This is a genomic window from Methylophilus sp. DW102, assembly GCF_037076555.1.
Taxonomy (GTDB): domain Bacteria; phylum Pseudomonadota; class Gammaproteobacteria; order Burkholderiales; family Methylophilaceae; genus Methylophilus; species Methylophilus glucosoxydans.
Genome location: NZ_AP029023.1, coordinates 1 through 230686, shown reverse-complemented (window position 1 = coordinate 230686; position 230686 = coordinate 1). Strand labels below are relative to the sequence as shown.

197 protein-coding genes, 5 tRNA genes, 6 rRNA genes and 2 riboswitches are annotated in these 230686 nt (G+C 52.1%); of the genes, 79 read left to right on the top strand and 129 right to left on the bottom strand.

The features are described 5' to 3' along the window. Positions 1 to 11 precede the first annotated feature (11 nt). Genes AACH41_RS01040 through AACH41_RS01030 form a run of 3 tightly spaced genes read right to left on the bottom strand, consistent with a single transcriptional unit; the run spans position 12 to position 2854 of the window. Complete coding sequence (locus AACH41_RS01040) at positions 12 to 710, bottom strand: iron-containing redox enzyme family protein (RefSeq protein ID WP_338656168.1); 699 nt, start codon at positions 708 to 710, stop codon at positions 12 to 14. Beyond that, a complete protein-coding gene (locus tag AACH41_RS01035; protein WP_338656167.1) occupies positions 707 to 2203 on the bottom strand; it encodes an AMP-binding protein in 1497 nt (498 codons plus the stop codon). Before AACH41_RS01035 ends, AACH41_RS01040 begins: the two co-directional genes overlap by 4 nt. A gap of 9 nt (positions 2204 to 2212) precedes the next feature. Further along, the gene (locus tag AACH41_RS01030) at positions 2213 to 2854 is read right to left on the bottom strand and encodes a thermostable hemolysin (RefSeq protein ID WP_338656165.1); all 642 of its coding nucleotides are present in this window, start codon (positions 2852 to 2854) and stop codon (positions 2213 to 2215) included. 366 nt (positions 2855 to 3220) lie between these two features. Here AACH41_RS01030 and AACH41_RS01025 point away from each other — a divergent pair, with 366 nt between their 5' ends. Beyond that, complete coding sequence (locus AACH41_RS01025) at positions 3221 to 3934, top strand: phosphatase PAP2 family protein (protein WP_338656163.1); 714 nt, start codon at positions 3221 to 3223, stop codon at positions 3932 to 3934. Next, a complete protein-coding gene (locus AACH41_RS01020) occupies positions 3931 to 5622 on the top strand; it encodes a phosphoethanolamine--lipid A transferase (RefSeq protein ID WP_338656161.1) in 1692 nt (563 codons plus the stop codon). The genes AACH41_RS01025 and AACH41_RS01020 overlap by 4 nt, the downstream gene beginning before the upstream one ends. On the opposite strand, the gene AACH41_RS01015 is transcribed toward AACH41_RS01020, so the two are convergent. Beyond that, complete coding sequence (locus tag AACH41_RS01015) at positions 5619 to 6062, bottom strand: hypothetical protein (RefSeq protein WP_338656160.1); 444 nt, start codon at positions 6060 to 6062, stop codon at positions 5619 to 5621. The two genes, AACH41_RS01020 and AACH41_RS01015, sit on opposite strands and share 4 nt — an antisense overlap. Positions 6063 to 6127: 65 nt before the next feature. Beyond that, positions 6128 to 7168: a hypothetical protein gene (locus AACH41_RS01010; RefSeq protein ID WP_194749744.1), complete on the bottom strand. Its 1041-nt coding sequence runs from the start codon at positions 7166 to 7168 to the stop codon at positions 6128 to 6130. 38 nt (positions 7169 to 7206) lie between these two features. Between AACH41_RS01010 and AACH41_RS01005 the strand changes: the two genes are divergently transcribed. Both AACH41_RS01005 and AACH41_RS01000 read left to right on the top strand, forming a co-directional pair. Beyond that, complete coding sequence (locus AACH41_RS01005) at positions 7207 to 8889, top strand: HAMP domain-containing sensor histidine kinase (RefSeq protein ID WP_338656158.1); 1683 nt, start codon at positions 7207 to 7209, stop codon at positions 8887 to 8889. 2 nt (positions 8890 to 8891) lie between these two features. Further along, positions 8892 to 10265 carry a sigma-54 dependent transcriptional regulator gene (locus AACH41_RS01000; RefSeq protein WP_338656156.1) on the top strand — a complete coding sequence of 458 codons (1374 nt, stop codon included), beginning with the start codon at positions 8892 to 8894 and terminating at the stop codon, positions 10263 to 10265. A 10-nt stretch (positions 10266 to 10275) separates the two neighbouring features. Here AACH41_RS01000 and AACH41_RS00995 read toward each other — a convergent pair whose 3' ends face one another. Both AACH41_RS00995 and AACH41_RS00990 read right to left on the bottom strand, forming a co-directional pair. Beyond that, the gene (locus tag AACH41_RS00995) at positions 10276 to 11076 is read right to left on the bottom strand and encodes a class III extradiol ring-cleavage dioxygenase (protein ID WP_338656155.1); all 801 of its coding nucleotides are present in this window, start codon (positions 11074 to 11076) and stop codon (positions 10276 to 10278) included. 18 nt (positions 11077 to 11094) lie between these two features. Continuing rightward, positions 11095 to 11484 carry a DoxX family protein gene (locus tag AACH41_RS00990; protein ID WP_338656153.1) on the bottom strand — a complete coding sequence of 130 codons (390 nt, stop codon included), beginning with the start codon at positions 11482 to 11484 and terminating at the stop codon, positions 11095 to 11097. A gap of 163 nt (positions 11485 to 11647) precedes the next feature. Between AACH41_RS00990 and AACH41_RS00985 the strand changes: the two genes are divergently transcribed. Next, positions 11648 to 12553: a LysR family transcriptional regulator gene (locus AACH41_RS00985; RefSeq protein WP_338656151.1), complete on the top strand. Its 906-nt coding sequence runs from the start codon at positions 11648 to 11650 to the stop codon at positions 12551 to 12553. On the opposite strand, the gene AACH41_RS00980 is transcribed toward AACH41_RS00985, so the two are convergent. Continuing rightward, on the bottom strand, positions 12537 to 12941 hold the full coding sequence (locus tag AACH41_RS00980) for a DoxX family protein (protein WP_338656148.1): 405 nt from the start codon (positions 12939 to 12941) through the stop codon (positions 12537 to 12539). The genes AACH41_RS00985 and AACH41_RS00980 overlap by 17 nt on opposite strands. Positions 12942 to 13169: 228 nt before the next feature. Between AACH41_RS00980 and AACH41_RS00975 the strand changes: the two genes are divergently transcribed. From AACH41_RS00975 to AACH41_RS00920, 12 genes are all read left to right on the top strand, one after another. Further along, positions 13170 to 13808 carry a TetR/AcrR family transcriptional regulator gene (locus AACH41_RS00975; RefSeq protein ID WP_194749750.1) on the top strand — a complete coding sequence of 213 codons (639 nt, stop codon included), beginning with the start codon at positions 13170 to 13172 and terminating at the stop codon, positions 13806 to 13808. Further along, positions 13801 to 14886: an efflux RND transporter periplasmic adaptor subunit gene (locus AACH41_RS00970; RefSeq protein ID WP_338656145.1), complete on the top strand. Its 1086-nt coding sequence runs from the start codon at positions 13801 to 13803 to the stop codon at positions 14884 to 14886. The genes AACH41_RS00975 and AACH41_RS00970 overlap by 8 nt, the downstream gene beginning before the upstream one ends. Beyond that, complete coding sequence (locus tag AACH41_RS00965; RefSeq protein WP_338656144.1) at positions 14886 to 18086, top strand: efflux RND transporter permease subunit; 3201 nt, start codon at positions 14886 to 14888, stop codon at positions 18084 to 18086. The genes AACH41_RS00970 and AACH41_RS00965 overlap by 1 nt, the downstream gene beginning before the upstream one ends. Positions 18087 to 18234: 148 nt before the next feature. Beyond that, complete coding sequence (locus AACH41_RS00960; RefSeq protein ID WP_194749753.1) at positions 18235 to 18891, top strand: protein-L-isoaspartate O-methyltransferase; 657 nt, start codon at positions 18235 to 18237, stop codon at positions 18889 to 18891. Between the two features lie 24 nt (positions 18892 to 18915). After that, positions 18916 to 20262: a TolC family outer membrane protein gene (locus AACH41_RS00955; RefSeq protein WP_338656142.1), complete on the top strand. Its 1347-nt coding sequence runs from the start codon at positions 18916 to 18918 to the stop codon at positions 20260 to 20262. 4 nt (positions 20263 to 20266) lie between these two features. Further along, positions 20267 to 20821 carry an isochorismatase family protein gene (locus AACH41_RS00950; protein ID WP_338656141.1) on the top strand — a complete coding sequence of 185 codons (555 nt, stop codon included), beginning with the start codon at positions 20267 to 20269 and terminating at the stop codon, positions 20819 to 20821. Positions 20822 to 21041: 220 nt separating this feature from the next. Beyond that, positions 21042 to 21344 carry a transcriptional regulator gene (locus AACH41_RS00945; RefSeq protein ID WP_313986161.1) on the top strand — a complete coding sequence of 101 codons (303 nt, stop codon included), beginning with the start codon at positions 21042 to 21044 and terminating at the stop codon, positions 21342 to 21344. Continuing rightward, a complete protein-coding gene (locus tag AACH41_RS00940) occupies positions 21341 to 22678 on the top strand; it encodes a HipA domain-containing protein (protein ID WP_338656139.1) in 1338 nt (445 codons plus the stop codon). Before AACH41_RS00945 ends, AACH41_RS00940 begins: the two co-directional genes overlap by 4 nt. A gap of 113 nt (positions 22679 to 22791) precedes the next feature. After that, positions 22792 to 23130, top strand: a complete 339-nt coding sequence (locus AACH41_RS00935) for a tRNA-binding protein (protein WP_338656137.1) — start codon at positions 22792 to 22794, stop codon at positions 23128 to 23130. Positions 23131 to 23253: 123 nt separating this feature from the next. Next, the gene (locus AACH41_RS00930; protein WP_338656135.1) at positions 23254 to 24006 is read left to right on the top strand and encodes a TIGR04255 family protein; all 753 of its coding nucleotides are present in this window, start codon (positions 23254 to 23256) and stop codon (positions 24004 to 24006) included. Beyond that, positions 23999 to 24358, top strand: a complete 360-nt coding sequence (locus AACH41_RS00925; RefSeq protein WP_338656133.1) for a hypothetical protein — start codon at positions 23999 to 24001, stop codon at positions 24356 to 24358. Before AACH41_RS00930 ends, AACH41_RS00925 begins: the two co-directional genes overlap by 8 nt. Before the next feature lie 8 nt (positions 24359 to 24366). Then, on the top strand, positions 24367 to 25002 hold the full coding sequence (locus AACH41_RS00920; RefSeq protein ID WP_338656131.1) for a hypothetical protein: 636 nt from the start codon (positions 24367 to 24369) through the stop codon (positions 25000 to 25002). Here AACH41_RS00920 and nikR read toward each other — a convergent pair. From nikR to chrA, 6 genes are all read right to left on the bottom strand, one after another. Continuing rightward, positions 24992 to 25408, bottom strand: coding sequence for a nickel-responsive transcriptional regulator NikR (nikR, locus tag AACH41_RS00915; RefSeq protein WP_338656129.1), 417 nt, complete (start codon positions 25406 to 25408; stop codon positions 24992 to 24994). The genes AACH41_RS00920 and nikR overlap by 11 nt on opposite strands. Positions 25409 to 25423: 15 nt before the next feature. After that, on the bottom strand, positions 25424 to 27484 hold the full coding sequence (locus AACH41_RS00910) for a TonB-dependent receptor (RefSeq protein WP_338656126.1): 2061 nt from the start codon (positions 27482 to 27484) through the stop codon (positions 25424 to 25426). A gap of 121 nt (positions 27485 to 27605) precedes the next feature. Further along, on the bottom strand, positions 27606 to 29726 hold the full coding sequence (pnp, locus tag AACH41_RS00905; protein WP_194749761.1) for a polyribonucleotide nucleotidyltransferase: 2121 nt from the start codon (positions 29724 to 29726) through the stop codon (positions 27606 to 27608). A 333-nt stretch (positions 29727 to 30059) separates the two neighbouring features. Then, entirely contained in the window at positions 30060 to 30329 is a 270-nt protein-coding gene (rpsO, locus tag AACH41_RS00900; protein ID WP_194749762.1) for a 30S ribosomal protein S15, read from the bottom strand. A gap of 183 nt (positions 30330 to 30512) precedes the next feature. After that, positions 30513 to 31406: a PfkB family carbohydrate kinase gene (locus tag AACH41_RS00895; protein ID WP_338656123.1), complete on the bottom strand. Its 894-nt coding sequence runs from the start codon at positions 31404 to 31406 to the stop codon at positions 30513 to 30515. A gap of 4 nt (positions 31407 to 31410) precedes the next feature. Beyond that, a complete protein-coding gene (gene chrA / locus AACH41_RS00890) occupies positions 31411 to 32739 on the bottom strand; it encodes a chromate efflux transporter (RefSeq protein WP_338656121.1) in 1329 nt (442 codons plus the stop codon). Positions 32740 to 32877: 138 nt separating this feature from the next. Here chrA and AACH41_RS00885 point away from each other — a divergent pair. From AACH41_RS00885 to AACH41_RS00875, 3 genes are all read left to right on the top strand, one after another. Further along, positions 32878 to 32953: transfer RNA gene (locus AACH41_RS00885), tRNA-Phe, on the top strand. Between the two features lie 42 nt (positions 32954 to 32995). Then, positions 32996 to 33313: a rhodanese-like domain-containing protein gene (locus tag AACH41_RS00880; RefSeq protein WP_275356412.1), complete on the top strand. Its 318-nt coding sequence runs from the start codon at positions 32996 to 32998 to the stop codon at positions 33311 to 33313. Positions 33314 to 33334: 21 nt separating this feature from the next. Then, entirely contained in the window at positions 33335 to 33568 is a 234-nt protein-coding gene (locus AACH41_RS00875) for a sulfurtransferase TusA family protein (RefSeq protein ID WP_338656118.1), read from the top strand. Positions 33569 to 33929: 361 nt separating this feature from the next. On the opposite strand, the gene AACH41_RS00870 is transcribed toward AACH41_RS00875, so the two are convergent. Together AACH41_RS00870 and ilvA are read right to left on the bottom strand one after the other, a co-directional pair. Then, on the bottom strand, positions 33930 to 35075 hold the full coding sequence (locus AACH41_RS00870; protein ID WP_338656117.1) for a glutaminyl-peptide cyclotransferase: 1146 nt from the start codon (positions 35073 to 35075) through the stop codon (positions 33930 to 33932). A gap of 151 nt (positions 35076 to 35226) precedes the next feature. Continuing rightward, the gene (gene ilvA / locus AACH41_RS00865; protein WP_338656116.1) at positions 35227 to 36738 is read right to left on the bottom strand and encodes a threonine ammonia-lyase, biosynthetic; all 1512 of its coding nucleotides are present in this window, start codon (positions 36736 to 36738) and stop codon (positions 35227 to 35229) included. Between the two features lie 95 nt (positions 36739 to 36833). On the opposite strand from ilvA, the gene rpiA reads away from it, so the two are divergent. Both rpiA and phoU read left to right on the top strand, forming a co-directional pair. Continuing rightward, positions 36834 to 37496 (top strand): ribose-5-phosphate isomerase RpiA, encoded by a 663-nt coding sequence (gene rpiA / locus AACH41_RS00860; RefSeq protein ID WP_194749787.1) that lies wholly within the window; start codon positions 36834 to 36836, stop codon positions 37494 to 37496. Positions 37497 to 37584: 88 nt separating this feature from the next. Further along, positions 37585 to 38289 carry a phosphate signaling complex protein PhoU gene (phoU, locus tag AACH41_RS00855; RefSeq protein ID WP_194749768.1) on the top strand — a complete coding sequence of 235 codons (705 nt, stop codon included), beginning with the start codon at positions 37585 to 37587 and terminating at the stop codon, positions 38287 to 38289. Between the two features lie 89 nt (positions 38290 to 38378). On the opposite strand, the gene AACH41_RS00850 is transcribed toward phoU, so the two are convergent. Continuing rightward, complete coding sequence (locus AACH41_RS00850; protein WP_194749769.1) at positions 38379 to 38651, bottom strand: oxidative damage protection protein; 273 nt, start codon at positions 38649 to 38651, stop codon at positions 38379 to 38381. A 79-nt stretch (positions 38652 to 38730) separates the two neighbouring features. On the opposite strand from AACH41_RS00850, the gene AACH41_RS00845 reads away from it, so the two are divergent. Further along, entirely contained in the window at positions 38731 to 39126 is a 396-nt protein-coding gene (locus tag AACH41_RS00845) for a diacylglycerol kinase (protein ID WP_275356407.1), read from the top strand. A 97-nt stretch (positions 39127 to 39223) separates the two neighbouring features. Here AACH41_RS00845 and AACH41_RS00840 read toward each other — a convergent pair whose 3' ends face one another. The 18 genes from AACH41_RS00840 to AACH41_RS00755 form a co-directional block, all read right to left on the bottom strand. After that, positions 39224 to 41254 (bottom strand): TonB-dependent receptor, encoded by a 2031-nt coding sequence (locus AACH41_RS00840; RefSeq protein WP_338657563.1) that lies wholly within the window; start codon positions 41252 to 41254, stop codon positions 39224 to 39226. Between the two features lie 100 nt (positions 41255 to 41354). After that, the gene (locus tag AACH41_RS00835; RefSeq protein WP_194749771.1) at positions 41355 to 41663 is read right to left on the bottom strand and encodes a hypothetical protein; all 309 of its coding nucleotides are present in this window, start codon (positions 41661 to 41663) and stop codon (positions 41355 to 41357) included. A gap of 97 nt (positions 41664 to 41760) precedes the next feature. Beyond that, the gene (gene truB, locus AACH41_RS00830; protein ID WP_194749772.1) at positions 41761 to 42660 is read right to left on the bottom strand and encodes a tRNA pseudouridine(55) synthase TruB; all 900 of its coding nucleotides are present in this window, start codon (positions 42658 to 42660) and stop codon (positions 41761 to 41763) included. A 20-nt stretch (positions 42661 to 42680) separates the two neighbouring features. Further along, positions 42681 to 43037 (bottom strand): 30S ribosome-binding factor RbfA, encoded by a 357-nt coding sequence (gene rbfA / locus AACH41_RS00825; RefSeq protein ID WP_194749773.1) that lies wholly within the window; start codon positions 43035 to 43037, stop codon positions 42681 to 42683. Further along, positions 43037 to 45745 carry a translation initiation factor IF-2 gene (gene infB / locus AACH41_RS00820; protein WP_338656110.1) on the bottom strand — a complete coding sequence of 903 codons (2709 nt, stop codon included), beginning with the start codon at positions 45743 to 45745 and terminating at the stop codon, positions 43037 to 43039. Before infB ends, rbfA begins: the two co-directional genes overlap by 1 nt. An 84-nt stretch (positions 45746 to 45829) precedes the next feature. Beyond that, complete coding sequence (gene nusA, locus AACH41_RS00815) at positions 45830 to 47296, bottom strand: transcription termination factor NusA (protein WP_194749775.1); 1467 nt, start codon at positions 47294 to 47296, stop codon at positions 45830 to 45832. Between the two features lie 39 nt (positions 47297 to 47335). Then, positions 47336 to 47824, bottom strand: a complete 489-nt coding sequence (rimP, locus tag AACH41_RS00810; protein ID WP_194749776.1) for a ribosome maturation factor RimP — start codon at positions 47822 to 47824, stop codon at positions 47336 to 47338. 435 nt (positions 47825 to 48259) lie between these two features. Further along, a 5S ribosomal RNA gene (gene rrf / locus AACH41_RS00805) occupies positions 48260 to 48373 on the bottom strand. Between the two features lie 200 nt (positions 48374 to 48573). Further along, positions 48574 to 51456: ribosomal RNA gene (locus tag AACH41_RS00800) — 23S ribosomal RNA — on the bottom strand. Between the two features lie 383 nt (positions 51457 to 51839). Beyond that, a tRNA-Ala gene (locus AACH41_RS00795) sits at positions 51840 to 51915 on the bottom strand. Between the two features lie 9 nt (positions 51916 to 51924). Further along, a tRNA-Ile gene (locus AACH41_RS00790) sits at positions 51925 to 52001 on the bottom strand. Positions 52002 to 52088: 87 nt separating this feature from the next. Beyond that, positions 52089 to 53627: ribosomal RNA gene (locus tag AACH41_RS00785) — 16S ribosomal RNA — on the bottom strand. A gap of 517 nt (positions 53628 to 54144) precedes the next feature. Then, positions 54145 to 54258, bottom strand: a 5S ribosomal RNA gene (gene rrf, locus AACH41_RS00780). Positions 54259 to 54458: 200 nt separating this feature from the next. Further along, positions 54459 to 57341, bottom strand: a 23S ribosomal RNA gene (locus tag AACH41_RS00775). A 383-nt stretch (positions 57342 to 57724) separates the two neighbouring features. Beyond that, a tRNA-Ala gene (locus AACH41_RS00770) sits at positions 57725 to 57800 on the bottom strand. 9 nt (positions 57801 to 57809) lie between these two features. After that, a tRNA-Ile gene (locus AACH41_RS00765) sits at positions 57810 to 57886 on the bottom strand. Positions 57887 to 57973: 87 nt separating this feature from the next. Then, a 16S ribosomal RNA gene (locus tag AACH41_RS00760) occupies positions 57974 to 59512 on the bottom strand. The 16S, 23S and 5S rRNA genes sit together here with 4 tRNA genes alongside, the layout of an rRNA operon. Before the next feature lie 469 nt (positions 59513 to 59981). Next, a complete protein-coding gene (locus tag AACH41_RS00755; RefSeq protein WP_194749532.1) occupies positions 59982 to 60305 on the bottom strand; it encodes a cupin domain-containing protein in 324 nt (107 codons plus the stop codon). Positions 60306 to 60416: 111 nt separating this feature from the next. Between AACH41_RS00755 and AACH41_RS00750 the strand changes: the two genes are divergently transcribed. From AACH41_RS00750 to AACH41_RS00740, 3 genes are all read left to right on the top strand, one after another. After that, positions 60417 to 61373, top strand: coding sequence for an L-threonylcarbamoyladenylate synthase (locus AACH41_RS00750; RefSeq protein ID WP_338656105.1), 957 nt, complete (start codon positions 60417 to 60419; stop codon positions 61371 to 61373). Between the two features lie 74 nt (positions 61374 to 61447). Next, a complete protein-coding gene (locus AACH41_RS00745) occupies positions 61448 to 61810 on the top strand; it encodes a hypothetical protein (protein WP_338656104.1) in 363 nt (120 codons plus the stop codon). Positions 61811 to 62163: 353 nt separating this feature from the next. Further along, positions 62164 to 63267 carry a porin gene (locus AACH41_RS00740; RefSeq protein ID WP_338656103.1) on the top strand — a complete coding sequence of 368 codons (1104 nt, stop codon included), beginning with the start codon at positions 62164 to 62166 and terminating at the stop codon, positions 63265 to 63267. Positions 63268 to 63327: 60 nt separating this feature from the next. Here AACH41_RS00740 and AACH41_RS00735 read toward each other — a convergent pair whose 3' ends face one another. The 8 genes from AACH41_RS00735 to msuE all read right to left on the bottom strand — a co-directional run bounded on the left by AACH41_RS00735 (position 63328) and on the right by msuE (position 71343). Beyond that, on the bottom strand, positions 63328 to 64116 hold the full coding sequence (locus AACH41_RS00735) for an ABC transporter ATP-binding protein (RefSeq protein WP_338656102.1): 789 nt from the start codon (positions 64114 to 64116) through the stop codon (positions 63328 to 63330). 114 nt (positions 64117 to 64230) lie between these two features. Further along, positions 64231 to 65577 carry an ABC transporter substrate-binding protein gene (locus AACH41_RS00730; RefSeq protein ID WP_338656100.1) on the bottom strand — a complete coding sequence of 449 codons (1347 nt, stop codon included), beginning with the start codon at positions 65575 to 65577 and terminating at the stop codon, positions 64231 to 64233. Between the two features lie 117 nt (positions 65578 to 65694). Further along, a complete protein-coding gene (locus tag AACH41_RS00725; RefSeq protein ID WP_338656098.1) occupies positions 65695 to 66762 on the bottom strand; it encodes a branched-chain amino acid ABC transporter permease in 1068 nt (355 codons plus the stop codon). A gap of 25 nt (positions 66763 to 66787) precedes the next feature. Next, positions 66788 to 67669, bottom strand: coding sequence for a branched-chain amino acid ABC transporter permease (locus AACH41_RS00720; protein WP_338656096.1), 882 nt, complete (start codon positions 67667 to 67669; stop codon positions 66788 to 66790). 22 nt (positions 67670 to 67691) lie between these two features. Beyond that, positions 67692 to 68480 carry an ABC transporter ATP-binding protein gene (locus AACH41_RS00715; protein ID WP_338656094.1) on the bottom strand — a complete coding sequence of 263 codons (789 nt, stop codon included), beginning with the start codon at positions 68478 to 68480 and terminating at the stop codon, positions 67692 to 67694. Then, positions 68477 to 69631, bottom strand: coding sequence for an AMP-binding protein (locus AACH41_RS00710; RefSeq protein WP_338656092.1), 1155 nt, complete (start codon positions 69629 to 69631; stop codon positions 68477 to 68479). The genes AACH41_RS00715 and AACH41_RS00710 overlap by 4 nt, the downstream gene beginning before the upstream one ends. A 23-nt stretch (positions 69632 to 69654) precedes the next feature. Then, positions 69655 to 70743, bottom strand: a complete 1089-nt coding sequence (sfnG, locus tag AACH41_RS00705; RefSeq protein ID WP_338656091.1) for a dimethylsulfone monooxygenase SfnG — start codon at positions 70741 to 70743, stop codon at positions 69655 to 69657. A gap of 27 nt (positions 70744 to 70770) precedes the next feature. After that, positions 70771 to 71343, bottom strand: a complete 573-nt coding sequence (gene msuE, locus AACH41_RS00700) for an FMN reductase (RefSeq protein WP_124553792.1) — start codon at positions 71341 to 71343, stop codon at positions 70771 to 70773. Positions 71344 to 71772: 429 nt separating this feature from the next. Between msuE and AACH41_RS00695 the strand changes: the two genes are divergently transcribed. After that, positions 71773 to 73005, top strand: a complete 1233-nt coding sequence (locus tag AACH41_RS00695; RefSeq protein WP_338656086.1) for an SfnB family sulfur acquisition oxidoreductase — start codon at positions 71773 to 71775, stop codon at positions 73003 to 73005. 104 nt (positions 73006 to 73109) lie between these two features. On the opposite strand, the gene AACH41_RS00690 is transcribed toward AACH41_RS00695, so the two are convergent. The 5 genes from AACH41_RS00690 to ssuD form a co-directional block, all read right to left on the bottom strand. Then, a complete protein-coding gene (locus tag AACH41_RS00690; protein ID WP_338656085.1) occupies positions 73110 to 77144 on the bottom strand; it encodes a helix-turn-helix transcriptional regulator in 4035 nt (1344 codons plus the stop codon). Positions 77145 to 77399: 255 nt separating this feature from the next. Next, a complete protein-coding gene (gene ribB / locus AACH41_RS00685; RefSeq protein ID WP_338656083.1) occupies positions 77400 to 78104 on the bottom strand; it encodes a 3,4-dihydroxy-2-butanone-4-phosphate synthase in 705 nt (234 codons plus the stop codon). Between the two features lie 15 nt (positions 78105 to 78119). Further along, on the bottom strand, positions 78120 to 78980 hold the full coding sequence (locus AACH41_RS00680) for an amidohydrolase family protein (RefSeq protein ID WP_338656081.1): 861 nt from the start codon (positions 78978 to 78980) through the stop codon (positions 78120 to 78122). A gap of 56 nt (positions 78981 to 79036) precedes the next feature. Continuing rightward, positions 79037 to 80257, bottom strand: a complete 1221-nt coding sequence (locus tag AACH41_RS00675; RefSeq protein ID WP_338656079.1) for an acyl-CoA dehydrogenase family protein — start codon at positions 80255 to 80257, stop codon at positions 79037 to 79039. 8 nt (positions 80258 to 80265) lie between these two features. After that, a complete protein-coding gene (gene ssuD / locus AACH41_RS00670) occupies positions 80266 to 81399 on the bottom strand; it encodes an FMNH2-dependent alkanesulfonate monooxygenase (protein WP_338656077.1) in 1134 nt (377 codons plus the stop codon). Positions 81400 to 81964: 565 nt separating this feature from the next. Here ssuD and AACH41_RS00665 point away from each other — a divergent pair. Beyond that, positions 81965 to 83005, top strand: a complete 1041-nt coding sequence (locus tag AACH41_RS00665) for a sigma-54 dependent transcriptional regulator (RefSeq protein WP_338657562.1) — start codon at positions 81965 to 81967, stop codon at positions 83003 to 83005. Next, the gene (ribA, locus tag AACH41_RS00660) at positions 82992 to 83639 is read left to right on the top strand and encodes a GTP cyclohydrolase II (RefSeq protein WP_338656076.1); all 648 of its coding nucleotides are present in this window, start codon (positions 82992 to 82994) and stop codon (positions 83637 to 83639) included. The genes AACH41_RS00665 and ribA overlap by 14 nt, the downstream gene beginning before the upstream one ends. A 1-nt stretch (position 83640) precedes the next feature. On the opposite strand, the gene AACH41_RS00655 is transcribed toward ribA, so the two are convergent. From AACH41_RS00655 to AACH41_RS00625, 7 genes are all read right to left on the bottom strand, one after another. Beyond that, positions 83641 to 84255 carry a hypothetical protein gene (locus AACH41_RS00655; RefSeq protein WP_338656074.1) on the bottom strand — a complete coding sequence of 205 codons (615 nt, stop codon included), beginning with the start codon at positions 84253 to 84255 and terminating at the stop codon, positions 83641 to 83643. A gap of 114 nt (positions 84256 to 84369) precedes the next feature. After that, positions 84370 to 85779 carry an EAL domain-containing protein gene (locus tag AACH41_RS00650; RefSeq protein ID WP_338656073.1) on the bottom strand — a complete coding sequence of 470 codons (1410 nt, stop codon included), beginning with the start codon at positions 85777 to 85779 and terminating at the stop codon, positions 84370 to 84372. Between the two features lie 223 nt (positions 85780 to 86002). After that, positions 86003 to 86087: riboswitch (cyclic di-GMP riboswitch) on the bottom strand. Between the two features lie 178 nt (positions 86088 to 86265). Then, on the bottom strand, positions 86266 to 87546 hold the full coding sequence (locus tag AACH41_RS00645) for a cytochrome c (RefSeq protein WP_338656072.1): 1281 nt from the start codon (positions 87544 to 87546) through the stop codon (positions 86266 to 86268). Between the two features lie 9 nt (positions 87547 to 87555). Continuing rightward, the gene (locus AACH41_RS00640) at positions 87556 to 89772 is read right to left on the bottom strand and encodes a xanthine dehydrogenase family protein molybdopterin-binding subunit (RefSeq protein WP_338656069.1); all 2217 of its coding nucleotides are present in this window, start codon (positions 89770 to 89772) and stop codon (positions 87556 to 87558) included. Positions 89773 to 89774: 2 nt separating this feature from the next. Further along, a complete protein-coding gene (locus AACH41_RS00635; RefSeq protein WP_338656067.1) occupies positions 89775 to 90233 on the bottom strand; it encodes a (2Fe-2S)-binding protein in 459 nt (152 codons plus the stop codon). Positions 90234 to 90599: 366 nt separating this feature from the next. Continuing rightward, positions 90600 to 91130, bottom strand: a complete 531-nt coding sequence (gene ssb / locus AACH41_RS00630; protein ID WP_338656065.1) for a single-stranded DNA-binding protein — start codon at positions 91128 to 91130, stop codon at positions 90600 to 90602. A gap of 4 nt (positions 91131 to 91134) precedes the next feature. Beyond that, positions 91135 to 92532: an MFS transporter gene (locus AACH41_RS00625; RefSeq protein ID WP_338656063.1), complete on the bottom strand. Its 1398-nt coding sequence runs from the start codon at positions 92530 to 92532 to the stop codon at positions 91135 to 91137. Between the two features lie 78 nt (positions 92533 to 92610). Here AACH41_RS00625 and uvrA point away from each other — a divergent pair, with 78 nt between their 5' ends. After that, complete coding sequence (uvrA, locus tag AACH41_RS00620) at positions 92611 to 95439, top strand: excinuclease ABC subunit UvrA (RefSeq protein ID WP_338656062.1); 2829 nt, start codon at positions 92611 to 92613, stop codon at positions 95437 to 95439. A 217-nt stretch (positions 95440 to 95656) separates the two neighbouring features. Further along, positions 95657 to 96733, top strand: a complete 1077-nt coding sequence (locus tag AACH41_RS00615) for an AraC family transcriptional regulator (RefSeq protein ID WP_338656061.1) — start codon at positions 95657 to 95659, stop codon at positions 96731 to 96733. Between the two features lie 172 nt (positions 96734 to 96905). Here AACH41_RS00615 and andAb read toward each other — a convergent pair whose 3' ends face one another. The 6 genes from andAb to AACH41_RS00585 are packed head-to-tail and all read right to left on the bottom strand — an operon-like array spanning position 96906 to position 103010. Next, positions 96906 to 97973: an anthranilate 1,2-dioxygenase ferredoxin subunit AndAb gene (andAb, locus tag AACH41_RS00610; RefSeq protein WP_338656059.1), complete on the bottom strand. Its 1068-nt coding sequence runs from the start codon at positions 97971 to 97973 to the stop codon at positions 96906 to 96908. Next, a complete protein-coding gene (gene andAd, locus AACH41_RS00605; RefSeq protein WP_338656058.1) occupies positions 97970 to 98443 on the bottom strand; it encodes an anthranilate 1,2-dioxygenase small subunit AndAd in 474 nt (157 codons plus the stop codon). Before andAd ends, andAb begins: the two co-directional genes overlap by 4 nt. Before the next feature lie 10 nt (positions 98444 to 98453). Then, entirely contained in the window at positions 98454 to 99737 is a 1284-nt protein-coding gene (gene andAc / locus AACH41_RS00600; RefSeq protein ID WP_338656056.1) for an anthranilate 1,2-dioxygenase large subunit AndAc, read from the bottom strand. Positions 99738 to 99752: 15 nt separating this feature from the next. Continuing rightward, complete coding sequence (locus AACH41_RS00595; RefSeq protein WP_338656054.1) at positions 99753 to 100721, bottom strand: transporter; 969 nt, start codon at positions 100719 to 100721, stop codon at positions 99753 to 99755. A 55-nt stretch (positions 100722 to 100776) separates the two neighbouring features. Next, positions 100777 to 101562, bottom strand: a complete 786-nt coding sequence (locus tag AACH41_RS00590; RefSeq protein WP_338656052.1) for an SDR family oxidoreductase — start codon at positions 101560 to 101562, stop codon at positions 100777 to 100779. An 8-nt stretch (positions 101563 to 101570) separates the two neighbouring features. Further along, the gene (locus AACH41_RS00585) at positions 101571 to 103010 is read right to left on the bottom strand and encodes a dienelactone hydrolase family protein (RefSeq protein ID WP_338656050.1); all 1440 of its coding nucleotides are present in this window, start codon (positions 103008 to 103010) and stop codon (positions 101571 to 101573) included. Positions 103011 to 103071: 61 nt separating this feature from the next. Between AACH41_RS00585 and AACH41_RS00580 the strand changes: the two genes are divergently transcribed. Together AACH41_RS00580 and AACH41_RS00575 are read left to right on the top strand one after the other, a co-directional pair. Then, the gene (locus AACH41_RS00580) at positions 103072 to 104586 is read left to right on the top strand and encodes an NAD(P)/FAD-dependent oxidoreductase (protein WP_338656048.1); all 1515 of its coding nucleotides are present in this window, start codon (positions 103072 to 103074) and stop codon (positions 104584 to 104586) included. Between the two features lie 51 nt (positions 104587 to 104637). After that, positions 104638 to 104916: an Lrp/AsnC ligand binding domain-containing protein gene (locus AACH41_RS00575; protein WP_338656047.1), complete on the top strand. Its 279-nt coding sequence runs from the start codon at positions 104638 to 104640 to the stop codon at positions 104914 to 104916. Between the two features lie 244 nt (positions 104917 to 105160). Here the strand turns inward: AACH41_RS00575 and mtgA are convergent, their stop codons facing one another. The 3 genes from mtgA to AACH41_RS00560 are packed head-to-tail and all read right to left on the bottom strand — an operon-like array spanning position 105161 to position 107141. Beyond that, a complete protein-coding gene (mtgA, locus tag AACH41_RS00570; protein WP_338656045.1) occupies positions 105161 to 105847 on the bottom strand; it encodes a monofunctional biosynthetic peptidoglycan transglycosylase in 687 nt (228 codons plus the stop codon). 14 nt (positions 105848 to 105861) lie between these two features. Then, entirely contained in the window at positions 105862 to 106680 is an 819-nt protein-coding gene (gene aroE, locus AACH41_RS00565; RefSeq protein ID WP_338656042.1) for a shikimate dehydrogenase, read from the bottom strand. A gap of 11 nt (positions 106681 to 106691) precedes the next feature. Continuing rightward, positions 106692 to 107141 carry a rhodanese-like domain-containing protein gene (locus tag AACH41_RS00560; protein ID WP_338656040.1) on the bottom strand — a complete coding sequence of 150 codons (450 nt, stop codon included), beginning with the start codon at positions 107139 to 107141 and terminating at the stop codon, positions 106692 to 106694. Positions 107142 to 107507: 366 nt separating this feature from the next. Between AACH41_RS00560 and glnA the strand changes: the two genes are divergently transcribed. The 4 genes from glnA to ntrC all read left to right on the top strand — a co-directional run bounded on the left by glnA (position 107508) and on the right by ntrC (position 112156). Continuing rightward, complete coding sequence (gene glnA, locus AACH41_RS00555) at positions 107508 to 108917, top strand: type I glutamate--ammonia ligase (RefSeq protein ID WP_194749573.1); 1410 nt, start codon at positions 107508 to 107510, stop codon at positions 108915 to 108917. Between the two features lie 126 nt (positions 108918 to 109043). Beyond that, the gene (locus AACH41_RS00550; protein WP_338656038.1) at positions 109044 to 109535 is read left to right on the top strand and encodes a DUF4124 domain-containing protein; all 492 of its coding nucleotides are present in this window, start codon (positions 109044 to 109046) and stop codon (positions 109533 to 109535) included. A 109-nt stretch (positions 109536 to 109644) separates the two neighbouring features. After that, a complete protein-coding gene (gene glnL / locus AACH41_RS00545; protein WP_194749575.1) occupies positions 109645 to 110748 on the top strand; it encodes a nitrogen regulation protein NR(II) in 1104 nt (367 codons plus the stop codon). A gap of 16 nt (positions 110749 to 110764) precedes the next feature. Continuing rightward, entirely contained in the window at positions 110765 to 112156 is a 1392-nt protein-coding gene (gene ntrC, locus AACH41_RS00540; RefSeq protein ID WP_194749576.1) for a nitrogen regulation protein NR(I), read from the top strand. A 5-nt stretch (positions 112157 to 112161) separates the two neighbouring features. Here ntrC and AACH41_RS00535 read toward each other — a convergent pair whose 3' ends face one another. Then, positions 112162 to 112836 (bottom strand): DUF6445 family protein, encoded by a 675-nt coding sequence (locus AACH41_RS00535; RefSeq protein ID WP_338656035.1) that lies wholly within the window; start codon positions 112834 to 112836, stop codon positions 112162 to 112164. A gap of 107 nt (positions 112837 to 112943) precedes the next feature. Then, positions 112944 to 114200, bottom strand: coding sequence for a porin (locus AACH41_RS00530; protein ID WP_338657561.1), 1257 nt, complete (start codon positions 114198 to 114200; stop codon positions 112944 to 112946). 376 nt (positions 114201 to 114576) lie between these two features. Here AACH41_RS00530 and AACH41_RS00525 point away from each other — a divergent pair, with 376 nt between their 5' ends. Continuing rightward, a complete protein-coding gene (locus AACH41_RS00525; protein ID WP_194749578.1) occupies positions 114577 to 115059 on the top strand; it encodes a hypothetical protein in 483 nt (160 codons plus the stop codon). A gap of 17 nt (positions 115060 to 115076) precedes the next feature. Here the strand turns inward: AACH41_RS00525 and mutY are convergent, their stop codons facing one another. The 4 genes from mutY to katG form a co-directional block, all read right to left on the bottom strand. Next, complete coding sequence (gene mutY / locus AACH41_RS00520) at positions 115077 to 116120, bottom strand: A/G-specific adenine glycosylase (RefSeq protein ID WP_338656032.1); 1044 nt, start codon at positions 116118 to 116120, stop codon at positions 115077 to 115079. Positions 116121 to 116143: 23 nt separating this feature from the next. Further along, positions 116144 to 118834: an AsmA family protein gene (locus AACH41_RS00515; RefSeq protein ID WP_338656030.1), complete on the bottom strand. Its 2691-nt coding sequence runs from the start codon at positions 118832 to 118834 to the stop codon at positions 116144 to 116146. A 19-nt stretch (positions 118835 to 118853) separates the two neighbouring features. Then, positions 118854 to 119657 (bottom strand): undecaprenyl-diphosphate phosphatase, encoded by an 804-nt coding sequence (locus tag AACH41_RS00510; RefSeq protein WP_194749581.1) that lies wholly within the window; start codon positions 119655 to 119657, stop codon positions 118854 to 118856. 208 nt (positions 119658 to 119865) lie between these two features. Beyond that, complete coding sequence (gene katG / locus AACH41_RS00505; protein WP_313984416.1) at positions 119866 to 122046, bottom strand: catalase/peroxidase HPI; 2181 nt, start codon at positions 122044 to 122046, stop codon at positions 119866 to 119868. A gap of 321 nt (positions 122047 to 122367) precedes the next feature. On the opposite strand from katG, the gene AACH41_RS00500 reads away from it, so the two are divergent. Continuing rightward, positions 122368 to 123273, top strand: coding sequence for a hydrogen peroxide-inducible genes activator (locus AACH41_RS00500; RefSeq protein ID WP_275357322.1), 906 nt, complete (start codon positions 122368 to 122370; stop codon positions 123271 to 123273). Positions 123274 to 123285: 12 nt separating this feature from the next. On the opposite strand, the gene AACH41_RS00495 is transcribed toward AACH41_RS00500, so the two are convergent. From AACH41_RS00495 to cutA, 8 genes are all read right to left on the bottom strand, one after another. Then, positions 123286 to 124131, bottom strand: coding sequence for a DUF3426 domain-containing protein (locus tag AACH41_RS00495; RefSeq protein ID WP_338656025.1), 846 nt, complete (start codon positions 124129 to 124131; stop codon positions 123286 to 123288). Next, positions 124122 to 125024, bottom strand: a complete 903-nt coding sequence (gene prmA, locus AACH41_RS00490) for a 50S ribosomal protein L11 methyltransferase (RefSeq protein WP_194749585.1) — start codon at positions 125022 to 125024, stop codon at positions 124122 to 124124. The genes AACH41_RS00495 and prmA overlap by 10 nt, the downstream gene beginning before the upstream one ends. 2 nt (positions 125025 to 125026) lie before the next feature. Continuing rightward, on the bottom strand, positions 125027 to 126376 hold the full coding sequence (accC, locus tag AACH41_RS00485) for an acetyl-CoA carboxylase biotin carboxylase subunit (protein WP_338656024.1): 1350 nt from the start codon (positions 126374 to 126376) through the stop codon (positions 125027 to 125029). 112 nt (positions 126377 to 126488) lie between these two features. Next, complete coding sequence (accB, locus tag AACH41_RS00480; protein ID WP_194749587.1) at positions 126489 to 126941, bottom strand: acetyl-CoA carboxylase biotin carboxyl carrier protein; 453 nt, start codon at positions 126939 to 126941, stop codon at positions 126489 to 126491. A gap of 32 nt (positions 126942 to 126973) precedes the next feature. Next, the gene (aroQ, locus tag AACH41_RS00475) at positions 126974 to 127411 is read right to left on the bottom strand and encodes a type II 3-dehydroquinate dehydratase (RefSeq protein WP_275357328.1); all 438 of its coding nucleotides are present in this window, start codon (positions 127409 to 127411) and stop codon (positions 126974 to 126976) included. A 190-nt stretch (positions 127412 to 127601) separates the two neighbouring features. After that, positions 127602 to 128138 (bottom strand): TlpA disulfide reductase family protein, encoded by a 537-nt coding sequence (locus AACH41_RS00470; protein WP_338656020.1) that lies wholly within the window; start codon positions 128136 to 128138, stop codon positions 127602 to 127604. Next, complete coding sequence (gene dsbD, locus AACH41_RS00465) at positions 128131 to 129903, bottom strand: protein-disulfide reductase DsbD (protein ID WP_338657560.1); 1773 nt, start codon at positions 129901 to 129903, stop codon at positions 128131 to 128133. Before dsbD ends, AACH41_RS00470 begins: the two co-directional genes overlap by 8 nt. A 43-nt stretch (positions 129904 to 129946) precedes the next feature. Continuing rightward, positions 129947 to 130282 carry a divalent-cation tolerance protein CutA gene (gene cutA, locus AACH41_RS00460; RefSeq protein WP_194749591.1) on the bottom strand — a complete coding sequence of 112 codons (336 nt, stop codon included), beginning with the start codon at positions 130280 to 130282 and terminating at the stop codon, positions 129947 to 129949. Positions 130283 to 130312: 30 nt separating this feature from the next. Here cutA and AACH41_RS00455 point away from each other — a divergent pair, with 30 nt between their 5' ends. Together AACH41_RS00455 and AACH41_RS00450 are read left to right on the top strand one after the other, a co-directional pair. Beyond that, on the top strand, positions 130313 to 130768 hold the full coding sequence (locus tag AACH41_RS00455) for an FxsA family protein (RefSeq protein WP_338656018.1): 456 nt from the start codon (positions 130313 to 130315) through the stop codon (positions 130766 to 130768). Positions 130769 to 130788: 20 nt separating this feature from the next. Further along, positions 130789 to 131799 (top strand): CDP-6-deoxy-delta-3,4-glucoseen reductase, encoded by a 1011-nt coding sequence (locus tag AACH41_RS00450; protein WP_338656016.1) that lies wholly within the window; start codon positions 130789 to 130791, stop codon positions 131797 to 131799. Between the two features lie 125 nt (positions 131800 to 131924). Here the strand turns inward: AACH41_RS00450 and AACH41_RS00445 are convergent, their stop codons facing one another. Genes AACH41_RS00445 through AACH41_RS00430 form a run of 4 tightly spaced genes read right to left on the bottom strand, consistent with a single transcriptional unit; the run spans position 131925 to position 138315 of the window. Next, positions 131925 to 134996, bottom strand: a complete 3072-nt coding sequence (locus tag AACH41_RS00445; protein WP_275357339.1) for an efflux RND transporter permease subunit — start codon at positions 134994 to 134996, stop codon at positions 131925 to 131927. Further along, on the bottom strand, positions 134993 to 136186 hold the full coding sequence (locus tag AACH41_RS00440) for an efflux RND transporter periplasmic adaptor subunit (RefSeq protein ID WP_338656013.1): 1194 nt from the start codon (positions 136184 to 136186) through the stop codon (positions 134993 to 134995). The genes AACH41_RS00445 and AACH41_RS00440 overlap by 4 nt, the downstream gene beginning before the upstream one ends. Positions 136187 to 136192: 6 nt before the next feature. Further along, positions 136193 to 137659, bottom strand: coding sequence for an efflux transporter outer membrane subunit (locus AACH41_RS00435; protein ID WP_194749020.1), 1467 nt, complete (start codon positions 137657 to 137659; stop codon positions 136193 to 136195). Then, a complete protein-coding gene (locus tag AACH41_RS00430; RefSeq protein ID WP_194749021.1) occupies positions 137656 to 138315 on the bottom strand; it encodes a TetR/AcrR family transcriptional regulator in 660 nt (219 codons plus the stop codon). The genes AACH41_RS00435 and AACH41_RS00430 overlap by 4 nt, the downstream gene beginning before the upstream one ends. Before the next feature lie 165 nt (positions 138316 to 138480). Between AACH41_RS00430 and AACH41_RS00425 the strand changes: the two genes are divergently transcribed. Continuing rightward, positions 138481 to 139014, top strand: a complete 534-nt coding sequence (locus AACH41_RS00425) for a YaeQ family protein (RefSeq protein ID WP_313984451.1) — start codon at positions 138481 to 138483, stop codon at positions 139012 to 139014. Positions 139015 to 139133: 119 nt separating this feature from the next. On the opposite strand, the gene AACH41_RS00420 is transcribed toward AACH41_RS00425, so the two are convergent. From AACH41_RS00420 to thiC, 5 genes are all read right to left on the bottom strand, one after another. Next, positions 139134 to 139421, bottom strand: a complete 288-nt coding sequence (locus tag AACH41_RS00420; RefSeq protein WP_194749024.1) for a hypothetical protein — start codon at positions 139419 to 139421, stop codon at positions 139134 to 139136. Positions 139422 to 139518: 97 nt separating this feature from the next. Continuing rightward, positions 139519 to 139785 (bottom strand): hypothetical protein, encoded by a 267-nt coding sequence (locus tag AACH41_RS00415; protein ID WP_338656008.1) that lies wholly within the window; start codon positions 139783 to 139785, stop codon positions 139519 to 139521. A gap of 232 nt (positions 139786 to 140017) precedes the next feature. Continuing rightward, positions 140018 to 140533 (bottom strand): hypothetical protein, encoded by a 516-nt coding sequence (locus tag AACH41_RS00410; protein ID WP_338656006.1) that lies wholly within the window; start codon positions 140531 to 140533, stop codon positions 140018 to 140020. 110 nt (positions 140534 to 140643) lie between these two features. Continuing rightward, on the bottom strand, positions 140644 to 142299 hold the full coding sequence (locus tag AACH41_RS00405) for a hypothetical protein (protein WP_338656004.1): 1656 nt from the start codon (positions 142297 to 142299) through the stop codon (positions 140644 to 140646). Positions 142300 to 142458: 159 nt separating this feature from the next. After that, positions 142459 to 144339: a phosphomethylpyrimidine synthase ThiC gene (gene thiC, locus AACH41_RS00400; protein ID WP_228518868.1), complete on the bottom strand. Its 1881-nt coding sequence runs from the start codon at positions 144337 to 144339 to the stop codon at positions 142459 to 142461. Between the two features lie 27 nt (positions 144340 to 144366). Further along, a riboswitch (TPP riboswitch) is annotated at positions 144367 to 144479 on the bottom strand. 148 nt (positions 144480 to 144627) lie between these two features. Between thiC and AACH41_RS00395 the strand changes: the two genes are divergently transcribed. Continuing rightward, on the top strand, positions 144628 to 145035 hold the full coding sequence (locus tag AACH41_RS00395) for a hypothetical protein (protein WP_338656002.1): 408 nt from the start codon (positions 144628 to 144630) through the stop codon (positions 145033 to 145035). Between the two features lie 341 nt (positions 145036 to 145376). Here AACH41_RS00395 and gatB read toward each other — a convergent pair whose 3' ends face one another. The 3 genes from gatB to gatC are packed head-to-tail and all read right to left on the bottom strand — an operon-like array spanning position 145377 to position 148649. After that, positions 145377 to 146822, bottom strand: a complete 1446-nt coding sequence (gene gatB / locus AACH41_RS00390) for an Asp-tRNA(Asn)/Glu-tRNA(Gln) amidotransferase subunit GatB (RefSeq protein ID WP_338656001.1) — start codon at positions 146820 to 146822, stop codon at positions 145377 to 145379. A 1-nt stretch (position 146823) separates the two neighbouring features. Continuing rightward, complete coding sequence (gatA, locus tag AACH41_RS00385; protein ID WP_338656000.1) at positions 146824 to 148314, bottom strand: Asp-tRNA(Asn)/Glu-tRNA(Gln) amidotransferase subunit GatA; 1491 nt, start codon at positions 148312 to 148314, stop codon at positions 146824 to 146826. A gap of 47 nt (positions 148315 to 148361) precedes the next feature. Beyond that, entirely contained in the window at positions 148362 to 148649 is a 288-nt protein-coding gene (gatC, locus tag AACH41_RS00380; RefSeq protein ID WP_194749033.1) for an Asp-tRNA(Asn)/Glu-tRNA(Gln) amidotransferase subunit GatC, read from the bottom strand. 128 nt (positions 148650 to 148777) lie between these two features. On the opposite strand from gatC, the gene AACH41_RS00375 reads away from it, so the two are divergent. From AACH41_RS00375 to AACH41_RS00315, 13 genes are all read left to right on the top strand, one after another. Then, a complete protein-coding gene (locus AACH41_RS00375) occupies positions 148778 to 149821 on the top strand; it encodes a rod shape-determining protein (RefSeq protein ID WP_194749035.1) in 1044 nt (347 codons plus the stop codon). A gap of 29 nt (positions 149822 to 149850) precedes the next feature. Next, positions 149851 to 150960 carry a rod shape-determining protein MreC gene (gene mreC, locus AACH41_RS00370; protein WP_338655995.1) on the top strand — a complete coding sequence of 370 codons (1110 nt, stop codon included), beginning with the start codon at positions 149851 to 149853 and terminating at the stop codon, positions 150958 to 150960. After that, positions 150957 to 151433 (top strand): rod shape-determining protein MreD, encoded by a 477-nt coding sequence (gene mreD / locus AACH41_RS00365; RefSeq protein WP_194749038.1) that lies wholly within the window; start codon positions 150957 to 150959, stop codon positions 151431 to 151433. The genes mreC and mreD overlap by 4 nt, the downstream gene beginning before the upstream one ends. 4 nt (positions 151434 to 151437) lie before the next feature. After that, positions 151438 to 153372 (top strand): penicillin-binding protein 2, encoded by a 1935-nt coding sequence (gene mrdA / locus AACH41_RS00360; protein WP_338655993.1) that lies wholly within the window; start codon positions 151438 to 151440, stop codon positions 153370 to 153372. Further along, entirely contained in the window at positions 153365 to 154462 is a 1098-nt protein-coding gene (rodA, locus tag AACH41_RS00355) for a rod shape-determining protein RodA (protein WP_194749041.1), read from the top strand. Before mrdA ends, rodA begins: the two co-directional genes overlap by 8 nt. A gap of 28 nt (positions 154463 to 154490) precedes the next feature. After that, complete coding sequence (locus AACH41_RS00350; RefSeq protein WP_338655990.1) at positions 154491 to 155495, top strand: septal ring lytic transglycosylase RlpA family protein; 1005 nt, start codon at positions 154491 to 154493, stop codon at positions 155493 to 155495. A gap of 85 nt (positions 155496 to 155580) precedes the next feature. Further along, complete coding sequence (locus AACH41_RS00345; RefSeq protein ID WP_313985768.1) at positions 155581 to 156678, top strand: D-alanyl-D-alanine carboxypeptidase family protein; 1098 nt, start codon at positions 155581 to 155583, stop codon at positions 156676 to 156678. A gap of 41 nt (positions 156679 to 156719) precedes the next feature. Further along, a complete protein-coding gene (locus AACH41_RS00340) occupies positions 156720 to 157007 on the top strand; it encodes a DUF493 family protein (protein ID WP_194749045.1) in 288 nt (95 codons plus the stop codon). Positions 157008 to 157020: 13 nt separating this feature from the next. Beyond that, positions 157021 to 157635, top strand: a complete 615-nt coding sequence (gene lipB, locus AACH41_RS00335; RefSeq protein ID WP_313984480.1) for a lipoyl(octanoyl) transferase LipB — start codon at positions 157021 to 157023, stop codon at positions 157633 to 157635. Beyond that, positions 157625 to 158605 (top strand): lipoyl synthase, encoded by a 981-nt coding sequence (gene lipA, locus AACH41_RS00330; RefSeq protein WP_338655987.1) that lies wholly within the window; start codon positions 157625 to 157627, stop codon positions 158603 to 158605. Before lipB ends, lipA begins: the two co-directional genes overlap by 11 nt. Before the next feature lie 58 nt (positions 158606 to 158663). Continuing rightward, a complete protein-coding gene (gene gshA, locus AACH41_RS00325; protein ID WP_338655985.1) occupies positions 158664 to 159989 on the top strand; it encodes a glutamate--cysteine ligase in 1326 nt (441 codons plus the stop codon). Positions 159990 to 160001: 12 nt separating this feature from the next. Continuing rightward, the gene (gene gshB, locus AACH41_RS00320; RefSeq protein ID WP_338655983.1) at positions 160002 to 160937 is read left to right on the top strand and encodes a glutathione synthase; all 936 of its coding nucleotides are present in this window, start codon (positions 160002 to 160004) and stop codon (positions 160935 to 160937) included. Between the two features lie 119 nt (positions 160938 to 161056). After that, positions 161057 to 162328: a D-amino acid dehydrogenase gene (locus AACH41_RS00315; RefSeq protein ID WP_338655981.1), complete on the top strand. Its 1272-nt coding sequence runs from the start codon at positions 161057 to 161059 to the stop codon at positions 162326 to 162328. Positions 162329 to 162393: 65 nt separating this feature from the next. On the opposite strand, the gene AACH41_RS00310 is transcribed toward AACH41_RS00315, so the two are convergent. Next, positions 162394 to 163314 (bottom strand): bestrophin family ion channel, encoded by a 921-nt coding sequence (locus AACH41_RS00310; RefSeq protein ID WP_194749054.1) that lies wholly within the window; start codon positions 163312 to 163314, stop codon positions 162394 to 162396. A gap of 194 nt (positions 163315 to 163508) precedes the next feature. Here AACH41_RS00310 and msrB point away from each other — a divergent pair, with 194 nt between their 5' ends. Then, positions 163509 to 163955, top strand: coding sequence for a peptide-methionine (R)-S-oxide reductase MsrB (gene msrB, locus AACH41_RS00305; RefSeq protein ID WP_194749056.1), 447 nt, complete (start codon positions 163509 to 163511; stop codon positions 163953 to 163955). 87 nt (positions 163956 to 164042) lie between these two features. Here the strand turns inward: msrB and AACH41_RS00300 are convergent, their stop codons facing one another. From AACH41_RS00300 to AACH41_RS00280, 5 genes are all read right to left on the bottom strand, one after another. After that, positions 164043 to 165035 (bottom strand): catalase family peroxidase, encoded by a 993-nt coding sequence (locus AACH41_RS00300; RefSeq protein ID WP_338655979.1) that lies wholly within the window; start codon positions 165033 to 165035, stop codon positions 164043 to 164045. Positions 165036 to 165120: 85 nt separating this feature from the next. Next, the gene (locus AACH41_RS00295) at positions 165121 to 165573 is read right to left on the bottom strand and encodes a MarR family transcriptional regulator (RefSeq protein ID WP_194749059.1); all 453 of its coding nucleotides are present in this window, start codon (positions 165571 to 165573) and stop codon (positions 165121 to 165123) included. A gap of 263 nt (positions 165574 to 165836) precedes the next feature. Further along, a complete protein-coding gene (locus tag AACH41_RS00290) occupies positions 165837 to 168296 on the bottom strand; it encodes an EAL domain-containing protein (protein WP_338655978.1) in 2460 nt (819 codons plus the stop codon). Between the two features lie 12 nt (positions 168297 to 168308). Beyond that, positions 168309 to 168896 (bottom strand): methylamine utilization protein, encoded by a 588-nt coding sequence (locus AACH41_RS00285; protein ID WP_338655977.1) that lies wholly within the window; start codon positions 168894 to 168896, stop codon positions 168309 to 168311. A 19-nt stretch (positions 168897 to 168915) separates the two neighbouring features. Further along, complete coding sequence (locus AACH41_RS00280; RefSeq protein ID WP_338655975.1) at positions 168916 to 169338, bottom strand: group 1 truncated hemoglobin; 423 nt, start codon at positions 169336 to 169338, stop codon at positions 168916 to 168918. 159 nt (positions 169339 to 169497) lie between these two features. On the opposite strand from AACH41_RS00280, the gene AACH41_RS00275 reads away from it, so the two are divergent. Then, entirely contained in the window at positions 169498 to 170367 is an 870-nt protein-coding gene (locus AACH41_RS00275; protein ID WP_338655973.1) for a DUF3034 family protein, read from the top strand. Between the two features lie 16 nt (positions 170368 to 170383). Here AACH41_RS00275 and AACH41_RS00270 read toward each other — a convergent pair whose 3' ends face one another. From AACH41_RS00270 to AACH41_RS00230, 9 genes are all read right to left on the bottom strand, one after another. Beyond that, positions 170384 to 171073 (bottom strand): hypothetical protein, encoded by a 690-nt coding sequence (locus AACH41_RS00270; protein WP_338655971.1) that lies wholly within the window; start codon positions 171071 to 171073, stop codon positions 170384 to 170386. Positions 171074 to 171265: 192 nt separating this feature from the next. After that, on the bottom strand, positions 171266 to 171337 hold the full coding sequence (pqqA, locus tag AACH41_RS00265) for a pyrroloquinoline quinone precursor peptide PqqA (protein ID WP_081624291.1): 72 nt from the start codon (positions 171335 to 171337) through the stop codon (positions 171266 to 171268). Positions 171338 to 171477: 140 nt separating this feature from the next. After that, a complete protein-coding gene (locus AACH41_RS00260; protein ID WP_338655969.1) occupies positions 171478 to 173712 on the bottom strand; it encodes a lipopolysaccharide kinase InaA family protein in 2235 nt (744 codons plus the stop codon). A 9-nt stretch (positions 173713 to 173721) separates the two neighbouring features. After that, the gene (locus tag AACH41_RS00255; protein WP_338655968.1) at positions 173722 to 175710 is read right to left on the bottom strand and encodes an LTA synthase family protein; all 1989 of its coding nucleotides are present in this window, start codon (positions 175708 to 175710) and stop codon (positions 173722 to 173724) included. Positions 175711 to 175801: 91 nt separating this feature from the next. Continuing rightward, on the bottom strand, positions 175802 to 176170 hold the full coding sequence (locus AACH41_RS00250) for a hypothetical protein (protein ID WP_194749066.1): 369 nt from the start codon (positions 176168 to 176170) through the stop codon (positions 175802 to 175804). A 189-nt stretch (positions 176171 to 176359) separates the two neighbouring features. Further along, positions 176360 to 177967, bottom strand: coding sequence for a hypothetical protein (locus AACH41_RS00245; protein WP_338655967.1), 1608 nt, complete (start codon positions 177965 to 177967; stop codon positions 176360 to 176362). 1 nt (position 177968) lies between these two features. Beyond that, a complete protein-coding gene (locus AACH41_RS00240) occupies positions 177969 to 179291 on the bottom strand; it encodes an MFS transporter (protein ID WP_338655966.1) in 1323 nt (440 codons plus the stop codon). Then, positions 179288 to 181423 (bottom strand): bifunctional acyl-ACP--phospholipid O-acyltransferase/long-chain-fatty-acid--ACP ligase, encoded by a 2136-nt coding sequence (aas, locus tag AACH41_RS00235; protein ID WP_338655964.1) that lies wholly within the window; start codon positions 181421 to 181423, stop codon positions 179288 to 179290. The genes AACH41_RS00240 and aas overlap by 4 nt, the downstream gene beginning before the upstream one ends. A gap of 17 nt (positions 181424 to 181440) precedes the next feature. Beyond that, a complete protein-coding gene (locus tag AACH41_RS00230) occupies positions 181441 to 181746 on the bottom strand; it encodes a winged helix-turn-helix domain-containing protein (RefSeq protein WP_194749070.1) in 306 nt (101 codons plus the stop codon). Positions 181747 to 181907: 161 nt separating this feature from the next. Between AACH41_RS00230 and AACH41_RS00225 the strand changes: the two genes are divergently transcribed. Then, the gene (locus tag AACH41_RS00225; protein WP_338655961.1) at positions 181908 to 182573 is read left to right on the top strand and encodes a hypothetical protein; all 666 of its coding nucleotides are present in this window, start codon (positions 181908 to 181910) and stop codon (positions 182571 to 182573) included. Positions 182574 to 182576: 3 nt separating this feature from the next. Here the strand turns inward: AACH41_RS00225 and AACH41_RS00220 are convergent, their stop codons facing one another. Both AACH41_RS00220 and hemC read right to left on the bottom strand, forming a co-directional pair. Continuing rightward, the gene (locus AACH41_RS00220) at positions 182577 to 183332 is read right to left on the bottom strand and encodes a uroporphyrinogen-III synthase (RefSeq protein ID WP_338655959.1); all 756 of its coding nucleotides are present in this window, start codon (positions 183330 to 183332) and stop codon (positions 182577 to 182579) included. Next, on the bottom strand, positions 183329 to 184264 hold the full coding sequence (gene hemC / locus AACH41_RS00215; RefSeq protein ID WP_338657614.1) for a hydroxymethylbilane synthase: 936 nt from the start codon (positions 184262 to 184264) through the stop codon (positions 183329 to 183331). The genes AACH41_RS00220 and hemC overlap by 4 nt, the downstream gene beginning before the upstream one ends. Positions 184265 to 184465: 201 nt before the next feature. Between hemC and AACH41_RS00210 the strand changes: the two genes are divergently transcribed. Continuing rightward, positions 184466 to 185137, top strand: a complete 672-nt coding sequence (locus tag AACH41_RS00210; RefSeq protein WP_194749073.1) for a hypothetical protein — start codon at positions 184466 to 184468, stop codon at positions 185135 to 185137. A 17-nt stretch (positions 185138 to 185154) separates the two neighbouring features. Here AACH41_RS00210 and AACH41_RS00205 read toward each other — a convergent pair whose 3' ends face one another. Both AACH41_RS00205 and AACH41_RS00200 read right to left on the bottom strand, forming a co-directional pair. Further along, positions 185155 to 185901 carry a LytTR family DNA-binding domain-containing protein gene (locus tag AACH41_RS00205; RefSeq protein WP_338655956.1) on the bottom strand — a complete coding sequence of 249 codons (747 nt, stop codon included), beginning with the start codon at positions 185899 to 185901 and terminating at the stop codon, positions 185155 to 185157. Continuing rightward, positions 185894 to 186913 (bottom strand): histidine kinase, encoded by a 1020-nt coding sequence (locus AACH41_RS00200; RefSeq protein ID WP_338655954.1) that lies wholly within the window; start codon positions 186911 to 186913, stop codon positions 185894 to 185896. The genes AACH41_RS00205 and AACH41_RS00200 overlap by 8 nt, the downstream gene beginning before the upstream one ends. 90 nt (positions 186914 to 187003) lie before the next feature. Between AACH41_RS00200 and argH the strand changes: the two genes are divergently transcribed. Together argH and AACH41_RS00190 are read left to right on the top strand one after the other, a co-directional pair. After that, positions 187004 to 188422 (top strand): argininosuccinate lyase, encoded by a 1419-nt coding sequence (argH, locus tag AACH41_RS00195; RefSeq protein WP_338655952.1) that lies wholly within the window; start codon positions 187004 to 187006, stop codon positions 188420 to 188422. 62 nt (positions 188423 to 188484) lie between these two features. Further along, the gene (locus AACH41_RS00190) at positions 188485 to 189156 is read left to right on the top strand and encodes a hypothetical protein (RefSeq protein ID WP_338657613.1); all 672 of its coding nucleotides are present in this window, start codon (positions 188485 to 188487) and stop codon (positions 189154 to 189156) included. A 652-nt stretch (positions 189157 to 189808) separates the two neighbouring features. Here AACH41_RS00190 and hemW read toward each other — a convergent pair. Genes hemW through AACH41_RS00175 form a run of 3 tightly spaced genes read right to left on the bottom strand, consistent with a single transcriptional unit; the run spans position 189809 to position 194276 of the window. Beyond that, positions 189809 to 191017 carry a radical SAM family heme chaperone HemW gene (hemW, locus tag AACH41_RS00185; protein ID WP_338655950.1) on the bottom strand — a complete coding sequence of 403 codons (1209 nt, stop codon included), beginning with the start codon at positions 191015 to 191017 and terminating at the stop codon, positions 189809 to 189811. Between the two features lie 38 nt (positions 191018 to 191055). Further along, positions 191056 to 193569 carry an FtsX-like permease family protein gene (locus tag AACH41_RS00180; protein ID WP_338655948.1) on the bottom strand — a complete coding sequence of 838 codons (2514 nt, stop codon included), beginning with the start codon at positions 193567 to 193569 and terminating at the stop codon, positions 191056 to 191058. Next, positions 193569 to 194276, bottom strand: a complete 708-nt coding sequence (locus tag AACH41_RS00175; RefSeq protein ID WP_338655946.1) for an ATP-binding cassette domain-containing protein — start codon at positions 194274 to 194276, stop codon at positions 193569 to 193571. The genes AACH41_RS00180 and AACH41_RS00175 overlap by 1 nt, the downstream gene beginning before the upstream one ends. Positions 194277 to 194278: 2 nt before the next feature. Here AACH41_RS00175 and AACH41_RS00170 point away from each other — a divergent pair, with 2 nt between their 5' ends. Further along, positions 194279 to 194929, top strand: coding sequence for an arylesterase (locus AACH41_RS00170; protein ID WP_338655944.1), 651 nt, complete (start codon positions 194279 to 194281; stop codon positions 194927 to 194929). A 1563-nt stretch (positions 194930 to 196492) separates the two neighbouring features. On the opposite strand, the gene AACH41_RS00165 is transcribed toward AACH41_RS00170, so the two are convergent. The 8 genes from AACH41_RS00165 to AACH41_RS00130 form a co-directional block, all read right to left on the bottom strand. After that, positions 196493 to 196801 carry an XRE family transcriptional regulator gene (locus tag AACH41_RS00165; protein WP_124552471.1) on the bottom strand — a complete coding sequence of 103 codons (309 nt, stop codon included), beginning with the start codon at positions 196799 to 196801 and terminating at the stop codon, positions 196493 to 196495. Then, positions 196785 to 197159, bottom strand: a complete 375-nt coding sequence (locus AACH41_RS00160; RefSeq protein WP_124552470.1) for a type II toxin-antitoxin system RelE/ParE family toxin — start codon at positions 197157 to 197159, stop codon at positions 196785 to 196787. The genes AACH41_RS00165 and AACH41_RS00160 overlap by 17 nt, the downstream gene beginning before the upstream one ends. 154 nt (positions 197160 to 197313) lie before the next feature. Beyond that, positions 197314 to 199140 (bottom strand): DNA helicase RecQ, encoded by a 1827-nt coding sequence (recQ, locus tag AACH41_RS00155; protein ID WP_338655941.1) that lies wholly within the window; start codon positions 199138 to 199140, stop codon positions 197314 to 197316. Positions 199141 to 199149: 9 nt separating this feature from the next. Further along, positions 199150 to 199365 carry a hypothetical protein gene (locus AACH41_RS00150; RefSeq protein WP_275357407.1) on the bottom strand — a complete coding sequence of 72 codons (216 nt, stop codon included), beginning with the start codon at positions 199363 to 199365 and terminating at the stop codon, positions 199150 to 199152. 8 nt (positions 199366 to 199373) lie between these two features. Further along, positions 199374 to 199997 carry an RdgB/HAM1 family non-canonical purine NTP pyrophosphatase gene (rdgB, locus tag AACH41_RS00145; RefSeq protein WP_338655937.1) on the bottom strand — a complete coding sequence of 208 codons (624 nt, stop codon included), beginning with the start codon at positions 199995 to 199997 and terminating at the stop codon, positions 199374 to 199376. A 1-nt stretch (position 199998) separates the two neighbouring features. Further along, on the bottom strand, positions 199999 to 200718 hold the full coding sequence (rph, locus tag AACH41_RS00140) for a ribonuclease PH (protein ID WP_275357409.1): 720 nt from the start codon (positions 200716 to 200718) through the stop codon (positions 199999 to 200001). 12 nt (positions 200719 to 200730) lie between these two features. Further along, positions 200731 to 201648, bottom strand: coding sequence for a protein phosphatase 2C domain-containing protein (locus tag AACH41_RS00135; RefSeq protein WP_194749629.1), 918 nt, complete (start codon positions 201646 to 201648; stop codon positions 200731 to 200733). Positions 201649 to 201658: 10 nt separating this feature from the next. Then, positions 201659 to 202594, bottom strand: a complete 936-nt coding sequence (locus AACH41_RS00130; RefSeq protein WP_275357412.1) for a serine/threonine-protein kinase — start codon at positions 202592 to 202594, stop codon at positions 201659 to 201661. Between the two features lie 145 nt (positions 202595 to 202739). Here AACH41_RS00130 and AACH41_RS00125 point away from each other — a divergent pair, with 145 nt between their 5' ends. The 9 genes from AACH41_RS00125 to recG all read left to right on the top strand — a co-directional run bounded on the left by AACH41_RS00125 (position 202740) and on the right by recG (position 213125). Next, positions 202740 to 203633 carry a YicC/YloC family endoribonuclease gene (locus AACH41_RS00125; protein WP_228518950.1) on the top strand — a complete coding sequence of 298 codons (894 nt, stop codon included), beginning with the start codon at positions 202740 to 202742 and terminating at the stop codon, positions 203631 to 203633. 182 nt (positions 203634 to 203815) lie between these two features. After that, positions 203816 to 205309 (top strand): circularly permuted type 2 ATP-grasp protein, encoded by a 1494-nt coding sequence (locus tag AACH41_RS00120; RefSeq protein ID WP_194749631.1) that lies wholly within the window; start codon positions 203816 to 203818, stop codon positions 205307 to 205309. Continuing rightward, entirely contained in the window at positions 205303 to 206247 is a 945-nt protein-coding gene (locus AACH41_RS00115; protein WP_275357416.1) for an alpha-E domain-containing protein, read from the top strand. Before AACH41_RS00120 ends, AACH41_RS00115 begins: the two co-directional genes overlap by 7 nt. An 81-nt stretch (positions 206248 to 206328) precedes the next feature. Then, positions 206329 to 207165, top strand: coding sequence for a transglutaminase family protein (locus AACH41_RS00110; RefSeq protein ID WP_338655932.1), 837 nt, complete (start codon positions 206329 to 206331; stop codon positions 207163 to 207165). A 52-nt stretch (positions 207166 to 207217) separates the two neighbouring features. Beyond that, complete coding sequence (locus AACH41_RS00105; protein WP_194749634.1) at positions 207218 to 207952, top strand: proteasome-type protease; 735 nt, start codon at positions 207218 to 207220, stop codon at positions 207950 to 207952. Beyond that, a complete protein-coding gene (gene gmk, locus AACH41_RS00100) occupies positions 207952 to 208563 on the top strand; it encodes a guanylate kinase (protein WP_194749699.1) in 612 nt (203 codons plus the stop codon). The genes AACH41_RS00105 and gmk overlap by 1 nt, the downstream gene beginning before the upstream one ends. A 44-nt stretch (positions 208564 to 208607) precedes the next feature. Further along, positions 208608 to 208823: a DNA-directed RNA polymerase subunit omega gene (gene rpoZ / locus AACH41_RS00095; protein WP_194749635.1), complete on the top strand. Its 216-nt coding sequence runs from the start codon at positions 208608 to 208610 to the stop codon at positions 208821 to 208823. A gap of 6 nt (positions 208824 to 208829) precedes the next feature. Continuing rightward, positions 208830 to 211046 carry a bifunctional (p)ppGpp synthetase/guanosine-3',5'-bis(diphosphate) 3'-pyrophosphohydrolase gene (locus AACH41_RS00090; RefSeq protein WP_338655931.1) on the top strand — a complete coding sequence of 739 codons (2217 nt, stop codon included), beginning with the start codon at positions 208830 to 208832 and terminating at the stop codon, positions 211044 to 211046. Positions 211047 to 211061: 15 nt separating this feature from the next. Next, a complete protein-coding gene (gene recG / locus AACH41_RS00085) occupies positions 211062 to 213125 on the top strand; it encodes an ATP-dependent DNA helicase RecG (RefSeq protein ID WP_338655929.1) in 2064 nt (687 codons plus the stop codon). Here recG and AACH41_RS00080 read toward each other — a convergent pair. Together AACH41_RS00080 and AACH41_RS00075 are read right to left on the bottom strand one after the other, a co-directional pair. Then, positions 213122 to 215098, bottom strand: a complete 1977-nt coding sequence (locus AACH41_RS00080; RefSeq protein ID WP_338655928.1) for an EAL domain-containing protein — start codon at positions 215096 to 215098, stop codon at positions 213122 to 213124. The genes recG and AACH41_RS00080 overlap by 4 nt on opposite strands. A gap of 271 nt (positions 215099 to 215369) precedes the next feature. Then, complete coding sequence (locus AACH41_RS00075; protein ID WP_338655927.1) at positions 215370 to 216260, bottom strand: LysR family transcriptional regulator; 891 nt, start codon at positions 216258 to 216260, stop codon at positions 215370 to 215372. Between the two features lie 114 nt (positions 216261 to 216374). Here AACH41_RS00075 and AACH41_RS00070 point away from each other — a divergent pair, with 114 nt between their 5' ends. From AACH41_RS00070 to AACH41_RS00055, 4 genes are all read left to right on the top strand, one after another. Continuing rightward, positions 216375 to 217235, top strand: a complete 861-nt coding sequence (locus AACH41_RS00070) for a pirin family protein (RefSeq protein WP_313984601.1) — start codon at positions 216375 to 216377, stop codon at positions 217233 to 217235. A 100-nt stretch (positions 217236 to 217335) separates the two neighbouring features. Continuing rightward, a complete protein-coding gene (gene ycaC / locus AACH41_RS00065; RefSeq protein WP_338655925.1) occupies positions 217336 to 217968 on the top strand; it encodes an isochorismate family cysteine hydrolase YcaC in 633 nt (210 codons plus the stop codon). Positions 217969 to 218233: 265 nt separating this feature from the next. Then, positions 218234 to 218386: a hypothetical protein gene (locus tag AACH41_RS00060; RefSeq protein WP_313984608.1), complete on the top strand. Its 153-nt coding sequence runs from the start codon at positions 218234 to 218236 to the stop codon at positions 218384 to 218386. An 84-nt stretch (positions 218387 to 218470) separates the two neighbouring features. Continuing rightward, positions 218471 to 219580: a catalase family protein gene (locus AACH41_RS00055; protein WP_338655924.1), complete on the top strand. Its 1110-nt coding sequence runs from the start codon at positions 218471 to 218473 to the stop codon at positions 219578 to 219580. A 7-nt stretch (positions 219581 to 219587) separates the two neighbouring features. Here the strand turns inward: AACH41_RS00055 and AACH41_RS00050 are convergent, their stop codons facing one another. From AACH41_RS00050 to AACH41_RS00040, 3 genes are read right to left on the bottom strand one after another with little or no spacing between them, the layout of a single operon-like run. After that, complete coding sequence (locus tag AACH41_RS00050) at positions 219588 to 219899, bottom strand: thioredoxin family protein (protein ID WP_338655922.1); 312 nt, start codon at positions 219897 to 219899, stop codon at positions 219588 to 219590. 37 nt (positions 219900 to 219936) lie between these two features. Next, a complete protein-coding gene (locus AACH41_RS00045; protein WP_338655920.1) occupies positions 219937 to 220383 on the bottom strand; it encodes a YiiD C-terminal domain-containing protein in 447 nt (148 codons plus the stop codon). Positions 220384 to 220412: 29 nt separating this feature from the next. After that, positions 220413 to 221327 carry a LysR family transcriptional regulator gene (locus AACH41_RS00040; protein ID WP_338655918.1) on the bottom strand — a complete coding sequence of 305 codons (915 nt, stop codon included), beginning with the start codon at positions 221325 to 221327 and terminating at the stop codon, positions 220413 to 220415. A 133-nt stretch (positions 221328 to 221460) separates the two neighbouring features. Here AACH41_RS00040 and AACH41_RS00035 point away from each other — a divergent pair, with 133 nt between their 5' ends. Together AACH41_RS00035 and AACH41_RS00030 are read left to right on the top strand one after the other, a co-directional pair. Further along, positions 221461 to 222210 carry a glucose 1-dehydrogenase gene (locus AACH41_RS00035; RefSeq protein WP_338655916.1) on the top strand — a complete coding sequence of 250 codons (750 nt, stop codon included), beginning with the start codon at positions 221461 to 221463 and terminating at the stop codon, positions 222208 to 222210. A 63-nt stretch (positions 222211 to 222273) separates the two neighbouring features. Continuing rightward, entirely contained in the window at positions 222274 to 223005 is a 732-nt protein-coding gene (locus tag AACH41_RS00030) for an alpha/beta hydrolase fold domain-containing protein (RefSeq protein WP_338655914.1), read from the top strand. Between the two features lie 25 nt (positions 223006 to 223030). Here AACH41_RS00030 and AACH41_RS00025 read toward each other — a convergent pair whose 3' ends face one another. Then, positions 223031 to 223402: a hypothetical protein gene (locus AACH41_RS00025; RefSeq protein ID WP_338655913.1), complete on the bottom strand. Its 372-nt coding sequence runs from the start codon at positions 223400 to 223402 to the stop codon at positions 223031 to 223033. Positions 223403 to 223564: 162 nt separating this feature from the next. On the opposite strand from AACH41_RS00025, the gene AACH41_RS00020 reads away from it, so the two are divergent. Further along, entirely contained in the window at positions 223565 to 225337 is a 1773-nt protein-coding gene (locus tag AACH41_RS00020; RefSeq protein ID WP_338655911.1) for a monovalent cation:proton antiporter-2 (CPA2) family protein, read from the top strand. A gap of 94 nt (positions 225338 to 225431) precedes the next feature. On the opposite strand, the gene gyrB is transcribed toward AACH41_RS00020, so the two are convergent. From gyrB to dnaA, 3 genes are all read right to left on the bottom strand, one after another. Further along, complete coding sequence (gene gyrB / locus AACH41_RS00015) at positions 225432 to 227837, bottom strand: DNA topoisomerase (ATP-hydrolyzing) subunit B (protein WP_194749655.1); 2406 nt, start codon at positions 227835 to 227837, stop codon at positions 225432 to 225434. A gap of 81 nt (positions 227838 to 227918) precedes the next feature. After that, on the bottom strand, positions 227919 to 229022 hold the full coding sequence (gene dnaN, locus AACH41_RS00010; protein WP_194749656.1) for a DNA polymerase III subunit beta: 1104 nt from the start codon (positions 229020 to 229022) through the stop codon (positions 227919 to 227921). Positions 229023 to 229270: 248 nt separating this feature from the next. Continuing rightward, a complete protein-coding gene (gene dnaA / locus AACH41_RS00005) occupies positions 229271 to 230686 on the bottom strand; it encodes a chromosomal replication initiator protein DnaA (RefSeq protein ID WP_338655909.1) in 1416 nt (471 codons plus the stop codon).

Genomic DNA, 230686 nt, shown 5'->3' with positions numbered 1-230686 from the left:
ACTGATGGCTCCTAAGCTGCTTGTTGCAGCGTGTGATTGATCGCCGCTTGTGCCGCGACATGTTTAAAGATCTCGCCATACAAGCGGTAAAACCGTTTGGCCGCATGAATGATCGCTTGCTGGTCTTCTGCTTTGGTCACTTGATTCATGAGACTTTCGTAGAAAGTGACATGGCTAATATCCAGCGACCCATGCGAAAACAGATAGCTAAAGGCTTTTTTGGGCAACTGCAGGGCCTGCATGATTTTTTCGCCGGCCTGGGTGGCCACCGCTGTGCTCGTGCCTTCAAGCACTAACACCATGCCAAAAAAGCCCAGTGGATTCACGCGGTGTATCATGTCGTAGGCATAAGCCACCATCACCTCGGTTGCATGGCAAGCGGCATCTTGCTCGGTTGCACTGTGACGCACAGACTCCTTGTCGCCACCGCAGGCTTCAATATCATTCAGCACCCATTCCTGATGCCCCATTTCTTCTTCGATATATTCACCAATCGCGGTCCGCAACCATTCATACTCACCGCTCAACCGGCCGCCGCAGGCCATCAGTAACGGCGTGGTGTGCTTAACATGATGATAGGCTTGCGTCAGAAAAGCACGATAGGTTTCCAGGGTGATGTTGCCCTGTGCGCCTTGTTGAATCAAGGGCAAAGTCATTAAGGCGTTGCGCTCCTGCTCAGTGGCGCTCAATAATTGCTGATAAAAACTCATGCGGAAATTCCTTCATAAAGGGCGTTGATTTCTGCGGCATACGCGGCAGCAATCACATCGCGTTTTAAACGGCCATTGGCCGTCAGTTGTCCGTTTTGTGGGGTAAAGGGCTGCTTGGCATATATCACATCGCCCACTTGCGCATAATCAGGCAAGCCCTGATTCGCCCGTGCAATGCCTTGCGCCACTTGCGCCTGACTTGCCTGTGGTGCAAGCACCACCACCGCCACGTTATACGGCCTCGCTTCTCCAAACACACAAGCCTGTAACAATCCGGCCTGCTGAATCAATGTCGTTTCGACCCACTCTGGCGACACGTTGCGCCCGAATGAAGTAATAAACAGATTTTTTTTGCGGCCAGACAGGATCCAGTGACCTTCGGCATCCTGGTAGGCCAAATCGCCGGTCGGCAAGTAACCGTCCACATCAAGCGCTGGTTCAGTGATCGTCCCATCTGCCGCCATATACCCAGCGTAAATGGCTCCTTTGACCCACAACTCGCCGTGGCTATCCACGCGCAATTGCACGTGCGGCAAGGGCTGACCAATACTGCCGGGCTGATTGGCCAGTGGGGTATTCAGTGTGACCACCGAGGCACATTCGGACAAGCCATAGCCTTCGTATACCGGCAACCCCAGTGCATGTGCCTGTAACAGCAGCGCTGGCGCTACCTTGGCGCCCCCCACTGCGACAAAGCGCAACTGAGCCAGGGCCGACTGACCGGCTTGCAGGCAAGCCACCAGCGCACGCAACAACTCTGGAATCAAAATGGCCGTGGTGGCCTGGCTGGCTTGCAGGCCAAGGTAGAGCTTGAAGATATCAAACTGGCTACCGCTAAAGCCAACGGCCTCGCAGCTGTAGACCACGACGGCGGTGCCAGAGATCAGGCTGGCATAAACGCCGGCGACATTTTCCAACAAGGTGGCCAGTGGCAACACGCAAAAATGGCAGTCATCGTGGCCTGGTTTGACCTGTGTGCGAATCGAACTGGCAACTTGCCACATGTGGTCTTCGCTCAGGCAAACGCCTTTGGGCGCGCCGGTCGTGCCAGAGGTATAAGTAATTTTGGCCACAGGCGCCGCCCTGTCATGCGCCTGCACGCGAAGCAGCGTGACCATCTTGTCGGCCACCTGCCATTCAGCAACTAGCGCAGCCTCGGGGAACAGGCCTAGCCAGACTGCGGGCGTATCAGTCAACACCAGGCTGACGCCCGCATCCAGAATGGCATGCTGCTTTTGCGTCGCAGAGAAAAAGGCGGGCACCGGTACATTGGTCCAGCCCGCCGCCAGTATCGCCAGATCCAGCACGATCCAGGCCGGGCTATTATCAAGCGCCAAGGCGACACTGGCTTGCGGTGTCAACGTCATCAACGCCGAAGACACGCGCGTGATTTCTTTGGCAAGGGCAGCATAGCTCAGTTGCGTCTGTGCGCCCTGTAAGGCAATCTGCCCGGGAACTTGAGCCGCCTGCGCTTGAATTTCGTTCAGTATCATGATCGTGGCTTATAAAGGATCAGCCACACCGCGAATCGCCACAATTTGTGGGATATGTTTGTAGTAGCTGCCCCATTTTGCACGTTCTTGCGCATCCAGACGATCAGGATTCGCCGCCGCTAATGGATATAAGTCTCGCCCGCCCTTGATCAGGCCATTTTGCAAACTGTGATGTGCGGTCGCAACGCCCCATGGTAAATTCATACTCAGGCTATGTTGAATCACATGCGCAATCAGCACGCCGGCATTACGCGGATTGGCCACCGCCAGGTTACCAAAATAGGTGATTTCCTCACGTGCAATGTCGCGGCCAAGCTGGCGCGACATCAACTGCTCAATCGGCTCATCAATATACTGCTCGAGAAACAGACGGCCATAGGCGGCATTATGCAAACCAAAGGCGGCCATCAGCACACCACTGGCATCCCGCAAGGCCACCAGTTGCGGCATAAACTGGCTGACTTCTGCACCATAAATCTGTTTAAACACCGCAGCAATAAAGGCCTCCACCTCCTGACGGCAGGGGGCACCCTGCTCGACCAGGTGTCCGGTAATTTCATTGACCTGATAACGCTTGGCCTGGGCAAAGTCTCTCAGCTCATAGGCAGAGGCCGCGTGATAAAATGCTGTGTTTGGTTCTGAATGTAACATGTCAACCGTCTCGCAAAGAATGCTCTTGGGCTTTCATTTGCAATCCTTATGCCAGATCAATTTATACTTATAAATCATCATCTTAATCAAAAGCCACCCCGCAAAACCCTGCATATTTTGCAGACTATTAAAGGCTGTGTATTCAGCTTCTGCACATTTTGCAGAGGCTGATCGTCTATGAGCTGGCGCAGCCCTGTCAAGGATACAGTGTTTTCCCAATGCAAATCAGTCGTTTATCTTAGTATTAACGACGCGTACGGGAATGTGGCACACGGTTTGCATTTCATGTCCACGTTTTTGAAAACAAGAGACGCACCTCCTGTTAATCGTGCGAATATGGATAAAAACAGGCATACACACTGAGCGATGAATACTCAAACAATAACGCAACCCTGGTTACCTGAACCGACCTTGGCCATGCTGTGGAAAGCGTGGCTGCTCTCCGCCATGGTGATTGTCTGGCTGGCCAATGGCACGGGCATAGATCTCTATCTGGCCGACCAGCACTTTGACTTTGCTCAACAGGCCTTTAGCCAAAAGCATGCTTTTTTTTACGAAACCATCATGCATGAATATGCCAAGCATCTGCTGACCTTGCTCTGGCTCACCCTGTTGTTGATCAGCAGTGTGCCTGAACGCTGGGTCGGCAAGCGGCTGACAGCCTCCATGCGCTATAAATTACGCTGGATTCTTTTTTTGGCCTTGCTCAATGCGCTGCTGGTCTCTGGCCTCAAACATCAAATGCCGCATGCTTGCCCCTGGGATGTTGTGCGTTATGGCGGCGAGCTACAGTGGGCGCCTACATTCAGCAGCCATGCCGGGATTGAAGAGGGACACTGCTTTCCAGCCGGACATACCACCAGTGGCGTCTGGCTGTCGGCGCTCTGTTTGTTGTGGCTGCCGCACGCCCCGCGTAAAGCTCTGCTGGTGGCGCTATCTGGCCTGGCCGTCGGCTTAATGCTGGGTTGGACGCAACAAGTCAGAGGTGCCCACTTTTTATCGCATACCCTGACATCGCTTTGGCTGATGTGCAGTTGGCTATTGCTGGTCCTTACTTATACCAAGAGTCGTATTGAATGAAACTATTTGCAAACCTCAAGCGTGCTTTGTACGTACTGTTTACCCCCCAAATCTGCCTGATTTGGGCCGTCAGCCTGTGGTTGATGCTTACCAGCAACCATGCGCTGTTTAGCCACATCCTGAATCTCTACCCCTGGAATGCAGAAAATGCAGGCTTTATTATCAGCTTGAGCCTGTTTTTCACGTTTAGCATTACCTGGTGGCTGATGCTGTTGAGCCATGGCAAATCTGCTCGCTGGGTGTTGGCGGTGATTGTATTGTCTGCCGCCTGGGCCGCGTTTTATATGGATGAATTCGGCGTGATTATTGACCATGTCATGCTGGACAACGCCGTCAAAACAGATGCACGTGAAGTCATGGGACTGTTATCGTGGGGCTTTTTCATCAAAATGCTGTTGCTGGGTGTGATACCGGCACTGGTATTGATCAAAGCCGTGCCTGCCCGTTTTTTTGTGCGGGATGCGCTTAGCATTCGCCTCAAACAGATCGGCCTGTTGATGTTGGGCATGGTCCTGGTAGTGATCCCCTGTAGTGCAGATTACGCGACCTTTATCCGCGAACACAAACTGGTACGCATGTATGCCAACCCCACCTTCTTTCATTACTCGCTGGTGAAGTGGGCCTCGAAAAAAGTGTTTACCAGCAGTATTACCGGCTTGCAGAAAACCGCGGTAGATGCGGTCAATGTAGGGGAGCCGCGTCACCATGAACTGATTATTATGGTGGTCGGTGAAACCGCCAGGTTCGATCGCTTTTCATTGAACGGCTACCATAGGCTGACCAATCCCAGACTGAGCAAGGAAACCGTACTGAGCTTTAAGCAGGTGACCTCTTGCGGGACGTCCACCGCGGTTTCCGTACCGTGTATGTTTTCTTTGCTGACGCGCAAGCAATATGACGAGGAGAAAGCCTTGCATATGGAAAATGCACTGGACGTCCTGCAAGCGCATGGCGTAAGCGTACTTTGGCGTGACAATAACTCGGATTCAAAAGGGGTGGCGTTGCGCGTACCGTATGAGGATTTCAAATCACCGATACACAATCCGGTCTGCAATGACAACGAGTGCCGTGACATCGGCATGCTGAGCGGCCTGGACAAATTTGTCGCAAAAAACAAAGACAAGGATATTCTGATCGTGCTGCATCAGATGGGCAATCACGGGCCGGAGTATTACCGCCGCTATCCCGATGAATTCAAACGGTTTACGCCCGTGTGTAAAACCGGTCGCCTGTCGGAATGTACACAAGAAGAAATTGACAACTCTTACGACAATGCCATTTTATACACCGATTATTTCTTATCTGAAGTAATTCAGTTTCTGAAAAAATACGACGCCCAACGTGAAACAGCAATGCTCTATGTCTCTGACCATGGTGAGTCATTAGGCGAACACGGGATTTACCTGCATGCGGCGCCCTACATGATTGCGCCGCAGCAGCAAACACATGTGCCGGCCATTTTGTGGCTGGGGCAGCACTTTGACTATCAGCTGTCGCAAGTGACCCCTTATGAAAACTACCCGCTCAGCCACGACGATGTGTTCTGCACACTGCTCACCGCCTACGAGCTGAAATCAGAAGTCTGTCATGCCGAATTTAGCTGGTTGGCACAAAACCGTGAATTGATCGAGGAGCAAAGAAAGCACCTGATCCCACAACCGGGGCAAGCTGCCATCCCGGCAAACTAATTCGTATCACACCTCATCGTGGGCGCATCCGCGCTCACTTTGCCGGAGGACAGCCACAACACGGGTTTGACACGCTCATCCACATGGCAGGCATCAATGTAGCCGACGGCGCCATCGGTTTCAGCCACGTAACGAATCATCGCTTCTTCGGATTGCACCGTGTATGGCGGCTGCACCCCGTGGAAGTAGAGCCCGTTCCAGTAGTTGATTTGTGAGCGCGGCGTACTATGCAATACCCATTGTGAAAACTTGAGCCGCAGTGGGTGCTCACTGTGCAGATTGACAGGATGCAGCGCCTGCCCATGCTCGGCATACAGTTTCTTGCGCCAGAAAATCAGGCCCAGCTCATCGGCATGGATGCTGGGGGCCAGCCCCGCTTGTGCAGGCACAATCACGGCAATGGGACGGTTGTCGTCTGCCGCCTGAACGCTTGCCGCCATGAGCATTAGCATGCTCAGCAGACTGACGAGTCTACGCAGGCGATGATGTCTTTGCTGTAACAACATTAAAACATCACCGCAAAAGAGGTTACAAAACCGCGCGGCACATCGCTGTACTCCCCGCTGCCCCCAATAAACTCAAACTTGAGCAACTGGTTGGGTTTGACGCGCTTGGTCATGCCTAATACCCAGCGGTCTGCATTTTTGCTTTCCACTTCATGCAGCGTTTCCAGGCGGGTGATCCAGTACCACTCCTGACCTAGCGCATAGGCACTCTGCACGTAGCCGCCGCTGCCACCGTCATCGCCCGCCGTGGTTCTGCGCTCATACACTTCACCGCTAAACTCCCAGCGGTTGAGTTCAAGCAAAAAATCCAGGCCAAAGACATGATACGTGGGTGAGCCAGCATAGTTTTTCTGATAGCTCATCACATTGAGGCCCAAAGTATTTAAACCAGCATTGGCGCCGGTCAGGCCTAAAATATTGTTGAAGGCGACGCGGGCTCCCATGACATCGCGAAAGATGATTTCGTCGCCATCCTGATGCTGATCCTTGAGGGCTTCTGCATATACCTGATACTCAAGATCCACTTGCTTGACCGGCAAACTGCCAAACAACATGGCACCGTTGATGCCATAAGGGAACATGCGGCGTGTGACCAAGGGCCGGCTGGCGGTCCATACCAGCGGCGGCGCATGCAGTTGGTTCCAGCGTCCGGCAGGGGTTAGAAAACGTCCCAGCCTGACATTGGCTTTGTCATTCAGGTTGTAATCAAAATAAAAACGCTCGAGGTCCACGTAGCTTTTTTTGGTATTGACGCCCTGATGATGGTCGTAAGAAAGCGGGTCTTCCAGCTCCAGCTCGCTAAAAAACTTGACGCGGCCCCCCTGGTCCCAAGTGGTGATCATGCTGATTTGATTCAGCGTAAACTGGGTGGATTGCGTGCGAGGGACGCGAATGTCAGCACTGGTGTAGCCACCCACATGAAACGCATTCCAGAATGCATCCAGGTCTTCGGCGGCCACCGGCTTGCATAGCATACTCAGGCTGATTACACTGAGCATGACTCGAATACTGAGCACAACCCGACTGAAGCTGTTTAACATATCTGACCCATGATGATCGTCCCGGCTAAAACCATTTGATGCGTATTTTCTCACATCTGCCGCGCTTGCAAACGCCACTCACCATCCGCAAAATGCTTTTAATTGTATTTTTGCTGGCGGGCCTGTTGCCGGCACTCATGGTTAGCCTGATCAGTTTTTACCAGGCAAGGCAGGCGCTACGCGTAGAAATCAAGCACGACCTGCAAACCACAGGTAAAGCGGTTGCCGAGCACGTCGACCGGGTGTTGAACGAGCGTGTACAGAACGTCCGCAGCTGGAGCCAGCTTGGCATCATGCAAGACTTGCTGATAGAAGACATTGATAAACGCTTGTCGATGTTTTTGGCCGAGACGCGTAAAAGCTACGCCGAGCAATACCTCAGTCTGGATGTCATTAACCTCAAAGGGCATATCGCGGCCTCCAGCGAACCCGCGCATATCGGCCAGCCCCTGGCAATTCCGCCTGAGTGGATGCGGTTCCAGGATGATGACCAGGTGATCACGCTTTACCGGCTGGATCATCAGCAGCTCATGGTTTCGGCCCCCATCCTGTCGCAGAATACCCTGCAACCGCTTGGCACCCTGGTCGTCACCTTTAACTGGCGCGTGATTGAAAATCTGCTCGACCATGCAGCCCAACACAGCACCGAGCTGGCCTTGTTTGATCAAAAATTAAACCTGTTGGCTCAATCCAGCCACTGGTCCGATCAACAGCATAGCCTGCATGCACAGGCACCGCTGATCAGCCGTCTGCCGTTACAGGGCTGGCAGGTACATCTGAATAAAGATCACGATGAAGCCGTCGCGCCTGTGCATAGGCTGGGCATGATTTTTATTGTGGTGCTGGGCGTGACGCTGGTCTGCTCCATCCTGCTGGTACGCCCGATCGCGCAAAACATCAGCCGACCGCTGGAAGCCTTGACCCGTTATGTACAACGCTTTCGCCAACTCGACGCCATTGCACCGGTATCCAGCGGGCCGGTCGAGGTGCAGTCCTTGCACCAGGCGTTTACCGACATGGTGGCAGAGCTCGCCGCCTCGGAACAGCAACTGACACGCGCGGCCAAGCTGGCGGTGGTCGGTGAAATGGCAGCGGCCATGAGCCATGAAGTCCGCACCCCCTTGGGTATCATGCGTTCGTCCGCCGATGTCTTGTTACGCGAACCGAATCTTTCAGAAGATGGCCGAGAAGTGCTGGGCTTCATTATTTCTGAAACCGAGCGCCTGAACAAACTGGTCAGCACGCTCATAGACTCGGCCCGTCCGCGCGCACCCAGTAAAATCCCGCTCGACCTGCAAGCACATTTGCAGCATGTGATCGCCCTGCTGCAGGCGCAGGCACAATCCAAACAATTGACCCTGTCGCTCTCTGCCTCAGCGGCCGTGGTGGTGGAGGCGGACCAGGACCAGATGACGCAGGTCCTGCTCAACCTGCTCATGAACGCCATCCAGATTCTGCCCAAGGGGGGCCACATCGCCCTCAGCTTATGGTCAGATGCGACACATGCCCATATTTCGGTCGCAGATGACGGTCCCGGGGTGCCCCCTGCACAACAAACCCATCTGTTTGAAGCCTTTTTTACGCAACGCGCGGGCGGCGTCGGGCTGGGCCTGGCGGTGGTCAAACAAATCATGGAGACCCACGGTGGTACAATCCAATACTCAACCAGCCCCTGGCAAGGGGCGCAGTTTAACCTGACCTTGCCACTCGCAAACCCTTAATTATGTCCAGTCCACAACACACCATTTTAGCCGTTGACGATGAACCCCACATGCGCAGGCTGCTCGAAATCAGCTTGCGGCAAGCCGGCTACAAAGCGCTTTCGGCAGGCAACGGCCGCGAAGCGCTCGAGCTTGTCCAGCAACAGCAGATTGACTTGGTCGTGAGCGACCTGCATATGCCGGGCATGAGCGGTTTGCAGTTGCTTGAGGCCTTGCGCAAGCAATTTGAGCGCCTGCCATTCATCATGGTCACCGCCCAGGGCGAAATCAAAACCGCCGTCGAAGCCATGAAGCTGGGCGCCAGTGATTATATTTTGCGTCCCTTTGAGCTCGAAACATTGGAAATCGCGATTCAGAAGGCACTGGCAATCAACCGGATTCAACTGGAAAACTCGTTTTTCAAGGAGAGCAGACAACCCACGGTCACCGGCCTCATCGGCGATAGCGCGCCCATGCAGTCGCTGAAACAAATGATCCAGCAAGTGGCGCCGGAAAGAGCCACTGTGTTTATTGTGGGTGAAACCGGTACCGGCAAAGAGCTGGTCGCTAAAGCCCTGCATGATGCTTCGCCCAGAAAAACCGAATTGTTTGTTGCGGTGAACTGCGCAGCGATCCCGGCAGACATTCTTGAGTCAGAATTATTTGGTCATGAAAAAGGCGCATTTACCGGGGCGGTGAAAGAGCGTGTCGGCAAGTTTGAGCTGGCCAATGGCGGCACGCTGTTTCTGGATGAAATCACCGAAATGCCGATTCAACTGCAGTCGAAACTGTTGCGCGTATTGCAGGAGAATGTGGTGGAAAAACTGGGCGGCAACCGCCAAATCGCGCTTGATGTGCGCGTGGTGGCGGCGACCAACCGCGACCCCATGCAAGCCGTCAAAGAAGGCAAACTGCGCGAGGATTTGTATTACCGGCTCAACGTGATTCAACTGCAAGTGCCGCCATTGCGCGAGCGGGGAGAAGATGTCGGCTTGCTGGCAGCGTATTTTTTGGCTAAACGCCACGGCCAGCTCAGCGAAAGCGCACGCCTGTGTTTGCATCAATATCGCTGGCCGGGCAATGTCCGTGAGCTGGAAAATATTCTGGAGCGCGCCGCGATTCTGGCAGGCAGCCAAACCATCCAGCCCCAGCACTTACCGGCGGACATTGCGCAATCGCCCGGCCTTGGCCCGGCTTCGTCTACCGCCAATCTAGACACGTCCGCGACATCGGTAGAAAATGACCTCTCGATTCCGCGTGCCACGGAAGCCATTGAACGCCGCTTAATTCTCAAGGCACTTGAAGCCTGCCAGGGCAACAAAACCAAAGCCGCCAAGCAGTTAGAGATTAGCGAGCGCTCACTGTGGAACAAACTGAACCAGTACGGCCTGCGTTAATCGGCCATCCTCAACCCTGAGCGGTCCACATATAGGCATCCATGGCCAGAATGCCATAGGTGGTTTCGGGCGTGTAGCGTTGCCTGGCTCCAAACACCGTTCCAGGTGCCGTGCCTGACACACTGCCTGCGGCGACGAACAGCGGCATCAAATGATCTTCGGTAGGATGCGCTTGTCGTGCCCAGACACATTCATTGCGGTAATTGCACAGCGAGTCCCATTGCTGTTGCGCAATGCGTGCCGCCATCCAGTCGGCAAATGCATGCACATAAGCCAGCGGCGGTGCATTGCGATCTGCGCTAAAAAAATCCGACAAATTATGCGTGATGGCGCCGGAGGCGAGGATCAGGATATTTTGCGCATGCAGCGCTTGCAGGGCCTGACCCAGCGCAAACTGGGCAGCAGGCGAGCTGCGGCTCTGGATTGAAAGCTGCGTCACCGGAATATCGGCTTGCGGATACATGAGCATCAAAGGCACCCAGGCGCCGTGATCCAGCCCCCGGTCAGGATGCGCTTGTACAGGTAGATCATGCGCCTGCAGCAAAGCGAGCACTTGCTCCGCCAACCAAGGCGCGCCAGGTGCCGGATAGGTTTGTGTATACATGGCCGGGGGAAAGCCCGCAAAGTCATAAATGGTCTTTGGCTGGTTGGCCAGGCTCAGCGTTGGCACACGCGTATCCCAATGCGCAGACACCACCAGAATCGCCTCAGGCCGGGGCAAACTGGCAGCGAGCGCGGCCAGCATTTGCCCGGTCAGCCCCGGCGCTAGCGCCAGCGATGGCGCGCCATGCGAAACAAACAAAGTGCTCATATCAACCTTGACAGCAACCTAGCGGCGACGATGATCAACACTCAACGCCCCTGGCCCGAACGCAATAACCATCAACAAGCCACCGACAATGGTCAGGTTTTTCAAAAACATGATCTGCTGGATTTGGTCTGCCATATTGTTGTGAAACATGAACGCGGTTGCCACGGTAAATACGGCAATCCCCGCTGCGGCCAGACGGGTTTGATAGCCAACCAGCAAGGCGATGCCCAGTACCAGTTCGACAAACAAGGCAATCGCATAAGCCACTTCAGGCATAGGCGCGCCGACACTTTGAATATAGCCGATGGTTCCGGCGGGATTAGCAGCTTTGCTCAAGCCACTGATGATAAAAATATGTGACAACAAAATACGGCCGGTCACACTGGCGGCGGATTGCAAAGCATTCATGGGTAGGCTCCTAAAAGCGTGTGCAGGGGGAATCTGCCAGCACGCATCTGATTAAAAAAGTCGGGTTCATCCGGCTCACTGACAAAACGCATTGTATGCCTGCGCCATAAAAATGATAATTACCCTATAATGCGTAAAACTGTCTCATTAAAGTTGACAATAGATGACCTCTTTTGAAGATTTGCATTTCTTTGTCGAAGTGGTGAAGCATGGCAATTTCACCACCGCGGCGCACTCGCTGGGGATTTCCAAACAGCTGGTGAGCCGGCGCATTATTGCGCTGGAAGCGAGATTGGGCATGCGACTGCTGCAACGCACCACCCGCAAACTGTCTGCCACCGAAACCGGCAAAGTGTTTTTTCAGCGTGCGCAAACAATTCTGCAAGCACTGCATGAAGCGGAGCTGGAGGTCAGTAACCGCTCAGGCGATCTGCGCGGCCTGCTAAAAATTTCCGTGCCCCTGTCTTACGCCAGCTTGCGCCTGGCGCCGGCTTTAACCGCATTTATGCAGCAACACCCGCAACTGGAAATCTGGCTGGATGCCGATAATAGGCATGTGGATATGGTCAGCGAAGGCTATGATATGGTGATACGCGTGACTGACCAGCCAGAGGAAGGCATGGTGGCACGCAAGCTGGAAGACGCCGCGATGTGCTATTGCTGCAGCCCGGCGTATATTGCGCAGCATGGCATCCCATCGACCCCGCAGGCGCTGGCCAAGCACATTTGCCTCACCCATCGCGCCAGCGAGTGGCAGTTTGCCGAGCATGACCAGATCCACCGCATTCCCATCCAGCCCAGGCTCAAGTCCAACCACGGCGAAGTCTTGCGTGATGCTGCCCTGGCCGGACTCGGGATCACCGGGCTGCCCGCGTTTTATGTGGCAGCCGACCTGCAAGCAGGCCGCCTGGTAGAAGTGCTGGCCGACTACCGGCGGCCGCAGGGGGGTATTTACGCCATGTACCCTTATCACAAACAGGTCTCAGCCAACACGCTGGCCTTGATTGAGCATTTGCGTCAATGGCTGCAAGCACCGCCTGCGGGGACAGCGATCACTGCGGCAACATAATGCGCTTACCGCCATCCACACTGTAGCCGCCTGGACCAAAGGCAATCACAATCAGCAAACCACCGACGATGGTCATGTTTTTAAGAAACATAATGACTTGCAGCGGGTCGGCCATATTGCTGTGAAACACCAGCGCAGTGACAAAGGTAAACAGCGCAATGCCAGCCGCAGCCAGCTGTGCACGAAACCCCAGCAGCAAGGCAAAACCCAAGCCAAGCTCAACCACCAGCGCTACTGCATAAGCCAGCTGCGGCATCGGCAAATGCGCACTTTCGATATAGGCCAGCGTGCCCGCAGGATCCAGCACCTTGCCCACCCCACTCACAATAAACACCAACGATAACAACACACGCCCCAACAAACTGATCCACCGTTGCCGTACATTCATCTTGATCGCTCCTTGTCATTATTTGGATTGCGCAAGCGTCGCCCGCCCCCATGATTCCACCGGCCAGTGCATTGCGGCAATCTTAACCCGCTAATCAGCTCAAAACCGAATACCGGTGTATCACATTTGTTACTCTGCACCATTCAGCCCAGAATTACCAGCACCCATTGACATTAAATAATTACAGTGTTAACTTAACATTGTTACATTTAATTTCAGTGGTCAGCCATGCCCCCCAAGGTGAAGACAGAAGTCGAGAAGCAAGCGATCAGGATGCTGATCATGGATGCTGCGCGCGAACTGTTTATTCACCAGGGGATAGAAGCGGTCACCATGCGCGCGGTCGCCCAACGGGTGGGCTATACCGCCACCAGCCTCTATCTGTATTTCAGTGACAAAGAAGCCCTGATCCGGGCGGTGGTCGATGCCGACTTCCTCAAACTGGCGCAGGCACTCAAAAGCACCTTTGAAATCAGCGACCCCTTGCAGCGATTTCTGCAATTTGGCCAACACTACATCGAGTTTGCACTGAAGTATCCCAATCATTACCGCATGATGTTCATGACGCCTCATCCGCCTTTGGCCCCAGAACTGTCCAGCATCGAGCGTCACAACCCGGAGCAGGATGCTTACGCGCAGCTGATTGAAGTGGTGACCAGCGCCTGGCAGGCGGGCATCTTCCGACCGACACTGACTGACCCGGTGCTGATTGCGCAGACGGTATGGTCCGCCATGCATGGTCTCTGCGCCTTACAAATCAATATGTGCCATGACACCTGGGTCAACTGGCGGCCTCTAGAATCGCGCATGCAGGCCATGGTACAGATGTGGACGAATGGTTTTTTGAAAGCCCCTACCCATGAATAACGCTCGCCTTTATTTATACAGCCTGGCCCTCATGACCGTATTGAGCGGCTGCCAACCTGAGACAGAGGCGCCAGCTGCGCCGCGCCCGGTGTGGGTGATGACCATCGCAGACAGCGCAGTCGCAACCACCGCCCGTTACACCGGCGAAGTGAAGTCGCGCTATGAGTCGAATATTGGCTTCAGAATTAGCGGCAAAATCATTACGCGTGCTGTCAATGTCGGTGAGCTGGTTAAAAAAGGGCAACTCATTGCGCAACTGGATCCGAGCGATACCCGTTTGAATGCCCAATCGGCCAGCGCCGAAGTGCAAACCGCACAGGCCAACCTGGCGCTGGCGCAAACTGAGCTGGCCAGACGCCAGCAACTTTACCGCCAGCAATTTATTTCAAAATCGGCCCTGGACAGCTACGAGACACAAGTGAAAACCAGTGCAGCGCGGCTAGAGCAGGCCAAATCGCAAGCCGCAGTCAGCCAGCATCAAACAGGCTACACCCAACTACTGGCAGACCGTAGCGGTGCCATCGGCATGATACAGGCCGAGCCGGGACAGGTGGTGGCCGCCGGACAAACCATTGCCCGGATTTACGACTTGCAAACGCTGGAAATCCAGATTGCCGTCCCCGAAACCGTGATTGATACCCTGCACCCCGGTGATCAGGCCAGCGTAATGCTGCAAGGCCTGCCCCACGCCTATCAGGGCCGTATTCGCGAAATTGCGCCGGCAGCCAATAGCCAGACCCACGCCTTCGATCTGCGCATCCAGTTGCTGGATGCTGATGCCAAAGTCAAACTGGGCATGACCGCAGACGTGCGCTTTTTATCAGGTGCAGCCAGGCAAACTATCTTGGTCCCGAGCACGGCGGTCACCCAATTTGCCGACCACCCCAGCGTCTGGGTGATCGACGCGCAACAGCAGGCGCATCGACGAGCGGTGACCACCGGCAACGTCACTGAAGCGGGCGTAGAAATCACCTCAGGCTTGCAAGCCAACGAGACCATTGCCACCATCGGCGTGCACACCCTGACAGAGGGCATGCGCGTGCAAGCCGTCACTCCTGGCCCGGAGGTATTGCGCTAATGAGCGAACACACCACACCAGCGCATACAGCCACCAGCCCCTCGCTGTCGCAGCGCTTCAACCTCTCGACCTGGGCCCTCAAAAACCAGGCCCTGGTGCTGTATTTCATTTTGCTGACCTTGCTCGCCGGCAGCTTTGCCTATACCCACCTCGGGCAATCAGAAGACCCGCCCTTTACCTTTAAAGTCATGCTGGTGCGCGCCAGCTGGCCGGGCGCCTCTGCGCAAGAGGTTGAGCAGCAGATCACGGATAAAATTGAAGAAAAACTGCAAGAAATCCCGTCCATCGATTACACCAGCAGCTATTCGCGCCCGGGTGAGTCGGTGGTGTTTATTGTCATTCGCGATAATACCTTCTCCGAAAAAATCCCCGAGCTCTGGTATCAGGTACGCAAAAAAATTGGCGACATCCGCCACACCTTTCCACGCGACCTGCAAAGCCTGACCTTTAACGATGAGTTCAGCGACGTCTATGGCAGCATGTATGCCATCACCGCCGACGGCCTCAACCCGCAACAACTGAAAAGACAAGCCGAATGGGTAAGAGCGCGTCTGCTCAAACTGCCCGATGTGGAAAAAGTTGATTTGTTTGGTGAGCAACCACAAAAAATCATCATCGAAATTTCCAATCAAAAACTCACTTCCCTGGGCATCACGCCGGCACAACTGGTGCAAATCCTGCAGCAGCAAAACAGTGTCGTTGGCGCCGGGACCTTTGATGCAGGCCCGGAAAGAATCCGTCTGGATGTCAGTGGTCGCTTGCAAACACTGGAGAATTTACGCCAGTTTCCGATTCGGGCAGGGAATCAGAACCTTAGGCTGGGCGAGATTGCCACCATTAAACGCGGCTACGCCAATCCGCCGGCAGAGCGCATTCACTTCAATGGCACGCCCACCTTGCTGATCGGGGTCAGCATGCAGGCCGGCGGTGACGTCATTGCCTTGGGCAAGGCCATGCAAAGCACCATACGCAGCGTGCAAACACAATTACCGGTCGGGGTGCAATTACATCTGGTCACCTCGCAGCCCGAGATCGTACAACACTCGGTGCATGATTTTGTCCGCTCCCTCATTGAAGCCTTGCTGATTGTGCTGGCGGTGAGCCTGCTCTCTCTGGGCTGGCGGACCGGCATTGTGGTCGCCGTCGCCATCCCGATTGTGCTGGCCGGGACATTTCTGCTCATGGACTGGTTTCAGATTGGCCTGCACAAAATTTCGCTGGGCGCACTGATTTTAGCGCTAGGCTTGCTGGTCGATGATGCGATTATTGCGGTCGAAATGATGGCGGCCAAAATGGAACAAGGCTGGGAGCGTATGCAAGCCGCTTCCTTTGCCTTCACCTCCACCGCCATGCCCATGCTGACCGGCACGCTGGTTACAGTGGCAGGCTTTCTGCCGATTGCCACCGCGGTCTCCTCAACCGGCGAATATACCCGCTCCATCTTCCAGGTCTCGGCCATTGCACTGAGTCTGTCCTGGATTGCCGCGGTGATTGTGGTGCCCTTTTTAGGCTATCACTTGCTGCCAGATGCCGCTGCACATGCCCAACCTTCACTCTGGCGCCGGCTCAAGCAAACATTAGGCTTTAAAAGCGATGATCAAGAAGCGAGCGCTCACAACGAAGAGACACTGTATGCCACGCCGTTTTACCAGCGCCTGCAAGGTACGGTCAGCTGGTGTGTCCAGCACAAGGGCCTGGTGATTCTGGCAACCATCGCCTTGTTTGTGGTTGCCATGCTGAGTTTTGGCAAAGTGCAGCAACAGTTTTTCCCCGACTCGACCCGTCTCGAAATCGTGGTCGATTTGCGTCTGGCCGAGAATGCCAGCGACCAGTCCACCGAAGCGGCCGTGACCAAACTCGAGCGCTGGCTCAACGATTGGCAAGCAAAACATGGCAAGGTGGAGAATGTCGTGTCCTACCTGGGCTCAGGTGCACCCCGCTACTACTTGCCGCTAGACGTGCAATTGCCACACCGCGCCTTTGCCCAACTGGTGATTTTGACTAAAGACCTGCCACAGCGTGAAGCCTTGCGCACAGATCTGCTGAACTTGTTTCAACACGATTTTCCACAACTCCGCGCTTCGGTATTGCGGCTGGAAAATGGGCCACCAGTCGGCTTTCCGGTGCAGTTCCGCGTCGACGGCAAAAACCTGAAAGCGATCCGTGAGGTGGCGCACCAGATTGCAGACGCGATGCGCGCCAACCCGCACCTGATCAATGTGCAACTTGGCTGGGAAGAACCGAGCAAAGTGATCCACATTGAGGTGGACCAGCACAAGGCACGCCTGCTCGGCATCAATACACCAGACATCGCGCAGTTGCTCAACACGCAGTATTACGAACAGGTGGTCAGCGAGTTCAGGGAGGCGAATGAGCGCATAGACCTGGTCATGCGTAGTCCGGTCGATGAGCATGCGCAACTGTCGCAAATCGGCCAATTAACGGTATTGAGCCAGAATGGCGAACGCGTGCCGCTGGCGCAAGTGGCCACCATTGAATATGGCTTTGAAGAAGGCGTGATCTGGCGTCGCAACCGCGTGCCTTCACTCACGGTGCGTGCGCATTTACGCGGCAAAATGCAGGCACCGGTGGTCTCCGGCCAGGTGCAACAAGCCATTGCCCCGATTTTGCAGCACTTGCCGGCAGGTGTCACGGTAGAAACCGGTGGCGCGATTGAAGAGTCCGCCAAAGGCGCCAGCTCGGTGGTTAAAGGCGTCCCGCTGTTTTTAGCCGCTGTATTCACGTTGCTGATGCTGCAACTGCGCAGCTTGGCTAATGTCTTTCTGGTGGTATTGACCGCGCCCTTGGGCATGATAGGCATTAGCTTTGCCCTGCTGATTTTTAATATGCCGTTTGGCTTTGTCGCCATGCTGGGCAGCATTGCGCTCTCCGGCATGATCATGCGTAACTCGGTCATTCTGGTCGACCAGATCAATCAGGACATTGCCGAGGGCGCCTCGCTGGAGCAAGCGGTGGTGCAATCGACCGTGCGCCGCTTCCGGCCGATTGTACTCACGGCCGCTGCGGCCATTCTGGCCATGATTCCGCTGACGCGCAGCGTGTTCTTCGGGCCGATGGCAGTCGCGATTATGGGCGGGCTGGCCGCCGCCACCTTGCTGACCATTTTGTTTGTGCCAGCACTGTATGCGTTCTGGGCCCGTTTGACCGACAGAACCATGCAATCATGGCGCAATCAATGATAGGGCGCGATTAAAAAATTTCGACGCCGCATAGATTGAATAGGTAAGGCGCAATTTTTTATGCGCAACGCAGTATCGCAACGAAAGTTGAATGAATAGAAGTGCCCTATAATGTTTTTTCTCTTTAACCGGATAGTGGGATTCAAAAATGACAGACCAGGCAACCGCACGTTTTAACATGATTGAGCAACAAATCCGCACCTGGGAGGTGCTGGACCCGCAAGTATTGGCCACGCTGAGCAACACGCCGCGTGAAGCATTTGTGCCAGACGCCTACCGTGGCCTGGCGTTTGCCGATATTGAAATCCCGCTGGACATGGGTCAGCACATGCTGAGCCCAAAAATCGAAGGGCGTTTTTTGCAAGCGCTGCAACTGCAAGCCAAAGACAAAGTGCTACTGGTCGGCGCTGGCAGCGGCCATCTGGCCGCACTGATGGCGCAACACTGCGCACAAGTCACTGCGCTGGAGATTTTCCCGGAGCTGTGCGCGCTGACCGCGAAAAATCTGGCCAAACAAGGCATCCAGAATGTACAGCTGATTGAGGCCGATGGTCACAATGGCTATGAAGCTAAAGCCCCTTATGACGCCATCGTATTTACCGCCTCCAGCCCGGTTGAACCCGAAGGCGTGCGCTACCAGTTGAGCATTGGTGGCCGTATGCTCATCGTGCTGGGCAAAGCCCCGGTCATGCAGGCGACGCTGGTACAACGTCTGGCCGAGCACAGCTTCAAACAAGACGTCCTGTTTGAAACCAGCCTGACTGAAATGCAAAACGCACCCCAGGCCCTGGCCTTTACTTTTTAACATCTCATGTCTGTTTAATGCCTTATGTCTAGCCCTGCCTATTTGAGAGTAGTGATGCTGATTGCCAGCCTGTGGTGGTCGGCACACGCCAGTGCTGCCGCGCAAAGCCTGGTAGACGTGTATCAGGAAGCCCTCGCCAGTGATCCGGTGCTGGCCTCGGCGGGTAGTGCCAATCAGGCTGCGCAAGAAGTGATAGAACAGGCCAAAGCTGGCTACCGTCCTTCAGTGAATTTCACGGCGGGCGCGAATGCCAACCGCACCGATTTAAAAATCGTCGGTAGCCAGGCGCCCTTCCCCGGCGGGCGCAACAACTACGAAGCTTATCAGGCACAGCTACAAGCCAGACAACCGCTTTTCCGCAAAGAGGCCCTGGAGCGCATAGACCAAAGCAAGGTGCAGGTGAGCATCGCTGACAAGCAATATCACCTGGCGCAACAAAACCTGATGTTACGCACCACGCAGGCCTATTTTGAGGTGCTGCTGGCGCAAGACCGCAACATGCTGATCACCGCGCAAAAAGAAGCCATTCAGCGCCAGTTGCAACAGGCCAAGGCCAATTTTGAGGTGGGCACCACCACCATTACCGACGTCAATGAAGCGCAAGCGCGCTATGACCTGATCGTGGCGCAAGAGCTGGCCGCACTCAATGACATTGATATTGCCAAACGCAGCCTACAGGCGATCACCGGCAAATTGCCAGAACGCCTGGCCAGTGTGCGCGAAGATATCCAGATCAGCCCCAGCCTCAAGCCCATGCAAGAATGGCAAGAGGTCGCCCATGCCAGCAACCTGAACATCCAGATTCAGCAAGAAACGGTACAGGTGAATGAAAAAGATATCGAAATCGCGCGCGCCGGGCATTACCCCACCGTAGATGCCGTCGCCAACTATCAGGACAGCTACGCCAATGGCGGCCAGTACGGGTTTGGTGCCGACCTGAAAAGTGCCAGTATAGGCGTGGAAGTCTCTGTGCCGCTCTATCAAGGGGGGGCCGTGAATTCACGCGTGCGCCAGGCCGCCTACAATCGGCAAAAAGCCCTAGATGACTTGCAAAACGTCATGCGCCAGACCACTCTGGAAACCCAACGCGCCTACCTCAACCTGAACACCAGCATCGCCCAGGTGAGAGCGCTTGAGCAAGCGCTCAAGAGCAGCCAAAGCCAGCTCGACTCCACCAAGCTCGGTTACGAAGTCGGCATACGCACCAGCGTAGATGTACTCAACGCCCAGCAGCAATATTACAGCGCCAACCGTGATTTATTGCAGGCCCGCTATAACTACCTGGTGAATATCATTCGCCTCAAAACCGCCAGCGGCATCGTCTCCGAAGCCGACCTGCAAGACATAGACCAACAACTAGCCAAGAGATAAGCCCATGAAGCCAGTCATTGCCACCACAGATGCCGTTTGGATGCTGATTGATATACAAACCCGGCTCTGTGACGCGATGCAACCTGAGCCCATGGCCGCCGTCATCAAAAACATTCAGCGCCTGATTCAAGGCGCCCAGCTCCTGAATATCCCGCTCTGGGTGACTGAACAATACCCGGAAAAACTCGGCGCAACCCTGCCCGCGCTGCAAACCCTCTTGCCCGATTACACCCCGCGCACCGCAAAACTCGCCTTCTCCGCCTGGCACGAGTCCAGCTTTCAGGAATCCTCCGTCAGCGTCGCCCCTCAAGTCGTGCTGTTCGGCTTAGAGGCCCATATTTGCGTGCAACAAACCGCCCTAGATGCACTCGCCGCAGGCAAGCAAGTGTTTGTGGTAGAAGACGCCGTCATCTCACGCGCAGAAAGTAACCGCCACAACGCCATAGAGAGAATGCGCAATGCCGGTTGCATCATCACCAATACAGAATCCATGCTGTTTGAGCCCATGCAAGGCGCCACGCATGCGCAATTCAAGGCGGTGTCGGCACTGATTCGCTAGCTAGCTGGGTGCACCAACGCCTTTAGCGTATTTGGATGTGGGAAATAAATACTTCGTTACCATTTTTCAGGCTTAGTCAGAGATGAAAATATATTCGTTGAGATATATTTTCATCTCCTCCTCTCTAAAATCATAAAATATATGCGTTCCGATATATTCCTTTATTTTGAAAAAGATCTGGAATAGAATATATGCGATCATATACTTTTGGGGAATTCGCATGAAGGTTCCGATTAACTCGCCAGCAGATTTGGGCGAAGTCATTCGCGCTACACGCAAATCAAATAATCTTCGTATGGATGATTTGGCTGGTATTGCTGGCGTGGGGCATGTTTTCGTGGGCGATGTCGAATACGGAAAAGAAACCGCCCAAATCGGCAGAGTCATGCGGCTTTTAGGAGAGCTGGGAATAAAACTGTCTGCCGAGGTTCCAGCTTCTGCAGAAGCCTATCTGGGCAAGATTCGTGACCAGAACGGCTTGGTACGTCCCAGCCAACGCAAGTCCCAAAAAGGTACTCAATGAAGCGAATATTGCTCGCTTACATCAACGATGCCCATGTCGGCACATTGGTCGCTGAAGACAATATCTGGAGGTTTGAATACACAGATACCTGGGCCACGGATAACAAGGGATACGATCTTTCTCCAAATCTACCCAGAGTAGATGCTGAAGGCAAACCCAGCATTCACATTGACGGTAGCACGACAAGACCTGTGCAATGGTATTTTGATAATTTGCTTCCTGAGGAAACGTTACGAACGATCCTAGCTAAGGAAGCCAAAGTAGCCATAGAAGATGCGTTTGGATTATTAGAAGCTTATGGTCGAGAATCTGCGGGATCGTTAACGCTCCTTCCTGAGGGAGTACTTCCAGAACAGGGAGGAAAGAGAAAGCTCTCCCTAAAAGAGCTATCTGATCGCATTAAAGCGATGCCCAGAATTCCCTTGAACGCAGATTCACCGAAGAAAATGTCCCTAGCCGGTGCTCAACATAAGCTAGCAGTCATCTATCAAGATGGGGAAATTTATGAGCCAGATGGCCAGGCAGCCTCAACACACATCTTAAAACCTGAGCATCCAGAAAAAACCCGCTACCCGTCGACCGTTATCAATGAGTACTTCACCATGCGCGTTGCAAACCTGGCAGGATTGGATGTGCCTAAAGTATATCGACTGTTTTGCCCAGAGCCGGTGTATCTCATTGAGCGTTTTGACAGGGCTATACATCAAGATGGCAGAGTCGACAGGCTCCATGTGATTGATGGATGCCAACTCCTCAACATAGACCGAGTATTTAAATATGATGCAGCCAGTACTGAATCACTTGCAAAGTTAGCTCAGCGCCTTTCAGTACCGGCTGTCGGAAGGCTATGGTTTTTCGATTGGATCGTCTTTAACATTCTGATGGGTAACGGAGATAACCACCTCAAAAACATCTCTTTCATGGTTTCCCACGATGGCATTCAAATTTCACCATGTTATGACCTTTTGAGTACAGCCGCTTACGACACGCAAGCCATAGATAAAGAACATGCTAGCTGGCCTAAAACAGATTTCCCCATCAGACTGGACCAAACACAAAAGTTTTTTTCAGAGATTACACGTGAAGATATTATCGAAACCGGTAAAAAACTGGGATTAAGTGGAGACACTGCCACCCGCAGATTAAATAATCTGCTCAAGAAAGTGCCGCTGGCATTCAGTCATCTGAAAAGTGAAATTACCAACGAAAACGCTAAACTACCTGAGGACGCACGCTGGAAAGTAGAGGGTGATGGCCGCATGATAGGGATTATGGAAAAATACATCATGCATCCGATGGTGAACCAACTCAGCGGGATGGATGGCAGAAACTAACCGAAAAATGCCGTCGAAAGAATATGCCATCCAAGGCAGTGATGGCATTGCTTCGCTCGCTCCTGATTAAAGTCTTCTGCGATAATGCCCAGTCACTTTAGAAGGCTGGGCATATGAATCAAATCGAATGGACTGACTTTACCAAGGTTGAGTTACGCGTTGGCCGGGTGATTTCAGCAGAGGTATTTGCAGAAGCGCGCAAGCCAGCCTACAAATTGCAAATCGACTTTGGCCCAGAGATTGGCCTGCGTAAATCCAGCGCCCAGATTACAGCGCACTACACGCCAGAAAACATGATCGGAAAACTGGTGGTCGCCGTGGTTAACTTTCCGCCCAAACAAATCGGGCCATTGATGTCAGAATGCCTGGTGACGGGTTTTCATGATGCTGAAGGAAGAGTGACTTTATGTGTGCCTGAACATGAGGTGCCGCTGGGAGCCAAACTGCTGTAACTGTTTACAGCTTAATAAATAATACCACGCTGGCCCCAGTACTCAGTTCTTGATTACAATGCTGAAACATTTCTGATATTATCAGTTGAAACAAATTACTCCGCTAAACTGGATATAACCATAATGGCTGATCGCCTTCCAATTAAGCTTGGCAAAGAACCCTTAGTTGACGCTATTTTTGAGTTTCGTTTCTCAAGCGCCATACCAGCTGCAGCAGTTTTACCCGGTATCCTTTATGGGCGTCTTTCTGGATTTAGTCAATTTCAAGAATTGCCTCAGGCACAGATACCCAAACCTGTTAGAGAGTCCGATCCGTTCTTAGCAAACGCCCCCATATTAACTACGGAATGGCGCAACTTTCACATAAACATTGGCGACAGCGTCCTTTCAATTAGCAATAAATATCCTTATCAAGGCTGGTCAAGCTTCAAGCCTGCAATCATGGAAATTGCTAATACCTTAGCCGATTACGATTTCATTCAAACACTAAATCGTTTCTCGATAAAATATATCGATATTTTTGATAAGAGTTTAATCCCCCAGAATACAACTGCATTGAACATGAATTTGGCCATTGCGAATCATTCAATTGTTAATGAAACAATGCAGTTTCGTGTGGAGATTCCAAGAGATGGATTCATTCATGCTGTACAAGTAATCAGCAGTGCGAATGCTACCCTCCCTAATGGTAAAACATTCAATGGGTTGCTGATTGACGTAGATACTATTGCAAACCTTCCTCCTGGAACCCATTTTAGAAAAGCCATGGAAAATTTTGAAACAAGTGTGGAGTCTATACACACTTCGAATAAATCAGTTTTCTTCGATTGCTTAACTGAACAAACCTTAGAGTTATTAGAGCCAAAATATGCATAGAGTTGAAATAACAACTGATTTGCCAAGATCCTATAGCCCAGTGGTTGTTATAGGTGCAGCTTTATTTCTAGGTGCTCCCGTACTTACTGACACACCTGCAACTGATGCGACCCATGTTAAACCTGTAATTAGAAATCTCAGCTCGGGGCAGAGGGTCTATGTGGATGAGCAAAACTCGACATACTATAACTTTAGCAAAAGCCCAACTGGTCAGGTAAAAATTACTAATGAGCCTACGTTCGAACATACAGTCCAGCAGTTTTATACTACGTTGCTTTCAGGGCAGGAGCCTCTAGGTAAGGAGTTTGAGCAAGTATTATTCGATAATCTTATTGATCTGTATGAAAGTTAGATCAACAAATGGATACGAGTAAAGATAGTTTAGAAAAGCATCTACCGTATTATTTAACTCAAGATGCAAAAGACAATCTAACTGCAGCTCTAAAAGCATTTCCTAATGTAAATTACTACCTTGATGCTTACAACGACACAGTACTTCAAGGAGATTGCTGGAACTGTCTAGAAGTTATCGACTTTAAATCACTAACTAAGCGCTCAGTGAAGGGTATTGTTTTATCAAATACTTGTGACGTTTCTCCTGAGAACTCACGTGATTTACCCGTCAGATTAACTTTCGTACCAATTATCAAGCTCTCAAGCTATAGTCAATTGCTGCAAAAACAGGGTGTAGCAGGAGAAAAGTTGGCCTCTAAGATTCAAGCAATCACTGGTCAAAAAATAACTTCGATGATTTACTTCCCTAAAGGCGGGGGTTTAGATGAGGACTATGTTGCCCTACTAGATGATATGCACTCAATCCCTTCAGATGTATTTTTCAAGCAGCAAGAGCGGAAGAAAATATTCACATTAAGCCAAATTGGTTATTATTTATTCATCTTCAAATTATCAATTCATTTTTGCAGATTTCACGACAAGGTGATTAGAGACGAAGGCGATCTCAAATCTACCCAGCAACAAGCTGCTTCTACAAGCTAAGCCACCTCGGAATAATATGCACCTTCGCATGCGTCACCCCCTTCTGTGACGAGATCGCATTCACACACGCTTCTACCTCGGCAATTTTGCCTCTGAGAATCACTGTTTCCATACAGTTGTCATGATCCAAATGCACATGCTGAGCCGTAACAATCACGTCATGGTGGTCGTGCTGTAACTGGTTCACACGGCTGGCAAGCTGGCGTTCGTGATGGTCATACACATAACTGAGCGAGGCAACGCACTCGGCCTGCGCGTGATCCGCATCTTCAATCACAGCTTCATCGAGTGCTTTACGGACGAGGTCACGGAAAGCTTCTGAGCGGTTGACGTAGGCTTTGACGGCGATAAGGTGCTCAAAGGCATCTGCGAGTGCGTCGTCTACTGAAATGGTGATGCGGCGCATGAGGTACGTCCTTGATTAAAACTGGTACGTGAGTGTGAGCCGTGCGGCGCGAGGCTCTACCGGGTGAAAGTGAATATCGCTGACCGGTGCAGCCTCGCCTTTGAGTTGTGATTCGTAGTAGTAGTCGATGTCACTGGCTTTGCGGTTAAACAGGTTAAATATGTCTAACGTCATGGTGGTTTTCGGGTTAAAGCGGTAGCCGACGCGGGCATAGGTGAGCAAGGTGGCGTTTGACTGGACGGTATTATCCGCCACCAGTGGCCGTGGGCCAAAGTAGCGAAGTTGCACGGCGCCAAACCAGTGACCCCATTGGGTTACGGTGGCGCCTAGCGAGGCCACTTTATTGATGGATCCGGGAATAAAGTGGCCTGGGTCATTGGGGTCTTGTTGGGTAAAGCGTGCTTTGGAGAGCGCAATATCCATATCCAGCAGTAGCCAGTCATTCACCACATAATGGTTGTTCCACTCCACGCCATAGCGACGGCTGGCCAGGCTGGGTTCGGTTTCACCAGCGTCGCCGACAAAAACCAGCTCAGAATTAATATCGAGTTGCCACACCGCCAGCGAGCTTTGCAAGCCGGGCATCCATTCGCTGCGGATGCCTACCTCACTACCGCGGGTGCCGACCAGGGGCGTGACAGGAGAGGCCGGGTTGCCGTCGGGCAAGCGGGTTTGCGTGGTGCCGCGGGCATCATTACTGTGAAAGCCCTTGCCGAGATTATAGAAAAACTCGGTATGGGCCCACGGCCCGAAAATCACAGATAATTTTGGCGAGACGATGCCATCACTGACACGGCCTGAATTACCCTGAAGTGAGCTGTTAACGTCGAACTGGTAGCGGTCATAACGCAGGCCAGCGACCGTGCGCAGTTTGTCGTGCCACCAGACGGTGTTTTCGGCATATAGGCCCGCGCTGCTTTCTTCTACTTTGTCTGAGCGGATCAGCGACAAGCGCTGTTTTTGTTCCGTGTTGTATAGCGCAACCGGTGACAGTTTGTCGTAACGCGTCTGCAGCCCCAGCTTGTTTTCGACAGGCAGGCCAGCAAGCTCACCGAACCAGGTCTTGCTGAGATGCGCGCCCAGCATGGTGCGTTTTTCACTTTGGTTAAACTGGTCGCCATTGACCGGATCATTGAGAAAGTAGGTGAAATTGCTATATAAATCGAGCGCGGAGCGCACGGCATAGGCATTGATTTGCCAGCCGCCTTGCGCGTCACGGTGCTGCTTGCTAAACGACAGGCTGTAACGCGATGAATCGCCACCATCGGTCGGGTCTATGGCATCAAAACGGCTGATCTGCCCGGCGTGGACGGCGCGCAGCGGAATCTGGTCGGTGCTGTTCCAGCGGTTGTGATAGGCCATGGCGGTCAGGCTCATGTTGTCGTGCGCATCCCCTGTACTAAACCGCAGGACGCCATTGTATTTTTTGACGCCTTCGGCCACTTGCCAGGGGCCGTCATAGCGATTGAGTTCCAGCGCATAGAGGAGCAGGCCATTGTGCATGGCCTGCGAATCTGCCACCAGCATACGTTGATAGTCGTAACTGCCCAGCGTGAGACTGGCGATGCCTTGCGGCAGTCGATTGACCAGGTGCAAATGCGCAGCACCGGCAGAGGAAAAGTCCCCCTCCTCTGCTGAGTAAGTGCCCTTTTTATAGTGGATATGGCTGACCAGCTCGGGGATCAGGAAATTCAAATCCGTGTAGCCTTGCCCGTGTGCATGGGTGCGCATATTGACTGGCATCTCGTCCACATAGGTGGCAAAGTCGGTGCCGTGATCGAGGTTAAAGCCACGCAAAAAGTACTGGTTGGCCTTGCCACTGCCGCTATGCTGGGTGACGATCATGCCGGGGACAAACTCGAGCACCTCCCCCACCCGTGAAATGGGGCGGTTTTGAATCAGGCTGGCATTCACGCGCCCTTCACTGGCGGCATCGGACGAACCGACCGCGTTGTCATAATGCGCACGCACGGGCACGTCATCGAGCGTGAGCGCCTCACTGGCGACACTCAACCGGGATAACAGTGCCGCAACCACGCCGACACTTATCCGTATGATCTTTTTGTTATTTTTCATACGGCGGCATTATGCGCGAAAACAGAGTGACACCCTATAAGTAAATTAACTCAAGAAGCGGTGCGCTGACGCCAATAAAAAAGCCCGCTGGCGCGGGCTTTTTTAGATCAGAGCGGGCAACTTATTCAGCTGCTGGCGCTTCTTCTCTTGCTGGTGGATCGATCAGGGCTTTCATGCTCAAACGCACTTTACCTTTGTCGTCCAGCTCAACCACTTTCACTTTCACAATGTCACCCTCTTTGAGGTAGTCGCTGACCGCTTTCACGCGCTCGTGGGCAATTTGTGAAATGTGTACCAGACCATCTTTACCTGGCATCAAAGTCACCACTGCACCGAAGTCCAGAATCTTGACCACTGGGCCTTCGTAGATCTGGCCGACTTCCACTTCAGCGGTGATCTGTGCGATACGGCGTTGTGCTTCAGCGCCTTCGTCCGCATTGGTACAAGCGATCTTCACGGTACCGTCATCTTCGATGTCGATGCTGGTGTTGGTTTCTTTGGTCAGTGCCTGAATCACGGCGCCACCTTTACCGATCACGTCACGGATTTTGTCCGGATTGATCTTCATGGTGATGATACGTGGGGCAAACTGTGACATTTCGGTGTTTACGCCAGACACGGCTTGCTTCATCAGGCCCAGAATATGCGCGCGGCCTTCTTTAGCTTGTGCCAGGGCCACTTGCATGATCTGTGCCGTAATACCAGTGATCTTGATGTCCATTTGCAGGGCGGTCACGCCTTTGTCGGTCCCGGCCACTTTAAAGTCCATGTCACCCAGGTGATCTTCGTCACCCAGAATGTCGGTCAGCACCGCAACGCGGTTGCCTTCCTTGATCAGGCCCATGGCCACACCTGCCACGTGGGCAGTCAATGGCACGCCGGCGTCCAGCATGGAGAGGCAGCCACCACAGACAGACGCCATGGAACTGGAACCGTTAGACTCAGTGATCTCGGACACCACACGCAGGGTGTAGTCGAAGTCTTCTTTCTTAGGCAATACGGCTTTCAATGCGCGCTTAGCCAGGTTACCGTGGCCGATTTCGCGCCGTTTTGGTGAACCGACACGGCCCGTTTCGCCAGTGGCGAACGGAGGCATGTTGTAGTGCAGCATGAAGTTTTCGTAGTATTCGCCAGCCAGTGCGTCAATGATTTGCTCATCTTTGCCTGTACCTAAGGTGGTCACGACCAATGCCTGTGTTTCACCACGGGTAAACAGCGCAGAACCGTGGGTACGTGGCAGTACGCCGGAACGGATGGTGATTGGACGCACGGTACGTGTGTCACGGCCATCAATCCGTGGTTCGCCGTTCAAAATCTGGCTACGTACGGTTTTCGCTTCGAGCTTAAAGAACTCGTCTTTAATCTTGTTGGCTTCCAAGGTAGAGGTTTCTTCAGTGATCAAGGTGCTCATGACGCGGGACTTGATTTCGTCCAGCTTGGCAGAGCGCTCGCCTTTGGATTTGATTTTGAAGGCGGCGTTGATGTCTTCAGCCGCAATCGCTTCAATTTTTGCAATCAGCGCAGTGTCTGGCTCTGGCGGTGTCCAGTCCCAGGCATCTTTACCGGCTTCAGCAGCCAGTTCGTTGATCATTTTGATCACAGGTTGCATTTGCTCGTGACCGAACACAACCGCACCCAGCATCACGTCTTCTGGCAATTCTTTGGCTTCGGATTCCACCATCATCACAGCGGTTTCAGTCGCAGCCACGACCAAGTCCAGCGCGGACTCTTTCAGTTGTGTCGCAGTTGGGTTCAAGACGTATTCGCCATTGATATAACCCACTTTTACCGCACCCATTGGGCCGTAGAACGGGATACCTGCCAGCGCAACCGCAGCAGACGCACCGATCATGGCCGGGATGTCAGCATCAATTTCCGGATCCAGGGACAACACGGTCGCCACAATCTGCACTTCGTTATAAAACGCATCCGGGAACAGTGGACGCATAGGACGGTCGATCAAACGTGCCGTCAGGGTTTCTTTTTCGCTAGGACGGCCTTCACGCTTGAAGTAGCCGCCTGGAATGCGGCCAGCCGCATAGGTTTTTTCCTGATAATCCACAGTCAATGGAAAGAAATCCTGACCTTCTTTGACTTCGGTTTTTGCAGTTGCAGCCACCAGTACTACTGTATCGCCATAGCTCACCATGACGGCGCCATCTGCCTGGCGTGCGACTTCCCCGGTTTCAATAGTCAGGGTATGCGCACCAAGCTGGAGGCTTTTTCTCGTAATTTCAAACATTGTTTTTCCTTTATCTACCATGGCTATTCACTACCTAATAGCCAATCTCAACAATGAAAACCAGGCTGACAGTGCCGACACTCCACGCTTATGCATAGCATTGTGCGCGACAACTGACGCCCGGTTTCCCGATTTGCGGTGACTTCCATCAGCACGCTTTTTGTACAAACCCTGCACAAAACGCACTCACAGAAGCCACCCGAGTTGGTGATATGAAAATCCCGAATATCAGCAATCTCAGGATTTTTAAAGCAAAAAAGCCGAGGCAGTCACCATGCCATCGGCTTTTATTTCGTTAAAAGTGAACTGGATTAAACGTCACTTTTAGCCAAATTATTTACGCAGGTTCAAGCGCTCGATCAGCGTTTGATAGCGGCTAACGTCTTTACCTTTGAGGTAGTCGAGCAAACGACGACGCTGGCTGACCAACGCCAACAGACCACGACGGGAGTGGTTGTCTTTTTTGTTGGATTTGAAGTGCTCGGTCAGGTAGCTGATACGGTATGTCAACAAAGCCACTTGTACTTCTGGGCTCGCTGTATCGTTAGCACTGCGTTGAAAATCTTTAATGATTTTTGCGGATTGTTCTGCGGTAATCGCCATCTTTATTGTCCTTGAGTTAGCGTCAATATCGTCGCAGCCAGACAACCCATTTGCCTACCGCACCGACATTCAATTTACACGAAACGCGCATTATAGCGGCAAGCGCCAGCCTTGCATAGGTTTTTATCACATTAAGTTTCTGTTTTTATGAATTAATTTAAATATCGCAGCTCTTTGAAGGCTCTATAAAAAGTCATCATAAAAATCGGCAGCCGCTGGTACCGCCCCGCGAATGCCGCAAATGGAGGCGGCGAAACTGGCCGCGCGGGTCAGGATGGTGGGGCGTGACCAGCCCGCCAGCAAGCCGCGAATCACCACCGAGGTATAAGCATCGCCAGCACCTACACTATCGACAAATGCCGTGCTCAAGCGCACCGGCGGCACGCGAAAGCCCTGACCAAACCGGTCCAGCCAGAAACTGCCCTCTTCACCACAGGTGACAAACATTTCAGTCAAGCCACACACCATCAACAAGCGCCGGGCCAGCTCATTCACATCTGCCGCACCCGGCAGTCCAAGCAATTTACAGACTTCTGGCAACTCTTCATGATTGATTTTGAGAATATCGGCGGCCTGCAAGGCCATGCGTACGCTCTCCGCGTCATACCATGGCGCACGCAGGTTGATGTCGCACAGCACCGTGGCGGGCTGGCACAGCGCCAACCACTGCGCGGCAAGCGCCTGCATGGGTGCATGGCGCAAAGCCAGTGACCCGAAATACACCAGCCTCGGGGGATGTTTCAATGTGAGCGCCTCGACCGGTGGCCATTGCAGGTCATCATAGGCCTGCTGATCCAGAATCTCGAAGCGATGACCATCGGGGCCCAGATGCACCTTGACTTGCCCGGTCGGCAAACGCTCAGAGTGCTGCACCCCTTCGGTAGGCACGCCACTCGCTTGCATTTCGGCCACAATACGTTCGCCCAGGGCATCCTGGCCGATGGCAGTGAGAAAGTGCACGGGCAAGCCAAACGCGTGACAATGGCGGGCAACATTATAAGGTGCGCCGCCGATGACCGTTTGCTCGGGAAACACATCCCCCAGCACCTCACCCAAAATCATGATCGAATCTGACATCTGTTTATCCTGCCTTTAATAACCAACCAATTGCCATACACGCTGGCAACAACCAAAGAATTGAAATCCGCTTGCCGACCAGCAACCACAGCGATAGCACCACCATGCAGGCAGCGGCGACATCTGGCGCATCGGGCCAGACCACGTGCCGACTCAACGTGAGGGCCAGCGCCACCATGCCCGCGATCACCGCCGCACTGATGGCCTGCAGCGGCGCAGTCCAACGCCATTGCTGGCGGGTACGCTCTATCCAGGGCGCGCCCAAAAACACCATGACAAAACTGGGTACAAACGTAAACCAGGTCACAATCGTCGCCCCGATCAACCCCGCCTGCCAATCAGGCAAGGCCAGCCCGGCCTGCCAGGCCGCAACAAAGCCAATATAGGTGACCACCATAATCAGCGGGCCCGGCGTACTTTCGCCCAAGGCCAGGCCATCCAGCATCTGCTCTGTCGTCAACCAGTGGTAATGCTGCACACTGGCATCAAACACATAGGGCAAAACGGCATAGGCGCCGCCAAAAGTAAGAAACGCAGCCTGGCTAAAAAAAGCTGCCAGGCGGGTAAATAGATGTGACGGCCCATAATAAAGCACTAAGGCCGCAGCGACACCTAAACCACATAGCGCGCCCCAGATCAGCACTGTCGCTGTCCACCGACGCAAATCAGCCAGCCCGGCCAGCGCCGTGTTGTCATCAATCACACTTGGCGCCGTCTGCATGGCCCTTGCCGCTGCATGGCCAACTGACGTTTCGACCCACTGCGGCCAATATTGTTGCACAGCAACGCCCAACACCGCGGCCAGCAGAATAATCACCGGGAAAGGCAGATGGACCGTTTGCATGACCAAGGCCAGCAAAAACACGCCCCACAACCAGCGGGCGATCAGCACTTTTTTAGCCAGGCGCCAGGCGGCACAGCAGACCAGCGCGACTACCAGCGGCTTAACCCCATACAACAAAGCCGCGACGGCGGGCTGACTGCCCCACTGCATATACCCCCACGCCAGCGAGACCAGCAAGCCAAACGCAGGCAACACAAACAAACTGCCAGCCACAATGCCACCCCAGGCACCATGCAATAGCCAGCCCATATAGACCGCCATTTGCTGCGCCTCGGGGCCGGGCAACAGCATGCAATAGTTCAAGGCATGCAAAAATCTGGCCTCTGAAATCCAGCGCTTTTCTACCACCAGCGCCTGGTGCATCAAGGCAATTTGTGCCGCAGGCCCACCAACACTAATACAGCCCAGGCGCAACCAGTAGGCCCAAAATGCCTGTGCAGAAGGCTTCGCTGGCGCCTGCATTTCAGGCGGTGTCTCGACAATAGACATCAACCATTCCTTTTAAAACAGCGGCCTCAAATACCGCCTCGCAAGCATATCAGGATTTTTTTTAACTTTTGTGTGCATTCTTGGCGTTCTTTGCTATAATGCGCGTCTTGCGATTCGGGACACACCCAAATTGCTGTTGGCCAGATAGCTCAGTCGGTAGAGCAGAGGATTGAAAATCCTCGTGTCGGCAGTTCGATTCTGCCTCTGGCCACCACTCCTCTTGCCTTTCGGCACATTTCTTTTTCTGGGTTTGTTGATGTCATTAAAACACTTAACACCGGATGAATTACAGCCATTACTCAATGATCCCTCATTGTTGCTGATTGATATCCGCAATGATCACGAGCTTGTTTCCGGTATCTTGCCTGGTGCCATGCATTTGCCATTAGGACATCTGGCGACGATGTTTGATCAACTGCCGCAAGACAAAAAAATCGTGTTTTACTGCCGTAGCGGTGTACGCTCCATTTCTGCAGGTGAGTTTGCCTTGGCGCAAGGCTGCCACGATGTCTCGCATTTGGCGGGCGGCATTCTGGCTTGGGCTCAACACGGCTTGCCCATCGAGCCCGCTTAATTCAGAGACTCAGGATTGTTTATGCAATACGACAAAGAAGTAGATGCCCGCCACCTGAATTGCCCCCTGCCCATTTTGCGCTGCAAAAAGGCCCTGAACGAGTTGCAAGCAAATCAGGTACTCAAAATCACGGCCACGGACCCTGGCTCTAAAAAAGATTTTGATGCCTTTTGCCGCCAAACCGGCCACACCCTGATCGAGATGCAAGAGACAGAAGGTGTTTTTACCTTCTGGCTACGCAAGCGCAGCCAGTAAACCCCTCTCCCGCGGACTGACACTCAGCCACTAACCGCACCCACCATCCATTCATCCGCTGCAGCGCAAAAAAAGGGCTTCCGAAGAAGCCCTGTGAGGAACGACGTTAACCCGTGGGTTAACGTGGTCTGCATGCCGAAACAACGATTGCCCCACTGGCGACTCAGGGACTCAACCTGACTTGCAGTTTGCCGGCATGGCTTCCGACAATCTGCACACTCCAGACGCAATCATTGTTATCTAAAGATGATTTCGGCAGCTTCACGCAAAACTTTAGGGCGCGCTCAAAAAAATTTAAATAAAAAAGCCCGCCGATGAGGGCGGGCTTGTTCAACCAATTGAAACGCGATTGGAAATAACGTTATTTGGCGTTTTCCAGACTACCCATGGCTTTAGGGAAGGTCACCACGCCCCATGGCATGTTTTTCACTTCAATCTGGTTCGTGACTTCAAGCTTATCTGCATCAATGACGAATACCGCATCAGACTTGCCGCAAGCCAACAGCACCTGCTTGTTGTCCGGGGTAAAACTAAAATGCCAGCACCGGTTACCGGTCGGCACTTCCTTGATTTTTTCAAAGGTCTTGGCATCAAACACCTGCAACAGTTTTGCCTTGTTGGTCGCCACAAAAATCCGCTCACCCTTGCTGTCGTAGGCTATGCCGTATGGGGTTTCAGCCGTGTCTACCGTGCGTACCACATTAAAGTCTTTGTCCATAACCATAAACTTGTTACCAAACTCCAGCGTGGCCAGATAGGTATTGCCATCCGGAGAGACTTTGATGCCGCGCGGACGATCTCCATATTGATGGGTGGAAATGGTTTTAACCAGCTCGCCAGTTTCGATGTTGTGTACAGTGACGGTATTGTCAGCTTCGTTCGTAATCACCAGCTGTTTGCCATCGGCCGAAAACTCCAGGCCTTCGGTTTCTGGCCCGCCGGTAATTTCGCGGACTTTTTCACCTTTGGTCAGATCAACAATCGCAATCTTGGCTGGGACTTTTTCTTCATCGTCGTCATCGTCTTCTTCTGGCTTGCTGCCCGGCTTGGGTGGCGGACCAGCTTTAGAGCTAGGCTCGGACGAAACAAAAGCATAATTACCACTCACCCGCACAAACTCAGGGTTTTTGCCGACCTCAATCTGCTTGACGACTTCGCCTGTGGCGGTATCAATCACGGACACACTGCCATTTTCACGTGTCGCCACCACCAGTTGCTTGCCATCGTCTGTCAGAGCCAGGCCACGCGGGCCCTTGGCTTTCACATCCAGCATGCTGGTCACTTGCATGGTCGCCAAGTCAATCACGTCGACGCCGGCATCCTGGGTGGACACATAAGCCAACGCCTTACCAGAAGAACTTTCGCTAACAGCGCTCGTGGCCGCTGGCGTTTCCGGGGTAGGTGCGGACTCTTCTTGCTTGTTACAAGCGGTAACGCCAGCGAGCAAGGCCAGCAACCACACGCTGGTGCGCGCACGACGCGCCAATGATGAATTCAACATTTGCATTTATCTCCTGATTATTATTTAAGTCTCATCGCTCTAAAGTGCAGGCATTCCCTGCAAGAATCGTTCTCAGCCAGCCAATCAGCGCCGTGGCTCGCATTCAGCTGACATCACCCACGGCGCTGGCTGCAAACAACCACCATCATGGCTGCTATCAGCCCAAAAATAAACGATACGCCGGATTATGGCTCTCATCCCAGTACGGGTAACCCAATTGCTGTAAAAACTGGGCAAAGGCGACCTGATCCTCGGGCGGTACCTGCATGCCCACCAATACCCGGCCAAAATCTGCCCCATGATTACGGTAGTGAAACAAACTGATGTTCCAGTTGTGACCCATGGATTCGAGAAAGTTCATTAAGGCGCCGGGTTTTTCAGGAAACTCAAAACGGTAAACTACCTCGTTTTGGACTTGTGGCGCATGCCCGCCCACCAGATGGCGCAAATGTAACTTGGCCATCTCGTTGTCGCTCAAATTAATGGTGGGCAAGCCAGCCGCCGCCAATTTGCTCGCGATAACATCGGCCTCGGTTGGGTGATGCACCGCCAACCCGACAAAAATATGCGCTTGCTCGGTGTCAGCAAAACGGTAATTGAATTCGGTAATATTGCGCTGCCCTAACAGGCGGCAAAAACGCTTAAACGCGCCGGGGGTCTCAGGAATGGTGACGGCAAAGACCGCCTCCCGGCGTTCCCCCAACTCCGCGCGCTCGGCAATAAAGCGCAAGCGGTCAAAGTTCATGTTGGCACCTGAAGCAACTGCGACCAGGGTTTTACCTTGACACTGTTCACGCTGACTGTAGGCCTTCAAGCCAGCCACGGCCAGCGCCCCGGCCGGCTCAAGAATGCTGCGCGTATCCTCAAACACGTCTTTGATAGCGGCGCAAATCGCATCGTTATCAACCACGATCATTTCATCGACATATTGCTGCACGAGCGCAAAGGTATGCTCGCCCACTTGCTTGACCGCAGCCCCATCTGCAAACAGGCCCACTTGTTCCAACATGACACGTTGGCCGAGCTTCAGTGATTCGGTCATGGCTTCGGCATCCTGCGCTTCGACGCCGATGACTTTGATTTCGGGGCGGACCGCTTTCAGATAGGCCGCCATCCCAGCCAGCAGACCACCACCGCCGACACAACAAAACACGGCTTCAATCGGCGCCGCATGATCCTGCACCAACTCCAGCGCAATGGTGCCCTGTCCGGCAATGACATCCGGATCATCGTAAGGATGCACAAAGTTCAAGCCTTCCCGTTGCTCGAGATCGAGCGCGTGCAAGTAGGCATCGGAATAACTGTCGCCAAACAACACCACTTCGGCACCGCGTGCGCGCACCGCATTGACCTTGATCGCTGGCGTGGTGGTCGGCATCACAATGACGGCACGGCAGCCCATTTTCTGCGCACTCAAGGCCACGCCCTGCGCATGGTTTCCGGCACTGGCGCAAATCACGCCACGTTGCAAAGCCTCAGCCGAGAGGTTGGCCATTTTGTTATAGGCACCGCGCAGCTTGAATGAAAATACCGGCTGCATATCTTCGCGCTTGAGCAATACCCGGTTATTCAGTCGCGAGGACAAGTTGGGCAATTCATCGAGCGGCGTATGTCTGGCAACGGCATAGACGTGGGAGTGTTCGATTTTTTCGCGGTAATTGATGGTCATGAAATGCGTGGAGATTTTAAAACCGCAAGGTTGCAGTGTATGATAGAGAATTGTTTGTATTATAAAGAATTAATCAAGGATTGAAGCACATGGCGATGGATAAAGCACAACAAGACGCATTGAAACTCGAAGTGGCAAAAGCAGCAGTCAATTATGTCAAGGATGGCATTATTGGTGTGGGCACCGGCTCAACCGCCAACTTTTTTATCGACGAACTGGCCAAAGTCAAACATAAAATCACCGGCGCAGTCGCCAGCTCCGAAGCCACAGCGCAACGCCTGCGTAACCACGGTATCGAGGTCTTTGACTTGAACAGCGTCGACAGCATGGATATTTATGTGGATGGCGCCGATGAAATCACCGAGCACATGCATATGCTCAAAGGCGGCGGCGGTGCATTGACCCGTGAAAAGATCGTGGCAGCTGTGGCCAAATCTTTCATCTGTATCTGCGACGAAAGCAAATTTGTACCCGTATTGGGCAAGTTTCCCCTGCCAGTAGAAGTATTACCAATGGCTCGCAGCCATGTGGCACGTGAACTGGTAAAACTGGGTGGTCAACCCCAATTGCGTGACTTCACGACTGACAACGGCAACTTGATCCTTGATGTGCATGGCTTGAGCATTACAGACCCGATTGCAATGGAAGCCAAGATCAACCAGATCGTAGGGGTGGTGACTAACGGCTTGTTCGCAGCACGCCCGGCCAATGTGTTGCTGCTGGCCACGCCAAACGGCGTTAAAACTCTGACCAAGTAATTGCAACTTCTGCACACTGAAAATTATCATACAGTTGTCATATTGGGCTGGTAATCTGCACCGGCACAATAATTAGGAAAAATTTGTCATGCAATTTGAACACACCTCTAAGCAATATGATGTTGAACTGGAGTCCGTCCGGGCTAAGGTTCTGGAAATGGGCGGGGTCGTTGAGCAGCAAATCGTCAATGCACTGGAGTCGCTGACCAACGCGGATGTCAATCTAGCCAAAGACGTCATGGAGCGCGATGCGCGTGTCAACGCTTTAGAGGTGCAGGTGGATGAAGACTGCAGCCATATTATTGCGCGCAGACAACCTGCAGCACGTGATTTGCGCATGATCATGATGATGGTGAAAACCATCACGGATCTGGAGCGGATTGGTGATGAAGCCACTAAAATTGCACGGACTGCCCAGCGTATCTACGAGCAAGACCGGATGTACAAACCACGGTTCAACGAGATCAAAACCATGGTTGGCATTGTGCGTGAAATGCTGCGTACAGCGCTGGATTCATTTGCACGCCTGGATGTCAGCCAGACCGTGGAAGTCGCCAGACAGGATGAGCAGGTGGATGAACAATTCCGCGCCGCCATGCGTCAGTTGATCACATTCATGCTCGAAGATCCACGTACGATCTCGATGTCACTTGAAGTACTGTTTGTGGCAAAAGCCATTGAGCGCATTGGTGACCATGCGAAGAACATCTCGGAGTACGTGGTCTATATGGTCAAAGGCAAAGATATCCGTCATACCAGCCTAGAAGATATTCAGCGCGAGACGCAGTCGTAATAGACCGCAAATAAAAAGCACTCCGAGGAGTGCTTTTTATTTTTGTTGGCCGGGATACGGTTATAGCCTCATCGCATTAACCATTTTCACTAGGCAGAAGGAGGCACATAGCCAGTGGCAACATCTGCGCCTTCGCCAAAAAAGTACTTTTCGGTTTGCTCGGATAGATATTTACGTGCACTCGGGTCCGCAAGGCTCAAGCGGTTTTCATTGACCAGCATGGTCTGCTGTTTTAACCAGCCTGCCCAAGCTTCTTTAGACACATGCATATAAATCTTTTTACCCAGTTCTCCCGGATAAGGCGGAAAATCCATGCCTTCGAGCTCTTTGCCCAGTTTCACACATTGCACCAATCTTGCCATGTTCGATCCTCACTACACTGCTAAAAGCGCTATCATAGCGCATGTTAAAATCTGATGTTCGCAATTTTAGAGATAAGCCATGCAAAACAACACCCCTTCAGGTCACCAGGAAAGTCCATTCAAAGGCAAAACCGGCCTCCGGCGCTTGATTAATGCCTTTGGCTACTCCATGGATGGCTTCAAAGCCGCTTACAAGCATGAAGATGCTTTCCGTCAGGAGGTCTGGCTCTCGCTGGTGCTGATTCCACTGGCATTTTACCTGGAGTCTGAAGCCCTGCACCGCATCCTGATGGTGGGCAGTGTGTTACTGGTCATGATTGTGGAGCTGCTGAATTCGGCGGTTGAAGCGGTAGTAGACCGCGTGTCGATTGAACGGCATGCGCTGGCCAAGCGAGCCAAAGATATTGGCAGTGCTGCCGTGTTGTTGGCATTGATCAACTTGACGGTAGTCTGGGGCTTGATTTTATTCAATTAAATGACAACAGGCTGACCAAGTCAGCCTGTTGCTTTGATCTGTCGCGCCTCTGCGCGCCTCGTAATGCGGCGTCCAGAGGCGCAGTTAGTCCCACCGCTTAAAAGTCAGCGCGGGCGCCCACCAATACCGCCCTCGCGCCTGACGGGGCAATATCCTTCAGAAAAGAAGCGTGCTCACGGATCTCTTCATTGAGCAGGTTATTCGCCTTGGCAAACAACTCCACATTGAATTTCACCGGCAACTTGTATGCGACCAATGCGCTAACATTAGTATACGCATTGGTTTTGAGCTCGTTCTCGGCCACGTTATTCTGCTTAAAGGCATGCAGCACATCGAGGCGAGCATTCCAGTGACCCAGGCGATAATCCAGCCCACCGCCCAAACGCAAGGGCGAGATCCTTGGCAAGTATTGATTATTACGCGTGTCTTTGGCATGCACGTAGTCACCGCGCATTTTTAATGTCCACTCGTCGTTCAAGGCAAACTTGCCTTCTAACTCCAAGCCCTTGAACAAGGCCGGAACCGCTCTAAACTGTGCTTCAGGCAACAGCTCGCCATCCACCGGCACCTCAATGCCTGTATTAAACAAGCCGATAAAGTTTTTAAATTTGGTGGCATACGCGCCTAGCGTCACACTGTGACCACCGGACTTCCATTTCAGCTGCGCATCAATACCGTTGGAGCGCTCTTTGCTGAGGTTAGTATTACCGACCTCCACCTGCCCAGTCGCAATATGTGGTCCATTCGCATACAGTTCAAAATAGCTAGGTGCACGCTCGTTATGCGACAAGTTGGTCGTCACACTCCAGGATTCATCAATGGTGTAAAGCCCCCCCAGCGCAAAGCTATTGGGGTTAAAGTGTTTGCTAAACGCCTGGGTGAATTTATCATCGACATGGGAGTCTATCGAGGTATCGCCAAACCGCCCGCCAAAGGTGACTTTGTGTTTATCGATTGCATACTCTTCGTAGACATAAGCCCCTTGGTCCACGGTGGTGACACTAGGCACAAATGCCTCTTCGCCTAAGGCCTGAAAACGGGTATTCTGGAACTGATACCCAACCACCCCATTCAAGCCCGCCAGTGGGACATGCGTGGCTTCCAGGCTACCCTGCAAACCACGGTTTTTAAAAGTGGTTCCAACCACCCCACTCTCAACTTCTACGTGCTGGTAATCGGTGTAAGCCATTCTCACCTTGATTTTTTGTACAGGTCCCTTGAGCTCTCTCACTTCACCTGCCAACTCCGTACGTTTGTTTTCCATATTGATTCTGACATTCTCTTCCGCCACGGTACCGTAGTGGTTGTTGGAGTCCGCATAGGAAATCCCCAGATAGCCTGTATCAAAGGTCCAGGAAGCACCCAATGCGCCGCCATTGGCCAGGGCAGAACTATTATTGAGCTTGTCCTTGCCGCGACTATCGCGCGCAGTACCATCGGCCAAACTCTTGCGCTTGGAAAGCGCATAGCCAGGAATCTCAAGATTGCTGGTTTCACGGCTGTAGATATCGGCATGCAATGCAAACAGGCCATTGCCCACATCGACCACCGCAGCGCCATTGCGCGTATTGTCTGGCCCGCCAAACCTGGTTTCAGCGCGGCCGGTATAGCCATTAAGGGATTCTTTAGGGATACGGTGGTCAATGGCGTTGACGACACCGCCCATGGCACTGCCGCCATACAGCAACGCTGCCGGGCCTCGCACCACATCAATTTGCTCAATAATCAATGGATCCACGCCCACTGCATGGTCAAAACTCAGTGACGAGGCATCCAGAATGCCGACACCGTTTTGCATGATACGCACACGCTCGCCGTCCAGGCCACGGATAATCGGACGCGAAGCATTTGGACCAAACTGCGTGGCCGTCACGCCCGGAATGCCATTCAGGGTTTCGCCCAGAGTCCCCTGACGACGCAAACTGAGCTCACGTCCGCCCAATACCGAGACCGGCACCACCATATCATCCGATGCCACGCCCAGGGGATTCCCCGTGACAGGCACATTATCAATATCAAGGGTTTTCGCGTCTTCTGCCGAGACCAGCATGGGCGAGCTCAACGCCGCCATCAATGCCAGCCATAATGATTTTTGCTGCCCACGTGCAGACATCCTCTTTTGTAACATTTTCATTGTTTTTTCCAGACAAGGTCAGGCAGTGCTGTGCGCACTGCATAAATAGCTCACTCCAGCCGCAAGCGCGACCTGGAGAATGTATCGTCAAGGGTTAAACAATGGCAGGAGGGGCGCGTGCGGCATAGGCCGCGAGCGTTGGGCGCTGTATGGCAATCGCCAGGGCGCTGATGACAGCAAGATAGCTAAGCTCTGGCAAGCTCCATTGCTGGGCCTGCGTCATCACCCCGACGAGATGCGCGTAGGCGACACAGAGCCTGCATTGGTCTTTGCTTTGATGTTTGTCAGATTGCGAGTGTTGCGTCAGCTCTTTGAGATGGGTAATTTCATGTGTGACAAGGCCTGTCTGCGTGATCGCAAACAACACTGCCAATAGAAAATACACATAAAAGCGCTTTAACATGTTGAATATACTAACATAAATTCCTACACACAGAATGCAACTCTATTGCATTTTTATGCAAAAGCCATGCGTTTTAGCGAGACGAGCAAGTGAAAAACTAGAGATTAACGACGCGTTTGGGGGCAATACGGCCATCGCGCTGCTGCTGGCCGACCCCAAGAAATAAACCGGAAGCACTGTAAATACGCAAATCGCCCGCTGGGATAACGCCAGCCAGCCAGACTGGATTGCCTTGTTTGAAATAATAGGCGGCATCCTCATGCAGCTCGACTTTAGGCAGGATTTGAATGGCACTATCGACAGGCAGCAGCAACGCATCGCGCTGCTCAATAGACATCTGCTCCAGAGCTTCTATCGTCACGGTCTCGGCGATTTGATAAGTGGCGGTTGCCGTACGGCGTAAAGCTGTGAGGTGCGCACCCACATTGAGTGCTTTACCAATATCCTCGCCTAAGGTACGGATATAAGTGCCTTTGCTACAACAGACTTCGATTTCTGCACTATTCTCAGCACAGGCCAAGACACGCAATGCATGAATGGTTACCTGACGCGGTGCACGTTCTAGCTCGACACCATTACGCGCGTATTCATACAAAGGCTTACCGTTTACCTTGAGCGCAGAATACATGGGAGGCACTTGTGTAATTGGCCCCATAAACTGCGGCAACACGCGCTCAATCTCTGCACGCGACACCTGGCAAGCCACCTCACTGACGACGTCTCCTTCTTTGTCTCCGGTAGTGGTGGTCACACCAAACTTGACGGTCGCCACATAGGTTTTGTTTTCATCCGTCAGGTGTTGTGCAAATTTGGTGGCTTCGCCCAAACAGATCGGCAACACGCCAGTTGCAAGAGGATCCAAGGTCCCGGTATGTCCGGCTTTTTGGGCCTGATATAACCATTTGACCTTTTGCAGGGCCTGATTGGATGAAAAGCCATAGGGCTTGTCCAGCAACAACACGCCACTGACGGCACGTTTAATGCGTTTGGTTTGCATAGCGCGAAAGGAGGTGAAAATTATTCTTGCGGAGGGGTATCAGACAAAGCGTCGCTGATCAGCTTGTCCATGTGCATCCCACGATCTATGGATTCATCATAGACAAAATGCAACTGCGGGACAGTACGGATCATCATGCGCTTGCCCAGCTGCGTACGCAAAAAGCCGGCGGCTTTCTCCAGGCCGGCTTGCAGGCCTTTGCTATTCTTCTGCGCGGTGTAAAAGACCTTGGCATGTGCCATATCACCCGCCACCTCAACCCCGGTCAAGGTGACCATCTGCACACGCGGGTCCTTGATCTCAAACATGAGCAAATCCGCCAGTTCACGGCGCATTTGCTCAGAGATGCGGTCATTTCTTGAAAATGCTTTAGCCATTAGAGTGTTCTGGCCACTTCAACGACTTCATAAACTTCAAGAATATCGCCGACTTCAATCTCATTGTAGTTCTTGAGAGACAAGCCGCACTCAAAGTTATTTTTAACTTCTTTAACGTCATCTTTGAAGCGCTTGAGGGAGTCGAGCTCACCCGTATGGATAATGACATTGTTACGCAGCAAACGGACTTTGGAGTTACGTTTAACCACGCCATCCTGTACATAACAACCGGCCACTGCACCCACTTTGGAGATCCGGTATACCTCGCGGATTTCTACCGTACCAATCATTTGCTCTTTCTGCTCTGGTGCAAGCATGCCACCCAACGCCGCTTTGATCTCGTCCACAGCTTCGTAAATGATGTTGTAGTAACGCAGGTCGACATCCAGATTCTCAACCAGCTTACGTGCGCCGGCATCTGCCCGGACGTTAAAGCCGATCAGTACCGCACTTGAAGCGGCGGCCAGGTTCACATCAGACTCACTGATAGCACCCACGCCGGTGTGAATAATATTCACACGTACTTCGCTGGTAGACAGTTTTTGCAGGCTGGTGGTCAAGGCTTCGTAAGAGCCCTGTACATCTGATTTGATAATCAGGTTCAGGGTTTGTACTTCGCCTTCAGCCATCTGCTCAAACATGTTTTCAAGTTTGGCCGCCTGCTGCTTGGCCAGTTTCACATCGCGGAACTTGCCCTGACGGAACAAGGCAATTTCACGCGCCTTGCGCTCGTCGTTCAAGACGATGGTTTCTTCACCAGCACTTGGCACATCAGACAAGCCCAGAACTTCTACCGGAATAGACGGGCCGGCTTCTTTAATGTCGTTGCCATTCTCGTCAAGCATGGCACGCACACGGCCATAAGCCGTACCTGCCAGCAGCATATCGCCGCGGCGCAGAATACCTGACTGCACCAGAACGGTAGACACCGGACCACGTCCTTTGTCCAGACGACCTTCAATGACCAGGCCTTTGGCTGGCGTATTGAGCGGGGCTTTCAACTCAAGCACTTCCGCTTGCAGCAACACGGCTTCCAACAACTCATCAATGCCTTTACCGGTTTTGGCAGACACTTCACGGAACATGGTATCGCCACCGTACTCTTCTGGCACCACCTCATGTGAGATCAGCTCGCTTTTCACGCGCTCTGGCTGGGCTTCCGGTTTATCAATCTTGTTAATCGCCACCACGATAGGCACATTACCTGCCTTGGCATGGTGTATCGCTTCAATCGTTTGTGGCATCACGCCATCATCAGCCGATACCACCAGAATCACGATATCGGTCGCCTTCGCACCACGGGCACGCATAGCGGTAAAAGCCTCGTGGCCAGGGGTATCCAGGAAGGTCACCATGCCGCGTGGCGTTTCCACGTGGTAAGCACCGATATGCTGGGTAATGCCGCCTGCTTCACCTGAAGCCACGCGACTGCGGCGGATATAGTCCAGCAAGGAGGTTTTACCATGGTCAACGTGACCCATGACCGTGACCACCGGTGGACGTGATTCCAGAATCGCTTCAACGCCTTCGGTTTCCTCCAGGAAGCTTTCAGGATCATTCGCAGCCGCGGCTTGCGCTTTGTGACCCATTTCTTCGACCAGAATAATCGCAGTGTCTTGATCCAGCACCTGGTTGATGGTCACCATCATGCCCATTTTCATTAAGGCCTTGATCACTTCCGCCGCTTTGACAGACATTTTGTGCGCCAAATCCGCAACCGAAATGGTCTCCGGCACCATCACCTCTTTGATGATAGGTTCGGTTGGTGCATTAAAGGCGTGCTGATCATCTTTATTGGATTTGTGATGCTTGCCCTTAGGGGTGCGCCAGCCTTGAGCGCCGCCAGCAGGTGCATCACCACGGGTTTTAATGCCGCGTTTTTTGTTCTCGTTTTCATTCCAGTCGCGGTTGTCGGTCTTGGCTTTTTTATCTTTATTTTCTGGCTTGTCTGTTGCTTTGGCAGCGGGCTTGTGTAGCGTCCCTTCAGACAACTTGGTGGCTGCGGGTTTATTCTTCGCAGCCTCGGCCTCTGCCTGGCGCTTGGCTTCCTCTTCTGCGCGACGTTGTGTCAACGCTTGCTTGCGCTTGATATCTTCTGCCTGCAAGGCAGCCAGCTTGGCCGCACGCGAAGCTTCTTGTTCACGTAAGGCAATCTCCTGCGCCGACAGAACCACGCCTTTTTTCACAGGGGCTGGGGCTTCTACGACTGGTGTAAGTGCTGGTGCCTCAACTACTGGCTCAGGTTCTGGCTCTGGCTCAGGTTCAGCCACGACCTCAACGATCTCTTCGATCACAGGTTCTTCCACCACGACCTGCTCAACCTCTACGGGCAAGCTCTCCAGAACTTCTGCTGGTACTGGCTCGGCTTCATCATAAGCAGCGGCATCCACAGGCGGCTCATAGCCCAGCTCAGGGCGCTCCAGCACGCGTTTTTTACGCACTTCCACCTGAATCGTACGGGCTTTACCTGAGCTATCCAGCTTTTTGATTTCGGTGTTCTGCTTACGGGTCAGTGTGATCTTGTTTTTAGGCGCGTTACCTGCCCCATGCTCTTTACGCAAGTAATCCAGCAAGGCAGCCTTGTCACCCTCTTCCAGGAAATCATCCACAGACGTTTTATGAACGCCTGCGCTTTTCAGTTGCTCGATAAGAAGAGTCGTTGGAAGACCCAGCTCGGCGGCAAATTGTGCGACGGTTGAAAGTGCCATGTACTGCTCCAGTTCAATTACTTTATTTTTTAATTAAGAGGTATGCATGATGTTTTAAACGCATAGGTTATTTAAAACGCCTGGTTACTTAAACCAGGGTGCTCGCGCCGTCATAATCAATGACTTCGCACGCTCTTCATCTATTCCGGTCAACTCAACCAGCTCATCGACTGCCAGTTCGGCCAGATCTTCGCTGGTATGAATCTCGCTGGCTGCCAGTTTATGGGCAGTGTCTGCATCCATACCGTCCAGCGTCATCAGGTCGTTGGTGTCTTCTTCAACTTTTTCTTCTTTGGCAATCGCCTCGGTTAACAAGGCAGCACGTGCGCGTGAACGTAACTCATTGATCGTGTCTTCATCAAAGGCCTCGATTTCAGCCATCTCTGCCAAAGGCACGTAGGCAATCTCTTCCAGTGTGCTAAAGCCTTCCTGCACCAGGATATCCGCCACTTCTTCGTCCACATCCAGCTTCTCGATAAACAATTGGCTGATTTTGGCATACTCGTCCTGACTCTTCTGCGCAGCCGCTTCTTCGGTCAGGATATTCAGGTTCCAGCCAGTCAGTTCCGACGCCAGACGCACGTTTTGACCGTTGCGCCCAATCGCTACCGCCAATTGCTCTTCGTTCACCACCACATCCATGCTGTGTGCATCTTCATCGACCACAATCGACGTCACTTCAGCTGGCGCCAAGGCATTAATGACAAACTGTGCCGGATCCATGCTCCACAATACGATATCCACGCGCTCGCCACCGAGCTCAGAAGTCACCGCTTGTACACGGGAGCCACGCATGCCCACGCAAGTCCCCACAGGATCCAGGCGCTGGTCATTGGTTTTAACCGCAATTTTGGAACGCAAGCCAGGATCACGCGCCGCAGAACGAATCTCCAGCAGGCCTTCTTCGATTTCAGGCACTTCCAGCTCAAACAAACGCTTGAGGAACTCGGGAGCGACACGCGACAGGATCAGTTGCGGCCCACGGCCACCACGGTCCACGCGTGACAGATAAGCACGCACACGGTCACCCACGCGCAGGTTTTCTTTTTGAATCATGGCTTCACGTGGTAGCAGGCACTCAATACGGCCCACTTCAATAATCGCATTGCCTTTTTCCATCCGCTTGATCACGCCAGTGACCAGGCTTTCGCCACGCGCCAAAAAGTCCTGGATCATTTGCTCACGTTCAGCTTCGCGCACCTTCTGCAAAATCACCTGTTTGGCTGCCTGTGCGCCAATGCGGCCAAACGAGATCGATTCTAATGGCTCTTCGTAATAGTCGCCAATTTGTCTGCCAGCAGCACGTTCGTCTTCTTCATCAAACTGGTAAGCCGAGCTTTCCAGCAGGTCATATTCTACATATTGCCAGCGTCTAAAGGTTTTGTAATCTCCGGTTTCACGGTCAATTTCGACACGAATATCAGCGCCTTCTTCATGGTTCTTTTTCGTCGCCGAAGCCAATGCCAGTTCCAGGGCAGTAAAGATTACCTCTTTATCCACGTTTTTTTCATGGGCCAGGGCATCAACCAACAACAATAATTCACGACTCATCGTAATCTCCAACTCACCGTACGGATTAGCTAAAACAAATTAATCAAAAACCGGGCTCAATCGAGCCTTATCTATATTATCCAGCGACAATCTATAAACCCAGCCATCGCACTCAATCAACACTTTCCCCTCGTCAACGCCTTGCAACTGTCCCAAAAAAGTCTTTCTGGGCAATGTGGTTGGAGTTGCTTTAGGGCCATCATCCGGAATTCCCACTCGCAATTTGATTTGTGCACGCTCACCAGTAAAACGCATAAAATCACGTTCCTTGCGCAACACACGATCCAGACCGGCAGAAGAGACTTCCAGGCGGTCATAATCAATATCCAGTTCTACCGTCAGCACGTTGCCAAGCTGGTTGCTCACCAGAACACAATCATCAATCGTAACGCTGTCCTTATTGTCTTTGGGTGTCAGCTTGTCGATGAACACGCGCAATAACTTGCCACGATTGGCTGCCTCAAAATCAACCAGCTCGTATCCTAACTGCGTGACTGTCTTTTCAACTACCGAATGCAAATTTTGCATACGCACCCTTAATTCAAAACGTTACGTCCAAAAACAAAAAATGGGCGTAACGCCCATCTATAGTTTTGATTATACCAAAATTCCTTTTAAATTCAAAGTAACAGATGGCGCAATGGCAGGGTCGGGCGGGTTTTGTTTGACGTCTACGGCCTGTAGTAGCCCGAACGGGTCAATGACATACGCCTGTGTATTTTTTAAGATGTTTGTAAAAGAGGGAGAAGCAACAGATCAACAACCGCTTGAGCGGTGTCAATTATATTTTACGCTGCAGTGCAGCGCTTAAGTTTTCATGGCAGTCTATTTTGAGTTGATCTTAATAGACACTTCAACCCGGTGCTTGCACCGGGTTTTTTTCTGCCTGAATTTCATTTGCCTGCCGGATACAGGCAATAAAAAAGCCCCCGACATTGCTGCCGAGGGCTTTTTAGAATAGGAGCTTGGGGATGACCTACTTTCGCATACGAAGAGTACACTATCATTGGCGCAAGTTCGTTTCACGGCCCTGTTCGAGATGGGAAGGGGTGGTTCCAAACTGCTATTGTCCCCAAACATAACTGGTAATGTTATGCATGGTGCTAAACATATGTTTAGCCTGCTTTAACAAATTGGAAGAAGTAAAGGATTTTTCTTTTTCAAGCATCAATGGGCAGGGTATGAAACAACTTGTGTTTCTTATTTCTAGATGATTGCCAAATCATATTGCTTTGAACTACACCTGGCTTAGATTTTAGTCTAAGTTTTAAGGTTATAGGATCAAGCCTCACGAGCAATTAGTATCAGTTAGCTTAATGCATTACTGCACTTCCACACCTGACCTATCAACGTCCTGGTCTTGAACGACTCTTTAGCTGGCTTAAAGCCAGAGGCAAGTCTCATCTCGAGGCGAGTTTCACGCTTAGATGCTTTCAGCGTTTATCTCTTCCGCACTTAGCTACCCAGCTATACCATTGGCATGATAACTGGTCCACCAGAGGTGCGTCCACTCCGGTCCTCTCGTACTAGGAGCAGGTCCCCTCAAACTTGCAGCGCCCACGGCAGATAGGGACCAAACTGTCTCACGACGTTTTAAACCCAGCTCACGTACCACTTTAAATGGCGAACAGCCATACCCTTGGGACCGGCTACAGCCCCAGGATGTGATGAGCCGACATCGAGGTGCCAAACTCCCCCGTCGATATGAACTCTTGGGAGGAATCAGCCTGTTATCCCCAGAGTACCTTTTATCCGTTGAGCGATGGCCCTTCCATACAGAACCACCGGATCACTATGACCTGCTTTCGCACCTGCTCGACCTGTCCGTCTCGCAGTCAAGCAACCTTTTGCCATTGCACTATCAGTACGATTTCCGACCGTACCTAGGTTACCTTCGCACTCCTCCGTTACTCTTTGGGAGGAGACCGCCCCAGTCAAACTGCCTACCATACACGGTCCCCAGTCCGGATTACGGACCTAGGTTAGAACCTCAACAACATCAGGGTGGTATTTCAAGGATGACTCCACGATATCTGGCGACACCGCTTCATAGTCTCCCACCTATCCTACACAAATCTTGTCAAAGTCCAATGTAAAGCTGCAGTAAAGGTTCATGGGGTCTTTCCGTCTAGCCGCGGGGAGATTGCATCTTCACAAACATTTCAACTTCGCTGAGTCCCGAGAGGAGACAGTGTGGCCATCGTTACGCCATTCGTGCGGGTCGGAACTTACCCGACAAGGAATTTCGCTACCTTAGGACCGTTATAGTTACGGCCGCCGTTTACTGGGACTTCAATCAAGAGCTTGCACCCCATCATTTAATCTTCCAGCACCGGGCAGGCGTCACACCCTATACGTCCACTTTCGTGTTTGCAGAGTGCTGTGTTTTTATTAAACAGTCGCAGCCACCTTTTCACTGCAACCCCATCACGCTTCTAGAGCAAGTCTATACACGTTACCGGGGCGCACCTTCTCCCGAAGTTACGGTGCTAATTTGCCGAGTTCCTTCTCCCGGGTTCTCTCAAGCGCCTTAGAATTCTCATCCTGCCCACCTGTGTCGGTTTGCGGTACGGTCTTATACAACTGAAGCTTAGTGGCTTTTCTTGGAAGCATGGTATCAATCACTTCGTCTGCAAGCAGACTCGTTATCACGTCTCAGTCTTAGCTCTCCGGATTTGCCTAAAGAACCAACCTACACGCTTGAACCGGGACATCCAACACCCGGCTGACCTAACCTTCTCCGTCCCCACATCGCATTGTATATAGGTACAGGAATATTAACCTGTTTCCCATCAGCTACGCATCTCTGCCTCACCTTAGGGGCCGACTCACCCTGCGCCGATGAACGTTGCGCAGGAAACCTTGGGCTTTCGGCGAGGGAGCTTTTCACTCCCTTTATCGCTACTCATGTCAGCATTCGCACTTCTGATACCTCCAGCATACCTCACAGTACACCTTCGCAGGCCTACAGAACGCTCTCCTACCATGCCAGTAAACTGGCATCCGAAGCTTCGGTTACGTGCTTAGCCCCGTTACATCTTCCGCGCAGGACGACTCGACCAGTGAGCTATTACGCTTTCTTTAAATGATGGCTGCTTCTAAGCCAACATCCTGGCTGTCTATGCCTTCCCACTTCGTTTTCCACTTAGCACGTCATTTGGGACCTTAGCTGTCGGTCTGGGTTGTTTCCCTCTTGTCCACGGACGTTAGCACCCATGGACTGTCTCCCGTAATTGAACTTCTCAGTATTCGGAGTTTGCAATGGTTTGGTAAGTTCTTATGAACCCCCTAGCCATAACAGTGCTCTACCCCCGAGAGTTATATACGAGGCACTACCTAAATAGTTTTCGGAGAGAACCAGCTATCTCCAAGTTTGTTTAGCCTTTCACCCCTATCCACAGCTCATCCCCAAATTTTTCAACATTTGTGGGTTCGGACCTCCAGTACCTGTTACGGCACCTTCATCCTGGCCATGGATAGATCACTTGGTTTCGGGTCTACACCCAGCGACTAAGACGCCCTATTCGGACTCGATTTCTCTACGCCTCCCCTATCGGTTAAGCTTGCCACTGAATGTAAGTCGCTGACCCATTATACAAAAGGTACGCAGTCACCCCTTACGAGGCTCCCACTGTTTGTATGCATACGGTTTCAGGATCTATTTCACTCCCCTCCCGGGGTTCTTTTCGCCTTTCCCTCACGGTACTGGTTCACTATCGGTCGATATCGAGTATTTAGCCTTGGAGGATGGTCCCCCCATGTTCAGACAGGGTTTCTCGTGCCCCGCCCTACTTGTCGTTACCCTAGTTCCACAAACGGGATTTCGTATACGGGACTATCACCCACTACGGTCGGACTTTCCATTCCGTTCTACTATCGCGTCTGCTAAAAGTAACAGGCTGTTCCATGTTCGCTCGCCACTACTTACGGAATCTCGGTTGATTTCTTTTCCTCTGGGTACTTAGATGTTTCAGTTCTCCAGGTTCGCTTTACTCTTCCTATATATTCAGAAGAGAATGACCTTACGGCCGGGTTTCCCCATTCGGACATCTCCGGATCAAAGCTTATTTGCCAGCTCCCCGAAGCTTTTCGCAGGCTATCACGTCCTTCATCGCCTGATATCGCCAAGGCATCCACCATATGCACTTATTCACTTGACCCTATAACGTTAAAACCTAAACCCTTTTTAAATCTAGATTTCGTCGTGCATGAGACACGCGTTACAGGTAATTCTAAAGCACTATCAAACCTCGTTAGATTTGCTTAGATTATTGATTACTCAACAATCTAAACGTCTCAACTTGCGTTTAATATATTTATGATTTTGCAATCAATCGATATTATTTCCGGTTAAAAAATAATATCGCCCATTGAATATAAGTTGTCATCACACAACCTATATTCCTTTACTTCTTCCATTTTGTTAAAGAGCAGTCTTAGTTTTTTAAACTAACGTTTAAAAACCAGAAGCAAACATTTAATCAAACATCAATTAATAACGCTTGCTTCTAATCTCTAAACCGCAACAAAGACACCAAGTCGTTGGTGGAGGATGACGGGATCGAACCGACGACCCCCTGCTTGCAAAGCAGGTGCTCTCCCAGCTGAGCTAATCCCCCAATATTCGGTGGTGGGTCTGGTTGGGCTCGAACCAACGACCCCCGCCTTATCAAGACGGTGCTCTAACCAGCTGAGCTACAGACCCTAAGGCGGTTTGCCTAAATCTTTGTTGCTGCTTATTTTTAAGATGACCGATAAGAGTGAATGCTTGTAGACAGGTGATCTTCTCTAGAAAGGAGGTGATCCAGCCGCACCTTCCGATACGGCTACCTTGTTACGACTTCACCCCAGTCATGAATACTACCGTGGTAATCGTCCCCCTTGCGGTTAGACTAACTACTTCTGGTAAAACCCACTCCCATGGTGTGACGGGCGGTGTGTACAAGGCCCGGGAACGTATTCACCGCGACATGCTGATCCGCGATTACTAGCGATTCCGACTTCATGCTCTCGAGTTGCAGAGAACAATCCGGACTACGATCGGCTTTCTGAGATTAGCTCCCCCTCGCGGGTTGGCAACTCTCTGTACCGACCATTGTATTACGTGTGAAGCCCTGGCCATAAGGGCCATGAGGACTTGACGTCATCCCCACCTTCCTCCGGTTTGTCACCGGCAGTCCCATTAAAGTGCCCAACTCAATGATGGCAATTAATGGCAAGGGTTGCGCTCGTTGCGGGACTTAACCCAACATCTCACGACACGAGCTGACGACAGCCATGCAGCACCTGTGTCCACTTTCCCTTACGGGCACCTAATGCATCTCTGCTTCGTTAGTGGCATGTCAAGGCCAGGTAAGGTTTTTCGCGTTGCATCGAATTAATCCACATAATCCACCGCTTGTGCGGGCCCCCGTCAATTCCTTTGAGTTTTAATCTTGCGACCGTACTCCCCAGGCGGTCTACTTCACGCGTTAGCTGCGTTACTCATGGATTTTACTCCACCAACAACTAGTAGACATCGTTTAGGGCGTGGACTACCAGGGTATCTAATCCTGTTTGCTCCCCACGCTTTCGTGCATGAGCGTCAATATTATCCCAGGGGGCTGCCTTCGCCATTGGTATTCCTCCACATCTCTACGCATTTCACTGCTACACGTGGAATTCTACCCCCCTCTGACATATTCTAGTCTTGTAGTTTCAAACGCAGTTCCCAAGTTGAGCTCGGGGATTTCACATCTGACTTACAAAACCGCCTGCGCACGCTTTACGCCCAGTAATTCCGATTAACGCTCGCACCCTACGTATTACCGCGGCTGCTGGCACGTAGTTAGCCGGTGCTTCTTATCAAGGTACCGTCAGCCTCACACAGTGTTATTGTGTAAGTTTTCTTCCCTTGCGAAAGAGCTTTACAACCCGAAGGCCTTCTTCACTCACGCGGAATGGCTGGATCAGGCTTGCGCCCATTGTCCAAAATTCCCCACTGCTGCCTCCCGTAGGAGTCTGGACCGTGTCTCAGTTCCAGTGTGGCTGGTCGTCCTCTCAGACCAGCTACTGATCGTCGCCTTGGTAGGCCATTACCCCACCAACTAGCTAATCAGATATCGGCCGCTCTTATAACGTAAGGTCCGAAGATCCCCTACTTTCCCCCTCAGGGCGTATGCGGTATTAGCTAATCTTTCGACTAGTTATCCCCCATTACAAGGTACGTTCCGATATATTACTCACCCGTTCGCCACTAATCCCCCTAGCAAGCTAAGGTTCATCGTTCGACTTGCATGTGTAAAGCATTCCGCCAGCGTTCAATCTGAGCCAGGATCAAACTCTTCAGTTTAATTCCTAACTATTACTTTTTACCTCAATTAAGAGGCGGTATTCGATTTCGCTATATCTCAAATTCATTTCAAGGTATGTGTGTAAACTACACTGTACATACTTGTCATAAATCTAAGCGTAAGCATTTGTATTTTCTGAGTTTTACGCATCAAATGCGTTCACACCCAACTACAAACACCCACACTTATCAGTCATCCTAATTTTTAAAGAACAGTGCCTCGAAGGCTTTTCGCTCTTCCGTTTTAACTTCCAACGTTTCAAGCGAAGCGCGCATTATACAGAGGTTTTTTACTTCGTCAACAACATTTATTCCGCTGCCAACTTAACGCTCAAACATACTGCGCTTTTTTATTTCTTCTCACCCAACTAAACAACCGTTTCGTTGAAGAGAGCCGCGCATTTTACAGCGCTGAAGATTTTCGTCAAGAGAAATATTTAGTTATCTTCACCAACAAAAATCGGTAGCTTACATAAAAATAGAGCCTCGCATCGACGAGGCTCTATTTAGAATAGGAGCTTGGGGATGACCTACTTTCGCATACGAAGAGTACACTATCATTGGCGCAAGTTCGTTTCACGGCCCTGTTCGAGATGGGAAGGGGTGGTTCCAAACTGCTATTGTCCCCAAACATAACTGGTAATGTTATGCATGGTGCTAAACATATGTTTAGCCTGCTTTAACAAATTGGAAGAAGTAAAGGATTTTTCTTTTTCAAGCATCAATGGGCAGGGTATGAAACAACTTGTGTTTCTTATTTCTAGATGATTGCCAAATCATATTGCTTTGAACTACACCTGGCTTAGATTTTAGTCTAAGTTTTAAGGTTATAGGATCAAGCCTCACGAGCAATTAGTATCAGTTAGCTTAATGCATTACTGCACTTCCACACCTGACCTATCAACGTCCTGGTCTTGAACGACTCTTTAGCTGGCTTAAAGCCAGAGGCAAGTCTCATCTCGAGGCGAGTTTCACGCTTAGATGCTTTCAGCGTTTATCTCTTCCGCACTTAGCTACCCAGCTATACCATTGGCATGATAACTGGTCCACCAGAGGTGCGTCCACTCCGGTCCTCTCGTACTAGGAGCAGGTCCCCTCAAACTTGCAGCGCCCACGGCAGATAGGGACCAAACTGTCTCACGACGTTTTAAACCCAGCTCACGTACCACTTTAAATGGCGAACAGCCATACCCTTGGGACCGGCTACAGCCCCAGGATGTGATGAGCCGACATCGAGGTGCCAAACTCCCCCGTCGATATGAACTCTTGGGAGGAATCAGCCTGTTATCCCCAGAGTACCTTTTATCCGTTGAGCGATGGCCCTTCCATACAGAACCACCGGATCACTATGACCTGCTTTCGCACCTGCTCGACCTGTCCGTCTCGCAGTCAAGCAACCTTTTGCCATTGCACTATCAGTACGATTTCCGACCGTACCTAGGTTACCTTCGCACTCCTCCGTTACTCTTTGGGAGGAGACCGCCCCAGTCAAACTGCCTACCATACACGGTCCCCAGTCCGGATTACGGACCTAGGTTAGAACCTCAACAACATCAGGGTGGTATTTCAAGGATGACTCCACGATATCTGGCGACACCGCTTCATAGTCTCCCACCTATCCTACACAAATCTTGTCAAAGTCCAATGTAAAGCTGCAGTAAAGGTTCATGGGGTCTTTCCGTCTAGCCGCGGGGAGATTGCATCTTCACAAACATTTCAACTTCGCTGAGTCCCGAGAGGAGACAGTGTGGCCATCGTTACGCCATTCGTGCGGGTCGGAACTTACCCGACAAGGAATTTCGCTACCTTAGGACCGTTATAGTTACGGCCGCCGTTTACTGGGACTTCAATCAAGAGCTTGCACCCCATCATTTAATCTTCCAGCACCGGGCAGGCGTCACACCCTATACGTCCACTTTCGTGTTTGCAGAGTGCTGTGTTTTTATTAAACAGTCGCAGCCACCTTTTCACTGCAACCCCATCACGCTTCTAGAGCAAGTCTATACACGTTACCGGGGCGCACCTTCTCCCGAAGTTACGGTGCTAATTTGCCGAGTTCCTTCTCCCGGGTTCTCTCAAGCGCCTTAGAATTCTCATCCTGCCCACCTGTGTCGGTTTGCGGTACGGTCTTATACAACTGAAGCTTAGTGGCTTTTCTTGGAAGCATGGTATCAATCACTTCGTCTGCAAGCAGACTCGTTATCACGTCTCAGTCTTAGCTCTCCGGATTTGCCTAAAGAACCAACCTACACGCTTGAACCGGGACATCCAACACCCGGCTGACCTAACCTTCTCCGTCCCCACATCGCATTGTATATAGGTACAGGAATATTAACCTGTTTCCCATCAGCTACGCATCTCTGCCTCACCTTAGGGGCCGACTCACCCTGCGCCGATGAACGTTGCGCAGGAAACCTTGGGCTTTCGGCGAGGGAGCTTTTCACTCCCTTTATCGCTACTCATGTCAGCATTCGCACTTCTGATACCTCCAGCATACCTCACAGTACACCTTCGCAGGCCTACAGAACGCTCTCCTACCATGCCAGTAAACTGGCATCCGAAGCTTCGGTTACGTGCTTAGCCCCGTTACATCTTCCGCGCAGGACGACTCGACCAGTGAGCTATTACGCTTTCTTTAAATGATGGCTGCTTCTAAGCCAACATCCTGGCTGTCTATGCCTTCCCACTTCGTTTTCCACTTAGCACGTCATTTGGGACCTTAGCTGTCGGTCTGGGTTGTTTCCCTCTTGTCCACGGACGTTAGCACCCATGGACTGTCTCCCGTAATTGAACTTCTCAGTATTCGGAGTTTGCAATGGTTTGGTAAGTTCTTATGAACCCCCTAGCCATAACAGTGCTCTACCCCCGAGAGTTATATACGAGGCACTACCTAAATAGTTTTCGGAGAGAACCAGCTATCTCCAAGTTTGTTTAGCCTTTCACCCCTATCCACAGCTCATCCCCAAATTTTTCAACATTTGTGGGTTCGGACCTCCAGTACCTGTTACGGCACCTTCATCCTGGCCATGGATAGATCACTTGGTTTCGGGTCTACACCCAGCGACTAAGACGCCCTATTCGGACTCGATTTCTCTACGCCTCCCCTATCGGTTAAGCTTGCCACTGAATGTAAGTCGCTGACCCATTATACAAAAGGTACGCAGTCACCCCTTACGAGGCTCCCACTGTTTGTATGCATACGGTTTCAGGATCTATTTCACTCCCCTCCCGGGGTTCTTTTCGCCTTTCCCTCACGGTACTGGTTCACTATCGGTCGATATCGAGTATTTAGCCTTGGAGGATGGTCCCCCCATGTTCAGACAGGGTTTCTCGTGCCCCGCCCTACTTGTCGTTACCCTAGTTCCACAAACGGGATTTCGTATACGGGACTATCACCCACTACGGTCGGACTTTCCATTCCGTTCTACTATCGCGTCTGCTAAAAGTAACAGGCTGTTCCATGTTCGCTCGCCACTACTTACGGAATCTCGGTTGATTTCTTTTCCTCTGGGTACTTAGATGTTTCAGTTCTCCAGGTTCGCTTTACTCTTCCTATATATTCAGAAGAGAATGACCTTACGGCCGGGTTTCCCCATTCGGACATCTCCGGATCAAAGCTTATTTGCCAGCTCCCCGAAGCTTTTCGCAGGCTATCACGTCCTTCATCGCCTGATATCGCCAAGGCATCCACCATATGCACTTATTCACTTGACCCTATAACGTTAAAACCTAAACCCTTTTTAAATCTAGATTTCGTCGTGCATGAGACACGCGTTACAGGTAATTCTAAAGCACTATCAAACCTCGTTAGATTTGCTTAGATTATTGATTACTCAACAATCTAAACGTCTCAACTTGCGTTTAATATATTTATGATTTTGCAATCAATCGATATTATTTCCGGTTAAAAAATAATATCGCCCATTGAATATAAGTTGTCATCACACAACCTATATTCCTTTACTTCTTCCATTTTGTTAAAGAGCAGTCTTAGTTTTTTAAACTAACGTTTAAAAACCAGAAGCAAACATTTAATCAAACATCAATTAATAACGCTTGCTTCTAATCTCTAAACCGCAACAAAGACACCAAGTCGTTGGTGGAGGATGACGGGATCGAACCGACGACCCCCTGCTTGCAAAGCAGGTGCTCTCCCAGCTGAGCTAATCCCCCAATATTCGGTGGTGGGTCTGGTTGGGCTCGAACCAACGACCCCCGCCTTATCAAGACGGTGCTCTAACCAGCTGAGCTACAGACCCTAAGGCGGTTTGCCTAAATCTTTGTTGCTGCTTATTTTTAAGATGACCGATAAGAGTGAATGCTTGTAGACAGGTGATCTTCTCTAGAAAGGAGGTGATCCAGCCGCACCTTCCGATACGGCTACCTTGTTACGACTTCACCCCAGTCATGAATACTACCGTGGTAATCGTCCCCCTTGCGGTTAGACTAACTACTTCTGGTAAAACCCACTCCCATGGTGTGACGGGCGGTGTGTACAAGGCCCGGGAACGTATTCACCGCGACATGCTGATCCGCGATTACTAGCGATTCCGACTTCATGCTCTCGAGTTGCAGAGAACAATCCGGACTACGATCGGCTTTCTGAGATTAGCTCCCCCTCGCGGGTTGGCAACTCTCTGTACCGACCATTGTATTACGTGTGAAGCCCTGGCCATAAGGGCCATGAGGACTTGACGTCATCCCCACCTTCCTCCGGTTTGTCACCGGCAGTCCCATTAAAGTGCCCAACTCAATGATGGCAATTAATGGCAAGGGTTGCGCTCGTTGCGGGACTTAACCCAACATCTCACGACACGAGCTGACGACAGCCATGCAGCACCTGTGTCCACTTTCCCTTACGGGCACCTAATGCATCTCTGCTTCGTTAGTGGCATGTCAAGGCCAGGTAAGGTTTTTCGCGTTGCATCGAATTAATCCACATAATCCACCGCTTGTGCGGGCCCCCGTCAATTCCTTTGAGTTTTAATCTTGCGACCGTACTCCCCAGGCGGTCTACTTCACGCGTTAGCTGCGTTACTCATGGATTTTACTCCACCAACAACTAGTAGACATCGTTTAGGGCGTGGACTACCAGGGTATCTAATCCTGTTTGCTCCCCACGCTTTCGTGCATGAGCGTCAATATTATCCCAGGGGGCTGCCTTCGCCATTGGTATTCCTCCACATCTCTACGCATTTCACTGCTACACGTGGAATTCTACCCCCCTCTGACATATTCTAGTCTTGTAGTTTCAAACGCAGTTCCCAAGTTGAGCTCGGGGATTTCACATCTGACTTACAAAACCGCCTGCGCACGCTTTACGCCCAGTAATTCCGATTAACGCTCGCACCCTACGTATTACCGCGGCTGCTGGCACGTAGTTAGCCGGTGCTTCTTATCAAGGTACCGTCAGCCTCACACAGTGTTATTGTGTAAGTTTTCTTCCCTTGCGAAAGAGCTTTACAACCCGAAGGCCTTCTTCACTCACGCGGAATGGCTGGATCAGGCTTGCGCCCATTGTCCAAAATTCCCCACTGCTGCCTCCCGTAGGAGTCTGGACCGTGTCTCAGTTCCAGTGTGGCTGGTCGTCCTCTCAGACCAGCTACTGATCGTCGCCTTGGTAGGCCATTACCCCACCAACTAGCTAATCAGATATCGGCCGCTCTTATAACGTAAGGTCCGAAGATCCCCTACTTTCCCCCTCAGGGCGTATGCGGTATTAGCTAATCTTTCGACTAGTTATCCCCCATTACAAGGTACGTTCCGATATATTACTCACCCGTTCGCCACTAATCCCCCTAGCAAGCTAAGGTTCATCGTTCGACTTGCATGTGTAAAGCATTCCGCCAGCGTTCAATCTGAGCCAGGATCAAACTCTTCAGTTTAATTCCTAACTATTACTTTTTACCTCAATTAAGAGGCGGTATTCGATTTCGCTATATCTCAAATTCATTTCAAGGTATGTGTGTAAACTACACTGTACATACTTGTCATAAATCTAAGCGTAAGCATTTGTATTTTCTGAGTTTTACGCATCAAATGCGTTCACACCCAACTACAAACACCCACACTTATCAGTCATCCTAATTTTTAAAGAACAGTGCCTCGAAGGCTTTTCGCTCTTCCGTTTTAACTTCCAACGTTTCAAGCGAAGCGCGCATTATACAGAGGTTTTTTACTTCGTCAACAACTTTTATTCCGCTGCCAACTTAACGCTCAAACATACTGCGCTTTTTTATTTCTTCTCACCCAACTAAACAACCGTTTCGTTGAAGAGAGCCGCGCATTTTACAGCGATAAGCGTTGCGGTCAACCCTTATTTGCCATTCTTACAATTTTGTTACAAATTGATGATTATTTCTTGAAAGCGGCCTTAATGCGCAACCAGGTTTGCGTCAAGACATTGCCATCCAGCTGATAATGCTTGTGCAAAGGTTGTTTGACTTCCCAACTCACCTTGAGGCCAGCAGGAAAGACCACAAAGTCTCCTTTACCAAAGCTGACCGGTGCGCCACCCACAGGCGTCACTACACATTGACCTTCTAGTATGTATGCCTGCTCTTGTTCGTGAAAAATCCAATCAAAGGTTGATACTTCTTTTTTCCAGGTAGGCCACTTGGACACACCCAAGTCCTTTAGTTGTGTTTCGGCAGGATTGTGCTGAACTTGAATTTGCATGTGTCGCTCCTTGAATCAAAGCGGGCATTTTATAGCAAGCCCGCTTTAGCCGTCAGGGTTTTACAGAGTAAAATACATTTTTTGATGATTTATATATATATAGAGTGCGCAATGCGGATCAACCAGGCAGAGGCGATAGAACGATTGCAACGGGGCGAAGTGGTCGCCATCCCGACCGAGACCGTCTATGGCCTGGCGGCAGATGCACGCAATGACTTAGCTGTTGCGAACATCTACGCCACCAAACAGCGACCTGCCAATAACCCATTGATCGTCCATATTGGACGCGCAGAGCAAGTGGCCGACTGGGCCAGCAGCTTTCCACCACTGGCACAAAGGCTGGCCGCGGCCTTCTGGCCGGGTCCGCTGACATTGGTATTGCCTGCGCGCGCGGAGGTCTCAGCGGCGGTGAGGGCTGGCGAGCCGACGGTGGCTTTACGGGTGCCGGCACACCCCGTGGCGCTGGCGCTGCTCAACGAAAGTGGCCTGGGCCTGGCAGCCCCTTCAGCGAATAAGTATACGCAACTGAGCCCCACCACGGCAGAGCATGTCGAAGCAGGACTGGGGACAGACATTCCGGTGCTGGATGGTGGCGCTTGCCAGGTAGGCATAGAGTCGACCATTGTCAGCGTGCATGAAGATGGCTGGCGATTGCTCAGACCCGGCATGATAGATGAGGCGGCGATTGCAGCCGTCGCAGGCACGCCGGCGTCTGTAGATGCATCGGCGCAGATTCCCAAGGCCCCCGGGCAGCATTTGCTGCATTATTCGCCACGAACACCCTGCCTGCTGTTTTCTTCCAGGCAAGCGATGACAGACTATGCACAGCAGCACCCTCATGCTGTCGCCTTGTTGTTTGGCGCCGGGGCGGCGGTCACGGCCAAAGATACACATTTGCCGGCCAGCCCTGCACAAGCTGCCGAACAGCTCTATGCAGCGCTGCACATATTGGATGCCGCACATGCTGACGTGATCTTAATAGAATCGCCGCCTAACACCGCGGCCTGGGACGCCGTGCGAGACCGGCTGCAACGGGCAGCCTACCAACCCAAGCGCCAAAACGATTGAGTCTGCCAAGCATGGCTGGCACAATAGCGTGCATCGTCGATTCCCTTATCTTAAATAAAGCCCAGATTTAAATCATGAAAAACATCTACTCCTTCATCCTATTGGTTGGCGCCAGCAGTCTATTGTTTGGCTGCAAAAGCGTTGAACTGCCGAGCGTGTTCGACAAAGGGACCAAGGAAGTTCCACGCTATGGCAAAGAAGCTTTGCATTACCAATGCGAAAATTATCAGTCGTTTGGCCTCAAACTCTCTGCCACTGGCGAAGAAGCATGGGTCATGCTGCCTGACCATGAGGTGGGGCTGTTACGTGATGCCGACGATAAGCAACACTACCATTATGGCACCATGGATTTGCGCCTGAATGGCGACCAGACCACGCTGGATGACAGTGACCACTTGCACCTAAAAGGTTGCAAGACCGCCGATACGTCCAAATAAACACTGATTCTCATCTATCCATGGCCACTGTTTACGGTGGTCATGTCCCCTGTTTGCCGAGTCCATTGGGTATCGCACCCGCTTCTGCGCATGCCGCGCGTTTTTTGTCATCGCACGTCATTCCGCCTAATCACATGCTGCGTTCGCCCTTTGCTGATTAAAAGACAGGCGAACAGCAGCTTGCGCCATCGCCAGCAAGCACACCCAGCCAATCAAAACATAAACCATTGATTTTCATAAAATAATTTTCTGGCACAGATTCTGCAAAAGCTCACTCTGGAAAGCAACCATTTCATCGTCATCCGGTTGCCTGATCTCCATTTATTGATAACTGATTATCACAGAGTGAACACATGAATATACAAACCATTAATCCTAAACTACGACAAATTTCTCTCTACACCAGCTTGGCCCTGCTGAGTACACAAGCTTTTGCCGAGGCCACGCTGCAACGCAACGAAAACCAATTTATCAATATCGGCATTGCCTCTCGCGTCAGCTTTAGCTCGGTGAAAGATGCCGCGCCGAATGGCAAAGACCGCTCGAATGACTTTGAGGTTGAAGAGGCACGTTTATATACCAACGGTAAGGTGCATGAGAACGTCTCCTTTGAGTTCAACTTCGCACGCAATTCAGCAGACAACAGAGTTGAGTTGCTGGATGGTCATCTGGGCTTGGAGTTTAACAACTACGCGCATGTTTGGGTGGGTCGCTTCTTACCGGCAGCGAGCCGCGCCTCCGCTGCTGCACCGATGTATTCCACCACGTTTGACTTCCCGATTGCCGAGTTAGGCTCTTACCAGTTTGCTGGTCGGGATAATGGTGCAGTCTTCTTCGGTACAGACAAGAGCGAGGCCTTCAAATACTACGTTTCGGCCACTAACGGTCGCCAGGGCGGCTCCAATCAGGCTGATAACTTGTCTTATGCCACCCGTCTGCAATATAACTTCTGGGATACCGAGCCAGGCTTTTATAACCTGGCCAGCTATGATGGCAAGAAATCGATTTTGTCTGTGGGCGGCTCTTACCGTTATCAAAAAGATGGCGCAGGGACGATCCTGAATAAAGGCGATTCCAAATACTGGAACCTGGATGCACGCCTGGAAAAACCATTGAGTGATGGCGCCGTGCTGGGGGCAGAAGCCTCCTATTACAACTATGACAATGACAATACCGGCGATACCGTCTTGCCAGAAGCCAAAGGCTTTTTTGTCAATGGCAGCTATACCTTTGCCGAAAAAGTGGGCATAGGCAAATTCCAGCCCAAAGTGATTTACCAAGAATTTAACAATGACACCACCGGCTTGGACCGCAAGCGCGTAGACATTGGTGTAGGGTATTTAATTGACGGTGACAGCAACAAGCGGATTGATGTGTTTTACTTCAGGGAAAACCGCAATACGCTACCGGATATTGACGGCATTAAAGCCATTTTCCATGTGGCACACTTTTTCTAAAAGTATCCTGCAATAAAAAACGGCCATGATGGCCGTTTTTTTATTAGCCGCCATTTTAACTTAACGGCTACCCAGATAAGAATCACTCAATGCCTGGCTATTGGCAATGGTCTGTGCATCGCCCTCTTGCGTGATATGGCCACTTTCAAGTACATAAGCATGGTTGGCGTAACGCAAAGCCACCGTGGCGTTCTGCTCCGCCAGCAAAAAGCTCAAGCCTTGCGTTTGCTGTAACTGGTGCACGATTTCAAAAATCTCTTCCACAATTTGCGGCGCCAGCCCCATGGAAGGCTCGTCGAGCAGAATCAGTTTGGGATTCGCCATCAACGCACGGCCGATCGCCACCATTTGCTGCTCGCCCCCGGAGGTATACCCGGCATAGTTTTTACGCAATAACTTCAGGCGTGGGAAAAAGGCATAGACTTTTTCCAGGTCTTGCGCCAGCCCTTTGCTCGACGGTCTGCGAATAAAGGCCCCGGTCAGCAGGTTTTCCTCAACCGTTAAATGGCCAAAGCAATGCCGACCTTCAAGCACCTGAACCAGACCCTGTGCCACCAGTTGGCCCGGTGTGGCCTTGGTCATGTCTTTACCGGCATATACAATCCGGCCTTGTACAATCTCACCGCGTTGTGCCGGGGCCAGGCCAGAAATCGCTTTCAGGATGGTACTTTTGCCAGCGCCATTCGCACCGAGCAAAGCCACAATAGACTGTGGTTTAACCTCTAAAGAAATATGTTTGATAGCAAAAATGACCTTTTCATAGATCACCTCAACATTGTCCAGCTGCAACAAGGGCTCAACCGCAGTGAGCGCTTGCACTGGGATCGTATTTAACTGTGCTTGTGTCATGTTTGACTCCTCAATTGACTGTCGTCGGCAAGGTGCAGGGCCTTGCCCACGGCAGCAAACTGTAAAGGCACACTGCCATGCGGTGTGCCCTGTGTATCGTTGTGCAACGAGTTTTTAGTTGGCAGCGACAACTTCTTTACTGCAATCCCGTGGCGTGATGCCTTTTTCCTTGGCATACTCATGGGAAGATTTTTCAATAATCGGACGCAACAACTGGCGGTCTGCCTGCACCCAGTCAGAAATCACTTTCCATTTGCTGCCATCCCACTGCTGGAAGCGGACTGCACCGCCGCCCTCATGGTCAGCGCAACTCAGTTTGAGCGGCTGTACCAGACCCAGAGCGCCCAACTCGTTAAGGCGCGCATCATCCAGTTTGAGGTTCTCAAAGCCCCAGCGTACCTCTTCACCGGTCAATGGGCGTTTGCCAAATTTGGCTTGCGCCACACGCACGGCTTCCACGTTGAGGATGCCATTGACCACGCCCAGGTTGTAATACACATTGCCAAAGCGTTTAGCGTCTTGCAGGTTGCCTTTACCGGGTTTGATCACGTATTGGTTGATGCCTTGCAATACCGGGAAACTGGTGCCGGAAGGATGTGTCGTGATTGAGATAAACCCCTTGGCGGCGTTGCCAGCAGGTGCCGCGTCATCTTCAGAGTTGCTCCAGATATTGCCGATGATATGGTCGGCCGGAAAACCGGTTTTTTGCGCAGTTTTCAACGCCACCGGGTTCATCACGCCCCAGCCACGTAAAATCACCCAGTCCGGCTTGATGCGACGTATCGTCAGCCATTGCGACTGTTGCTCGTTGCCTGGATGCGGCACTTCGAGCAAGGTCAGCTCAAAGCCGTATTTCTTAGCCAGCAGTTCCAGAATCGGACTGGTTTCCTTGCCGTAAGGGGAGCCATGATACAAGGTGACAATTTTTTTGCCTTTGAGCTTGTCCAGACCGCCAGATTGCTGGGCGATATAGTTCACAATCGCAGACACTTCGCTGTACGGGTTTAATTGCAGCGGGAAGGCATAAGGGAACACGCTGCCATCGGTCGAATCGGTGCGGCCGTGGTTAATCGTGATCAGCGGCAATTTGTCTGTGGTCGAGCGCTCCAAAGTCGCGTAGGCAATGCCAACTGACAGCGGATTGGTCGCTGCAGCGGGCGCGCCGTTCAGGCCTTTTTTCAGTCGCTCGTAGCACTCAACGCCTTTTTCCACCACGTATTCGGTTTCGCACTCGCTCCAGGTCAGCTTGACGCCATTCACGCCACCCTCTTTGGCATTGATGTATTGCAAATAGTCGATAAATCCACCAAAAAAGCCGGAACCACCTGCCGCATAAGGGCCAATCCGGTAACTTTGTAACGGAAAATATTGCTCATTGGCGGCTTGTACTTGTGTAGACAAACTGGCAACCCCCAAGCCCAATGCCAGCCACAGCCAGCGATGTTTACTTAAAAAGTTCACTTAAATACTCCTTATAAAAATATAGAAATCTCTCTTAATCGTTCTTGGTTATATAAAAGACCGTGTGAGGCTGTTTAACACATGGAAGTCTCCTTCAATCAATTCGTCAGGAACGGCCTAGAAACGTAGCGGCCAGACCCGCAACCGTTGTTTGGCGGTTTGCCAGACCTTGGCCAAACCGTTGGGCTCTTTGATCAGGAAAAAGATGATCAAGGCGCCAAAAATCATTTTCTGAAAATTCTCCAGCTGGCCAGGATCAATCGCTCCGGCCAACAGGCTGCTGGTCAGGTTGGAAAGCAGAATGGGGAACAGCACAATAAAAGCCGCGCCCAGAAAGTTGCCGAGGATACTACCCATGCCGCCAATAATAATGATGAACAGAATCTGGAAGGAGCGTGACAAATCAAAGCCATGTGGTTCGACGGTGCCCAGGTAAGTGAACGCCCACAGCGCACCCGCAACCCCCAGGTAAAACGAGCTGATGGCAAAGGCCAGCAATTTGGTTTTTGGCACCGAGATCCCGATCACGGCGGCAGCGGTGTCCATGTCGCGTACCGCCATCCACTTGCGTCCGAGCTCACCACTGACAATGGTTTTTGCCAGCCACCCCAGCGCCACGACGACGGTTAAGGTCAGCAGGTAGCGGCCCGCCGGTGTACTCAAATCAGTCCCTAATATCTGCAAAGGTGGCGCCGTAATAACACCAGAAGAGGAGTTGTTGGAAAACCAGGAGAATGTGGTGAACACCCATTGCACAAAAAACTGTGCAGCCAGTGTTGCCACAATCAGGTAAAAGCCCTTGATGCGCAAACTCGGCAGCCCAAACACCAGGCCGACGCCACCTGCCGTCAACCCGCCCAATATCAGGCTGGCAATCAATGGCAAGCCCTCTATCCGCAGGTGAAAGTTGTAGGTGGCAAACGCACCTACCGCCATAAAGGCCGCAGACCCCAAGGAGAGCTGACCCGCATAGCCAGTGAGCAAATTCAAGCCCAAGCCGGCCAGCGACAGCACCAGCACCGGGATGAGGATGGCGCTAAACCAGTAGTCGTTGCCAATGGCAGGGACGACCAGGTAGGCGAATGCCAGTAAGGCCGCAAATGCCCAGCGCTCCTGTTTGAGCCTGAAAAAGCGCTTGTCCAGCCGATACTCTGTGATGAATTGTCCTGCTTCTTTATATAACATGCTAACCCTGCCTGCTCTCTATTTTTTAAACACGTTCAATCGCTTTATCACCAAACAAGCCATAGGGGCGGACCAGCAGAAACAACATCGCCAACACATAGGGAAACCAGTTTTCAATGCCGCCGCCAATCAGCGGGCCGATGAAGACCTCAGCCAGTTTTTCGCTGGCGCCAACGATCAATCCGCCAACAATCGCACCTTCAATCGAGGTAAAGCCGCCAATAATCAGCACCGGCAAGGCTTTGAGTACAATCAGTGACAGCGAAAACTGCACACCGACGCGTGCACCCCACAACATGCCGGCGACCAGACCGACAAAACCAGCCACCGCCCAGACGATCAGCCACAAGCGTTGCAGATGGATGCCCACCGCCAAGGCCGCCAGTTGGTCATCTGCCACAGCGCGCAAGGCAATGCCAATACGGGTTTTATTGAAGAGGACACCGAGCAGCGCGACTAGGCCGCCCGCAATGGCCGCAGCAAACAAATCAAATTGCGACAGCAAAATACCGAACACCTCATAAGGCTCGTCGTTGATACCAATCTCCAGCGCGTGCACTTGTGCACCCCACACCGCTTGCGCCAGGCCTTCGACGATATAACTCAGGCCCAAGGTTGCCATGAACAAGGTAATCGGCGAACGGTTCACCAGCGGCCGCAACACCAGCCATTCAATCAGCCAGGCCAACACCGCCATGGTCAGCAAGGTCAACACAAAGGCGCCCCAGAACGGCACGCCTCGCTCGACTAGGCTGACAAAGGTCAATGCCGCAAACAGCACCATGGAGCCCTGGGCAAAATTAAACACGCCTGATGCCTTGTAAATCAGCACAAAGCCGATCGCGACCAGCGAATACATCACGCCCGCAAGCAAGCCACCAGTCAGAACTTCGAAAAAGAAACTCATCTCAATTGATCCTTGTATTGCCTCAGTGTTTGGTGCCCAGGTAGGCGGCAATCACCTCGGGGTTGGCGCGCACTTCATCCGGCGTGCCATCACCGATCTTCTTGCCATAATCCAGCACCACCACATGGTCTGACAGCGTCATCACCACGCCGATATCATGCTCAATCAGCACAATCGTGGTGCCAAACTCGCGGTTGGTTTCACGGATAAACCGGCTCATCTCCGCCTTTTCATCAGCGTTCATCCCAGCCATCGGTTCATCCAGCAACAGCAGTTGAGGCTCGGCAGCCAGTGCACGGGCAAGCTCGACGCGCTTTTGCAAGCCATAGGGCAAACTGCCCACAATGCTGTTACGCCAGGGTTGCAGTTTGAGAAAAGCAATCACGCGCTCTGCTTTCTGCCGTTGCGCCAAGGCATCCGCAGGCGCGCGGCCCACATTAAATACCTGCTCCAGCCAACTGCTTTTGACCTTGAGGTTGGTGCCGGTCAGTACGTTGTCGAGCACCGACATGCCTTTAAACAGGGCTATATTCTGAAACGTGCGCGCCACGCCGCGTCTGGCAGCCCATTGCGGATGCATGGCGCGACGCACCGCATCCTGGTAGCGGATACTGCCTTCATCAGGCTTGTAGACGCCATTAATCACGTTAAGCAATGAGCTTTTGCCGGCGCCATTGGGGCCGATCAAGGCACAAATTTCGCCCTCATTGACGGCAAAACTGATATTGGTAATGGCTTTCACGCCCTTAAACGACAATGAAATCCCGTCTAATGCCAGTAATGGCTGAGGTGCAGCAAGGGTGGTACTCATATCGCGGCCTTCCATGTCGCTAATCCCAAATAGCTGTGCAAGTCATTGGACTGATGTGGAATCACTTGCAGCTGGCTGGTCTGCCAGGCAGAAGCTTCTGGCCAGGCACGCACATCAATGCCAATGTCACTGAAAAACTGTGTGGCCTCGGGCGACAAGGGCTCGCCTACCAGTAATGGCACGCGCGTACGCCGCAGACCCAGCACATCCTGCAAGGGCAAAATCACCAGCCAGCGCGCCAGCGTTGCGATCAGCGGCAACCGGGCACGGGCTGCACGCAGTGCCCAACCCACCAGCCTATGCTGCCAACTGCCGGGTAAGGGCCAACGGGATTGTGTCAGCGCATACAGGCGCTGATAAGTGGTTGCCGTGCCAGCGACCAGCGTGGGGCCGAGTTCGCGCCTGTCGGTATCCCGGGTCGCCAGATTTTCTGGAAAATTCAGAGTAAAGCCCGCCAATAGCCACGGCGAAAGCAGATATTTGGCATGACCGCTGGCGGCAAATGCACGCGCCGCCAATGCCTCTTCATGCGCTGTGAGCACCTCTTGGCTGATCAGTTGGCGGCCATTTCTAAGCAGTTCGGCATGGCTTAATTCGCTGTACTCCAGCGCATAGGCGTCACTTAAGCGGTAAAAGCGGAAGGCGATTTCCGCAGTCTCAGCCACGGGTGAAATGTTCTGTGTCTCAGGCGTGGCCACAATCTGCGCATAAGCAACCAGCGCAGGATGCTGATAGCCCGCTAGCCCGCGCGCATCGGCATAAATCACCAGTGCGCTATCAGGCTTGGCTGCCAGGACTTGATCCACCTGCGCCTGCGCCTCGGCAAACACAAATTGCGGCCGCAAGGTATGCAATAAATCCAGTAACTGCGGTTGCGCAAAGGCCGGATCCAGTGGCGCTGCCACGCCGCCCAGCCAATGGGCAGCTAGCGACAACAGCAAGGCCTCTGGCCGTGGTTCACTGAGCAGGAACAAGGTATCGCCCTGGCGAAAGCCGTGTTGCTGTAAATAGTGCGCCGTGCGGGTGACGTCCTCTTGCACCGCAAGCCAGGAGGCCTGCTGCCAGAGGCCCAGCTGTTTATGCCGAATTGCAACACGATGCGGGCGCTCCACGGCCTGCAAAGCGAGCAAGTGAGGTAAAGTCTCTGCCATTGCCAATTTCCTGCCGGGTTGAGTTAAGCCGCTTTGGCCAAGGTTTTAGCTTCCAGCTCACGCACCAGTGGCAGTACTTTTTCACCAAAATAAGCGACCTCTTCCTGAAAGTGCAAAAAGCCCGCCAACACTAAATCTACGCCCACCGCCTTCAAAGCCACAATGCGCTCGGCAATTTGCTGTGGTGTACCAATCAAATTGGTTTTAAAGCCATCGTTATATTGCACCAGGTCTTCAAAGCTCGACTTCGCCCAGTTACCTTCACGCTCCGGGCTGGCAGCACCGGCATTTTTCACTTCATGGCCAAAGGCATTGACCGCTTCAGGGTTGGCTTTATCAATGATTTCCTTCAATACGGCTTTGGCTTCTTCTTCGGTATCGCGGGCAATCACAAAGGCATTGACCCCGATCTTGACCTGATGCTTATTGGCCGCCGCCTTGGCGCGAATATCGTCCACCTGGGTCTTGATCCCTTCCACGGTGTTACCGTTGGTGAAGTACCAGTCTGAGACCGCGGCCGCATTATCGCGCGCAGCACGTGAACTGCCGCCCTGGAAAATTTCTGGATGTGGCTGCTGCAAAGGTTTAGGTTTGAGTGAGTAGTTACTAAAGCGGTAAAAATCGCCTCTGTAAGTAAAGTTATCCTGGGTCCAAATGCCCTTGAGCGCTTCAATAAACTCGCGTGAACGGCGGTAGCGTTCGTCGTGATCCAGCCAATGCTCGCCAATCGCCGTAAACTCACCACGGAACCAGCCGGAGACGATATTCACCGCAATCCGTCCCTGGGTGAGAATATCAATGGTCGCCAATTGTTTGGCAGCCAGCACCGGATTCCAGGGGCCAGGCAAAATGGCGGCAATCACTTTGAGTTTGGTGGTCGCCGCCAGCAAGGCATGCGAAAAAGATACCGACTCATGCTGAAACTCGGCCCCATACCCCGCTGTAAAACGGATTTGGCTCAATGCATATTCAAATCCGGCTTTTTCGGCAATTTGTGCCAGCTTGCGGTTGTAATCGATATCCCAACTGGTGCGCTGCTCAATGTTACTGACCACCAGGCCACCACTGACGTTAGGCACCCAATAGGCAAATTTAATGTTTTCTGTACTCATCTTTAATCTCTCCAAAAATCACTGAATTTAAATGGCTAATAACTTTTCCTGGCTCAAAAGCTCGCGATGTTTGAGCAAAGGCAGGGCACGCTCTACCGCTAGATCAATGCGCGCTTTCACCGCCTCACTCTTGATTTGATAATTTTCAAAATCCGCTTCAACGGCATATACACCGATCGGCAACGTGACTGCCTGGAAGAAGCTGAATAATGGGCGCAGCTCATGATCAATGATCAAGGCATGACGCTCAGTGCCGCCGGTTGCTGCCAGCAGCACGGGCACATCAATCAATGCTTCGAGATTGACCAGATCAAACAAATGCTTGAACAACCCTCCATAAGAGGCGCGATACACAGGCGTAGCCACCACCAGTAAATCGGCGGTTTCAATCGCCTGGATATCTTGCTGTACGTTGATTGGCAAAGCTTTGGGATCGTAGGAAGCGACCAAGCTGCCCGCAATTTCGCTTAATTCCACCACGTGCAGATCAATCGGGATTTGCTGTCCCAACTTCTGTGTGATCGCCTGCACCAGTGCAGCGGTTCTGGAAGGTAATTTATAGCTGCCGGAAACGGCAGTAACTTTTAATGGACGGCTCATCATGACTCCTGAAATAACAATGACGGAGGTCGTTGCTTACGATGCTTCGCAGACGACCTTGCTTGCCAGTAGTATTAGCAGCATCCATGCCAGGCAATAATGTTTATATTTTTCAATGACTTAACATAAAACATGCTTTTTAAATGGTGCTAGATTCCAGCGCTAGTTGCTGATCAACTGCTGCAAAAGCAGCAGTTTTGCGCGATCACGCTGCAGTTCGCTCCCTCCCCACCCTCCAGTGGCTGCTGCTTTTACAGCAGTCATTCAGCAGCAAACTGTTTCTATAGAGGCGGCAGCAGAGATGGATTTTTATATTTTCTTTTAAATTCAATGCTTTATTGATTGGCACACTAAATGCAACAGTGACTGCAGACGCATGGTGCCTGCTCGCCATGCCTTTATTGATCTCTTTTTGAATAAGGACTGACTATGACTGCACAAGCAAATAAGATTGCGCATTTGCCTGTAAACCTGCCGCGACAAGCGGCACATTTGATTAAAAGTGACGCAGAAGCCCTGACCGTCGCCAAACAAGTGGCCAGCGAAATTGCCAAAGAAGCCGCCCTGCGCGACCAGGAACGTCGACTGCCACGCAAAGAACTCGACCTGTTTTCAAGCAGCGGGTTGTGGGGCATTACCGTGCCCAAAGAATATGGCGGTGCCTTTGTCTCTAATAAAACTCTGGCAGAAGTGGTAGCCACCGTGGCCGAAGCAGACCCCAGTGTCGGACAGATTCCACAGAATCATTTATATATGGTGGAAGGCTTGCGCCTGGATGGCTCAGACTTTCAGAAAAAATACTTTTTTGAGCTGGTGCTGCAAGGGGTGCGGTTTGGCAATGCGTTCTCCGAGATTGGCACCAAGAGCGTCAATGACGTGAAAACCAAGCTCACGCCCACCAATAGCGGCTACTTTTTAAACGGCAAAAAATTCTATTCGTCTGGCGCGTTGCTGGCGGACTGGGTGCCAGTGGTGGCCAAAGATGAGCACGACAATACCGTGGTGGCATTCGTACCCGCTGGCGCAGAAGGCCTGACCATTATTGATGACTGGTCCAGCTTTGGCCAACGCACCACGGCTAGCGGGACGACCATCCTGGAAAATATTTTTGTGCCTAGCGAATACGTGCTGCCGCACCATCTGGCCTTTGACCGCCCGACCACCATGGGGCCGATTGCGCAGATTATCCAGGCGGCGGTGGATACCGGCATCGCCCGCGCGGCGTTTAAAGATACCCTGCACTTTGTACGCAACTACACTCGGCCATGGATAGATACCGACCTCGAACACGGTTATGAAGACCCGCATACCATCAAGGATATCGGTGACTTGCAGATTCGCCTGCACGCCACCGAGGCTTTACTGGCACGCGCGGGTGAATACATAGACGAAGCGCAACTTAACCCGAATGAAGACACCGTGGCCGAAGCCTCGATTGCGGTGGCAGAAGCCAAAGTGCTGAGTACCGAAACCGCCTTGCTGGCGGGCAGCAAGTTGTTTGAACTGGCCGGGACCCGTTCTACCCTGGGGGAATACAACCTGGATCGCCACTGGCGGAATGCACGTACCCATACGCTGCACGATCCGGTGCGCTGGAAATACCATGCCGTTGGTAATTACAGCCTGAACAAGGTCAAACCGCCGCGCCATCCTTGGATTTAAGCTCTTATAGGTCCGAATGAAAAAGCCCTCATTTGAGGGCTTTATTTTGGCTAATCGCATAATACAACTACATGTCTTAAAGTGTTTGATTAAATTTATTGGTCTCAGTCATCTTCAAAACTTTCATTTTCTTTGATGGCACTTGCAATATCCCTTTCGGCGCCCTCTTTAAACCACGTGTACAGTTTGTAAGCGGGCGATGTGCGGGAGAGGTTTTGCAAAATGCGAACAGACTCATCCCTGGCAAATATATCCTGCGGAAATGGTTGTCCAGGTATTCCAGAACGCATACCGCTAACTCCGCTGGTATAAAGTGCACTGATAGCTGACTCTAATGTATCTTTGCCAAATGCCTTAGCTTTGTTCAAAAAGTCGATGACAAATTGTGATTGCTGGAAACAAAATTCTGAAGAAACATCATCTAGCAGGTTACTTATAAGCTCAATATCCTGCTTATCACCTCTGAACCTTTCTCTCAAGAAAATTAAAACGGGTTCGTCAAACGGTATAAACATTTCAACGAATAGTCTTGAAGCTTCTTTATTGAAAAAGTAATCGTCGGTGTTATGACTTCGCATCCATGTCCACATAGTATGTATCAGACTTGTAAACTCGGAAGACTCCCTAAATTTCAAGGCAACATTTTTCCAGGGACCGTAATTACATGCTCGATAAGAATAATCTTTACTCGAAGCAGCAATATCCACTCTATCCATAAAGAATTTTGCAGTTTTATAAGGATATTGGAGTGAGCACTCTGCAATAAACTTCCCGACCCAATGTCCCGTCAGTTCGGGTAATGGTACTAGTTTTTTTAGCAACTCATAAATAACTTCCTCACCCAAAACCTCAACACTCAAGTGCTTTCTGTCTTCAGAACACAATGACAGCAGTTGGTCTGCAATTTTGGAGTCGTTAGAAATATCCACACTCAGCATCAACTCAATCGCAAGAGCTATATCACCATTAAGAGCAATGCTCCAAATGGCATGAATACAAGAGATTACAAGTGATTTAGATTTCGACCATAAGAGTTGTCGAATAAGATTAATCTCGGCCGGCGTATTTCCAGCAAACCTAATCGCCACATCAAGTGAATGGGCAACAGAATTTTCAAGGATTGGATTGTGGGTTTGCAGTAGACGCTTTGCATAGCTCATTCCTAATCCGCGATTACGGTTATTCCTAAATACTGCATTCAATGCAGACGAAACAAAGCGATTGGAGACACTACCGTTATCCTTTAATACCGCTTCTAATAGTTCTCCTGCAAAAGCATCAGAAGCTTCAATCAGGTCAAACACTAAAACCTGTGGAGATATGTTTCCAGTGACATTGAACTTATCGACATGCTCAAGTTGCTCTTGGATATAGATGAATAAATCTTTTGGCTTGGGATAAGTTGACAACAACTCACTCACAAGCTGCTTTCTCGAGATCTCCCACTTTTTTCGTTTATTTTCATGACCAAATGCATCAACCTCGTGCCCATAACCATCGATGAGAGTGAGCTGTGTTCGAAAATGCAGTGTTTTAGGCAGCTTTGTGAGAATACTACTGGCGATGGTTCTTGTAGCGCCTTCGGAATAATAGGCATGCCAATTAATTGATTTCTTTAACTCAATAAGAACTACTGAATCAAGTTCCTGAGAACGAACTTTAGTTTGTATCTTCTTGAGCGTTTCAACAAACTCATCAGTCCAGCTCGCTTTTTCTTCACTGGTGACAACTTTTCCGAACTGACCCATTGGGTAACGAAGTGCGTTATGAAGGAAAGCGGCAGAGTGAGTTGCGATACGTAAATTTGTACTTGAGAGGCGATTGATTGCTGCATCAATTACTTTAGCTCGTAATTTGGCAACGCCTGGCTGATGAACCATGAACGCATTCATTGAGATTTCACGTCCGTTAGATGTTGTAGTGTGCCCCTCAGTAAGCATTATTCCCTTTAGCACATCGTAGGGTGTGTATTTGCCTTCCCAGGCATCATCCTTATCTAAAAGATCTAAAGCATAATCAACAATACTTTCACAATACTGCATCGGCTTGTTGGGTTCTACGGCGCACAACTCGCAAAGAATTCTGATCGCATGTTCGGGTGTTTGATGTAGCTCTCGATTATCAACCTTGCCCAATTCCCACAGACAATCGCAGGCTCTGGGAATGTAAGCGTAGTTATATGCAGCATACTTAACCAGATCCGGTAATTTAGTTGGCGGCTCACCATCACTAATAGCTCGCTCTGCAAATTGCAAAGCTTTATCAGGTTGATAATAAGCAACAGCGGTCATCGCACTCAAATGATTTTCCGCATTGAGCTTACCCCACATGGCATCCAATAAATGACTATTTGATGGATCGCCATTAGCTCTTATCCAATCAAGCTTACTCAAGTTAAGTAGAATTTTTTCTAAAAATTGATAGTTTGCTTTGTCGAAAACTTTTTCTGCATATCCTGATGACTTACCTGTCGCATCAATGCAGTTTTCTTCGATGATATGATCTGCCAATAAATCGGGCGAAATACGGTACAAACCACCCCTTTTGAAAATTACCCCTGAATTAATTAGCAATTTGGTGAGACGCTTACTATCATCGCTTCGAACCAATTCGATTGCTTCAATCAACTCATACGTCCTCTCATCCTCAATAGAAAATGGTTGTATTAAGGCTAGTATTTTCAAGATCTTTGTTACTGTGTTCGCATCTTGCCCTTGAGTGATTTCTCCAGCGATCACTTGTTGAAATCTGCTTAGTATTAAACGTCTAAACTCAGAAGCATTATGGATTAATGCTGGGCGTAGTTTCTCCTTAGCTACAACTTGTGCGGCAATCACGGTAGCCAAAGGACACTCTTTCGTTAACTTTGCAATGTCAGATGCTAACGCGAGCGGCCCACCATATTGCTTAAGTGCCTCTGCTGCCAGATGAGTCGAGTCTTTGAGAGTTAAAGTATCCAACGTTACTTGCTTCATTCGCTGGATAGGTAAATTAACCCTCACTGCCTCATTTTGCGCTCTTTCTAAGCCATAAAGTCGAACTGAAATTATCAGCCTGGCTTTATTGGCTGGATTGGCAACATAGTGATAAAGAAGTGGTAAGTCCTCTCGTTCATGTGCGTCATCAACAACGAGTAGCTTTTCACCCGAGCCAAGGTCTTCGAGACTTTTATTAGTAATTGACTCACTTACTGAAGCAAGTCGTACTAAAACATCTGGATGCTTATTTTGAAAACTAACCAACGACTGATAAAGAAGCTTCGACTTTCCAGAGCCACCTGCACCTCCTATGAAAATGACAACTGTATTTTTATCATTCAAGGCATTTGCAATTTCGGTCTGTTCTTTATCTCTTCCAATCAATGTCCAGTGATGATTGAATGCCAACTCCTTATTTAAAAATTGCTTAAAAAGTTCGTCCAGAGTCATCCAAGGACCAGCTTCAGTCTCTCCAAGCAGGGCAAGCCGTTGACCGCGGAAGAAAATATCTACCAATTCACGCTGCTCAAGCTTTGAAAGCTCACGAATCTTCAGTGATATATCTTCTTTATCCCAAATTTCCCAGTCTGGTAGGCCATTAATAGCATTCCTAGCTTGAGGAGAAGCAATTAGGCTTAAAAACAGAAACTTCTTATCTGCTTTTTTGATGTGATCATTGATTGCTTTGGTGACTTTTGCTGCACCGAAATTATCTACACGTTTGCATTGGAAGGTGTACACGGTCCCATCAACATGTTGCACTTCAACATCTATCCCATCTTGTTTGTGTCCAGTCCCTCCGGCTCTATGTGCTTTTGAGTTGGGGTATAACTTTGTTACAAGGTGTAAACATAATCGCTCAAAACTATCCGGACTCAAGGAATCTACCGGGAATGGTTGATCGTATGTCGTTATAGCGCCTTTACTCGTGCCGTATCCTGCTAGGACAAGAAGTTCGTTGGCATCAGCTGAAAGCAGCCTAACAATTAAATCAAATTGCTTAAATCTTGGTCTTGATTCACCCCTTTCCCAACGACTAACAGTTTGCTGAGAGGCTTTTAGGCTGATTGCAAATTCATTTTGGCTCAAATGAGCTTTGTTTCTAAGCTCCACTAGTCTTCGACCAAACTCAATATATGCATTTTTATTTTTGTCACTCATTTAATGTGTACCAATAATTTTAAGAACACATTAAAATGGTTACAAAAAAATGTCAATCCTTGTTGTTTAGGTTTGCTAGTTTAGAATCATTGAAGGAACGAATGCCTAAACTAAAGAAATAACGTTAAATCGGTTTTTGTCTGTAGATAAAACATAGTCACAAGTTTTAATAAAAGTGCCGCTTGAAGCGCGTTGACTGATTTGAATAAAAAAGCCCTCAGCTGAGGGCTTGTTGTTTTGCAGGAATCGGACAGTTTATCCGCCGTAGACCATCGCTGCATCCAGCAGGCGGCTTTGCTGGCGTGGAATAGCCTGTAAGCCCGGCAGCGCGTAGTTGAGGTCGCGCGCACGATAGGCTTTCATATCGGCAATGGTAATGATTTTGAGCCCGTGGGCTTGGGCAAACTTGAATAAATCAGGGCGTCTGGCCATGCTGCCATCGTCATTGACGATTTCGCATAACACGCCGACTGGCTGCAGGCCAGCCATGGCGGCAAGGTCATGCGCGGCTTCGGTGTGGCCAGGCCGCTCGAGCACGCCACCACGGCGGGCGCGTAGCGGGAAGATATGGCCGGGGCGGTGAAAATCATCGGCCTGAGTGGTAGGATCCGCCAGCTTGCGCAGGGTCAGGGCACGATCCGCTGCTGAAATGCCGCTGGTCGTGCCATATTTGTAATCGACGCTGACCGTAAACGCAGTACGGAACGGGTCGGCGTTGTCTGTCACCATCTGTGGTAACGCCAACGCCTGCAAGCGTGGTGCGGGCATGCCGACGCAGACCAGACCACTACTGTGTTTGACCAGGAAGGCCATTTTTTCAGTGGTGATTTTTTCGGCGGCGATAATCAGGTCGCCTTCGTTTTCGCGGTCGGTATCATCGACCACAATCACGAATTCGCCGTTGGCGATGGCTTGAATGGCGCTAGCGACCGAATCAAATGGTTGTTTTTTTTCTAACATACACACTCCTTTTACTCACGCTGCCGGGCTGAGATTCAGCACTCTGGCCGCATTCTGATAAAACACTTTTTCGAGTACGGCATCCTTGAAGCCCAGTGCCGCAAAATCAGCGATGGTTTGTTTCATGGGGCGGAACGGATAAGAGGTGCCAAACAGCAACTGGTCGCCCAGAAACTGGTTGGCGGCCTGCACATACAGCTCGGCGCCGGGCTGGAAAATGTACATATCCGGCACCAGGTACAGATTGGGGTAGCGGAAGGCGGCACCGACAATCTCGTTCACAAACGGGTAATAGCCGTGAAAACAAATAATGTTTAATTGGGGATATTTGCGCGCCAGCCGTGCCACCGCATTCGGGTGCGCATAGTCGAGATCCGGTGTGGTCGGGCCCGACATCACGCACACCGGCACGCCATACTGCTGGCACGCCTCATACACCGGGTCAAACAGTGGATCATCCACCTGCCGCGCAGGCTTGCCAAAGCCCGGCTCGATATTGATGGCTTTAAAGCCATAATGGTGTATGGCTTTTTCAATCGCGGCCAAGGTACTGTCCACGCCGCGACTTTCAATATCCACCGAGCCCAGCCCCACCAGCTTGGCGCTGTGTTTGACCAGATCGGCAATTTGCTGATCATCAATGGTGAGGTCTGGCGTTTCACGGCCGACCACCACTGCAATGTCGATACCAGCTTCGTCTATTTCCTGCAGATAACCCTCTACCGTGTAAGAGCGGCGAAAATGCTCGGGCTCCAGTGAACCCACGCGCTGATTCAGCCATTTGGCCGTTTCATAGGCAGGCGTATTGGGCGTGGCGCCAAAAAAGTCATGCAAAAACGCAGGACGGTTACGTAGATCAATAATTTTTTGTTTCATAAATATTCTTTATTTGAGCGCTCAATTGTGAGCCTGAGACGAGTGAATACAAGCCTCTATGAGTAAAAGCTAGGGGTAGGATACTGCCCATTCAGCGCCCACTCGCCTAACTCCTTGAATTTGTAATCCACCGGGTCATGCAAGGTATACACACGCAAATTCCGCCAGAAACGGTCCATGCGCAGCTTGGCTGTGGTCGCACGGGCGCCTGCCACCTCAAAAATACGCGTGGTCACATCCAGCCCGGCACGGGTCGCCTGCACTTTGGCCGAAAACACCGCCAGCGCCACTTCTCCGCGTTGTGCGTCATCGAGTGACAGTCCTTGCTGCCAGGCCGCATCGAGCAATTCGGCAGCATGGTCGGCCAGCACCGATGATGCATGTAATCCTGCCCAAAACTCGCCGTAATGCAGCAAGGTATAAGGATCCTCATACACGCTGTTTGCCAACGAAGCAGACCAGACCCGGCTGCTGCCACGGGTATATTTGGCACCCTCGGCCAGCGCCCCTTCGGCAATACCCAGGTAGATATTGGTAAAAATCAGCTGGGCCACCAACGAACGCAGACTGGCAAACGACGAACTGAGCGGACCAGGCTGCATGAGCAACTCATGGTCTTCCACATTGAGCTGGTTAAATTCTGCACTGCCACTGTCGGTCTGGCGCTGGCCGATGTTGTCCCAGTCGCCCTTGAGCGTAATCCCTGCGCGACTGGTCGGCACCGCAGACACCAGAAATTTGCCGCTGCCTTCTTCTATGGCAGACACGATCAGGAAGTCAGAATCCATGGAGCCGGAGCAAAAACTTTTTTGCCCGTGAAACACATAGCCACCGTCTACCTTACGTGCCACCGTACGCTGGTCTAGCGGATTGAGGGCATTGCCCCACCACAGGTTCTGGTGCGCAGTGAGCTTGAAATAATGCTGCCACTGCGTCTCGCTGCCATATAAACGAATGGAAGCCAGCATCAAAAACTGGAACGCAAACACCTGTGCAATTGAGCTGTCGACGCGGGCAATCTGGCGGATGATGCGGTAGGTCTGCGCCCAGCTGGCGCCCAAGCCCCCGGCCTGTTGCGGTAGCCACAAACTGAGCAAGCCGCTATCCCTTACCGCCTGCCGCTGCGGATAGGGCGTCCCTCCTGCGACATCGCGTTCAACCGCGGTGAGTGCCAAATAGTCGCAAAGTTGATCGGCGCGCTGTTGCGGTGTGCCGTGAAACACAATGCCATGCTCCGCTTCAGCGGCGGGCGGGCGTAAATTCAGAGCCAATGTCATCTTCCCCCCTACGCAGCATGCTTAACAGATTGGGCTGCGCCAAACGGGCCGGTGAGATTGGTCGTAATGCTGACCTCCTGCGGGGCCTGTTGCTGTAGCGGCAAAAGCGGGAACAATAATTCAGCGACACGGTAAGCCTCCTCCAGATGTGGGTAGCCTGAGAAAATAAAATAATCAATGCCCAGCGCCTGATACTCTTTAATGCGGTCAGCCACTTCTTGCGGATTGCCCACCAGCGCAGTGCCGGCACCGCCGCGCACCAGGCCGACACCAGCCCACAGATTAGGCGAGACTTCGAGCTGGTCACGGCGGCCATGATGCAAAGCCGTCATGCGTTTTTGTGCGACAGAATCAAAGTTGGCCACTGCAGCCTGTGCTGCCGCGATCGTGTCATCAGTGACCTGCGAAATGAGTGTGTCTGCGGCTTGCCAGGCTTGCTCGCTGGTTTCACGCACAATCACATGCAAGCGGATGCCAAACCGGATATGGCGGCCTTTGGCTGCCGCAGCCGCGCGGATGACCTTGATTTTCTCGGCCACGGCGGCAGGCGGTTCACCCCAGGTTAAATGCACATCAATATGCTCGCTACTGAGTTTGATGGCGGCCTCGGAAGCGCCGCCGATAAAGAGTGGCGGGTAAGGTTTTTGCAGGCTACCAGTTGGTAAGCTGGCTCCCTTGACGCTTAAATAATCGCCCTCAAAATCCACGCGCTGCTCGCTCAGGACTTTGCGCCAAATGGTCAAAAATTCCTCAGCCTCCGCATAACGAGCATCATGATCGAGAAAGCTGCCCTCGGCCTGCTGTTCGGCAGGGTCGCCGCCCGCCACCACATTAATCAGCAGCCGCCCGCCCGAGATACGGTCCAGCGTCGAGGCCATGCGCGCCGACACCACCGGTGAAATAAACCCTGGGCGCGTGGCGACTAAAAACTTGAGCTGGCTGGTTTCATTGATCAGCGCCGAAGAAATGACCCAGGCATCTTCGCAAGAGCGGCCAGACGGCACCAGCACACCGCCATAGCCCAGCCGGTCAGCCGCCTGGGCAATCTGTTTAAGATAAGAAAACGTGGCCGGTCTGGCGCCCTGGCTGCTGCCAAGATACCGTTGATCGCCATGCGTGGGTAAAAACCAGAATATTTGCATCGACTACCCTTTACAACCCATTCAACAGAAATAACAGCTTGAAAAGTGCAAAGTCCATGCCACAAATAAAAGACTTGTAATTCAATTACTTAAAAAAATTATTTTTTTGATTGCTGCAAAATCAGCAACTTGTTCAGCAGTTCTGCTGCGTTTGCAGCACCCTGCATCGATTTCAGCAGGCGGATGTAGAGCAGTGCCATTTGCATACCTCACGCAGCAATAAGCAACCACAAGCCCTCCTTTTCTTAACCCCATGATTTTATGGCATTTATTGTTTTAACCCGTCATCTCATGCCTGCGGTAGCACGACCTCGGCCTGATTGGCATGCATTCTGCTAATTCAGACGGGTAATTAAATCATTATTTCTAATGAGAGATTTATTTATAACTTTAAAGAATATGAATAGCGCCATTACTTATTGGCACGAAATTGCAGCCTGGATTACTGTATCTGGGCTTAACTCTATGGAAAGACAGTGAGATCCTCACGATGGCAAATCTATTAGCAAACGATTTTTATGCGACTGAACACGACACGCAGTTTGAGCAACAGCGTCTGTTAACCATGCCGAACTCGCGGGCCATGTCGACCTCGATTCGAGCGACCGCGCAGGTGTTTGAAGATCCGAAGTCGATCGCCTTGCTTAATCGCATCAAGCAAATTGCCCCCAGTGACGCCAACGTCTTGATCATTGGCGAAACCGGCACGGGCAAGGAGTTGATTGCCCGCCATGTGCATGCCTTGAGTTACCGAAAATCCAAACCATTTGTCGCGGTGAATTGCGGGGCGTTCTCGGAAACACTGGTCGAAAGTGAATTGTTCGGCCATGAAAAAGGCGCGTTTACCGGGGCGGTCACCGCCAAAGCCGGCTGGTTTGAAGAGGCCAATGGCGGCACGCTGTTTCTGGATGAGATCGGTGATTTGCCGCTGAGTCTCCAGGTGAAGCTGTTACGTGTACTACAAGAGCGCGAGGTCGTACGGCTAGGCGCGCGCAAACCAACCCCGATTGATGTGCGGCTGATTGCAGCGACCAACGTACGCCTGGAGGAGGCCGTGCTGGCTGGTAACTTCAGGGAGGATTTATTCTACCGTTTACGCGTTGCGCACCTGGAGCTGCCAACCCTGCGTAACCGGCCCGGCGATATTTTGCCACTGGCAGATTATTTTGTTGGCGAATATACACGGCGGTTGGGCTACGCCACCATCCGCCTCGATGACTCGGCCAAGCAAAAATTATTGCAGCATAGTTGGCCAGGCAATATCCGCGAACTCGAAAATGTGATTCATCACTCCTTGCTGATTTGCCGCAACAATGTGGTGCGCAGTGAGGATTTACATTTGTCCTCAATCTCGCTACACCGCCCCAAAGCCGCCTTGCAGGCCTTGCCCAGCGAAGCAGATACTGACTCGCTGGAGGCGTCGCTGCAGCAGTTGTTTGAAACGGGCAAAGCGCAGCTTTATGACTATGTGGAAGACACGCTGGTACGTGCCGCCTATCAGCATTGCCACCATAATCAGGTGCAAACCGCCAAGCTGCTGGGCTTGAGCCGCAATGTGTTGCGCGCCAAGCTGATTAAAATGGGAGCGATCAATGCGCTTAAATAAGCTTGCCTCTTTGCAAACAGCGGCCATCGAAAGTGGCAGCCTGCGCTGGAAAGCCAGTGCTCACTTACCAACAGAATATGGGCAGTACCGTTTACACGCGTTTGTTGATATGCACAGCGGGCGGGAGCAGATCGCACTGGTGCTCGGCGAGGTCAGCGGTCAAGCCAGAGTGCTGACCCGCGTGCACTCTGAATGCCTGACCGGGGATGTGTTTGGCTCACAGCGCTGCGATTGCGGCGAACAGTTCAAACGCTCGCAGCAACTGATTCAGGCGCGTGGCAATGGCATTATTCTGTATCTGCGCGGACATGAAGGGCGCGGCATCGGCATCAGCAACAAGGTGCAGGCCTATGATTTGCAAGACACCGGCTTGGATACGGTGGCAGCAAACCTCGCCCTGGGCCTGCCTGTAGACCAGCGAGCATATGATGATGCCGCCAGTATGTTGCAGCATTTTGAGGTGAAGTCGATTGAGTTACTGAGTAACAACCCGGATAAGTCGCGCGCCCTCACCCGGCTGGGCATCGCAGTGGAGGCCGTGACGCCGTTAGAGATCGCAAGCAATCCAGCCAATGCCGACTATCTGGCGACCAAAAAGCACAGACTGGGGCATCACCTGAGTTTAGTACCTTAGGCTAGACGCTCAAGCGTTGCAACAGCTGCTTGAGTGTGGCCTCGATGGGCTGGCGCACGGCGGGTTGTTCTAGCAAAGACGGCAGCGGTGCACGCTGCAGGCGTGCCTGCAAATCCTTAAGCTGTTGCTGCAACTGCTGCAGTTTTTGGGGATCGCGTTGTGGCGGGATTTCAAACTCATTTTGGCTGCCATAGCCTTCAAACAGCAAGGTTTCTATCCCCACCACCAAAGCCAGAATACGGTCACCGCCAAACGCTTCGTCGAATGCCAAGTCTATCGCGGCCATGCCCTGCAAACGGCGGATCGCTTCAAACTTCCAATTGGCCTTGCCTTCAAATACCCATTCCGTCATTTCGCGCGGCCCAACCTGCGTGCTTTTCGCCAATTCCTCTGGATGTTCGGTATAGAGCTGCAACATCAATGCCCGCAAGTCATCGGTATGCTCACTCATGGCTTGCTTGGGGCTGATCTCTGCGCGCTGCGCCGAAGAGGGTACCGCTTTTTTTACGGTGCGCGCTTCCGCCTGTGGCAGAGACAGCATTGCCCACAGGCCGATCACCCATACGCAAACCCTGAAACAAGCACACCCCCTGAAGACTGCAGAATTCACCAACATGCCCGCCCTTTCACCGCCAATCAAAGGTCACAGTGTAATCAGCCGCAGTTGCGTGGGTCTTGGGAGATTTTCCTTTTTACAGTCACCGCCAGGCAAGGGTTGGGAATATGCTTGTCAGAACAGGCCCGAGGTTGAATGCGCAACTGGCGAAAGCAGCGGCGAAGGCAATTGTTCAAAGGCCTGCACAGTTAAAGGTTTGCTAAAAAAATACCCCTGGTATTTCATACAGCCCTTGCTATGCAGGTATTCAAGCTGCTCTATCGTTTCCACCCCCTCAGCAATCAGGGTCATTTTGAGATGCTTACCCAGATTCACCAGCGTATCGACAATCGCCTGGTCGCTTTCATTATTCAGCAAGTCGCGCACAAAGGATTGATCAATTTTTAATTGCTCAAATGGCAGGTGCTTCAAGTAGTTTAATGAAGAGTATCCGGTGCCAAAATCATCCAGCGACCAACTCATGCCAAATGCCTGCAATGCGCGCATTTTCTGGATAGTATCGTCTACTTCGTTTGCCAGCATGCTCTCTGTGAGCTCCAGTTTAATCTGGCCGGGATTGGCGCCGCTGCGCGTTACAATCTCCTGCACCTCTTGCACAAAATCGGGCTGGCGCAGCTGCGAAGTGCTCACATTCACCGCAACACTCAAGTGGGACAAATGCGGATGATCAGACCATTTCACCAACTGCGCACAGGCTTCTTTTAATACCCAATTACCAATCGGCAAAATCAGGCCGGTTTCTTCCGCGGCAGTGATGAAAACACCAGGCGGGATCAAGCCCCGTTCAGGATGCTGCCAGCGTAGCAACGCTTCAGCGCCAAAAATATGACCCTGGGCATCGACCTGCGGCTGGTAATGCAAACAGAAATGCCCTTTGGCGAGCGCTTCGCGCATATCTGCGTAAAGCCCGCTACGCAAGGTAATATCAGACTGCATCACAATCAAGGCAATCCCTAAAACGCCTAAGGCGGCCAGATTATTCATCCATGACCCAACCGCCCGAATTTCAGGATTCGCAATCATAGATGCCTGGGTAATGCCAATGTCGGACGAACCAAAAATCAAACATCCCAACAGCATGAGCAACGGAAAAATCACGCGCAGATAAATGCCTTCTTTACGGAACACCAGCGATGATCCTGCGGCAATCGGCAGATAGTACATATGCACCGAGCGGACCACCCCGTGCAGAGGCACATCAAACACAGAAATCACAGAAATAATCAGCGCCAAGCCATGCGCCATAAAAATGGCCGCCAGGCGATCCCGGCCCGCATTGATCATGGTCACCACAAGCATGCTCAATATCACCAGGGAAAAGTTAAAGGCCATTAACAGCCATTTGGCCTGCCATAAATAGTAAACACTCCAAGCACCGCCCAGAATGATGGAGGCACAGGCAGCAATCGCCAGTAACAGTTTCACCCGCAGTTGATGCGGGTCTTGGGCAAACTGAAAAAGCTCGCCTTTAAAAAGTTTGGCAACCAGTCTCAGTTGTAGAGGAGTGTTTTTAAAGTGTGGCATTAGGCGCGCCTGTCATCCAATTGACCATTGCCAATCCACCACAAACGACTGCGACAGCGCAGTGCAAGCAAGTCATTTCTCTTTAGTAAGTGGTCGATCATAAAGCCCTCAGCGGCGGATACCCTCAATGGGCGAAACAGCACGCAGGCTTTGCCGAGACGGCATAAGCCCAGCCCACACAACACACTACTTGAAAGAACTTGATACATTAACCCTTGCGGTAAATGGTAGCCCCGCTGTCATCAGCAACTGCTTTTAGACCGGAAGCTTTGCGTCCCTGCTTTTCAGCAGGTTTGCCTTTTATAATGGTACTTAACAATAGGTGACAAGTTCATCAAACTTTGTAACGGTTGTCAATCCTCTCGACATGCAATACTGTATGTTTATCATTAAAAAACCGCACACACATTTTTCTCAGCAACAATCATGCATTTTATCTCTGGCAAAAGGTTCGATTGGCAATCTACCGATGGATAGATTTCACTGTCACTCATGTGCCAGCGGGGGCAGTTTTCGAATGTTTGCAACAGCCTTCACACTCGTCGGTTCAAGAGGATGATTCCAGGCGGATTGTATAAAACTTACTAACTGCGCCACCTCAGTATCATTCAAGGTATGTCTGAACTTTGGCATATTGAAGGGTGCCGCCACCCCTTGCGGTTTTAGCTGAGGCGAGCCATTCAAAATGACATTAATGAGTGATGAGGGGTCTGGATCCATCACAGCCGGGTTGCCCGCAAGCGGTGATAAATAAGGGGCAACGCCTTTACCCTCTTGTCCATGACAAGCTGCACAATATTGCTGATAAAGCCGGGCGCCAGGATAGGTTGTCAATGATTTGAATTGCGCCAATGTCGCACCAGCATTGTATTTATACGTCGTTTGACCTTTATCGTTTGTCCCTTTGATTGTTTTCAAGTAGCTAGCGATGCCCGTTAAATCCTGGATAGTCATGCCTTCAGTACTGTTATTAATGACCGTAGTCATGGTGCCAAAAGCGGAGCTATGCTGATTGGCGCCTGATTTCAGATACACAAGAATATCCGCCTCAGACCATCTGCCTAACCCGGTATTATGGTCCCCACGTAAGTTGGTGGCAGACCATCCTTCCAGGGTTTCTCCGCTTAAAAATTGATCCGATGCATGCGTCAGCCCTTTTTCCTGATAGGCAAAGCCACGTGGCGTATGGCAAGCACCACAATGCCCCAGCCCCTGAACCAAATAAGCGCCACGATTCCAGCTGGCATCTTTTGAGGCATCCGCTTGGTAACCATGCTTATCTAAAAACAGGCTATTCCAGATGGCCAAAGGGAACCTGTAATTCAATGGCCAAGGAATCTCATTCGCCCGGTTTGCTTGGCGCACCGGTTTCACGCCTTGCATGAAATACACATAGAGGGCGTGAATGTCGGCATCACTGACTTTGGCATAAGAAGGATATGGCATGGCCGGATAAAGATGATGCCCATCTTTTGCCACCCCTCGCCGTAGTGCTTTGGCAAAGTCGGACTCGGTATATTTGCCGATACCTGTCTCAGCATCAGGCGTAATGTTCGTCGTATAAATCGCGCCCACTGGCGTCAGCATGGGCAGCCCGCCGGCAAAGGCTTTGCCATGGGGTGCGGTGTGACAAGAGACGCAATCGCCTACCCGCGCAAGATACTCTCCTTTTTTGATCTCTGCCGGATTGACGGCAAACACACTCAACGAAAATGTAAAGGTAAAGGCTGCGAAACCTATTTTCATCAAACCTGAGGCCATGTTCATGGTGACTCCTTATGCTTTTAGTTGATGCCCGATAGGTAGCTTGCGAATACGTTTGCCAGTCGCTGAGAACACGGCATTTGCCAAAGCAGCGCCAATCGCTGCAGTACCAGGCTCACCAATCCCCCCCGGCGCCTCAGCGCTTTTAATCAGGTGGACGTCAATAGCGGGCGCTTCATTAATACGCAGCATACGGTAATCATTAAAGTTAGTTTGCTGTACACGCCCATGCTCAATGGTGATTTCGTTGTATAGCACAGCCGTCAGGCCAAAAATAACGCCCCCTTGAATTTGCGCAATCACGGTATCTGGATTCACGGTCATGCCACAATCGACAGCAGAGACGACGCGGTCGACTTTAACCTCTCCCTGATCATTCACGGTGACATCAACCACCATGGCCAAGAAACTGCCAAAAGCATGCATCACAGAGACGCCGCGACCTTGGCCTTTTGCTAATGGCTTGCCCCAATCACTCTTGCTCACCGCGAGTTGCAAGGCATTTTTCAATCTAGGCGTTTTACCGAGCAGATCCAAACGGTATTTCACCGGATCCACTTTCGCCAAATGCGCCAGTTCATCGATAAAACTCTCGACGACAAAAGTACCGCGTGTGGGCCCAACCCCCCGCCAAAACGCGGTGGGTACATCCCGCGGCTCTACCCTGACGTAATCCACATACAGATTAGGCAAATCATATGGCGGCTCTGCCGACACTTCCACTGCATCCGGGTCTACCCCGTTTTTGACTAACGGGGGCGCAAAGCGGGCCATGATGGAGGAGCCAACGATACGGTGTGACCACGCGACCGGCTTGCCGTTAGCATCCAATCCTGCTGAGATACGATCAAAGTAATAGGGGCGGAACATGTCATGTTGAATATCCTCTTCCCGCGTCCAAATGACCTTGACCGGCCCCTTTACCTGCTTGGCAATTTTGACCGCCTGCACGACCCCATCAAACTCTAGTCGTCTGCCGAAACCACCGCCGATGAGGAAATTATGCAACCTGACTTTTTCAACCGGAATGTTGAGCGTTTTGGCGGCCATGCCTTGGGCAAACGTCGGAATTTGAGTCCCTACCCAAAGATCGCAGCCAGAAGCGCTTACCTCCACAGTGCAATTCATGGGCTCCATCGTTGCATGTGCTAAAAAGGGTTGCTCATACTCCACAGTCAGCGTTTTATCCGCTTTTTTGTAGGCGCTGGTGGCATTGCCTTGCTTTTTAGCCACGGCGCCCGGTTTCTTGGATGCCTCACGCAGATCATTCACCAAATCACTGGTTTTTACCGCAGTGCTTTTCCCTTCATTCCATTGAATATCCAATGCGCCCAAGCCGCGCTTGGCGGCCCAAGTATTCGTGGCTATCACGGCAACCGCATTATCCACTTTGACCACTTGCAGCACACCGGGCATTTTCAAGGCGCGGCTATCATCTACACTGGCCAGCGTCCCGCCGAACACAGGACTGGTAGCGATCACTGCAAACTTCACATTGTCAGGGTGTGCATCAATACCAAACTTCGCCTGGCCATTTACTTTATCAGGCGTATCTAATCGCTTGGCAGCAGTGCCAATGAGTTTAAAGTCTTTAGGGTCTTTGAGAGCGACTTGCTTGGGTACAGGCAAGGTGCTGGCCACTTTGACTAATTCCCCATAACGCAGTGTTCGTCCAGAAGCATCGTGGTAAACCACACCAGATTTTGCATAACAGGCAGATTCGGCCACTTTCCATTGCTGTGCAGCCGCAGCAATCAGCAATGATCGACACACTGCACCAGCCTGGCGCATGGGCTCCCACAAGGCACGGATGGAAGTTGAACCGCCCGTCACCTGAGCCCCGAGCAGCGCATCGGCATACAGCTTTTCATTCGGGGGGGCATGTTCCAGTTTCACAGAGGGGAGGTCAACCTCCAACTCTTCTGCTAACAACATGGGAATAGACGTATAAACCCCCTGCCCCATTTCCACCTTGGGCATGATCATGGTGACCTCACCCTTGGTATCAATTTTGATGAATCCATTCGGGGCGAGCACATCCTTACCGGTTTCCAGCTCGCTGTACGGTTGGGTTTGCTTGCTTTGGCTCAATGCAGGCAAACTGATACTCAGCAGCATCCCGCCAGCAGTCGTCGCACTTACCGTCGCGGCAATTTTAAGAAAATCACGTCGCGGAGGATTGGAAACCGTATATTTGTCGGCCAAGCCCTGGATAAGCCCTTGTGACATAACTAGACCCCTTCCTTAGCAGCCACCTTGATAGCGGCGCGTATACGTGGATAAGTGCCGCAGCGGCAAATATTGCCGGCCATGGCGGCATCAATTTGCGCGTCATTCGGGTCAGGGTGCTGGTCAAGCAGCGCGCAAGCAGACATGATCTGGCCCGACTGGCAATAACCACACTGCATCACTTCCAGATCTAGCCAGGCCTTTTGCACAGCCTGACCTGCGGAGGTTTCCCCAATCGCTTCTATGGTCGTAATCTTCTTGCCGCCAACAGCCGAAATGGGCAATACGCAGGAACGCGTTGCCTGACCATCCACATGAACTGTACACGCGCCGCACTGCGCGATGCCACATCCGAACTTGGTTCCGGTCAAGCCGATGATGTCTCTGATCACCCAAAGAAGAGGCATATCAGCGGGTGCATCCACTTGGTGGGTGGTGCCATTAATATTCAGGGTTGCCATCTATGGCTCCTTCCTTGAAAACGTACGACTACTTGTGATTTTTATTATCAAATACGATTATTCATTGAAATAAATTAATTCACGAATAACTCAAGAGTGAATTAATTTAAACCCCGAATCAAGTATAAATTTATGAAATTCTTGCCTAAAACAATTTTACCTTTTGCTGTAAATTGCCTATTAGGCTCCAACACTGCTTAAGTTTGGCATTCTACAGACTGGAATAAAGAGTCAACGGTGCTCATGCAACACCAATGATTCTTCAAGATTCTTTTGCCCTTCTGGAATATTCTTAGCTATAGAAAAAGGCCCTGTAAAAACAGGGCCTTATCTAATTTAAATCAACAACATTTATTATTGTGTCGATCAGAACGGAATATCATCATCAAAATCGTCAAAATTGCCAGCTGGTTTGCTAGCAGGCTGGAAGGCATTGCGGTTTGCGCCGCCAGCGGCGTTACTGCTGCCCATCGCAGGTTGCTGCTGGCGTGGTGGGGCCTGGTTGTAGTCGTCCATGCCGCCGCCTTGATCCATCTCACCGCCGTCATAGGAGGCGCTGCCGCCTTCACGGCCAGTGCCTAGCATTTGCATCTGGTCGGCGACGATTTCGGTGCTGTAGCGGGTGACGCCATCTTTTTCCCATTTACGGGTTTGCAGACGGCCCTCGATGTAGACTGGGCGGCCTTTTTTTAGGTATTCGCCGGCGATTTCGGCCAAACGGCGGTACATGACGATGTTGTGCCATTCGGTTTTTTCCTGGCGTACGCCGGATTTGTCTTTCCAGTTTTCGGTGGTGGCAATACTGAAGTTAGCCACTGCCTCACCGTTTGGCATGTAGCGCACTTCAGGATCGCGCCCGAGATTGCCCATCAAAATCACTTTGTTGACTGATGCCATGGTGTTACGACTCCCCTATTCGATTCATGATTGCTTGCGACAATGCCGCTTGAAATGCTTTGCTGCGCTGATTTTCCAACTTTACCATGAGCATGGTTTCTGAGGGAATGGCGACGACTTCATAGACGCCTTCCATCGCGCGGATATCTTGCACCAGTTTGGCGGCCTGCGCGTCATTATACCCTGCTTGCAAATGGAACATTTTGGTTTTGACGCTGGGCGGTGCCTGCATGCCGAGCGCGAGGCCAAACCAGATCAGCATGAGCACAGCGCAGAAGACAAACACCGTGCTGCTGCCATAGGTGTGCGAGAGCCAGCCACCAAGCGCGGCGCCTAAAAACATGCCAAAGGACTGCGCGGTGTTGTGCACGCCCATGGCGGTACCTTTGGCGGCAACCGGCGCCATTTTTGAGATGAGTGAAGGCAGCGAGGCCTCAAGGATATTAAACGCTACAAAATAGGAGAACAGGGTGGCGACAATGCCCCACAGGCTGTTGAGGCTGAACATGAAGGCGATTTGCGTGAACAGCATGAGGCCTACGGCGCTAATAAATACCGGTTTAAGCTTGGCTTTTTTCTCGGCATAAATAATGGCGGGCACCATTAAGATGAATGAAATCAGCAGCACTGGTAAATAAATTTTCCAGTGAGAATTTTCATTCATGCCGGTGCTGTGCTTGATGGCAAACGGCACCACCATAAACATGGCCATTTGCGCCCCATGTAAGCAAAACGTGCCAAAGTTCAAGCGCAGCAATTGCCTATCGCGTAATACCTCGCCGATTTTGGCGGGCACCGCTTGGGCATCGGAGTGAAAGTGCGCATGCAAGGGCTCTGGCACGGCAAACTTGACCACGCCGATGGCGAGAATGGCCAGCACAGCGGTGAGCCAGAAAATGCCTGGCACGCCTATCCATTGGTTAAGGATGGGGCCCGCCACCAGTGACACGGCAAAGGTCACGCCTATCGTTGCGCCTATCATAGCCATGGCTTGGGTACGGTGCTCTTCGCGGGTGGAATCGGCCACCAGCGCAGTGACCACGGCAGAAATGGCACCCGCCCCCTGAATCGCCCGCCCGACAATCACCATGTAAATATCCTGGGCCATTGCGGCGCAGACACTGCCCAGCGCAAACATGATCAAGCCCAGATAAATCAGCTTTTTACGGCCGAAACGGTCAGACGCCATGCCAAACGGCAACTGGAAAATGACTTGCATGAAGCCATAGGCGCCCAGGGCGAGACCAATCAGGGTATGGTTATTGCCGCCGCGCAGGGTTTCGGCATAAATGGCAAAAATAGGCAGAATTAAAAACATGCCCAACATACGTAGCCCGTAGATGGAGGCCAATGCCGCAGTGGCACGGGTTTCCAGCTGGGTCATTTTTTCGGAGAACTGCATGAATGCTTTAAGAAAACTTGGCTTAATTTCAAATAATTGCGTATATTATCAGGTTGGCTGTCTGTTCGTGAAAGTATCATGGAATTTATCAAAATTCGCGGGGCGCGCACCCATAACCTCAAGAACATCAATCTGGATATTCCGCGCAACCAACTGGTTGTGGTCACCGGCCTGTCAGGCTCAGGAAAGTCTTCGCTTGCTTTTGATACCTTGTATGCAGAAGGACAGCGCCGCTACGTCGAAAGTTTATCTGCGTATGCCCGCCAGTTTTTGGCGCGCATGGACAAACCGGATGTGGACCTGATTGAAGGCTTGTCACCGGCCATCTCCATCGAACAAAAATCGACCTCACACAACCCGCGTTCTACGGTCGGCACCGTCACTGAAATCCACGACTATCTGCGTTTGCTGTATGCACGTGCCGGAGACCCGGAGTGCCCAGAGCATGGCATCAAGCTTGAAGCACAAACCGTGAGCCAGATGGTGGACAGTGTGCTCAAGTTGCCGGAAGACACCAAGCTGATGATTTTGGCGCCGGTAGTCTCTAACCGTAAAGGCGAGCAGCTGGATCTGTTTGACACGCTCAAGGCCCAAGGTTTTGTGCGCTTGCGCATTGATGGCAAGATCTACGAAATGGATAGCCTGCCGCAACTGGCGAAAACCACCAAGCATAGTGTAGACGTAGTCGTCGACCGCCTTAAAGTGCGCGAAGACATGAAACAACGGATTGCTGAGTCCTTTGAAACCGCATTGCGGCTGGCAGATGGCAAAGCGGTCGCGCTGGAGATGGATAGCGAAAAAGAACACCTGTTCTCTGCCAAGTTCTCTTGCCCGGTGTGTGACTACTCACTGGCCGAACTTGAGCCGCGTTTATTCAGCTTTAACAACCCGATGGGCGCTTGCCCAAAATGCGATGGCCTGGGTCAGGTCACGTTTTTTGATCCCAAACGCGTGGTGGCTTTTCCACATTTATCGCTGGCCAGTGGCGCGATTAAAGGCTGGGACAAGCGCAACCAGTTTTACTTTCAGATGCTGGCCAGCCTGAGCCAGCATTATGACTTTGACCTGGAAGCGCCGTTTGAGACGCTGCCTGAAGAAACCCAGCAAATTCTGCTGTATGGTTCTGGCCGCGAGCAAATCGCCTTTAAATACCTCAATGAGCGAGGCACCTTCTTTAGCAAGTCGCATACCTTTGAGGGCATTATCAATAACCTGCAACGCCGTTATCGCGAGAGTGACTCGACTGCGGTGCGCGATGAGCTGGCAAAATATATCAATGCGACTGCCTGCCCAGATTGTGGCGGCACGCGTTTGCGCAAAGAGGCACGCCACGTCAAGGTTGGCGACAGAAATATTCACCAGATCTGCGAAGTGCCGCTCAAACAGGCGCTCAATTTCTTTGAAACACTGCAACTGAGCGGGCAAAAGCTGGCGATTGCCGACAAGATCGTCAAGGAGATCGAAAGCCGCCTCAAGTTTTTAACCAATGTCGGTCTGGACTACTTGTCGCTGTCGCGCTCGGCAGAAACCCTGTCTGGCGGCGAAGCGCAGCGTATCCGCCTGGCCTCGCAAATCGGCAGCGGCCTGACTGGCGTCATGTATGTGCTGGATGAGCCTTCCATCGGCTTGCACCAGCGCGACAATGACCGCCTGCTGGAAACCCTCAAGCGCCTGCGCGACATTGGTAACAGCGTGATTGTGGTCGAACATGACCAGGATGCCATTCAGTTGGCAGATTTTATTGTCGACATTGGCCCCGGCGCGGGCGAGCATGGCGGCAATATTGTGTCGTTTGGCACCCCGGCCCAGATTGAAGCCGACCCCAACTCATTGACCGGACAATACATCAGCGGCAAAAAACAGATTACCTTCAAGCTGCCTCGCACGCAGCCAGACCCCAAGCGCATGATCAAACTCAATGGCGCCAGCGGGAACAACCTCAAAGACGTCAGTATTGAGATTCCGGTCGGCCTGCTGACTTGCGTCACGGGCGTTTCCGGCAGCGGCAAATCGACGCTGATCAACGACACGCTTTACCGCGTGGTCGCCGCGCACTTGTATGGCAGCAGCACCGAACCTGCAGCGCACCAGAGCATTGAAGGCCTGGAGTTTTTTGACAAGGTGGTCGATGTTGACCAAAGCCCGATTGGCCGCACACCGCGCTCCAACCCGGCGACGTATACCGGCTTGTTCACGCCGATTCGCGACCTGTTTGCCAGCGTGCCGGAAAGCCGCGCGCGCGGCTATGGGCCTGGCCGCTACTCGTTTAACGTCAAGGGCGGCCGTTGCGAAGCCTGCCAGGGCGATGGCGTGATCCGCGTGGAAATGCACTTTTTGCCGGATGTGTATGTCCCTTGCGACGTCTGCAAAGGCCAGCGCTATAACCGCGAAACGCTGGAAATCCAGTTCAAGGGCAAAAACATCCACGAAGTACTGGCCATGACGGTGGAACAAGCGCACCAGTTCTTTAATGCACAGCCGGTGATTGAACGCAAACTGAAAACCTTGCTGGACGTGGGCCTGGGCTATATCACGCTGGGGCAATCGGCCACCACACTGTCTGGCGGTGAAGCACAACGGGTCAAACTGGCACTGGAACTCAGCAAACGCGATACCGGCCGCACGCTGTATATCCTCGATGAACCCACCACCGGTTTGCACTTTGCGGATATCCAGTTATTGCTGGACGTGATTCACCGTTTGCGTGACGCGGGCAATACCGTGGTCATCATCGAACATAATCTGGACGTGATCAAAACCGCCGACTGGCTGATCGACATGGGCCCCGAAGGCGGCGATGGCGGAGGCGTGGTAGTCGGTGTCGGTACGCCGGAAACGCTGGCAGAAAACAGCGCCAGCTACACGGGCCGCTACCTGATTCCGCTGTTAAAACAGCTCAAACCCTGATTTACCCCCCCTGCTTCTCTGGCCAGGCCTGCAAATGCACGCCTGGCTTTTTTCTGTCTGCCTGCGCCGTTGGGGTGGTATGCATCTTGCTATCTTAAAGACACATAACAGTAAAAAATTCTTTTTAATCCAGATAGATAGCTGAGGTTATCCAAAAAGTGCAGCCACTATCCGGATACTGCAGATCCTCAGGCCAGAGGGAAGAGAGAGGCGCACCATGACTGTGTTAGGCAGCACTATATTGGAGCAAACCAGACTGGAGAAATTCAACCGGGCTGATCACAGGGTATCGTCACTGATTGCCCAGCTCGAACAGAGCTTATTTAATGAAGACAATCAGCTGTTTTGCTCTTCTGACATGGATGAAGTGAAACAGGCGGTAGGCAATGTCTTCAAACCGCATCGACTGAAAATCCGCGACCACCGCGAGCATGGCATTGCCAGCATGCATCATGTGCGTCAGGGCGCCTTGTCGTTAAACCGCTTGCAGTACCAGCATGAAGTGGTGATAGACCCTGACCGCCTCAATGATTTTTTTCTGGTGCATATCCCGATGAATGGCAGTTCCACCATCCGTTGCGGCAATCACCGCTTTGTGTCTACCCCCGAGAATGCCTCGCTGGTGTCACCGACCTTGCCACTCGAAATTGAATGGGAAGCCGGCAGTGCAGACATCATTTTGCGCATTGAACGCGCCCGCCTGGACAAGCACTGTGCGCAGCATCTGGGTATGCCGCAGCTGGAAAAACCGCTGGAGTTTCATCCTGACTTGCAACTGCAAACGCCAGCCGGACAATATTTTTTAAAGCTGGTGAGCATGCTGGCCGACAACATGCAGAGCCCGTATCCGCAGTTAAATGAACCCATCGTATTTGAGCAGTTTGAATCCACCCTGTTTAATGCCCTGCTGTATGGCCAACCCCACAATCTGTGTATGAAAGCCCCGATTACCAATATTGCGCCGTTCTACATCAAGCGGGTAGAAGACTATATTCATGCCCATACTGCTGACAGCATGACCATAGAATCCCTGGCGGCGATTGCCGGGGTCAGCGCACGCACCTTGTTCGCGGGCTTTCAGCGTTATCGGGGGTTGAGCCCAATGGATTACCTGCGGCAAGTCCGGCTGGACCGCGTGCGCGAGATGCTGTTATCGGAAAAAACGGCACACCTGTCAGTGACTGAAATCGCCATGCAATGGGGCTTTAACCACATGGGCAGGTTTGCGATTGATTATAAAAAACGCTTTGGCGAATCGCCTTCTGCCAGCCGCCGGTTTGGGCCGGGGCATTGATGTTCAGTGAGCAGTAGCCATCATCAAACCTCATGGCTAGCGCTAAGTCTCACGATGGCTTAAGTCAGGTGATGGGCGCATCACAGCGCAATGTGCTGAAGCCTTGCGGATGGCACCGCGTATCGCGCTTTTTGCCAGCGTAATGGCTGGTTAATCAGCGCGACACACGTGGTTATGCGGCCTGTCGACGGTCGGCCTGCGAATAGAAAGCATCGGCAAAAAATGCCGTGGGCGCCAGGCCTTGTGCGACAAAGCGCTGGTTGGCAGTGGCCACCATGGCTGGCGAGCCGCAGGCATAGACCTCAAATGGCTGTAAGTCTGGCCAGTCTTGCAATACCGCATCCGTGACATAGCCTTGCCGCCCCTGCCAGGACGTCGCTGTGGCTGCCGATAATACCGGCACGTACTGAAACCAGGGATAGCGGGTGGCCAGATCCAGGCATTGGCTATGCTGGTACAAGTCCGGCAAGGTGCGGCCGCCCCAATACAAGGTGACGGGGACCTCGTTGCCTGCAGCAATCAGCGCCTCCAGCATGGCCTTCACCGGGGCAAAGCCGGTGCCGGTCGCGACCATGATTTTGGGCTTCTGGGTTGCCTGCAGCGTGAATTGTCCATGCGGACCATCAATCGACAGCGGCGTGCCCGGTGCGAGTTGATGAAACAGCTGATCGGTAAACAAGCCACCAGGCAGATGACGGATATGCAACTCCAGCGCATTGGCCGTGACTTGGGCCAAAGAATAACTGCGGCGCTGGTCGCCGAGCAGGATATCGATATATTGACCGGGCTGGTAAGCAAAACGGTGCGCAGCTGGCAGTTGCATGCGCACCAGTGCCACATCCGGCGCCACCTTGTCCAGGCTGGTCAACACCACCTCCACCGCCGTAGGTTTGGCGGTGGCAGGTGCAGCCTGCGCGTCTACCGCTACCTGCACGCGGCCGTCATGTATCCTGAGCGGGAAGCTACGCACGGCCTCGGTCACCGGCGCGCATTTGGCGGCCCCGGTACGGATATCAAACAAGCCCTGATGCAAGGGACACTCGACACAGCCATCTTCCACATAGCCTTCAGACAGCCGCGCCACTCCATGGGTACACAAATCATGCAAAGCGAATAACTGATCCTCAAGCCGGAAAATGGCCAGCTGCATGCCGCCGGCCTCAACCGCGACCGGCTCCTCCTCGCTAAAGTCCTCGACGGCGCCAATGTCTGTCCAGCGGTGTAAATGGACGGTACTCATATCGGCGTCGCCAGCAAGGTTTGTACACGTGAGGTGTCATATACCACCTGCCGCCGCTTGAAGCGCCAGCCCTGGTCGGTGCGCACAATCTGGTCGATGTAACGACCCGTCTGGTAGACGTGCGATTCGCCATTTTGCAGCGTTTGCACCACCACATAGCTGGATTCTGCCTGTACCTCATCGGCACTGCTGGACTGCAACACCAGACCAGAGGTCATGTGGCGGTAAGTATGGCTTTCAAAAATATTGGCATGGCGCAAGGACGTCACGCGGTCTTCGAGCATATTGCGGTTATCAAAATAAATCATGCCGATGGGCAAGCCCGCATCAAAATTTTCTTTGGGCACAATGCTATAGTGGCAGTCCTCGGTAAAAAACTGAGGCCAGCGCTCCAATTGATCGTTATCCAGCGCCGCAATATAGGCCTGCTGTAACTGTTGCACTTCAAACCAGGTTTGTAATTCTTGCATACTGTCCTCCTTAAAAACCCATGAGCTGCTGATAGCCGACCCAGAAGCGTCTGATCAGGCTTTCGGTGATCAGCGTATCCTGCTGGTCTGGCTGGTCTTTGCTCATTTCAATCACCGAGCAGGCATCACCATCGCGCACGGTGCCACGTTGCACCAGCTCGGTCGCCTCGGTGTCTTCCATCGAGATATACCCCGCCGGGCCCACCAGATTGGCCTGTTTGAGCCGCATGGCGCGCAATTCCGGCGTGTCATCCACATAGCCAAAAAAGTGGAAAATCAGCTCGAAATTGTGGGGGCCTTTGGCCAGCAACTGCCGCGCCACCAGCGTATTGTGGATTTGCTGTACGACCAACTGCGGGAAAATCGGCTGGATATGGTTGGTGGTCAGCTCTTCATACTCCTGTATCTGTCCGAGCAGGCTGTCATCCTTGAGCTGAAAGCCTTCATCAAACGAACGGATGGCCTGCGCTTTATACGCCTCGGCAGTCTGCACCTCGTTTTTGGTTGCGGTGATGATGCTATGCAAACCATGGGTGGCATCCGGGATCGAACGCGCCTTCATGCCGACACGGAAAATATTGAAGGTGGTATGAAACAGGTGCAGCAAACTGGCGTGATACGGATCTTTGACGTTTTCCAGATACAGTTTCCAGTTAGATTTGGAGTATTGGCGGGTGCAGCCCAAATACTCGATCGGCTTGTGGAAAATACGGTCTATCCATGGCCGCATTTCAGGACCGATATAGTCAGGCAAAGGCGCCACCGTGTCGCTAAAGGTGGCAAACACCAGGCCTTTATAGCTGTCTACCCGCAGCTGCTTGAGACCGTGCTCTTTCGGGTTAAAGTCTTTGGGCATGCCAGACATGCCTTTTTGCCCACGGCGGAACGGCACGCCCTGCAAATTGCCCTCACAGTCAAAACTCCACTGGTGATACACACAGGTATGCTCACTGGCATTGCCGCGCGCCTGACGGCAGACTTGTGCGCCGCGGTGCGCACAGCGGTTCACCCAGACAGCCAGTCCACCTTCTTTGGTGCGGGTCATCACCACCGGCGTATCCCCAACAAACGTGCTTTTAAAGTCGCCGGGGTTGGGGATTTCGGCTTCCAGCCCGAGAAAGCTCCAGGTTGGGCCACGGAAGATGCGTTCTTGCTCCAGCTCATACACTGCTTGTGAGCTGAACACGGCGTAGGGAATACGTGAACCGTCATCGGTGGGAAACTTGAGCAAGGGCTCACCAGACTGGGACTTGCCAGCATGGAACTGGACGGCTTGTGCTTGAATAGCGTTCATATTGACCTCGAATCCTTAAAAGTGATGCACAAAGCGCAGGTTGTAACGTTCACCTTCGGTGCGGTTTTTCACCGCCATTTCATCGTAGAAGTTAAACATCAGGTGATCTTGCTTGGAAAAGCTATACATGCCGCCTAGACCCAACGCCAGCACTTGCTCGCGTCTACCTGTTACGTCATGACCGTTCATTTGGGTATCGGTGGTTTGCTTGAGGTAATAACCGTTGACCCCTAAGCGCAGTTGCGGTGTAAAGGCATACTCCATGGCAAAGTTGGTATGAAACGCCTGCCCGGCACGGGTGCTGCTGGCCCCCAGCGCTTGAAAGCCTCGGTTGGGATCATCATTTTTGCCGTTCCACAAATAGTGGGCACGCACAGAGGCAGTCCATTCTGGTGTGAAAAAATAAGTGCCTGACCAGTAAGGATTGAACGACCAGGCATTGCTGCCCGGGTTGATTTCGCGGTTAGCACTGTATTCGCCCGTGGGCAAAATAAACTGTAATTCAACGCGCTGCATGAATTTAGGCCCTTTTTCGCCCATGACAATTGGCCACTGCAGGAAGGGACCGACCAGTAAATCGCCTACGCCACTGTCACCCGCTTTGGGGAACGCATTGGAGGCGGCGCCATAACTGGTATGCGGACTGACCACAGGCACAATCACATCCATGCCCAGATTAGCCCCGGCGACTTCGATATCCGAGATATACAGTACTTGCGACAGACTGACGGTGACATCCACTTTGGGGTTAGGCAAGCCTAGACTATTGCCCGCGTTATCCTTGAACTTGTCGGCATGGTATTGCTGCACGTATTGGCTGAAATACCAGCCATTGCCTGCGGGCGGGGCACCATCCAAAAAGCTGGTGAACCCAAGGTTGATTGGGGGCAAATCGTAGGCGTGGGCAAGCATGGGTAAGCTGGTGGTGGCCAGTGCCAGACCCAGTGCACCAAGGGGTTTACTGCAAGAGGAGAGGAGGTTCATCGAGGGGTTCCTTTCAGAGTGAGATTCAATCGTTTAAAAAATCTGGGTATCAATATCAATCCGCCAGCTTGGGAATGGCGGGCTCTGCCTGCTCGGGGCCCATCGCGCTGTAGCCACCATCGACGGCATACACGGCGCCCGTAACAAACGAGGCATGGTCAGAACATAAAAACAGCACCACATCGGCGACTTCCTGCGGGTCACCTACGCGTTTCAGGGCATGGAAAGGCGCAGCCACGGCATCGGTTTTGGCGCGGTTGCCTCCCGTCAGCTCGTCCATGACGCGTGACCAGATCCAGCCGGGGGCCACCGCATTGACCCGGATATGGTCACTGGCCAGATCAATCGCCATGCTGCGCGTCAGTTGTTCAGTTGCGGCCTTGCTGGCCGGATATAGCCAACGGCCGGTTTGCGCAGCGCTGGCTGAGATGCTGGAAAAATGCACGATGGCGCCACCGCCACGCTGACACATGGCCGCATGGCAAGCTTTGGCCAGCATGACACTGCTCACCAGGTTGACGTTGTAACTGAGCAACCAATCCTCGCGGCTGGCAGCAAAGCCGTTGTCCACATAGCTACAGGCCAGGTTGACCAGAAAATCTACACCGCCCAAGTTGTGTTGTGTGGTCGCCACCAGCTGTTGCAAGGCGGCATCATCGGTAATGTCTGTTTGTAAAAACAGAATGTCCGGGCTGATGCCAGCCGCCACCGTCGCCCCACGTGCATCAATATCCACCGCCACCACTTTTGCGCCCGCGGCGTGGAAGGCTTCGACCACGGCCGCACCGATCAGCGTGGCACTGCCGGTGACGATGACGACTTTGTTTGCGATCCCTTTCATGGCACACCTCATGCATTGGCGCTGAGTGACCAGTTGGCCATCAGCGTGTTGGAAGGAAGGTTGGGGTCCAGCAGTTTGCGTGCTTGCTCTACCCCGCAGATGGCTGGAATCAGGGCGGGATCCAGCAGCCCCGCTTGCACCAGCACGCTGGCCTGATCCCAGTAAATATGTTCGTTAAACAGCTTGTCACCGCGGAAAGTCACCACCACCAGCATGGGGATTTCAATCCGGCGCCCGGTCGGCGGTACATTCGGCAGCAACCAGTCAATGTCGCAGTTGTGCGTGAAACTGAGCACAAACTCATCCACCATGCGGTCTGCACCGACCACGCGTGAAATTGGCGTCATTTGCATGTCTGCCGGGTTGTTGTGAATAAAATGATGCTGATAAAAGCGACGCAGCATGGTGTAGCCAACCCCGCCCGTCATTGTGGGCACATGATTCACATACGGCTGGGCGACCATGGTGGTCATGGTGGCATCGGCATCGCGGGTGGCAAATTCGAGCGCAAAGTGATGATCTGCAATCGCACTCAGGTCATAATCCGGCCCCATGGCTTTACGCAAGGCGCCCAGGGTGCGGCTATATGCCATTTGTGCCGAGGGGGCGTGGTAATGCGCACCACCCAGGCGGGCAAACGCATGATCTACACCGGCATACACATAGGTCTTCGCCAGCGGCTGTGTGCTGGCTGCAGCCAGAATCTCGGCTTGGGCCGCAGGTGGGCAGAAGGCATCTTTCTCAGCAATATGCAGGGTTAACGGGCAACGTAGCGCAGCCATCTGTGGCAAGGCCTGCTCTATACCTACCCCGTAGTAACCCACCGCCACATCGGCATCGGTCTGACTGGCCGCCAGATAAGCCAGCTTGCCGCCCAGGCAATAGCCCAGCACACCCACCTTGCCACTGGCCCCTGCCATGCCACGCAAACAGCTGATGGCCAATTGGACATCCTGCATGCCGGTAGCTTCATCAAACCGCTGGTAATAGCCCAACGCGGCCGGCATATCCTCGGCTGCATCGGTCAGGGTAATACCAGGCTGCAGGCGCCAGTACAAATCTGGCACCAGCACCATATAACCCTCTTCGGCATACAGGTCGGCAATGGCCTGCATATTGGCATTCACGCCAAAAATTTCCTGGCACAACACCAGGCCCGGCCCGCTGCCGGTGGCTGGCAGGGCCAGATAGCCTTTAAAGGCCGGGAATTGCGCGCTGATTTCTATCATTTGTCCCATTTTTCGTCTCGCTTGCTCGGTTGAAGGGTGGGAAGGCAAGTGATCACCTTCGTTGTGGTTGCTACTTTCTCGCAGCGCAGACGGCGGGGCTATCCGCTCCGTGCAGCGACTATCCGCATTGCGCAGCCAAATGCAGTGCGCATGCAGGTTGTTGCCGAACGCGGATAGTGCAGGCAGTTTCTGGATAGTCGGCAAACTTTGCTCGCTCAATACTGCACCCGACGATACAGGGATAGGCCCTGTATGATTTTTTAAGCGCAAAGGAAACCGTATGAATATTGCGATTGTGGGTGCCGGGTTTGCCGGTTTGAGTACAGCAAAAGTGCTGACTGCATTTGGTCACCAGGTCACGGTGTTTGAGAAGGAGGCTGATGTCGGCGGGGTGTGGAGCGCCTCCAGACGCTACCCTAACCTGACCACACAAAATGTGAAGTCCACCTATGCCTTTTCAGATTTCCCCTATCCCAAGCATTACCCTGAGTGGCCGAGTGGCGAGCAGGTGCAGCACTATCTGGATGCCTATACCAAGCAGTTCAATTTTGCACACCTGATCAGCTTGAATACCGAAGTGAAATTGGCCACACCGATTGGTCAAGGCTGGCAACTCACCGTCAAGACCGAAGGCAAAGCAGAGGAAACGCGACATTTTGATTTTTTAATTGTCTGTAACGGAATTTTTTCGCAGCCCATGATCCCGGACTATCCGGGTGCAGCCGAATTTACCGCCGCAGGTGGCCGTATTTGCCACACCAGCGAGTTCAAGGAGCTTGCAGATGCCAAAGGCAAACATGTGCTGATTGTCGGCTACGGAAAATCTTCTACCGATGTCGCACAAGCGGTTTGCCAGCAAGCGGCGAGCACCACGGTGGTGGCCAGACATTTGATCTGGAAAGTGCCCAAACGACTCATGAATGTGCTCAATTACAAATACCTGTTTTTGACGCGCATGGGCGAAGGCTTGTTTAAATATATCCGCCTTAAAGGCATAGAGCGCTTTTTGCACGGCATCGGCAAACCGATCCGTAACAGCATGCTGAATCAGGTGCAGTGGGTCATCAACCGCCAATGCCGCCTCGAAAAACTGGGCCTCAAGCCTGACCAGCCACTAGAATCGATTGCGCGTAGTACCGTCAGCCTGGTCACCGAAGGTTTCTTTGAAAGCGTGGAAGCGGGTCATATTGACGTTGCCAAACAAAACAGCATCACAGGATTTAGCATTGAGCATGGCGTGCGTTATGCACATTTAACCGATGGCCGCCGTTTGCCTGCCGACATTGTGATTTGCGGGACAGGCTGGCATCAGCGTGTGCCTTTTTTGAACGATGACGTGATGAAACATGTGACCGATGCAGAAGGTAACTTTGTGCTGTACCGGTCGATGGCACCGGTTGGCATGCCAGGTCTGGCGTTTAATGGTTATAACTCTTCATTCTTTAGCCAGCTCAATGCCGAAGTAGGCGCTTACTGGCTGGCCGACTGGATTGGTGGAAAGATGAAGTTGCCGACCGCAGAAGCACAACGCAGCACAATCAAGGAACGTCTGGCATGGATGGAAGCGCGTACAGAAGGCAAACACTCCAAAGGCACCAATATCATTCCGTTCTCACTGCATCATATTGACGAGTTGTTATCGGACATGCGCCTGCCGCTGGGCGTCGCGACCCGCTTCAAGCAGTGGTTTTTACCGATTGATCCAGCGGATTTTCAGTATTTGCACAAGGCCCTGCTGCAACGCCATCAGCCTCATGCTGCACAGAAGATGCCGGTACAGACCAAAACCGTTTGAAGGGCTTAGCCTCCGCCGCTCACAGGCGGAGGCCTTGAAAAGGAGTGTCTTATGATGACGTGTATTATGCTGGTGAACGCTGAGCGCCAACAAATGGCCACGGTGGCGGAAACCCTGGCATCATTAGCGCAAGTGACAGAAGTCTATTCAGTGAGTGGTCAATATGACCTGGTGGCCGTCATACAAGTCACCGGACCCGAGGCACTCTCGGCACTGGTGACCCATCAACTGGCTGCCATCAGCGGCATTGTGAGAACCGAAACCATGCTGTCACTGCGCTCGTACCGCAAACAGGATCTGGACGCCATGTTTGATATCGGGTCCAGTTAATACCGGCCACCTACTGAAGTTTGGTGTGGCAAGCGTGGATACGTTCAAAAAAATACGGCCAGTTACCTGGCCGTTACCTCACACCCTTGTAAAACATCTCGCTGTCAAAGGCTAAGGTCAACATGCAACCTGCCTGACGATGCATCTGCATACACCGCCGATGGAAATGATGTATCAAATCCATTGATAGCAAACATTGTATGCAGGCGTGTTTCACGTTCATGCCTAAATCAAGCCCGTAAAATCAGGGTATTTTGACCAATCGCATGCGCGCCTGAATGGTAGCGGTGTGGCGATTTAAATAGCGGGTACTGCGGTGCAGATCATAAAAACGCGGGTTAGGAATCATGGCCGCCAAGTGCGCCGCTTGGGCGGGTGCCAGACTGGCGGCCGAAGCGTGAAAGTAATGCTTGGCCGCCGCTTGGGCACCGAACACGCCCTCGCCCCACTCAATCACGTTCAGGTAGATTTCCAGAATCCGGCGCTTGGTCATGAGCTTTTCCAGCATAAAGGTAATCACCGCTTCTTGTGCTTTACGCCAGGGCGTGCGATGCCCGGATAAAAACAAATTCTTGGCCAGTTGCTGACTGATGGTGGAGCCGCCAGCGACGATTTTGCCCTTCTTTAGGTTTTTCTCAAAGGCGGTTTCGATCCCGGCCCAGTCAAAGCCTTCATGGTCAACAAACTTGCTGTCTTCCGCTGCAATCACTGCGCGTTTTAAATGGTTGCTGATCTTGGCGTAAGGCACCCACTGCTGCTGTATGGTGGCTTCGGGATGGCTTTCTTGCATCACTTCCAGCCGCGCCTGCATGAAGGCAGTGGCGTCCGGATTGTGATCTACCCACCACAAAATATGGCCGAGTATCCAGACCTGATACAACAGTACCCAGAGCAAAAACAGGACGAAAAACAGCTTGATGCTTTGTTTCATGACAGAAATGAAGATTAGCGGAATGTCTGAATCACTGGGGCCGTGTCAGGACGCAATCCATGCCAGATAAAAAACGCTTCCGCCGCCTGCTCGATGAGCATACCCAAACCATCTGCCACCTGTGCGCCTGCGGTGCGCGCCTGCTGCATAAACGGCGTCTCCCGGCCGTACATCATGTCGTAAGCCAGGGTATGCGTGCCAAAGACATGCGATGAAAACTGTAATGGCGTTTCAGTCAATCCTGCAGAAGTGGCATTAATGACCACATCATAGGTCTCGGTAAGTGCTGCAAACGTGGTCACAGCCAGCGAGACGCCACATTGCCCCCCCGCGTCCGCAAACTTATCCAGCATGGCTTGCGCCTTGTCCTGTGTGCGGTTAGCAATGGTCAATTGCGCCGGGCCTTGTGCAATCAACGGCAGCATCACACCTTGCGCAGCGCCGCCTGCGCCCAGCAACAAGATTTTTTTTGCGGCCAGGGCCGTCTGGTGATGTTTGAGAATGTCATTGACCAGCCCACAGCCATCAGTATTGTCGCCCTGAATTTGCGTTTGGCCAAAACTGAGGGTGTTCACTGCCCCAGCCGCCTGCGCGCGTTCAGATAAAGTCTGGCTTAAGTCATAGGCTTCAAATTTGAATGGCACCGTGACATTTGCACCCACATACCCTTGCTGCTGCAATTGCTGCACCGTGGACGCAAAGCCATCCAGAGGTGCCAACACCTTTTCGTAAACAATCGTCTTGCCAAATTGCAGCGCAAATGCCTGGTGAATCAACGGCGATTTGCTATGTGCTATCGGGTGGCCAATGACTGCGTATTTTTCAACCGACATAGCAAGATCACCTAGTTGGACCAGGGCAAGCCTGCATGTTTCCAGCCATTGATCAGGGTTCTTTGCTTGGCCTCATTCGCTTCGCCTTCAAAGCCTTCGAGCATGTTATAGGCGTTGGGATATCCGAGTTTTTGCGCCAGCAAGGCAGCATTATGGCTGCGGCCACCCGTGCGGCACATAAATACGACGGTGCGCGCAGGATCAACCAGCGCCTGTAGCTGATCGGCAAACTCAGGATTGGCAATCATGCCTGGATAAAACGCCCATTCCAGATGGGCCGCCATCGGCACGCGCCCAACCAACTCCAACTCGGCACGTGAGCGCACATCCACCAACACCGCATTTTGATCTTGGCTAATCAGCGCATACGCCTCCTGGGGCGTCATCGCGCCGGCATACGGCAAACCATTTTGCTGAGCACGCTGAGCGGCTTGTTGCAAGATTTTCTCAACACTTTCCAAAGGACACCTTCGTTCTTTTAATAAGCTAGTCAAACCGCGAGTATACCTGTGAAAGTTACGCAAGCGCATGGAGCACCATTTTTGTGCTCAATTTGTTGCTGAGCACCTTTTTGGTGCGCATTGATTTTGCTTTTTTATGTCAGATATCTCATATCCATGCAAAATGCCTGTTTTTGGGTGGCATGCTTCCTGCTACTATTACATCCTAAGATTCAATGGAATTCGTAAACTAAAAATTCCACATATCTATTTGTTTTGCTAGTTTGTGTTTTTATATTTGCTCACGTTCCGGGACATCCGCAACATGTCCCTTTTTTGCGTGCGCAAGTTGAATCATTTTAGATCTTGATCACTGAGGAGAATGTAATGTCCGTTGCAAACGTAATGAAACTGGTTGCGGAAAACGACATCAAATTTGTTGATTTCCGTTTTACCGACACCAGAGGTAAAGAGCAGCACGTGACCGTGCCAGTGTCTGCCTTCGACGAAGATAAATTTACCGAAGGTCACGCCTTTGATGGTTCTTCCATTGCTGGCTGGAAAGGCATTCAAGCCTCTGACATGCAATTGATGCCTGATGCAAGCACCGCATTCATCGATCCATTTTTTGACGAACCAACCTTGGTTCTGACCTGCGACGTAGTAGACCCTACTGATGGTAAAGGCTATGACCGTGACCCACGCTCCCTGGCAAAACGCGCTGAAGCCTACCTGAAATCCAGCGGCCTGGGTGACACTGCTTATTTTGGTCCAGAGCCAGAGTTCTTCATTTTTGACAGCGTACAATGGGATGCCACCATGGGTGGTAGCTTTGTGAAAATCAACTCCGAAGAGGCCGCTTGGTCCTCAGGTGAAAAATTCGAGGGCGGCAACACTGGCCACCGTCCAGGCGTTAAAGGCGGCTACTTCCCAGTGCCTCCTGTCGATTCATTGCATGACATCCGCTCTGCCATGGTCATGACCTTAGAAGAACTGGGCGTGCCTGTTGAAGTGCACCACCACGAAGTGGCAACAGCCGGTCAATGTGAAATCGGTACTAAGTTTGCGACCTTGGTACAACGTGCTGACTGGACACAAATCCTGAAATACGTAGTGACTAACACAGCCCATGCTTATGGTAAAACAGCCACATTTATGCCAAAACCAATGTTTGGCGATAACGGCTCTGGTATGCACGTTCACCAATCCGTTTGGAAAGATGGTAAAAACCTGTTTGCAGGCAATGGTTATGCTGGCCTGAGCGATTTCGCTCTGTACTACATCGGCGGCATCATCAAGCATGCGCGCGCACTGAATGCGATTACCAACCCAGGTACTAACTCCTACAAGCGCTTGGTACCGCACTACGAAGCACCAGTGAAATTGGCTTACTCCGCTAAAAACCGTTCTGCTGCGATTCGTATTCCATTTGTGCATTCAGACAAAGCACGCCGTGTTGAAGCGCGCTTCCCAGACCCGATTGCTAACCCATACTTGGCTTTCTCAGCCCTGTTGATGGCTGGTCTGGATGGCGTTCAGAACAAGATTCACCCAGGTGAACCAGCGACTAAAGACTTGTACCATCTGCCACCAGAAGAAGATGCATTGATCCCAACGGTATGTTCATCTCTGGAACAAGCATTGGAGTATCTGGATAAAGACCGCGAGTTCTTAACACGCGGCGGCGTTTTCTCAGACGACTGGATTGATGCATACATTGCATTGAAAATGGAAGAAGTCACTAAACTGCGCCAAACACCACACCCAGTGGAATTTGGTCTGTACTACTCTTGCTAGTCACAAGAGCACGCACTAAAACAGGGCAGCCCAGGCTGCCCTGTTTTTTTATGTACGCGCTGTTCCGTCAACGTTTTTAGGCGAGCAGACGTTGATACCCTCAACGATCTACTCTAAACTATTGCCATGAAAAGATTTTTTTACATTTGCACCTTCGCGCTCATGTGCAACCAAAGCTGGGCAGATATTTACAAATATACCGACAGTAACGGCGTCACCACCTATACCAATATCAAACCCGAAGGCAAAAACAAGGCAGAGCTCATTATTAGTGGGCCCAGAACCGCAGAGCCTCCACCCCCTGCCAGAGAGAAAAAAGCCAATGTCAAAACACCCTCTCCGGCCGATTTTCCCAAAGTCGATAATCAGACACAAAATCAACGCGACCAAAAGCGGCGAGAGCTATTAATGAACGAGCTTTCTCAAGAAAAACAAGCACTTGAGAATGCTCGCCTGTTATATGAAGAAGCCCAGAACACGCCAGAAGTCTACAGAGGCGCGAATGGCAAAACGTTTAGAAACGTCGCCAAATATGAGGAAAAGCTGCGCGTCATTGAGGCCGAAATTCAGGCGCATGAGCGTAATATCGAGCTGTTAAATAAAGAGCTCAATCTTTAAATGCACCATTTTGGGAGTTTTCTCAATCATTTTTGCGTTGTGCACAAGAATTGGCTTGGGTTTTGCTTTAAAACAGGGCGTGATTCACTCTTTTTAACAAGCTCAGGACATGGTACAGAAATCTCCCAACGGCTTTAGTGGTTTAGAGCATATTGCCACGGCAGTCATTTTGCTTAATAACCAACTAGAAGTTACTTACGCCAACTCCAGCGCCGAGATTCTGTTTGCATTTAGTGCCAACCAGATTCAAGGGGCGCATATCCATGACGTGTTTGTGAATTGCGAAATTTTGCAAATGGCCGTGACCAACGCCATAGAAACACAGAGCCCATATCGTGAGCATGAGTTTGCACTGACTACCCAACGCGGCCATACAACGGCCGTGACCTGCACAGCCACCCCTATTTCAGCCGCGTTCAACCAAACGCCGGAAGACATGCTGATTCTGGAGTTTGTGCAAATGGATCAGCAATTGCGTATTGCGCGTGAAGAGCGCATGTTGATACAGCAGCAAGCCAACTCTGAATTACTCAGGAATCTGGCGCATGAAATTCGCAACCCGCTAGGCGGCTTGCGTGGTGCGGCACAATTGCTTGAGTTTGAGTTGCCGCAACCCAGCCTAAAAGAATATACCCAGGTGATTATCAAAGAGGCTGACAGACTACATAGCCTCATGGACAGACTGCTGGCACCTCACCGCGTGCCAAAATATGAGCCCACCAATATTCATGAAGTGCTGGAACGCGTACGCAGTCTGTTACTGGCAGAATCGCCTAACCATATCCGCGTGATCCGCGACTACGATACCAGCTTACCGGAGCTCATTGGCGATCGCGAGAAACTGATACAAGCCGTGCTCAATATTGCGCGTAATGCGGCACAAGCGATGCAACAGCATCAGACCGAAGGCGCGAGTATTACTTTCCGCACGCGTGCTGAGCGCCAAATTACGCTAGCCAGAAAACGTTACCGTGTCGGGATTCATTTAGAGATTATTGATAACGGCCCAGGCATCCCTGCCGGCATCAAAGAACGCATTTTCTACCCGCTGGTATCTGGTCGCGAAGGCGGCACTGGCTTGGGCCTTGCGCTGGCGCAAACCTTTATCACCCAACACCATGGCATGATCGATTGTGATTCACAGCCGGGTAAAACCATCTTCCATATATTGCTACCTATTGAAAGTACGCAATTAAAATCATCAGTACAATAATTCACGAGAAACAGCTATGAAGCCAATCTGGATCCTAGACGACGACAAATCCATCCGCTGGGTGTTTGAAAAAGCACTCGCCCGCACGGACTTTGATTTCAAAACATTTTCATCCCCAGCAGAAGCCCTCAACGCTTTAAATCGTGAACAACCCCAAGTCATTGTCAGTGACATCCGCATGCCGAATGGCTCGGGCCTGGACTTTTTATCCGAGGTAAAGCAGCGCTTTCCCGAGATTCCCGTCATTATCATGACCGCCTACTCAGACCTCGAAAGTGCTGTCGCCGCCTTTCAGGGTGGCGCGTTCGAGTATTTGGCCAAACCGTTTGATGTAGACCAGGCCATCGAAATTATCAAACGTGCCGTTGAAGAAAGCATGCGTCAATCTGTCGAGGCCGTAGAAGACACTGGCCCCTCGCCAGAAATCATCGGCCAGGCCCCCGCCATGCAAGAGGTTTTCCGTGCCATTGGCCGCCTAAGTCGCTCGCACTCCACCGTGCTCATTAACGGCGAATCCGGCAGCGGTAAAGAACTGGTCGCGAGCGCCCTGCATAGACACAGTCCACGGGCTGACAAGCCATTTATCGCCATTAATACCGCAGCGATTCCCAAAGACTTATTAGAATCTGAATTGTTTGGTCATGAACGCGGCGCTTTTACTGGGGCCGCTGCAGCCAGACGTGGCCGCTTTGAACAAGCAGATAACGGCACTTTGTTTCTGGATGAAATTGGTGACATGCCTGCTGACTTGCAAACCAGATTGTTGCGCGTCTTGTCCGACGGCCAATTTTATCGCGTGGGCGGACATCAACCAATCAAAGTCAATGTACGCGTGATTGCCGCCACTCACCAGGACCTCGAAGAGCGCGTCAAACAAGGTCTGTTCCGTGAAGACTTGTTTCACCGCCTGAACGTCATTCGTCTGCGCTTGCCGCCCTTGCGTGAACGTAGAGAAGATATCCCCTTGCTGACCAAGCATTTTCTCGCCCACAGTGCTCAGCAACTGGGGGTTGAGCCCAAGCAACTGTCGCAGGCAGCTATTAAATACCTGATGTCGGTCAACTGGAGCGGTAACGTTCGCCAGCTCGAAAACGTCTGCCACTGGCTCACCGTGATGGCGCCAGGTCAAAACGTGGATGTCAATGACTTACCCCCAGAGCTTAAAGAAGATACTGGCAAACACAGTAGCGGAGGCTCCTGGCAAGAAGCGCTGGCACAAGAAGTCACCGACGCGCTCAACCGCGGAGAAACCAATATCCTTGACGCCAAAACCAAAGAGTTTGAGCGTATCCTGATCACCCGTGCCCTCGCCCACACCGATGGCCGCCGGATTGAAGCTGCCAATCAGCTAGGGATGGGGCGCAATACGCTCACACGCAAAATTCAGGAGCTAGGCATTGATGATTAAAATTGCTAAATGTGCACTTGCTGACTACGCCAAAGTGGGAATGAGCTGTGTCTTTGCGCATCAATACTACTAACAAAAAAGACTTGCGCCAGCCGTGAGTCTTTTAGTGTCTTCCCAAAAAAGTTATTTGCGGCATGAAAATGTCTGCCTTCATAGAGTATCAAGGTGTTATAAACGTTATTGATTCTCACAATCTCATCAAACATACTGTGATAAGCGGTATCCATCTTTACAGTACCATCTGCAAAGCGCTTATCATTCACCTTAAGTGCTTTTTCGTATAAAGCCTGATCAAAGCTTTTATTGGGCCTAAATAAAGAAGTCCCGGAATCCAAAGGCGCATCAGGACTTAAATATAACACCGCTGCAAAAACAGCATTCCCATCTGTATGAATTACGCCACGGCCGTATTCTTCACTGACACTCTGAAAGTTGGTCGAAATGGCCCAACGCATATGCTCATATTCCGAGTTATGAAAAAGTGAAATGATTTTGGTACTAAGCTTCTCAAAGAGGGGCTTGTTAATAACAGACAAATCCTTGGTTCTACATCCTGGAAAAACGTAAGGAACGTTACCTAATTGATGGCGATATTGATATTTCTGATTTAACGCAAAAGTACGAACAGCGTCTGGATCTTCATAAAAATTTTCCACAATTGTCACTGGATACAAATTCATAGTAATTAAGCCGCAATTAAAAATTTAAGTTGATGCATATAAAAAAACGGCAACCGAAGTTGCCGTTTTTACTGACTACTAATTTACGCAGTTAAACTGCAATTAAATTAGAAGAACAGAATAGCACCCAATGAAATGGTTTTTGCTTTAGCTTCTAAAGAAGATGCAGAAACGTTGTCGATTTTGCGCTTAACGTCTGAGTATTCAGCAACCAAGTTCAAGTGCTTGGTCAAAGGATGGTAAGCACCAACTGTCCACATTTCGTCTTTGATTTCGTCGAATGTGTCAACGCTGTTACCGTCCAATTTAGATTGACCCCAGCTCAAGCCCAGTTTAGTACCTGCACCAGGAACTGTGTATGTACCTTGTACATAACCGCCTTTAGAATCACGGCGCTTACCAGCTGCATCAAAACCGCTGTTTAATTGCAGAGTTTGACCGATACCTTTACCATCGTAGTAGTAACCTGTCAGACCAAAGTCAGCAACTTTGATGGTTGTACCCAAATCCCAAGCGTAAGCACGCTCACTACCTAAAGAAACTGCTGTACCACTTACACCATTAAAGGATTGCAGGTTGTCAACTTTTTGGCTAATAGCAGAAGCCCAAACTTTACCAGCTACATCACCAGTCCACTCATAAGAAGCTTTACCTTCGAAGGCTGGTTGTGAACCACCACGAGTAGAGCTAAACGCGCTTGTAGAAGCTGCCAGGGAACCAGCAGTACCACTACCATTACCAACTGCATCCCAAGCCTGAGTCACACCAGCTGTGAATTGGAAACCATTCCAGTTTGGTGATGTGTAAGCAACTTGAGATTTCCAGTCAGCATACATGTAACCTGTACCGATACGGCCCAGAGTAGTTGTGTTGCCAGCCAAAGAACCTGCGCCTGCACCAACGCCCAACAATGTCATGTCGTTCAAGATTGCGTCTGAAGCGAAAATGCCCAGATCTTTACCCAGCTTCACAGAACCCCAAGAAGCATCACCAAATGTCAAGAATGCTTGACGGTTTTCTTGTTGTGATGTTTGACGGCCAGAGTTCGTTGTAGATGCACCTGGGTTGATGCTGATTGTGAAACCAACATCCAGATCGTTCTGACGTGTTTTACCAGAAACGCTCAGGTAGTTTGGCAACAAACCAGTAGTGATGTTAGCTGAGCTGTCTGCATTACCGTTGCCCAAGCCCAAAGGACCAGCACCAGAGTTGTCACCGCTGAAGCTAGTGTGTGTGTAGTAAGCGTTAACAACGCCACCGATGTCCAGAGTCCAGTCACCAGCTGGGATAGTGATGCCAGCTTGTGCGCCAGTAGCGGCAGCGAACAGAGCTGCTGCAACTGCAACGTTCAATTTTGTATTCATACGAATCTCCAAAAATGTTGTTTTCACAACTTGTGTAAGGATATTGCTTTCCAGTAAAGAGCCATTGAATGCTCTTTCTAATAACTCCTGCGGAATCACTTAAAGCATTTCCTGCAAGGTCAGAGCAATTTTTGCAAAAGCGGCCTAGGTGGCGCAAGTGAATACGTCAAATTGCTTAGTCCTAGTTAACGTTGTTGCAGATTTGCAACAATCTAACACCTGCCGGACTAGGGTGTTTTTTTGAATTGCTACCGTTTTTTAGCTGATTTCCCATCAACATCAATATATCTTTCTGCTAGCATAGGAACAATTTGCAGCTTATTTAAATTTACACGTGCGCCTTTATTTAAGTGAAGCGCATCCGCAGGGGAAGAGAATGATTTCGGACATTCAGTTATGTAGTCGCTTTGTAGAGACCTTGGACTGGATATGCCAAGTGCTGATCAGGCATTCTGAGGATTTCAATATTGCCCTGGTTAAAATTGCTTATGGCGATGACAATAGCTTGGGTGAGGCCTACGGCGCGCCTGAGGCCTTGCGTCAACTCTCGTCATTAACTCATGATCTGCAAAACTCTTTTAGAAGATCTGACCTGGTAGGCCGGGAAGGGACAGACTTCTGGATTTTGTTTCCTTATACGCGTGTGCAAGATGACGTGTATGAAAAACTGCTTGATGTGCTTGAAAGCTCCAAGCATCAAACATTGAACATCGTAGAGCGTGAAATCGCTATTTTTGAATTGCCGCTGATTTACCAAAAAGCGTTGGTTAAGCCTGACAGAGGGCACGCCTTGTTACAACATCTCAAAAACAATCAGCGGGAATTGGCCAGCCATGTTTTCCGTCTAGCCAATCTCTAAGCTGCAGGCCTACGCATTTAAAAGCGTAATTGTTGAAGCCCTTTGATCAGCGTGCGTATTGGGGTTGGCAACGCTGCGGCGACAGCATCCGCCAAGGCGAGCCATTGCTGATTGGGCGCTGGTGGCGGTCGCCTCCCCTGCAATAGCAGTGGCTGTGGCGTTATTTCAAGCTTGAAATGTGTAAAGGTATGCCAGAGCACGGGCAATGTTTCCAGTGGCTCCACATCCATGTCGAAGGTAGTTTTTACATGGGGGACGGCAAGCGCACTGGGGGACAACTCAGGCAAACTCCACAAACCGCCCCATATACCATGGTTCGGCCGTCGCTCCAGCAAAATCTCCCCGGCATCTAAAATCATCAATACCGTGGTCTGTTTTTCTGGCAAGGCTTTACGAGGCTTGGGGGCAGGCAGCACATAGACCATTTGTTGCTGATACGCCAGACAACTCGCCTGCATCGGGCAACGATGACAATTTGGTTTGCTACGCGTACACAAGGTCGCACCAAAGTCCATCAACCCTTGCACATAGGCGGGCAAGCCTTGGCTAGGCAACACACTTTCGGCGATTTGCCACAATTTCTTCTCTACTTCTGGTAACCCTGGCCAACCCTCAATAGCATACAGCCTTGCCAATACACGTTTCACATTACCATCAAGAATCGTTTGCCGCTGGTTAAATGCAAACACGCTGATCGCTGCGGCGGTAGAGCGCCCGATGCCTTTTAAAGTTTGGATGGTCTCGAAATCTGTTGGAAAAATACCACAATGCTCACGCATAATGGTTTGGGCGGCATGATGCAGGTTGCGCGCGCGTGAATAGTAGCCAAGCCCGCTCCAATAGCGCATGACTTCATCTTGTTCGGCTTCGGCTAGGCTGGCAATGGTAGGAAAGCGCTGCATGAACCGATCATAATAAGCAATGACCGCCGACACCTGCGTTTGCTGCAACATGATTTCTGACACCCAAATAGCGTAAGGGTCACGCGTCTGCTGCCATGGCAAATCATGGCGGCCATGCGCCTGCTGCCAGGCGATCAGTTTTTCTGCAAAATCACTCACACTTAAAAGCTTGTCTGCTGGCCCTAAAAATTCAGCAGCTTTTTGAGTGCTTTTTGTTTGAGCTGGTCCACGGGCTTGGCAGGCTCAGTGCTATTACCACCTTCAGGATTGGCAGCCTCGCTACCGCTATTCCCCGGCGTTTTTCCATTCAGCAACCCTTTAAGAGCTTCGGCCTTGTCTCCGCCGATTTTCTCAGTCAAGGCGTCCATAGCCACCGATTTGGCCAGTGCCTGACCTAAAGCCGCCATATCAACACCGAATTTTGGCGCACTAAAACTACCGGTGACCTTCACCGGAATGCCAAGACTGCCTAATTGCTCAGCCTCTTTACCGCCCTGCCCCTTGAGCGAATTCACCAAAGTAGGCTTGGCGAGATAGTTGATCTGTTCTTTGCCTATATCAATATCGCCTTTGCTTTCGCCTTTAGTCAACCGAAAAACCGGTGCCTTCATGGCCAGATCATCATTGTGAGCCACGCCATTCTTGATATTAAAACTGGCGGTCAGCTCACTAAAGTCAGTTTTTTTACTTTTATCTGCGTCTGCGCTGGATTGACCCTTGAGCAAGTTGAGCTTGCTTTTCGCCTCGCGGATAGTTCCGGCCAGATCAAACCCTTTAACGGCGCCATCGGCCATGCGTAAATCAACCGAGCCGCCCAGTGACTTTTTTAGTGCAGTCACCGTATTTCCTTGCGCGGTCACGTTCACATTCAAATTGCCGTTACCAGATAGCATGTCATTGTTGATGGTATCGACTAACAACGGGCCGACAGCGATGTTTTGCAGGCTTTGCTGTATGGTGACTGCAGGCGTGGCACGTGCATCCAGCTTGACGGCACCGCGCACCGTGCCTTGATAGACATCGGCATTGAGTGGATTCAGGCTAGCCAAGCCCTCCTGCGCTTTCAGTCCAATATTGAGGTTTTTGGCTTCGGTTTTGCCATATTTCAACCAGCCAATGCGGATGTTGCCCTGCGCATTGAGCGCCTTCAAGGCAGACAAATCCAGCGGCTGCTCCGCTTGCGCGGTTTTCTCGGCAGGCTTGGCCGTCGCTTCGCTCGCCTTGGCTTCTGCAGCAGGCAGATAACGGTTCAAATCCAGCTTGTCGATGTTGAGATCAAAGGTATACAGCGGTTTACTAAACTGGCTAATGCCAACATTGCCCTGGATACGGCTGTCATCCAGTTTGACATCCAGGCCCTGCAAAGCCAGCTTCTGGCCATCGGCCTTGATGCCCACGTTCAGGCCAGTCAGGGTATAGGGGCTGTATAAAATCTTGCCGATATTGATACTGCCATCAAGGAATAAGGTTTTTAACGCGCTCAAATCGGCAGGTTTGTCTGCTTGCGCGCGATTGGCATTTGGGCTGGCAACGGTTTCTTTTTTAGGCTTGGCCTTGCCCAGCAACGCATTCAGGTTCAAGGTGTCGGCGTGCACTTTAAAACCTATATGCGGCGTCGCAAACCCTGCCACGCGCACATCGCCATTAAGCTTGGTTTCCGCCAAGCTCAAATCAAACGTGGTGTTAACTTGCTCTTGCTTCACGTTTGCGCTGAGGGCCAACTTGAACTGCCCTTGCATGGTTCCATTCGGCAAGGCGGGGTCTTTAATATCAAATTTACCTGCCAGCGCAGGCACTTCAAACACCAAGTCGGCCAGATTGACGGTTACAGGCGAAGCAAAATGCCCTTCTACCTTGCGTGCACCGGCATTCAGGCTAACATCCGCGGTCAAGCCTTTGCTTTCGACGGTTTGCTGGTTGCCTTTTAATTCGGCCAAGACCACGGCCAGATCGAGATCGCCGTTGGCATCTTTTTGCTTGAGTGACAAGGTGACCTTGTCACTGCTGATGAGTTGCGGATTGACAGCGAGTGCGGGCGCCTGCAGGCTGACTGCACGCTCGGCACCTTTAAAAGTACCTTGCATCGCCAGCTTGAGATCAGAAACATCCAGAGCAGTGTTAGCGGCATTCACATCAATGCCCCCTTGCGCCGTGACCGTCACTGCCTGGCCTTCCAGCATGGCGCCTTTGAGCTGCGCATCCAAGCCCTTGATCACAAAGTGCTTGGCTTCTGGATCGGCCATGACATTGGCTTTAATCAACGCCTTGGCATCGACGGCGGGCTGGTTTGCCGTCAGATGAAAATCGGTCGCGATATCAAACGGCTTTTTCAATGCCACTTGGCCGGTGGTGAGGTTTAGCTGGTCAACTGAATACTTGGCACCGCTTTTCTCATTCGTAAAACTGGCCTCAGTATTGGTGATTTTAATGCCTTGCACATCAAAGTTGATCTGCTGTGACTCTTCTTCCTCTTTGCTCAGCAGATCATCAAAGTTGAAGCTGCCATCAGCATGCTGGATGACATTGACCTGCGCGCCATCCAGATAGACCGTATCGACGACAATTTCTTTTTTGAGCAAGGGCAGCACGGCCAATGCCACTTTTGCGCTTTTAATCGCGGCAAACTGTTGTTCTGACTGATGCTCGGACAAGCTGATTTCACCTAAATCGGCGCCGATTTTTGGCCAGAAACTCAGCTTGATGTCGCCTTTAATGTCTAGCGTACGTTGTTTCTTGTCTTTGACCAGTTGAATGATGGTGGACTTGTAATCGTTAGGATTAAACGTCGCAGCCAGATAAACCACCAGCAACAGCAACACCGCCAGGATGGCGGCAAGCACATAAGCTATCTTTTTAAACAGCGCACGGTTCATGCATACACCTTAAAACAAATTAATGTGCAAAGAAAACCAGCACCAGAATGCCAAACACGATACGGTACCAGGCAAACACGGCAAACGAATGCTGGGCGACAAATCGGATCAGGGCGCGAATCACCACCAAGGCTGACAAAAATGAGACCACAAAACCGATCAAAAAGATCAATGCATCGTCCACAGACAGTAAGTCACGGGCTTGATAGAGGTCGAGCCCGGTGGCTGCGAACATGATGGGCAAGGCTAAAAAGAATGAAAACTCAGTCGCGGTCTGACGGCTCAGGCCAAAAAACATGCCGCCCAGAATGGTCGCGCCTGAACGTGACATGCCCGGAAACAATGCCAGCGATTGCGCAAAGCCAATCTGCAAGGCTTGCTTGGCTGAAATCTGGTCGATATCACGCGTATTGCCTGCTGGCACAAATTTTTCAATCAGCAAAATTAATACCCCCCCCACGACCAGTGCGATGCCAACGGTGAAGGAGGAAAATAAATATTCTTTAATCTGGTGATGAAATGCCAGGCCAATCAACGCGGCAGGTAAAAAAGCAATGATGAGGTTGCGCACAAAGTGCTGGGCGTTGGTATCCGTTTGAATGCGCTGCACGGTATGCCAGAGCCGTTGCCGGTATTCGACACAGACCGCCAGAATCGCGCCCAGCTGAATGATGATCTCAAACACATCACGTTTATCTTTAGAGAGAAAGTCCAGCCACTCCCCGGTAATGATCAGATGCCCTGTACTACTCACAGGAATAAACTCGGTCGCGCCTTCGACCAGGCCCATGATCACGGCCTTCAGCATCAAATAGATATCCATGCAGTTATTCTAACAGACAGTTTTGCAGACTTGCCGTGGCCATAGAAATTTCACGATTGAAAATGCATGGGCGCACGTTGCTTACGCCTGGAAAATGTCCGTGATACGCATCATGACCCATCTCTGCATACATACTAAGCCATCAATAAAAAAGCGCCTTGATCCCTCAAGGCGCTTGGCATGACGACAGAGTCACAGAAATTTTTAATTATTTAAGATCAAAACGATCCGCATGCATGACCTTGGTCCAGGCGGCGACAAAGTCGTGCACAAACTTCTGCTTGGCATCATCTTGTGCATACACCTCGGCATAAGAACGCAGGATGGAGTTGGAGCCAAACACCAGATCCACACGGGTAGCCGTCCATTTAACTGCACCTGTGTCACGCTCACGGACTTCATACAGGTTGTTGCCAGCAGGCACCCAGGTGTAGCGCATATCGGTCAGGTTGACAAAAAAGTCATTGCTGAGCACACCGGGCTGATCGGTAAATACACCGTGCTTGCTACCACCGTGGTTGGTATCCAGCACACGCATCCCACCCACAAGGACGGTCATTTCTGGTGCAGTCAGACCCATCAGCTGGGTACGGTCCAGCAGCATTTCTTCTGCCGAGGGCACGTAGTCGGCCTTGAGCCAGTTGCGGTAACCATCATGCACAGGTTCCAGCACCTCAAAAGACTCAATGTCTGTCTGCTCTGCCGTCGCATCACCACGGCCTGCAACAAACGGTACTGTGATGTTCACTCCGGCGGCTTGGGCGGCTTGCTCAACGGCAGCAGAACCACCAAGGACAATCAGGTCAGCGATGCTGACAGGTTTGCCAAAGCCCTGCTGTATGCCTTCGAGCACGGTCAGCACTTTTTGCAGTCTGACGGGCTCGTTGCCTACCCAGTCTTTTTGTGGCGCCAGACGAATACGTGCACCATTTGCGCCCCCGCGGTAGTCTGAGGCACGGAAAGTACGTGCGCTATCCCAAGCGGTCGCGACCAGTTCTGCGGTGCTTAAGCCGCTCGCCAGAATGTGTGCTTTGAGTGCAGCAATGTCTGTCTCGCTGATGGCTGAACCTGCAGGCACCGGATCTTGCCATATCAGATCCTCTTGCGGCACATCCGGGCCGATGTAACGGGCTTTGGGACCCATGTCACGGTGTGTCAGCTTGAACCAGGCACGGGCAAACACTTCAGAGAAATACGCCTGGTCGTCACGGAATCGCTCCGAGATTTTGCGGTAAATCGGGTCCTTGATCATGGCCATATCCGCATCTGTCATGATGGGGTTATAACGGATGCTAGGATCCTCGACATCGACTGGCTTGTCTTCTTCCTTGATGTTCACGGGCTCCCATTGCCATGCACCGGCCGGGCTCTTTTTAAGTTCCCAGTCATGGTTAAACAGCATGGCAAAGTAACCGTTATCCCATTGGGTCGGGTGTGTGGTCCAGGCACCTTCAATGCCGCTGGTCACCGTATCCCGGCCCACCCCGCGTCTGGTGTGGTTGTTCCAACCCATCCCTTGCTCATGTACGTCGGCGGCTTCCGGGTCGACACCAAGGTTGCTGGCCTGGCCGTTACCGTGTGCTTTGCCCACTGTGTGGCCGCCTGCCGTCAGCGCAACCGTTTCCTCGTCATTCATCGCCATGCGGGCAAAGGTAACGCGGATATCCTGCGCGGTTTTCAGCGGATCAGGGTTGCCATCCACGCCTTCCGGGTTCACATAAATCAGGCCCATCATCACGGCAGCCAGCGGGTTTTCGAGGTCACGCTGACCAGAATAGCGGCTACCTTCGCTACCGGTTTTTGCCAGCCACTCTTTTTCATTGCCCCAATAGATATCTTTTTCCGGGTGCCAGATATCCTCACGGCCAAAAGCAAATCCGAAAGTCTTGAGGCCCATGGACTCATAAGCAATCGTGCCCGCAAGTACAATCAGGTCCGCCCAGGAGATCTTGTTGCCATATTTTTTCTTGATCGGCCACAGCAGGCGGCGCGCTTTATCTAGGTTGACGTTATCAGGCCAGCTGTTGAGTGGTGCAAAGCGCTGGTTACCTGTACCCGCGCCACCACGGCCATCTGCCACGCGATAAGTCCCGGCGGCGTGCCAGGCCATGCGAATCATCAAGCCACCATAATGACCCCAATCTGCAGGCCACCATGCCTGGCTGTCCGTCATCAAGGCATGCATGTCCTTTTTAAGCGCATCTACATCCAGCGTGGATACTTCCTGTCTATAGTCAAATGACTCACCAAGCGGATTGGTTTTACGGTCATGTTGATGCAAGATATCCAGATTGAGGGCGTTCGGCCACCAATTCGTATTGGTTTGTGCGGTTGTCGTGATTGCGCCATGCGCGAATGGGCACTTGGCGCCCGTGTTTTGATTCTGCATGTGTTAGCTCCTTGTTGTTAATTGATGAGTGCGGCAAAAAATTCATCAAGACTCAAATATACTACGCCTTGATTGTTACGATAATAATTTGATATAAAATAAACTACAGAGTTAAAAACTGGCAGCGTAAGCGGCTAAAGCTTCCTGCCACACGGCTGATTCCTGATTAAGCCAGGTCCACATCTTGTCTCCTTATGTTGTCATCCATGCATCGCATTCTAGGGCGCTCCATTTAATTTGTATAATTGTATGTTTTGATATTATTGATTAATAAAATTAATGTATATAGAATAGTGATGGTGAAAACAGCGAGACAAGCAAATGACCTTGATTGAATTAAAGTTTGTATTGGCGGTGGCGCAAGAGAGAAACTTCAGGCGCGCAGCAGAAAAATGTTTTGTGACCCAGCCGGCGCTCAGTCTGGGCATCAAAAAACTGGAAGAAGAGCTGGGTGTCTCTCTGTTTGAACGTAACCGCAACGAGGTGACCCCCACCGAAATTGGTGAGCAGATTATTGCACAAGCCAATATCGTGCTGGAGCAAGCAGCCAAGATTAAAGAGATGGCGAAACACGGTAACGATCCGCTCAACGGCCTGTTCAAGCTGGGCATGATTCACTCGGTCGGGCCTTATCTGTTACCCGAAATCATTCCGCCACTCATCCAGGTGGCGCCGCAGATGCCGCTGGAGGTTGAGGAAAACATCACGGCGACCCTGGAGCAGCAGCTGAAGAACGGGCTCATCGATGCGGCTGTAGTCGCCTTACCGTTTGATGTGCCGGGCATTGAAACCTTGCCACTGTATGACGAGGACTTTAATGTCGTCGTACCCGTGAGTCACGCCTGGGCCAAGCGCACATCGGTCGAGGCGGATGAATTGAGCCAGGAGAAAGTGTTATTGCTCAACACCGGGCATTGCTTCAGCAATCAGGTAACCCAGGCTTGCCCCGAGCTCAGCCGTAAAGGCGAAGTGTTACAGGGCAATTCGCTGGAAACAATCAGAAATATGGTGGCTTCGAATTTGGGTATCACTGTGCTGCCAGCCATGGCAACTGCGGCGCGCTATCAGAACGCGCTGATTCGCGTGATCCCATTTACCCGCCCTGCCCCTAGCCGACGTATTGCGCTGGCCTGGCGCAAAAGTTTTGTGCGCAAAGAAGCGATTGAAATATTAGGAAAAGTGATGGCTGAAGTGGGCGCTGCTCAACAACAGATTGACCCGGTTTAGGTGCACAAAAAACTAGTAGGCGATGGCGACGCGAAAACCCGTTACCAGTTTTTCGTCTACGCCTAACAACACTTTGGCAGACTGCTCTTGCAAGGCCGCCAGGCCATTGCTGGCATCGACCGTCTTGGGCAGATAGTCTTCCGGCTTGAGCGTTTTGCGCAATACCGGCTCATCTGCCGTATTGGTCAAAGTCAGCTCTATCATCGGATAGGCCTGTCGCACCTCACCGTGATTCATGAGCACACTGGAAAACACCAGCACGCCGGCGCGTGTCTTGTGCTCTTGAATATCCGCATCATCTATCGTCAATTGCGCAATATCCCTAGGCAAACCCACTTCACAATGCAGTGGCTTGCATAGCGCTTGCAGCCATGGTTTGGTGTGCGGGTAACTGGCGGCAAGCGTGGTGCGAGAGAAATACAGTGTTTGCAGAAAAAAAGTCACCAGCAGCAGGACAGAAAGCAGGCTATATGCCCAAGGGGTGGCGGGCGTCACCCGGGATTGCGGGCGCTCATCCTCGAGTGAAACGTCACGCAGAAAAGCAGGGATTTCAGGCTCAATCGCCTCGTCAGGCTGAATAGACAGCTCCGGCATGACTGCTTCAAACGGCGCGTCAGGCACAGGATGCGCCTGTGCGGCCTCGGCACTCACTTGAAAGTAAATCGCGGCATCGCTGGCAGGCTGGGGATCTACCGCCTCGCTTGCAGCAGTGGCAGCAGATGACGACAGCAAATGCGAGCGCGCATCAAACACATGGTCACATTCACCGCAGCGCACCTTGCCAGCATAGGCCTGCAATTGCTCGTCAGTGACTTCAAATTGTGTTTGGCAGGCCGGGCAGGCCGTAATCAAGGACATTTTCTGGTTCCCGTCAGCAAGACCCATCCATCTTGCTGGATGGGGGCATCCATTTCAAACCACTCGGCATAATGCGCCAGCAACATCTGCTGCTGGCTCTCCAATATGCCGGATAATGCAACTTTACCGCCAGTTTTGCAAGATTTGGCAATCACTGGGGCCAGCACCATCAAGGCGCTGGACAGAATATTAGCCACGACCAGATCAAACGGCTCATGCAGGTATTCGGCAGAGTCATAAAAAATGGCCTCGACCTGGTTATTGAGCGCGTTATCACGACTGGCAATCACTGCCTGCGGGTCAATATCAACGCCTGTGGCGGTGTTGGCGCCCAGTTTTTTGGCGGCAATCGCCAAAATGCCTGAGCCACATCCGTAATCAAGGACATTGGCACTGCGCAACAGTGTTTCAGGTAATTGCGCCAACCAGCTCAAACACAAATGCGTGGTCGGATGACTGCCAGTGCCAAATGCCAGGCCCGGATCCAGCACAATATTGATCGCCTCCGCATTCGGCGCCTCATGCCAGGAAGGCACGATCCACAATCTATCGGTCACGCGGATAGGGTCAAACTGGGCTTGCGTGGCCCGCACCCAATCCTGCTCCTCGATCTGCTCTAACTGATATTTGAGACCGTCCAGTTGCAGCTCGGCTTGCACACGGGCCAGTAAACCCTGGACATCGGCTTCAGCATCCAGCATGGCTGTGACAATGTTTTGCTGCCAGATGCCGGGCGGGGGATCCCCCGGCTCGCCAAAAATTGCCTGCTCGGCCAAGGTGTCAGCGTGCGCATCTTCAATGCTGACGGACAACGCACCCTGCTCCATCAGCACATCGCTGAGTGCCTCGGCCTGCGGCTCGGTTGATTGAATTTTTAGTAACAGCCAATGCAAAATTATTTCGAGCTGATACCCAGCTTCTGCTCCAGATAGTGAATGCTGGTGCCGCCCTGCTGGAAAGCCAAGTCGGCCATCAGATCAGAATGCAACGCAGTATTGGTTTTAATGCCTTCGACATACATCTCGGACAAGGCCACGCGCATTCTGGCAATCGCCTGTTCGCGTGTCGCACCATGTGTAATCAGCTTGCCTATCATCGAGTCATAATGCGGTGGCACGGTATAGCCGCCATACACATGCGTATCCATGCGTACGCCAGGGCCGCCAGGCATATGAAAGCGATTGATAAAGCCTGGTGAAGGCACAAAGGTATAAGGATCCTCGGCGTTAATCCGGCATTCGATGGCATGGCCATTGAGCACAATATCGCGCTGACGGAACGGCAGCTTCTCACCGGCAGCGATGAAGATCTGCTGCTGAACCAGGTCGATACCCGTGATCATTTCAGTGACGGTATGCTCCACCTGCAAGCGGGTGTTCATCTCAATAAAGTAGAACTCGCCATTTTCATACAGGAACTCGAAGGTGCCGGCGCCACGGTAACCAATCTTGCGGCAGGCCTCGGCACAACGCTCACCAATTTTGTCGCGCAGCCTTTCTGGCAACAAGGGTGAGGGTGCTTCTTCAATAATCTTTTGATGGCGGCGCTGCATGGAGCAATCGCGGTCACCCAAGAACACGGCGTTGCCATGCTGGTCAGCCAGAATCTGGATCTCGATATGGCGCGGGTTTTCAAGGAATTTTTCCATGTAAACCATCGGGTTGCCAAAGGCAGCCTGTGCCTCGGCTTTGGTCATATTGACCGCATTGAGCAAGGCGGCTTCGGTATGCACCACGCGCATGCCACGACCACCGCCACCACCCGCTGCTTTAATAATCACCGGGTAGCCTACGCGTTTGGCCGTTTTAATGATTTCAGCCGAATCATCATTCAGCGCACCATCTGAGCCAGGCACACATGGCACACCCGCCGCTTTCATGGAGTCCTTGGCAGACACCTTGTCACCCATCAGGCGAATGGTCTCTGCGCGGGGGCCGATAAAGACAAAACCGCTTTGTTCAACCCGCTCGGCAAAGTCGGCATTCTCGGATAAAAAGCCATACCCAGGGTGAATCGCTTGCGCATCCGTCACTTCAGCCGCACTGATCACGGCAGGAATATTCAGGTAGCTTTTTGCAGAAGGTGCTGGACCGATACAGACAGACTCATCGGCCAGCTTGACATATTTGGCATCACGGTCAGCCTCAGAGTGCACAGCTACCGTTTTAATCCCCAACTCACGACAAGCACGTTGCACGCGCAAGGCAATTTCGCCGCGGTTGGCAATCAGGATTTTCTCGAACATTATTTACTCCGCGTCTCAATAGCCGCTAGACAATTAAACTTCGTTGCTGCGAAACCCGCAGAGGGCTGCTGGTCGCCGCCACGGGCAATCAGTACTTTTTCAACCATCACGATTAACCAATCAGGAACAGAGGCTCGCCGTATTCCACAGGCTGACCGTTTTCAACGAAAATCTTTTTAATCGTGCCCGCATATTCACTCTCAATTTCGTTGAGCAGCTTCATGGCTTCAATAATGCACAGGGTGTCCCCTGTATTGACAGTGCTACCAACATCGACGAACGCTTTTGCATCTGGAGAAGACGCGCGATAGAACGTACCGACCATCGGTGATTTAACTACCGTGCCTTCTAGCACTTCTGCCGCTGCAACGGCGGGAGCAGCGGCTGCTGCGGGTGCCGCTGCAGGCGCGGAAACAGGCGCAGCGACATATTGAGTCACTGGTGCAGCACCCGGTGCCATGGCGCGACTGATACGTACCTTCTCTTCACCCTCAGTCAGTTCCAGCTCGGAAATCCCCGATTCCTCGACCAGATCAATCAGTTTTTTGAGTTTGCGTAAATCCATATAAGCCTCGAATGTAAATGTTTTAAATGTTATTAGCGTTGTTGGATGTAGCGATAGGCGGCGTAGTATCCCTCTGCGCCCAAACCGCAGATGACGGCAGTCGCCAGATCGCTGAAATAAGAATGATGCCGGAATGACTCGCGGGCATGCACATTGGAGAGATGCACTTCAATGAATGGAATGTTCACTGCCGAAAGGGCATCCCTGATGGCAATAGAAGTATGTGTGAAGGCGGCAGGATTGATAATGACGTAATCCACCCGGTTCACAGACAATGCATGAATTTTCTCTATGATCTCCGCCTCAGAGTTGCTCTGAAAGGATTCAAGACGTACCTGATCGGCCCGCGCCAATTCCAGCAGATGCTGGTTGATATCTGCAAGCGTTTGGCTACCGTAGTGCTGTGGCTCACGTGTCCCCAGCATATTCAAGTTGGGTCCATGTATCACCAGGATGGATTTGGCGCCCATTTCAGATGCCTCTCAAAGAGAAAAATACAACCTTCATGGCGTCGAAGTTTGCCGAAGTTATTGCATTTTGTCCAGTAAAATTCGCAATTTGGAACAAATGGAAAGTCGCCAAAACGGCAGCAACTGGTACAGATCAGGCGACAAACCTAAGCCATAAGCGGCCTGTTTGCGCACAGAACTGGGCAGGCATTTAGGGCAAGTTGAGTGCTTTTTGCAGCATTTGGCGATTGACTCTGCCGAAGAAGGTGTGTGTCAATTGGCCGTTGGCAGAAATCACCACGGTGTAAGGTAATACGCCTTTGGTGTTGCCCAGTTGCTCGGCCAAAGGCATGCCTTCATTCTCGGCAATTAACAAAGGATAACTGACGGGCGTACTCTCCGCGAACTCATGCACAGCGGCTGCCTCGTCAATGGCTAGGCCTAATACTGCAATTTCGGGGTGTTCGGCCGCCAGTGCTGAGATTTCTGGCATTTCTTCACGGCAAGGCTCACACCATGTCGCCCAAAAATTCATAATGACAGGCTTGCCTTTAAAGCTTGAAAGCGCATACGTCCTGCCACCAGCATCCTGCAAACCGACGCTCCATACCGCGTCAGGCACCATCATCGCCGTTTGAGTAGGGGCAGAAGTCATCCATTGATCACGGTGAAGGTAAAGCCAACGGAATCCGCTACCGAGAACAACGATCAGTAATATCGTCATGACCAAACGCGCAATATTATGCATGTGCAGACTTCTCCATGGCGCTTAAAGGTAACTTGCGCAAGCGGTCAAGAAATTGTGTGGCGTCCTGATAGCCTTTGATCACAGGTTGCAACGGCCGTCCCTGCGCATCAAAAAACACGATCCCTGGCGGCCCGAACAATTCAAAGCGCTTGAGCAATGCGGCATCTTCCGCCCGGTTTTCGGTCACATCTGCCTGCAACAGCACCACATCTTTGAGCGCAGCCCGCACTTCTGGCTGGCTAAAGACAAACTGCTCATATTCTTTGCACGAGACACACCAGTCTGCGTAAAAATCCAGCATCACGGGTTTGCCCTGCGCGGCCGCAAGCGCATTTTCGAGCGCTTGTACACTTTGCACGCGTTTGAATGGCAGTGCTTGCACATCCGTCGCCGAAGCAGACATGACCCCTTGCAAAGGTTGTAGCGGTGAGCGTGCGCCCGACCAGGCACCCACCAGCAGCGCGGCGCCATAAAGCAGCAACATGACCGCAAATCCCTTGCAAAGACGCGCGGTGCTCCCCGCATCCGCAGGCAAAGGGTCTATTGCGCGCAGATAAATGGCCGGGACAATACACAAGGCCGCCCATAAAACCAGTTGCGCTGACACAGGCAGCAACGGGCTGACGATCCAGACCGAGACAGCCAACATCAACACCCCAAACAAACGACGAACGGCATTCATCCATTCGCCCGCCTTGGGCAAGACCGTGCCCGCTGAAGCACCAATCAGCAATAACGGTACGCCCATGCCCAGCGACAATGAAAACAATGCCACCGCGCCCAGCACCACATCATGCGTCTGGCTGATATAAAGCAGCGCACCCGCCAGCGGCGCGGCGACACAAGGGCTGATGATCAAGGCAGATATGGCCCCCATCAAGAAATCGCTGGCCAGATGGCCACCCTTGAAACGACTGCTCCAGTTAAAAAAGTAATTTTCAACCGCTGACGGCAGTTTGAGCTCGTAAAAGCCGAACATGGAGAATGAGAGCACCACAAAAATCAGGGCACCGATGATCAGGGCGGCAGGCGTTTGCAGCGCGCTGCTCAAGAGTTGCCCAGAGAGGCCGGCGGCGACGCCAGCCAGGGTATAAGTGAGGCACATGCCCAGCGTGTATGCCAATGACAAGGTAAACGCCTTGCCACGCGACACATGGGCATTTTTGCCCACAATAATCCCAGACAAAATAGGAATCATCGGGAACACGCAAGGGGTGAATGCCAGCAACAGGCCTGCACCAAAAAAGCCTGCCACAATCTGCCACCAGTGGCCAGAGGCCAAAAGCTTGCCAGAAAACTCGTCCGCACTCTCCGCGTTGACGGGCTGTGCACTGCGAATATTATCCGCCGAGGCAACCGCGTCCAATGAAAGTGATTTGGTTTGTGGGGGATAACACAGGCCTTTTTCACTACAGCCTTGATAGCGTACTTGCAACACCTGAGGGGCGGCCCCTGCAAACGTGACCTCGGCCACGGTATCGTGGTGAAACACCTGCTGTTCGCCAAAATTGGGATCATGCTTGGTTTCACCGGCTGGCAAGCTGAGCTGTGTCGTGTCGCTGGCCGGTAAGAGTTGTATGCGGCCTCTATATAAATAGTGGCCTGGTGCTACAGTAAACCGGATCTGGGCATGCGTGGCATCCGTCAGTGCCGCATCGACCTTGAATGCCTGATCGACAGGCAAAAAATCTTCGCTGCTATCTTCAGTGAATAGTTTTGAGAATTGTGACGCCGCGTGCACAGGCAACACCATCACGCACAACATGACCAGCACCCATGCTACTTTAAACCCATTTTTGATCAACGCTTCACTCCTGCATCCCTGTCTCGGCCGCCACCCATGCCAAATATTCCGGCAAACCCTCGCTCACATGGATGCCTACAATCTCTGGAAGTTCATAAGGATGCAGCATTCTAAGCCTGGCCGCACAGGCGGCATACCCCTGCCGCGTGGTTTTAATGCTCAGGGCAATTTCTTCCGCTTGCTCAATCTGCCCTTGCCAGCGATAAATAGAGGTGACCGGACTTGAAATATTGACGCATGCCGCCAACTTGTCTGTAAGCAACGTCTGCGCGATATGCTCGGCACATGCCTTGTTCGGCACATGCGTAAACACGATTATAATTTCCTCTTTTGGCGTCATCGCGCGCTGACTCACAGACAGGATTCTGACATGCGTTTTCTCATCCTTGCTATTCTACTGGCTTTTCCGTTTCTGGAGATAGCGGTCCTGATCGAACTCAGTCAGCGCTATGGCTGGTGGGTCTTGGTCTACCTGATCATCATCGGCTACCTGGGCCTCAAGCTGATTCGTGGTGAAAAAGACCTGATCGCGTCACGCTTGTTTCAGCAAATGACGGCCGGTGGCAACCCGGTAGCCGCCATCTTTTCCACTGCCAGAAACTTGCTGGCCGGAGTATTACTCCTGATTCCGGGCGTCATTAGCGATGTCATTGCCGTGATTCTGTTACTGATTCCAACCAACAACCCAACCGTCAGCGGGCAGCATCAACAACCCCATGCACGCTACCGTCACAGCGCGAATGACGAGGTGATTGAGGGGGAATTTACCGAAGTCCCTGAAAGCAAACCGGTAGATAATGTCGTGCATCTCCCCCGCAAAGATTAACGCTTGGAAAATATCGTCTTATGAACCGTGTCCTGATTGAAAACAGTGGCCATACCTTTGATGTCCGCCCCAGCCAAACCGTGCTCGAAGCCGCCATTGAAGCGGGTATCAACTTACCCTATGGCTGCCGTAATGGCGCTTGCGGCGCCTGCAAAGGCAAGGTACTGACCGGCAAAGTCATGCATGATGATTACCAAGGCAACGCCTTGACCGATGCCGAGCTTGCAGCTGGCATGGCTTTGTTTTGCTGTGCCAGACCCCTTGAAGACCTGGTCATTGAATGCCGCCAGATCGATATGGTGCAAGGCATCAAACCGCGCATTTTGCCGGTACGCATTCAACACAAACAGCAGTTCGGCGACGATGTAATGGTCTTGCACCTGCAATTGCCTGCCACTGAACAACTGACCTTTATGGCTGGACAATACATCGAATTTTTACTCAAGGATGGCCGCCGCCGGGCTTTCTCCATCGCCAATGCGCCACATGAAAAAGGGTTTATTGAATTGCATATCCGTAAAATTGCTGGCGGGTATTTTACCGAGCAAGTGTTCAATGACATGCCGCTTAAAACCATATTGCGTATGGAAGCGCCTCTAGGCAGTTTTTTCCTGCGAGAGCAAAACCAAAAACCCATCATCATGGTGGCGGGTGGTACGGGGTTTGCACCGGTCAAAGGCATGATAGAACACATGATTTTCAATCAGATCCATCGCCCCGTTTACCTCTACCGCGGCGCGAGACGAACCGGCGACTTATATATGGATGACCTCTGCCAGCGCTGGACACAGTTCATGCCGAATATTCAGTATATCCCCGTCATTTCCGACGGTCACGACGACGATGGCTGGCAAGGCCGCCGTGGCCTGGTGCATCAAGCCGTGTTGGAAGATCACGCCGATTTAAGTGGGTTTGAGGTCTATGCATGCGGCGCACCAGGCATGGTGGAGATTGCGAAAGCAACGTTTGTGAAGCAGGGCCTGCCAGAAGAAGAGTTTTATAGCGATGCGTTTACGTTTGCGCCCAATTAATCGGGCTATAGTAAATCGAGCTGGCACGACGATCAGCGCGCTTCACTGATCGTTTGATCACCGGCCCTGCAGAGCCGGTGATTGTGTGAGGGCGCAAAGCCGCCCGCTCGCAGGGACACGCCTGATCAAACATGCTGTTTAGCCCATCTTGCCAGCCCCCTCAACCATCCCAGCAAATCATCCACGTAGGTGTACAGCACCGGGATCACCACCAGACTCAGCACGGTCGAAGTAATTAATCCACCAATCACCGTAATCGCCATTGGCGCGCGGAAGCTAGGATCCGCACTCCAGCCCAGTGCAATCGGCAACATACCGGCAGCCATGGCAATGGTGGTCATGACAATCGGCCGCGCACGTTTATGGCACCCATCGATAATCGCATCAAACCGGCTTAACTGGCGCTCTTTTCTGGCCATGATGGTGTACTCCACCAGCAAGATCGAGTTTTTGGTCACCACACCCATCAACATCAACAACCCAATCACACTCGGCATGGAGAAGCTGTTGTGGGTGACCAGCAGTGCAAAGAAGGCCCCACCCAGTGACAAGGGCAGCGCCCCCAAAATGGTCACTGGTTGCAGAAAGTCGCCAAACAGCAAGACCAGCACCACATAGATGCACATCACGCCGATGACCATGGCGCCGCCAAAGCTGGCAAACAATTCGTTCATGCGTTTGGCATCGCCCGACTCCAGCTGCTTCACGCTGGGCGGCAACGATTGCATGGCGGGCAGCTGTTGTACTTCACGCATGACCTCACCAATCTGACGCTTGTTGAGTTCGATATCGAAGGTCACATTACGCATGCGGTCCATACGGTCAATTTGCTGTGGCCCACTGCCCATGCGAACGGTGGCCACGGTTTCCAGGCTGACACTGCCGTTGCGTGCGGGTACCCGCAGTTGGGCAATTTCTTGCAAACTGGTGCGTACACTGGAACCCAATCGCACCCGGATTGGCACCTGGCGCTGAGGCAAATTGAGCTTGGGCATGGTATTGGAGAAGTCGCCAGAGGTAGCAATGCGAATCACCTGTGCAATCGACTCTACCGTCACCCCCAGCTCGGCGGCCTTGTCGATATCGGGGATGATCTGCACCTCTGGCCGTTGCAGGCTGGCACTGGAAGTGATGTTGCCGACACCGCTCAAGGTACGCAATTGTTGCTCCAGCTGTTGGCTGGCATTGCCCAGCGCAATGCCATCATCGCTGGCCAGTGTGATCTGCAGTTTTTCACCGGATTCCCCAATGCCGACGTTGACACGTGCGCCAGGCAAGGCCTTGAGTCGCTCACGTAACTCGGCTTCAATTTCGGATTGCTTCTGATGACGCTCACTACGATCCGTCAAACTAATCACCAGGCTGCCCTTGCGCACATCCGTACTATTCTGAGAAGCATTGGGCCCACCCCCACCGGTGCTGGCCGTGCCCGCGGCGCTAAACACTGCCTTCACTTCCGGGTGCTGCTTGACGATCTGCTCTGCCAGACTAACCACTTCGCGCGTCTGTTCCAGCGCGGTCCCCGGCTGCAACTCAATATTGACCTTGGTCTGGCTACTGTCAGAGGAAGGCACAAAGCCTTTGGGCAACAGTGGCATCAAACTCAATGAGCCGACAATGAACAATACAAATGCCAGCACCACGGTTTTGCGGTGGCGCAAACACCACTCCACACTGCGTAAGTAAGCGCGCATAAAGCCAGAGATTTGTTCTTCCTTGACTGGGTGCGGTTTTAACAAATAGGCTGACATCATCGGCGTCAACAAGCGGGCGACGACCAGCGAGCCCATGATCGCAATGGCCGCCGTAATGCCAAACTGCTTGAAGAATTTACCCGGAATACCGCCCATAAATGCGGTGGGTAGAAAAATCGCCACCAGCGTAAATGTGGTGGCAATCACCGCAAAGCCGATTTCATCAGCGGCCTCCATGGCGGCCTGATAAGGGGATTTGCCCATGCGCAGGTGGCGGACAATGTTTTCGATTTCCACAATGGCATCATCGACCAGAATCCCCACCACCAGCGCCATGGCAAGCAAAGTAAGAATATTGAGCGAGAAGCCGAAATATTGCATAAATGCAAAGGTCGGGATCATGGATAAAGGCAGAGCGACGGCGGCAATAATGGTGGCGCGCCAGTCGCGCAAAAACCACCACACCACCAGAATAGCGAGCAAAGCACCCTCGTACAGCAATTGCATGGAGCCGTGATAGTTATCTTCTACCGGCTTGACCATGTTAAAAGCCTCCACAATCTTCACTTGTGGATGCAAGACCCTGAATTTTTCCAGCGCGGCACGCACATCTTTGGCCACCGTCACCTCACTGGTGCCTTTGCTACGCGTAATTTCAAACCGGATGACTGGCTTGCCATCATAGCTCGCATAGGTGGTGCGCTCGGCATAGGTATCAATCACCTCCGCCACTTGCGACAACTTGATGTGGCGACCATCGCCGATGGGAATATCCAGATTGCGAACTTCATCCGCACTATGCAAGGCGCCCAGGGTGCGTACCGACTGAATATTGTCGCCAATATCACCTCGCCCGCCCGAGGCATCCTGCTGTACGCGTTTGAGCTGTGCAGACACATCGCTGACATTGACACCCAAACCCGCCATCAAGGTCGGATCAAGATTAACCTGCACTTCGCGGTCTACGCCACCGGTACGCGTAATCTTGCCCACGCCATTCACTGCCAGCATGGCCTTGCTCACTTCGTTGTCGACAAACCACGATAGCTCGCCTTCATCCATATTGTCAGCCGAGGCGACGAAAGTGAGGATCGCGCTGCCCGAGGTCGTCACTTTGGACACGGTAGGCGTCAGTACCGCAGCGGGCAACTCCGAGCGGGCGCTATCAACCGCATTGCGTACCAGATTCAGTGCCTCTTCACTGTTGGTATCTATAGTGAACTGCACACTGATGCTGACACTGCCATCGGTGATTTTGGTGGTCATATGCTCGATCCCACCAATGGTCGCAATCTTGTCTTCAATCTTGCGGGCCACTTCGGTTTCCAGCTGTGGCGGGGCCGCGCCCTCCAGCGTCGCACTGACCGAAATCACCGGCAGCTCAATATCCGGAAAGTTCTGTTTGCCTAATTGATTAAGTGATTTGAGACCAAGAAAGCTCAACACCACGAACAGCAGAATGGCGGGAACCGGATTGCGGATAGACCAGGCTGAAAAATTCATTTTGCAGCCTCAGATTTGGTCACCGTCACGATTTTGACCCTATCCCCATCGTTGAGAAAAGCGCCACCACTGAGCACCAGCGAGGCCCCTGCCTCCACGCCACCAAGCAACTCTATCAGCTGCTCGCGGGTACGGCCGGTTTGTACCTTGCGCTGTACGACCTGGCTGATACCGTCAGCCCCGGATGGCGCCAGTTCAAACACATAGGCAAAGCCATCGCGGTAGGTGACGGCACTCAGTGGGACCGCCAACCCTTGCTGCTGGCCGATATCCACCTGCCCCTGCACATACATGCCAGGTTTGGCACTGCCTTTGGGAATATCCACATACACCAGCGCATTACGGGTATTGTTGTCGACGGTCGGCGAAATCAACCGCACGGTCCCGGCTACCTTCTTGCCGCCCGGCAAACTCAGGTTGACCGCTTGTCCGGCATGCAAAGCATTTTGCTGATCCGCATTCACCTCACCGCGCCACTCAATACGACTTTGCCGCACCAGTCTGAATAACTCCGCCCCGGCCGACACCACATTCCCCAAATTGGCAGAACGTGATGAAATGACCCCATCGTCAGGCGCCACCACTTTGGTCTGGCGCAAGCGGATTTTCTGGTTCTCCAGCTCCGCCTCGGACAAGGCGAGATTGGCCCGTGCCGTCTGCTCGGCAATCATGTATTCATTGATTTTTTGCGCCGATAGCGCGCCACTGTCCTTGATTTCACGCGCACGGTCTGCATTACTCTTTGCTTCAGCCAGCGCGGCCTTGTCTTTTTCAACCGTGGCGAGCTGTTTTTGCAAATCCGCCTTGACGGTTTCATCGGCCAAGACAACCAGCAACTGTCCCTTGCTCACTTGCGCGCCGACATCGGCCAGCACTTGCTGTATGCGCAATCCAGCTATTTCCGCACTGACCAGGGCCTCTTGCCAGGGATAGACGCTGCCATTTAGCATCAGAGTCGTCTGCCATTGCACCTTCACGGGCCGGGTGACCTCCACGCTCAAGGCGGCTTTGCCCTTGCCCGCTGACTGCGGCGCATGTTCTGTTTCAGTTTGATTGACGGCCGCGCGGTTAGCACGTTTTTCTGCCAGCTCGGCCTGATGCCGCGGATGTTGCCAGAACCAGGCACTCACACCCACCAGCACGGCCGCAATGATTAAGAATTTGGTTTTTTTTGTCAGTCTGCTCGCCATTTTTATTTACCTTTTTTCCATGGGCTTGAGGATGATGGGTTTCACCGTCGCCTGTGTTTCCAGCCAGTCACCACCAAATGCCTTGTATAGCGCAATCCACTGCAACACACGGTTTTTTTGCTGGGTGATAACGTTCAGCTCGGCATTAATTTTTTGCCTGCGGGCATCTTCGAGTGACAATAAATCCAGCCCGCCTGATTTCCAGTTGATCTCGGCGGCCTTGAAATATTGCTGATATTGCTGGGCACTGGCCTGCTCGGAGGTAGCGCGGCGGGTAGCACTTTCCAGATTCACCAAAGCCTGCTCTACTTCTTTGACAGCATTACGCACATCCTGCTGATAGGTTGCCAGCAAGCTATCGTAATTGGCACGCGCTTCTGCCAGATCCGCACGCAAAGTGCCTCCATCAAAAATCGGCAACTTGAGAGAAGGGCCATACGACCAGGAGTCGGTGCGTGTCACCGTGCCATTAAAGTTGGTGCGGCGATAGCCGATCGATCCGGTCAGGGTCAGGCTAGGGTACATCTGGGCTTTGGAGACGCCGATATTGGCACTGGCTTCCGCCAAGTTGCGCTCATCAATGGCCAGGTCTGGGCGCCGGGTCAGTAAACTGGCCGGCAAGGCCTGCACGTCAAACATGGCAGGCTCTGGCAAGCTTTTGCCTTTCGCCAACCATTGACGCAACTCAGGCTCAGGCAAATTGGTCAACGCCACCAGCGCTTTTACCAGTCCATCACATTCGGCTTGCTGCCCATCCAGCGTAGACTCACTGGCGCGTGTCGCTGCCTCTGCGAGTGCCAGGTCTGACGGAGCGGAGAAACCAGCCTTGGCAGAAATGCCTGTCAAACGCGCGGTCTCTTTACGAGAGTCATAGGCCTGTTGCAGGGCGTCTACCGATGCCTGGCAGGCACGGTAATTCACATAATTATTTGCTACCTCGGCGGCCAGGCTCAAGCGTGCATCGTGCCAGGCAATTTTCTTGGACTCCAGTTGCGCTTTGGCTGCCTGCTTGGCGGCTTTCACCTTGCCAAACAAATCCACTTCCCAGCTGGCATCCAGTGAAATCGAATCAACTTCAATGGTACTGGCCGGAAACGCGCCACCACCACCGCCTTTACTCTTGGTGGCACTGCCGGTGCTGGTTAAATCAGGGATCCCTTGCGCACGGGCAGACAAGACATTGGCGCGCGACACACGGATATTGGCCAGCGCAATTTCAAGCGAGGGACTTTCTTTCTGTGCCTCAGTGAGCAGATGGTCAAGCACAGGATCGTTGAATTGCCCCCACCAATTGTTCAGCGACGCCAGATTGCCGCCATGCGGCAACGGCGCTTGCCATTCTGTAGCTACCTTGGGTTTTGGGCGGATATATTCATCCATCACCGAGCAACTCGCCAGCGGCAAACACACGACAGCCAACCATAGCGGCAGGCGACGCAGGTTTACCGCAACCTTTAAGACAGGCTGCTTCATTTTTGTTCCATCCCGTGTAATCCTCTCAAGAATAACTGCACCACAAATGCAATGTGTGCTTCTGCATCCCAATCTGCTTCTTGCACCCCGAATAATGCTTTATGGCGAGGGCCGGCGATCAGTAGCTCGCAATAAGACTCAGCCGCCCGCATAAAATTCAGTTGTGGCAACTCGCCTTTATCCGCATACGTTTTAAAGATATTTGCCAACATTTGATAGATGCGCTCCGGCCCCACTTCTTTGACTGCCCTCGCCAACTCCGGTAAATGTGATACTTCTGAAATCGCAATTCTAAAAAAGGACACCATGCGCGGTTCAAGGACTTTTTTCAACATCAGTCGCCCGATATGCGTGAGCACCGTGGCCAGCGAGGGGTCGGCTAACTGCTCAAGATTGGTCATGGCACGCACATCCTGCTCCACCATGTGCTTGAGCGCCGCGATCAATAACGCATCCTTGTTGCTGTAACGCTCATAGATGGTTCGCGTCGAGACGCCACAGGTTGCGGCAATCCGCGCAATACTGGTCCGTGCCACACCCTCGGTCATAAACAGTTCGAGGGCCTGCGCCAGAAATTGGGCGTGCCGCTCCTGTGTTGTCCCGGTTTTTGGCCGCCCCACCTTAGGTTTGGCAGCGGCTGTGCGTGTAGAAGGCATGTCGTCCTGCGTATCCATAAAATAAAAATAAAACGTTTTATTTTCAATTTTATGAAGATTCTAAAAAAGCGCAAGCAGTTTGTTGTATCTGGCTGGCTACAAAGCGCTTAAGAGGATAGTTTAGTTTGTTATACTCGCTGCACTTTTTAATCGCAGGCAGTCGCCATGGCTCTCAAATCCACCATTTATAAAATCAATCTCAATATTGCGGATATGGACAGGCATTACTATCAGACGCATATGCTGACCTTGGCCAAGCACCCCTCGGAAACAGAAGAGCGACTGATGGTCAGACTGCTGGCGTTTGTGCTCTATGCGGATGAAGCCTTGCAATTTGGCAAAGGCCTGAGTGACGACGATGAGCCGGATCTCTGGCAAAAAGACCTTACCGGGGCAATAGAACGCTGGATAGGCGTCGGCCTGCCTGACGAGCGTGAGATTCGCAAAGCCTGCGGAAAAGCCAAGCAAGTGGTGCAAGTGCTTTATGGTGGCAGAAGTGCAGAGATGTGGTGGGAGCAACACCAAAAAGCCATGCTTAAACTGGATAATGTCACGGTGCTTAACCTGCCGGAAACCCAGGCACTCACAGCCGCTGCCTCACGCAGCCTGAGCATGAGCGTCACCATACAAGATCAGCAATTATTAGTGAGTCATGACAACGGGAGTTTTGAGCTCTCTCCCGTCATCCTCAAGGCCTAGCATCCTTCTTCCGCCTTGGAAACTGTCGAGCACAGGCTCAAAAACAAAACCCTCCATGGATCACATGAAGGGTTTTTGTTGCACCGGCACAGCCGGCGCTCAACAGCACTCAATTAAATTCAGTCTGCCGGTGAGCCCATGTAAGGGCGCTTGCCAATAAAGTTCAGGCGCATTTGCTGGTGCTTGTCCAGGCCTTTATCCGGGTTATCTGTGATCAAGCCTGTGCCTTCCCATTTATCTTCTGGGCTTTGCTGTTTTGCCTGCGGGGCTTTACTGTAAGGCCGCTTGCCGAGGAAGTGGTTCTGATGCAGATTGTGTACACCACTCTCAGCGTCAGAGGTATCGCCTGCTTGAACATTCGCCATGAAGCCAAATGTTACCAGTACTGCTAATAACAATTTACTCATTTTACGCTCCTTAAATCGCTCATTCTTTAATAGTTTTTACCGTTAGGGTGAGTAACGGTCAGGTTTATGGTGGCATAGTTACCTGACAACTACCTGACTAAAACGCACGTTTGGACAATTGATGCATTTTCATCACTTGCTGCGCTTGTGCGGATGCAGGATTTACAACCAAAGTCGCACCTACCCAGGCTTGATCAGCCGCTGCGCTAGCCACCACGGCAGGTGTGGCATAATGCCGTTTGCTTAAAAAATGCTGTGTATGCGCGGTTTGTTGAATATTTTTCTCACCTTCAAATGCCACGGCCGTTGAGGCCACGAACAAACTTGAAACCATAAAACCCACAGAAATAAATTTACGCATCATGTGTCTCCTTATACGGTTAATGTGATTCATGTCTTCTCGTTTACATGTTTGCTCAATCACGATGGTTTGCATTTTGCCAGCCAGCAGACAAGAAATAATCTCTCGATATACGTAGTTTGGTATATACCTAACGGCATACATCATTATTTAGATGGCTATTGAAAGTAAGTGCCTAGCCAAACAATGCGCTGAGATTGCTCGCCAGGTGAATGCCAGCAAACCAGAGGTATGCTCAAGGAAAAAAGCGATGCTCGGCGGGCCAAACACCGCCATACAAGGCTTCAGGATGGCGTAGCATCAGGCGCTGCCTGATCTCGCGTAACCTGCGCAATGGGACGGATACAACCATGAGGATATTGCCTTGCTCCAGCTGTTGACTGTGGGCACGCAAGCGATACCCGGGCGCCGCAGTCGCGATGGCCGCTGCCCACGCAGCACAGGCAAGTGCTCCAATGACCATGCAATAAGGAATCACGGTGAAAGCAACTTCGCCAAACCACCATGGGAAAAAGCAGGCGAGTAAGCCGCTTAACAAGCCAACGATTGCGCCAAAGACAAACCCGGCCATCGCACTATAAAGAACATCGGATTTTTCTACGGCACCGGCTTTTGGTAATTGCTCTAGCAAATGTTCATGCCGGGCATGAAAATGGATGTGATTTTCATCAATGCGATCAAGCAGTAATTCATTCATCACGGCCTGAGCACTGTGAAGATTGGGTAAAACAAAATAGAGTCTGCGTCTCATCGTGTTCTCCTATCCATATTGACATCAATATATTGATGGATAGAAGAATGCGTTGAGGATTCACTTTTTAACACCTGTATGGCTCAAACAGGCTCACGGCAACAGAATCACTAACGGTCCTCTAATTGACCGCTCCATACACGGGCCAGTTTTGATAATTTATAGCGCATGCCTGTGCTCTCATTAGAAAGCGCATCCAGAAACAATGACAGCCGACGCGATTTAATCACAGTATAAAAAGTAAGCAGGCTGACAGGCACAAAGACGATACCAAAATATGCCAGCTTCTCCAGCAGACTGGTTTGGGTCAGGTCGATTAAATTCATGCCCAGCAAGCCACTGGTCATGGTGCCGATGAGGCCCAGAATAGTGACCACGGTAAGGCGGACGACCGTATCCGCCTGCCGCTTGATTTCTTCGCCTTCCAGATATTCGGCCATATCCATAATGCGGCGGCGAGTTTTCTCAAACAGGCTGACCGAATCCAGTTGCTTGAGCATCAAGGCAAACAGGTCTTTGGCGACGGCCTGATCAGACACATTTTCAAACCAGTAGCGGTGTGTAAAGCGCAGAAACACGGCCGTGACATGCCGGATATTGTTGCGGAAAGATTTGACCGAGTCCTCACTCTGCATATTCAGGCGGCTGATGGCTTGCACCATGCGGTCTGACAGCATCAGCAAGGCCGCTTTTTGAAAATGGGCGATTAAGAACAATAGAAAATACTGGTTTTGGTAATGGCGCTTGATGCCGTTTTTGTCATTGCTGAACACGCGGTGCTGATGACTGCCTACCACGACAAAATTCTGGCCGGTACACATTATGCGCGTGGTGCTCCAGGGGTCTTGGCGGACCTCATCCCAGTAGCGGTCATAGCAATGCTGTTGCTCAAAGTCTTGCAAAAACTGTTCACTAAACGGCAAGGTATCTGAATGCCAAGGCTGGCAAACCAGGCCCAGCCGGATCAAGTCTCCGCGCGACAGGGTGCTCACGTCATCAAACGCCAGATAAGCCATCAAGGGCATGCGCTGATATTCAATTTCACGGTAACGCAACTCGCCAGACTGGCCGGAGTAATGTTGTACGAGCGGTGACATCAGTGCTGACCAGTGCAATGAGACACAAGGGACGTGATTCTCTTTCACAAAGGCCAGGTAGCGGGCCTTGTCTTCATAATCAGAGGCAGCAATGACCTGATCGTGCTGATCCAGCCACTCCACCCGTTTTGCGCAATGCCCGCCCTCGCCGGTATCATCCCAGTAATTGGGATAGGTTCGGCCCAGACGGTAGAGGATTTCCATGGCGTCATTGAGCGCGAGATCGCTGGCAGTGACTTCAAGCGCCAGCATGGCAACATCAATATCAAAAAAGAAATACAGCTCGATATGCGCAACGCGCAAAGTAAGCGGGGTCGCATGCTCCGGCAAGGTGATACGGACGGCACGGATATCCTGACGACTAAAAATATGCAGTGGCGATTCGCCATAGCCGCCAGCCGCATGGCCATGCTTGCCCTCGCCATATAAAAAACGCTGGGCAAAAGGCATAAAGGTGACGAACTCTTGATAGCGCGTTTCACTTAAATGCGGGGCGCTGTGTAAAAAATCATCCTCAATTTCTACCCAGGGCGAATCCTTGATGGCCTTGAGCGTTTCCCAGGGCGCATCTACGGCGCCGGGGACAAGATGATCAGTCATCAATTGCACGGGCCACAGCAAGGTTTGCCGAAAATCCCTGACGATACTGGTGTGCAGATTGTCTGGCATGTGCAGTCTCCTGACCGCGATTGTGATGGCAAACTATAGCGCGTTTGACCATGGCGACATGGCGCAAAAAACAGTCATTTTGTGGACTAAATGACAAGATTGCTGGCCATAAAAAAACCGGCACGAGGCCGGTTTTTAAAAGCTTAAGGCACCAAAAAGTTACACTTTTTGATAAACCTCAGCGCCTTTTTTCACAAACTCGATGGCTTTTTCCTGCATGCCTTTTTCCAGCGCCACCTGTTCATCCACCCCCAGTTTATCGGCGTAGTCGCGCACATCCTGTGTAATTTTCATTGAACAGAAGTGCGGGCCACACATGGAGCAGAAGTGTGCCTGTTTGGCACCTTCTTGCGGCAAGGTTTCATCGTGGAATTCCTTGGCTTTTTCAGGATCAAGCCCGAGGTTAAACTGGTCTTCCCAGCGGAATTCGAAACGCGCCTTGGACAAGGCATTGTCACGAATCTGTGCGCCTGGATGGCCTTTGGCCAGGTCAGCGGCATGCGCCGCAATCTTGTAGGTAATGATACCTACGCGGACGTCTTCCTTGTCCGGCAAGCCCAGATGCTCTTTCGGGGTCACATAGCACAGCATGGCGCAGCCGTACCAGCCGATCATGGCTGCACCAATACCGGAAGTAATGTGGTCATAGCCAGGCGCAATGTCGGTGGTCAATGGGCCCAGCGTGTAGAACGGGGCTTCGCCACAGTGCTCCAGTTGCAGGTCCATGTTTTCCTTGATCAGGTGCATAGGCACGTGACCCGGGCCTTCGATCATGCACTGCACATCGTGCTTCCAGGCGATCTGGGTCAACTCACCCAAGGTCTTCAGCTCGGCAAATTGCGCTTCATCATTGGCATCGTAGATAGAGCCTGGACGCAAGCCGTCACCCAGCGAGAATGACACGTCATATTGCTTCATGATCTCGCAGATTTCTTCAAAGTGCGTATACAGGAAAGACTCTTTGTGGTGCGCCAGACACCATTTGGCCATGATAGAGCCGCCACGTGACACGATACCGGTCATGCGTTTGGCGGTCATGGGAATGTAAGCGAGGCGCACACCAGCGTGAATCGTAAAATAGTCTACGCCCTGCTCTGCCTGTTCAATCAGCGTGTCGCGGAAGATTTCCCAGGTCAGGTCTTCAGCCTTGCCGTTCACTTTTTCCAGCGCCTGATAGATAGGCACGGTACCAATTGGCACCGGTGAGTTGCGGATAATCCACTCACGGGTTTCATGGATGTTTTTACCAGTGGACAGATCCATCACGGTATCGCCACCCCAACGGGTGCCCCACACCATTTTTTCCACTTCCTCAGAGATGGAAGAACCCAGCGCCGAGTTACCGATATTGGCGTTGATCTTGACCAAAAAGTTACGGCCAATAATCATGGGCTCGATTTCCGGGTGGTTGATGTTGGCAGGGATAATGGCACGGCCACGCGCCACTTCGTCACGCACAAATTCTGGCGTGATGACAGGTGGAATACTGGCACCGTAGTTCTGACCAGGGTGTTGCGTTTGCAGCAGCTCGCTCATGTTTTCACGGCGCTGGTTTTCACGGATGGCGATGAACTCCATCTCGGGTGTGATGATGCCTTGCCGCGCATAATGCATCTGGCTGACATTTTTACCCGCTTTGGCACGCAGCGGTTTGCGATGCAGGTTAAAGCGCATTTGTGACAACTCTGGATCGACCAGGCGCTGATGACCGAATTCAGACGTCGGGCCATCCAGCTGCTCTACATCACCCCGCTCCATAATCCATTGCGCACGCAACGCTGGCAGACCGTTACGGATATCAATCTCTACATTCGGATCAGTGTAAGGGCCGGAAGTGTCATACACAACCACAGGTGGATTGGTATCCCCACCAAAGCTGGAAGGGGTATCACTCAGTGAAATTTCACGAAATGGCACACGGATATCGGGGCGTGAACCTTCAACGTAAATTTTGCGCGATTTGGCAAACGGTTTGGTAGCAGCTTCGTCAACTTTGGCATCTGCGTTGACGAATTTGATGTTCTTATCAATAGCGTTCATTAGGCATCCTTAAAAGAAAAGACGTAAGGATGCGAAGACTTGCATTCCCTACGGCGGTATGACCCGCATCAGGTTCGAAGGGTAACTCTCACTGCAAAAACCTCACAAAATGAAGTATTTACAGACCCCTAGCAACGGACGAATTGTGCGGGAAAACGCCTAATAACGCAAGTAAAACAAAGTTTTGCGTCTGCCTGCGCTTGACAAGTAGACAGACCTGTCTACAATTCACCTGCCCGACACAAAAACATCACGGGTTAATTTTTTAATAGGCTCAGGAGAGAAAATATGAACGTGTTATTAATAGGTGCAGTGGCTTGTATCACTGCGTTGATTTTGTCTGCATGGCTGATGACTTTTGCCCGCTGGTTTCCGATCAAGGGTATAGATGGCGAGTTTTTGGTGGACTATAAAACCATGATACGCGCCCATGTCGACTACGCCCTTATGGCCCTGTTTGGACTGGGATTTTATGGCGCAGCCAAGGCCGCAGGCATAGAGTTGCATTATTTTGCCTGTGTTTGCGTGGCCATTGGCGGCTTTACCAACCCGACCGTGTTTGTGATTGCCGCATTTGATCCCGACTTCTGGAACAAAACCAAATGGAAAGTTTATTCTGCCATCAGCTTCGTGCTCACCACCATCGGCTTTATGACCATTTCATGGCAGCTGATTTGCCATACCCTGTGCCAATAGTAAATAGATGAACTGAGGGGGCTAATCCGAGTTTATCCAGTTTTAGTTTGATGCTTGCCAGCCGATAATCAGTTATGCGTGTGACGGTCGTCATGCGCAGGCAGCAAATGACTTTACACTTGAAATGCTAACAGGAGATCAGAATGAAAAAATTCGCAGCTTTAGTATTGGTAATGATGGCCGTATTCTCAAATGTTTCTTTTGCAGATGAGCATTGCAAAGACCATCACGACAAAGAGCATTGCAAGTAATCCTGAGCTACAAAGCTTAGAGAGTCGTGTCAAAAAACAAACCCCGCCAAAAGCGGGGTTTGTTTTTTTATCCAACTGCCAATTAAGGGACTAGCCCAACATCTTCTTGAGAAGCTCATTGACCTGCGCCGGATTCGCCTTGCCTTTAGAGGCTTTCATACACTGGCCAACCAGCGCATTAAAGGCTTTCTCCTTGCCAGATTTGTACTCATCGACCATGGCCTGGTTCGCCGCCAGCACCTCTTTGATGATGGCCTCAATCGCGCCTGTATCAGACACTTGCTTGAGTCCTTTGGCTTCGATAATGGCATCGACTTCACCCTCGCCTGCCCACACGCCTTCAAACACCTGTTTGGCAGCGTTGTTGGAAATCGTATTGTCTGCAATACGCTTGAGCAAGGCAGCCAACTGCTGGGCAGAGACGGGACTGTCAGCAATCGTTTTTTCTTCCGCATTGAGCTTGGCAGAAAGCGCGCCCATCACCCAGTTAGCCGCCTGTTTGGGCTCGGCACCTGCTTGTACCGTGGCCATAAAATAATCAGCCATGCTGCGTGAAGCCGTCAATGTGCTGGCATCATAAGCAGAGAGTTGGTACTCGCTCACCAACCGCGCCTGCAAGGCCTGTGGCAACGCTGGCATCTCGGCACGCACGCGTGCTTTATCGGCCTCAGTCACTTCCAGCGGCAGCAAATCCGGGTCAGGAAAATAGCGATAATCATTGGCTTCTTCCTTGGTACGCATGGCACGCGTTTCACCGGTGTCCGGATTAAACAGGACAGTTGCCTGCTGGATGGTGCCGCCATCCTCCAGCGTTTCGATTTGCCACTGGGTCTCATACTCAATGGCTTGCTGCATGAACTTGAACGAGTTCAGGTTTTTGATCTCGCGGCGGGTACCGAACTTTTCAGTGCCCTTGGGGCGCACCGAGACGTTGACGTCGCAACGGAAAGAACCTTCCTGCATATTGCCGTCGCAAATGCCTATCCACTGCACCAGTTCATGTAACTTCTTGGCATAAGCGACCGCTTCGGCAGCACTGCGCATATCGGGTTCAGTCACGATTTCGAGCAAGGGCGTCCCCGCACGGTTCAGGTCGATGCCGGACATGCCCTCAACGGCACCGTGCACAGATTTACCCGCATCTTCTTCAAGGTGCGCACGCGTGATATTGATCACCTTCTCATAGGCCTCGGTATTTTTGCCCGCTGGGACCTGAATGGTCAGCTGACCTTTACCCACTACCGGCAGCTCAAACTGGCTGATCTGGTAGCCCTTGGGCAAATCGGGATAAAAATAATTCTTACGTGAGAATACGCTGCGTGGCGCCATTTCGGCATCAATCGCCAGGCCAAATTTAATCGCGCATTCCACGGCTTTTTTGTTGAGCACAGGCAACACCCCTGGCAGCGCGATACTCACCTCACAGGCTTGCGTATTTGGCGCCGCCCCATAAGTGGTGGAGGCCCCGCTAAACTGTTTGGAATTAGTTTGTAACTGTACGTGGGTTTCCAACCCGATCACGACTTCCCACTGCATGTTAGATGTTCTCCAATCCAGCTGGCATGCGTGTATGCCAGTCTGTGACTTGTTGATAGGCATGGCCAACATTGAGCATGCGCGCCTCATCAAAATAATTGCCAATAATCTGCAAACCAACCGGCAAAGCCTTGCCCTCACTGCTGGTGGTAAACCCGGCCGGAATGCTCATGCCTGGCAAGCCCGCCAGGTTCACGGCAATGGTGTATAAGTCTTCGAGATACATGGCCACCGGGTCGCTGGTTTTTTCACCGGCTTTAAAAGCCGCTGAAGGCGCGGCCGGGCCCATGATCACATCACATTGCTTGAAAGCTTCCACAAAGTCCTGGGCAATCAGGCGGCGGATTTGCTGGGCCTTGAGGTAGTAGGCATCGTAATAACCGGCACTGAGCACATAGGTGCCAATCAGGATACGGCGCTTGACCTCGGCACCAAAACCTTCTGCGCGCGACTTCATGTACATGTCGAGCAGGTCATTGTATTCCGCCGCACGGTGACCATAACGGACGCCGTCATAGCGTGACAGGTTGCTAGAAGCCTCGGCTGGGGCAAGCACGTAATAGACTGGAATCGACAGATTGTTGTTTGGCAAGCTGATCTCGACAATCTCTGCACCCAGCTTTTTGTATTCTGCAATCGCCGTTTCAATCACTTTAGCCACGTCAGCATTCAAACCTTCGGCAAAATATTCTTTGGGCAGGCCAATCCGCAAGCCTTTGAGCGGCTGCGTGCCTTGCATGGCGCTCAAGCCACGCGTGTAATCTTCTTGCTCGCGCTGCACGCTGGTGGAGTCACGCTCGTCAAAACCGGCCATGACATTCAGCATCAACGCACAGTCTTCAGCCGACTTGGCCATGGGGCCTGCCTGGTCCAGCGACGAAGCAAAAGCGATCATGCCGTAACGGGAGACCAGGCCATAAGTTGGTTTAAGGCCGGTAAAGCCGCACAATGAAGCGGGTTGACGGATGGAGCCGCCCGTATCTGTCCCGGTGGCCGCTGCACACAAGCGGGCGGCCACAGCCGCCGCGGAACCGCCAGAGCTACCGCCAGGCACACGATCAAAGTCCCATGGGTTTTTGACGCCGCCAAAATAACTGGTTTCGTTGGAGGAGCCCATGGCGAACTCATCCATATTGGTTTTGCCCAGATTGACCGCACCGGCCGCATCAAACTGGCTGATCACATGCGCGTCATAGGGGGCAATGAAGTTTTCCAGCATTTTGGAGCTACAGGTGGTGCGCCAGCCCTGGGCACAAAAAATATCTTTTTGCGCGATGGGGATGCCAGTGAGCGGGCCGGCTGTACCGGCGGCGATACGTGCATCTGCCGCTTGCGCCTGCGCCAGGGTTTTTTGTTCGTCTATGGTGACATAGGCATTGATGCTGGGGTTGAGTGTGGCCATCCGTTGCAAATAGGCCTGCGTCAACTCCACGCTGGAAACTTGTTTGCTGGCCAACTGCTGGCCCAGCTGTTTTAAACTACTGTTTATCATAATGGAAACCGTAAAAATGAACCGTCAAAGCAGGGGCTGGCAAGCGCTTATTCAATGACTTTGGGCACCAGGTATAAGCCATCTTGCGTGGCTGGTGCAATGGATTGAAACAGTTCGCGCTGGTTGGTTTTAGTCACCACGTCTTCACGCAGACGCTGTGTCACGTCTTGCGAGTGCGACATGGGGGTGATGCCGGTGGTGTCCACCGCCTGCATTTGCTCAATCAGCCCCAGAATACCGGAAAGTTTGCTTAGGGTTTCTTGCGCTTCACTGTCGCTGACCTCGATGCGGGCCAGGTGCGCGATACGCTTGATATCATCTAGATTCAGTGCCATGTGTGGTTAATTGTCTATAAGATTTTGAAAACACATCTTAATTTCATGTGCGTTTTGCGCTATTATACCTTGATTTTATGCCGCACCCAGCGGGCAGCACCAAAGTCAGAATTTTCACAGGATAAAACATGTTCGGTTCAATCAACAGCTACTTCTCCAATGACCTTGCCATTGACCTTGGCACCGCCAACACGCTGATTTACGTACGCGGCAAAGGGGTGGTGCTGGATGAGCCCTCAGTGGTGGCGATTCGTACCGAAGGCGGCCCCAACGGCAAAAAAGTGCTGCTGGCAGTCGGCTCTGATGCAAAAAGCATGCTGGGCCGCGCGCCAGCCAACATTCAGGCCATCCGCCCGATGAAAGACGGTGTGATCGCCGACTTCACCATCACCGAGCAAATGCTCAAGTTCTTTATCCGCAAGGTACACGAATCTCGCTGGTTCTCTCCCAGCCCACGCATCATCATCTGCGTCCCCGTGGGCTCCACCCAGGTAGAGCGTCGTGCGATTAAAGAATCTGCCGAGCGCGCAGGTGCCAAGCAGGTGTTTCTGATTGAAGAACCGATGGCCGCTGCGATTGGTGCCGATATGCCTGTGGCCGAAGCCACCGGCTCCATGGTCGTCGATATTGGTGGCGGCACGACTGAAGTTGGCGTGATCTCACTGGGCGGCATTGTCTACGCCAAGTCCGAGCGCGTCGGTGGTGACAAGTTTGACCAGGCGATTATTGACTACATCCGCCGTAATTACGGCATGCAAATCTCCGAACCAACTGCTGAGGCGATCAAGAAAAAAATCGGCTCCGCCTTCCCCGGCTCTGAAGTGCTTGAAATGGAAGTGACTGGCCGCAACCTGGCTGAAGGCTTGCCGCGCAAATTCACCATCTCCAGCAACGAGATTCTTGAGGCGCTGACTGAGCCGCTGAATGCCATCGTCGGTGCAGTGAAATCGGCACTTGAACAAACGCCGCCAGAGCTGGGCGCAGACATTGCCGAAAAAGGCATGGTGTTGACCGGTGGTGGTGCCTTGTTGCGCGACCTGGACCGTTTGCTGGTAGAAGAAACCGGCTTGCCAGTCATCGTGGCTGAAGATCCACTGACCTGTGTCGCCCGTGGCTGTGGCCGCGCACTTGAGGAAATGGACAAGCTGGGCAACGTATTCGCTAGCGAATAAATCCGCACCCAGTTGGCGCGACCCTGACTATGCTTAAAGGCATCCACCAACAGCTTGATCCGCAAGAGTCGCCGGCCTTTTTTATACAGGGGCCCAAGCCTTTCTCGCGCCTGATGTTTTTTTGTACGCTGTCTTTGGTCATGATGGCGGTCGATGCACGCTTTGATTATTTGAGCCAGGTAAGGCAATGGTTCAGTACCGCCCTGCACCCGCTTGAAGTGATCGCCAGCGCCCCTAACGAATGGGGGCGCAACATCAATACCTACTTTACCTCGCATAACCAGCTGATTCAGGATAACTTCAAGCTCAAACAGCAGGCGCTGATCGATCATGCAGCCTTGCAGCGCCTGGCCACTGTCGATGCCGAAAATGCGCATTTACGCACATTGCTGGCCGGGGATGCACCGATTATCCCGGAAGCCACGCTGGGTGAAGTCATGCATATGGGGCGCGACCCATTTAGCAACATCATCACGCTGAACCGTGGCAGTCACCACCACATCACCCCCGGGCAAGCGGTGGTTGATGAACAGGGCGTGGTGGGTCAGATCACCCGGGTGTATCCGTTCACCAGCGAAGTCACGCTGATCACGGATAAAAAACTGTCGATTCCTATTCAGATCGAGCGCAACCAATTACGCGCCATTGCCTTTGGGGAGGGCAAACGCAACACGCTGGACATTCCCTACCTGCCCACCAGCGTCGACATCAAGGTTGGTGACAAACTGGTAACCTCGGGCATTGACGGCGTCTATCCCGCCGGTTTGGCAGTGGCCATCGTCACCCAGATCAAGCAAAGCCAGGATTCGCCGTTTGCCAAGATTATCAGCCGCCCGATTGCCGGCGTGAATAACCACAAACATGTGCTGATCCTCAAAGTGCCAGATTCCCCGGCCACCAATCCGATGTCCGAAAGCCGCCCCATGTTGCAACGCAACAACGCGCAGCACCTGGATCAGTCCGTGGTGGACGTCTTGCAAAAGAACAATGCACTGGTTGACCCCAACCCGGTCACCACACCGCCCGTACTGGATGCCGGACAGCCGCCAGACACCGAAATGACCGCACAACCAGACAGCGCAGTGCCTACTGACCCAGTGGCGCCGCCCACTCCACCAACCACACCGGAGCGTCGATGAAACCGGTTAAGTTCAGCACGTTCTTTTTCACCTTGCTGGTCGGGTTGATTTTTCAACTTTACCCCTGGTCAAATGCGGGCATTATTGTGCGCCCGGATTTTCTGCTGGTTATCATGCTGTATTGGCTGTTGCAAGCCCCCTACCACTGCAATATTGGCTGGGTGTGGTTTGCTGGCTTGCTGGTGGACTTATCCACGGGCAGCCTGCTCGGACAACATGCCCTGACATTTGCAATCACCGCCTTTCTCGGCCTGATCTATCAACGCAGGCTGGTGCTGTTCAATCGCTGGCAGCTCTATTTATATGTGTTGTTTTTGTTTGGCGTAGAGCGCGGGCTGATTTTGCTGCTCAAGCTGTTTGCCGGCGGCGAATTGCCCGACTGGACCTACGCCTTCCCCATCGTGTCTGACCTGATACTGTGGCAATTCATGATTATCTGGTTTGGCGAACTGACCCGCCCGAAGAAATTGTAAGCACATGGGGTATAGCACTGAACTCAAAAACCATCAAAACGAACAGCACAAGTTCCGGGTTCGTCTGGTTTTTCTGGTACTGTTGGTTTTGGCAGCGTTTTCTGCGCTGCTGGGCCGTTTTTACTTTCTGCAAGTCTTTCGCTATGACTATTATCAAACACTGGCAGAAAACAACCGGATTTCGATTGTCCCCATCACCCCGAACCGTGGCCTGATTTCTGACCGCAACGGCATTATTCTGGCGCATAACTTTTTTGTGTATACGCTGGAAATCACGCCCTCCAAAACCGAAGACTTGCAGGACACAATTGCCGAGCTGGGCAAACTGGTCGAGATTTCGCCAACGGATCTCAAGCGCTTTAAAAAACTGCGGGCGCAAAGCCATACGTTTGAAAGCATTCCGATCCGTACCCACCTTAATGAATACGAAGCCGCCAAGTTTGCCGTGAACCGCTTCCGGTTTCCTGGCGTTGAGCTCAAATCACGCCTGTTTCGCCATTACCCCTATGGCACCCTGGGCACGCATGGTATCGGCTATATCAGCCGGATCAATGAACATGATCTCAAGCAGCTCAAGGAAAACAACCAGCTCTCCAACTACAAAGGCACTGAGCATATTGGCAAGGCGGGCGTCGAGCAAGCCTATGAAACCGAGCTGCATGGCGTCACCGGCTTTCAGCAGGTAGAAATTGATGCAGATGGCCGGGCTGTGCGCGTGCTGTCAAGCGCCTCGCCCACCTCTGGCAACAACGTGGTGCTGTCCATGGACGCCAAAATGCAAGAAATCGCCGAGCAGGAATTTGCCGGACGTCGCGGCGCGCTGGTGGCGATCCAACCCAAAACAGGGGAAGTCCTGGCCATGGCCAGCATGCCGTCGTTTGATGCCAACCTGTTTGTGGATGGCATTGATTTTGATAACTGGAACCTGTTGAACAATTCGCTGGATAAACCGCTGATCAACCGCACCTTGAAGGGGATTTACCCGCCTGGCTCCACCTTCAAGCCCTTTGTCGCACTGGCCGGGCTGGAATCAGGCAAGCGGCAACCGCCGTTTACTATCAGCGACCCAGGCTACTACATGCTGCCCAACAGCCATCACCGCTACCGCGACTGGAAACCATCCGGCCATGGTTCAGTCGATATGCGCAAGGCGATTACCGTGTCTTGCGATACGTTTTTTTATGGGCTGGCTGTCGAGCTTGGCATAGACCGGCTGACCGACTTTGTCAGACATTTTGGTTTTGGTGAAAAAACCAATATTGATATCCAGGGCGAGCTGGCAGGCTTGCTGCCGACGCCGGGCTGGAAGCAAAGACGCTTCAAACAGCCCTGGTATATGGGTGAAACTGTCATTGTAGGCATTGGTCAGGGGTATACGCTGGTCACGCCCATGCAATTGGCCTACGCCACGGCCACGCTGGCCAATAGTGGCAAGGCCATCCAGCCGCATCTGGTCAATGCGATTGTGAATGCCAAAACCAACGAGGTCAGGATGTTGCCGCATAAAGTGGCGGACCAGTTGAACCTGAGCCCGGAGAATCTGGAGATTGTGAAATTGGGCATGATGGATGTGACACGCCCGGGAGGCACAGCCGCGTCAGTGGGCGCCAATGCAGGCTATGACATCGCTGCCAAAACCGGTACGGCGCAAGTGGTGGGTATCAAGCAAAATGAAAAATATAACGAAAAAGCCACGGCAGAACGTCATCGCGACCACGCCTGGTTTATTGCTTACGCCCCGGCTGAAGACCCCAAAATTGCCGTGGCCGTCATTGTGGAAAACGGTGGCCACGGTGGCTCGGCGGCGGGGCCGATTGCACGCAAGGTGATGGACTATTATCTGCTGGGCAAAATACCCGCAGTGGCAGCCCCTGCGGTGCCCGCCCAAACACAAGCACAGAACACACCCCCAGTCGTTGAGGAGGAAGAGCATGATTAAACAGTGGATCGGCCATTTTATCCGCCATATTGATTCCATCTTGCTGGCCACCGTCCTCATGGTGCTGGTGGTTGCGCTCATGGTGCTCTATAGCGCCTCGGGGCAGTCCCTGCTCAAGGTTAATGCACAGCTGATTAATATCCTGGTGATGATGGGCGTGATGTTTCTGGTTGCAAACACACAGCCGCAACACATTGAACGCATTGCCCTGCCCGCCTATTTGTTCGGGCTGGCATTGTTGATTGCGGTAGCGCTGGTCGGCGATATTAGCCATGGCGCCAGGCGCTGGCTCAATCTGGGCGTGACCAAAATCCAGCCCTCGGAACTCATGAAATTGGCCGTGCCAATTATGCTGTCGTGGTATTTTTCAAAACGTGAATCCTTGTTACGCACCACGGACTATGTCGTCGCTGGGGTCATTTTGCTGGTGCCGGTCTTGCTGATTGCCAAGCAGCCCGACCTCGGGACCGCCACTCTGGTCTTTGCCGCCGGTTTTTATGTGATTTTTCTGGCCGGTCTGAGCTGGAAATTTATTTTTGGCAGCGCGATTGCCTTTGGCGCGGCGCTGCCCATTTTATGGTCCATGCTGCATGACTATCAGCGGCGGCGGGTGGAAATTCTCATCGATCCTAGCCAGGACCCGCTTGGCGCGGGTTATCACATTATTCAGGCCACCATTGCCATTGGCTCTGGCGGTATGACCGGCAAAGGCTGGCTCAACGGCACCCAGTCACAGTTAGACTTTGTGCCAGAACGCACCACAGACTTTATTTTTGCCGTGTTTGCAGAAGAGTTTGGTCTGGTAGGCTGCAGCCTGTTATTGCTGCTGTTCGCCATTATTATTGGCCGCGCTTTCATCATCGCGTCACAAGCCAAGAGTACTTTTTCCCGCTTGTTGGCTGGCAGCATTGCCGCCACCTTTTTTACCTATTGCTTCGTCAACATGGGCATGGTGAGCGGCATTCTGCCTGTGGTCGGCATTCCCTTGCCGCTGGTCAGTTATGGCGGCACCTCACTCTTGACCTTAGGGCTAAGCCTGGGTTTGCTGATGAGCGTGCAGTCGCATAAACGGCTGGTAGCCACCGATTAACGTGGCCAGAAACCACTGAAGGACCTCGATGTCATTGTCCCTACAAAGACTCTTTATCGTGCTGCTGGCTGCCGGGCTGGTTGCCTGCGAAAGCAGCATGCCGTCACGTCCAACGGCGCCTGCGCCAATAAAACCCGTGCCCACGCCACGCCCTGCCGCGCCCGCAGCCTCGCCTGCGCCGCCTGCGGTATTGCCGGGCAGCAGTGCGCCGCTAGGTGCACCCAAAGTCATTAATATTGACCCCAAACCCGAGAGCACTGGCAATGCCACCGAAGGCATTGATCCTAACATTCCACTGGAAACCTCGGTGACGCCCAAGTTGGAGCCCATCGTGAAAGGGACCACCAAGCCTTATATCGTGAATGGGGAACTGGTGTCGCCAATGTCGGAAATTACAACGCCGTTTACGCAAACCGGACACGCTTCCTGGTATGGTAAAAAATTTCATGGCCGCCGTACCGCCAGTGGTGAGCCTTATAACATGTATAAACTCAGCGCCGCCCACCGCACGCTGCCAATTCCAAGTTATGTGCGCGTCACCAACCTGAGCAATGGCAAAAACCTGATTGCCAGGGTCAATGACCGCGGCCCTTTTGGCCGCGACCGCATCATCGATTTATCGTATGCCGCCGCCAAACAACTCGATATCACCCAGCATGGCTCGGCCCAAGTAGAGATCACTTTAATTGACCCCAACCAGCCGGAGATAGCTGCGGCCCCGAGCAGTGCAGGCGTCGCCAGAGACATTGCGCCGGCAAGCATGCCCAAAGCAGCGGCAAAACCAGCGGCCTCACTCGACAACACCGGTGTGTATGTACAGGTCGGCGCCTTTGGCGTTGAAGAAAATGCCGACCGCCTTCAGCAGCGCATTTCCAATGCGGTACCCGAGACACAAAGCCTGCTGAACAAAGTGTATAATGGCAAGATGTTCCAGGTTGTTCTGGGCCCATATCCTGATCACGCCATGGCCGCGCAAGCAGCCAATCAGATGCGTGACCAATTGCAGTTGCCAGCGCTTGTTTTTTCCCGCTAGCACCGTTTTCTCGTTAAGTATTTTTTCTCGTTAAATGATGACCATGTGGCGTTCTTGTATTGCTTTTCTACTTTCCATTCCTTTAATGACGGTGGCGGCTGAAGCCATTACCGGCAATGTACCTGTACCCACGCTGGCGGCCAAAGCCTTTGTGCTGCGCGATGCCAATACCGGCAATCTGCTGGCTGCGAACAACCCCGACATGCCGGTGGAACCTGCGTCACTGACCAAAGTAATGACCGCTTACCTGACCTTTGAAGCGGTCAAGCAAAAGCGCTTGTCACTGACACAGACCTTGCCCGTGAGTCAAAAAGCCTGGAAGGTCGAAGGCTCAAAAATGTTTATCGACACGACGATGACCGTCACTGTGGATGAGTTGCTTCATGGCCTGATTATTCAGTCAGGCAATGATGCGGCAATTACCCTGGCCGAAGGCATTGCGGGCAGTGAAGAATTGTTCGCCACGCTGATGAACAAAAAAGCGGCCGCGCTGGGCATGAAAAACAGCCACTTTATGAATGCGACAGGCTTGCCAGACCCGGCCCATGTCACCACCGCACGTGACTTGTCCATTTTGGCCAATGCGCTGATTCGCGACTTTCCGCAAGACTACGCGCGCTTGTATTCGCAAAAGTCTTACACCTATAACAACATCACCCAGCCTAACCGCAACCGCTTGCTGTTTATAGACCCCACGGTTGATGGCATGAAAACCGGCCATACCGAATCCGCCGGTTACTGCCTGATTTCTTCGGCCAAACGCAATGACTTCCGCTTGATTTCTGTGGTACTTGGCACCACCTCTGACAATGTACGCGCCGCTGAGAGTCAAAAATTACTGAATTTTGGCTTCCAGTTTTATGAATCCAGACTGATTTATGCGGCGGACAAAGCGATTACGCGGCAAAAGGTATGGAAAGGGACAGAAAACCAGGTTGACCTCACAGTGGTAAAACCGGTTTACCTGACGCTGCCCCAGGGTGAATATGCCAATATGAAAGCGAATCTACGCGTGCCCAAACCGCTTGAAGCGCCGTTAAAAGCACATCAAACGGTTGGTGCGGTGGATTTCAGCCTCAATGGCAAGGTGGTGCATAGCGTGCCGCTGGTCACCATGCAGGCAGTCGAGGCCAGCAATATCTTTTCACGCATGATCGATCAGGTCCGCTTGTATTTGCAATAAACAGGCTGACCGTCACTGACTGTTTAAAAGGTAGGTAACATATGACCAAGTTCGAGCAATTACCGGAAATAGAAGAGACCCTGATTGAGTTTCCCACCAATTTCCCGATCAAGGTCATGGGTGAAACGCATGATGATTTCGCCAGCGAAATTACCCGCACCATCCAGTTGCACTGGCCAGACTTTGATACGCACCTGATTGAAATGCGTGGCAGCAGCAATGGCAAATACCTGAGCCTGACCTGTCTGGTGTATGTCACCTCCAAGCCACAACTGGATGATATTTACCGCAGCCTGACCGCTCACCCCATGGTCAAGGTTGTGCTATAAGCCTTTTTCTATCATGCCTGCCTTGGAAATCCGCCAGTTGGGGCTGACTGATTATGCAGCCACGCTGGCTGCCATGCAGGCATACACTGCCCAACGCACGACCAGTACGCCTGACCAGCTCTGGGTCACCGAACATCCGCCTGTGTATACGCTAGGCCTCAACCGCCGCGGCGTGCGCCTGCCACAGAATGCAATTCCAGTGGTGAATGTAGACCGCGGTGGCAAAATCACTTACCACGGCCCGGGCCAACTCATTATTTATTGCCTGATCGATCTGGCACGCGGCCACTTGAATGTCCGGCAACTTGTCTCCATCTTGGAAGACAGCCTGATAGAATGGCTGGCCGCACAAGGCGTGGTGGCTGTTGCCCGTGCGGATGCCCCTGGTGTGTATGTAGACGGCAAAAAAATTGCCTCGCTGGGGCTACGCCTGAAAAACCAGTGCTGCTACCATGGCCTGAGTTTGAATATAGACATGGATTTACAGCCGTTTGCCGATATAGACCCGTGTGGTTATGCCGGCATGCAAATGACGCAAACCCGGGAATTAAATATTGCGCTGCAAATGCCTGACATTGCCGCTGATTTAACCCACCGATTGAAAGAGAAACTGACGCATGTCAGATAATTCGACCCCAATAGATGCAAGCGCCCGCCCGGCCAAGAAAGTAGCTGGCGTGAAAGAAATCGACGCAGCAAAAACCTCGCGTATCCCGATCAAGATCGTGCCGCAACCCATGCTGCGCAAGCCCGAATGGATACGCATGAAAGTGCCGGATTCGGCACGGTTCCAGGAAATCAAGCAAGTCCTGCGCGACAACAATTTGCATACCGTCTGTGAAGAAGCCAGCTGCCCTAATATTGGCGAATGCTTTAGTGGCGGCACAGCCACTTTTATGATTCTGGGCGATATCTGTACCCGCCGTTGCCCGTTTTGTGATGTGGCACATGGCAAACCCTTGCCGCCTGATCCGAATGAGCCAGAAAACCTCGCCCGCACCATCGCACAGATGAAACTGCGCTATGTAGTCGTCACCTCAGTAGACCGCGATGATTTGCCTGACGGTGGCGCGCAGCATTTTGTCGACTGCATCCGCGCCATACGCGCCCAATCCCCCGCCATTAAAATTGAAATCCTGGTGCCAGATTTTAGGGGCCGCCTCGATATCTCGCTCAAAATTCTGCGTGAAGCACCGCCAGACGTCATGAACCATAACCTGGAAACGGTGCCGCGTTTGTATAAACAGGCGCGCCCTGGTTCTGACTACCAGCATTCGCTGGATTTGCTCAAACAGTTTGGTGAACTGTACCCAACAGTGCCGACCAAATCTGGCTTGATGCTGGGCCTGGGTGAAACGGATGAAGAAATTTTAGAGGTGATGCGTGACTTGCGCGCACATGGTGTCAGCATGCTTACCCTGGGGCAATACTTGCAACCCAGCGTCCATCACTTGCCGGTGTTGAGATATGTCACGCCAGAGCGTTTTGAATGGTTTAAACAACAAGCCGATGCCATGGGCTTTGACAATGCGGCCAGCGGGCCCATGGTGCGCAGCAGTTATCATGCCGACCAGCAGGCGCATGCGGTCATCGCCTAATCATTGCATCAGCAGTGCCGGATAACCGGTGAATAAAATAACAAGCACAGGAGCAACCATGGTTCCACACTTAACCACGGCTTTAAGCGGCCCTCTCTACACACTGGAAAAACGCGTTTTGCAAGCCATGCCGGATATTGAGCACTGGTTCCGCACCAAATGGCAGGAGATTCCCGCCCCGTTTTATGCCAGCGTGGACCTGCGCAATGCCGGCTTCAAGATTGCCCCGGTGGATACCAACCTGTTTCCAGGCGGTTTTAATAACCTGAATCCCGAATTTTTGAGCCTGGCTGTGCAAGCCGCACAAATGGCGGTCGAGAAAATCTGCCCAGATGCGCGCCGTTTACTACTGATCCCCGAAAACCATACCCGCAACACGTACTACCTGCGTAATGTGGTTGAGCTCTGTCACATTCTCAAAACCGCCGGCATGGAAGTCCGTGTCGGCAGCTTGTCGCCAGAGATTACCGAGATCACCAAACTAGAAACCCATGATGGCTTGCCGCTGGTACTGGAACCGCTGGTGCGCGTAAACAACCGCCTGCAACTGAAGGCGGCAACGTTTGAAGGCGTGGAATACCCTGCCTTTGACAGCTGTGCCATTCTGCTCAATAACGATTTGTCCGGTGGCGTGCCCGACCTGCTGCAAGGCCTGGAGCAAACCCTGATTCCACCGTTACATGCAGGCTGGTTCAGCCGACGCAAGTCACAGCACTTTAGCGCGTATAACACTGTCGTCGATGAATTCTCGCAATTGCTGCAGATTGACCCCTGGTTGTTAAATCCTTACTTTGATACCGCCAGCGGCCTGGACTTTCACGCCCGGGTAGGTGAAGACCTGCTGGCCGATAAGGTCGAAGCCATCCTGAAAAAAACGCAGGCTAAATACGACGAATATGGCATCTCGCAGCCACCGTTTGCGATTGTCAAAGCCGATGCCGGTACCTATGGCATGGGCATCATGAGCGTGAAATCGGCCGACGAGGTACGCGACCTCAATCGCAAGGCGCGTAACAAAATGTCGGTGATCAAAGAAGGCATGCAAGTGTCTGAAGTGATGATCCAGGAAGGCGTTTATACCTTTGAAAGCATCAATGACGCGGTAGCCGAGCCAGTGGTGTATATGATGGATCACTTTGTGATTGGCGGTTTTTACCGTGTGCACACCGGCCGTGGCGTCGATGAAAACCTGAATGCGCCCGGCATGCACTTTGCCCCGCTCGCGTTTGAAAAACCCTGTACCCTGCCCGACTGTGCCGGCGCCCCCGACGCGCCCCCCAACCGCTTCTATGCCTATGGCGTGGTCGCAAGACTGGCCCTGTTAGCGGCAGGCCTCGAGCTGCAAGCGCGGGACCTGCCGGAAATCGACCTGCTCACCGCATAGCAAAGGTTCATCATGAAACTGCTGTTTATTCTTGATCCGCTGGCCGCACTCAAAAGTTATAAAGACACCAGCCTTGCCATCATGCGCGCGGCGCAAGCGCGTGGACACGTGCTATGGGTCTGCGAACAACACGACTGGCACTTGCAGCAAGCCGAGGTCAAGGTGGATGCGCAGACATTTGCGTTTAATGCAGACGGGCACTGGCAAACCGGTGACAAAACCACACAAGCCCCCGCAAGTTTTGATGCCGTGCTGATGCGTAAAGACCCGCCGTTTGATAACGAATACCTGTATAGCACCTATTTGCTTGAGCTGGCGCAACAGCAAGGGGCACGTATCATTAACGACCCGTCATCCATTCGCGGCTGGAACGAAAAACTATCTGTCGCGCGCTTTCCGCAATTTGCCCCGCCGTTTATCGTCACCAGCCTGCAAAGCAAAATTCTGGCCTTTCTGGCCGAACATCAGGACATCATCGTCAAACCGCTGGATGGCATGGGTGGTAGCGGCATTTTCCGCTTGCGTCAGGACGACCCCAATATTTACGCCATCCTGGAAACGCTGACCCGATTTGAAGCACAAACCATCATGGTCCAGCGCTATATTCCAGAGATCGTCAAAGGTGACAAGCGCATCCTGATCATCAACGGTGAACCCCTGCCCTACGCCCTCGCCCGCATCCCCAAAACCGGCGAAACCCGTGGCAACCTGGCCGCCGGCGGCAAAGGCGTGGCCCAGCCCCTGACTGCCCGTGACAAAGAAATTGCCGAGACCGTCGGCAGTGTGCTGAAACAACACGGCCTGTTTTTAGTCGGGCTGGACGTGATTGGCGACTACCTGACCGAAGTGAATGTCACCAGCCCAACTGGCATGGTAGAGATTGCGGCACAAACAGACTGTGATCCGGCCAGAGTGATGCTAGAGGCACTGGAAAAGCAGATGGCCTGACTTGCCCGTCTCATCCTTAACGCGATCATATTCCCCCTGCTGACAGCCGATTTTGTTAACATCATCCAGTGCGGGTAAGTCCATCATGACTGCCTCGCTATCGTTGCAGGAGTATCATCATGCGGGTATTAGTGCTTGGTTCCGGGGTGATAGGCGTGACAAGCGCTTATTATCTGGCGTTAAAAGGCTTTGAAGTCACGGTCATAGACCGTCAACCAGCGGTCGCCCTGGAGACCAGTTTTGCCAATGCAGGGCAAATTTCACCAGGTTATTCCGCCCCTTGGGCCAGCCCAGATGTGCCCCTCAAGGCGCTTAAATGGCTGTTTCAGCGCCATGCGCCACTCTCCCTCAAGCCGGATTTCACGCGTTGGCAATGTCATTGGATTGCACAGTTTTTAAGCAATTGCTCGCTCGAACGTTATGAATTGAATAAATCGCGCATGGTGCGTCTGGCCGAGTATAGCCGCGATTGTCTGCGTCGTTTGCGCGCAGAGACGGGCTTGCATTATGAGCAACGCAGTCAAGGGACCTTACAAGTATTCCGCACCAAAAAACAACTCGCCGCCGAAGCCAAGGATATTGCCGTACTTGAACGCATGGACGTGCCGTTTGAGCATTTGGATGCGGCAGGCTGTGTACGCATTGAACCTGCCCTGATTCACGTACAAGATGCGTTGCTGGGTGGGTTGTATCTGCCTGGGGATGAAACCGGGGATTGCCAGCTATTTACCACGCAACTGGCAGCCAAGGCGCAAGCGCTTGGGGTGAAGTTCAGACAAGAAACACAAATACACCGCTTACTGACACAGCAAAGCCAGTTGCTTGGCGTAGAGGTGCAAACGGCAAGTGGCGTGGAAGTGTTGCAGTCAGACCATTATGTGGTCGCCCTTGGCAGCTACTCGCGCCAACTTTCGCAGGCGTTGGGACTCAATCTGCCGGTCTATCCCGTAAAAGGCTATTCTTTGACCGTGCCCCTGATCAACGCTGCAGCCGCCCCCGTGTCCACCGTGATGGATGAGACTTACAAGGTGGCCATTACGCGCTTTGATCAGCGCATCCGGGTGGGCGGGATGGCGGAATTGCATGGGTTTGATTTAAGCCTCAACCCAAGCCGCCGGGCCACGCTGGAATTTGTATTCAACGGCTTGTTCCCGTATGCCGGGGATGTCGCACAAGCGCAATTCTGGACGGGGCTACGCCCCATGACCCCGGATGGCACGCCGCTGATCGGCCAGGCAAGCGCGGCTTACCCCCATGTGTGGCTCAATACTGGGCACGGCACGCTGGGTTGGACCATGGCTTGCGGCTCCGGGCAAGTGCTGGCCGATTTGATGGCGCAGGAGACACCGGCCATCGAGACGCAAGACCTGCAACTTTCCCGCTATCTCTAGCCGCGGTCACCCAAGCCATCGCTGCTATTGAGTAAAATCACTCAGTAGAGAAATCGTCTGTGCACTTACATCAGTACAAATTCTTTGGCGGTCGGCAACGCGGGCAAATCACTTTGCCCCAAGGCTTCCATGAGCTCAATGTCTATGACTTCAGTCAGCGCGTTGATCGGCAGCGCATTGGCAATCGGGGCAAAAGGCTCTTCGAGTTCATTACCGAGGGCATCGAGTCCAAACAGGGTATAAGCTGCCAATGCAGTCACAAACGGCGTGGCCCAGCCCAGGGTATTGGCAAAACAAAAGGGCATCAAAAAACAAAAAGTATAGGCGGTGCGGTGCAACAATAAGGTGTAGCCAAACGGAATCGGCGTGTTCTGGATCCGTTCACAGGCGGCTTGCGTCGCCGCCAGCTTCTGAATCAATTCTTCGAGCAAATTAAACTGTATAGGCTGGATGCGGCCCTCCGCCAATGCCTGTATCAGGATGCGCTCCATGGCACGTAAAATGACTTCTGGCGGATTTTTGCTCTGCAAGTATGCTTCTGCCACGGGCGCGGCTAACAGTTGCTTGATCCGTGGCAGTTGATCCCCTGGACGCAGCTGCTTTAGCAACGCGTGCGCGTAAGCAATATTGCATTCCAGCAATTGCTTGCGGGCGGCACTGAGTTCACCCTGGGTATCCAGTATCTGGCTCAAGCGTGCCAGGTTTCTCGCGGTGAGCATAAACTCACCCCACACCTTCCTCGCCTCCCACCAGCGCTCATAACAGGCGTTATTTCTAAAGGCAAGAAAAATAGACAGCGTGATGCCAAGCAAGGCGAACGGCCCGCCATCAAACTTGGGTAACCAGTCGGGCTTCAAGGTATAAATCGAGACCACGACGGCTGACAGTGTTGCTACAAATGTCAGCAGCGGCATGATCTTGAGCACGATAGAACCTTTGATGATAAAAAACAGTTCAAACAAGTGCGGTCTTGGTCTAACAATCAAGGCATGTCTCCCATCTGGTGAACTATCACACCAGTGATATACTCGATAGTTTGTAGTTTATCTGTCAGCGCAGGTCGCAAATGTGGCGATAAGACATGGAAATGCATGATTTAACGCCGTTTTCCCAGCGCTATACAAGATTAAAACCTTCAACAGTAACAAGTCACCGGGTTGGAAATTGATGGATGGATATCATGCTTAAATGGAAAGATATACTTAAACTCTCGCGCGAAGGGAATCTGCCCCCAGAACGCAAATTGCAAAAATCCGTGCGTGCCTGGCGAGAGATTTTGGATGACGATGTGTTTGCCATTACACGTTTAAGTGCCACCGAGCGGCCGTTTTCGTCAGAAATGTGTGTGGCGTTTACGCCAGGGCGCTATGCCTGCGCCTGTTGCGCGCAAACGCTGTTTGATTCTAGCCAAAAGTTTGACTCTGCCTCGGGTTGGCCTTCCTTTGACCAGCCCCTTGCAAAGAATGCGATTGCTTATTACGCCGACGATAGCCATGGCATGCAACGCGTAGAAGTGAAGTGCAATGTGTGTGATGCGCATTTGGGCCACGTCTTCCCCGATGGCAAAACAGAGAGTGGACTGCGCTATTGCATTAATGGCAAAGCGATTGCATTTGTCGCCCAGTAATTGGCCGGCGTTAAAAGCAAACGGCGCGGTTTGCTCACGCAAACAACGCCGTTTCACATTCAGCTCGCCATGCTTTGCTGAATAAGCTTAATGCGCCAATCTTCTGCCATAACTGACGGCATAGGCCGCTGGTCTGGCCAGCAAAATAGGATCTTTGCTAGGCGCAATGCCGTCTGTCAGCTGTAGCGGATTGAACATGATGGGCTTTTCAGCCGCTTTACTGTCTGCCACAGCCTTATTCAAGGTCAGTGTTCCTAACTCAATCACCTTGCGGCTGTCCGGCCAAACGACGGTCGCGTTGTTGACTTCATCCCCGGCGTCAGCCAGTTGCAGCAATAATTTATATTGCACCGCGCCTGTTTTTACACGCTCGACAATATCGGTCATCAGGTAGTCAGGTGCAGCTTTGTCAGCCGCTTCCTGGCTCAAAAATTTGGCGCCGGCCACGGGCACAATCTGGTACCGGCCAAAGACGGTTTTACCTGCAGCATTGGTAAACTCAAACGCGTTCACGCCATAAAAAGGTTGCGTCGCAAAACTCACAGGCGCCGGTTTGGGTGTGGTCACAAATTTGAGTGCAGCTGGATGGCTGCCTAAAAACTGCTCGACTGGGCTAGGCTTGGCCGTACTGCCCTGAGAGTCACGCACGGCATTGAGCAAGCCCAGAAAGTCTTCTGGCGTCGCCGTTGGAAAAGCATTCACCGAGATACTGACGATATCCGTTGCGGTGCCATCCGGTAATTGAAAGCGGATCGCAATGCCTTTAGGAAACGCATTGCCATTGGCATCCGGAATATTTGGCACGCCGGTGGCATTCGAGTAGCGGACCAACACCGGCGTTGCCTTTTGGAAGTGTGTTGCTTTACTGACCGAAGCCGCCTGTGCAGAAGGGGTAAATGTCCCCTCCACCATCACGCCTTTGGCATGGTTGGCGCGGTAGCCGGCATGGGGGCCGCCGGATAAAGTGGTCAAGGTGTCCACCAATTGTTCGGTCACCGGTTTTTCCTCTGCAAATACCGACGGGCTGGAGACAGTCAATGCTGTGGAAAATAACACGGCAACTAACGCTTGTATCTTCATGTTGAATCCTTTCTATGAAAATTCATATTGTTTAAAATTAAATCGCACACTACTTAAAACACCATAAACCATTTGTTTATGTTTACTACGCTTGATGCTGAATCAAATGGTTGCGCAGCGCGTTTAAGCGCTCGCGTAACTCACCGACCTCTTGCAATGAACAGCCCATGGCACACAACATGTCATCCATAATCCCGGCGGCCTTGAGCCTCAGCTGACGGCCGGTCTGCGTCAGGCAGATAATCACTTGCCTTTCATCTTCGGTCGAGCGCACACGCTGCAAAAATTCAGCAGCTTCCAGCCTTTTCAACAAAGGGGTCAGCGTTGCCGAATCCAGAAACAATTGCTCACCAATATCACTGACGGTACGCTGATCGCTCTCCCATAACACCATCATGACCAAATACTGCGGATAGGTTAATTCCAGCGTTTTGAGCAGTGGGCGATATACTTTGTTAATCGCCAGCGACAGCGAATACACAGAAAAACATAACTGCTCATTAAGCAATGGCGTTTGGGTTGATGCAGAATTATTCATATACTGCGATTATAAATCGCGTGCTATTATATTTTCAACAACTTTTTAATCTTATTTGTTCAGCCACTGCATCATGTAGTGAATGATGAAGTTGGCTTTCTTGTGCATTCTGATTTGGCTCATCTTGCGCTCCTTTCATGTATGAAATACATGATAAAACGCTTTTATTTTTAAATAAAATTGAATTATTTAATTCAATCGATAAATAATTCTTATAGATAGGCCAGTTGCCTTGAAATCAAGGGCTGGTGCACAGCATTGAATTAATTGAGGTTATCTAGCGTGTAGGGGTCTTGAGGCGCCGGCTCGATATCGAGCGGATTGACGGCATAGTTAAAATCATCGCCGATATCAATGTCTATGTCGTTTTGACCTTGCCAGCGCTCGAGCCAGATCGAAAAGTCTTTTTCTGGCATGGGCTTGCCAATAAAGTAGCCTTGCCCCTCATTGCAACCGAGCTTGGCCAACTGGTTGAGCACCAGTTCGTTTTCTATGCCTTCGGCCACCACGATCAAGCCCAGGTTGTGCGCCAGATCGATGGTCGATTTCACGATGCTGGCATCGCCGGCGTTTTTATCCATAAACATGACAAATGAGCGGTCAATTTTAAGCTCTTGCACCGGCAGTTGACGCAAATAAGCCAGCGAGGAGTAGCCAGTACCAAAGTCATCAATGGCCAGATGCAACCCCATAGCCGCCAGTTTTCGTACGACAATTTCCGCCCGCTCTGGATCCTGCATCAAGCTGCCTTCGGTGATTTCAAGCTTGAGTGATTTGGTGGTCAAGCCATGCGCTGCCAACAAATCGGCAATCTGTTGCGGCAACTCCATGTTGTTGAGGTCGCGGGTTGAAAGATTCACCGCCAGGCTGATATGCAAGCCTTGTTTTTTGAAATCCGCCAACGCTTCACAGGCGCGGCGCAACATCCATTGCGTGAGGTCACTGATAATACCGGTCTGTTCGGCAAACGGAATAAACTGGTCAGGGAAAATCATGCCTTTTTGCGGATGCACCCAGCGAATCAGGGCTTCACCGCCCAGCGCACGGCGGGTCGAGACATCGACCTTGGGCTGGATGTAGAGCAATAACTGGTTTTGCTGGATGGCTTCCTTAAGGTCAGAGATCAGGGTCAATGTCTCGGACTGGTCAATTTCCAGCGAGGTATTGTAGACAATCCAGGGCGTCTTTTTGAGTCTGGATTCTTGCAGTGCCGTCTCAGCGTGGTTGAGTAAAGATTCTTCGTCCATGCCATGTTCGGGATACAGCGCAATCCCCATGCCCGCCTGTACATCAATCGCTTGGCCCTGCACCTGCACCGGTTGCTCAAATACCTGTTGGATGGCATCTGCAAACCGGGTGGCTTGCGCCTGATCGGCATGCTGTAACAACACAGCAAATTCATCAGCATCGAGGCGCGCCACCATGTCTTGCTCACTCAATACATGCTGTTTGAGCACCTGACCGACGTGACGCAGCAAATCATCGCCAAAATCCCGACCTAGCGTTTGGTTGATAGGCTTGAAGCGGTGAATATTAATGACCAGAATACTCAGCTTGGCATTGCTCTGGGCATGGGCCAGCATGGCCTGATGCACGCCCTGGGTAAATGCCAGCCGGTTCGAAAGACCAGTCAGCTCATCATTAAACGCCAGCCGCTGGATGCGCAAGCTGCGTTGCAACACCGCTTCCCGCATGCTGTTGAGGGCGGTTGCCAGTAAGCCGATCTCATCCGTACTGGTCACCTGAATTGGCTTGTCATAATTGCCCATGGCAATGTCATCGGCATTTTTAACCAGCGTCGCAATCGGTTCGGTAGTTTTGCGCGAAACATACCAGATCAAGGCAGCGAAAATGACCACACCAAGCAAGGTCAGGAAAATCATCACTTTAAACAGCGTGTTCAAATCCTGCAGGTAAGGTTCTACCGAGCCCTGCAGCACCACCAGCAAAGCTTCATCCTTGGTTTCATGCAAGGAACGTATTTTAAGATGGTAGGTAATGCCATCCAGGTCGACCTTGTGTAAAGACAGCTTCTGTGCATACACATCGGAAACGGTTTTGACCAGCAGGTTTGAAAGTTCGTGGTTGGCAGTCCCCGTAACCAGCGCCCAATCGTGCTGATGGGTTTTTTGTACAAAGGTGACATCCAGGTGCGTCAGTTGCTTGATTTGCGCGGCCAGGCGGTTATCCACGGCAAACCCCATCACTACCCAGCCGATCACTTCGGGTGCTTTAACCGGCACGGCTATCAACTGATAAGGTTTGCCATCCACCAGTTCAAACTTGAGTGTGCCGGTTTGATTCTCGATAATGGCCTGTACAAACTCCTGATGGGCCGCACTGCCAGAAATGGCAGACTCGCTTTCCTGGGTGCCGATGACCATCGCTTCATCTTGACTGACGAAATAGGCGACCTGAGCATGGATGCGGCCCTGGTAGCTTTCCAGTGCGGAGGCAATCGTTTCCGCATCGTTGGTGGCAACGGCTTCCCTAAAGGCATAATCCGCGGCCAACACTTGCGTCGCCTGTTTGAGACTTTGCGTGTTGTGTTGCAGCAAATTGACAAATACCCGTTCGCCGACCTCCATCTGCTCTTCGGCCAGGCGGTTGGCATGTTTTACCAGGGCGTATTTAAGCGGAACCAGACCTGCCAACTGAATGGCAATGACCACGGTTAAGAATGTAAAAGCAATTCGCGAACGAATGTGTTTGAACTGGATCATGCAGTGAGAATGTTAGGGAAGCGCAATTTTCAGCTCGGTTGCGGCCCCTTCAATATTTACCTTTTGTTCTGTGCCAGGTTTATTTTGTCCTGGTAGCCAGGCTTGATAACTGTATTGACCATCACTGAGCTTGATCATGGCCTTGCCTTGGTCGTCCGTTTTGACAAAAAACGGGGTATCGACGACATAAATATACCCTACCATAGAATCATGAATGTTGCATCCTAATGTCACCAATCCCGCCTGATCAAACAACACGGGGTCCGTTGGCACGCCGGAATACAACTTCAGCTCGAATTTTTTGGCAGGTGAAAATGAGTAGACATGGTGCCTCACCGTATCTTCATTCGGAAAATTCACCTTGGTACCGGTCTGGATTACGGTTACCTTGGGGTTAAACATTTTGTTTTTTTGCACGATCTTGCCAGGGGCTGGACTGATTGCCGGGGTTTTCTTGTCATAAAACGCGACGACCGCATCGGTGACCAGCCGGCCCGCAGCATCCGTCACAGTGAGCGTCACTTCCGCGGCGTGCGCAGACAGCCCCAGACAGAGTAACCAGAGTCCTGCGCCAAGCAGCGGCCTGCTCAAAAAACGCATCTTCTTATCCTTTGCAAGCTTAATCACTGACCACGTCCCGCTTCATGGGCGCCAGTATCTTCAACAGCTCATTCTTTTCTTTGGTGCCTACGCCATTGATATCCATGCGCTCCCGCAATACCTCAACCATAATTTCGAATTCTGCCATGGTGATATGGGCATCGGCATGCGCATTTTTCATGGTCTCGCCCTCATACTCACATTGCCCGCCAGTTTTAACACATAAAAAATTGGTCAGACTCTGTTTAAGCGTGACCATTTTCACCCCTTCAAATGAGCGGGCTGCACGTGGATCCTTGCTGACAATATCCAAAGTTTGATTCGACAAGCGGCTCAGCATCGGCAGGCCACCGATACGGCTGAACAAGCTTGCATCAGGCTTGGGCTGGGCGGTACACCCCGCCATGCACAGCAACAAGCCAATCCAGATCAACCTTCGCATTTCTTCCTCCGTTAAATTGCCACACTATCAGCATATTACGTGAGCTTAAAAAGTTTGAAACGATGAAAAAGCCAATCAAATCAATCGCTATTTTCGCAATGATTCTTATCGCGAAAACGAGATAATGATGCTATTCGATCAAATTTTGAAAGCGTTACCATGCATTCTTCTCCCCTTCTGATCGGCTGCATTGCAGTGGCAACAGCAATGACCTTGCCTATCGTAGCCAACGCAGGCGATCGCCTGTTAGCGACCGGTGGCGTCACCCAGATTGAGGGGGCGGCAGGCGGTGGCTTGATGCCTTGGGCTGTGATTAGCGGTTATGGCACAGACAAACAAATTGGCGGCTCGGCGTTTTATACGCATGCACAAACCAAGGGCGACTTTAAATTAAATACCTCTGGGATCGCGATTGGTGCTTTCAATCGCATCGAACTCAGTGCCAGCCAGGCGCGGTTCGGCTTGAGCGATACGGTGCCTGGCGAGGAAGTCCGTCTGAACACATTAGGCATAAAATTACGCCTGATAGGCGACGCCGTCTATGAACAGGACAGCTGGCTGCCACAAATCTCGGTGGGGGCCCAATACAAATATAACGAGGACTACCACTTTGTGCCCAAGGCGCTGGGCGCCAAAGATCGCGATGGCATTGATTATTATGTGGCCACCAGCAAGTTATTTTTGGGTGCGATTAATGGCTACAACTTGCTCATCAATGCCAATCTGCATGCCAGTAAAGCCAACCAGTTTGGCCTCTTGGGATTTGGCGGTGACCGGCATGACCGCTATCGTATCCTGCCAGCCGCCTCGGCAGCGATCATGCTTTCGGATAACTGGCTCATCGGCACTGAATATCGCGGAAAACCAAATAACCTGTCGGTATACAAAGAAAACAGTGCGCACGATATTTTCATGACCTGGTTTCCGCACCGCAACGTGTCTATCACTGGCGCCTATATTGATTTGGGCAGAATCGCCAACAAGGACGACCAGACCGGTTGGTACTTCTCAGGCCAGTTAAATTACTAAGTGAACCCACAAGTCATTATTTGAGCGTCTGCAGACCGCAAGTCGCCTGCAAGGCTTTGTCCAGTTGCTTGTAAGCCGCACCATTGCCGGTCGCAAAAGCATATGGATTGGTCAAAAGATAGTGGTTGTAACGCACTTGCCGGTAACTATACTTTTGCGCAAGACCGAGTGCATAGCAGTCGCAGGCCTGCGTCATATCGTCGGCATGGTAGCGCTGCTGGCAAGTCTGCTTCAGTGCCTGCTGATCCGCACCCGTCCAGGGCTTGGGCGTGGATACTGCATCGGCCCTGGCCTGGGTCAACATCGCATACATGAGTTCCACGCTGGCGCGCAATTTACCCAGTGGCGCAGTCTGCAAGGTATCGCGATGCAGCGGCTGCAAGCTGGCCGCATCTAGACTAAAATCAGCCTGATTGTCTGTCGTCTCAGGCACTTGATAGCCTTGTGCAGCCAACATGATTTGCTTGGCCGGATCGGCTTGCAACAAGGCGTGTGCTTCGGCGAGGTCTGCCGCTGGCAGTTGCAACTGCCAGTGGATCTGACAAGGTTGCGTCGTGGTGACGGACATGCTGCCACTGACCTGCTGATCAGCCACTGCATCCGCAAATGCAGGTGGGATACGCTGCAGCATGTATTGCATTTCCTTGTCTGCCAGACTTTTTAAAGACTGCTCATCCAGACAGGCAATGACGGTGGCATGGACCATCCATAACACCAGGGCGGAGCTGATTTGAGTCAGGCATTTCGTAAGGCCAAGCATAGTGAATTCTCTCAAATGATTCTGGCATTTGAGCAGGCTTGACCAGAAAAGTTTTGTGCGGCATCTTTTATCAAGATAACAGAGTAGCCGGAAATGAAAACGGGCGCTAAAGCGCCCGTTCATGCCATCAGGAACAAATTATTTGTTCATAACGTACATAGTTACTTCAAAGCCGAAACGCATTTCGGTAGCAGCTGGTTTAGTCCACATAGTCATTTCTCCTTTATCCTAAATTCGTCTTAGCAGTTGCTATCAACGTGTGACCATATTAAAACTAGGCTAAAAGATTGTCGTGATTAAACTGCGCAACATGCGTTCATGATTTTCATGAGTATCGCCTGATATACCCCTTAATCCGCCCGCGACTTGATCTGGCGCAACAATTTGCTGATGCCTTTGCGGCCGATGGTGCGCTTGAGGCTCACCTTGAAGTCATAGACGTAAAACGGCCATAAAAACTGCCAGCTCAGGCGGCGACCGCTCATGCCGAGATATATTTGCAAAAACTGCTTGCGGCCTTCCCAATGCAGTTTGTTCAAGGCGCGCGTCAAGTCGGCCAGACGATTTGACATCGGCGTCGCTCTCGGCGTCGCATGCAAGCGGGCGGTGTCTATCAGCACAAACTGTAACTGATCCCCTTCACGCTGCACCAGAATATTACCCCCGGAAAAGTCGCGGAAATAAATCCCCGAATGGTGCATATGCAGGCAAAACCGGGCAAAGGCCTGATACAAATGCTCGGCAGTCAGGCCCTCGTATTCGGTCGCGCCCTCGCGAAAAGCCAAAAACGCCTTGGAAATGGCAAACTGATGCGGCACAAAATCACAGATATAAAAATTGCGGCGCAACGTGGTGTCATGCGTATGCTCGATGAATGCGACAGGCATGGCAGTACCCACGCCTCGCCGCAACAATTCCATCGCCCCGTTCCAGCTGCGCTTGGCTTTGCTGGGTTTAAATCTGTCCAGTAGCGTTTTATGCCAATACATGCGCACCGGTTTTTTCACAGTCACTTGCTGACCGGGAGTTCTCGGATCAGGCAAGGACCAAATCGCATTTCTGGCATGGCGCAACGCCTGCTGTTTGGCAGGCGGAGTCAGCGTTTCCGGATGCCAAGCCTGCCATAATTGTCTGGCTTCTTCGGCATCCTTGGCAAGAATCAAGCCGCGCCAATCGCCTTCATGTACCGGAAAATACTGCTTGCCGCCTATATGCGCATGAATCACCGTGCCACTCAAGGCAGGTTGCGCCGTGCGTAGTAACATCTGGTCCGGCTCTGGCCACACCAGATACAGCGGTGACTCGGTCACTAATTGCCGGTCTGGTACCGGTTGGCCGTCACGGTCAAAAATTTGCGCGAGCTGCAAACAATGCGGGGAATAGACTTGGTCGAGCACTGCACATTGACCGTTGACGGTCCAGGCGATATGCACGGTTTTCCTATGCTGCTGTAATTCGTGGATTTCGAGTCCATGGCCGGTACTCACAGGCGCAATATAGTGCGCCCCGTTCAGCCAGTCGCATGCCGTTTTAAATGCCGCAAAACTGGGTCTGTGCAGATAGTGTTCGCGCTGGCCATCGGCCGATTTGTAATAGGCGACGCGCTCCAGTGCCGGATACTCTGCATCCTTGAGGCCATCATCAATCAAGCCTTCACGGTGACAAATGAGGGCGCCCCAGTTTGCGTGCTGCAAAGCGCCAGAGGCGGCCAACAAAGTAAAGTAGCGTGCCACGTAATCGGCCTGTTTTTGCGCGCCATCCGGCAAGTGGCGTTTGATGCGGTAAATCGCCCAGAAGGCCACCGGCGACACCAGTGCAGGCACACCAAAATCTTCCCCCACTTTTTGCAACAAACGGGCTTTTTTGATCAGGTTAAACTTGAGGTGTCGAGTCCACTGATATTTGAAAATGCGCTCATCGGACAGCTCGGGCTCAATCACGCGTTCCACAAACAGGTTGTTGCTGTGCACATCGGGCAAGCGCCGGGTCTGAGCCAGCGTTTTCAGCAGACTGACGTTATACAGCGGCTCAAAATCCTGCACATTCGGGCCCACCACTCGCACCTGATATTGTCTGGCCAGATCGTAAGCCAGCTGCCAGGCCAACATAAAGCCAGGCATGTCATAGCCCGCCCATTTTTTGCGGTTGACCGTGTTACCAATCTCCAGCGCCGCGACGCTGCCCGCGTACGCTTGCAATAGCTCATTCACAAAAGTTGCCCACGCTTGCTGCACACTGGCGTCACGCATATTTCTGGCCGCGGTAAATGGCTGCACCACATGCAAGGTCACCGAGAGGCCAGCCGCTAACAAACGGCGCAAAAAACGCTCTTGATGGGGGCGTGCATCATCATCGCTGATATCCAGCCGCACCCTGGTCACACCCAGCATCTGCAATTGCGTCAAGACGTAATCATCAGTGGCAGGATCCTGATTACTCGCGACACAGATCCCGATAAAGTCGTCAGGGATGGCATGGTCGAGTTTTGGCAAGTGGCTGTGTTTGAGCCAGAAACCGCCTGTGGCCAGATATTTCAAGCCATCAAGAATAACCTGGCGGGTCAGCATGGAGGGTTGTTTTTTCAAAGTCAGCCCTTACTCTGGCAAGCGATAACGCTGCTCTTGATACAACAAGGCAGGCAACAGGCTGTTAGCCAGGGCGCGTTCAGCCAATGCCGCGGCATCGGCTGGCGGTGCGGTATTCTGCAACTGCTTGCTGAGTGGATTGTAGTGACCAAAGGCAGGCGCCTTGCCCTCGCGCAATACCACCACTTCGTTATCTGCGACCGTTGGGCCAGTTTGCTGCATCCAGCCAAAGTTATAGTTGTACTGCATCATGGCGCGACCACGATAGTCGGCGCTCACATTGGACAAATCATGCCCGGTCATCGGATGCTTGGCGTCTATGCCCATCAGTGACAGCACGGTCACCGGCAGGTCAATCTGGCTGGCAATTGCTTCAACCGTTTTGGGCTGCACCGCCCCGCCCAGAATCAATGCCGGGATATGAAAGTGTTCGATCGGCACCAGCGAATCGCCACGCACGCGAATGTCATGGTCGGCCACAATCAAAAACACGGTATCGTTCCAATAAGGGCTGGCTTTGGCCTTTTTAAAGAACTCGCCGATCGCATAGTCAGCATATTTCACTGCATTGTTGTCAGTCGCCTTGGGCTGCTCATACAGCTTGATACGCCCATCCGGGAACTCAAAGGGTGCGTGGTTAGACGAGCTGAACGCAAGTGTAAAAAACGGCTTGCCGCTGGCGTGGTGTGCCATCAGCTGCTCATGCGTTTTGTTGAGCAAATCTTCGTCTGAAGCCCCCCAGCTGGCAACAAACACCGGATTGATGAAATCCGGTTGGTCCGTGATCTGCTGAAAACCATTGCCCATGAAAAAACTGCGCATATTGTCAAAATGGGATTCCCCCCCGTAAATAAACTCGGTCAGGTAACCACGTTTGGACAATAGCGAAGCCAGCGTGAAAAAGTTCTTCTGGCTCAAGTCCAGCTTGACGGTACTGTCTGACGGCGTCGGCTGAAAACCGGTAACGACCGCCTCAATCCCGCGCACCGAGCGCGTCCCGGTCGCATATAGATGCGTAAACCAGATGCCCTCAGCTTTGAGCTTTTCCAGATTTGGCGTGACCGGCTTGCCGCCCAGAGACTCGACAAAGCCTGCGCCCAGACTCTCTTGCAGCAAAATCACCAGGTTCAATGGTTTGTCTCGCTTCACACTAGGTGTCAGCGTGGTCAGGGTCGGGATATCGGTATCTTGCGCACCGGTTAAGGCAAAGATTTTTTCGCGCGGCAGTTTGCCGTAAATGGTACTGGATTTTGCCTCATGCTGCAAACTGTAGGCGGCATAAAATACCGAATAGCTTGAGTTCAAAATCAGGCTGTTGACCATGCTGTCCTGGGTAATGGCAAACAAGGCCGGATTGGCCGGGCGGTGGCCCAAGCTAGAGCGGATGCCGAAAATCGTCAACACCAGCAACAATGGCCAGACCAGCCATACCGCCAGATTATTCCATCTAGGCTCGGCTTGACGCCAGGGTTTTAACAAACGCGCAACCAGTGCAACCGCTACCAAACTCATTGCCAAGCCAAAAAACAGCTCGACTTTAAAGCCTTGCCACAGCATGCCAAATACCTCATGCGGATACTTGAGATATTCGACAAAGATGCGGTTGGGGCGAACATCATACTCAAGAATAAATCCTGGCGTGGCCGCTTCTAAAAACACCAACAGCACCAATGAGAGCAACACCCACCAAAAGGTGAATCGGCGCCAAACCTTGAACAGGCCGCGGGTCGCCAGCACCGGTGACACTAACACCGGGATCAAGGCCAGCAAACCAAGCTGAATGACATCCACACGTACGCCCTGCAGCAAGATCTGGCAAAGTTCGCCGGTCGCCTGTACGCGCTCCCACTTCCAGATCACCAGCCCCAGGCGCGTGAGAGAAAGCAAGACCAGTCCACTGATAAACATGACAATCAGCGGTGCATAAGGGCCAAACCAGTGGGCAAATCTCCACAGTTTTGAGGACGGGCGTGGCGTGCCGAAATAGATAGGTTGCATAAGGGCTTAATCTGTTTGAATCAAGCTTGGAATTATAACGGGTTATCTCGTTTATGGCCCTACCGGCAAGCATCCGCCTGCAGATGTGCGATTAAAAGGATTTTTTACGTAAATCGAGGTAGACCATGGACAGCAAAGCGACCGGGATCACAAACCCCACCAGCAAAGGCACTAAATCCACCAGCATATCCACCATGCCGGTCTGGCTGGTGAACAGGCTCCAGCCTTTAGCCAACAAAGGTACGACCGTGAATAACAGCGTGGGAATCAGAAACCAGACCGTGCTGCTTGCACCACGCTTGGCCAAACGCGCGCAAAAAAATGTGACCAGCGCCACAATAATGGCAGCCCCGGCACCCCAGATAGCCCCGGCAACGATCGTAATCCAGGTCCCTACCTGATACAGCAATAAACAAATGATGGCGGTTAATATCAGCTTGCGGTTCATCGCAACTTGCATGTCACACTCCTCTGAATGTCTTGTTTTAATGATAAGTGTGACAACAGAGGCGTTAAAAGTTGCAAACAGCCATGTGTGTTTGAGTACGCTGATCCTGAAACCTCGCCTCCGCTCAGCCGGGAATTCAAGTTCGCCAGCCAGGCCCATGGCCTATACACACATTAGCCAGGTCATCTGCCCTTTGATGCCTTAACGTTTTCTGTGTTTTAGCCATCTCACCATCTGCATGCCCAACAGCACCAAGACCCCGATCACACTAAGCAAACATAGGATTGCAGGCAATGGAATTAGACTCACAGCTTGCGGCTGACGCGCAAGCCCCTCTTTTAAAGATGCCGGCAACCGGTTTGGCGTCACTGGAATCACTTTCCATTGGCTGCGATCCGCTGGCGCTTGTTGCAGATACTGGGCAAAGCTATATACAGGCGCGAGACCAAACTCACGGCTGGATGGAATTTGCGGAATACGTACAAAGTAAATCGCTTCAAGCTGATCGGCCAGAGGCGCCATACGCGGTGAAGTTAATGTGGACCGGTCACCAGTTTGAGCCATATTGAGCAGGTCATGCCCGATGGCGTCAAATGCTACCGCAGGAAACAGCCGAGTCATTTCAGTATTCAGGTAATCATAAATGGCACGGCCTTTTTGCAGACTCTGCTGCGTGGCAGCCACATACCAGTAAGCGGCACTGGCCTTGAGCAGGCTCTCGACTCCACGCCGGGGCACTTGCCAGCCCAGTTGGCGTAAAGTATCTATGCTGATGCCAGCACAGTTATCCCTGGCGTGATCATAGACAAAGTCATTGTGGTAAAAATGCTGCATGACCCGGTTATTCAATGCCTGGACTTGCAGGGGAATCGTCGGCTGGCTGAACACCGCGACCAGCATGTAGGATGGCCGGTAAAATGCTTGCCCACTATTGAGATCGCCCATGTATTTATCGAAAGGCGTGACCCCGGCAATGACGCCTTTTTCACTATTGATGGCCAGGTTATAGTAGTTATTAACCAGCCAGTTTGCATATTCGCCTTGCGCACCCACGATCCCGGTAGCCAGAGCAAAGTGACCGCCATGGGCCTCATCATCATCGCCCTGGGCACCATTGAGCAAAATACCGACGGCGGTTTTGCCTGACGACTGTTGCGCCAGGCCTGGCGACTTCTCCCATAACAGCCGGCTTTGATAAGGGCTGCGGGCACCCCCGTTGGCAAACTGTACAAGGGACTGCAAGGTTTCATTCTTTTGCAACGGTTGCGGGTCAGCGGTTAAATCAAGCTTAAACGCATCTGGCCATACGGTGCGCGCCGTCAACGTCTCGCCCTCTAACTCACCGCGTATCAACAGTTTGGACTGGCTTAAATAAGCACTCGTATCCGCACTCCAGTAAGATCGGTTACTGGCAAGTTTGGGCACCAATTTAAAATGGAAGCGCTCTCCTGTTGCGGTTGAGACCGAACTGCCTGCAGCGGTTAGCGTCATTTCTGACCAGCGTTGAGTTGCACCGGTCCAGACCAGTGACGGTAAAGCCACAGGATTGAGTGCCGCACTATCCTCGACTCCACGCATCTGGGTGTCGATGCGCGTTACTGGCTCGCCATCTGCCGGGACAGAAAACGTCTCATGGCGGAAATACCATAAGGTTTGCGGCAACGTCTGGCAGTGCTGGCAAGCCCCCTGCATCGTTTGAAATTGCGTGCTGGAATAGGGGCCTAATTTATCCACTTCGGACTCCGCATGAACAAACGACGACATCAGGCCGATGCCGAATCCAAATCCGACCCCAACCATACGCCGCATGCTATCGCCCCCAAACACGCAAGTAATTGCACACACTGACCCAGTATTCCGGCTGGCGCCAGCACAAATAAATTGCCACCAGCACATTGAGCATGGCCGTGATACCAAACAACTGCGGGATGCTGACGCCCATACCAAACAGCATGACCGAGAATCCGGCAGAGAGCACCATAAACAGTGCATTCATGATGTTGTTAGACGCAATCACACGGGATTGATAGCCCGGTTGCGCGCGACTTTGTAGTAACACGTACAAGGGCACAATATACAAGCCGCCACAAATGCCGAGCAAGGCCACATCCAGCAACATGCGGTCATCGCTCCAGCCAGGCAAGCGATGCAAAGTCAGGCCCGGATGTGCCAATAACTGTTGCTGGATATCACCAGTCACATGGGCAAAATCCCAGCCAAACACAGACATGCCAGCCGCCCCCAGCATGACCAAGCCTAGCTCCTGTTTGCCTTTGGAGAGCTTTTCACACCAGACAGAACCAATGCCTACCCCCACCGAAAAGATCGATAACAGACTGATAAAGTCACGCTCCGTGCCCTGCAATACATGCTTGGCCAGGTTGGGAAATTGCGCCAGCAAGGTCGCGCCAAAAAACCAGAACCAGGAGATCGCAACAATCGCGACCCACAACGTTTGCTGCGCCCAAAAGGTCCGTACGTTCTTGATGGTCTCGGTCACGGGGTTCCAGTTCACCTGGATCTCGGGCACAGGCGGCAGAGAAAGCGGAATGCTGCGGCTCAAGTGATAGCCGGAAATCGCAATCAACAGCACACTCAAGCTGGTGAACAAGGCATGTTGCTCCAAACTGCCTAACCACGCCCCCAATACCTGCCCCAGCAAAATGGCGACAAAACTGCCCATCTCGACCAGGCCATTACCCGCGGTCAACTCGTTCACTTGCAAATGTTGTGGCAGGTAGGAGTATTTCACCGGACCAAACAAAGTTGAATGTACCCCCATTAAAAACAGGGCCAGTGCCAACATGACCAGGCTGCGGCTTAAAAAACCGATGCCTGCAAACAGCATGATGCCGATCTCCAATAGTTTTACCCAGCGGATCAACTGCGACTTTTCGTATTTATCCGCCAATTGCCCAGCCGACGCCGAAAACAGGAAAAACGGCAGAATAAACAGGCCGGGCAACAAAGTCGCCAGCATCTTGCCATCCAGGGTGGTCAGGCTGGCGGTATTAAACGCCACCTGCGTAATCAATGCGGTTTTAAACACATTGTCATTAAACGCCCCCAGACCCTGCGTCCAGAAAAAAGGGCCAAACCGCTGTTGGCTTAGTAATTGGAAAGGACTCTTCATGCCGCTTTTTCCGCCATTTGTTTGAGGGTGACGTAGTCAGTTTTACCCGTACCCAATACCGGAATCTGCTCCACCACCACCAACTTACGGGCAATGGCGATTTCTGGGGAGCCAAGGTTTTTGGCCACAATCTGCAAATCCTCACGCTTGAGTCTGGCATCGGTGGTGAACAGTACGATATTCTCGCCACGGCTGGCATCGGCGACCGTCGTCGCGGCATGCTGATGCTCGGGTGCGGCGGTATGGGCGATTTTCTCGACGACTTCGAGCGAGACCATTTCACCGGCCACTTTGGCAAAGCGTTTCACCCGGCCCTTGATGTGGATAAACCCCTCGGTATCGACCTCTACCACATCGCCGGTTTCATACCAGCCATCCTTGGGCGAAACCAGGACGCCAGGCTGGTCATACAGATAGTAGCCCTGCATGATGTTGTCGCCCTTGACATAGAGCAAGCCGCCTTTGTCGATGCCTGGCACCGGCTCCAAACGGTATTCGATCCCCGGGAAAAACTGGCCTACCGTGCCATGGCGATTCGCCATCGGCGTATTGGCCGCGAGTACTGGGGCACATTCGGTCGTGCCATAACCTTCGAGGATGCGGATGCCAAATTTTTCGTGATAGATTTTGCGCACTTCTTCATTGAGTTTTTCAGCCCCGGCAAACACCACGCGCAACTTGTAAAAATCATAGGGGTGCGCAAACTTCGCATAATTGCCCAGAAAGGTGCTGGTAGAGAAAAACACGGTGCAGCCCTTGTCATAAATGACTTCCGGGATCAATTTATATTGCAACGGCGACGGGAACAGCAAAATCGGGATGCCATTCAGGAAAGGCAACAAGGTGCCGGTAAAGCCAAAGGCATGAAACAGTGGCAATGCCATCATGAATTTATCAGTAGGATTGAAATCCAGCATGGCCAGAATCTGGTGCGTATTCGCCACAATACTTTTATGGTTATGCACCACGCCTTTGGGCTTGCCCTCGGAGCCGGAAGTAAACAGGATGACTGCGGTGTCGTTTTCTGTCGCGGGCTCCATGGCGGCACGCGGATAATGCAAGGCATAGCCCATGAGCCAGGCGCGATCCAGCATGCCAAACTGGGCACGCAAGTCTTCAAGATACACAATATTCAGATCACGCATTTTAGCGATGGTGTCTTCAAGTTTGGCGGCTTCAATAAACTTGCGCGAACTGATAATGGTGCGGACATTGGCGGCAATACAAGCGTTACGCATGCCCTCTGCCCCTGCGGTGTAATTGAGCATGGCCGGGACACGTCTAAACGCGGTCATCCCTAATAGCAAAGCCAGCGTATTGGTGATATTCGGCATCAACACGCCAACCGCCTCATCCCGCTGACTGACTTTGGTGGCAATGCGGCCCAGCGCCAGGCTGCGTTTGAGCACTTCCTGATACGTCTCTTCGACCTGGTTCATGTCTTCGATGATGCGCGTTTTGGCACCATATTTATCCATGGCATCCAGCATGGCTTCAAACAGCGTGGTGCTGCGCTGCGTCTTGAACAGCATGTGCTGCATGATATTGCGCATGGCTTCACCAGCAATGCGGCGGCGCTGCTTGGCCGTCAACGGCGCATGATGCCCATGCGGCTCAATCTGAATCTGGGTGGGCGGTAAAATGGTCAAGGTGACTTTAGGCAACAGCTTGCGTGGATGCGCATCTGACAAGCGGCCAAAATAAGACTGCGCCGCCCCCTCTACCCTCACGGGCAAAATCTTGACGCCGGTTTTTGCCGCGACAAAACCAGGGCCGTCATACACCTTCATCAAGGCCCCCGTCAGAGTGATGCGGCCTTCAGGAAAAATCACCACATTTTCACCGGCATTCAGCCGCTGAATGACTTTTTTCATCGCCAGCGGGCTGGCGGGGTCCACCGACAAATGCGGTGTCATCTTTAGCCATAGCCGGAAGAAGAAATGCTTTAACACCCCGGTATGCACAACAAAAGTGGCCCGCTTGGGCAGAAACAGGCCAAGCAACAGGCCGTCCAGAAAAGATTCGTGGTTGGCAATAATCAACAACCGGTCTTCGTTTGGCACATTTTCGAGGCCGGTAACACGCACCCTGAACAATAAACGACAGACACCCCTTAATAAACTGACTAGCATATTCACTTCCTACCCTTTTATATTTCGTTTTTTATATAGTCCAGCACATTTTCCAGTGCTTGTTGCATGAACGCTTTATTGACCCAGAAAAAGACTTCGCGTCCGATTTTTTCACTCTGTAACGCGCCACCACGCTCCAGCACCTTGAGATGGTGGGTGACGGCTGTGCGGCTTAATTGAGAGCTTTCCACAATCTGCAGGATGGTCAACCGCTCGTTTTTTTCAAACGATAGCAAAATCCGTTGCCTGTGCGCATCCCCAAGCGCCTCAAAGAGGGCCGAGATGTCTGTCCAGGCTTCTGGAATGTGAGTGACTGTTTTCATATAACTAAATAATTAGTTATTTAGTTTATTTTGTCAAGCGCTGACCGCAAAATATTTAGTCCCAGCCCTAATCCGGGTTTCATTAAATCATCATTCACCGCAAAACAGAGGCCGTTACACTATGTTAAAACATTTAAACATAAATAATTCAGGGAATAAAAATGGGACGATACGCCGCACTTTTTTCATTGATGGCAGCACTGCCTGTAGCGGCGCATGCCAATGCAGTGATCAACCTTGCCAGCACTAGCTGCAGTGGTGCGTTGTCGATTTCATCACTCACTGGCGCCTCGCTCAGCTGTGCAGGTAACTTGACCTTGAATGGCGGCTGGATAGACTCTGACGATAGCATCTTCATTCGTGCAGAGGGGGATTTGCTGCTTGAAAACCTTAATCTGAAGGCACCAGAAATTTCGTTTTCGACATTCCAAGGTGGCATCCAGATCGCAAATAACGTGAATATTAACGCCGTTCAAAACGATGGCAGCGGTGGTGTGCAAATTGTGATCAATGCAGGTAATAACAGTCTCTTCCCGACAACCCCCATCATTCATTGGCAAGCTTTTGACCCGTCATTCAATGCCGGTGACACCGTGCACTTCAATATGCCAACCACACACACAAGTGCGCCCTCAGGCGTGATTGCAGTTGGAGGGCAAGTCGTGATCAAACCAGGCGGCGCTATTCAAATCTCATCGAGTCAAATTTCGTCCCCCCTGATCAACATCCCGCTCACGGCTTCTGTTTCGGCTGTGCCAGAGGCAAATCGAGCGGCGATGCTGTGGCTGGGTTTGGGGTTGCTGGCGTTTAGACGCAGGCTGCTTTGACGACTACGAAAGCTGACGTTGCAACAAACTCAGCATGGCGCTATCCCCGGAAACGCCACTGCAGTAAACCGTCAAACCAGCCGCACTTGCCTGCTCGGCAATACGGGCATGGTTAACAAACAAAGGCGTGGCTTGCAGCCAGGCTGCATCCTGCGCCAAGTCGAGCAAAAAGCGCAAAGCCTCACTGCTAGTCACGACGATACCCTGCAATTTGCCTTCATCATAAGCCTGCGCCAGCACTTGTGCACTGCTTTGCGGATTGACGCGGCGGTAACATTCACCAAACACGACCTCCGCCCCGCGCTGTTTCAAGGTCTCGGCCAGCACTTCACGCCCGCCCACCCCGCGCACAATCAATACGCGTTGCGCTGACATTGCCTGGAAGGCCTCTAATGCCAGCAGCGACTCACTATCAAACCGGTCTTGCGGGGTCAGTACTTGCGGAATACCAAACGCCTGCAAACTGGCTGCAGTCGTTGGGCCAATCGCGGCAAACTTGAGGCTGGGTGGGATGCCTGCCTGCTGCATTAAAGGCATGCCATGTTGCACGGCATTGCTGCTGATAAAAATGACCCAGTCAAACTGGGCCAAGGGCGTGATGGCTTGATCAAAGCCACTGAGATCAGGCAATGCCTGAATATCCAGCAGCGGAAACGAGATCACCGCACCGCCGGCGGCCTCGATGGCGGCCGTTAGCTTGGTCGCTTGCTCGGGGGGGCGCGTGACGGCAATCCAGCGTCCGGCCAAAGGCAAGATCATTTCACGCCGTCCAAGGTTGCCAAAATCTTGTCGGCACCGCGCGCCACCAATTGCAGGGCCAGTTGCTGACCCAGTTTTTCAGCGTCTGCTGCGGGTCCCGTGACGGTCTCTTTCAGCATTTGCTGGCCATCCACGCTGGCGACAAATCCCTGCATGGTGATGGTGTCATTTTGCTTGGTGGCATAAGCGCCCAGCGGCACCGTGCAACTCCCCGCCAATGCGCGGCTAAAGCCACGCTCGGCCAGCACGCAAAGCTCGGTGTCGGGGTGATTAAGCGGTGCCAGAATAGTTTTCAAATCCGTCCGCGCGGCATTGATCTCAATGCCCAAGGCACCCTGACCTACTGCCGGAATGCTCTCTTGCGGAGAAATAAACTGGCGGATGCGATGACCCAATTCGAGACGGATCAATCCAGCCGCCGCCAGAATAATCGCGGCATATTGGCCTTCGTCCAGCTTGCGTAACCGGGTTTGCAGGTTACCGCGCAAGGATTCAATCTTAAGCGTGGGGAAACGCGCCTGTAACTGGCTTTGTCTGCGCAAACTGGAGGTGCCCACCACACTGCCAGCAGGCAGGTCTTCCAGACTGGCATAATCATTGGAGACAAACGCATCGCGCGGATCCTCGCGCTCGCCGGTTGCCACCAGCGTAAAGCCTTCTGGCAGGTGCATGGGCACATCTTTCATGCTGTGCACAGCCAAATCGGCACGGCCATCTGCCAGCGCGTTTTCAAGCTCTTTGACAAACAGGCCTTTACCGCCAATTCTCGATAACGGCGAATCCAGAATCTGATCGCCCATGGTTGTCATGCCCAAAATACTGACGTCGCATTGTGGATACAAGGCTTGTAATCTGGCCTGGATGTGCTTGGCCTGCCACATGGCAAGTGCGCTTTCGCGGGAGGCAATGACCAACTTGGCGGGAGAGTTCAGTGTGCTCAAAATGAATAACCTGTGATGAAGTTAGCTGGATTAAGCTGCGCATTTTAACACGGCATGTCCAGATAGCCGCGCAAGCAGCGGAGATGAACCTTTGAGCCACAAGGGAGTCGGATTGAGTTATGCTGAGCATTCGGCAAACACCTCAAGTGGCGATAAAAGTCATGCTTTTAAACATAAAGAGGAGGACTACTCATGCAGTACCAAATCGAAATTTTTCTTTCTTCTCTCAATCAATTCTGGATCGAACTCGTACATTTTGTGCCCAAATTACTGGCGGCCATGGTGATCCTGTTTTTTGGCTGGCTGGTAGCCAAAGCGGTCCGGTTGGGTGTGAAGCGCATTCTGGAACTCTCGCATTTTGATACCTTTGCGCAAAAATCTGGCCTGGAAGCCTTTATGCGTAGCGCTAATTACAAAGTGAGCCTGAGCGGCATTATCAGCCAGGTGGTGTATTGGCTGGTGATTCTGCTGTTTGTCATTACCGGTGCCAATTCGCTGGGCCTGAGTGAAGTGGCCGCCCTGTTAAAAGAGCTAGCCAGCTATCTGCCACACATCATTGTGGCGATTTTGGTCGTGATCTTTGGGACGCTATTTGCCCGCTTTATCAATCGCCTGGTGTTTGCCTGGCTGCACAGCATCAAATTTGACCAGGCGCTAGTGATCAGCACCTCGGCCGAGTATTGCATCCAGATCCTGGCGATTTTCATCGCACTGGAGCAATTAGGCATCGGCATGCAGCTGATACATTCATTATTTGTGATTGTGTTTGGCGCGGTGTTTTTAGCGCTAGCCATCGCCTTTGGTCTGGGTGGCCGTGATTGGGCCGCAAAAGTAATAGACCAGGCGCAACAGAAGAAAAAATAGCGGCATAGGGCCACTGCTTAAGTGGCCTTAATGATGTGCTGGTGACGGCGGCTGACCATCAGGGTCTCAGGAATACCCTTAAGCAAGACCACCCAGGCTGCCTCACCCGCCTCATCGCCCTCGGTCATGCGTTGTTTTTCAAAGCCGCTGATGGCTGCGCGTGCCACCAGTGCGTTGCGGTGTATGCGGACGAACAGATCGGGATAACTTTGCTCCAGCTGTGTGAGCGAGCCCTCGAGTAAATAACTTTTTTCGCGTGTGCGCACGGTGATGTATTTAAGCTCAGCGCGCAAATAAAGCACCTCGGCGATGGGCACCAACATGATTTTGCCACGTTCGTGGATGCTTAAATGATCATGGGTTTGCTGCAAAGGCTGCAATGCTTGTGACTGCGCCGCTGGCAAAGGCTGCGCTTTGGCCAAGGCCGTTGCTAGGCGCTCACTTCGAATCGGTTTCAGCAAATAATCAATGGCATTGAGATCAAAGGCTTGCACCGCATAATGGTCATAAGCCGTGGTAAAAATCAGTTTGGGCGGCGTTGCCAGGCCACGCAAATGCTGGGCCAGCTCAATGCCATCCATCACGGGCATGCGAATATCCACCAGCACAATCTCGGCAGCGTGTTGCTGCAACAGGGATAATGCCTCCACGCCATTGGCTGCCTCACCAACGATCTCATAACCACCGATATCCCCCACCAGGTCGCGCAAGCGCTGCCTGGCCAAGGGCTCATCGTCCACAATCAACAGACGCTGGCTAGCCATGCACCACCTCGGACAAAGGCCGGGTCGGAATGACGATTTCAACGATATAGCGTTGATCCGCTTCGTACTGACGCAATTGCGCCTCAAGGTCGTAATGCAAGCGCAGGCGTTCACGAATGTTTTTGAGCGCCATTTTATTGCCACTCGCCCGGTTGCTTGGCGGGGGGAGCGGGTTGCTTATCCTTAACAGCAAGCTTTTGCCGCTGGGTTTGATCTCAATATGCACCACGCCGCCTTGCGGCTGCGGCTCAATGCCATGATAAATGGCATTCTCAAGCAAAGGCTGCAAAATCAGCGGCGGAATCATCATCTCCGGTGGCACCTCAGACAATTGCCAGTCACATTGCAGCCGTTCATCCAGACGCAGTTTTTCGATATTGAGGTATTGGTGACACAAGGCAATTTCTTGCGACAACGGCACCAGGTCACGGTTATCCGCCATTAGCACGCGGAATAGTTCAGCCATATCCTCCAGCGCCGTTTCAGCACGCTGCGGCTGGCTGCGGATCAATGACAAAGCTGCATTCAGGCTATTAAACAAAAAATGCGGGCGAATGCGCGCCTGCAAGGCCTGCAACCGGGCCTCGGCGATGGCGGGTGAATATGCACGCTGCAGCAGGTCGAGGTAATACAGGCACAGCAGCACATCGGCAGCAGAGAGCGACAGCACCTGACACCATTGCGCGGCACGCAAAGGCATAATCCAGACATGGTAGCCTTCCGTGGCCAATGCGGTCAGGCCAACCGCCAGCAGCACGATCCCTGCCAGGGCCGGGCGATACGCCCAGCGGCTCATCCACGGATAAGCCAGGGTCAGCGCCCCCATCACCAGCAACAATGGCGGCAGCCACTGGCTACTGATCTGCGTCAGTGCGTTTAACCAGGCGCTAATACTTGCGTCCGGCTGTCCATCGTAGACCACCAGCAACGCCAGCAAACACAGATGCAGCAACAGCACACGTAAGTGTATGCCTAGATTGCGGAAATTGGGAATGCGGCTAGTTTTACGCACAGCGTGATGTTCATTTATAATGTGGCTCCAGCATCATAAGTATTCAGCGCCTCGCGCGCAAGCCAGCCTTATTGGCAGAAAGAATTTGTTTTGACCGCACCCAAACCGACAACCCAGTCTTCTTTGCATCAAAAAGACCAAGCCTGGTCCGGCCGCTTCAATGAGCCGGTCGCCGAACTGGTTAAACGTTATACTGCCTCGGTCGACTTTGACAAACGTCTGGCCAGGTTTGATATTGAAGGCTCGATTGCCCACGCCACCATGCTCGGCGCGCAAGGCATCATTTCGGCGCAAGATGTAGAAGAGATCAAACGCGGCCTGGGCGAAATTCTGGCAGAGATTGAAGCAGGCCAATTTGAGTGGCTGCTCGATCTTGAAGACGTACACCTGAATATCGAAAAACGCCTGACCGAGAAAATCGGCGATGCTGGAAAACGCCTGCACACCGGCCGTTCACGCAATGACCAGGTTGCCACCGATGTGCGCCTGTGGTTGCGTAGTGTGGTCGATGACACCCTTACCGGCATCCGCGCCCTGCAAACGTCATTGCTAGACTTGGCCGAACAGAACGCTGCCACCATCATGCCTGGCTTTACCCATCTGCAAGTCGCGCAACCGGTGACCTTTGGCCACCACCTGATGGCCTATTTTGAAATGCTCAACCGCGATGCCGAGCGCTTTGCCGATGCCCGCAAGCGGATCAACCGCCTGCCCTTGGGCGCTGCCGCACTGGCGGGTACCAGCTACCCGATCAAGCGCGAGCTGGTGGCCGAACTGCTGGGGTTTGACAGCGTATGCCAGAACTCGCTCGATGCCGTCTCTGACCGCGATTTTGCCATTGAATTTAACGCAGCAGCGTCATTACTCATGATGCATTTGTCGCGCTTCTCTGAAGAGTTGATTTTATGGATGAGTCCACGTTTCGGCTTTATTGATATTGCTGACCGTTTCTGTACTGGCTCGTCCATCATGCCGCAGAAGAAAAACCCGGATGTGCCAGAGCTGGTGCGTGGCAAAACCGGCCGCGTCTATGGCCATTTAATCGGGCTGCTGACTCTGATGAAAGGCCAGCCACTGGCCTACAACAAAGACAACCAGGAAGACAAAGAACCGCTGTTTGATGTGGCTGACACGCTGCTGGTGACCTTGCAGATTTATGCCGATATGCTGCGTGGCATTACCGTCAAGGCCGACAATATGCGCCAAGCAGCGCTGGAAGGTTTTGCCACCGCCACCGACCTCGCCGACTACCTGGTGAAAAAAGGCATGCCGTTCCGCGATGCGCACGAAGTCGTCGCCCATGCCGTCAAAGCGGGTGTGGAGTCTGGCCGCGACCTGGCCGAATTCAGCCTGGCTGAGTTACAAGCATTTAGCAGCACCATCAGCGACGACGTGTTTGAAGTGCTGACCCTCGAAGGTTCTGTCGCCAGCCGCAATCACACTGGCGGCACCGCCCCAGAACAAGTGCGCCGCGCCATTGCGCAAGCCAGAGTACAGTTAGGGCACTGATGATCCTCCGCCACCCTCACCAATGGAATCTCAGATCATACTTGGTGATGATGGCGGGCTTGATGATTGTCATCGGCGTGATGCTCCGACTATTTAACCATCCCGTGCAGGCCGCGTTTGGCATAGCCAATCCCAAGCAAGAGCAATCCATGCTCTGGCCCTTGCTGCCCGGTGAAAGCGTCAACAGCCTCGCCGCCAAACTTTACCCGCAAAGCCCAGTCCTCCAGCAACGCTTTGTGCAGCAATCACTCACCCTGAGCCGCAGCCGCGGCATCCTGCTCAAGGCCGACCAAGCGGCCAAGTCTGCGCAACTCATCGCTGTGCCCAATGCGCAAACCCTGCACACCATCACCCACCGCATCAAAAAAGCCGATGAAGTCGATCCGCAAACCTTTGTCACACCCGGCCTGGTAATGAGTGTGCAACTCTCGCAAGGCGCACAACACCGTTCGGGTTGGCATTTGCCTCAGCTGTCGCTGCCAAGCGTGCGCCTGCCAGAATTACCTGCATTTAAAGGCTATTCATTCTCGGTGGATCATTTAACGCGCCGTGTCATGGCCGTTAAAACGCATGTGGTAGACACCTACCAGGCTAATGCAACAGCAATTGCTAACACCCAGCTAAACAAGCTTTATCAAACACCGCAATTGGCGGTGATTGTGGTGAGTGCGCTATTGTTGCTGGTGTTGAGTTTGGTTTGGGGTGTTTTGGAAGAGCGGCGGCCTAAGCGGTAACCTTTGCATTACATTCTTTTTCGCCTTGATGGCGAGTTACTTTCTGTTGCTTGCCCCACAGAAAGTAACCAAAGAAGACGGCACCCAGCCATCACGGCCTTACGGCTGCCTTGCGTTGCTCAACAAAGTGGGCGTCCATCGAAACTCGCCCTAGCAGCTTGCACACTACGCAAGCTGCCGCGGAACTCGAACAGCCGATGGTCGACATCACCCACTTCGTCTCCGCTACTCAGCGTGATGGAATGGGATTGATCTCGTCAAAGTCACACTGTTGAAGTTTGGACGGTTGGAAAACACCAATTCTTTTATTCAATCCGCCAACGGTGGCAGTCGCATGGTGTTCCGGGGCCCCTATCTGACGTGCCGAGTAGCGCAACCAAAACAAGAATAAAGGGAGCGACTGTTTGAGTCCCGCAGCAGCTCACGTACTTTGTGAGCTGCCAGGTCGAGTTTCGTGACCGCTTGTTTTGGTGAGCAACGCAGGAAACAAGCGGAAGCTAGGGTGCACTTTCTTTTGGTTACTTTATCTTTGGGCAAACAAAGAAAAGTGACTCGCCGAAGGGCGACAGAGAGCGTGACAACCAATCACCGATCACACGCGTGGGCATATATGCCCACCCTACCACTTTCAAACTCCTGCTTGCGTCAGGTGTTACGGTAAAAACATCCCCAATAACTCATTCAAAAACCGCTGCCCTTTCAATGTCGGTGCAATCACCCCACTCTGCTCCGCCAACAACCCTTGTTGCTGCGCCGCCAGCAAGGTCGACTGAATAGTCCTTAATGGTAATCCCGTCCGTTGCTGAAACAAACTAGCCTCTACGCCATCCACCAGCCTTAACGCATTCATCATAAATTCAAACGCCAGGTCCTCACGCCCAATCTGCCATTCACTATCCACCATCTGGCCAGTGGCGATAGACTCGAGATACTTTTTCGGATGCTTGTGACGACTTTGGCGAATGATCTTGTCATGAAAGCTGAGTTTGGAGTGCGCGCCTGCGCCTATGCCCAGGTAATCGCCAAACGTCCAGTAATTGAGATTGTGCTGGCACTGCTGGCCAGGCTGGGCAAAGGCTGAGGTTTCGTAATGTTGATACCCACTCTCAGCAAGTATTTTCTCGATTTCTTCCTGCATGGTGGCGCTGGTGTCGTCGTCGGGCAAGCTCGGTGGCGTGCGGTGAAATGGCGTGTTGGGTTCCAGCGTAAGGTGATAGAACGACAGATGCGCGGGCTTGATCTGGCAGGCAGTTTCGGCATCTTTCAATGCATCCTCAAGGCTTTGTTCTGGTAGTGCATACATCACATCCAGATTAACCTTTTCAAAGGTATTCAGCGCCAACTCGGCGGCGGCCAAAGCTTGGTCGCGGTCATGAATGCGGCCTAGCGCTTTGAGGTATTGCGGCTGAAAGCTTTGAATGCCGAGCGATACGCGGTTGACGCCTGCTTCTCTGTAACCCTTGAAGTTGGAAATATCCACTGTGCCCGGGTTGGCTTCCAGCGTTACTTCGGCGCCATATTCCAGCGGCGTGAGCATACGCACATGGCTCAAAATCTTATCAATCGACTCGGCAGAAAAAATGCTGGGCGTGCCGCCGCCAAAAAACACGCTGCGGATTTTGCGGCCCCACACCAGTGGCGTGGCTTGTTCGAGGTCAGCAATCAAGGCATCCACATAAGCGGCTTCGGGGATCTCCTGCCGTGCTTCGTGCGAATTAAAGTCGCAATAAGGACATTTGCGCACGCACCACGGGATATGGATATACAACGAAAGTGGCGGCGGATTGGTGAGGCCGCTCAGCGTGATGTCGCCTTGTAGCGGCGCATCTTTCAGGCTATTGGCAGGATAAATCGGAATCATGCGCGTATTTTAACCTGTATCCATCCAGACACAGGGACTTAAACACTTTGCAACAAGGCTCTGGGTGGCTGGTTAAACTGGTTGCGCGCCACCAGCCAGGCCGACAAGGGCACCAGCACCATCGCCGCCAGCAATGCCTGAGTGGTCAGCCAGGCGTTGAATTGATAGTCCATCTCCAGCACCCGCGTCGCCAAGGCATAAGCGGCAATATTGGTAAAAATATTGGCAACGATACTGGCCAATAGGCCTATGCATAAAAACTCCACCAGCATCGCCAGCACCACCTGCTTTCTTGAAGCGCCCAGCACCCGCATCAAGGTGCTTTCGCGCACGCGCTCTTCGCGGGTTGCCATCAGCGCGGCATACAGCACGGCCAGGCCAGCCAGCAGGCTAAAGCCAAATACAAACTCAATCGCGTAACTCATTTTGCTGATCAGGCTTTGAATCTGCTCCAGCACCGCTGCCACATTGATGATGGTTAAATTGGGGAATGTTTTGACCAGTTGATTCAGGGCGTCTTCTTTGCCCGCTGGCAGGTGAAAGCTGGTGAGGTAATTGGCGGCATAATGATCCAGCACTTTCGGTGGCGTCACCGCGAAGAAATTCACATGCATGCTGTTCCACTCCACCTTGCGCAAACTGGTGATGGTGAGCTCAAGCTGAGTGCCCGCTACATCGTAAGTCAATTTATCGCCCAGCTTTAAATTGAGTGTTTCAGCCAACCCTTGCTCTAACGACAACAGCGGTTTACCAGCATCCTCGGCGCGCCACCACTGCCCTGCTACTAGTTCGTTATCGGCCTGCATTTCTGCCGCCCACGATAAATTGAATTCACGCTCAGCCAGGCGCTTGGCGCGGTCATCTTTGTACGCTTCAATATTAAGTGGCTTACCGTTTACTGAGATCAGCCTTGCGCGCACCATGGGGAAAATATCGGCATGCTGAATAGCATGCGCACTTAATAGCGCATTGATGCCGGGAATCTGGTCGGCCTGGATATTGATGACAAAGCGATTAGGCGCATCTGCCGGTAACGAGGTCTGCCAGTTTTTCAGCAGGTCATTACGCACAAACGCCAGCAGCAAGATCGCCATCAGGCCCATGCTTAAGCCAACCACCTGGGCGATGGTCAACATCGGTCGGCGTCTTAAGCCCATGAACCCGAGCTTGATCACACCGAAATCTCGCACACTGAACGTCTGCACGAAACGCATGCCCGCATAAGCCAGCAAACCAGCCACCACGACCAATCCAAATAGCGCAGCCAATACAATCCCGGCCAGCTTGATATCCCCCGCATGCCAGAACACCAGCCCGGCCAATACCAGCAATGCGGGTAAAAACATCAGACCATGGCTGCGCACATTGCCTTCTAAATCCTGACGCAAAATACGCAGTGCAGGCACCGCCCGTAAACGCTGCAATTGCGGCCACACCACCGTCAGCAAAGTAGCAAAGCCAGTGGCGAAACCCAATACGACCGGCATCCAGCCAGGGGCAGGCAAGGTTTCGAGAAACAGGCGGCCAGCAAGTATCGCCAAGCCATATTGCGCGGCAAAGCCCAGTACACAACCTATCACACTACCCACCAACGCCAGCAGCAAAGTCTGGTAAAGCAGAATCTGCGTGATCAGCTTTTTGGTCGCGCCAAAACAACGCATCAACGCATACGCATCCAGGCTCTTTTGCACATAAGGGATGCTCGCCAGCAACATCGCCACCATCGCCAGAATCACGCCGACCATGGAGGCAATGCCGAGGAATTGTTGCGCCTTGTTCAGCGCACTGCGCATTTCCGGGCGCGCGCTGCGGATATCGTCTACCCGTTCACCGCGGGCTAATTGCGGTTTCAGCCATTCGGCGTAGTCTTCCATAGCCTGATTTACCGCTGCGCCATCGGTATTGGCAGCCACCAGCAACTGGTATTTCACCCGGCTGCCAAACTGGACCAGGCCAGTCGCAGGCACATCGGCACTGTTCATAAACAGCCGCGGCGCAATGCTGAACATATCGCCGCCACGCGACGGCTCCTGCAATACAAATGCCGCGACCGTAAACTGGCTGTCACCGACGCTGATCTCGTCCCCTATTTTCAGTGCAAGTTTTTGCGCCAGCCGTGGCTCAATCCACACTGTTCCGCGGGCAGGGATCTCTGTTGAAAGAGATTCTTTCGGCGCAGTTACTGACTGCCTGCTAATGGTCAACTGTCCACGTAGCGGAAACCCCGCTTCCACCGCCTTGATCTCGGCCAGCTCACTACTGTCGTCTTTCACCACCATGCTGGAAAACTCCAGCGCCTGCGTGGTCTGGTATTGGCGCCGCTGTGCCTCGGCAAGATATTTTTCCGGGAGAACATGGTCTGAATTCACCACCAGATCCGCCCCAAGCAACACATTGCCCTGGGTTTGCATGCTGGCTTTGATGCGGTCAGTGAAAAAGCTGACTGAGGTGGTTGCCGTGACCGCCAGGATTAGCGCAAACAGCAATACGCGGATTTCACCCGAAGACCACAGGCTGCCGCACTGACGCCAGGCGATGGAGAAAGCCAACATTAATGCGCCCCTGCCTGCGTGTCGGCTATCGTGATCTCACTGAGCACGCCACCCTGCAAATTCAACACCCGCTGGCAACGCCTTGCCAGATTCATATCATGCGTGACCAGCACCAGCGTGGTGCCGCTCTTGGCGTTTAAATCGAATAACAATTTGATAATCGCCTCGCCGGTCGCCACATCCAGGTTACCGGTTGGCTCATCGGCGAATAAAATAGAAGGCTTGGCAGCAAATGCCCTGGCAATCGCCACCCGCTGCTGCTCACCGCCTGACAACTGTTTTGGGTAATGCGTGGCCCGTGCTGCCAGACCTACACTGTCGAGAGCAGCAATGGCAATCGCCTGCGCATCACGCTGGCCCGCCAGCTGCAATGGCAGCATCACGTTTTCCAACGCGGTCAGTGAACCCAGCAATTGGAATGATTGAAAGACAAATCCCATGTATCTGGCACGCATCGCCGCACGGCCATCTTCATCCATCACGCCGATATCTTCACCGGCAATCAGGACTTTTCCACTGCTTGTCGTGTCCAATCCAGCCAATAACCCCAGCAATGTCGATTTACCCGACCCCGAGCTACCAATAATCGCCAGCCGCTCACCCTGCGGCACGGCCAGATTCAAACCAGTCAAAATAGGGAGTGTTGTATCATTGCTAACAACCGATTTACTTAACGATACCGCTTCAACGGCATAAGGACTTTGCATTAATGATGTTCCGATTTCTCAAGATATTAAGCGTTTGCAGTACTCTATTTTTTGCCGATGCCGCCCTGGCTGAAACAACATCCAAACCGGTGATTCTGGTGTTTGGAGACAGTTTATCCGCCGCCTATGGCATCCCCAAAGAAAAAGGTTGGGTGAATTTATTGGCGCAAAGAATAAAAGACAAGCAATTACCCTACGAAGTTGCCAACGCCAGCGTCAGTGGCGAAACAACCGCGGGCGGCCTCAGCCGTTTGCCTGCCACAATTCAGCAGTTTAAACCCAGTATTGTGTTAATAGAACTAGGCGCCAACGACGGCCTGCGCGGCTTACCAACAGATGCCATGAAGAATAATCTCGAGAAAATGATTCAAGCCAGCAGGCAAATCAATGCGCAGGTGGTTTTGTTGGGAATGTTTATTCCACCGAATTATGGCCCTAAATACACAAACGGCTTTAAGCAAGTTTATCTGGAGTTATCGCAAACCTACAAAACCCCCTTTGTGCCATTTTTTCTGGATGGTGTGAGCGGTCACAGTGATTTGGTCATTGAAGACGGCCTGCACCCCAATGTGATTGCACAGCCTAAAATACTGGAGAATGTGTGGCCGACTCTCAAACCACTGCTTAATAGCCCACTAAAAACCAATCCTTAACTTCTGTTTTCTCTATTCATTTATCTATTCACACATCACCCATTGTCAGCCTTTAAATGATGGATAGATTGTAGATAACAAATTGATTCTTTGAATAAAAATAAATAATTGGATACTTAATTTAGTCATTATTTATCTATTCAATCCTCTATTCATAATCAAATGATTCATATGTAGCATGTAACATAACTTATCAGTCGAACTGTGGATGCCAGGCACTCGACGCCCTGGCTTTGAAGAACAACGCCGACACTAGTGCAAACTGGTGACAAATGCTGACCAAGCCGAGAAAAGCAAACCTACTGATGGATGCGCCGCTATTACGAGTAACCATTTCACCGAATGATGAAAGTGGAAATTGAACGCTGTTTGGCAGTGTTTTTAGGGGGCTATGTAGTTTTCAAATTAACCTAACGCTTTGATTTACTTTCGATACTGAATATGCAGCTTATTGGGGAAACTTATTTCACCACTCTCTACTTGATTCCAAACCCTAAACAAAGATAGTTCTGGCCAAAGGTCTGATACGTAATGGATATGCGGACCATGCTTCCAGTGATTTCTTGTTGTCGATGTGTCTCAATTGTCAAAGTAAAAGAGATGCCAGTATCGATGGTTCGGAGTGTATAAAAAATGTGCAGCGAACGTTCGTTGTTCTTTGTAGATTTGAAAAATCTTCCTTGCAAACTTTCTTGCAGCTATTGTTTTGAACTCACCAGGACCATTTTCCGCGACAGCTTGATGTTCTTCATCGTTGGGAAATAGGTTTTTGTTCGTTAATTTAGCAAAGTGATTTGCATAACGATATGGGGCTAGCTCTCCATGTTGAGCGGCTAAGATAAGCGCTACAAGATCTTGGTGATTTACAACCAAATTTTTACAGTATCTCGAAAGATCCCGCTTACTACGAAAATTTAGAATTTCCAGAAGATTTTCAAAGTTTGGGCTTGGGTCCCTCATAGTTATTTGAGTTTGAATTTAATTTAGGCAGCGCACTTAGTCGCTACTTCTATCAGAAGTAGCATGATAGCCATATGCAAGGACAGGATATAGCCCAGGTCCATAGTGCTCTACGAGTGGTAAGGTCAACGAGAAATATATGCCCCCACTAGAGACAACAGGCAAGTGCTGCGACATTGAGTTTAGTAAGCTTTGTCGCACGAATAGGACGATGCTTGTCGAGTTTTCGGCTATTTCAACCCAACCAAGCGGAAACTTAGCTTTCAGGGAGACAATATCAGACTCTGCTGCGGTGCGTACTTCAAGCCTTACAAATTCGAATGGTTTCGCGATATCGCCTTCGCGCCCGCTCGAAGAGCTAACTCTTCCATTACAAATAAGCAGTTGTGATATCCCATGTTCGAAAAGATCGGGAACGATACTCTCTCTGAATATAACTTTATCTAAGCCAACTTCTAGCCATAACGGCTCTGAATCTCGCAGAGTTTCAAATGAGTTCGTCATTTCCTAAATGCCTATTTATTAAGTAGCCAATATATTGATGTAGTAATCGTGAAGCACTAGTCTTTGTGTCAAAGATCGTTTTATAAAGCTATCTGGTTTTCATAAATCCGAAAAACTCTGAATCTTTACTGAGCCCTCTGGAAAGCGCGCCACGATCTCCAACTCGCCACCCATGGCTTGAATATGGCTACGCAGGGTAGATAAATACATGTCGGTGCGTTTTTCGATTTTTGCCACAGCAGGTTGCTGAATATGCAGCGCTTCTGCCATCATTTTTTGAGACAGGCCGCGCGCCTGACGCAACTCGTGCAAAGGCATTTCTTGCAACATTTGTTCTGTTTTTTGAGCAACCTTGGTTTGCGCTTCTGGTGAGAGTGCTGTCTTAAGCGTACTAAAGTTTTTTGCCATCTATCAATCCTTCCTTTATCAATGCCTTGATATGTTCATCATAGAGTCGATCAGCAACAGGAATGTATTTCTCATACCATCGATCATCACCCGTTTTATCGCCGCCAATCAGCAAAATAACTGCTCTGCGAGGATCAAATGCATATAACGTCCTAAATGGACGGCCATCGTGCTGTGTTCTCAATTCACGCATGTGGCCATGCCGTGACTGGTTAATTGCTGATGAATGTGGAAAAGGTAACTGGGTGCCCAACGATTCCAGCAACCCAACAGAAGCGGCAATAGATACTTGCTCATCTTCATTCAGAGAATGCCACCAAGCTTCGAATTCATCAGTATATTCAACCAACCATGCCATCTTAGCCCCCCTTACAATATTCCGTCAATGGAATATTTGTGTTCATATCTTAAATTAAATTATTAAAATATGTTAACAAAATGATGGGCTAAAAGTACTGTTGATTTTTACGGCTTGTGCAATGGAAGTTTTAACGCGCATGCTTTTTTTAGATTTAAGCCATTTCTTCAAGCACCTGCAAAAATGCATCCCCATATTTCTGCAATTTCGCCTGCCCTATCCCGCTAATCTGCCCCATCTCAGTCAATGTCTGCGGTTTGCGATTATGAATTTCGAGCAAGGTACTATCGTGAAAAATCACATATGGTGGTACACCCTGTTCCCTTGCCAATTCTAACCTTTTAGCTTTAAGTGCTTGCCAGAGCGGATCATCATTGGCACCTTCAAAGGCTTCTTTAGCGCGGGCGCTGCGTTCGGCTTTGCTCATGCGTTTTTCGGGTTCGGCATCGCGGCGTAGCCAGACTTCTTGCTCGCCTTTAAGCACTGGTCGTGCGGCTTCAGTGAGTTTTAAACCGCCGTAGGCAGCCATATCCGCTTCCAGTAATCCGGCTGCAATCAGCTGGCGATAGACACCGCTCCATTGGTTTTGATTGAGGGTTTTACCTATGCCGAAAGTGCTGACTTTCTCGTGACCAAAGCGCTCGACTTGTGGCGTGACTTTGCCTATCAGCACATCAATTAGATGGCCGACGCCGAATCTTTGGCCGGTGCGGTAGACGCAGGAAAGTGCCATTTGCGCGACCTGGGTGGCTTGCCAGGTTTCTACCGGGTGCAGGCAGTTATCGCATTGGCCGCAGGCGCCAGGATGGCTTTCGCCGAAGTAGCGCAGAATGCTTTGGTGACGGCAGGTGGTGGATTCGCAGTAGCCGAGCAAGGCATCCAGTTTTAAGCGCTCCAGCCGTTTTCGTTCTTCTGAGGCTTCGCCGCTATCGAGCATTTGCCGCATGGAGACGACATCGCCCATGCCGTAGACCATCCAGGCATTTGCTTGCAGGCCATCGCGCCCGGCGCGGCCGGTTTCCTGGTAGTAGCCTTCCATGCTTTTTGGCAAATCTAAATGTGCGACAAAGCGGACGTTGGGTTTATCGATGCCCATGCCGAACGCGATGGTTGCCACCATGATGATGCCTTCTTCACGCAAAAAACGTCGCTGATGCAGCTCACGTAATTGCGCAGGCAACCCGGCATGATAAGGCAACGCTGACCAGCCTTTTTCAACCAGCCAGGCGGCGGTTTCTTCGACTTTTTTGCGCGATAAACAGTAAATAATCCCTGCATCGTTCGCGTGTTCGCGCTCTAAAAATGCCTGCAATTGCTGGCGGGCATTGTTTTTTATGCCGACGTGGTAGCGGATATTTGGCCTATCAAAACTGGAAACGAACTGGCGGGCGTTTTCCAGATTCAATTGGCTGATAATTTCAGCACGTGTTGGTGCATCGGCCGTTGCGGTGAGCGCGATACGGGGCACATCGGGAAAGCGATTGTGCAGTACGGTGAGCTGGCGATATTCGGGCCGGAAATCATGCCCCCATTGCGAGACGCAATGTGCTTCATCAATGGCAAACAGGGCGAGGCCGGTGTGCTGCTGCACTTCATCGAGCAGGCTCAAAAAGCTGCCGACCATCAGCCGCTCGGGGGCGACGTAGAGTAATTTGATTTCACCGCTGATCACCTGGCGGGTGATGCGGGCATTATCTTCTGCGCTTAAACTCGAATTCAGAAATGCTGCGTTGACGCCAAGTTGTTGCAGGGCTTCGACCTGGTCTTGCATCAGCGCAATTAAGGGCGAGACAACAATGGCCAGGCCATCACGCGCCAAGGCTGGAATTTGATAACAAAGCGATTTGCCACCACCGGTGGGCATGAGCACCAGCGCATCCTTCCCGCTGATGACATGTTCTACGATGGCTTGTTGCTGGTGGCGAAACTGGTTGTAACCGAAAACGTCTTGGAGGATTTGTTGCGGTGAGAGGCTTGCCATTTGGCAGGCCTAAATCTTGTTATAAGGATTAACTAAGGCGTCGACAAGCTCGTGCAACGCTTTACGCATCTGCGCTTCGCTGACCTCCATCAGCAAGCCGTCTTCCAGCGCGTCCTGGGCAATTTGTTTCAGCTCGTCAAAATTTTCGGCCATGACTTTGACCTTTTCGGTGCAGGACACCACCGAACCGTCATCGCGTACCCATTTTGGCCATTCATTACTCATGGTCTTGTTTACTCACCCAGTGTTTTCAGTTGTTGCAGCAGTTTGGCCATCGCTTGACCGCGGTGACTCAACTGACTTTTGATCTCAAGCGGTAATTCTGCCACGGTTTTGCCCGTCTGCGTATCCAGAAACAGTGGGTCGTAGCCAAAGCCTTCGGTACCGCGGAACTCACGCAGGATTTCACCGCGCCATAGGCCATCGGCAATGATCGGTTGCGGATCTTGCGGATGGCGCACCAGCACAACCACGCTGTAAAAATAGGCACGGCGGTCGGCAATGCGTTCCATGGCTGTGAGCAATTTATCGTTATTGCGCTCGTCTTGCGTGAGCAGGCTTTTGGCTGGCTGTGGCCCGGCATAGCGTGCAGAAATCACGCCTGGTGCGCCTTGCAAGGCATCGACACACAGGCCGGAATCATCGGCCAGCGCGGGCAAGCCGGTATGCTCGCTGGCATGGCGCGCCTTGGCCAGAGCGTTTTCAATAAAGGTGCCATACGGCTCGGGGCACTCTGGCACATTAAACTCGGATTGCGGCAGCACCTCGATATTCAAGGGTGCCAGCAAATGGGTGATTTCACGGAGTTTGCCTTTGTTGCCTGAAGCAATCACCAGTTTTTCAAACGGCAAGGCCATATTAGGCGGCCAGTGCGGTTTGCTGAATCACGGCAATTTCGCTGATGCCCTTGGCGGCAAGGTCCAGCATCTGATTCATGGTTTCGCGGGCAAAGGGCTCGCCTTCGGCGGTGCCCTGAATCTCGACAAAGCCACCGTTGCCGGTCATGACCACGTTCATGTCTGTATCGCAGTCAGAGTCTTCGATGTAGTCCAAATCCAGCACGGGTGTGCCTTGGTAAACGCCGACGGAAATGGCGGCCACAGAGTCTTTGATCGGTGTTTCGGTCAAGAGGCCTTTTTGCAGCAAGGTTGACACGGCATCGACCATGGCAACATAGGCGCCGGTGATACTGGCGGTGCGGGTGCCGCCATCTGCCTGAATCACATCACAGTCAAAGTGGATGGTGCGTTCACCGAGTTTTTCGAGGTCGATGATGGCGCGCAGACTGCGGCCGATCAGGCGCTGAATCTCTTGCGTGCGGCCAGTTTGCTTGCCGCGCGCGGCCTCACGGTCCATGCGGGAACCGGTAGAACGTGGCAGCATGCCGTATTCTGCCGTCACCCAACCCTGGCCTTTACCTTTTAAAAAGCCAGGCACTTTTTCTTCTACGCTGGCAGTACAAATCACCTGGGTATCGCCAAATTTAACCAGTACTGAGCCTTCTGCATGCTTGGTGTAATGGCGAATGATTTCGATGGCACGCAACTGGTCATTGGCGCGCTGGCTGGGTCTGGTCATGGTTACTTTCTCTTATTTAATCAATTGCCGGGTTCTGCCCAGCGCTTCTTGTATCTCGGCAATCGCCTTTTCGATTTCTTCGTCAGTCAGATCTAACGCATACGGACTGGGCGTGGCCGGGCTTTCATTCATCATGGTGGTGGTGACGTCTAGCGGTAAATCCAGCGTTGAAATCGTCAGCGGGGTGACAATGCGTTCGCCCCACTGCAGCGCAATGGCGCTCATGTTATCACCAACGGTAATACTGGCGGCATCGGCATCGTCGAGCAAACGCGTGACACCATCATGGATATCCGCCGCCAGCATGTGTTGCGCCATGCTGATCTCGGACACCACGTTCCAGACGCCATCCGAGCACAGCAACACCACATCGCCCTCCCGCAAAGGAATCGGCGCAGTCAGTTCGACCTGAGGTTCACGATCCCCGCCGACGCAATTATAAATTTTATTGCGGTGCGGGTGATGGTTGACCTCGTCAGCGCGGATTTTACCCTCGCGCAACAAGGATTGCACCACAGAATGATCTTCGGTTTGAAACTCGACCAGGCCGTTGCGGTAGAGGTAGGCGCGGGAATCGCCGACATGGGCGCAAAACAGTTTGTTGTGTTGAATCAAAGCCACGACGATGGTGGTCCGCGGGGACTCTTGCAGACGCTTTTGCAGGCGGACGTTTTCGATCACCTCATGCACCTGTGCAATCTGCTCGCGCAAAAATTGCGCGGGTTGCGCAATCATGGGCTTTGATTCGCGCTGAAAGGCATCGATCATGGTTTTGACCGCGATTTCGGCCGCCACATCGCCATGCTGGTGCCCGCCCATGCCGTCTGCCAACACCATGAAAATGGCATGCCGATGATAAGAGTAAGCCAGCCGGTCCTGATTATAGGGTCGCGGCCCCTGGCGACTGCCTTGTGCAATGGTGAATTTCATAGGATGAATTTCATAGTGGCTTGGTCAACACTTTAATAATTTTATCCACCAGCGAGCCACGCGGATCTTCAGCCACATGGATGCCGATCATTTTTTTCTGCAATGAAAACACACTTTGCGGTCTGAGCATGTAGTCCAGCTGCATGCACTCATCAATAATCGCCAGCAATTTTTCAGAGTAGATCTGTTGCCCCAACTCCACGGCCGGCACCAGCGTATCGTGCTTGAGGCGCTGGTTGGCCGCGATCGGCGAGGCCCGGTGCAAACAGGCATACATACTGGCGCCTATGCTGTAAATATCGCTCCAGGGGCCCAGATGTTTGCGGTCTATATATTGCTCAGGCGGGGCATAACCCGGCGTGTATGTGGGCGCCAGCGTCACCTCGGACAAAGCCTGGCGCGCCGAACCGAAGTCCAGCAGCACTGGCGAGCCATCCAGGCGGATATAGATATTGGCCGGTTTGATATCAAGGTGCAGCAATTTGCGTGAGTGCACCTCACGCAATCCATTGAGCAACTCAACGAACATGCGGATCAGAAAATTCTCGGGCACAGGCTGCGCTAACGCCATGATGTAGTCTTGCAGCGATTTGCCACGCTCATATTTCATGACCATATAGACGGTGCTGTTGGCGCGGAAGAAGTTTTTCACGCGCACGATGTTTTTGTGCTCGATATTGGCCAGCGCCAGACCTTCTTCAAAAAAGCACTTCATGCCATGTTTGTAGGCGGCTTCATTTTTGCCATTAGAGCGGATATGCGTATCGCCCTCGCGCTCGGCCAAGGTCACCGGCATGTATTCCTTGATAGCAACCGTGGTTTTCTGCGCATCTTGCGCCAGATAGACGAAGCTGAACCCGCCCAGACTCAGCACCTTGGTAATGGTGTAGTCATGCAGCACAGTGCCTACCGGCAAGGCAAAATCGTATTTATGAGCGAGCTTCACTAGCGCTTTAACGTCACAATCATGGCTTTTATTAAGGGCATGGCATCAGCAGAGGCTGTGATTTGTTCTGCGCGCCGCCTTGTTTGTACCATTTTCGCATAACGATACCGCATTTGATACAATCAGTGAGTTTGCCAGGAGCCAGATGATGACGATAAAAAATTCCCCCGCTAGCCAACCGATGTTGAGCATGACCGGCTTTGCGGCCACTGAAAGCCGCTTTACTGGCGGGCTGCTGCTGATTGAGCTGCGTGCAGTCAACCACCGTTATCTTGAGCTCAATGTCAAAATCGATGACAACTTGCGCCAGTTTGAGGCGCAAGTACGTGAATTGCTGCAGTCCCGCCTGGGACGTGGCAAGGTGGAATGCCGCATCAATCTCAAAAGCGATGCCGCGGTGGCTAACCTGACGCTCAACCCTGAGATGGTCGGGCAGATCGCTCAAACCCTGGCCGCGTTACAGCAACATTTTCCGCAGGCGCAACCCGTCAATCTGGTTGAAGTGCTCAAGCTGCCCGGTGTTTGCCAAACGGAGAGCATCGATACCGAGGCCATGGCGCAGAGCCTGCTCAATGGCTTGTCGCAGGCCATTGATGAACTGATTGCCGCCCGCCAGCGCGAAGGTGAAAAACTCAAGCAAGTGCTGCTCGACCGTCTGCAAGGCGTCCGTGAGCAGATCAGCATCGTCAAACCGCTGTTACCTGCCCTGATCAGCCAATATCAGGATAAACTGACCACCAAACTGCGTGAAGCCATGCAGGCAGAGGATGACCGCGTACGTCAGGAAATCGTGCTCTATGCCCAACGGATTGATGTCGATGAAGAGCTGGCGCGGCTCAATGCCCACATTGTTGAAATGGACCGTATCCTTACGGCTGGCGGCACCATGGGCAAAAAGCTGGACTTTTTGATGCAGGAAATGAACCGGGAAGCCAACACACTGGGCTCCAAATCGGTGGCAATTGAAACGACACAAGTGTCCATGCAACTGAAAGTATTGATCGAACAGATGCGTGAACAGATTCAGAATATTGAATAAGCCCTATTTAACACACGGTTTGCACCAAAACCGTGATTCGAGAGCGCACCATTTAGGTGCGCTTTCTTTCTGAAACCCGCTCATATAAAACATAAACTCATGATTTAAATGGGTTTTACAGGCTGGCACACGGCTTGCTCTTGTTTAAATGAATTTTACAAGTAAGGCAAAGGTCCAGCACGATGACGCAAACGGCCAAACAGTTTTTTGATGAAATGCAGGGCTATGGGGGCAATGTAAGGGCGATTTACCAGGCCTATAACCGCTGGTTGGCGAATGTGCCTACCCAGCAACTGGCGGCCAAACGCGCAGAAGCGGAAGTCCTGTTCCGCCGCGTCGGCATCACGTTTAACGTGTATGGTGAAGAAGATGGTGCCGAGCGCCTGATTCCATTTGATGTGATTCCACGCATGATTTCGGCCAGTGAATGGGCGCATTTGTCCAAAGGTGCCGTCCAGCGCGTACGCGCCCTCAATATGTTTCTGCATGATATTTATCATGATCAGGAAATCATTAAGGCCGGCATTGTCCCGCACAGCATCCTGACCAATTCGCAATACCGCCCGGAAATGGTGGGTGTGACTGTGCCTAACCAGGTGTATGCGCATGTGGCAGGGATAGACCTGGTCCGCACCAGCGAGTCGCAGTTTTACGTGCTTGAAGACAACCTGCGTACCCCTTCCGGCGTGTCTTATATGCTCGAAGACCGCAAGATGATGATGCGGCTGTTCCCGGATTTGTTTAAAAAATACCCGATTGCCCCGGTGGAGCATTACCCCAGTGTACTGCTGAACAACCTGCGCTCGGTCGCCCAGACCGGCGTCACTGACCCGACCGTGGTATTGCTCTCACCTGGCGCTTACAACAGCGCTTACTTTGAACATGCCTTCCTCGCCCAGCAAATGGGCATAGAACTGGTGGAAGGCCAGGATTTGTTTGTCCGTAATAACGCCGTCTATATGCGCACCACGCAAGGCCCGCAAAGGGTGGACGTGATCTACCGCCGCATTGACGACGACTTCCTCGACCCTCTGGTGTTCAAGCCCGATTCCCTGTTGGGCGTGCCAGGTCTGCTCTCCGTTTACCGCAATGGTGGCGTCACATTGGCCAACGCTGTAGGCACCGGCGTGGCCGATGACAAGGCGACGTATATTTACGTGCCGGAGATGATCAAGTTCTACTTGGGTGAATCCCCCATCTTGCAGAACGTGCCTACGTATCAACTCAGCAAGGAAGATGATCTGGCCTATGTGCTGGATCATCTGCCCGAGCTGGTCGTCAAGGAAGTGCAGGGCTCTGGCGGCTACGGCATGCTGGTAGGCCCCACAGCCAGCAAGCAGGAAATTGAAGAATTCCGTTTACGCATCGTCTCCAAACCCGCTAACTACATCGCGCAGCCGACGCTGGCACTGTCAACCTGCCCAACGCTGGTCGACCAGGGCATTGCGCCGCGTCATGTGGATTTAAGGCCATTTGTGCTGTCTGGCAAAACGGTCAGTGTGGTGCCGGGTGGCCTGTCGCGGGTAGCGCTCAAAGAAGGGTCACTGGTGGTGAACTCCTCGCAAGGGGGCGGCACCAAGGATACCTGGGTGCTGGAGCGGGACGATGTCAGTGCAGAAACCGTGCAGTCGCAAATGGCTGCCCAACAAGCAACGCAAGAGGCCGTCATATGTTAAGCCGTACCGCAGATCATTTATATTGGATGGCACGTTATATCGAGCGTGCTGAAAACGTGGCCCGTGTGCTGGACGTGACTTATAACATGTCGCTGTTGCCGTCAGACAGCAGCAACGAAGCGGAACTTTGGGATGCCGTGCTTGAAATTGCCGGGATCCGCGACATTTATGACAGCAATTACAAAGAGCTGTCGGCCGCCAACGTCATCAAGCATCTGGTCATGGATAGCCAGAACCCGTCCAGCATTTACAGCTCATTGCGTAGTGCGCGTGAAAACGCCCGTGCCGTGCGTGTGGCCATGACCACCGAGACCTGGGAAAACATGAACACGCTGTGGATTGAGTTTGGACAATATATCAAACAGGACCTGACCCAATCCGGTTTGAGCGAATTTTGCGAATGGGTGAAAAGCCGTTCGCACCTGTTCCGTGGTGTCTGTTTTGGCACCATGTTGCGTGACGAGGCCTTTAGCTTTGTGCGCCTGGGCACGTTTATGGAACGCGCAGACAATACTGCCCGCCTGCTGGATGTGAAGTATGAGTACTTGATGCCCATGCAAGAAGCCAATGACGGCGCGGTGGATTATTACGAATGGAGTGCGGTGTTGCGCTCGGTCTCGGCATTTCAGGCTTACCAAAAAGTCTACCGCGATGCCATTGAACCGACCAAGGTGTCTGAATTATTGATTCTGCGTGAAGACATGCCGCGGTCTCTGCATGCCTGTTACGCCGAGATCATGCCGATTTTGCGCCAGGTCGCTGGCAGCCGCCACACCGAAGCCGAGCGGCTGGCTGGCCAGATGCATGCCAGACTGCATTACGGCCGCATGCTGGACATTTTAAAAGATGGCGTACACCATTTTCTGGATGAATTTATTCTGGCCAACCGCAAACTGGGCGAGGAAATACAACGTAATTTTTTAAGCGCCACGGCCTGACGCCTGACACACGATTGCCATGAACCCCTCATGCGCAGATTGCTCTAAGACAGCACTGCGCTTTTTTATTTGGGAAGCGACATGCGGTTAACCATCGAACATCAAACCCAATATGTGTACAGCGAAATGGTGCCATACACCATACAGCAACTGCGCCTGACACCCCGCACGGACCCGCGCCAGCAAGTCAGACATTGGGAGATCAAGGTAGCCGGGCAGCTGACCCCGTTTGCAGATGCGTTTGGCAACCTGGCACACACACTGGTCGTCGACCAGCCGCACCAGGCTTTACTGATCACGGTGAGCGGTGAGGTCGAAACGGGCGCCGCGACCAGCGCAGACAAGGCAACCTTGCCAGTGACTGTTTTTTTGCGAGACACGCCCCTCACCCAGCCCGATGATGCCATCATGGCCTTTGCCAAAGACTTTGCCCATGCGCCCGCGCAAGCGCTAATGCAGGCCTTGCGCGACCGCATGCAATACAGCAAAGGCGCCACCGAGGTGAACACCCCCGCCGCCCTCGCCTTTGAGCTGGGCAAGGGCGTCTGCCAGGACCATGCGCATGCTTTTATCGCTTGCTGCCGCAGCCTGGGCTGGCCTGCCCGTTATGTGAGTGGTTACCTGTTTACCGAGGATGGCAGCCTGATGCAAACCCATGCCTGGGTAGAAGTCTGGCAACAAGAGACATGGCTGGGGCTGGATGTCTCGAATGGTATTCCGGTGGATGAAACCCATGTCAAACTGGCGGTCGGTCTCGACTACCGCAGTGCCAGTCCGGTGACTGGCTCACGTATGGGTGGCGGCCAGGAAGGCATGGCCAGCATGGTGAGCGTCAACCGCCAGACAGCGCTGAGCGAAGCGCAACGGCAGGCACACTTACAGCAATTACGTGAGCAGGCACAAGCCGCCCAGCAATAGCAAGTACTCGCATGCTATGATATTTGTTAACTTGATAAATGACTGACTTGAGATGACTTACTGTGTAGGAATCCTGCTTGAACAAGGTCTGGTATTGGCATCAGACACGCGCACCAATGCCGGGGTGGACCAGGTGGCGATTGCACCCAAGATGCACGTGTTTGAGGTGCCGGGTGAACGCATGATTGTGCTGCTGACCGCAGGCAATCTGGCGATCACGCAATCCGTGGTCAACCTGTGCCGCGAACAACTCAAGTCGGCAGAAGGCCATGCCAACCTGCACAATGTGCACTCGATGTTTGAAGCCGCCAGCGTGGTGGGTGCAGCCATGCGCAGCGTGCATCAGCGTGACGGCAAAGCACTCAAGGAGCACGGCATAGACTTTAGTGCCAGCGTACTGGTCGCAGGGCAAATCAAGGGCGAAAAGCCACGCCTGTTTAATGTGTATGCCGCCGGTAATTTTATCGAAGCGACCCCGGATACGCCTTACCTGCAAATCGGCGAAACCAAATACGGCAAGCCGATCATTGATCGTGTGATCAAACATCAAACCAATGTCACAGATGCGGTAAAATGCGTGCTGATTTCTTTTGACTCCACCATCCGCAGCAATATTTCTGTGGCCTTACCGATTGATTTGATGATATACCGAACTGATACTTTAAGCGCCGGCAAACGGCAACGCCTGACAGAAGATGACCCTTGTTATGCCAGCATCCGTAAAGGCTGGAGCGAGGGCCTGAAAGCCGTGTTCTCTTCCTTGCCTGACCCTGAATGGTGTGCATGATGAGTCACGGCCATTTATTTATTATCTCTGCCGCCTCTGGCGCCGGTAAAACCAGCCTGGTGCGCGCCATGCTGGCGCAAGACCCGATCCTGAAACTGTCTGTTTCGCACACCACGCGTGCACCGCGTCCGGGTGAAGAAGACGGCATCCACTATCATTTTGTTTCAGAGCCCGCATTTCTGGAGATTCTAGACGCCGGCGGTTTTCTGGAAAGCGCACATGTGCACAGCGCCCGCTATGGCACCGCGCAAAGCGAAGTCGAAGGCGCCCTGGCTGCCGGCCGCGATGTGATCCTCGAAATCGACTGGCAAGGCGCACAGCAGATCAGAACCTTATTCCCTGACGCGACCTCTATTTTTATTCTACCGCCTTCCATCGAAGCGCTGGCGCACCGCCTCAACAGCCGCGGCCAGGACAGTGAAGCCGTGATTGCACAACGACTGTCCGCCGCGCGTGAGGAGATGCGTCACGTGCATGAGTTTGATTATGTTACAATTAATGATAATTTTGACGTGGCCTTGCAGGATCTGATGGCGATTGTTCGCGCCCAGCGCTTGCAGTTAAACCGCCAGGTAGCCTGTCACGCGTCATTGATTCAATCCCTTACCTAAGCCGGCGCACGCCGCACTTCAGGTTCACACAGATAGAGGTTTTTATGGCACGTATTACTGTCGATGATTGCTTGGACAACATCCCTAACCGTTTTCAACTGACGCTGGTCGCGGCTTATCGCGCCAGACAATTGGCCAATGGTTCCGATCCACTCGTCAGTGGTTATTCACAAAAAGACAAACCGACCGTGATTGCCTTGCGTGAAATTGCTGCCGGTAAAATCGGTGTAGAGATCTTAGAGAAAAAGGGCCACGCTTAAGCAGCCATGCCTCACACCCAAGGCGACCATGCCCATCGCAAGTCCAAACCGCCGCTGAGCGAAGCGGACTTGCTCCCCGCTGACCGTGAGGATTCCCCCCTTACGCAGCTGATCCGCAAATATCTCAACGAAGAAGAAGTGCAACTGGTCTGGCAAGCGTATCACTATGCCGACCAGGCGCATGCGGGACAAACCCGCAAAACCGGTGAACCGTATATCTCGCACCCGGTGGCGGTGACCTGTATTCTGGCTAAACTGCACCTGGATCTGCCTACCCTGCTGGCCGCATTGCTGCATGATGTGGTCGAGGATACCGAAGTCGACAGTGCCGCCATTGCCGAGCGCTTTGGCAAACAAGTGGCTGACCTGGTAGACGGCCTGACCAAGCTGGATAAGGTCGAGTTGCAAACTGCCATGCAGGCACAAGCGGAAAACTTCCGCAAAATGCTGTTGGCCATGAGCCAGGATGTCCGCGTGATCCTGGTCAAGCTGGCCGACCGGCTGCATAACATGCAAACACTGGACGCCATGCGGCCAGAAAAGCAAAAGCGCATCGCCCGTGAAACGCTGGATATTTATGCGCCAATTGCCAACCGGCTGGGCCTGAACCCGATTTACCATGAGTTGGAAGACCTGAGCCTCAAGTATTTATACCCCAACCGCTACCACGTGATCGACAAAGCCATCCGGCTGGCACGCGGTAACCGTAAAGAAGTGATCAGCAAGATCCTGGAGGCCATCCAAAACCAGCTATTGCAATACGGCATTGAGTACGATGTACAGGGCCGCGAAAAACATCTATTCAGTATTTACAAAAAGATGAGCGAAAAATCGATGAAATTGTCGCAAATTAACGACATTTACGGTTTTCGCGTCATCGTCAAGGACAACGCCGCCTGCTATCTGGCGTTAGGGGCGCTGCATGCGCTTTACAAACCTATTCCCGGCCGCTTCAAGGACTACATTGCCATCCCCAAGGCCAACGGTTATCAATCGTTGCATACCACCCTGTTTGGTCCGTTTGGCACGCCGATTGAGGTGCAAATCCGCAGCCAGGAGATGCACAACATTGCCGATGCCGGGGTGGCTGCGCACTGGCTGTATAAAACCACCGATGCCCACCTGACCAAGCTGCAACAACAAACCCACCAGTGGCTGCAACGCTTGGTAGAAATCCAGACCGAAAGCGATGATAGCCACGAGTTTCTGGAGAACTTCAAGGTCGACCTGTTCCCGGACGAGGTCTATGTGTTTACGCCCAAAGGCAACATCATGGCCTTGCCACGTGGCTCGACGGCGGTGGATTTTGCCTATGCCGTCCACTCTGATGTGGGCAATAGCTGTGTCGCGGTCAAGATCAATAATGAGCTGGCACCGCTACGCAGTGAAATGCGCAATGGCGACCATGTGGAAATCATTACTGCCCCGCTGGCCAAGCCCAATCCGGCCTGGCTCAATTATGTGGTGACCGGCAAGGCACGCTCGCATATCCGCCATTACCTGAAAACGGTCAAGGTGGAAGAGTCGGCACAACTGGGCGAGCGTATGCTTAATGTGGCGTTACGCGCCATGCATATCGAGCCGGGTGACATTAGCGACAAACAATGGCAAAAGGTCATGAATGACTATGGCAGCAAAACGCGCCAGGCAATTCTGACCGATATCGGCCTCGGCAAACGTAATAGCCTGATGGTAGCGCACCAGCTGCTGGCCCATCCAGCCGAAACCGAAGATAAAACCGGCAAGGTACTCGATACGATTACCATCCGCGGCTCCGAGGGGATGGCTGTTCAGTTTGCGCCCTGCTGCCGCCCGATTCCTGGCGACCCGATTCTGGGCTTTATCAATAAAGATAAAGGCCTGGTCATTCACACGCATGATTGCCCCGCCATCCGCAAATTCCGGCTGGATCCGGAAAAATGGCTGGATGTGGAATGGGATGCGGATCCGAAAAAACTGTTCAGCGTCAACTTGCGTATCACGGTGGTGGATGAGCGCGGCATGCTGGCCAAGATTGCGGCCACCATTTCCAATGCAGAAGCCAACATTGACAATGTGAGTGTGGAGACCAGCGACGGCAGCCAGTACTCCAACGTCAACTTTACCTTGCAGGTCCACAACCGAGTGCATCTGGCTACCTTGATCCGCAACCTGCGCAAGATCCAGCAGATCGTGCGTATCAACCGCGTCAAAGGCAACCAGGTGGAGCAGCGCATCCAGTAAGCCTGACTTGACCGCATGCGTCCCTTGAGCGAAATCAAAGGTCTGTCGCCTGCCCTGCGCAGCCAGTTGGGCAAACTGGGGATTACCTCGGCCGAAGCCTTACTGCTGCACTTGCCCTTGCGTTATCTGGATGAAACGCGCATTACCGCTATCCGCGATTTGCGTCTGGGTGAACAAACGCAGGTTGAAGGTGTGGTGGTACATCAGGAGGTCAGCTACAAACCGCGCAAAGCGCTCAATGTCAGCCTGCAAGATGACACTGGCATCCTGCATTTGCGCTTTTTACATTTTTATCCCAGCCAGATCGCCCTCATGCAACCAGGCCAGCGCTTGCGCGTGTTTGGTGAAGTGCGTGGCGGCTTTTTTGGCTATGAAATGGTGCACCCCACCCAACGCAAAGTCAGTGAAGAAACCCCCGTCAATCAGGCACTGACACCCGTCTACCCCACCACCGCAGGCTTGAGCCAGAATAGCCTGCGCAAAGCGGTCAATCTGGTATTGCAGCCTGCATTGTTAACCGAAACCCTGCCCGCCTGGGTATATGCCTCCCTGGCCCTGCCAGACTTTGCCAGCAGCGTGCACTTGCTGCACCAACCCTCGCCAGACAGCCCGCTTACCAGCCTGGAAGACCGCAGCCATCCGGCCTGGCAACGCCTGGCTTATGACGAGTTGCTGGCGCAACAGTTATCCATGCGCCAGCATTATGCCCGGCGCAAACGCGCCACGGCCCCCGCGATTGCAGACACCCATGCGCTGGCTGACCGCCTGCTCGCCATGCTGCCGTTTGAGCTCACCGCAGCACAGCAAAAAGTGGTGAAAGAAATCCGCCAGGACCTGGGCCAACCCTACCCCATGCAGCGCTTGCTGCAAGGCGATGTTGGCAGTGGCAAAACTATCGTCGCTTGCCTGGCCGCGCTACAACTGATCGAACACGGCTGGCAAGTGGCGATGATGGCGCCCACGGAAATCCTGGCCGAACAACATTACAAGAAACTCAGTAGCTGGTTACAGCCCTTGGGCATCACACTGGCCTGGCTGACAGGTAGCCAGCCGAAAAGGGAACGTGAGCAGTCACTGTCAATGATTGCCAATGGTGAAGCCATGTTAGCCGTAGGTACACATGCGCTGTTTCAGGACGAAGTGCAGTTCAAGCAACTGGGGTTGGCAATTGTGGATGAGCAGCACCGCTTTGGTGTCGGCCAGCGGCTGGCCCTTAGAAAAAAAGGTGCGACCAGCGGACAAGCCACGGCGCTGGAACCGCACCAGCTCATGATGTCAGCCACGCCGATTCCACGCACCTTGTCCATGAGCTACTACGCCGACCTCGATGTGTCGGTGATAGACGAACTACCGCCGGGCCGGACCCCTATCGTCACCAAACTGGTGGCGGATGACAGACGTGAAGAGATTTTGCAGCGCGTCTATGAGGCCTGCACGCAAGGACATCAAGCCTACTGGGTGTGTCCGCTAATTGAAGAGTCTGAGGCCTTGCAATTGCAAACCGCCAATGACACGTTTGCCTATATGCAGCAGGTGTTCCCTACCCTCAAGGTCGGGCTGGTGCATGGCCGCATGAAACCCGTAGAGAAGCAGGCCGTCATGCAGGCGTTTGCGGGCAATCAGATTCAGTTGCTGGTGGCCACCACCGTGATTGAGGTCGGCGTGGATGTACCGAATGCGAGTTTAATGGTGATTGAACACGCCGAACGCATGGGCCTGAGTCAGTTGCACCAGTTACGTGGACGCGTCGGCCGCGGCGCTGCAAAAAGTACCTGCATCCTGCTATATAGCAAACAGCAATGCTCACAAATTGGCCGCCAACGGCTGAAAGTGATTTATGAGAGCAATGATGGCTTTGCCATTGCGCAAGCCGACTTGCATATTCGCGGCCCGGGCGAGCTGCTAGGCACGCGTCAGAGCGGCGTGCCCATGCTCAAAATTGCCGACCTGGAACGGGACGAGCACCTGCTTGACGCGGCGAAGCCCGTGGCCGAAAAACTGCTGCAGACAGACCCTGCAGCGGTGAGCGCACATTTGCAACGCTGGTTAAGTCAGGCGGAAGAGTGGATCAAGGTTTAATAGAGGCCAGTCTGCAATCTGGCCAAAGCCTCAGGCTGCGTCAGAATCGCCTGCAAGCAGGCTTCAAACTCAGCCAGTGGCACCGGTTTGCTAAACAAATAGCCCTGAAAACGCTGGCAGCCCATATGCTGCAACATGGTCATCTGCTGCTGTAACTCCACGCCTTCGGCAATCACCGAGTGACTCAGATTTTTGCCCATATTGATGATGGTTTGCACAATGAATGAATCGTAGTTGTTATGCGCAATATCTTTAATAAAACTGCGGTCGATCTTGAGTTCATCCAGCGGCAAGCGTCTCAATACCGACAGTGAAGACTGGCCTATGCCAAAATCATCCAGCGAGAAGGTGATGCCCAGCGCCTTAAGTGCCTTGATCTTGCCAATTACCTCATCAATGTTTTTTACGATCAGACTTTCGGTCAACTCCAGGCACAGGTGGCGCGCATCACAGCCACTGGCCAGCACAATCTCTGTCACCTGCCGCACAAAGTCGGGCTGACTAAACTGCTTGGCACTGACATTGACGGATAGTTTAAGTCCAGCCGTGTGTGCAGAATCAGCCCAATGCTTGAGTTGCTGGCAGGCCTGAGTCAGCACCCAATGCCCGATGGGCACAATGTCGCCCGTCTCCTCTGCAATCGGGATAAACTGGTCGGGCGGAATCATGCCCAGTGTCGGGTGTTGCCAGCGTAACAAGACTTCGGCACCAATGGGTTGCTGAGCCGCATTCACCTGCACCTGGTAATACAACAACAGTTGATTGGCCTGCAAGGCAAATGCCAGCTCATTCTCAAGCGACGCACGTTGCTCGATGGCGGGATGGAGCGTCTCGTCATACATCTGGATACTGTTGAGCTTATCCGATTTTTTGGCCTGATACATGGCAATATCTGAACGACGCAACACCTCGGCTTCGTCGAAGTGATCCCCCATAAACAGGCAAATACCGATACTGGGCGAGGTGCGGTACAAACTGTCTTGCAGCTCAAACGGCGCAGAAAATACCGCCATCATATTCTCGGCCGCCCGATGCGCGGCAACCACCGCCTCTGCCTTATCCTTAGAGAGATCATCCAGCACGGCAATAAATTCGTCGCCACCCATGCGTGCAATCGTATCGCGTTTGCGCAAGCTCAAGGATAAACGCGCCGCCACCTGCTGTAGCAATTCATCGCCAGCCTGATGGCCTTTGCTGTCATTGAGGCCCTTGAAATTATTCAGGTCTAGGCAGATGACCGCGCCATAACTTTTGTGCCGTGCACAGCGGGCAAATGACTGGTTGAGCCTATCCGTTAACAGACGGCGGTTAGGCAGCCCGGTTAAAAAATCATAATAGGCCAATTGGTGGACTTTTTTATTGTCCAGGTTAGAGGCAATACGTAGCATAATATTGTCACGCAAACTGCTGGCGAGGCTGCGGCCGGCCACCGTCACATAAATCACATAGACTATAAATAGCACCGCCAGCGCCAGCGACAACTGTGTGCCATGTAGCACAAAGCGTGGAATCATGAACAACAAAATCCCACCCGTGAACAAATTACTCGTCGTGGTATCCACCGAATAAATGACGATGCCTGCCCCGCAGACACCCACCAGCGCAAAGATTAAAAAGGCCTGATGTTCGGTATCGCTCTCGGGAAACAGCAGAATCCCCGCAAGACCCCAGGCGATGCCGCAAAACAGAGAGGTGGCGCGAAACCACTGCAACCATTGCCGGGTATGTGCCTCACGCACCGGGTCTTTGGCATATTGGTAGGTTAAAAAGGCACGTGCGCCATAGGCCAGCAGAAAAAGTACGCTCCAAATCAGCAGAATCGGTGAGGCGATCAAATGCCGTTGCACGAGCAGCAACGCAGCCATGACAATAAACGCAGCCAGTAATGACCTGCGGTTATTGCCATACAGCATATCCACAATTTCAATGTGTAGCGCTGATGATTCTGCCGTGGTGGTGTTCAACGCACGCATCCCCCTGCCTATAATTGTTAATGTCTTAACAACGGTTAAAAGCGGCTGATACTTTAATTGCTTATCTTGGTATCATGCGCCAAAAAACGCAAAATGACAGCAGCCAAGCCACGATTTTTAGCTGAAGAATGGCAAAAAAATACTAAGAAATGTCAGTGATGCAAGCGTAACTTCAGTCGCCCCGGGTCACGGGGGCATCTACAGCGCCTGTAGAAAGAAAGTGAGTCCCCTCAAGGGATTGCGGGAGGCAGTCTTTAGAATTCGTGTCCGGCTAGGCGACAAACAGTGGCTTCAGGGCAGTCACTGCCAGGTCAATAAACCCGCGTAGCTTGGGTGGCATAAAGCGCTGCTTAGGATACACCAGGTGCACCGCATCAGCTTGGCCACGCCACTCTGGCAACAGACGTTGCAAGCCACCCTGCCGCACCGCCGCCTGACAAATAAAGGTTGGCAACAAAGCCACCCCCTGCCCGCTCTCGACCATGGTTTTGACAACACCGATATTATTGACCAACACCTGACCCGGCAAGGGCACCCGGATCTCATTGGTGCCCCGCTGCAACTCCCAATGATGCCGCCCCATGGGCGTAAACTGCACACAGGGATGCTGTGCCAGCTCGACCGGAGAGTTGATAGGCGCAGCCTGCTGCAAATAAGCCGGGCTGGCAAATAACGCCCACTGTATGGTCCCCAGCGATTTGGCAATCAGGCTGGAGTCGCGTAACTCCCCCATGCGGATCGCTACATCCACGCCTTCTGCGACCAAATCGACATAACGCTCGGTCAACCACAGCTCCAGTGACAATGCCGGATAACGCGCCTGCGTTTCGGCTAGCAAATGTCCCAACAGCGCATCGCCCAAATCCGCCGGAGCCGTCATTTTCAATGTCCCTTGCGGCTGTTGCCTGGCCTCATCAAGTGCGGCCTCTGCCTCCATTAAATACCCCAACCCGGTCGAAGCATGTTCAAAATACAGGCTGCCCGCCTCGGTCAGGTGCAAACGGCGCGTGGTGCGTTGCAGCAAGGTCACACCCAGCCGCCGCTCCAGTCTTGCCACCCGCGTGCTCACTGTCGACGTCGGCAATCCCAGTTGACGGGCGGCCGCGCTAAAGCTGCCGGCCTGCACCACCCTGACAAACACCGCCGCTTCGTTAAAGTCCATGATTATTCAATTAAATGAAAAGTAATTTCACATTTAACCATCTAGTTACCTGATTGTCATCTGTCTATAGTGTGATCCATGCAATCACGCACACCCCTGAACAAGGAGCAAACCATGAAAAAACTGGCATTTATCAAACGCAGTAACGGCAACCACTGGGTCGGTGACGGCTTTCCGGTACAAAGCATTTTTTCTTACCGCGATATCGCCAGTGATATTTCACCCTTTTTGCTGATGGACTATGCAGGCCCCACTAGCTTTGAGCCAACAGCACATAGACGCGGCGTCGGCCAACACCCGCACCGTGGCTTTGAGACGGTCACCATCGTCTACGATGGCCAAGTCTCGCACCATGACTCCACCAACGCGGGCGGCACCATTGGCCCAGGTGAAGTCCAGTGGATGACCGCGGGCTCAGGCATTATTCACGAGGAGTATCACGGCGATGACTATGCCCGCACGGGCGGTCCGTTTGAAATGATCCAGTTATGGGTCAACCTGCCTGCCAAGGACAAAATGACCGCGCCAGGCTATCAAGGCATTACCCATGCCCAGATTCCTGAGGTCACTCTGCCGCAAGAGGCAGGCAAGGTACGTGTCATTGCCGGTGAATATGACGGCAACCCAGGCCCGGCCAAGACCTTCACGCCAATGAACGTGTGGGATGTACGCCTCAATGCAGGCACGCGCACCACCTTCACCTTGCCTGAGGGGCACACGACGGCGATTTTTGTGTTGCATGGCGCAGTGAAAACCGGTGAAGTGCATACCATCCGCCCTAGTGAACTGGCCGTGATGCAGCGTGAAGGGACTGAACTGGTATTGCAGGCCCAGCAAGACACCACGTTGCTATTGCTCAATGGTGAGCCGCTCAATGAGCCGGTGATCGGGCATGGTCCTTTTGTCATGAATAGCTGGGAGGAAATCGACCAGGCCATTAATGACTACAACCAGGGCCGTTTTGCCACCGCTTAAGGGCCAGGCATCTTGATCACATTAAAACAGCAGGCACCGCCGTCAACCAGCAGTACTGACGGCGGTGACCCAGCCAACCACATCTCGAGAGGATTACATTATGAAAAATACACCCTACACCCGTCTGGACCGTGACAACGCTGCCGTATTGTTGGTAGACCACCAAGCTGGCTTATTATCACTGGTACGCGATATCGAGCCAGACCGCTTTAAAAACAATGTGCTTGCATTGGCCGATGCCGCCAAATTTTTTAACCTGCCCACCATCCTAACCACCAGCTTTGAAACCGGTCCCAACGGCCCGCTTATGCCAGAGCTCAAGACACTGTTTCCCGATGCGCCCTACATCGCTCGCCCCGGCCAGATTAATGCCTGGGATAACCCGGACTTTGTACAGGCCATCAAGGCGACAGGTAAGAAGCAGCTCATTATTGCTGGCGTCGTCACCGAGGTTTGTGTCGCGTTTGTCGCACTCTCAGCCATTGAAGCCGGTTTTGAAGTATTTGTGGTCGCCGATGCCTCAGGCACTTTTAACGCCCTTACCCGCGATGCCGCCTGGCTACGCATGCAAGCCGCCGGGGTACACATGATGACCTGGTTTGGCGTGGCCTGTGAACTGCAGCGCGACTGGCGCCACGATATTGAAGGCCTGGGTGCCCTTTGTGCCAACCATATTCCAGATTACCGCAACTTGATGACGTCTTACCATGCTTTGTCTGCCGCCAACCCTTAAGGCTTTGCAAGCGTAAAGAATCCCGGTTTAAGGATTTTTTTAGCCTAAATGCGTTCAAAAGTTTATGACTGGCAACCCGTGGCATAAAGCGCTTCCTACAGTCGCTTAAGCCTGAACCGGATGCCCTACCGCCAGTTACCCGCGTAATCTGCAATTGTCGCGTTTGAAAATGAAGGTTGAATGAATTTTCGACTTCAGTTTGATAACAAGACAATACGGCAGCCATAACGGCTGCCGTTTGCACTCACGCAAAAGGAGGTGTGACATGCCCAGAGGTTCCAGCCCGAAACGTGAACGTGAATATGAAAAACTCAAAGAGGAATTTAAAAAGGATCACCGCTATCCTGGCCGCGAAGAAGAAGTCGCTGCACGTATTGTGAATAAACAACGCAAAGAAGCCGGTGAGACCAAAGAGTAATATCAGAGTGGGCGGTACCCCGCCCTCTAGAAATCAATGTGCTTGGCACTGATCCGATAAACCCAATTGCAAAAGGGGGTTGTGATGCAGCAAACAGATCAATTTGTAGTCTCGCCCCTAAGTTACCAGCCCGATTACGAGGTGGTAGCCACCACCGAACGCACCCGCCAGCAGCACCTGCAGCAAACTCTGCACAAGCTTTCAGAAATCAGCAGCCAGGCCGCCACCCATGCTGCACGCAGTGTGCACCTGAAAAGCCACGGCCTGCTCACAGCCGAAATGCAAATCTATGACCAACTGCCGCCTGCCTATGCACAAGGCCTGTTTGCACGCCCGCAAACCCTGCCGCTGATTATGCGCTTTTCCACTGTCCCTGGTGACATCCTGCACGACAAACCCGGTACGCCCCGCAGCCTCGCGCTAAAGGTGGTAGGTGTAGAAGGCGAGCGCCTGCCAGGCAGTGAAGACGCCATCACGCAAAATTTTTTATTTGTAAACGGCGCCAGTTTTTTATCCTCCAGCGTGCAGGTGTTTTTAAACAACCTCAAACACTTAGCGTGTTCGCCCAACACCAGTACAGAGTTCCGGCATTTCCTCGCGCAATTGTTCCGTTCTACCGCACATTTGGTCGAGTCGCTCAAATATGGCCAGCAATCGCAGCTTAACCACCTCTACCAGTCGCAAGAAACTAACTTGCTCGGTGAAACCTACATCAGCCAGGACCCGATCATGTATGGTGACTACATGGCTAAAATCGCGGTTGTCCCCATCGCCCCCGACCTCATCGCCCTCAGCAACAAACCCATAGACCTATTCGCCTCCGACGGCCTCAGAAAATCCATCGTCGATTTTTTTATCAAGCGCACCGCCGTTTGGGAGCTACGCGTACAACTCTGCACCGATCTCCAAACCATGCCCATCGAAGACGCCACCATCATCTGGCCAGAAGAGCGCTCCCCTTATATCCCGGTCGCCCGCATCACCGCCAAACCCCAAATTGCCTGGAGTCCATACCGTTCGCATGTGGTGGATGAAGGCATGCTGTTCTCACCCTGGCATGGCCTGGCCGCCCACCGCCCACTAGGCTCAGTCACCCGCCTCAGAAAAATGAGCTACGAAATGGCAAAAAACATGCGTGCATCCAATGACCACGGCCACACGTGCGAGCCGACACATCTTGATGATGTGTGTTAATGGCACGTCAGCGATCACTGAGCCTTAAAAGTGCAGACTTTAATTCAGCCGGTTGTATGTCCCTGACTAAACGCGTCACTTCCATGCCCTCTTTTATAAAAATCAGCGTCGGCCATAGTTTCACGTGAAACGACCGCCCCAACCTGCGGCCTTTACCATCTTCAATTTTAAGGTGGCGGATATGCGGGAACTGGATGAGTTCAGCGCTGATTGTAGATTGCGCCGCCTTGCAGTAGCCGCACCAACTGGCGCCAAACTCTAGTAGCGTGGCACCTATGAGGGCATTGATCTCTTCGCGGGTAGGTTCTGTATTTTCCATTTAATCATCCTCATAAGTGCATCATGGGCATTAAGCATCATTGATACAAAACAAACACTCCCTGAAATCTTGAGGTGACTTTGGCTTCGCTGATCATTTGAGCCATGACTATAATTTTCGCCCTGCCCTTTTCCTGATAAGTCTTTTTAAAACTGTCCCAATCATCCGCTGATTGAAAACTCGCTACACATTCAAAGTCTGTTTTCACTGGCAATAGATAATCAATCTCTTGCCGCTTGATGACCAGGCTGCCTTTAAGCCCGGCTTGTTCAATTTTGGACTGCACCAGTGCCCAGGCCGTGGTAATTGAAATAGCAGCGATGCTGCCACCAAACACGATATCGAGGTGGTTTTTGTTGGGCAAAAAATCGCCGTGGGCGGTGAGTTGGTGTTCCTCCATTTTGGCAATGTGTATCCCCAGGTTTTTAGTTTGGGGGATGCGTTGAAACAAGGTTTCTTCAAAATTTTGTTCGCGTTGGCTCATTTTGCTTCCTATTCACTAGGCGATTTCAGTTAACTGGTTTTTTGCAGTAAACGACACCCTTCAAACAACTCTGCCACCCACTCGATAAATGCCCGCACTTTGGATGAGAGGTGACGATTTTGTGGATAGAGTGCGTTAATCGGCAAACTCCCGGCCGGAAAATCGGCCAAGACCTTTTCTAATTTACCCTCAGTTAAATACCCTTGCACCATGAATGCGGGCAGCTGACTGATGCCTAGCCCTGCCAGCGCAGCGGCGACGATAGCATCACCATTGTTGATAGCAAGTTTACGCATGGCGGGGACCTCTTGTTCTTCGCCTGAATGTGTAAGCATAAAGGAGCGGATTTTTCCGGTTTTGGAGGAAAAAAAGTGCACGCCCTGGTGGTGTTGCAGCGCTTCTGGCTGTGTGGGCCTGCCATAAGTGTTGAGGTATTGCGGGGCGGCGACCAGTAAAAACTGCATGGTGCCTACGCGCCTGGCAACCAGGCTGGCGTCTTGAGGATTGCCGACACGGATCACGCAATCGACGCCCTCCTCCAGTAAATCAATTGGCCTGTCGTCACAGCCGATTTCCAGCTGGATCTCGGGATAGCGTTTAAAAAACTCGGCCAGGGCCGGAATAATTACTAACCGGCCTAAAGGCGTGGGCACGTCTACGCGCAAGCGCCCTTTTGCGCTGGCGGTGGACTGCGTGAGTGCGGCTTCGGTTTCTTCGAGCTCGTTTAATAACCGGATAGCGCGCTCATAATAGGCAGCGCCATCCGTAGTCACGCTGATGCGTCTGGTAGTCCGGTGCAGTAGTTTGACGCGCAAGCGTTTTTCCAGCGCCAGCACCTGGGCCGAGACCGTGGTTTTGGGCAGGTTGAGCGACATGGCGGCTTTGGTGAAGCTCTCTAGCTCGACCACCCTGGTAAAGGCCAACATGGTGTCAAAACGGTCCATATCCGTCCTTGTTTGACTTGATTGTCCAATAAATTAGCACAGTGATTGCATTTTTAGGTGATTTATCTGGGGTTTTTATTTATTTATAGTGGTCACCAGTTTTAAACCACTTTATTAATTGAGGAGCATCAAGATGAGCAAGAAACTGGAAGGAAAAGTCGCTGTAGTCACTGGGGCCTCTAAAGGCATAGGGGCAGAAATTGCCAAACGCTTTGCCCGCGAGGGTGCAGCGGTGGTGGTGAATTATTTATCGAGCAAGGCTGGGGCTGACAAAGTAGTGGCCGAGATTACACAAGCGGGTGGCAAGGCGGTGGCGGTGGGCGGCAATGTGAGTGAGGTGGCTGATGCACACGCGCTGGTAGACGCAGCGATCACTCACTTTGGTAAGCTGGATATTTTGGTCAACAACTCCGGGGTGTATGAATTTGCCCCCCTTGAAGAAATCACGCCTGACCATTTTCACAAGCAATTCAACATTAATGTGCTGGGCCTGTTACTGACCTCGCAAGCCGCGGTCAAACACTTGCCTGAGGGTGGCAGCATTATCAATATTGGTTCGGTAGTGAGCCGTTTAACACCCCCTGCAAGTGCCGTGTATACCGGTACCAAAGGCGCAGTGGATGCCATCACCGGCGTGCTGGCCAGAGAGTTGGGACCACGCAAGATTCGCGTAAACGCCTTGAACCCTGGCCTGGTGGAAACAGAAGGCACGCATACCGCCGGGGTGATCGGTTCAGAAATGGAGTCCGCCTATGTGGCACAGACGCCACTGGGGCGCAGTGGGCAACCGAATGATATTGCCTCTGTCGCAGTGTTTCTGGCCTCTGAAGATGCTTATTGGCTGACGGGTGAGCAATTGCTGGTGGGGGGCGGTTTGCGCTAGTCGATGCCCAAATGCAGGCACGCAGCGCAGTGCCTGCCTTAGCGATTGCATCAACCCTACACCATGTGGACCACCGCCTTTGAATATGCAGCCACCGGCCACAGTATCAAACTGCAGGTGTTTGGCCGCCACCACCGCCAAAAGCGAGGGCCAGCACTGCTGTATTTTCATGATGGCCTGTTTAATCAGGGCCAGATTGAAAGCGCGCATGCACTGGCTGAAGCCCTCTCAGATGGCTGTGTCGTGGTATGTGTAGATTATCCGCTGGCGCCGGGTGTGCAGTTTCCACAGAGTATAGAAGTCGCCTACCAGGCCTTGCAGTGGCTCAGTGAACATGCAAAAGTATTAGGGGCAAATTCGAAGCTGCTATTTGTAGGTGGCGAGCGCGCTGGCGGCAATCTGGCTGCCGTCACCGCCCTGCTTTACAGAGACCGCGGGCTGCGTGCACCTGCGCAACTGCAAGGGCAAGTCTTGATTAACCCCATGCTGGATGCCTTGCAAACCTCGCCGTCGCTCGCTAGCCTGACCGAGAGTCCCTGCCGGGCGGCATGGGCTGACTATGCGCCCTGCCCCAGTTTGGCCTGGCATCCTTATGTTTCGCCTGTCCAGTCATGCCGACTGGCGGGGCTGGTTAATGCGCTCATCATTAGCGAACAAGGCCATCCGCTTGTGGATGAAGCAGCAGCCTATGCGAAAAAATTATTATTGGCGGGCGGGCAAGTACAACACTGGTGTGTACGCGAGAAAGGTTGGACGCAACATGCGCCGCTGATCCGGCAGTGGATGACTCTCTAAAACGCAAAGGCCGTCTTAAACGGCGTTATGCGTAGGAGAGCTCATCCCAAGCCGAGGGGTCGTTAGCCGTGAGCGGTTCATCAAAGCTGTTTTGATGAAAGCGCTGCATTTTGTCTTGAACAGACAGGGTGAGCTCAAACTTGCTCACACCAGGCAGGCGGCGGAAAGGGCCGGAGGGGTCAAACGAGCGGTAATGCAGGCTGATGAAAATCTCGGGGGAGACTTCCAGGTCAAAGCGCTGGGCGTAGGCAAAATCACTGGAGACATCGGTTTGGCTAAAGCCAAACGCGAGAGCATCGCGGCTGACGTTAAACCACTCTTTTTCATGGCAGGCTAAGTCAATCGAAAAACTTAATACATCAAAAATCTGATCAGCAAATTCTTTAGGCGTCTGCATAGCGGTTAATTCTTTAAAATGGCGTTTATGAATGGCTGATAGACACTTTAAACAAGCGTTTGTCAGTAATATATTGGTAGCAATCTGATAGTTATGTCAGATTTATCTGGCAAAGCATTTTTAGCAGCCGTTATTTCAATCTTTATTTCTCTTAAGGGCATCATGCATTCCACTTCTGACTTTCTGGTGCAAGCGGCCATTTACCTGTCTTTCGCCATTATTCTGGTGCCATTGTTCAAGCGGCTCGGCCTGGGTTCGGTGCTGGGTTATCTGATTGCCGGGATTTTGCTGGGCCCTTATGCCTTGAAGTTGATTGCCGACCCGGAGCAAGTGCTGCACTTTGCCGAGTTTGGCGTGGTATTGATGTTGTTTTTAATTGGTCTGGAGCTGGAATCGCAAAAAGTATGGGAGTTGCGCAAGCTGTTGTTTGGCCTGGGTGGCTTGCAGGTAACACTGACCATCGCCGTGGTTGGCAGCATCGCCTACTTAATGCACTTTTCATGGCAGGAGGCGCTGATTATCGGCATGGGCGTGGCGATGTCATCGACCGCCATTGGATTGACAGCGCTGATTGAGAAAAAGCAGTTACACACGCCGGGCGGACAAGCGGCCTTTGCCACCCTGCTGTTTCAGGATTTATCAGTGATCCCGCTGTTTATGATCCTGGCCTTGATTGCCCCGCATCACGCCAGCACAGGGTTTGATGTGATGGCCGTGGGCAAGGCCATTGCCGTGATTGTTGCCATTATTTTTGCCAGCCACACGCTGTTGCCCCCGGTCATGCGCGTGATTGCCCAAACCGGCTTGCGCGAAATGTTTGTCGCTTTTTCATTGTTACTGGTGATCGGGGTCTCCCTGGCCATGCAATCGGTCGGCTTGTCGATGGCCCTCGGTACCTTTCTGGCGGGCGTGTTGCTCGCAGGCTCTGAATACCGCTATGAACTCAGGCTGGACATTGAACCAGTCAAGGGTCTGCTGTTAGGGCTGTTTTTCATTTCGGTCGGTATGACCGTAGATATCTCACTGGTCACGCAACAGCCTGGATTGATTTTTGGCTTTGCCCTGCTCATTGTGGCGATCAAAATGGTCTTATTGATGGGCCTGGGCCAGGTTTTCAAATACTCGTTGCGCGACAAACTGTTATTGGGCCTGTCTATTTCGCAAATTGGCGAGTTTGCGTTTGTGATTTTTGGCTTGGCCTTAAGCCAGGAATCCTTGTCTCGCGGCAGCTATAACACCCTCAATGCCATCGTCGCCGTGTCTATGCTCATCACCCCGCTGCTGCTGTTATTGTATGACCGCTTTTTAACCCTGCAATGCGGAGAACGTCCACGCGATGCCATCCCTGAAAATAATAACGTCATCATTGCCGGTTTTGGCCGCTTTGGCCAGATTGTTGGCCGTGTACTGTTAGCCAAAGGCATCAGCGCCACCCTGATTGATAACGACCCCAACCAGGTTGATTTAACCCGCCAGTTTGGCTGGCGATGCTACTACGGTGATGCGTCACGATTGGATGTGCTTGAAGAAGCAGGCATTGGCTCGGCCAAATTGCTGGTCATTGCTTTGAATGACACCCATGCCACACTAGAAATGGCCCGCCTGGTCAAAGAGCGTTGGCCACAAGTCAACATTGTGGTCAGGGCCAGAAGCCGGACGGATGCGTTTGATTTGCGCGAGCTGGATTTGCAACCCATCCGCGAGACGTTTTACTCCTCACTCGAGGCCGCCAGACAAGCCCTATTGGTCATTGGTGAAACAACCACAGCGGCAAATCGCATCATCCAGCAATTTGAAAAGCATGATGTGGAGCAACTGGAAACCACGCTCAAAATCCGCCATGACAGAAAAGCCTTGTCGACCGTTATGGCGCAAGGGCGTGAGGATCTTAAAGCCCTGCTTGAATCAGAAAGCAGTCTGTTAGATAAAACCTAAGCTTTAAACTGGCGGCTTTACTGCTGCGTTTCATAAACTTATGACAAATAAAAAAGGCTCCCTCAGGAGCCTTTTTAGTGAAACACTGATGCGCTTAAATATCCAGTGAACTGACACTTAAGGCGTTGCTTTCGATAAAGGCGCGGCGCGGTTCCACGTTATCACCCATCAAGGTAGTGAAGATTTCATCGGCACCGATGGCATCTTCAATCTGTACTTTGAGCAAGCGACGTACGGTCGGATCCATGGTTGTTTCCCACAGTTGTTCCGGGTTCATTTCGCCCAGACCTTTATACCGCTGAATATTCAGGTTATGTTTGGCTTCGCCTAGCAACCAGTCTAACGCCTGTTTAAAGGTGCTGACTTTTTGCTCTTTTTCACCGCGCTTGATCATGGCGCCTTCACCCAGCAGGTTATTCACCATTTGTGAAGTGCGGTTGATCTGGCGGTAATCGCCGCTGCCTACAAACTCGGCATCAATGACGCAACTTTGCAGGTTACCGTGCACGTATTTGTTCACTTCCAGACGATAGGCGCTGGTCTCTGTATCTTGTGACACAATCACTTCTGAGCCGACTGCACCGAGGATAGGACGCAGTTTTTCTGCCACATTGTTAGCGGCGGCCTCCGTGCTCAGGTCAACCTCGCCCACATCCTGAATGGCGCGCAAAACGCTTTCGTCATACAGATTAGCAATGCGGCGGATTACGGCTTCGGTCAGCACCATTTGTTTGGCGATGCTGGTCAGGGCTTCATCTTTCAGAATCTCGCCGCCCTCTTTGGTCACCAGTATGGCATCGCGCAAGGCTGAATTAAGCAGGTATTCATCGAGCTCATGCTCATCTTTGAGGTAACGCTCGTCACGGCCTTGTTTGACTTTGTATAGCGGTGGCTGTGCGATGTAGATATGGCCATTTTCAACCAGCTCTGGCATCTGGCGATAGAAGAAAGTCAGTAACAAGGTACGGATGTGCGCACCATCGACGTCCGCATCGGTCATGATGATGATGCGGTGATAGCGCAATTTTTCCAGGTTAAAGTCATCTTTGCCTATGCCGGTGCCCATGGCCGTAATCAGTGTGGCAATTTCGGCAGAGCCCAGCAACTTGTCAAAACGTGCTTTTTCCACGTTTAAAATCTTACCCTTGAGTGGCAAAATGGCTTGGAATTTACGGTCACGGCCTTGTTTGGCAGAACCACCCGCAGAGTCCCCCTCGACCAGATAGAGTTCGCAGAGCGCCGGATTTTTTTCCTGGCAATCTGCCAGTTTGCCTGGCAGGCCCATGGTGTCCATTACACCTTTACGGCGGGTGATTTCACGGGCTTTACGGGCTGCTTCGCGCGCGCGCGCAGCTTCGACAATCTTGCCACATACGATTTTGGCATCAATCGGGTTTTCTTCTAGAAACTCAGCCAGTTTAGCGGACACAATTTCGGAGACCACTGGTTGCACTTCACTGGACACCAGTTTGTCTTTGGTTTGTGAACTGAACTTTGGATCTGGCACTTTGACCGAAAGCACACAAGTGATGCCTTCACGCATATCGTCACCGGTGGTTTCGACCTTGGCTTTTTTAGCAAACTCGTTTTGCTCGATATACTGGTTTAGCGTCCGTGTCATGGCGGTGCGCAAACCGGTCAAATGGGTGCCACCATCACGTTGCGGAATATTGTTGGTGAAACATTGCACCGTTTCCGAGTAGCTGTCATTCCACTGCATGGCTACTTCTATCGTGATGTTGTCTTTCTCACCAATGGCATAAAACACTTTAGGGTGCAAAACCGTTTTACTGCGGTTCATGTACTCCACAAACCCTTTTACACCACCACTGAAGGCAAAGTTTTCTGACTTGCCGGTACGTTGATCTATTAATTCAATCTTGACGCCGTTGTTCAAGAAGGACAATTCGCGAATACGCTTGGCCAGGATTTCAAAGTGGTATTCAACCAGCACAAACGTGTCGACAGAAGCCAGAAAATGTACTTCTGTCCCGGTTTTATCAGTGGTACCAGTCACGGCCAATGGCGCTTGCGGTACGCCACGATGGAATTCCATCTGATGTACCTTACCTTTACGGTAAATCTTGAGTTTTAACCAGTCTGACAGCGCATTAACGACAGACACACCCACACCGTGCAGACCGCCAGACACCTTGTAAGAGTTCTGGTCAAACTTGCCGCCGGCATGTAACTCGGTCATCACGATTTCAGCCGCGGAGCGTTTGGGCTCATGTTTATCGTCATCTTTGACATCGGTCGGAATGCCGCGACCGTTATCAGAAATACTGATGGAATTATCCGGGTGGATAATCACTTTAATATCGTCACAATGCCCGGCTAGTGCTTCGTCAATGGCGTTATCCAGCACTTCGAATACCATGTGGTGCAAACCAGAACCGTCTGACGTGTCACCGATGTACATGCCAGGACGCTTACGTACAGCGTCCAAACCTTCCAAAATCTTGATACTGTCTGAGTTATATTCTTGTGGCTGTGCCATAACAAAAGTTTCTTTAATTGAGAGTTAAAAGACCATCACCCTAACATTGGCCGTGTTTCACGTGAAACACGGCTACCAGCATTATATGCGCATTGGCATCACAACATATTTATAGTTGGCATCGCTGCTTGCGGTGATCAGGCAACTGCTGTTGGCGTCTGCGAACGCAAATTGAATTTGTTCATCACTCAGATTGTTAAGCACATCAATCAGGTAAGTGACATTAAAACCAATATCCAGTGCGGCATTGCTGTAGTCGATATCGAGTTCTTCTTCTGCTTCTTCTTGCTCGGTGTTGGTGCTAATCAGTTTGAGCTGATTATTGGTGATGACCATGCGGATACTGCGATATTTTTCATTCGACAGAATAGACGCACGTTGCAAGGCGCTCAGGATTTGTGTGCGATTGACCAGAAAAGTATTTTGATGACCATTGGGAATCACACGGTTGTAATCCGGAAACTTGCCATCAATCACTTTGCTGATCAGTTGGATATCACCAAATTCAAAGCTGACCTGTCCGTTCAAGACTTCAATCACGACAGGCGAATCTGACTGCTCATCCAGCAACTTCGTCAATTCCAGCACTGTTTTACGCGGCAAGATCACTTCTGTTTTTTCAAAGCTTTGCGCCAGGGTGGTATTGGTATAACTTAAACGGTGTCCATCCGTGCCCACCACGTGCAACTGGTTGCCGTTTACTTCCAGCAACAAGCCATTCAGATAATAGCGGATATCTTGTTGCGCCATGGCAAATTCTACTTGCTTGAGCAAGCGTTTGAACTCGGATTGCGCCAGACTGAAACTGATGTTTTGGCCACTGGCTTTGCTCATCAAAGGATAATCTGCTGCAGGCAGTGTTTGCAGGTTAAAGCGGCTCTTGCCTGCTTTCAGTGTAATGCGATTATCCTGATTATTCATTTCTATCGTGGTGCTGTCAGGCAATGAACGGCAGATATCCAGCAGTTTTTTTGCTGAAATCGTTGTACTTAATTCGCCTTCAATGCCGCCATGTACTTTCAGAGAAATCTGCATTTCGAGGTCGGTAGCGGTCAAATGCATTTCATCCTGTTTGATGTTAACTAACAGGTTAGAAAGGATAGGTAATGTATGCCGACGCTCTACGATGCCAGTCACACTATTGAGTGGTTTAAGCAAAACCTCACGGTTAATTTTGATTTGCATGGCCTGACCTAATTAATAACTTTATTTCAATATATAAAAGATAAGAATAATAGTAATGTTACGTTTTTTTGTGGGTAAGTCTAAAAATATAAATAATTCAAAGACTTATCCGAATATTGCCTTGTGCATAAATTGCGGTTTAAACCTGCATCGTTTGTGGCTGATATTGTAAACTGATTTTATTCAGTCTATACGCAATATTTAAGCACACGTCATTCTCAACTTATCCACAGCATGACTTGCTTGTTTTAATCCCTGATCACTTGTGTGAGTAAACCAATATCACGTGCCAGCGTCTGGTCATTCAAGCGTAATTGTTCAATTTCTTCGCAGGCGTGCATCACGGTTGTGTGGTGACGTCCGCCAAAAGCTTCCCCAATCTCTGGAAAGCTATGATTGGTAAGCTCACGCGCCAAAGACATGGCCACCTGGCGCGGTCTGGCGACATTTCGTGAGCGTTTTTTGCTAAACATATCGCTGACTTTGATTTTGTAATAGTCAGCGACTGTCTTTTGAATGTTTTCGATGGTGATCTGGCGGCCGCGCACGGCAATCAGGTCTCGTAGTGCGTCTTTGGCCAGATGCACATCAATGGCATGACCGGTAAAGTTAGCCATGGCAATAATACGATTCAAGGCGCCTTCAAGTTCTCGCACGCTAGAGCGTATCTGTTTGGCGACAAAAAAGGCCACATCTTCATGCAGATCTATATTCAGGTTTTCAGCCTTTTTGCGCAGAATGGCTACCCGCATTTCCAGCTCTGGTGGCTCCACCGCGACGGTAAGCCCCCAGCTGAAGCGAGTACGTAGCCGTTCATCCATGTCGGCGATTTCTTTAGGATAGGTATCGCAAGTGATGACGATTTGTTTTTTTTCTTCGATCAGCGTGTTAAACGCGTAGAAAAACTCTTCCTGGGTGCGTGTTTTTTTGGCGAAAAACTGAATATCATCAATCAGCAATAGATCCAGCGAATGATAAAGTTGTTTGAATTCATCAAACGCCTTGTTTTCATAAGCCTTTACTACATCGGAGACATAACGTTCTGCGTGCAGGTAACGGATATTCGCTTCTGGCTTAATTTTCTTTAATTCGTTGCCGATGGCTTGTAGCAAATGTGTTTTGCCCAAGCCGACGCCGCCATAAATAAACAGTGGGTTATATGCCTGACCAGGATTGCCTGCCACCTGTATTGCCGCTGCGCGTGCTAGCTGGTTTGCACGGCCAGTGACATAGTTATCAAACAAGAAACTGTCATTGAGCCCACTACTCTTCTCATTTTTAACCGGTTTTGCGCTTGATCGTGGAATGGGGGGCCGATTTGGTTTGCTAACGGTTTTTGTCGGTGGTGTTGCAATGGCGGCTTCAACCGGGTTTTCGCTCACACTGGCTGCCTTGTTAACCACGGCGGGTGCTGCCGGTGCCAAGGATTCACTACTGTCGACAATCAGTTCAAGAATGGCTGTTGGAGAGAGTTCGGTCGCGATCGTCTCTATGCGTGAAAAAAACTTGCTTTTGACCCATTGCATGACAAATTTGTTGGGCGCAACAATTTGCACGGATTCCCCATTGATGCGTGCTTTCAGGGGTTTGATCCAGGTGTTGTATTGTTGTGCTGACAGCTCTTGCTCGAACTTTAACAAACAATAGGCCCAAAAATTTTCCAT

Excerpts from the sequence above, each read along its gene's own strand:
- AACH41_RS00290 (WP_338655978.1), bottom strand. The coding sequence starts at position 168,296 with ATGATCCAGTTCAAACACATTCGTTCGCGAATTGCTTTTACATTCTTA.
- AACH41_RS00880 (WP_275356412.1), top strand. The coding sequence starts at position 32,996 with ATGTCATTAAAACACTTAACACCGGATGAATTACAGCCATTACTCAAT.
- AACH41_RS00135 (WP_194749629.1), bottom strand. The coding sequence starts at position 201,648 with ATGAAATTCACCATTGCACAAGGCAGTCGCCAGGGGCCGCGACCCTAT.
- rdgB (WP_338655937.1), bottom strand. The coding sequence starts at position 199,997 with ATGGCCTTGCCGTTTGAAAAACTGGTGATTGCTTCAGGCAACAAAGGC.
- dnaN (WP_194749656.1), bottom strand. The coding sequence starts at position 229,022 with ATGCAAATCAAAATTAACCGTGAGGTTTTGCTTAAACCACTCAATAGT.
- AACH41_RS00445 (WP_275357339.1), bottom strand. The coding sequence starts at position 134,996 with ATGAATTTTTCAGCCTGGTCTATCCGCAATCCGGTTCCCGCCATTCTG.
- gatA (WP_338656000.1), bottom strand. The coding sequence starts at position 148,314 with ATGATAAACAGTAGTTTAAAACAGCTGGGCCAGCAGTTGGCCAGCAAA.
- AACH41_RS01010 (WP_194749744.1), bottom strand. The coding sequence starts at position 7,168 with ATGTTAAACAGCTTCAGTCGGGTTGTGCTCAGTATTCGAGTCATGCTC.
- AACH41_RS00425 (WP_313984451.1), top strand. The coding sequence starts at position 138,481 with ATGGCTCTCAAATCCACCATTTATAAAATCAATCTCAATATTGCGGAT.
- ntrC (WP_194749576.1), top strand. The coding sequence starts at position 110,765 with ATGAAGCCAATCTGGATCCTAGACGACGACAAATCCATCCGCTGGGTG.
- AACH41_RS00985 (WP_338656151.1), top strand. The coding sequence starts at position 11,648 with ATGACCTCTTTTGAAGATTTGCATTTCTTTGTCGAAGTGGTGAAGCAT.
- aroE (WP_338656042.1), bottom strand. The coding sequence starts at position 106,680 with ATGTCGGTTGAAAAATACGCAGTCATTGGCCACCCGATAGCACATAGC.
- AACH41_RS00645 (WP_338656072.1), bottom strand. The coding sequence starts at position 87,546 with ATGAACATGGCCTCAGGTTTGATGAAAATAGGTTTCGCAGCCTTTACC.
- AACH41_RS00210 (WP_194749073.1), top strand. The coding sequence starts at position 184,466 with ATGCAGTACCAAATCGAAATTTTTCTTTCTTCTCTCAATCAATTCTGG.
- AACH41_RS00270 (WP_338655971.1), bottom strand. The coding sequence starts at position 171,073 with ATGGTCCATGCCACCGTCATTGCCTGTCTGGATGAGCAGTCTTTAAAA.
- uvrA (WP_338656062.1), top strand. The coding sequence starts at position 92,611 with ATGGAATTTATCAAAATTCGCGGGGCGCGCACCCATAACCTCAAGAAC.
- AACH41_RS00045 (WP_338655920.1), bottom strand. The coding sequence starts at position 220,383 with ATGAGCCAACGCGAACAAAATTTTGAAGAAACCTTGTTTCAACGCATC.
- AACH41_RS00690 (WP_338656085.1), bottom strand. The coding sequence starts at position 77,144 with ATGAGTGACAAAAATAAAAATGCATATATTGAGTTTGGTCGAAGACTA.
- ycaC (WP_338655925.1), top strand. The coding sequence starts at position 217,336 with ATGAAAAATACACCCTACACCCGTCTGGACCGTGACAACGCTGCCGTA.
- AACH41_RS00170 (WP_338655944.1), top strand. The coding sequence starts at position 194,279 with ATGATGTTCCGATTTCTCAAGATATTAAGCGTTTGCAGTACTCTATTT.
- AACH41_RS00575 (WP_338656047.1), top strand. The coding sequence starts at position 104,638 with ATGATGACGTGTATTATGCTGGTGAACGCTGAGCGCCAACAAATGGCC.
- AACH41_RS00500 (WP_275357322.1), top strand. The coding sequence starts at position 122,368 with ATGACCTTGATTGAATTAAAGTTTGTATTGGCGGTGGCGCAAGAGAGA.
- AACH41_RS00675 (WP_338656079.1), bottom strand. The coding sequence starts at position 80,257 with ATGACATTGGCTCTGAATTTACGCCCGCCCGCCGCTGAAGCGGAGCAT.
- msuE (WP_124553792.1), bottom strand. The coding sequence starts at position 71,343 with ATGAGCCGTCCATTAAAAGTTACTGCCGTTTCCGGCAGCTATAAATTA.
- AACH41_RS00995 (WP_338656155.1), bottom strand. The coding sequence starts at position 11,076 with ATGAGCACTTTGTTTGTTTCGCATGGCGCGCCATCGCTGGCGCTAGCG.
- AACH41_RS00875 (WP_338656118.1), top strand. The coding sequence starts at position 33,335 with ATGCAATACGACAAAGAAGTAGATGCCCGCCACCTGAATTGCCCCCTG.
- AACH41_RS00295 (WP_194749059.1), bottom strand. The coding sequence starts at position 165,573 with ATGAATAATTCTGCATCAACCCAAACGCCATTGCTTAATGAGCAGTTA.
- AACH41_RS00030 (WP_338655914.1), top strand. The coding sequence starts at position 222,274 with ATGTGGACCACCGCCTTTGAATATGCAGCCACCGGCCACAGTATCAAA.
- AACH41_RS00920 (WP_338656131.1), top strand. The coding sequence starts at position 24,367 with ATGGATACGAGTAAAGATAGTTTAGAAAAGCATCTACCGTATTATTTA.
- glnA (WP_194749573.1), top strand. The coding sequence starts at position 107,508 with ATGTCCGTTGCAAACGTAATGAAACTGGTTGCGGAAAACGACATCAAA.
- AACH41_RS00680 (WP_338656081.1), bottom strand. The coding sequence starts at position 78,980 with ATGAAACAAAAAATTATTGATCTACGTAACCGTCCTGCGTTTTTGCAT.
- AACH41_RS00350 (WP_338655990.1), top strand. The coding sequence starts at position 154,491 with ATGTCATTGTCCCTACAAAGACTCTTTATCGTGCTGCTGGCTGCCGGG.
- AACH41_RS00725 (WP_338656098.1), bottom strand. The coding sequence starts at position 66,762 with ATGTTATATAAAGAAGCAGGACAATTCATCACAGAGTATCGGCTGGAC.
- gshB (WP_338655983.1), top strand. The coding sequence starts at position 160,002 with ATGAAACTGCTGTTTATTCTTGATCCGCTGGCCGCACTCAAAAGTTAT.
- AACH41_RS00230 (WP_194749070.1), bottom strand. The coding sequence starts at position 181,746 with ATGAAAACAGTCACTCACATTCCAGAAGCCTGGACAGACATCTCGGCC.
- AACH41_RS00300 (WP_338655979.1), bottom strand. The coding sequence starts at position 165,035 with ATGAAGATACAAGCGTTAGTTGCCGTGTTATTTTCCACAGCATTGACT.
- AACH41_RS00110 (WP_338655932.1), top strand. The coding sequence starts at position 206,329 with ATGCGGTTAACCATCGAACATCAAACCCAATATGTGTACAGCGAAATG.
- mrdA (WP_338655993.1), top strand. The coding sequence starts at position 151,438 with ATGGGGTATAGCACTGAACTCAAAAACCATCAAAACGAACAGCACAAG.
- AACH41_RS00970 (WP_338656145.1), top strand. The coding sequence starts at position 13,801 with ATGAATAACGCTCGCCTTTATTTATACAGCCTGGCCCTCATGACCGTA.
- AACH41_RS00750 (WP_338656105.1), top strand. The coding sequence starts at position 60,417 with ATGCGGATCAACCAGGCAGAGGCGATAGAACGATTGCAACGGGGCGAA.
- AACH41_RS00735 (WP_338656102.1), bottom strand. The coding sequence starts at position 64,116 with ATGACACAAGCACAGTTAAATACGATCCCAGTGCAAGCGCTCACTGCG.
- AACH41_RS00980 (WP_338656148.1), bottom strand. The coding sequence starts at position 12,941 with ATGAATGTACGGCAACGGTGGATCAGTTTGTTGGGGCGTGTGTTGTTA.
- AACH41_RS00895 (WP_338656123.1), bottom strand. The coding sequence starts at position 31,406 with ATGTCAGATTCGATCATGATTTTGGGTGAGGTGCTGGGGGATGTGTTT.
- AACH41_RS00420 (WP_194749024.1), bottom strand. The coding sequence starts at position 139,421 with ATGAGTAAATTGTTATTAGCAGTACTGGTAACATTTGGCTTCATGGCG.
- AACH41_RS00550 (WP_338656038.1), top strand. The coding sequence starts at position 109,044 with ATGAAAAGATTTTTTTACATTTGCACCTTCGCGCTCATGTGCAACCAA.
- AACH41_RS01020 (WP_338656161.1), top strand. The coding sequence starts at position 3,931 with ATGAAACTATTTGCAAACCTCAAGCGTGCTTTGTACGTACTGTTTACC.
- AACH41_RS00025 (WP_338655913.1), bottom strand. The coding sequence starts at position 223,402 with ATGCAGACGCCTAAAGAATTTGCTGATCAGATTTTTGATGTATTAAGT.
- AACH41_RS00175 (WP_338655946.1), bottom strand. The coding sequence starts at position 194,276 with ATGCAAAGTCCTTATGCCGTTGAAGCGGTATCGTTAAGTAAATCGGTT.
- mreD (WP_194749038.1), top strand. The coding sequence starts at position 150,957 with ATGAAACCGGTTAAGTTCAGCACGTTCTTTTTCACCTTGCTGGTCGGG.
- AACH41_RS00720 (WP_338656096.1), bottom strand. The coding sequence starts at position 67,669 with ATGAGTTTCTTTTTCGAAGTTCTGACTGGTGGCTTGCTTGCGGGCGTG.
- AACH41_RS00930 (WP_338656135.1), top strand. The coding sequence starts at position 23,254 with ATGGCTGATCGCCTTCCAATTAAGCTTGGCAAAGAACCCTTAGTTGAC.
- thiC (WP_228518868.1), bottom strand. The coding sequence starts at position 144,339 with ATGAACGCTATTGATAAGAACATCAAATTCGTCAACGCAGATGCCAAA.
- rpoZ (WP_194749635.1), top strand. The coding sequence starts at position 208,608 with ATGGCACGTATTACTGTCGATGATTGCTTGGACAACATCCCTAACCGT.
- AACH41_RS00405 (WP_338656004.1), bottom strand. The coding sequence starts at position 142,299 with ATGCCAGACAATCTGCACACCAGTATCGTCAGGGATTTTCGGCAAACC.
- AACH41_RS00845 (WP_275356407.1), top strand. The coding sequence starts at position 38,731 with ATGCAAAACAACACCCCTTCAGGTCACCAGGAAAGTCCATTCAAAGGC.
- rpiA (WP_194749787.1), top strand. The coding sequence starts at position 36,834 with ATGGATAAAGCACAACAAGACGCATTGAAACTCGAAGTGGCAAAAGCA.
- gyrB (WP_194749655.1), bottom strand. The coding sequence starts at position 227,837 with ATGGCACAGCCACAAGAATATAACTCAGACAGTATCAAGATTTTGGAA.
- rpsO (WP_194749762.1), bottom strand. The coding sequence starts at position 30,329 with ATGGCGATTACCGCAGAACAATCCGCAAAAATCATTAAAGATTTTCAA.
- AACH41_RS00415 (WP_338656008.1), bottom strand. The coding sequence starts at position 139,785 with ATGATGCGTAAATTTATTTCTGTGGGTTTTATGGTTTCAAGTTTGTTC.
- AACH41_RS00595 (WP_338656054.1), bottom strand. The coding sequence starts at position 100,721 with ATGAACCTCCTCTCCTCTTGCAGTAAACCCCTTGGTGCACTGGGTCTG.
- AACH41_RS00470 (WP_338656020.1), bottom strand. The coding sequence starts at position 128,138 with ATGCATAATATTGCGCGTTTGGTCATGACGATATTACTGATCGTTGTT.
- AACH41_RS00245 (WP_338655967.1), bottom strand. The coding sequence starts at position 177,967 with ATGCGGCGTATGGTTGGGGTCGGATTTGGATTCGGCATCGGCCTGATG.
- AACH41_RS00755 (WP_194749532.1), bottom strand. The coding sequence starts at position 60,305 with ATGCAAATTCAAGTTCAGCACAATCCTGCCGAAACACAACTAAAGGAC.
- AACH41_RS00655 (WP_338656074.1), bottom strand. The coding sequence starts at position 84,255 with ATGTTGGTGAATTCTGCAGTCTTCAGGGGGTGTGCTTGTTTCAGGGTT.
- cutA (WP_194749591.1), bottom strand. The coding sequence starts at position 130,282 with ATGACGCCAAAAGAGGAAATTATAATCGTGTTTACGCATGTGCCGAAC.
- AACH41_RS00515 (WP_338656030.1), bottom strand. The coding sequence starts at position 118,834 with ATGAACCGTGCGCTGTTTAAAAAGATAGCTTATGTGCTTGCCGCCATC.
- ssb (WP_338656065.1), bottom strand. The coding sequence starts at position 91,130 with ATGGCATCAGTCAACAAAGTGATTTTGATGGGCAATCTCGGGCGCGAT.
- AACH41_RS00125 (WP_228518950.1), top strand. The coding sequence starts at position 202,740 with ATGATGACGATAAAAAATTCCCCCGCTAGCCAACCGATGTTGAGCATG.
- AACH41_RS00315 (WP_338655981.1), top strand. The coding sequence starts at position 161,057 with ATGCGGGTATTAGTGCTTGGTTCCGGGGTGATAGGCGTGACAAGCGCT.
- AACH41_RS00035 (WP_338655916.1), top strand. The coding sequence starts at position 221,461 with ATGAGCAAGAAACTGGAAGGAAAAGTCGCTGTAGTCACTGGGGCCTCT.
- ilvA (WP_338656116.1), bottom strand. The coding sequence starts at position 36,738 with ATGACCATCAATTACCGCGAAAAAATCGAACACTCCCACGTCTATGCC.
- andAc (WP_338656056.1), bottom strand. The coding sequence starts at position 99,737 with ATGAACGCTATTCAAGCACAAGCCGTCCAGTTCCATGCTGGCAAGTCC.
- AACH41_RS00745 (WP_338656104.1), top strand. The coding sequence starts at position 61,448 with ATGAAAAACATCTACTCCTTCATCCTATTGGTTGGCGCCAGCAGTCTA.
- mtgA (WP_338656045.1), bottom strand. The coding sequence starts at position 105,847 with ATGAAACAAAGCATCAAGCTGTTTTTCGTCCTGTTTTTGCTCTGGGTA.
- AACH41_RS00990 (WP_338656153.1), bottom strand. The coding sequence starts at position 11,484 with ATGAATGCTTTGCAATCCGCCGCCAGTGTGACCGGCCGTATTTTGTTG.
- accC (WP_338656024.1), bottom strand. The coding sequence starts at position 126,376 with ATGTTCGAGAAAATCCTGATTGCCAACCGCGGCGAAATTGCCTTGCGC.
- AACH41_RS00650 (WP_338656073.1), bottom strand. The coding sequence starts at position 85,779 with ATGCCACACTTTAAAAACACTCCTCTACAACTGAGACTGGTTGCCAAA.
- AACH41_RS00340 (WP_194749045.1), top strand. The coding sequence starts at position 156,720 with ATGACCAAGTTCGAGCAATTACCGGAAATAGAAGAGACCCTGATTGAG.
- AACH41_RS00945 (WP_313986161.1), top strand. The coding sequence starts at position 21,042 with ATGAAGGTTCCGATTAACTCGCCAGCAGATTTGGGCGAAGTCATTCGC.
- AACH41_RS01005 (WP_338656158.1), top strand. The coding sequence starts at position 7,207 with ATGCGTATTTTCTCACATCTGCCGCGCTTGCAAACGCCACTCACCATC.
- AACH41_RS00695 (WP_338656086.1), top strand. The coding sequence starts at position 71,773 with ATGACTGCACAAGCAAATAAGATTGCGCATTTGCCTGTAAACCTGCCG.
- AACH41_RS00965 (WP_338656144.1), top strand. The coding sequence starts at position 14,886 with ATGAGCGAACACACCACACCAGCGCATACAGCCACCAGCCCCTCGCTG.
- AACH41_RS00040 (WP_338655918.1), bottom strand. The coding sequence starts at position 221,327 with ATGGACCGTTTTGACACCATGTTGGCCTTTACCAGGGTGGTCGAGCTA.
- AACH41_RS01040 (WP_338656168.1), bottom strand. The coding sequence starts at position 710 with ATGAGTTTTTATCAGCAATTATTGAGCGCCACTGAGCAGGAGCGCAAC.
- hemW (WP_338655950.1), bottom strand. The coding sequence starts at position 191,017 with ATGATTCCGATTTATCCTGCCAATAGCCTGAAAGATGCGCCGCTACAA.
- AACH41_RS00525 (WP_194749578.1), top strand. The coding sequence starts at position 114,577 with ATGATTTCGGACATTCAGTTATGTAGTCGCTTTGTAGAGACCTTGGAC.
- AACH41_RS00580 (WP_338656048.1), top strand. The coding sequence starts at position 103,072 with ATGAATATTGCGATTGTGGGTGCCGGGTTTGCCGGTTTGAGTACAGCA.
- AACH41_RS00495 (WP_338656025.1), bottom strand. The coding sequence starts at position 124,131 with ATGTCCTTGATTACGGCCTGCCCGGCCTGCCAAACACAATTTGAAGTC.
- AACH41_RS00615 (WP_338656061.1), top strand. The coding sequence starts at position 95,657 with ATGACTGTGTTAGGCAGCACTATATTGGAGCAAACCAGACTGGAGAAA.
- AACH41_RS00870 (WP_338656117.1), bottom strand. The coding sequence starts at position 35,075 with ATGCAAATGTTGAATTCATCATTGGCGCGTCGTGCGCGCACCAGCGTG.
- AACH41_RS00240 (WP_338655966.1), bottom strand. The coding sequence starts at position 179,291 with ATGAAGAGTCCTTTCCAATTACTAAGCCAACAGCGGTTTGGCCCTTTT.
- glnL (WP_194749575.1), top strand. The coding sequence starts at position 109,645 with ATGGTACAGAAATCTCCCAACGGCTTTAGTGGTTTAGAGCATATTGCC.
- gshA (WP_338655985.1), top strand. The coding sequence starts at position 158,664 with ATGGTTCCACACTTAACCACGGCTTTAAGCGGCCCTCTCTACACACTG.
- rbfA (WP_194749773.1), bottom strand. The coding sequence starts at position 43,037 with ATGGCTAAAGCATTTTCAAGAAATGACCGCATCTCTGAGCAAATGCGC.
- AACH41_RS00020 (WP_338655911.1), top strand. The coding sequence starts at position 223,565 with ATGCATTCCACTTCTGACTTTCTGGTGCAAGCGGCCATTTACCTGTCT.
- AACH41_RS00715 (WP_338656094.1), bottom strand. The coding sequence starts at position 68,480 with ATGAGTACCACCCTTGCTGCACCTCAGCCATTACTGGCATTAGACGGG.
- dnaA (WP_338655909.1), bottom strand. The coding sequence starts at position 230,686 with ATGGAAAATTTTTGGGCCTATTGTTTGTTAAAGTTCGAGCAAGAGCTG.
- AACH41_RS00455 (WP_338656018.1), top strand. The coding sequence starts at position 130,313 with ATGCGTTTTCTCATCCTTGCTATTCTACTGGCTTTTCCGTTTCTGGAG.
- AACH41_RS00430 (WP_194749021.1), bottom strand. The coding sequence starts at position 138,315 with ATGCCTTCTACACGCACAGCCGCTGCCAAACCTAAGGTGGGGCGGCCA.
- AACH41_RS00275 (WP_338655973.1), top strand. The coding sequence starts at position 169,498 with ATGCATTCTTCTCCCCTTCTGATCGGCTGCATTGCAGTGGCAACAGCA.
- AACH41_RS00625 (WP_338656063.1), bottom strand. The coding sequence starts at position 92,532 with ATGCAGTTCTCCGAAAAAATGACCCAGCTGGAAACCCGTGCCACTGCG.
- AACH41_RS00345 (WP_313985768.1), top strand. The coding sequence starts at position 155,581 with ATGACGGTGGCGGCTGAAGCCATTACCGGCAATGTACCTGTACCCACG.
- AACH41_RS00710 (WP_338656092.1), bottom strand. The coding sequence starts at position 69,631 with ATGGCAGAGACTTTACCTCACTTGCTCGCTTTGCAGGCCGTGGAGCGC.
- AACH41_RS00410 (WP_338656006.1), bottom strand. The coding sequence starts at position 140,533 with ATGAGACGCAGACTCTATTTTGTTTTACCCAATCTTCACAGTGCTCAG.
- msrB (WP_194749056.1), top strand. The coding sequence starts at position 163,509 with ATGCTTAAATGGAAAGATATACTTAAACTCTCGCGCGAAGGGAATCTG.
- AACH41_RS00975 (WP_194749750.1), top strand. The coding sequence starts at position 13,170 with ATGCCCCCCAAGGTGAAGACAGAAGTCGAGAAGCAAGCGATCAGGATG.
- AACH41_RS00835 (WP_194749771.1), bottom strand. The coding sequence starts at position 41,663 with ATGTTAAAGCGCTTTTATGTGTATTTTCTATTGGCAGTGTTGTTTGCG.
- AACH41_RS00950 (WP_338656141.1), top strand. The coding sequence starts at position 20,267 with ATGAAGCCAGTCATTGCCACCACAGATGCCGTTTGGATGCTGATTGAT.
- AACH41_RS00450 (WP_338656016.1), top strand. The coding sequence starts at position 130,789 with ATGAACCGTGTCCTGATTGAAAACAGTGGCCATACCTTTGATGTCCGC.
- AACH41_RS00280 (WP_338655975.1), bottom strand. The coding sequence starts at position 169,338 with ATGCGAAGGTTGATCTGGATTGGCTTGTTGCTGTGCATGGCGGGGTGT.
- mreC (WP_338655995.1), top strand. The coding sequence starts at position 149,851 with ATGCTTAAAGGCATCCACCAACAGCTTGATCCGCAAGAGTCGCCGGCC.
- AACH41_RS00375 (WP_194749035.1), top strand. The coding sequence starts at position 148,778 with ATGTTCGGTTCAATCAACAGCTACTTCTCCAATGACCTTGCCATTGAC.
- AACH41_RS00590 (WP_338656052.1), bottom strand. The coding sequence starts at position 101,562 with ATGAAAGGGATCGCAAACAAAGTCGTCATCGTCACCGGCAGTGCCACG.
- AACH41_RS00925 (WP_338656133.1), top strand. The coding sequence starts at position 23,999 with ATGCATAGAGTTGAAATAACAACTGATTTGCCAAGATCCTATAGCCCA.
- AACH41_RS01025 (WP_338656163.1), top strand. The coding sequence starts at position 3,221 with ATGAATACTCAAACAATAACGCAACCCTGGTTACCTGAACCGACCTTG.
- aas (WP_338655964.1), bottom strand. The coding sequence starts at position 181,423 with ATGCTAGTCAGTTTATTAAGGGGTGTCTGTCGTTTATTGTTCAGGGTG.
- nusA (WP_194749775.1), bottom strand. The coding sequence starts at position 47,296 with ATGAGTCGTGAATTATTGTTGTTGGTTGATGCCCTGGCCCATGAAAAA.
- AACH41_RS00165 (WP_124552471.1), bottom strand. The coding sequence starts at position 196,801 with ATGGCAAAAAACTTTAGTACGCTTAAGACAGCACTCTCACCAGAAGCG.
- AACH41_RS00640 (WP_338656069.1), bottom strand. The coding sequence starts at position 89,772 with ATGTCACAAGGGCTTATCCAGGGCTTGGCCGACAAATATACGGTTTCC.
- AACH41_RS00150 (WP_275357407.1), bottom strand. The coding sequence starts at position 199,365 with ATGAGTAATGAATGGCCAAAATGGGTACGCGATGACGGTTCGGTGGTG.
- accB (WP_194749587.1), bottom strand. The coding sequence starts at position 126,941 with ATGGATTTACGCAAACTCAAAAAACTGATTGATCTGGTCGAGGAATCG.
- sfnG (WP_338656091.1), bottom strand. The coding sequence starts at position 70,743 with ATGAGTACAGAAAACATTAAATTTGCCTATTGGGTGCCTAACGTCAGT.
- AACH41_RS00180 (WP_338655948.1), bottom strand. The coding sequence starts at position 193,569 with ATGTTGGCTTTCTCCATCGCCTGGCGTCAGTGCGGCAGCCTGTGGTCT.
- lipB (WP_313984480.1), top strand. The coding sequence starts at position 157,021 with ATGCCTGCCTTGGAAATCCGCCAGTTGGGGCTGACTGATTATGCAGCC.
- recQ (WP_338655941.1), bottom strand. The coding sequence starts at position 199,140 with ATGGCAAGCCTCTCACCGCAACAAATCCTCCAAGACGTTTTCGGTTAC.
- AACH41_RS01000 (WP_338656156.1), top strand. The coding sequence starts at position 8,892 with ATGTCCAGTCCACAACACACCATTTTAGCCGTTGACGATGAACCCCAC.
- gatC (WP_194749033.1), bottom strand. The coding sequence starts at position 148,649 with ATGGCACTGAATCTAGATGATATCAAGCGTATCGCGCACCTGGCCCGC.
- AACH41_RS00665 (WP_338657562.1), top strand. The coding sequence starts at position 81,965 with ATGCCGAACTCGCGGGCCATGTCGACCTCGATTCGAGCGACCGCGCAG.
- AACH41_RS00960 (WP_194749753.1), top strand. The coding sequence starts at position 18,235 with ATGACAGACCAGGCAACCGCACGTTTTAACATGATTGAGCAACAAATC.
- AACH41_RS00740 (WP_338656103.1), top strand. The coding sequence starts at position 62,164 with ATGAATATACAAACCATTAATCCTAAACTACGACAAATTTCTCTCTAC.
- AACH41_RS00840 (WP_338657563.1), bottom strand. The coding sequence starts at position 41,254 with ATGTTACAAAAGAGGATGTCTGCACGTGGGCAGCAAAAATCATTATGG.
- pnp (WP_194749761.1), bottom strand. The coding sequence starts at position 29,726 with ATGTTTGAAATTACGAGAAAAAGCCTCCAGCTTGGTGCGCATACCCTG.
- AACH41_RS00105 (WP_194749634.1), top strand. The coding sequence starts at position 207,218 with ATGACTTACTGTGTAGGAATCCTGCTTGAACAAGGTCTGGTATTGGCA.
- AACH41_RS00120 (WP_194749631.1), top strand. The coding sequence starts at position 203,816 with ATGACGCAAACGGCCAAACAGTTTTTTGATGAAATGCAGGGCTATGGG.
- AACH41_RS00070 (WP_313984601.1), top strand. The coding sequence starts at position 216,375 with ATGAAAAAACTGGCATTTATCAAACGCAGTAACGGCAACCACTGGGTC.
- recG (WP_338655929.1), top strand. The coding sequence starts at position 211,062 with ATGCGTCCCTTGAGCGAAATCAAAGGTCTGTCGCCTGCCCTGCGCAGC.
- AACH41_RS00395 (WP_338656002.1), top strand. The coding sequence starts at position 144,628 with ATGAACGTGTTATTAATAGGTGCAGTGGCTTGTATCACTGCGTTGATT.
- AACH41_RS00055 (WP_338655924.1), top strand. The coding sequence starts at position 218,471 with ATGCAGCAAACAGATCAATTTGTAGTCTCGCCCCTAAGTTACCAGCCC.
- AACH41_RS00510 (WP_194749581.1), bottom strand. The coding sequence starts at position 119,657 with ATGGATATCTATTTGATGCTGAAGGCCGTGATCATGGGCCTGGTCGAA.
- AACH41_RS01015 (WP_338656160.1), bottom strand. The coding sequence starts at position 6,062 with ATGGCGGCAAGCGTTCAGGCGGCAGACGACAACCGTCCCATTGCCGTG.
- AACH41_RS00190 (WP_338657613.1), top strand. The coding sequence starts at position 188,485 with ATGATTGTCATCGGCGTGATGCTCCGACTATTTAACCATCCCGTGCAG.
- truB (WP_194749772.1), bottom strand. The coding sequence starts at position 42,660 with ATGCAAACCAAACGCATTAAACGTGCCGTCAGTGGCGTGTTGTTGCTG.
- AACH41_RS00850 (WP_194749769.1), bottom strand. The coding sequence starts at position 38,651 with ATGGCAAGATTGGTGCAATGTGTGAAACTGGGCAAAGAGCTCGAAGGC.
- AACH41_RS00090 (WP_338655931.1), top strand. The coding sequence starts at position 208,830 with ATGCCTCACACCCAAGGCGACCATGCCCATCGCAAGTCCAAACCGCCG.
- gatB (WP_338656001.1), bottom strand. The coding sequence starts at position 146,822 with ATGCAGTGGGAAGTCGTGATCGGGTTGGAAACCCACGTACAGTTACAA.
- chrA (WP_338656121.1), bottom strand. The coding sequence starts at position 32,739 with ATGTCTATTGTCGAGACACCGCCTGAAATGCAGGCGCCAGCGAAGCCT.
- AACH41_RS00530 (WP_338657561.1), bottom strand. The coding sequence starts at position 114,200 with ATGAATACAAAATTGAACGTTGCAGTTGCAGCAGCTCTGTTCGCTGCC.
- dsbD (WP_338657560.1), bottom strand. The coding sequence starts at position 129,903 with ATGTTGTGCGTGATGGTGTTGCCTGTGCACGCGGCGTCACAATTCTCA.
- AACH41_RS00225 (WP_338655961.1), top strand. The coding sequence starts at position 181,908 with ATGGGACGATACGCCGCACTTTTTTCATTGATGGCAGCACTGCCTGTA.
- AACH41_RS00160 (WP_124552470.1), bottom strand. The coding sequence starts at position 197,159 with ATGGCATGGTTGGTTGAATATACTGATGAATTCGAAGCTTGGTGGCAT.
- gmk (WP_194749699.1), top strand. The coding sequence starts at position 207,952 with ATGAGTCACGGCCATTTATTTATTATCTCTGCCGCCTCTGGCGCCGGT.
- AACH41_RS00205 (WP_338655956.1), bottom strand. The coding sequence starts at position 185,901 with ATGGCTAGCCAGCGTCTGTTGATTGTGGACGATGAGCCCTTGGCCAGG.
- AACH41_RS00080 (WP_338655928.1), bottom strand. The coding sequence starts at position 215,098 with ATGCGTGCGTTGAACACCACCACGGCAGAATCATCAGCGCTACACATT.
- andAb (WP_338656059.1), bottom strand. The coding sequence starts at position 97,973 with ATGAGTACCGTCCATTTACACCGCTGGACAGACATTGGCGCCGTCGAG.
- AACH41_RS00060 (WP_313984608.1), top strand. The coding sequence starts at position 218,234 with ATGCCCAGAGGTTCCAGCCCGAAACGTGAACGTGAATATGAAAAACTC.
- AACH41_RS00935 (WP_338656137.1), top strand. The coding sequence starts at position 22,792 with ATGAATCAAATCGAATGGACTGACTTTACCAAGGTTGAGTTACGCGTT.
- AACH41_RS00250 (WP_194749066.1), bottom strand. The coding sequence starts at position 176,170 with ATGCAAGTTGCGATGAACCGCAAGCTGATATTAACCGCCATCATTTGT.
- AACH41_RS00255 (WP_338655968.1), bottom strand. The coding sequence starts at position 175,710 with ATGCAACCTATCTATTTCGGCACGCCACGCCCGTCCTCAAAACTGTGG.
- phoU (WP_194749768.1), top strand. The coding sequence starts at position 37,585 with ATGCAATTTGAACACACCTCTAAGCAATATGATGTTGAACTGGAGTCC.
- AACH41_RS00940 (WP_338656139.1), top strand. The coding sequence starts at position 21,341 with ATGAAGCGAATATTGCTCGCTTACATCAACGATGCCCATGTCGGCACA.
- AACH41_RS00955 (WP_338656142.1), top strand. The coding sequence starts at position 18,916 with ATGTCTAGCCCTGCCTATTTGAGAGTAGTGATGCTGATTGCCAGCCTG.
- AACH41_RS00535 (WP_338656035.1), bottom strand. The coding sequence starts at position 112,836 with ATGAATTTGTATCCAGTGACAATTGTGGAAAATTTTTATGAAGATCCA.
- AACH41_RS00440 (WP_338656013.1), bottom strand. The coding sequence starts at position 136,186 with ATGGCGAGCAGACTGACAAAAAAAACCAAATTCTTAATCATTGCGGCC.
- ribB (WP_338656083.1), bottom strand. The coding sequence starts at position 78,104 with ATGTTAGAAAAAAAACAACCATTTGATTCGGTCGCTAGCGCCATTCAA.
- AACH41_RS00635 (WP_338656067.1), bottom strand. The coding sequence starts at position 90,233 with ATGGCAACCCTGAATATTAATGGCACCACCCACCAAGTGGATGCACCC.
- rph (WP_275357409.1), bottom strand. The coding sequence starts at position 200,718 with ATGACCAGACCCAGCCAGCGCGCCAATGACCAGTTGCGTGCCATCGAA.
- infB (WP_338656110.1), bottom strand. The coding sequence starts at position 45,745 with ATGGCACTTTCAACCGTCGCACAATTTGCCGCCGAGCTGGGTCTTCCA.
- AACH41_RS01035 (WP_338656167.1), bottom strand. The coding sequence starts at position 2,203 with ATGATACTGAACGAAATTCAAGCGCAGGCGGCTCAAGTTCCCGGGCAG.
- katG (WP_313984416.1), bottom strand. The coding sequence starts at position 122,046 with ATGCAGAATCAAAACACGGGCGCCAAGTGCCCATTCGCGCATGGCGCA.
- rimP (WP_194749776.1), bottom strand. The coding sequence starts at position 47,824 with ATGCAAAATTTGCATTCGGTAGTTGAAAAGACAGTCACGCAGTTAGGA.
- AACH41_RS00910 (WP_338656126.1), bottom strand. The coding sequence starts at position 27,484 with ATGAAAAATAACAAAAAGATCATACGGATAAGTGTCGGCGTGGTTGCG.
- ribA (WP_338656076.1), top strand. The coding sequence starts at position 82,992 with ATGCGCTTAAATAAGCTTGCCTCTTTGCAAACAGCGGCCATCGAAAGT.
- AACH41_RS00115 (WP_275357416.1), top strand. The coding sequence starts at position 205,303 with ATGTTAAGCCGTACCGCAGATCATTTATATTGGATGGCACGTTATATC.
- andAd (WP_338656058.1), bottom strand. The coding sequence starts at position 98,443 with ATGCAAGAATTACAAACCTGGTTTGAAGTGCAACAGTTACAGCAGGCC.
- AACH41_RS00220 (WP_338655959.1), bottom strand. The coding sequence starts at position 183,332 with ATGATCTTGCCTTTGGCCGGACGCTGGATTGCCGTCACGCGCCCCCCC.
- rodA (WP_194749041.1), top strand. The coding sequence starts at position 153,365 with ATGATTAAACAGTGGATCGGCCATTTTATCCGCCATATTGATTCCATC.
- AACH41_RS00075 (WP_338655927.1), bottom strand. The coding sequence starts at position 216,260 with ATGGACTTTAACGAAGCGGCGGTGTTTGTCAGGGTGGTGCAGGCCGGC.
- AACH41_RS00285 (WP_338655977.1), bottom strand. The coding sequence starts at position 168,896 with ATGCGTTTTTTGAGCAGGCCGCTGCTTGGCGCAGGACTCTGGTTACTC.
- ssuD (WP_338656077.1), bottom strand. The coding sequence starts at position 81,399 with ATGCAAATATTCTGGTTTTTACCCACGCATGGCGATCAACGGTATCTT.
- nikR (WP_338656129.1), bottom strand. The coding sequence starts at position 25,408 with ATGCGCCGCATCACCATTTCAGTAGACGACGCACTCGCAGATGCCTTT.
- AACH41_RS01030 (WP_338656165.1), bottom strand. The coding sequence starts at position 2,854 with ATGTTACATTCAGAACCAAACACAGCATTTTATCACGCGGCCTCTGCC.
- AACH41_RS00050 (WP_338655922.1), bottom strand. The coding sequence starts at position 219,899 with ATGGAAAATACAGAACCTACCCGCGAAGAGATCAATGCCCTCATAGGT.
- AACH41_RS00435 (WP_194749020.1), bottom strand. The coding sequence starts at position 137,659 with ATGAAGCAGCCTGTCTTAAAGGTTGCGGTAAACCTGCGTCGCCTGCCG.
- lipA (WP_338655987.1), top strand. The coding sequence starts at position 157,625 with ATGTCAGATAATTCGACCCCAATAGATGCAAGCGCCCGCCCGGCCAAG.
- aroQ (WP_275357328.1), bottom strand. The coding sequence starts at position 127,411 with ATGGGCGCCAAATCCATCCTGGTGATACATGGACCCAACTTGAATATG.